Origin of the sequence: Hanstruepera neustonica, from assembly GCF_002895005.1 — a bacterium.
Classification (GTDB): Bacteria; Bacteroidota; Bacteroidia; order Flavobacteriales; family Flavobacteriaceae; genus Hanstruepera; species Hanstruepera neustonica.
Window position 1 is genome coordinate 1 of record NZ_POWF01000006.1, and the last position, 172,956, is coordinate 172,956.

Annotated in this window: 136 protein-coding genes and 3 tRNA genes; 72 read left to right on the forward strand and 67 right to left on the reverse strand. The window is 36.5% G+C overall.

Features of this window, described 5'->3' with window-relative positions:
- From C1T31_RS09520 to dnaK, 3 genes are all read right to left on the reverse strand, one after another.
- Positions 1–1,711: hypothetical protein (locus C1T31_RS09520; RefSeq protein ID WP_133158363.1), on the reverse strand; the 1,711-nt coding region annotated here is incomplete at its 3' end.
- Positions 1,712–2,027: 316 nt separating this feature from the next.
- Complete coding sequence (locus C1T31_RS09525) at positions 2,028–3,788, reverse strand: T9SS type A sorting domain-containing protein (protein WP_103052273.1); 1,761 nt, start codon at positions 3,786–3,788, stop codon at positions 2,028–2,030.
- A gap of 203 nt (positions 3,789–3,991) precedes the next feature.
- Positions 3,992–5,899 (reverse strand): molecular chaperone DnaK, encoded by a 1,908-nt coding sequence (gene dnaK, locus C1T31_RS09530; protein ID WP_103052274.1) that lies wholly within the window; start codon positions 5,897–5,899, stop codon positions 3,992–3,994.
- 197 nt (positions 5,900–6,096) lie between these two features.
- On the opposite strand from dnaK, the gene C1T31_RS09535 reads away from it, so the two are divergent.
- The gene (locus C1T31_RS09535; protein WP_103052275.1) at positions 6,097–6,585 is read left to right on the forward strand and encodes a hypothetical protein; all 489 of its coding nucleotides are present in this window, start codon (positions 6,097–6,099) and stop codon (positions 6,583–6,585) included.
- Between the two features lie 76 nt (positions 6,586–6,661).
- Positions 6,662–8,086 (forward strand): L-serine ammonia-lyase, encoded by a 1,425-nt coding sequence (locus C1T31_RS09540; RefSeq protein ID WP_103052276.1) that lies wholly within the window; start codon positions 6,662–6,664, stop codon positions 8,084–8,086.
- A 13-nt stretch (positions 8,087–8,099) separates the two neighbouring features.
- On the opposite strand, the gene C1T31_RS09545 is transcribed toward C1T31_RS09540, so the two are convergent.
- On the reverse strand, positions 8,100–8,558 hold the full coding sequence (locus C1T31_RS09545; RefSeq protein ID WP_103052277.1) for a nuclear transport factor 2 family protein: 459 nt from the start codon (positions 8,556–8,558) through the stop codon (positions 8,100–8,102).
- A gap of 120 nt (positions 8,559–8,678) precedes the next feature.
- On the opposite strand from C1T31_RS09545, the gene panB reads away from it, so the two are divergent.
- Together panB and C1T31_RS09555 are read left to right on the forward strand one after the other, a co-directional pair.
- Entirely contained in the window at positions 8,679–9,497 is an 819-nt protein-coding gene (gene panB, locus C1T31_RS09550) for a 3-methyl-2-oxobutanoate hydroxymethyltransferase (protein ID WP_103052278.1), read from the forward strand.
- Positions 9,497–10,192 carry an RluA family pseudouridine synthase gene (locus C1T31_RS09555; protein WP_103052279.1) on the forward strand — a complete coding sequence of 232 codons (696 nt, stop codon included), beginning with the start codon at positions 9,497–9,499 and terminating at the stop codon, positions 10,190–10,192. Before panB ends, C1T31_RS09555 begins: the two co-directional genes overlap by 1 nt.
- Here C1T31_RS09555 and C1T31_RS09560 read toward each other — a convergent pair.
- From C1T31_RS09560 to pabB, 10 genes are all read right to left on the reverse strand, one after another.
- Entirely contained in the window at positions 10,187–11,017 is an 831-nt protein-coding gene (locus C1T31_RS09560) for a sensor histidine kinase (protein ID WP_243398923.1), read from the reverse strand. The two genes, C1T31_RS09555 and C1T31_RS09560, sit on opposite strands and share 6 nt — an antisense overlap.
- Positions 11,010–11,714, reverse strand: a complete 705-nt coding sequence (locus C1T31_RS09565) for a hypothetical protein (protein WP_123912657.1) — start codon at positions 11,712–11,714, stop codon at positions 11,010–11,012. Before C1T31_RS09565 ends, C1T31_RS09560 begins: the two co-directional genes overlap by 8 nt.
- 5 nt (positions 11,715–11,719) lie before the next feature.
- Positions 11,720–12,238 (reverse strand): hypothetical protein, encoded by a 519-nt coding sequence (locus C1T31_RS09570; protein WP_103052281.1) that lies wholly within the window; start codon positions 12,236–12,238, stop codon positions 11,720–11,722.
- Between the two features lie 46 nt (positions 12,239–12,284).
- On the reverse strand, positions 12,285–13,823 hold the full coding sequence (locus C1T31_RS09575; RefSeq protein WP_103052282.1) for a YifB family Mg chelatase-like AAA ATPase: 1,539 nt from the start codon (positions 13,821–13,823) through the stop codon (positions 12,285–12,287).
- Between the two features lie 84 nt (positions 13,824–13,907).
- Positions 13,908–14,312 (reverse strand): hypothetical protein, encoded by a 405-nt coding sequence (locus C1T31_RS09580; protein WP_103052283.1) that lies wholly within the window; start codon positions 14,310–14,312, stop codon positions 13,908–13,910.
- A gap of 100 nt (positions 14,313–14,412) precedes the next feature.
- Complete coding sequence (locus C1T31_RS09585; protein ID WP_103052284.1) at positions 14,413–15,381, reverse strand: YheT family hydrolase; 969 nt, start codon at positions 15,379–15,381, stop codon at positions 14,413–14,415.
- 2 nt (positions 15,382–15,383) lie between these two features.
- Positions 15,384–17,003 (reverse strand): adenine deaminase, encoded by a 1,620-nt coding sequence (ade, locus tag C1T31_RS09590; protein WP_103052285.1) that lies wholly within the window; start codon positions 17,001–17,003, stop codon positions 15,384–15,386.
- Between the two features lie 79 nt (positions 17,004–17,082).
- On the reverse strand, positions 17,083–19,077 hold the full coding sequence (locus C1T31_RS09595; protein ID WP_103052286.1) for a protein-disulfide reductase DsbD family protein: 1,995 nt from the start codon (positions 19,075–19,077) through the stop codon (positions 17,083–17,085).
- A complete protein-coding gene (gene tilS / locus C1T31_RS09600) occupies positions 19,067–20,389 on the reverse strand; it encodes a tRNA lysidine(34) synthetase TilS (protein WP_103052393.1) in 1,323 nt (440 codons plus the stop codon). The genes C1T31_RS09595 and tilS overlap by 11 nt, the downstream gene beginning before the upstream one ends.
- A 15-nt stretch (positions 20,390–20,404) precedes the next feature.
- Positions 20,405–21,697 carry an aminodeoxychorismate synthase component I gene (gene pabB / locus C1T31_RS09605; protein ID WP_243398924.1) on the reverse strand — a complete coding sequence of 431 codons (1,293 nt, stop codon included), beginning with the start codon at positions 21,695–21,697 and terminating at the stop codon, positions 20,405–20,407.
- 82 nt (positions 21,698–21,779) lie between these two features.
- On the opposite strand from pabB, the gene C1T31_RS09610 reads away from it, so the two are divergent.
- Both C1T31_RS09610 and C1T31_RS09615 read left to right on the forward strand, forming a co-directional pair.
- Entirely contained in the window at positions 21,780–23,144 is a 1,365-nt protein-coding gene (locus C1T31_RS09610; protein ID WP_103052287.1) for a DEAD/DEAH box helicase, read from the forward strand.
- Positions 23,145–23,335: 191 nt separating this feature from the next.
- Positions 23,336–23,647, forward strand: a complete 312-nt coding sequence (locus C1T31_RS09615) for a GIY-YIG nuclease family protein (protein ID WP_103052288.1) — start codon at positions 23,336–23,338, stop codon at positions 23,645–23,647.
- A 64-nt stretch (positions 23,648–23,711) separates the two neighbouring features.
- Here the strand turns inward: C1T31_RS09615 and C1T31_RS09620 are convergent, their stop codons facing one another.
- The 3 genes from C1T31_RS09620 to C1T31_RS09630 form a co-directional block, all read right to left on the reverse strand.
- Positions 23,712–25,127: an SDR family oxidoreductase gene (locus C1T31_RS09620; RefSeq protein WP_103052289.1), complete on the reverse strand. Its 1,416-nt coding sequence runs from the start codon at positions 25,125–25,127 to the stop codon at positions 23,712–23,714.
- A 357-nt stretch (positions 25,128–25,484) separates the two neighbouring features.
- Positions 25,485–26,732, reverse strand: a complete 1,248-nt coding sequence (locus C1T31_RS09625; RefSeq protein WP_103052290.1) for an alpha/beta hydrolase-fold protein — start codon at positions 26,730–26,732, stop codon at positions 25,485–25,487.
- Positions 26,732–27,088, reverse strand: coding sequence for a MotA/TolQ/ExbB proton channel family protein (locus C1T31_RS09630; protein ID WP_243398925.1), 357 nt, complete (start codon positions 27,086–27,088; stop codon positions 26,732–26,734). The genes C1T31_RS09625 and C1T31_RS09630 overlap by 1 nt, the downstream gene beginning before the upstream one ends.
- Positions 27,089–27,303: 215 nt before the next feature.
- Here C1T31_RS09630 and C1T31_RS09635 point away from each other — a divergent pair, with 215 nt between their 5' ends.
- Both C1T31_RS09635 and C1T31_RS09640 read left to right on the forward strand, forming a co-directional pair.
- Positions 27,304–28,356, forward strand: a complete 1,053-nt coding sequence (locus C1T31_RS09635) for a sensor histidine kinase (protein WP_103052292.1) — start codon at positions 27,304–27,306, stop codon at positions 28,354–28,356.
- Entirely contained in the window at positions 28,357–29,073 is a 717-nt protein-coding gene (locus C1T31_RS09640; protein ID WP_243398926.1) for a LytR/AlgR family response regulator transcription factor, read from the forward strand.
- A 56-nt stretch (positions 29,074–29,129) separates the two neighbouring features.
- On the opposite strand, the gene C1T31_RS09645 is transcribed toward C1T31_RS09640, so the two are convergent.
- The 6 genes from C1T31_RS09645 to C1T31_RS09670 form a co-directional block, all read right to left on the reverse strand.
- Complete coding sequence (locus tag C1T31_RS09645) at positions 29,130–29,363, reverse strand: hypothetical protein (RefSeq protein ID WP_123912658.1); 234 nt, start codon at positions 29,361–29,363, stop codon at positions 29,130–29,132.
- A 7-nt stretch (positions 29,364–29,370) separates the two neighbouring features.
- Positions 29,371–30,240, reverse strand: a complete 870-nt coding sequence (locus C1T31_RS14150; RefSeq protein ID WP_207764276.1) for a TIR domain-containing protein — start codon at positions 30,238–30,240, stop codon at positions 29,371–29,373.
- 202 nt (positions 30,241–30,442) lie between these two features.
- On the reverse strand, positions 30,443–31,843 hold the full coding sequence (gene lpdA, locus C1T31_RS09655; RefSeq protein WP_103052294.1) for a dihydrolipoyl dehydrogenase: 1,401 nt from the start codon (positions 31,841–31,843) through the stop codon (positions 30,443–30,445).
- Positions 31,844–32,002: 159 nt separating this feature from the next.
- Positions 32,003–33,652 carry a S41 family peptidase gene (locus C1T31_RS09660; RefSeq protein WP_243398927.1) on the reverse strand — a complete coding sequence of 550 codons (1,650 nt, stop codon included), beginning with the start codon at positions 33,650–33,652 and terminating at the stop codon, positions 32,003–32,005.
- Positions 33,653–33,690: 38 nt separating this feature from the next.
- Positions 33,691–34,317: a CPBP family intramembrane glutamic endopeptidase gene (locus tag C1T31_RS09665; RefSeq protein WP_103052295.1), complete on the reverse strand. Its 627-nt coding sequence runs from the start codon at positions 34,315–34,317 to the stop codon at positions 33,691–33,693.
- Positions 34,318–34,779: an Lrp/AsnC family transcriptional regulator gene (locus tag C1T31_RS09670; protein WP_103052296.1), complete on the reverse strand. Its 462-nt coding sequence runs from the start codon at positions 34,777–34,779 to the stop codon at positions 34,318–34,320.
- Between the two features lie 166 nt (positions 34,780–34,945).
- Here C1T31_RS09670 and C1T31_RS09675 point away from each other — a divergent pair, with 166 nt between their 5' ends.
- Positions 34,946–36,151, forward strand: coding sequence for an aminotransferase class I/II-fold pyridoxal phosphate-dependent enzyme (locus tag C1T31_RS09675; protein WP_103052297.1), 1,206 nt, complete (start codon positions 34,946–34,948; stop codon positions 36,149–36,151).
- On the opposite strand, the gene C1T31_RS09680 is transcribed toward C1T31_RS09675, so the two are convergent.
- The 3 genes from C1T31_RS09680 to C1T31_RS09690 all read right to left on the reverse strand — a co-directional run bounded on the left by C1T31_RS09680 (position 36,144) and on the right by C1T31_RS09690 (position 40,686).
- Entirely contained in the window at positions 36,144–36,869 is a 726-nt protein-coding gene (locus C1T31_RS09680; RefSeq protein WP_103052298.1) for a hypothetical protein, read from the reverse strand. The two genes, C1T31_RS09675 and C1T31_RS09680, sit on opposite strands and share 8 nt — an antisense overlap.
- A gap of 123 nt (positions 36,870–36,992) precedes the next feature.
- Positions 36,993–38,015, reverse strand: coding sequence for a metal-dependent hydrolase (locus C1T31_RS09685; protein WP_103052299.1), 1,023 nt, complete (start codon positions 38,013–38,015; stop codon positions 36,993–36,995).
- A gap of 58 nt (positions 38,016–38,073) precedes the next feature.
- Positions 38,074–40,686 carry an autotransporter outer membrane beta-barrel domain-containing protein gene (locus C1T31_RS09690; RefSeq protein WP_103052300.1) on the reverse strand — a complete coding sequence of 871 codons (2,613 nt, stop codon included), beginning with the start codon at positions 40,684–40,686 and terminating at the stop codon, positions 38,074–38,076.
- A gap of 179 nt (positions 40,687–40,865) precedes the next feature.
- Between C1T31_RS09690 and nhaC the strand changes: the two genes are divergently transcribed.
- Entirely contained in the window at positions 40,866–42,356 is a 1,491-nt protein-coding gene (gene nhaC / locus C1T31_RS09695; RefSeq protein WP_103052301.1) for a Na+/H+ antiporter NhaC, read from the forward strand.
- 107 nt (positions 42,357–42,463) lie between these two features.
- Positions 42,464–43,102 carry a peroxiredoxin gene (locus tag C1T31_RS09700; RefSeq protein ID WP_103052302.1) on the forward strand — a complete coding sequence of 213 codons (639 nt, stop codon included), beginning with the start codon at positions 42,464–42,466 and terminating at the stop codon, positions 43,100–43,102.
- A gap of 74 nt (positions 43,103–43,176) precedes the next feature.
- Here C1T31_RS09700 and katG read toward each other — a convergent pair whose 3' ends face one another.
- Positions 43,177–45,336 (reverse strand): catalase/peroxidase HPI, encoded by a 2,160-nt coding sequence (gene katG / locus C1T31_RS09705; protein ID WP_103052303.1) that lies wholly within the window; start codon positions 45,334–45,336, stop codon positions 43,177–43,179.
- 198 nt (positions 45,337–45,534) lie between these two features.
- On the opposite strand from katG, the gene tpx reads away from it, so the two are divergent.
- The 6 genes from tpx (at position 45,535) to ribB (ending at position 52,550) form a co-directional block, all read left to right on the forward strand.
- On the forward strand, positions 45,535–46,035 hold the full coding sequence (tpx, locus tag C1T31_RS09710) for a thiol peroxidase (RefSeq protein ID WP_103052304.1): 501 nt from the start codon (positions 45,535–45,537) through the stop codon (positions 46,033–46,035).
- 16 nt (positions 46,036–46,051) lie between these two features.
- Positions 46,052–46,420, forward strand: a complete 369-nt coding sequence (locus tag C1T31_RS09715; RefSeq protein ID WP_103052305.1) for a diacylglycerol kinase — start codon at positions 46,052–46,054, stop codon at positions 46,418–46,420.
- A gap of 62 nt (positions 46,421–46,482) precedes the next feature.
- Positions 46,483–48,867 (forward strand): DNA translocase FtsK, encoded by a 2,385-nt coding sequence (locus tag C1T31_RS09720; protein WP_103052306.1) that lies wholly within the window; start codon positions 46,483–46,485, stop codon positions 48,865–48,867.
- A 20-nt stretch (positions 48,868–48,887) separates the two neighbouring features.
- Positions 48,888–49,526, forward strand: a complete 639-nt coding sequence (locus C1T31_RS09725) for a LolA family protein (RefSeq protein WP_103052307.1) — start codon at positions 48,888–48,890, stop codon at positions 49,524–49,526.
- Positions 49,527–49,531: 5 nt separating this feature from the next.
- The gene (locus tag C1T31_RS09730; RefSeq protein ID WP_103052308.1) at positions 49,532–51,367 is read left to right on the forward strand and encodes an LptF/LptG family permease; all 1,836 of its coding nucleotides are present in this window, start codon (positions 49,532–49,534) and stop codon (positions 51,365–51,367) included.
- A 31-nt stretch (positions 51,368–51,398) separates the two neighbouring features.
- The gene (ribB, locus tag C1T31_RS09735; RefSeq protein ID WP_103052309.1) at positions 51,399–52,550 is read left to right on the forward strand and encodes a 3,4-dihydroxy-2-butanone-4-phosphate synthase; all 1,152 of its coding nucleotides are present in this window, start codon (positions 51,399–51,401) and stop codon (positions 52,548–52,550) included.
- Here the strand turns inward: ribB and C1T31_RS09740 are convergent.
- The 3 genes from C1T31_RS09740 to C1T31_RS09750 form a co-directional block, all read right to left on the reverse strand.
- The gene (locus C1T31_RS09740) at positions 52,547–53,506 is read right to left on the reverse strand and encodes a hypothetical protein (RefSeq protein WP_103052310.1); all 960 of its coding nucleotides are present in this window, start codon (positions 53,504–53,506) and stop codon (positions 52,547–52,549) included. The genes ribB and C1T31_RS09740 overlap by 4 nt on opposite strands.
- 114 nt (positions 53,507–53,620) lie before the next feature.
- Entirely contained in the window at positions 53,621–57,202 is a 3,582-nt protein-coding gene (locus tag C1T31_RS09745) for a MopE-related protein (protein WP_103052311.1), read from the reverse strand.
- A gap of 32 nt (positions 57,203–57,234) precedes the next feature.
- Complete coding sequence (locus C1T31_RS09750) at positions 57,235–57,684, reverse strand: hypothetical protein (RefSeq protein ID WP_103052312.1); 450 nt, start codon at positions 57,682–57,684, stop codon at positions 57,235–57,237.
- Positions 57,685–57,852: 168 nt separating this feature from the next.
- On the opposite strand from C1T31_RS09750, the gene C1T31_RS09755 reads away from it, so the two are divergent.
- The gene (locus C1T31_RS09755; RefSeq protein ID WP_103052313.1) at positions 57,853–58,419 is read left to right on the forward strand and encodes an RNA polymerase sigma factor; all 567 of its coding nucleotides are present in this window, start codon (positions 57,853–57,855) and stop codon (positions 58,417–58,419) included.
- Positions 58,412–59,128, forward strand: coding sequence for a tetratricopeptide repeat protein (locus tag C1T31_RS09760; RefSeq protein ID WP_103052314.1), 717 nt, complete (start codon positions 58,412–58,414; stop codon positions 59,126–59,128). The genes C1T31_RS09755 and C1T31_RS09760 overlap by 8 nt, the downstream gene beginning before the upstream one ends.
- Here C1T31_RS09760 and C1T31_RS09765 read toward each other — a convergent pair.
- Genes C1T31_RS09765 through C1T31_RS09775 form a run of 3 tightly spaced genes read right to left on the reverse strand, consistent with a single transcriptional unit; the run spans position 59,111 to position 63,986 of the window.
- Entirely contained in the window at positions 59,111–62,104 is a 2,994-nt protein-coding gene (locus tag C1T31_RS09765) for a CHAT domain-containing protein (protein WP_103052315.1), read from the reverse strand. The genes C1T31_RS09760 and C1T31_RS09765 overlap by 18 nt on opposite strands.
- Before the next feature lie 46 nt (positions 62,105–62,150).
- Entirely contained in the window at positions 62,151–63,347 is a 1,197-nt protein-coding gene (locus tag C1T31_RS09770) for a DegT/DnrJ/EryC1/StrS family aminotransferase (protein WP_103052316.1), read from the reverse strand.
- Positions 63,348–63,356: 9 nt separating this feature from the next.
- The gene (locus C1T31_RS09775; RefSeq protein ID WP_103052317.1) at positions 63,357–63,986 is read right to left on the reverse strand and encodes an NAD(P)H-dependent oxidoreductase; all 630 of its coding nucleotides are present in this window, start codon (positions 63,984–63,986) and stop codon (positions 63,357–63,359) included.
- A 156-nt stretch (positions 63,987–64,142) separates the two neighbouring features.
- Here C1T31_RS09775 and C1T31_RS09780 point away from each other — a divergent pair.
- The 8 genes from C1T31_RS09780 to C1T31_RS09815 all read left to right on the forward strand — a co-directional run bounded on the left by C1T31_RS09780 (position 64,143) and on the right by C1T31_RS09815 (position 75,827).
- Positions 64,143–64,227, forward strand: a tRNA-Ser gene (locus C1T31_RS09780).
- Positions 64,228–64,468: 241 nt separating this feature from the next.
- Positions 64,469–65,719: a site-specific integrase gene (locus tag C1T31_RS09785; RefSeq protein WP_103052318.1), complete on the forward strand. Its 1,251-nt coding sequence runs from the start codon at positions 64,469–64,471 to the stop codon at positions 65,717–65,719.
- A gap of 208 nt (positions 65,720–65,927) precedes the next feature.
- On the forward strand, positions 65,928–66,191 hold the full coding sequence (locus C1T31_RS09790; protein WP_103052319.1) for a helix-turn-helix domain-containing protein: 264 nt from the start codon (positions 65,928–65,930) through the stop codon (positions 66,189–66,191).
- Positions 66,191–67,702 (forward strand): hypothetical protein, encoded by a 1,512-nt coding sequence (locus tag C1T31_RS09795; RefSeq protein ID WP_123912659.1) that lies wholly within the window; start codon positions 66,191–66,193, stop codon positions 67,700–67,702. The genes C1T31_RS09790 and C1T31_RS09795 overlap by 1 nt, the downstream gene beginning before the upstream one ends.
- A gap of 152 nt (positions 67,703–67,854) precedes the next feature.
- A complete protein-coding gene (locus C1T31_RS09800) occupies positions 67,855–71,049 on the forward strand; it encodes a site-specific DNA-methyltransferase (protein WP_103052321.1) in 3,195 nt (1,064 codons plus the stop codon).
- Between the two features lie 9 nt (positions 71,050–71,058).
- Positions 71,059–74,103, forward strand: a complete 3,045-nt coding sequence (locus C1T31_RS09805; RefSeq protein WP_103052322.1) for a DEAD/DEAH box helicase family protein — start codon at positions 71,059–71,061, stop codon at positions 74,101–74,103.
- A 6-nt stretch (positions 74,104–74,109) separates the two neighbouring features.
- The gene (locus tag C1T31_RS09810; protein ID WP_103052323.1) at positions 74,110–75,180 is read left to right on the forward strand and encodes a phosphoribosyltransferase-like protein; all 1,071 of its coding nucleotides are present in this window, start codon (positions 74,110–74,112) and stop codon (positions 75,178–75,180) included.
- A 26-nt stretch (positions 75,181–75,206) separates the two neighbouring features.
- Entirely contained in the window at positions 75,207–75,827 is a 621-nt protein-coding gene (locus C1T31_RS09815) for an NADAR family protein (RefSeq protein ID WP_103052324.1), read from the forward strand.
- A gap of 615 nt (positions 75,828–76,442) precedes the next feature.
- On the opposite strand, the gene C1T31_RS09820 is transcribed toward C1T31_RS09815, so the two are convergent.
- Together C1T31_RS09820 and C1T31_RS09825 are read right to left on the reverse strand one after the other, a co-directional pair.
- Complete coding sequence (locus C1T31_RS09820; protein ID WP_103052325.1) at positions 76,443–77,237, reverse strand: hypothetical protein; 795 nt, start codon at positions 77,235–77,237, stop codon at positions 76,443–76,445.
- Between the two features lie 115 nt (positions 77,238–77,352).
- Positions 77,353–78,102, reverse strand: coding sequence for a hypothetical protein (locus tag C1T31_RS09825; RefSeq protein ID WP_103052326.1), 750 nt, complete (start codon positions 78,100–78,102; stop codon positions 77,353–77,355).
- Positions 78,103–78,311: 209 nt separating this feature from the next.
- On the opposite strand from C1T31_RS09825, the gene C1T31_RS09830 reads away from it, so the two are divergent.
- The 8 genes from C1T31_RS09830 (at position 78,312) to C1T31_RS09865 (ending at position 104,439) form a co-directional block, all read left to right on the forward strand.
- The gene (locus C1T31_RS09830) at positions 78,312–78,500 is read left to right on the forward strand and encodes a hypothetical protein (protein WP_103052327.1); all 189 of its coding nucleotides are present in this window, start codon (positions 78,312–78,314) and stop codon (positions 78,498–78,500) included.
- Between the two features lie 400 nt (positions 78,501–78,900).
- Positions 78,901–84,270: an immunoglobulin-like domain-containing protein gene (locus tag C1T31_RS09835; protein WP_123912660.1), complete on the forward strand. Its 5,370-nt coding sequence runs from the start codon at positions 78,901–78,903 to the stop codon at positions 84,268–84,270.
- Positions 84,271–84,484: 214 nt separating this feature from the next.
- A complete protein-coding gene (locus C1T31_RS09840) occupies positions 84,485–85,234 on the forward strand; it encodes a hypothetical protein (protein WP_103052329.1) in 750 nt (249 codons plus the stop codon).
- Between the two features lie 234 nt (positions 85,235–85,468).
- Positions 85,469–86,245, forward strand: a complete 777-nt coding sequence (locus C1T31_RS09845) for a LuxR C-terminal-related transcriptional regulator (protein ID WP_103052330.1) — start codon at positions 85,469–85,471, stop codon at positions 86,243–86,245.
- Positions 86,246–86,756: 511 nt separating this feature from the next.
- Positions 86,757–92,756: an HYR domain-containing protein gene (locus C1T31_RS09850; RefSeq protein WP_103052331.1), complete on the forward strand. Its 6,000-nt coding sequence runs from the start codon at positions 86,757–86,759 to the stop codon at positions 92,754–92,756.
- A 390-nt stretch (positions 92,757–93,146) separates the two neighbouring features.
- Positions 93,147–93,722, forward strand: coding sequence for a phage tail protein (locus C1T31_RS09855; RefSeq protein WP_165780099.1), 576 nt, complete (start codon positions 93,147–93,149; stop codon positions 93,720–93,722).
- A gap of 19 nt (positions 93,723–93,741) precedes the next feature.
- Positions 93,742–94,317, forward strand: coding sequence for a phage tail protein (locus C1T31_RS09860; protein WP_243398928.1), 576 nt, complete (start codon positions 93,742–93,744; stop codon positions 94,315–94,317).
- A 21-nt stretch (positions 94,318–94,338) separates the two neighbouring features.
- A complete protein-coding gene (locus C1T31_RS09865) occupies positions 94,339–104,439 on the forward strand; it encodes a lamin tail domain-containing protein (RefSeq protein WP_103052333.1) in 10,101 nt (3,366 codons plus the stop codon).
- 71 nt (positions 104,440–104,510) lie between these two features.
- On the opposite strand, the gene C1T31_RS09870 is transcribed toward C1T31_RS09865, so the two are convergent.
- On the reverse strand, positions 104,511–105,356 hold the full coding sequence (locus tag C1T31_RS09870) for a universal stress protein (RefSeq protein ID WP_103052334.1): 846 nt from the start codon (positions 105,354–105,356) through the stop codon (positions 104,511–104,513).
- 166 nt (positions 105,357–105,522) lie between these two features.
- On the opposite strand from C1T31_RS09870, the gene C1T31_RS09875 reads away from it, so the two are divergent.
- The 4 genes from C1T31_RS09875 to C1T31_RS09890 all read left to right on the forward strand — a co-directional run bounded on the left by C1T31_RS09875 (position 105,523) and on the right by C1T31_RS09890 (position 109,428).
- Positions 105,523–106,302, forward strand: a complete 780-nt coding sequence (locus C1T31_RS09875; protein ID WP_103052399.1) for a DUF3108 domain-containing protein — start codon at positions 105,523–105,525, stop codon at positions 106,300–106,302.
- Between the two features lie 6 nt (positions 106,303–106,308).
- Positions 106,309–106,650, forward strand: a complete 342-nt coding sequence (locus C1T31_RS09880) for an FUSC family protein (protein WP_103052335.1) — start codon at positions 106,309–106,311, stop codon at positions 106,648–106,650.
- 75 nt (positions 106,651–106,725) lie between these two features.
- Positions 106,726–107,763: a M28 family peptidase gene (locus tag C1T31_RS09885; RefSeq protein WP_103052336.1), complete on the forward strand. Its 1,038-nt coding sequence runs from the start codon at positions 106,726–106,728 to the stop codon at positions 107,761–107,763.
- A 108-nt stretch (positions 107,764–107,871) separates the two neighbouring features.
- Positions 107,872–109,428, forward strand: coding sequence for a M28 family peptidase (locus C1T31_RS09890; RefSeq protein ID WP_103052337.1), 1,557 nt, complete (start codon positions 107,872–107,874; stop codon positions 109,426–109,428).
- 58 nt (positions 109,429–109,486) lie between these two features.
- Here the strand turns inward: C1T31_RS09890 and C1T31_RS09895 are convergent.
- The 5 genes from C1T31_RS09895 to C1T31_RS09915 all read right to left on the reverse strand — a co-directional run bounded on the left by C1T31_RS09895 (position 109,487) and on the right by C1T31_RS09915 (position 113,557).
- Positions 109,487–109,562, reverse strand: a tRNA-His gene (locus C1T31_RS09895).
- Between the two features lie 61 nt (positions 109,563–109,623).
- The gene (gene bshB1 / locus C1T31_RS09900; RefSeq protein ID WP_103052338.1) at positions 109,624–110,346 is read right to left on the reverse strand and encodes a bacillithiol biosynthesis deacetylase BshB1; all 723 of its coding nucleotides are present in this window, start codon (positions 110,344–110,346) and stop codon (positions 109,624–109,626) included.
- A complete protein-coding gene (locus C1T31_RS09905) occupies positions 110,343–110,933 on the reverse strand; it encodes a TMEM175 family protein (RefSeq protein ID WP_103052339.1) in 591 nt (196 codons plus the stop codon). Before C1T31_RS09905 ends, bshB1 begins: the two co-directional genes overlap by 4 nt.
- The gene (locus C1T31_RS09910; protein ID WP_103052340.1) at positions 110,930–112,111 is read right to left on the reverse strand and encodes a trans-sulfuration enzyme family protein; all 1,182 of its coding nucleotides are present in this window, start codon (positions 112,109–112,111) and stop codon (positions 110,930–110,932) included. The genes C1T31_RS09905 and C1T31_RS09910 overlap by 4 nt, the downstream gene beginning before the upstream one ends.
- Before the next feature lie 42 nt (positions 112,112–112,153).
- Positions 112,154–113,557, reverse strand: coding sequence for an MATE family efflux transporter (locus tag C1T31_RS09915; RefSeq protein ID WP_103052341.1), 1,404 nt, complete (start codon positions 113,555–113,557; stop codon positions 112,154–112,156).
- A 231-nt stretch (positions 113,558–113,788) separates the two neighbouring features.
- Here C1T31_RS09915 and C1T31_RS09920 point away from each other — a divergent pair, with 231 nt between their 5' ends.
- A complete protein-coding gene (locus tag C1T31_RS09920; protein WP_103052342.1) occupies positions 113,789–114,160 on the forward strand; it encodes a hypothetical protein in 372 nt (123 codons plus the stop codon).
- Here the strand turns inward: C1T31_RS09920 and mscL are convergent.
- The 3 genes from mscL to C1T31_RS09935 form a co-directional block, all read right to left on the reverse strand.
- Entirely contained in the window at positions 114,155–114,607 is a 453-nt protein-coding gene (gene mscL / locus C1T31_RS09925) for a large conductance mechanosensitive channel protein MscL (RefSeq protein WP_103052343.1), read from the reverse strand. The genes C1T31_RS09920 and mscL overlap by 6 nt on opposite strands.
- Positions 114,608–114,615: 8 nt before the next feature.
- On the reverse strand, positions 114,616–117,807 hold the full coding sequence (gene ccsA, locus C1T31_RS09930) for a cytochrome c biogenesis protein (RefSeq protein WP_103052344.1): 3,192 nt from the start codon (positions 117,805–117,807) through the stop codon (positions 114,616–114,618).
- A 96-nt stretch (positions 117,808–117,903) separates the two neighbouring features.
- Positions 117,904–118,302: a group III truncated hemoglobin gene (locus tag C1T31_RS09935; RefSeq protein ID WP_103052345.1), complete on the reverse strand. Its 399-nt coding sequence runs from the start codon at positions 118,300–118,302 to the stop codon at positions 117,904–117,906.
- A gap of 61 nt (positions 118,303–118,363) precedes the next feature.
- Here C1T31_RS09935 and C1T31_RS09940 point away from each other — a divergent pair, with 61 nt between their 5' ends.
- The 10 genes from C1T31_RS09940 (at position 118,364) to C1T31_RS09985 (ending at position 128,171) form a co-directional block, all read left to right on the forward strand.
- Entirely contained in the window at positions 118,364–119,158 is a 795-nt protein-coding gene (locus tag C1T31_RS09940) for a Rossmann-like and DUF2520 domain-containing protein (RefSeq protein WP_103052346.1), read from the forward strand.
- A gap of 3 nt (positions 119,159–119,161) precedes the next feature.
- Positions 119,162–119,692: a KdsC family phosphatase gene (locus C1T31_RS09945; RefSeq protein ID WP_103052347.1), complete on the forward strand. Its 531-nt coding sequence runs from the start codon at positions 119,162–119,164 to the stop codon at positions 119,690–119,692.
- Between the two features lie 114 nt (positions 119,693–119,806).
- On the forward strand, positions 119,807–120,682 hold the full coding sequence (locus C1T31_RS09950) for a geranylgeranylglycerol-phosphate geranylgeranyltransferase (protein ID WP_243398929.1): 876 nt from the start codon (positions 119,807–119,809) through the stop codon (positions 120,680–120,682).
- A complete protein-coding gene (locus tag C1T31_RS09955; protein ID WP_103052349.1) occupies positions 120,682–121,269 on the forward strand; it encodes a Maf-like protein in 588 nt (195 codons plus the stop codon). The genes C1T31_RS09950 and C1T31_RS09955 overlap by 1 nt, the downstream gene beginning before the upstream one ends.
- Before the next feature lie 72 nt (positions 121,270–121,341).
- Positions 121,342–121,872 carry a mechanosensitive ion channel domain-containing protein gene (locus C1T31_RS09960; RefSeq protein WP_103052350.1) on the forward strand — a complete coding sequence of 177 codons (531 nt, stop codon included), beginning with the start codon at positions 121,342–121,344 and terminating at the stop codon, positions 121,870–121,872.
- A gap of 26 nt (positions 121,873–121,898) precedes the next feature.
- Entirely contained in the window at positions 121,899–122,966 is a 1,068-nt protein-coding gene (gene corA, locus C1T31_RS09965) for a magnesium/cobalt transporter CorA (RefSeq protein WP_103052351.1), read from the forward strand.
- A gap of 85 nt (positions 122,967–123,051) precedes the next feature.
- Complete coding sequence (locus C1T31_RS09970; protein WP_103052352.1) at positions 123,052–125,586, forward strand: PIG-L family deacetylase; 2,535 nt, start codon at positions 123,052–123,054, stop codon at positions 125,584–125,586.
- A gap of 106 nt (positions 125,587–125,692) precedes the next feature.
- Positions 125,693–127,384 carry a sodium:solute symporter gene (locus C1T31_RS09975; protein ID WP_103052353.1) on the forward strand — a complete coding sequence of 564 codons (1,692 nt, stop codon included), beginning with the start codon at positions 125,693–125,695 and terminating at the stop codon, positions 127,382–127,384.
- Between the two features lie 129 nt (positions 127,385–127,513).
- Positions 127,514–127,981: a hypothetical protein gene (locus C1T31_RS09980; RefSeq protein WP_103052354.1), complete on the forward strand. Its 468-nt coding sequence runs from the start codon at positions 127,514–127,516 to the stop codon at positions 127,979–127,981.
- Positions 127,971–128,171, forward strand: coding sequence for a helix-turn-helix transcriptional regulator (locus C1T31_RS09985; RefSeq protein ID WP_103052355.1), 201 nt, complete (start codon positions 127,971–127,973; stop codon positions 128,169–128,171). The genes C1T31_RS09980 and C1T31_RS09985 overlap by 11 nt, the downstream gene beginning before the upstream one ends.
- Positions 128,172–128,223: 52 nt before the next feature.
- Here the strand turns inward: C1T31_RS09985 and C1T31_RS09990 are convergent, their stop codons facing one another.
- Complete coding sequence (locus tag C1T31_RS09990; protein WP_103052356.1) at positions 128,224–129,072, reverse strand: DUF2911 domain-containing protein; 849 nt, start codon at positions 129,070–129,072, stop codon at positions 128,224–128,226.
- Positions 129,073–129,164: 92 nt separating this feature from the next.
- Positions 129,165–129,596, reverse strand: a complete 432-nt coding sequence (locus C1T31_RS09995; protein ID WP_103052357.1) for a hypothetical protein — start codon at positions 129,594–129,596, stop codon at positions 129,165–129,167.
- 254 nt (positions 129,597–129,850) lie between these two features.
- Here C1T31_RS09995 and C1T31_RS10000 point away from each other — a divergent pair, with 254 nt between their 5' ends.
- From C1T31_RS10000 to C1T31_RS10030, 7 genes are read left to right on the forward strand one after another with little or no spacing between them, the layout of a single operon-like run.
- Positions 129,851–130,075 (forward strand): hypothetical protein, encoded by a 225-nt coding sequence (locus tag C1T31_RS10000; RefSeq protein ID WP_103052400.1) that lies wholly within the window; start codon positions 129,851–129,853, stop codon positions 130,073–130,075.
- 4 nt (positions 130,076–130,079) lie between these two features.
- Positions 130,080–130,763: an SDR family NAD(P)-dependent oxidoreductase gene (locus C1T31_RS10005; protein ID WP_103052358.1), complete on the forward strand. Its 684-nt coding sequence runs from the start codon at positions 130,080–130,082 to the stop codon at positions 130,761–130,763.
- Positions 130,764–130,793: 30 nt separating this feature from the next.
- Positions 130,794–131,309 (forward strand): glutathione peroxidase, encoded by a 516-nt coding sequence (locus C1T31_RS10010; RefSeq protein WP_207764278.1) that lies wholly within the window; start codon positions 130,794–130,796, stop codon positions 131,307–131,309.
- On the forward strand, positions 131,306–131,770 hold the full coding sequence (locus tag C1T31_RS10015; RefSeq protein ID WP_103052360.1) for a TspO/MBR family protein: 465 nt from the start codon (positions 131,306–131,308) through the stop codon (positions 131,768–131,770). Before C1T31_RS10010 ends, C1T31_RS10015 begins: the two co-directional genes overlap by 4 nt.
- Positions 131,770–132,231 carry an SRPBCC family protein gene (locus C1T31_RS10020; RefSeq protein ID WP_103052361.1) on the forward strand — a complete coding sequence of 154 codons (462 nt, stop codon included), beginning with the start codon at positions 131,770–131,772 and terminating at the stop codon, positions 132,229–132,231. Before C1T31_RS10015 ends, C1T31_RS10020 begins: the two co-directional genes overlap by 1 nt.
- 2 nt (positions 132,232–132,233) lie before the next feature.
- Positions 132,234–133,538 (forward strand): cryptochrome/photolyase family protein, encoded by a 1,305-nt coding sequence (locus tag C1T31_RS10025; protein WP_103052362.1) that lies wholly within the window; start codon positions 132,234–132,236, stop codon positions 133,536–133,538.
- A 46-nt stretch (positions 133,539–133,584) separates the two neighbouring features.
- A complete protein-coding gene (locus C1T31_RS10030) occupies positions 133,585–135,309 on the forward strand; it encodes an FG-GAP-like repeat-containing protein (protein WP_103052363.1) in 1,725 nt (574 codons plus the stop codon).
- A 58-nt stretch (positions 135,310–135,367) separates the two neighbouring features.
- On the opposite strand, the gene murA is transcribed toward C1T31_RS10030, so the two are convergent.
- The 3 genes from murA to C1T31_RS10045 all read right to left on the reverse strand — a co-directional run bounded on the left by murA (position 135,368) and on the right by C1T31_RS10045 (position 137,686).
- Positions 135,368–136,681: a UDP-N-acetylglucosamine 1-carboxyvinyltransferase gene (gene murA, locus C1T31_RS10035; protein WP_103052364.1), complete on the reverse strand. Its 1,314-nt coding sequence runs from the start codon at positions 136,679–136,681 to the stop codon at positions 135,368–135,370.
- A gap of 5 nt (positions 136,682–136,686) precedes the next feature.
- Entirely contained in the window at positions 136,687–137,325 is a 639-nt protein-coding gene (locus tag C1T31_RS10040; protein WP_103052401.1) for a DUF4290 domain-containing protein, read from the reverse strand.
- A 67-nt stretch (positions 137,326–137,392) separates the two neighbouring features.
- Complete coding sequence (locus tag C1T31_RS10045) at positions 137,393–137,686, reverse strand: DUF493 family protein (protein WP_103052365.1); 294 nt, start codon at positions 137,684–137,686, stop codon at positions 137,393–137,395.
- A gap of 95 nt (positions 137,687–137,781) precedes the next feature.
- Between C1T31_RS10045 and C1T31_RS10050 the strand changes: the two genes are divergently transcribed.
- From C1T31_RS10050 to C1T31_RS10070, 5 genes are all read left to right on the forward strand, one after another.
- Positions 137,782–138,324 carry an AAA family ATPase gene (locus C1T31_RS10050; RefSeq protein ID WP_103052402.1) on the forward strand — a complete coding sequence of 181 codons (543 nt, stop codon included), beginning with the start codon at positions 137,782–137,784 and terminating at the stop codon, positions 138,322–138,324.
- On the forward strand, positions 138,324–140,228 hold the full coding sequence (locus C1T31_RS10055; protein ID WP_103052366.1) for a RecQ family ATP-dependent DNA helicase: 1,905 nt from the start codon (positions 138,324–138,326) through the stop codon (positions 140,226–140,228). Before C1T31_RS10050 ends, C1T31_RS10055 begins: the two co-directional genes overlap by 1 nt.
- Positions 140,225–141,175 carry a methionyl-tRNA formyltransferase gene (gene fmt, locus C1T31_RS10060; protein ID WP_103052367.1) on the forward strand — a complete coding sequence of 317 codons (951 nt, stop codon included), beginning with the start codon at positions 140,225–140,227 and terminating at the stop codon, positions 141,173–141,175. The genes C1T31_RS10055 and fmt overlap by 4 nt, the downstream gene beginning before the upstream one ends.
- Positions 141,176–141,369: 194 nt before the next feature.
- Complete coding sequence (locus C1T31_RS10065) at positions 141,370–141,642, forward strand: HU family DNA-binding protein (RefSeq protein ID WP_092206834.1); 273 nt, start codon at positions 141,370–141,372, stop codon at positions 141,640–141,642.
- Between the two features lie 124 nt (positions 141,643–141,766).
- A complete protein-coding gene (locus tag C1T31_RS10070; RefSeq protein WP_103052368.1) occupies positions 141,767–142,327 on the forward strand; it encodes a YqgE/AlgH family protein in 561 nt (186 codons plus the stop codon).
- Here the strand turns inward: C1T31_RS10070 and C1T31_RS10075 are convergent.
- The gene (locus C1T31_RS10075) at positions 142,320–143,165 is read right to left on the reverse strand and encodes an aminotransferase class IV (protein ID WP_103052369.1); all 846 of its coding nucleotides are present in this window, start codon (positions 143,163–143,165) and stop codon (positions 142,320–142,322) included. The genes C1T31_RS10070 and C1T31_RS10075 overlap by 8 nt on opposite strands.
- A 54-nt stretch (positions 143,166–143,219) precedes the next feature.
- Positions 143,220–143,606, reverse strand: coding sequence for an START-like domain-containing protein (locus C1T31_RS10080; protein ID WP_103052370.1), 387 nt, complete (start codon positions 143,604–143,606; stop codon positions 143,220–143,222).
- Positions 143,607–143,738: 132 nt separating this feature from the next.
- On the opposite strand from C1T31_RS10080, the gene C1T31_RS10085 reads away from it, so the two are divergent.
- Positions 143,739–143,812 (forward strand) — tRNA-Met (locus C1T31_RS10085).
- 598 nt (positions 143,813–144,410) lie between these two features.
- On the opposite strand, the gene C1T31_RS14080 is transcribed toward C1T31_RS10085, so the two are convergent.
- Positions 144,411–144,557: a hypothetical protein gene (locus C1T31_RS14080; protein ID WP_165780100.1), complete on the reverse strand. Its 147-nt coding sequence runs from the start codon at positions 144,555–144,557 to the stop codon at positions 144,411–144,413.
- A 946-nt stretch (positions 144,558–145,503) separates the two neighbouring features.
- Between C1T31_RS14080 and C1T31_RS10090 the strand changes: the two genes are divergently transcribed.
- On the forward strand, positions 145,504–146,304 hold the full coding sequence (locus C1T31_RS10090) for a hypothetical protein (protein WP_103052371.1): 801 nt from the start codon (positions 145,504–145,506) through the stop codon (positions 146,302–146,304).
- A 123-nt stretch (positions 146,305–146,427) separates the two neighbouring features.
- Here C1T31_RS10090 and C1T31_RS10095 read toward each other — a convergent pair whose 3' ends face one another.
- From C1T31_RS10095 to C1T31_RS10155, 13 genes are all read right to left on the reverse strand, one after another.
- Positions 146,428–146,988: a DUF1643 domain-containing protein gene (locus C1T31_RS10095; protein WP_103052372.1), complete on the reverse strand. Its 561-nt coding sequence runs from the start codon at positions 146,986–146,988 to the stop codon at positions 146,428–146,430.
- A gap of 18 nt (positions 146,989–147,006) precedes the next feature.
- Complete coding sequence (locus C1T31_RS10100) at positions 147,007–147,864, reverse strand: hypothetical protein (protein ID WP_103052373.1); 858 nt, start codon at positions 147,862–147,864, stop codon at positions 147,007–147,009.
- 30 nt (positions 147,865–147,894) lie between these two features.
- The gene (locus C1T31_RS10105) at positions 147,895–148,590 is read right to left on the reverse strand and encodes a M48 family metallopeptidase (protein ID WP_103052374.1); all 696 of its coding nucleotides are present in this window, start codon (positions 148,588–148,590) and stop codon (positions 147,895–147,897) included.
- Positions 148,590–151,796: a type I restriction endonuclease subunit R gene (locus C1T31_RS10110; RefSeq protein WP_103052375.1), complete on the reverse strand. Its 3,207-nt coding sequence runs from the start codon at positions 151,794–151,796 to the stop codon at positions 148,590–148,592. Before C1T31_RS10110 ends, C1T31_RS10105 begins: the two co-directional genes overlap by 1 nt.
- Before the next feature lie 2 nt (positions 151,797–151,798).
- Complete coding sequence (locus C1T31_RS10115) at positions 151,799–152,311, reverse strand: Pycsar system effector family protein (RefSeq protein WP_103052376.1); 513 nt, start codon at positions 152,309–152,311, stop codon at positions 151,799–151,801.
- Between the two features lie 5 nt (positions 152,312–152,316).
- Positions 152,317–153,327, reverse strand: a complete 1,011-nt coding sequence (locus tag C1T31_RS10120) for an adenylate/guanylate cyclase domain-containing protein (protein WP_103052377.1) — start codon at positions 153,325–153,327, stop codon at positions 152,317–152,319.
- A complete protein-coding gene (locus C1T31_RS10125) occupies positions 153,327–154,076 on the reverse strand; it encodes an adenylate/guanylate cyclase domain-containing protein (protein WP_103052378.1) in 750 nt (249 codons plus the stop codon). The genes C1T31_RS10120 and C1T31_RS10125 overlap by 1 nt, the downstream gene beginning before the upstream one ends.
- A gap of 64 nt (positions 154,077–154,140) precedes the next feature.
- Positions 154,141–154,386 (reverse strand): hypothetical protein, encoded by a 246-nt coding sequence (locus tag C1T31_RS10130; protein ID WP_103052379.1) that lies wholly within the window; start codon positions 154,384–154,386, stop codon positions 154,141–154,143.
- A 2-nt stretch (positions 154,387–154,388) separates the two neighbouring features.
- Positions 154,389–154,625 (reverse strand): DUF2188 domain-containing protein, encoded by a 237-nt coding sequence (locus C1T31_RS10135; protein WP_103052380.1) that lies wholly within the window; start codon positions 154,623–154,625, stop codon positions 154,389–154,391.
- Positions 154,626–154,630: 5 nt separating this feature from the next.
- Positions 154,631–154,864, reverse strand: coding sequence for a hypothetical protein (locus C1T31_RS10140; protein ID WP_103052381.1), 234 nt, complete (start codon positions 154,862–154,864; stop codon positions 154,631–154,633).
- Between the two features lie 60 nt (positions 154,865–154,924).
- The gene (locus tag C1T31_RS10145; RefSeq protein WP_103052382.1) at positions 154,925–156,166 is read right to left on the reverse strand and encodes a restriction endonuclease subunit S; all 1,242 of its coding nucleotides are present in this window, start codon (positions 156,164–156,166) and stop codon (positions 154,925–154,927) included.
- Positions 156,166–157,695: a type I restriction-modification system subunit M gene (locus C1T31_RS10150; RefSeq protein ID WP_103052383.1), complete on the reverse strand. Its 1,530-nt coding sequence runs from the start codon at positions 157,693–157,695 to the stop codon at positions 156,166–156,168. Before C1T31_RS10150 ends, C1T31_RS10145 begins: the two co-directional genes overlap by 1 nt.
- Before the next feature lie 5 nt (positions 157,696–157,700).
- The gene (locus C1T31_RS10155; RefSeq protein ID WP_103052384.1) at positions 157,701–158,264 is read right to left on the reverse strand and encodes a restriction endonuclease subunit S; all 564 of its coding nucleotides are present in this window, start codon (positions 158,262–158,264) and stop codon (positions 157,701–157,703) included.
- A gap of 168 nt (positions 158,265–158,432) precedes the next feature.
- Between C1T31_RS10155 and C1T31_RS10160 the strand changes: the two genes are divergently transcribed.
- Positions 158,433–158,783: a GIY-YIG nuclease family protein gene (locus C1T31_RS10160; RefSeq protein ID WP_103052385.1), complete on the forward strand. Its 351-nt coding sequence runs from the start codon at positions 158,433–158,435 to the stop codon at positions 158,781–158,783.
- Positions 158,784–158,979: 196 nt separating this feature from the next.
- Here C1T31_RS10160 and C1T31_RS10165 read toward each other — a convergent pair whose 3' ends face one another.
- Positions 158,980–160,464, reverse strand: a complete 1,485-nt coding sequence (locus C1T31_RS10165) for a M61 family metallopeptidase (protein ID WP_103052386.1) — start codon at positions 160,462–160,464, stop codon at positions 158,980–158,982.
- Positions 160,465–160,627: 163 nt separating this feature from the next.
- Here C1T31_RS10165 and C1T31_RS10170 point away from each other — a divergent pair, with 163 nt between their 5' ends.
- The 6 genes from C1T31_RS10170 to C1T31_RS10195 all read left to right on the forward strand — a co-directional run bounded on the left by C1T31_RS10170 (position 160,628) and on the right by C1T31_RS10195 (position 168,259).
- The gene (locus C1T31_RS10170; RefSeq protein WP_243398930.1) at positions 160,628–161,440 is read left to right on the forward strand and encodes a hypothetical protein; all 813 of its coding nucleotides are present in this window, start codon (positions 160,628–160,630) and stop codon (positions 161,438–161,440) included.
- Positions 161,440–162,777 carry an NAD(P)-binding domain-containing protein gene (locus C1T31_RS10175; RefSeq protein ID WP_103052404.1) on the forward strand — a complete coding sequence of 446 codons (1,338 nt, stop codon included), beginning with the start codon at positions 161,440–161,442 and terminating at the stop codon, positions 162,775–162,777. Before C1T31_RS10170 ends, C1T31_RS10175 begins: the two co-directional genes overlap by 1 nt.
- 69 nt (positions 162,778–162,846) lie before the next feature.
- Positions 162,847–164,622, forward strand: coding sequence for a cytochrome c3 family protein (locus C1T31_RS10180; RefSeq protein ID WP_103052387.1), 1,776 nt, complete (start codon positions 162,847–162,849; stop codon positions 164,620–164,622).
- Positions 164,601–165,830: a cytochrome c3 family protein gene (locus C1T31_RS10185; RefSeq protein ID WP_103052388.1), complete on the forward strand. Its 1,230-nt coding sequence runs from the start codon at positions 164,601–164,603 to the stop codon at positions 165,828–165,830. The genes C1T31_RS10180 and C1T31_RS10185 overlap by 22 nt, the downstream gene beginning before the upstream one ends.
- A gap of 8 nt (positions 165,831–165,838) precedes the next feature.
- The gene (locus C1T31_RS10190) at positions 165,839–167,437 is read left to right on the forward strand and encodes a hypothetical protein (RefSeq protein ID WP_123912661.1); all 1,599 of its coding nucleotides are present in this window, start codon (positions 165,839–165,841) and stop codon (positions 167,435–167,437) included.
- A 3-nt stretch (positions 167,438–167,440) separates the two neighbouring features.
- Positions 167,441–168,259: a hypothetical protein gene (locus C1T31_RS10195; protein ID WP_103052390.1), complete on the forward strand. Its 819-nt coding sequence runs from the start codon at positions 167,441–167,443 to the stop codon at positions 168,257–168,259.
- Positions 168,260–168,261: 2 nt separating this feature from the next.
- On the opposite strand, the gene ccsA (C1T31_RS10200) is transcribed toward C1T31_RS10195, so the two are convergent.
- The gene (gene ccsA / locus C1T31_RS10200; protein WP_103052391.1) at positions 168,262–171,348 is read right to left on the reverse strand and encodes a cytochrome c biogenesis protein; all 3,087 of its coding nucleotides are present in this window, start codon (positions 171,346–171,348) and stop codon (positions 168,262–168,264) included.
- A 641-nt stretch (positions 171,349–171,989) separates the two neighbouring features.
- Between ccsA (C1T31_RS10200) and C1T31_RS10205 the strand changes: the two genes are divergently transcribed.
- On the forward strand, positions 171,990–172,956 hold a 967-nt coding region (locus C1T31_RS10205; protein ID WP_123912662.1), incomplete at its 3' end, for an immunoglobulin-like domain-containing protein.

Genomic DNA, 172,956 nt, shown 5'->3' on the forward strand with positions numbered 1-172,956 from the left:
TATTGTCATCTTCGGTTTGGTCATATTCGCTTACAGATAAATTAATGTTGTAATCACAGCCGTTTTGATCTTGTGAAACAACGGTAACCGTTCCATCTGTTGCAAATACCTCGTAATCCTGTCCGTCAATATTCCATGTATATGATAAACCAGGACATACCGTTTCGTTTCTATTGTCATCTTCGGTTTGGTCATATTCGCTTACAGATAAATTAATGTTGTAATCACAGCCGTTTTGATCTTGTGAAACAACGGTAACCGTTCCATCTGTTGCAAATACCTCGTAATCCTGTCCGTCGATATTCCATGTATATGATAAACCAGGACATACCGTTTCGTTTCTATTGTCATCTTCGGTTTGGTCATATTCGCTTACAGATAAATTAATGTTGTAATCACAGCCGTTTTGATCTTGTGATACAACGGTAACTGTTCCATCTGTTGCAAATACTTCGTAATCCTGTCCGTCAATATTCCATGTGTATGATAAACCAGGACATACCGTTTCGTTTCTATTATCATCTTCGGTTTGATCATATTCGCTAATTGTTAATGTTGCTGTGTAAGAGCATCCATTTTGATCAGTTTCATTTAATACAACTGGACTATCAGTAGCAAAATATGATAATCCATTGTAAGACCAAGTATATGATTCACCGGGACATACGGTAACACTATCATCGACATCATCAGTTAAATCATAAATTAAAATGTTAGAAGAACACGAAGCAATAGTAACACCATTACCGTTTACCAATGAATTAGTAAGTGTATAATTTCCAGCATTTAAACCAGCTATAGTTGAGGCAAATCCATCAAAAGTTGTATTTATACCTTCACCTGTTAGAGTCCAAACAAGCATATTTTCACAATCGCTATTAGAAAAACCATTTAACCAGGTTTCAATGGTGCCATCTTGACTATCGTCTCCTGAACCTTCACAAAAAGTAAGGTCTGTTTGAGGACAAAACACTTCAGGTTCACATACATAAATATTTTCACAGTCTTTCGTTTTGAAATTTATATCTCCACCATTTTCTACGCTTGATTGATTATAAAATAATGCTATATAATAAACATTGACAACACCAGCAGCTACAACTGCATCTTCATTAATCCATGTTTTCCATTGGTTTTGAGCACTGCAAGCACCTTCAACATAATCTAGAGAGTTAATAAGCGCATTACAATCTGCTGCAGGATTAACAACATCTTCAGGAGAAGACGTACCAGCATAGAAAACCGTCCATGCTTCCATTTGACCGACACCTTGCAATTTGACCGAATTGATAAACTCTGGTGTAGCAAATTTTATCCATTGAACATAATCATAAGGTTGATTATCTTCTGGATCAATATAACAACTGGACTCATTTGCTGGAACTTGGTTGGCAAAAAGTGGTAAAAATCCCGAATCAACAAAATTACCAATTGGTGTTGTAGTTTGAACACCACAACCATCTGTATCAGCTGCCTGCGTGCAGGCGATTATACCATTGGTTGTCGAACCACTATTCGAACAATAAAGTTTAGCATCGCATGGACTCGGTCCATTTCCGTTTACATCTGCTTGACATTGTGGTTCTGAACATTGTGCAGAAACCGTTTCAATGTTAAATGCTACTAAAGCAAAAACCATCAAAAATGTTGTAAACAGTTTTTTAGAATAATCCTTGAGAAAATAAGGATTAAAAAAGTTGAAGTTTCTCATAATTACTTGTGTATTAGTTGATAATAGCCTAATACATAAGTAGGCACATTCAAAAGTTAAATGGAAAACCCATATAACTGTAAAGATGGAACAATTGCTATTAATCGTTATCTTATGAAATGTGCTATTAACCTAATTATTAAAATTAAGGGAAATTAATGAACTCAAATATATGATTTTGTGTGAGTTAGTTGCAAACATAGCTTCGATATTAGATAAAATACCTATTATGCAGTTAAACCGCTAAACTAAATTGAAGAAAATTCTGACCATCAATCAGTAAATTAAGAATCAAAGCTCAAAAATTACACTTTGATTAATTCAAAAGTATTTTTTTACTGACAATTCCTTGATTGGTTTCAATCTGTAATACATAAAGCCCCGTACTTAATGTGGAGACATGCAATTGATTTACAGAACCATTATTTACAAATTCTTTTGATGTAATTAGTTCACCAACGGTATTGTAAAGTCTCATGTTTTCAACCCTAGTTTCATTTGCAGACTTTATATTAATTACTCCCGAAGTAACAGGGTTTGGATAAATAATAATCTGATCTGTAAACGACACATCAGTAGTTGACAAGGTCGAACAGCTCGAATCTTCCATCAGACTTTGACCGCAAATTTGTATAGTACTACTTCTATCTTGAATATCATTAGCTCCTTGTATATCATTAGGACTCAACGTCCTTGAAACTACGTTGGCTGCCATTGAGAAATGCATAACTTCAGCATCATTAATAACGTGACCCAACTGCTGACCGTGTCCTAATTCATGTACAGCAACACTCTCAAAATCAACCTCGTTACTGGCAGGTGGACTTGTTGAAAAATTCCAGTTAATAGAGCTGTTAAAAACAATATCCATTTCATCAACATACCATTTCACTTCACCATTAAATGGGCAACCTGAATATCTTGATGTGCATCTACCTAAAACACCTGGTGGTAATGGGCTGGCATCATCAAAAGTCACGACATTGATACCATCATTAGATGATGAATTAGCCGTCGTCGTATTCAAGGCAACATCCCAATTGATTCCAGATTCACATGACCAAGAATCCAACCCTCTTACAAATGGGTCTACAGCCAATGAGGATTCAAAATCAGTATTCATTTGCCATGTAAAACCACCTTCATTATTGGTATTGATATGTTGCGTCTGGTAGGCTATATTATTGTAATCTAAATTGATTTGAGCAAAATCAACAGTAAGATCTGTTGTTGAATATCCGTATTGATTGTCTGAATTCATTACCCTAACAGCGCCAGTACCTGCTCTATCTGGTATTTCCACTTCAATTTCAGTATCACTCCAACTTACAATTTGAGCTGGACCTACGTCATAAAACAAGGCGCCACCATAATTAGCATCACAGAAACCTACTGTTGGCATTTCGGTTCCAAAACCAGAGCCATTAATTGTCAATATAGTTTTTGTTCCAGCCGTTGTATTATAACTTGAAAATGATGAAATAACTGGCAATGAAGAACTTGATCTATTTGCATTGATAGCATTTATGTTAGAATCAATTGGAGAATCTGAAATTACGGTATATGGTCTTCCTAATTCAGTTGTAATTACTTGGTGAAAATTATTGATAATTCCGGAATAACTTTTGAAAATATTGGCAGCTAAATTGAGCTCGGCACTATACTTATAAAAACTCTGTATATCGCTGTAAGGTATGTAACTATTAATATTATCTCTATTAAATTCCGAGTTTGGTGTATCATTTAAAATAAAAACACCCATATCACCTTCATCGAGTTCCAAAGCATTAGAGACAACCATGGCCTCCAATCCCACTACACCACCAAGTGTAATAATATCAATTTCATTGGCACTAACACCTTTAAATACTTTACTTATCTGAATTCTATGTCTGGTATAGATGTTATCTTGAGCATCATTCCAAAAAGATTCGCTCATCACAACTTCCCCTTCAACAACTTTAGAGGCCTTGGCAATTTGTTCTTGAAGCGAAATTTCAACTAATAATTCTTGTGAGATCATTACTTTAGGTAAAAATATCATCAAAATGGATAAGAAAAGTAGATTTGGTTTCATAATCTTTGCTATTAAATTGGTGGTTAAAAGTAGATAACCAAGTAATTTAGTCTTTAAAATGTATTATTTTTTCGATGAAATGCAATTTTTTTGTAAGAATTATTCGTTTTTTGTAGTCCACATTAGATTCTAACAAACAAAAACGCAACCATTTCTGGTTGCGTTTTCAACTATTAATTATTAACTATACGCTAATTGTCAACTTATTTAACTTCTTCGAAATCTACATCTTCTACATCGCTACCTTCGTTAGATGCTCCTGCATCGCCTTGAGGTTGCTCTGCTCCTGCTCCACTTTGTTGTGCTTCGGCTTGTGCTTTGTACATTTCTTCACTAGCTACTTTCCAAGCTTCGTTTATTTTTTCTAAAGCTGGATCAATTACTGCGATATCTTTTGTTTCGTAAGCTTTCTTCAATTCTTCAAGTGCCTCTTCAATTGGTTTCTTTTTATCATCAGATAACTTGTCGCCAAATTCGCTTAACTGTTTTTCCGTTTGGAAAATCATGGCATCGGCACTGTTTAGTTTATCAGCAGTTTCTTTTGCTTTAGCATCTGCATCTGCATTGGCTTCAGCTTCTTGCTTCATCTTTTGGATTTCTTCTTCAGTTAATCCTGAAGATGCTTCAATTCTGATGTCCTGAGACTTACCAGTGGCCTTATCAGTTGCTGATACTTTAATAATACCATTAGCATCAATATCAAATGTTACTTCAATTTGTGGCACACCTCTTTGAGCTGGTGGAATTCCATCCAAATGGAAACGACCAATTGTTTTGTTATCTGCAGCCATTGGACGCTCACCTTGTAAAACATGAATTTCCACTGAAGGCTGATTGTCAGCAGCTGTCGAGAATACTTGACTCTTCTTTGTTGGAATGGTAGTATTCGCTTCAATTAACTTGGTCATTACGTTACCCATGGTTTCAATACCCAATGATAATGGTGTTACATCTAACAAAAGAACGTCTTTTACATCACCTGTTAATACACCACCTTGGATTCCAGCTCCTAGTGATACAACCTCGTCTGGGTTTACACCTTTACTTGGTTTTTTACCAAAGAATTTTTCTACAGCTTCTTGTACTGCAGGAATACGTGTAGAACCACCAACTAAAATAACTTCGTCTATATCACTCTTACTTAAACCTGCTGCTTTTAACGCAGACTCACATGGTTCAATAGTACGTTTAACTAAATCGTCAATTAACTGCTCAAATTTAGAACGTGTTAATGTACGTACCAAGTGCTTTGGTCCGCTAGCTGTAGCTGTTACGTAAGGCAAGTTGATTTCTGTTTGCGCAGACGATGATAATTCAATTTTTGCTTTTTCAGCTGCCTCCTTAAGACGTTGTAATGCCATAGGGTCTTTACGTAAATCCATGCCTTCTTCAGCATTGAACTCGTCTGCTAACCAATTGATGATTTTTTCATCTACATCGTCACCACCTAAATGGGTATCACCGTCAGTTGATAATACTTCAAAAACACCATCTCCTAATTCAAGGATCGATACGTCATGAGTACCTCCACCAAAGTCAAAAACCACAATTTTTTGGTCAGTTCCTTTTTTATCCAATCCATAAGCCAAGGCTGCTGCAGTAGGCTCATTGATAATACGCTCAACTTTTAAACCTGCAATTTCTCCAGCTTCTTTTGTAGCTTGACGCTGCGAATCGTTAAAATAAGCTGGCACTGTAATGACAGCACGGCTCACATCTTGTCCTAAATAATCTTCAGCTGTTTTCTTCATTTTTTGAAGAATCATAGCCGATAATTCTTGAGGTGTATATAAACGACCATCAATATCAACTCGTGGTGTATCGTTATCACCTTTAACTACTTTATAAGGTACACGTTCTGCTTCTTTTTTAGATTCAGAATATTTATTACCCATAAAACGCTTAATAGAATAAACGGTTTTAGTTGGGTTAGTTACTGCTTGGCGCTTTGCAGGGTCACCAACTTTAATTTCACCACCTTCTACGAAAGCGATTACAGATGGTGTTGTACGCTTACCTTCTGCGTTAGGAATTACAACAGGCTCATTACCTTCCATTACAGAAACACAAGAGTTTGTTGTACCTAAATCGATTCCAATAATTTTACTCATAATTTGTTTTTATTTGTTTAATAATTTCCGAATTCCCGGAAACGTTGTGTTCAATTTAATTCGGAATGTATAAGTCAATGATTGTGCCATGACAAAAAATATGACACGATGTCATATTGCAAATAAGATTCTTTCTAACATTCAAGCTTTCTAATAATTATTATTACATTTAAGTGCAAATCAAAAACGAATCTATTATGAAAAAAACATTGTTTGTTCTAATAACATTTTTAAGTGTTACAATCATCTCTTGCGAAGGACCTCAAGGACCTCCAGGTCAAGACGGTGGTACTATAATTGCTCCAGCCTTCGAAATTGAAATAGATTTTAATTCGGCTAATAATTATGAATATATAGAACCCTATGGGTTTACTTTATATCCTGCCGATGGTGTCCTAGTTTACATTTTATGGGATGTCATAAACGGTCAAGAAATTTGGCGTTTGTTACCACAAACAGTGGAGTTTGACGAAGGATCTTTGGTTTACAATTATGACTTTACTAGAGAAGACGTTAGTTTCTTTCTTGATGGCACAATAAATTTTAATTTATTGGATCCCGTATGGACTCAAAATCAAGTCTTCAGAGTTATTGTTGTGCCTGCCGAAGATGTTGGTAAACAACTCCATACTGATCTGAATGCTGTCATGAGTGCTTATAACATTAAGGAATTCACAAAACATTAATTAGGAATCATCCTTTTTATATGTTACCGTAGAGAACTAAATGTATATTTGTGACTTAAAATAATGAATCGCTTTTATGGAGTCTATTTCGGTTTTTGACATGCTAAAAATTGGCGTTGGGCCATCAAGTTCTCATACTTTAGGACCTTGGCGAGCTGCTGAACGCTGGATTAAGGAATTAAAGGACAAAAATAGATTTAACAAAGTTGAAAGCATCAAGGTTGATCTCTACGGTTCTTTATCTTTAACCGGAAAAGGACATGCCACGGATTTGGCAGTCATGCTTGGTTTAAGTGGTGCCGATCCTGAACTTATTCCCACTGAAAGCATTGATGTGGTTATCAAGGCTATTTCCAACTCTGGTAATATCATCTTTAACAATGAAAAAACCATAAAGTTCAATCCAAAAACGGATATTATATTTAACAAAAAGTTCTTGCCATTTCATTCAAACGGTATGACGTTTACAGCTACTATCAATGGCAGAGGCTACAAGTCTACCTACTACTCTATTGGTGGCGGATTTGTGGTTCAGGAGGAGCGTAAAATATCCAAAGCCAATAAAATTATTTTTTACTGTACATTCCCATATCCTGTTGAAAACGGTGATCAATTATTACGTTTTTGCAATCAATTACAGTTACCCATTTCAGGTATTGTTTTAGAAAATGAAAAATCTATAAGATCAGAAGATACCATTGATTTTGAGTTACAACGTATATGGAACACCATGTTAGAATGTATGTATTTGGGCTGCCACACCGAAGGTAGTTTACCCGGAGGCTTAAATGTTAGACGACGCGCCTTTGACATACACAAAAACCTAATTGGGGATACTCCATACAATGATCCGATTGAGTGGATTCAATCCATCAGAAATACGGAAGTTAAATTTCGGCAAATCATTAAATGGGTTAGTTGTTTTGCATTGGCGGTCAATGAAGTGAATGCCTCACTTGGCCGGGTAGTCACAGCTCCTACCAATGGTAGTGCTGGCGTTATTCCTGCTGTTTTAATGTACTATTTAGTAATTGAAAACCATGATGGTAATTTTGATGATATCAAGCGCTTTTTGCTAGTAGCAGGTGAAATAGGTAGTATCTTTAAAAAGGGAGCAACCATTTCGGCTGCCATGGGAGGCTGTCAAGCAGAAATTGGGGTGTCATCGGCTATGGCTGCTGCTGCACTTTGTGAACTACAAGGTGGTACTCCTGAACAGGTATTGATCGCGGCAGAAATCGCCATGGAACATCATTTAGGTATGACCTGTGATCCAATAGGCGGCTTAGTTCAAATACCCTGTATAGAGCGTAACGCCATGGGAGCTATTAAAGCCATTAACGCTTCAGAATTAGCATTGGATACGGATCCAAATAACGTCAAAGTACCCTTGGACAAAGTAGTACAAACCATGTGGGAGACTGCCAAGGACATGAACTCTAAATACAAGGAAACCAGTGAAGGTGGTTTAGCCGTTGGTGTTAACCTATCTGATTGTTAAGCAATACATATAATCAATCTTGACAACCTTGTCGTCTTCTAGTGTCAATAAGATAAATAATTTTCCAGGTGCCATTGTCATGAAACAGCTGAAATGAGTTAACACCACAATGACTGAAATTACCATTAAACCAAAACTCATAAGGTGTCCAAACATTGGCCATATTACCATCCACCTGAACGGAATAACCCAATATTTTTTCTTCCCATTTTTGGTCGGCTGGACGTGTTGCCACTGCGGTAATTAGTTTACCAGGTTCATCGGTAACTAAAACGTCTTTACCTTCTTGGGTCTTGTAAACAGTTTGCATTAAAACCTTATCCATCATAACTGATTTCATAAGTGTGGTGTCTCCTTTGTGAAATCCTTCAAAAAAAGTTTTAATGGTTTGTTCGGCATCCAGTTCGGCTGACTCTTGAGCCATCATAGTAGAAGATAATAATACCGTTAAATAGAAAATAAATCGTTGCATAATTAGTTTAGTTTCAACTAATGTACTACATCAATGATATATTGATAATCGTTTAAAGAAAAGTTTAACACTAAATATCTATTTAGTATTTTTACAAACTAGAAATTCTAAAACATCATTATGTCTGTTGCAAAAGAAGAATACAAAAGAATAACGGTCAAAACGTTGGTTGATATGAAATCGAATGGTGAGAAAATTTCCATGCTTACTGCTTACGATTATACCATGGCTAAAATTGTTGATGGCGCAGGTGTTGATGTCATTCTAGTTGGTGATTCAGCCAGTAATGTTATGGCAGGCCATGAAACAACCCTACCTATTACGCTGGATCAAATGATTTATCATGCGTCATCCGTAATTAGAGCCATAAATCGAGCTTTAGTGGTTGTTGATTTACCATTCGGTAGTTACCAAAGTGACCCTAAAGAGGCGCTTCGATCTGCTATCAGAATAATGAAAGAATCAGGTGGGCATGCCGTTAAACTGGAAGGTGGTAAAGAAATTAAAGAATCTATAAAGCGAATTTTAAATGCAGGAATACCTGTTATGGGCCATCTCGGTTTGACACCACAATCTATCTATAAATTTGGAACCTATACCGTTAGAGCTAAAGAAGAAGAAGAAGCTAATAAACTAAAAGAGGATGCCTTAATGCTAGAAAAAGCAGGATGCTTTGCTATTGTATTAGAAAAAATACCAGCAAAACTGGCTCAAGAAGTAGCTGAAAGTGTGAGTATTCCCGTCATTGGTATTGGTGCTGGTAATGGCGTCGATGGACAGGTATTGGTACTACATGACATGATTGGTATGACCCATGAATTTAATCCTCGATTTCTACGCAGATATATGAATCTTTATGAAGAGATGACCAATGCCATTTCGCAATATGTTGATGATGTTAAATCACAGGACTTCCCAAGTGACAAAGAACAATACTAGTGTCAAAAACTCTTTCCAATAAGGACAATCTTCAAGTTTTATATGAAGACAATCATATTATTATTGTCAATAAACGTGCTGGTGATATTGTTCAAGGCGATAAAACTGGTGACAAACCATTAAGTGATGTCATTAAAGACTATTTAAAAGACAAATACAACAAACCTGGCAATGTTTATCTAGGAGTTGTCCATAGGCTAGATAGACCAACAACTGGTATTGTCTTGTTTTCAAAAACCAGTAAAGCCTTACCACGACTAAACAAACTCTTTGCTGAAAAAAAAGCAAGTAAAACTTATTGGGCATTGGTGAAAAACGTACCCAGTAACACAGAAGGCACATTGGTGCATTGGCTAAAAAAGAATCCAAAAAATAATAAATCCACAGCCTATATCAAAGAAACGGAAGGTTCCAAAAAAGCCATTCTTCACTATAAAGTTATCCGAGCTTTAGACAACTATATTCTATTGGAAATTTCCTTGGAAACTGGTCGGCACCATCAAATACGAAGTCAACTTGCTAGTATTGGTTGCCCAATAAAAGGAGATTTAAAGTATGGATTTGATAGAAGTAACAAAGATGGTAGTATTAGTTTACATGCTCGAAAATTAGAATTCAACCATCCCGTTTCTAATGAATCCATATCAGTTATGGCACCACTCCCTAAAGACCCTGTTTGGGACGCTTGTTTATAAATTGATTTGTTGTGCTTTTCTGTAAGGGTAATCAATTTTCAATGAGGTTCCTTTGCCTTCTCTAGAATCCAACTTGAATTGCGCATTAATTAAATCGGCTCTATTTTTCATATTTAATAAGCCTGCCCCATTTTCAACCGTTTTGGAATTGAATCCTTTACCATCATCTCTGGCATCCAAGATTAATCGATCTTCCAAATATTGAATCGATACCAAAAAATTTTCTGCGGAAGCATATTTTATAGTATTGGATAAAAACTCCTGAAATATTCTAAATAAAATGATACTGTCCTTTTGATTTTGAAATAATTCAGAATTGCCTTCAACGGTTAACGTTGCGTTTAATATTTGTAACCTATTCAATCTATCAATTTCATTTTGAACAGACTCCTGAAATCCCTTGTTAGCAATAACATCGGTATTTAATGATTTGGACAAAGCCCTTACTTCTCGTAAGCTATCCTTAACAACATCTTTGGTTTCTGTAAATTGTTCTTTAATAGCTTCATCAACTGAAGTAGCCATAATACTCAATTGCATATTGGCTACAGACAGTAACTGACCAATATTGTCATGTAATTCTTGACCAATATTCTTAAGAGTTTGTTCTTGAATTTCAATTTGGGTATTGGAAATTTCTTCTTCAAATGCTTGTTGTTGTTTTATTTTATCTAAAATAAGTTTGTTTTTTCGCTTTTGAAAAACAATAAAAAAAATGATAAACAAAGCAGTAATAAATGTTAATACCACTAACATATAAATTAGTAAATACCTTTCTGCTACGGTTGTAACTGGTTGATTTTGTGATATAATAAAGTTAATCATGCTTCGGTCTGCAATATATTAAAGCAAAGGTAAATAATGAGTACATAAATACATTTATCAAAAGTCTTATGGTCCATTTCAAAACAACATAGTCCATGTCTGACTTGGTTGAATATCTATCAAAAAAAATCAATGGAGTTTCAATTATCATCCAAATAAAAATTCCAGTCGCCACATAAAAGCTCAATGTCTTGTAAAAGTTTAGCAGCTTTTCAGAATTTAACATTTCTAAAAAATAAAGCAACGCACAAATTATTATTATAAAAACATGTGACAACAAAATTGGTTTAGCATTAGTAGCCATAAAATTGTTAAAACTAAAAAGCATATACCCACAAGAGAAAAACAAAAACAAAACTGTTACGTATTTTATTATTCTTTTAGACATTAAAGATTTAATATTGTTATAGAAATACCAAGAGAAGAAAATAGTACTTCCTATAGACCAACAAATGTTATATACCCAAAAATTTTTTTCGAACAATGTATCTTTTATATAATCCTGAAGTCCAAAACGAATAGCATATCGTGGATAAGACGCAATTAATTCAAAAAGCAAAACATAACACAAAAAATAAATAAAATATCTAGATGTAATGCTTTTGTAATTTTTTAATACAATTAAGCCAGTTATTACAGACATGGCAATAACTGACTTATGAATTATAGGATAAAAATTTATTAAGAATTCTTTCATTAAAATTAGTTAGGGTAATTGGCACTCGGAGGGTCACCAGGATCACCGTTATCCAAGCCATCACCTCCAGGAATATCACCACCTCCAACACGTTTAAAGTTTAAGAATGAACTATTTCCTTCCGATAACGACTCACTACCAGTTGGCACCATAAACATAGTGGTATAGCCAGGTGTTTTACCATCTGGATGTGCACCTAGATAAATGCGAATACCATCCATATCATAACCTAAAGCTGTTGCTTGGCTATCGGCATAACGCAAATAATTATTCATGTCAACCAAAGAATACCAAGACGAGCGATTATCTAAATTAGGACCTCCAAATATAGAGTCACTAACTAAATTATAACGAACATTATAAGCTGAACTCAAGACTTTAGCTTGGCTAGATGTAATAACACCTGAAGGTTTTACAATTGGTGCTGCAGCCATTTCTGTTGTCCCAGCACAACTCGGACATAAATAGTAGGTTGCCAAAGCACCTATTAAGGCACCAATGACTAATAACGATAGTTTTTTCATGTTTATTTCTGTTTGGTTATTTATATTCTTAAAGTTAACAAAAAAATTAGCCTAGCCAACCTTCCCTGTCTAAACTTCTATATTGAATGGCTTCACTAATGTGATTACCATTGATATTCTCTGACTGTTCTAAATCCGCAATAGTACGAGCGACTTTTAAAATCCGATCGTAAGCTCTAGCCGATAGGTTCAAACGCTCCATAGCTGTTTTCAACAACTGTAAGGATGCTTCATCTAATTGACAGTATTTACGAATTTGCTTGGTATTCATTTGGGCATTGTAATGCACTTTGTCAGAATCTTCAAAGCGTTTGGTTTGAATTTCGCGGGCAGCTGTTACGCGCTTTCTGATATCCACTGATGATTCGGCTTTACGATCATCCGATAATTTTTCAAAAGGTACTGGTGTCACTTCAATATGAATATCAATTCTATCTAATAATGGTCCAGATATCTTACTTAAATAACGTTGCATTTCAGCTGGCGAAGACGTTACTGGGGCGTCTGGGTCATTAAAATAACCTCCGGGACTTGGATTCATACTGGCAACCAACATAAAAGATGAAGGATAAGTCACCGTAAATTTTGCTCGAGATATCGTGACTTCCCGATCTTCCAATGGTTGGCGCATAACCTCCAAAACTTCGCGTTTAAATTCGGGCAATTCATCCAAAAACAAAACGCCATTATGTGATAAGGATATTTCTCCCGGTTGTGGGTAACTGCCTCCTCCAACAAGTGCTACGTTCGAAATTGTGTGATGTGGACTTCTAAAGGGTCTTTGGGACATCAATCCGGTATTTTCTTTAACACGACCTACTACGGAGTGAATTTTAGTAGTTTCTAAAGCTTCACTCAATGTCATGGGTGGTAGAATACTCGGTAGACGTTTAGCCAACATGGTTTTACCAGCGCCTGGCGGACCAATTAAAATGATGTTATGCCCTCCTGCCGCTGCAATTTCCATACAACGCTTAATACCCTCCTGACCTTTGACATCACTAAAATCAAACTCGGGGAAATTGAGTTGTTTCTCAAACTCCTCTCGCGTATTAACAATGGTTTGTTCTAATGGCTCTCCTTTATCAAAATAATCAATGACCTGTTTAATGTTATCGACACCATAAACTTCCAAATTATTCACGATTGCTGCTTCCTTGGCATTTTGCTTGGGTAGTATAAAACCTTTAAAACCTTCTTCACGTGCTTTAATGGCTATGGGTAATGCGCCTTTAATGGGTTGCAAGGTACCATCCAAGGACAATTCGCCCATAATCAGGAAATCTTCTAAATTATCGGCTTTAATTTGGTCTGATGCAGTCAAAATACCAATGGCCAAGGTTAGATCATAAGCACTACCTTCTTTGCGTAAATCGGCCGGTGACATGTTAATGATAATCTTTTTACCCGGTATTTTATAACCATTATTCTGCAGAGCAGCAGCTATCCGGAAATTACTTTCCTTGATAGCATTATCTGGAAGCCCAACCAAGTGATATCCAATGCCTTTGTCGACATTCACCTCAACAACAACCGTTGACGCTTCAACCCCAAACACCGCACTAGCAAAGACTTTTTTGAGCATTAAAATTTAGTTTAAAATAAAAGTAAGAAAATTCAACTAAAATTTTTAATCAAAATAAATATATTTTAATGTTATTTATATTAGCTAATTGTTGGCCACCATAACCAAATCGACAATTTTATCTTTATTGTTATCAATAAATAAGATATTGTCATAAACTACAGCATCACCAACACTACCAATCACAACATCTCCTTTAGATAATGATAAACCTTCTTCGCTGTCATCATCTTTTAGATTCTTAATATCTTCAAAATTACTACCTACACCAAAACCATCTTTTGTTTTGAACTTATTTGAATACACAATAATTGTATTGATTTTATTATTCGAATCAACTTTAATATAAAAATCCTTGTCATCATAAGAATTAGTCAAAATATCATTCAACTTAAACACACCAATTTTTGTCTTTGTTATAATATTATGATCATTGTAATTACAAGACAATAGAACTAATAGAATTACTACTATAATTGATTTTTTCATAATTTAATTAATCGTTTCAGATTTTAATTAAAACTCATTCAAAAGGGAAGAATTATAGCTCTAATATATTAAAAACCAAGATATGATGATTAATTTAATTTTAGTGTATACCTTTTTCTAGAACAAACTCCAAAGCTCGCCTTTCATTATAATAATGCTTGCCATACAAATGAAAACCCACGTGACCTCCATGCTTTGGCATTTCTAAAAACAAATCAGGATTTTGCTTGGCTTCTTTAACTGGGTAACATTCCGGTGACAAAAAGGAATCGTTCAGGGCATTGATAATTAAGGTTGGTGTATGGATATTAGGTAGAAACTGCAGACTACTACATTGCGCATAATAATCTAAAGCGTCTGAAAAGCCGTGTGCTTTGGATGTGTAGACATCATCAAAATCCTTCAGCGTTTTAATGGAATTTATTGCTTCAATAGATAACGCATCAGTATGCTTCTTTTGTTTTTTGCGAAGTCTGTTAACAAGATATTTTTTAAAATTTTCATGATAAGCCACATTCTTGAACTTATGTAACTCTTTACACGAACCATGTAAGTCACAAGGAACTGAAACAGCGATAGCTGCTTTTATTTCATTTGGAATAGTATCACGCTCTCCAAGGTATTTTAGTAACATATTCCCGCCCAGACTGAATCCATTTAAAGTGATTTCGGAATAGGTTTTGGTTGCCAAAATATGATTGAGAATGGCTTCTAAATCCTCTGTTGCACCTGAATGATACGAACGATATTTTAAATTATCCTCACCACTACAGCCTCTAAAATTGACACATACAGCATCAAAACCATTATTATTGAATAGCTTTGCAACACCTGTCATATAGGGTCGTTGCGCATGTCCTTCCAAGCCATGTAACACAATGATAAGCTTATCGGTTTTTGAATTTGCAAAACTCCAATCCAAATCTAAAAAGTCTTCGTCAGGAAGTGTTATACGTTCTCTGTTTTGTTCGACTCCATGAACACGACGAACCAATCCCGAATAAATGGTTGATACATGACCATTTTTAAAAAACAAAGGCGCTTTGTATGAGGGTTCTACTATAGGCATATCTAGACTTCCAATGATGTAAATTGAAACTTTGTCCCGTCAAACAGGCCTTTATCACTCAATTTTAACGATGGTATAACCAATAAAGCCATAAAACTTAGAGTCATATAGGGTGCATGTAATGTGCTTCCAAGTTGTTTCGCCATCTTATCCAATTTGGCATAAGCGTTACCAATGGTTTCAGCATCTTGACCACTCATGATTCCAGCTACAGGAAGCGGAACTATTTGCTCATCAGCTTCAGAAACGGCACAGACACCGCCTTTGTTTTCAATGATTAGATTTACCGCCTTACATATCATCTCATCAGAAACACCGACAGCAATAATATTATGGGAATCATGGCCAACCGAACTGGCTATAGCACCTGATTTTAATCCAAAATTTTTAATGAAAGCCAAAGCCGGTTTATCATTATTATATCGATTAACAACCGTCATCTTTAAAACATCATTTTCAATATTGGAAACTAAATTGCCATTTTTGGAAGTGGTTTTCTCAATAAGCTCATTGGTTATCAATTGACCTTCCAATGCTTCAATGACGCGGATTTTTTCAGTAGAGGATGCCACTATAAAATCATGGACAGATTTTTTTTGGGTATTGAAATTATTCAGAATTTGAAAAGGCGTAGACCGAATTTTAGATTCACCTTCATTAAAAACCAATTGCCCATCTATATATGTTTGTAAAGTTTTGAAATCTTTTAAGTCTTCAACAACAATACAATCGGCTTTGTCACCAACTTTTAAAAGACCTATATCTAAATTGTAATGTTTTACTGGGTTTATACAAGCAGCTTGAAGTACTTTAAAAATATCAATTCCTTTTTTTACTGCTCTGGCGCATAATTGATTGATATGCCCTAACAATAAATCGTCTGGGTGCTTATCATCACTACAAAACATCATATTGTTATAATGTTCAGGCAGCAAATCTATTAAAGCTTCAAAATTTTTGGCAGCACTACCCTCTCTGATTAAAATCTTCATGCCTTTTTGAAGTTTCTCCAATCCTTCATCATAAGTGAAACATTCGTGATCTGTCGAAATGCCTGCTTTAATATATTTGGTTAGGTCTTTACCTCGTAATCCTGGGGCATGACCATCCAAAGGTTTATTAAACTGTTTTGCCCAGCTTATTTTTTTTAGTACTTCGTCGTCATCAAAAATTACTCCCGGATAATTCATCATTTCGGCTAAATACTTAATATCTGGATTTGCCATTAATTCCTTGATACCTTCTGAATCTATAGTAGCTCCAGCCGATTCAAAATTTGTTGCTGGCACGCAAGATGGTGCTCCAAAATTGAATTTAAATGGTGTTTGTTTACCGTTTTCAATCATGAATTTTACGCCTTCAATTCCCAAAACATTAGCAATTTCATGAGGGTCAGACACTGTTGCAACGGTTCCATGCTTAACAGCAACTCTAGCGAATTCACTTGGCACCAACATAGAGCTTTCAATATGGATGTGGGCATCAATAAAACCAGGTAAAATAAAATGGTTGACATTATGGTCTTTTTCAACAATGCTGGCTATTTTACCATTTTTAAAAGTAATTTCTCCTTTAAAAATGCGTCTATTCGGGATGTCTACTATTTGACCTTTAAGTATCATAATTCTATTTTGGTAAAGCTACTTTATTTCCATAAAAAAAGCGAGAACTAGTCTCGCTTTTATATATCCAAAGATAAGTTTATTGTCTTTTAAAAGCTTCAACACCTTGTACTAACCAATCATAATATTCATCCACATTTGGTGTATAAGCAACCGCCTTACTAATATCATCGCCATTAGTGTTTTGAATAACATACAAGGGTTGGGCATTGGTATTATAATTTAACTGTTGGTATTCTAACCATTTGTGACCATAGGTTGTGATTTTATTTCCAGTGAGTTCAGACTCATATTGTTCACTGGCAGGAAGTTTTCTTCTATCATCAACGTACAAGGAAATCAGTACAAGCTCGTTGTTCAAGAGGTTGAAAATACGATCATCAATCCATACCTGCTCCTCCATTTTTCTACAATTCACACAAGTAATTCCGGTGAAGTCCAACATGACTGGCTTGTTTACTTTTTTAGCATAGGCCAATCCCGTATCATAATCATGGAACGCTACAATATCATGTGGTCCATAATGAGCTCCTTCAGGTAAATCCAAATGCTTACCAGATGAAGCATTGGCCACTTGCTTTTTCGTGTACCCAACACCATATGGCGATTCGCTATTGGTGCTCATAGGTGGCGGAAATCCACTAATTAATTTTAGAGGTGCACCCCAAAGACCTGGTATCATATACACGGTAAATGCCAAGGTTATCAATGCCATACACAGTCTGCCTACAGAAATGTGTTCTAAAGGCGAATCGTGAGGCAATCGAATTTTTCCTAATAAATACAGACCTAGTGTTCCAAAAATGGCTATCCAAATGGCTAAAAATACTTCGCGTTCCAAAAAGTGCCATTCCAATACCAAATCGACCATGGATAAAAATTTGAAGGCAAAGGCTAGTTCCAAAAATCCTAGCACAACTTTGACTGTATTCAACCAGCCTCCAGATTTCGGTAAGGAATTTAACCAACTTGGAAAAAAGGCAAATAAGGCAAATGGCAACGCAATAGCAGAAGAAAAACCTAACATACTAATAATTGGGGCTATACCACCTTTGGTTGCTGCGTCTAACAAGGCTGTCCCTGCAATAGGAAACGTACATGAAAATGACACAACAGCCAATGCCAGTGCCATAAAGAAAATCCCAACAATTCCACCTCTATTCGCACCACTATCCACTTTATTAACCCATGAGTTAGGCAACATGATTTCAAATGCCCCTAAAAATGAAAAGGCAAAAACCAATAAGGCAATGAACATAATCATGTTGAACGTAACACCGGTTGAAAATTCATACATGGCATTGCTACCAAACATTGCTGAAACTGCCGTACCTAATAAGGTGTAAATGACAATAATAAAAAAGCCATATAACAGTGCGTTTCTAATACCTTGTCCCCTTGTTTTACTTTGTTTCGTAAAAAAGCTTACTGTCATTGGAATCATCGGAAACACACAAGGAGTCAATAAAACCAAAAAGCCTAAAAAGAAGGCTGTAAAAAAGATACTCCACAAACTTTTAGAATCCGTTTCTGGAGCTTTGGATATGGGCGAATTGGCGTCTTGAATGGTCGCTTCTGGTTCTTTCTTTATGATTTCATTTAAGGATGTTTCAGAGCCATTTAATTTGAAGGTTACTGTTTTTTGGGGATAGAGGCATTTTTCATCATCGCAAACCTGAAAGGCAATATCAACCGATATATCTTTTAAATCCTGATTGATCAGTTCAATTTTTTGAGTAAAGGTCGCTTCATAATCAAAGTAGTTCAAATCCATCTCAAACACTTTATCAAAAGCCGTGATATATGGACTTTCCATCACTTTACCAATAAGTTTGAAGTTATCGACCGTATCTATAGAGTCAAAAATAAACTCGGTTGGCATGGGTCCACCTTCTGGCAATTCTTGCGAATACATATGCCAGTGTTCTTCAATATCAGCTTCAAAAATTAGATTGTATTCTGATTCAGACAACTTTTCGACTTTAGTTTCCCATTTAACCGGATCTAAAATCTGTGCTTGAGCTGAAAAAATTGAAAATAATACGATGAATAAAGAAAGTATATTACGTTTCATTCTGGAAGCTAATTTTTAATATTTGATTCGTATTGTTAGTTAGTTTAAATCTATCATCCATGCGGCTGTTAATGATCCAAATAATTTTATTGTCATTGGAAACCAACAACAGCGCCTCTTCTTTTTGAGGTAACGACCATTTTTCGTCTTTAAAGAATTTACTCAACTTCTTTTTCCCGGTCATTCCAAAGGGATAAAAATAGTCGCCTTTTTCCCATTTTCTTACGGTTAGCGGATATTTTAACAAATCTTTATCAACATAAATCGACGAAAGGCCTTTTGTTGAGATTTTATTAACTTCTTCAAAACTCAAATTACCCATTGGTAAAACAACAATATCATTTTCATCATTAATTTGAATACTCTCAAAATTTGATTCCGATGGCAATTCGGTAACTATCAAATGCTTGCGGTCCCTAATTAACCTATGTGACCTGGATTGTATCAACTTGCCTGATTGACCATTTAAAATACCAGCCACATCATCCCATTCTGTGAAACCAAAATCCTTAAGTAATTCATATAAATAGACTTTGGGATCCGATAATTTCTGAACTTTTTTAATATCTATTAGGATGTTATCCTCTTCAATAGAAACAACTTTCTTTTGGATTCGAGCCATAGAATCCTCAATAATAATTTTGGAGTCCTGCAAATGATTTTGGGTTTTAGATAGGCTCTGTAACAATTGTGGATTTATTTCCTTAAGAAAAGGAACCACGTCATGACGCAATTTATTTCGAAGGTATTTGGTTGAAGCATTACTACTATCATCACGCCATTTTAGATTGTTTGCTGTGGCATAATCTAATATGTCTTCCCGAGAAAACGGCAGTAATGGTCGTACAAAAATGTTATTTACTTCTGGAATACCTAACAGACCATCCAAACCTGTCCCTCGCAATGAATTGATCAAAAAAGTCTCCAGATTGTCATCCGCATGATGTGCGGTCAACACGTAATTAAAATGCAATTGCTCTGCCAATTCAGTAAACCAATTGTATCGTAATTCACGAGCAGCCATTTGAGTGGAAAGTTTGTTTTCATTGGCATAAGTTTCGGTATCGAAACTATCAACGAAAACTTCTAAATCCCAATCTTCTGCCAGGCTCAAAACAAATTCTTCATCACCATCACTTTCATTTCCTCGTAAGTTAAAATTACAATGTACCAGGCTGATGTTCAGTTTTAACTGATGACATAAATGCGTCAATACCACACTATCCAATCCACCAGAAATGGCAATAAGAATCTTACTTTTTTGTAGAAAAGGTAGATTGTTTTGAATATATTCTTTAAACAAATTAAGCACCTTCAAAAATAAACTTTAATTTTCTAAAACTTCGCGCATGGCTTTAGCTTTTACCAAACATTCTTCATATTCACTTAATGGGTCGCTTTTTGCCGTAATGGCACCACCAACAGAATAACTGACATACTGATTTGTTTCATTGTATAAAATACTTCTGATAACCACATTGAAATCGAAATCACCATTAGGTGCAAAATAACCGACTGCGCCAGAATATAATCCTCGTTTGGTTTCCTCTAGCTCCTCAATAATTTTCATAGCAGACACTTTTGGCGCACCTGTCATACTACCCATTGGGAACGTTGATTTAATGACATCAACAGGATGTGTATCTACTTCAATTTCAGAAGAAATCGTCGAAATCATTTGATGTACTTGCGGAAAGGTATAGACCTTGCAGAGCTCTTCAACCTGTACACTCCCTTTGGTGGCCGTTTTAGATAGGTCGTTTCGCACTAAATCGACAATCATGATATTCTCGGATCGCTCTTTTTCGTTTTTAGACAAAGCCTCACGTAAATTATCATCTTCATTGCTATCAATTGATCGTCTAGCTGTCCCCTTTATGGGTTGCGAAATAATTTTATTGCCTTGCTTTTTCAAGTAGCGTTCTGGCGAAGCAGAAAGCAAATACTTATCCTGAAGTTTTAAAAAAGTTGCAAATGGCGGCTGCGAAATATCATTGAGTTTCTGATAAGTTGTTAAGGGATTTATTTTAGAGGTTTCAGCATAAAATTCCTGACAAAAATTAGCTTCGTAAATATCGCCTCGATGAATATGCGCCAACATAGTCTCAACTTTACTGAAATACTCATCCTTATGAATACGCAACTTAATTTTGATTGGCTTACTTGGATAATTTCCAATTTCCAAATCAGTAGATTTTATATCTTGAATATCCTTTTCCCGTTCATCATCGACCAAGTTTAGGTAATGCACCTCTAACCTATTTTCTTTTAAAAAAAATAATTTTTTAGGTTGGAAAAAACACAGTTCCGGAAACTGCAAACCATCAAAATTGTTGGATTGTAAATCTTCTACATCATTCTTTAAATCATAACTCAAATAACCAAAAAGCCAGTCTTTAGTCGTGCTTTGATATTCTTTCAACCTACCAAAAGCGTCATGGTAATCAGTTTGTATGCTCGTAAAAGCATCTACTGCCAACACGGCATCATAACTAGAATATTTCTGATTATAAGTATTAGAATCCATCCAAACAACTTCAGAAAACTGTTGACTCCAATTGAGCAATTTCAATTTAAAATCCTCACTTTTTTCTAATTGATATGTATGGATTGTCCGCACTTGAAAATTTTAAACACAAATTACCGAATAATTGTATGCATTAACAAGTAGAAACTCTCTTATAAAAATTTACCTTTGCACTATGGAACAACCAGTTACTTTTCAAGACCTCAAACTAAATACACCTTTATATAATGCGCTTGATGATTTGGGTTTCATTAATCCTACACCCATTCAAGAGCAGGCTTTCAATATTGTGGCTTCAGGTAAAGATGTGGTTGGGATTGCCCAAACGGGAACTGGAAAAACCTTTGCCTATATGTTGCCCATTTTGCGCAATTTAAAATTTTCAAAACAAGATAATCCTAGAGTATTGATTTTGGTTCCAACCAGAGAATTGGTTGTTCAGGTGGTTGAGGAAGCCGAAAAATTGGCCAAATATATCAACGTTAGAATTTTAGGGGTTTATGGTGGTGTCAACATTAACACTCAAAAGCAGGCCGTTGCACAAGGTTTGGACATTATTGTCGCTACTCCTGGTAGATTGTATGACTTAGCTGTTAGTCGCGTGTTGCAATTGAAATCCATTCAGAAGTTAGTGATTGACGAAGTGGATGTCATGTTGGATTTAGGCTTTAGACATCAGCTTATTAATATATTTGATATCCTCCCTGAACGCCGACAAAATATCATGTTTTCGGCTACCATGACCGAAGATGTGGATAACTTAATCACTGATTTTTTTATTGCACCACAACGTGTTTCCATTGCGGTTTCAGGAACACCTTTGGGAAATATTTCACAGACAAAATACTCGGTACCAAATTTCTATACCAAACTGAATTTATTGGTTCATTTGCTGAAAGATAGCGAGACCTATCATAAAGTTTTGGTATTTGTAGCTTATAAGAAAATGGCCGACCGTCTTTTTGAGGCTCTTGAAGAGCGCTTTCGTGATGACGTTTGTGTCATACACTCCAACAAAACCCAAAATTATCGTTTACGCAGTATTGAACAGTTTCAGGAAGGCGAACATCGCATTTTGGTGGCAACCGATGTCATGGCTCGTGGTCTGGATATTGACAACATTTCACATGTTATCAATTTTGATACACCCATTTATCCTGAAAATTACATGCATCGTATTGGTAGAACCGGTCGTGCCGAGCGAAAAGGAAAGGCTTTATTATTTCATACCGAAAAGGAAAACGAAGCTGTTGAGCGTATTGAGTCGTTAATGAATATGCACATTCCTGAAATTCCCTTTCCTAAAGATGTCACTATTTCAACTGAATTAATAGAAGAAGAACGACCTCAAATTAAAGAACGCAACAATCCTTTGAAACGCAATCATGACGAGGAAGTTGGTCCTGCATTTCATGAAAAGAAGGACAAAAATAAAAAGGTGAATTTGGGCGGCTCATACAAACGAGAAATTGCTAAAAAGTACAAAAAGCCTAAAACTAGAGGTGATAAGAATTACAATAAACGTAAAAAACGGAAGTAGCTTGTCATTCCTACGAAAGCAGGAAATCGAAGATTCAGCGGGGCTAATCCAGAGATTCAACTGAACCAATCAACAAACATTAGACATTTAACTTTATCCACGTCTTGTCCTTCCTAAAAAACAATAGCACTAGTTTTGTCATTCCTGCGCAGGCAGGAATCCATTATTCTAAAATTCCTTAATTTAGATACATGCACCGAAATACCCATCAATACTACCTATACATCCTTTCCAATAAATACAAGGGTACTTTGTACATTGGCGTGACCAACGATTTGGAGCGACGCATGTTTGAACACAAAAACAAACTGGTTGAAGGCTTCACCAAAACGTATGGTCTGGACAAATTAATTTACTTTGAAACCTTTCAATATGTAAATGATGCTATTAAGCGTGAAAAGAATATGAAAAAGTGGAAACGTCAGTGGAAAATAAATATCATTGAAGAGGATAATCCAGAATGGGATGATTTATCAAAAGACTGGCCTTGTTTAATTGATTGAATTATCAAACTGGATTCCTGCCTGCGCAGGAATGACAATAAACGTAAAAAACGGAAGTAGTTTATTAACTGGCCAATTTCTCGAGCATACCTTTAAAAATAAAACCATGAAAAGGCCAAACACTATACCAGTATAAACGGCCATTAATACCTAAAGGTCTGAAAGTTGCTGTTTGAACAATTTTATTATCCTGAACTTTGAATTCAAGCCAGGCTTCACCAGGTAATTTCATCTCCGCGAAAAGTAATAACCTGCCTTCTTCTTTGTTTGCATAAAGCACACGCCAGAAATCCAGCGCATCACCCACATTCAAGGTGTGTACATTGGTTCTTCCGCGTCTTAATCCTACACCGCCAACCAATTTATCCAAATAGCCACGAATTTGCCAAAGCCAATTACCGTAATACCAACCTGTTTCGCCACCAATGCTCCAAATTCGCTCCAGAGTTTCAGCACGATTCGCAAACGCTTTTTCACGTTTATCTACAAAACATCCAAAGGTTGGTACTTGGATATAATGCGAAATATTATACTCCATACCACTACTCACATAGGCATCTTTCCAACTCGATATAATTTCACTATTTTCAATTTTACTGAAAGTTCGTTGTAAGCATTCGGTATAACCTAGAGTTTGAATGTCTAACAACTTACTTAATCGATCATCCTTACAAACAACCTCAATCTTCATACTATTCACCAATGCAACCGCCAGTCTGTATGAGGTGGATGTAACAAAATACAACCAATAGGATGATAGTCTTGGTGTCATAACTGGAATCGTAAAGATATACCGTTTCAAGCCTCTTACCCTGGCGAACTCAAGCAGCATTTCTTTATAGGTCAGGACATCTGGACCTCCAATATCAAAACTCTGATTGTAAGTTTGTTCATTGAACAAAGACTTCGATAAAAACTGAATGACGTTGAAAATGCCAATTGGTTGACATTTGGTATTAAGCCAGCGTGGTGTAATCATTATGGGAAGTTTTTCAACCAAATCTCTGATAATCTCAAAAGAAGCGCTACCTGAACCAATAATAATGCCTGCTCTAATGGCGGTAAAATGACCTTTACCTTCACTTAATATTTCTTCCACGCGTTTTCTGGACGCTAGATGTTTTGATAAATGATTTTCATTTACGATTCCAGTCAAATAAATAACATGCTTAATATTTGTATTGGCGATTGCTTTATTAAAATTACGAGCAGATTGAGATTCCAACTCCTCATAATCTTCTGAAGCAGACATGGAATGCACCAAATAATAAGCCCCTTCAATATCATGGGGTATATTCTTCAATGTCTCTTCATTGAGCAGATCCAAATGGATGGTGGTAATTTGTTCCTTTAAGAAATCGGGTGGATTAAATCGACTCACATCACGTACACCACAAACCACATGATATCCTAAATCACATAAAACAGGTAATAGCCTTTTACCTATGTATCCTGTCGCTCCGGTTAATAATACTGTCATCCATCTGTTTTGTGAACTATAAAGATAAGCCTCTCAAGACAACTAAGAAAACGGCTTGTTGGATAAAAAAATCCCTCGCCTAGCGGCAAGGGATTCGCAAATAATCTCGTTAGTCTTCAAAACCTTCCTAACAATAACTTATTACCATACATAAGTTCGCTCTGAACGTCAACTTGATTATTCGCAGCTGCACTATTAATCAGTGTCTAATATCTTTAATTTTTGTTAGATGCCAAAATTTAATCGAGCCTATATAAAAAAGATTTGAACACTTCTATTAACATCTTGTAAAACAGAGGAGTATAAAAAAAACGACTACTTCAGTCGTTTTTTATTTCGAAATATTGGCTCGTTTAATTACATTTTAAATTTAGCCATTCTTTCCCCGTGATATTCCGAACCACTTATTTCATAAGCTTTGGACACATACTTTAAAGCATTGGTATAATCTTTTTGAAATTCATAATAATCTGCCATAGAATCATACGCATTGGCACTGTTAGGGTAATACTCCATAGCTTTTTCAAAATATAGTTTAGACTTATCCAGTTGTCCCATATCCATATTCATATAACCGGACATATTTAAAAGTTCTTCAGGATATGGCGGTACAGCATACCCAAAATGACTTTCCAGTTTATCTGCCCGATGCTCAATAATGCCTTCCAATGCTTCAATTGGTGTTTCAGGATTATTGATGGCATAAGTGTTTTCCATTTGAAACCATTCAAACAATGCTATCATTCCATCTTTGATGGAAGGTTGTGGAATGGTACCGTGAATTTCCTTCGGATAGAATTGCCAGGTAAACTGTAGATTATTCTGCTTATTTTCCTGAATAAACTGCTTTAATCCCACATTGGAACGAGCAAAAATGGTAAAATCAGAAGTATCTTCCATGACATTATCGATAGTAACCGTTTCGTCCAGCATATTCAATTGGCCATTCAAGGACATGAATAAAGTCTTATTACTCAAATCCTTTTGAGGCAAAATAGCTTTGGCCTCTTTAACCAGTTTTTGATCATCCCAATCCAAACTTGGGTCTATGGCTAAATAATTGGCAAACAATTTCGGACGATGCACCAAACTATAAACTGTAAACAAACCGCCATACGAGTGACCTATCAAGGTTCTGTAATTGGTCACTGGGTAGCTTGTTTCAACATATGGAATCAATTCGGTTTCAATAAATTTCAAAAAGTTTTTGGCTTCACCGTGTTCTTCTTTATATGGCATGCCATACATTTCAGTGATTTTTGAAGTGGTTAAATCCCGTGTTCTATTTTCAGCATTTGAAATACCCACCAAAACCATTTCAGGCATAAACCCTCCAGAATAATAATGATGGACATCGGTTAATGTGGGCAAAAATACTTCGCCATCCAATATATATACAACCGGATATTTTTGATTGGGATTGGCATGATAACTTTCTGGAAGCTGTACATAAATCGTTCTGGATTCCTTTAGTACTTGAGAATACAGACTATCCTTTTTCCCTACTTGGCTCAAATACGCATTGGTTTGTCCGGTAATGACTCCATAACACATACTCAAGAGCAACACTAAAACAGTTCTTCGTTTATTGATTGTGATCTTCATTAATCCTTATGTAAAGCTTTTAAAATAAGAATACCTATTCTGCCAATAATAAATGTCAATAATCCGAAAAGTGATGTGATTAAAGACACTTTTAATCCGCCAGCAAACATGGCAGGTTCGGCATTTCCCATAGCCTCAACAGAATCAAAAGCTGAAACCAAGCCCAAAATTGAGGCGAAAAAACCAATTACCATTCCCAGTAAACTGGCATCTGAAGCCAATTGCAGCATGCGTTTGGATAGGTTTTGATTGGATTTAACCGATACAAAACCTCTAATCAAAAAGATTACGGATAGTATCAGACAAATTAAAATCAGGGACATCATTAATGGTCCACCTTCATCAAAAAGACTCATTAAAAAAATTGTTGAAAATATCATACGTTAGATTTTATGTTAAACATAATACAAACATATCCCTTTGATAGACTGAAAATCATGAAATGCGACGAATGACTGAATTAGCAAAGGATATGACCAAATTGTCAAAACCCGTGCTAATCTGGTTGTTTGTCTACAAAATATAAAAAACACCTTAAAAATATGGTATTATTGTATTGTAATTAATAAGCATGTTTACAAAAAGAGCTATTTTAAAGTTAAGCTTTCGTTTGCTCACCCATCTCGTGTTTTGGTGTTTGGTGCTTTTGTTTTTTACCAACTTTTTTTCATCAAAAGAAGAAAGTTTCCAAGACACCTTATTGTTTTCTGTCTTTTTAATGCCTGTAACCATTGCTGCAACTTATGTTTCCATTTATAAGTTGATTCCGGAATACTTAATACAAAAAAAATACGGTTTATTTATTCTCTACTCGGCTTATACCCTTATCATTTCTGGGTATTTGATTATGATGTCCATATTCTTTAGTCTTATTTATTTGGCGCAATTTGAATATGACAACATGAACCCGATTACCAAAAACATTATTTCGGTGGCTTCAGGTGTTTATTTGGTGGTTATTTTGGTAAGTGCATTCAAATTATTGAAACTCAATTTAAAGCATAGCGAACAGACCAAGAAGCTTGAAACAAAAATTCTAGAAACCCAATTGAAGCTAAAAGAACAAGAACTGAACTATTTAAAAATGCAGATCCATCCACATTTTTTGTTCAATACCCTCAATACCATGTATGGTTTTGCCTTAAAAAAAGCCGATGAAACACCTGAAATGATATTGAAACTCTCTAACTTGTTGGATTACTTATTGTACCAGGTCGATAAACCGTTTGTACTTTTAACTGAAGAAATTGAACACATCGAAGATTATATCGCTTTGGAGAACATGCGGTTTCATGATACCTTAAACGTGTCATTGAACGCCCATGATATTTCATCAGATGCGAAACTGGCACCCATGCTTCTATTGCCCTTCGTGGAAAACAGCTTTAAGCACGGTAGCCTGAAAAATGGAAAACTGAATATTGAAATCCATATAGAAACAACCGATAATACCATTCATTTTTCAATTGAAAATACCAGTATAAAATCCGAAAACTCGAATAGTGGTATTGGCTTACAGAATATCCAAAAACGACTGGATCTCTTATATAAAAACCAATATGATCTACATATTTCGAATACGGAAGACACGTTTAAAGTGGATTTAACCTTAAATAGTAACTAGTTGCAAAATCAAAACAACATAACCTGCCTGATTGTTGACGATGAAAGAATCGCCAGAGAAGTCATTGCAACGCATGTAAGCAAGATTGACAACGTTTCCGTATTGGCCAGTTGCAGCAGTGCTATGGAAGCCTTTAAAATTATCAATGCCCATAAAGTGGATTTGATCTTTTTGGATATCAATATGCCTGATGTGTCTGGCATTTCATTTGCCAAATCCATAAACAAGGACATCAAAATTATTTTTACAACGGCCTATCGGGATTATGCTGTGGAAGGATTTGAATTGCAGGCTGTAGATTACCTGTTAAAACCCATAGCGTTTGAACGGCTATTAAAAGCAGTTAACACTTACTTTAATGTGTACTCCAATGCAATATCTGAAACAGCTTCCCAACTGGAAACCAATCAATTTATGTTTGTACGTTCTGATAGACGCATGATTAAAATTGATTTTAACGCGATTGTTTACATTGAAAGCTATAGTGACTACATTAAAATCCATCTAGAGAATGAAACCATAGTCACTCGGGAAACCATTAGTGCTATTGAAGCCAAGCTTCCCAGTAATCAATTTTTGCGTATACACCGATCGTTTATTGTGTCTATAGCACATATTACCTCCTTTACCAATGAACATGTCATGATTCAAGGTAAAGCCTTAACCATTAGCAGAAGTTATAAAAAGGAAGCGCTTGAAGTTTTGGAACGGTATTAAGAATGGAATACAAGATCGATTATCACTCTTCTAAAGATTGATGCTATAAGTCGTTTTTATATTGATGTTATTCTTATTGTAGGTCTATTGTCATGATCATAATCGTCCGACTTGATTAATTCTGCAAATAAGTATGTATCTTCTAATCTGTTTCCATCTTTATCAACCCATCGACATTTTATTTCAAAAGTCTCGGGCTCTTTACCAACTACAATCATTTTAATTTTTGTGTTTGATTTATGATAAACACTATTCCCAATCTCAAAATCTTCGAATTTATAGTTTCTCATTCCCATATTACAATATTTTATTAGCGTCTACTTGATATCCCGATGCTGTCAATTCTTTAACTAATTTGAACTTCCAAGTTTTAGCATCATCAATCGAATTATATAAAATTCCGTGTAAGTCGCTAGGTAATTCAACTCCATCTTCATACATTGGGAATACGTTGCTGCGTCCTAATTTTCCTATGAAATAACCCATTTCAATAATTACATTTTGTCTCGCTCTAAATTGATCTTCGTTAGAAGTTTTAACTCTGCCTAAATCGTCAGCTGTCATTAAAACAACGGCAAAACCAACATCAGAATGAAGTTCAAATTTTTCAATTATTGTTTGTCCTTGATTTGGTTGTTCTGACAAGATTATAGGTTCTAAACCAAGCTTTTCCAAAGTTCTTGCTACATCAGTTTTGATATGGTCATTATGACCGTGAACAATAAATATTTTGTTAGTTTTTGTTGATATTTCTTTCATTTCGTGTATGCTTGGTTCCTCAATTGAGGATTTTAATAAATCGGCTTTTCCTAGAAGTTTTTTGAGGTTAGATAGTTTAGCTTCAACACTTTCTTTAAAATTTAAAAGTTTGCCTTGAGGACCATGTCTACTTTTTCCAAGACCAATAAACATTGTGCAATCGTCATATCGTTTCTTATATTCATTGTATTCATTATTGAATGACTGTTTTAAGTATTCAGAATTATAATCACTCCAATGATAGAAAGCTTCTCTATTATTTTCAAAATCAGTTTGCGTACTTACATTAAATTTTAAAATTTCTTCTCCCTCCTTAATTCGTTCTTCAAGTTTCTGTATGAAGTCCTTTCTGGGAACAATTAGTTCGGTTGGAGGTGGTGGTGTATATTTTGTGCTAGTTTTCGCCATATTTATTCTTTTTCACGGTTGTTATTCAAATGAAATTCAATAACTTGAAATGAATTCATTTTAATCTTTAAACGAAGTTAAAATTTTATTCAATGAATTCGTGTTCAAGTTATTAACAGTTGTAAACAAAAAAAGCGAACCGTTTGGTTCGCTTTTTTTATTAAGACCTCTCGACTGCGCTCGAGGTGACAATGCTTTTTAGTTAAACATGTAATGCACGATCATCGGTAGCTGCTAGAGCGGCTTCCTTAATGGCTTCCGTAAATGTTGGATGCGCATGTGACATTCTGGAAACATCTTCAGCTGATGCTCTGTATTCCATAGCTACCACAGCTTCGGCAATCATATCGGCTGCACGTGCACCAATCATGTGAACGCCTAAAATTTCATCCGTAGATTTATCTGCCAATATCTTCACAAAACCATCCAAGTCCATACTCGCACGACTTCTTCCCAACGCACGCATCGGGAATTGACCCACTTTATAATCTACACCAGTGTCCTTTAATTGCTCTTCGGTTTTACCAACAGAAGCGACTTCTGGCCAAGTATACACCACGCCTGGAATTAAGTTATAATCAATATGTGGTTTTTGACCTGCTAAAATTTCCGCTACAAACACCCCTTCTTCTTCAGCCTTATGAGCTAGCATAGCACCTTTAACAACATCACCAATAGCATAAATATTACTGGCTGATGTTTGTAAATGCTCATTAACTTCAACCTGTCCTCTATCGTTTAGTTTCACACCTGCTGCTTCAGCGTTTAAGCCATCCGTATATGGACGACGACCAACAGATACCAAACAGTAATCACCTTTAAACTCTACCTCTTCGCCTTTTTTGTTATCGGCTTTCACGATAACTTCATCGCCTTTACGCTCAACCGACTTCACTTTGTGGGAAGCATTGATAGAAAACTTTTGCTTCTTAAGTACTTTATTCAATTCTTTTGACAATCCAGAATCCATGGTTGGAATGATACGATCCATATATTCCACCACCGAAACTTCAGCACCTAAACGCTTATAAACCTGTCCTAATTCCAAGCCAATAACACCACCACCAATAACAATTAAATGTTTTGGAATTTCTTTCAGCTTTAAAGCTTCTGTAGAAGTTATAATTCGCTCTTTGTCAATATTTATGAACGGTAAACTTGAAGGTTTACTTCCAGTAGCTATAATGGTGTTTTTTGCTTCAATTTCTTCCTCTTTATCACCTTTTATTAAGATGTGAGTAGCATCTTTAAACGAACCCAATCCTTGATACACATCAATATTATTCTTCTTCATCAAGAAATCAATACCACCTGTAGTCTGGTCTACAACCGATTGCTTTCTGTCAATCATTTGCTTTAGGTTAACCTTTATCTCTCCTGGAATATCGATACCATGCTCTTCAAAATGCTTTACGGCATCCTCGTAGTGGTGAGACGAATCTAAAAGTGCCTTACTTGGAATACAACCCACGTTTAAACAGGTACCTCCTAAAGTGGCATATTTCTCTATAATAGCTGTTTTCATTCCCAATTGAGCGCAACGAATAGCTGCTACATACCCTCCAGGTCCAGAGCCTATAATGGCTACATCATATGAATTCATATAAAATCTTTTATCAAGTTGTGTTAAAAACGTTCCTGTTTACACAGGAATGACAATTTATTTATGTTTACAGCAAGCTGCAAACGTTTTTTGCGAATACAAAAATACAAATGTTTTGTGGGTTGACCATAACAATTAAGCGTGAAGATATGGTTAATTTTAATACCCGATTTGATTGGCTTTTCCGCTTCCGGAATAGCTTTTGTCCTTTTCAATATCCATTAAAATCCACTCCAATTCTGGGTCCTTACCATTTAAGCGGTCTTCATGCGTTGGAACGATATAAACATCAGGTTTAATACCAAAGCCATCTGGTTCTGTTTTGTATGGTGACTCTATTTGCATCAGCCCAAACCGAATTTTAACTAAACTATTTGGCAGTGTGTAATATTTGTAAATGCCGGCTACGGTTCCATTGTAAGCACCACCAGTTTCCTCACCAACAAAAGTTGCCAGATTCAAGGCTTTCAAATTAGTTGAAATAATCGATGACGCCGAAAATGAATTACCATTAATCAGCACATATACCTGACCTTTAAAATTATTTTCTTTGGGCTGACGTATTTTACTGTACTTAAATTTATAATACAAGGTATCGTTTACCTTTTGAGTCTTTAATAGGTTATGCGTCACAATGATGGGTGATAAAATAGCTGATACTATTTTTAAACCTGTTGGACTGCCATTGGCCATAGCAAAAGTCATAAATGGCACACGACTGGTGACTTCACTTTTGTTGTTTATAAACTGATAAGGCTCCTGCGCCAAGTACGAAAACAAATAATCGATTTCACCAATACGACCACCACCATTATCACGTAAGTCCAGAATTAAATAAGGCGTGTTTAACGAATCTAACTTCTGAAAGCTTTCGCTATAAAACTCTTTGTAAGGACCATCTTCAAAACCTCTAATTTTCATTATGGCCACGGCATCATTTAAATAATTGAAGTTTCGGATATATTCCTTTCTGGACGAGATGTATCCCAGTTTTTTATGACGCTTTCGCTTTTCTCTTTCTGCTATCTTTTTGGCATTTCGCTCATCTTTAGTTAAGGTTTTTACAACTGTGGAATCTTGAGGCTTTTGAACTGAATCCGCTGGCTTGTTTTTATCCACGCGTTTTAAGACTCTAGTAAAAACGGAATCTCGTAACTTGAAGGTTAGCGCCACACTATCCAGAAACCCTTTATCCCGATAGTACAATCTGGCGAAGTTCTTACCTATGGCTCTGCTATAGAGTGTGGTATTATAGCCGTCAGACGCAATTTGATGTTCGTATTTTTTGATTAAATCCATGGGATTTTCAGTATTGACCTTAAGAACTTGACTTCCTATCAATGCTGAATCTGTTCGTGCTCCTGTGACCCATAAGGCATCGTCCAAACATTCAAAATCCAGCTCATAAAACTCAAATTTCTTTTTGTTAAGTTCCTTACGTTCTGGTTTGGTGAATTTCTCCTTGGGTGGTGCTACCGAAATATGACCTTGTCTAACTTCTCTAACTACTGGCGCTAATTTTTCATAAAACTCTTGACTGGTAATAGGTTTGACAATAGTATTTTTAAGACTGTCGAATTTAAAATCGAGTGTTTCTTTGCTCGAGTATTGGTAAAGTCTTGGGTGATGCCTCTTTAACTGACCATAAATCGCATCTACATCCTCTTGTAAATCATAAATACTGTGTAAGCTAGTTACCTGGGCGTTGTATTTTTCAACCGATTTACAGGAAACAATCAATATCAAAGAGACTAAAAGCAGAAGATGGCGCATAATATATAATGAAATGAAGTCACGAATAAACCTCATTTTTTTCAAATTAGAAAATGTTCGGTCTAAAAAATAAGTTAAGATGGGAATCCTAGCATGGAACCCATACCAACCGTAAACAACCAGCAACCATAAATAGCATGCTCAATAGTGACCAATAAGGTTGAACGGGTTTTTAGAAAAGTCCAAGCAAACAATAGACCACCACAAAAAGTTAGAAATAAAACCAACGTGTTTTTAAAAAGCAAATGAGCCATTGAAAATAAAATAGCATTCATAAAAATCGCCAATCCTGGAGATGAAAATAGTGATTCATAGCGCTTAAAGAAAAACGTGCGGTAAATCAATTCCTGCGGATATACCGAAAAAACCGAATAGATAAACAAGATGGCAACCCACAGTACCGGTTTGTTTAAAACCACCACAAACAAATTGTCGGCATCAATAAAAACCATGTATAACACTGTGACAATACTTATCGTTAACAGTTTGAACAATGTTTGCTTCCAAAATGCTCTCCAGTTTAGGTTTGATGATATTTTAAGTTGCAGTTTTTCAATTCTAACCAATACAAACAACACATAAAGAAATCCGAACACTCCTAGGCACATTTTAACAACCAGTGGATAATTCAACACCAAACTCACGGGAAAAAGCACAAACAGAATAAAAAACTCGCTTAATTTATATGGAACCGAATGCATCTATGAAATATTTATTGCCGTAGTATGTTTGACTTCGTTAATTACAAACATACTATGTGTACTGCCAATATGATTAATGGAGGTCAATTTATTGACCATAAACTCCCGAAAGTCCTCCATATCTGAAACAACGACTTTTAAGAGATAGTCGTAATCACCACTTATGTGATAACATTCAGCTACCTCCTTTAAATTGGCAACTTCACGTTCAAACTTCGTGACGTACTCTTGCGCGTGCTGTACCAATTTAATGTGGCAAAAAGCCACAAAATCTTTGTTGACTTCTTGTTTATTGATTAGAGCCACATATTTGTCAATGACACCACTGCGCTCCAACTTTCGGATACGCTCATAAACAGCCGTAACAGAAAGATTCAATTTGTTAGAAAGTTCTTTATTGGTTTGCTTGGAATCCTGTTGCAGATAGTCCAATAGTTTTATATCAATCGTATCCAGTGTCATGACATTGAAAATTTTTCAGCTAAACAATAATCTATTCGTAAAATTATTACATAAAAACTAAACTAACTTATTTTGATAGTTTTATTTTCTAAATATAATCCAATATATTGATATATCATCTAAAATTATAGACTTTTACCGTATCATAAACTTAAAACAACACAAAATGGCCTTTAAACCAGCAAACAATATTCAAGACTTACAATACTTTGGAGAATTTGGAGGTGTGAATCCTTCTATTTCAGATTCGTCAACCTATACCTTTTTATCAGCCAAAACCATGTTTGACACCTTTGAAGGCAATGCAGATGGCTGTTATCTATATTCTCGTCATTCATCACCTTCCAACTTATATTTAGGTGAAGCGCTGGCAGCTATGGAAGGCACTGAAACCGCTAATGTTACCGCATCTGGCATGGGAGCTATCACGCCTGTTATTATGCAATTGTGTGGCGCTGGCGATCATATTGTATCCAGTAGAACTATTTATGGTGGCACTTATGCCTTCTTAAAAAACTTTACTCCTCGATTTAATATTGAAACATGCTTTGTGGATATCACAAAACTGGACGTTGTTGAAGCAGCCATTACCAAGAACACAAAGGTTTTGTATTGTGAATCTGTTAGCAACCCACTATTGGAAGTAGCTGATATTGAGGGCTTATCTAAAATCGCCAAAAAACATAACTTAAAATTAGTCGTTGATAATACCTTTTCACCATTATCGATTTCCCCTGCAAAATTAGGGGCTGATGTGGTTATTCATAGTTTAACAAAATTCATTAATGGATCTAGCGATACCGTTGGTGGTGTGGTTTGTGGTACCCAAGAATTCATCAATGACTTACGAAACGTCAATGATGGCGCTTGTATGTTGTTAGGTTCAACAATGGACAGCTTGCGTTCTGCATCCGTTTTAAAGAACTTAAGAACTTTGCACATTAGAATGCAACAGCATAGTAAAAATGCTAGTTATTTGGCTAAAAAGTTTGAAAAGGATGGTTTAAAAACGGTTTATCCAGGTTTAGCATCTCACCCTTCTCATGAACTATTTAAAAGCATGATGAACAAACAATATGGCTTTGGCGGTATGCTAACTATTGATGTAGGATCTCTTGACAAGGCCAATGAGCTTATGGAGATGATGCAAGAGAAGAATTTAGGTTATTTGGCTGTAAGTCTTGGGTTTTACAAAACCTTATTTTCAGCTCCTGGTAGTTCAACCTCTTCTGAAATACCTGAAGACGAACAACAGGAAATGGGCTTGAGTGATGGTTTGATTCGTTTCTCTATTGGACTGGATGCCGATATTGAACGCACCTATAACATGATGAAAAGTTGTATGCTGAAAATAGGAATAGAATTTAATTAACGGATTTAATTAATTCAATATTCAACGTGGCTGCATTAGACATTACAGCGACGCTGCCATTGGAAATATCTGGATATAAAAAGATTTTTTCATTTGTATCCAGATAAATTATTTTATTCATGCTAATGTTGATATTCCGAAATTCATCCAACTGCGTATGCACAAAAGAACCCTCTATTTTATCAGCAGGATCTGAACTTTTTGTTAAGTAAAAGCCTAAATTTATTGGGCTTCCAGCTGTTTTTAGAAGCGAAATGGAATAGGTTACCCTGTAATATCCTGGAGTAACAATTTCAAAATGATTACTATCTGAAAGAACACCCTCGCAAATAGCTATGGAACCAAAGCTAATAGGCGAACTGGCGTCTAATGCTTGAACAGCACTAGCTGAACTTTTATAGATGTCTCCAAAAATTTTGGTATCTGTGCTAATCTTGTTCCATTTACCATTTTGCCAAAAATAAAACCCTGGAGTAACATCGTTTACAGTACTGGTATTATAAATCAATAAGCTGGCCTCTGGATTTGTAATTGTGCTATTGTCCGAAGTAGATGTTAGTCCTATTCTAGGAAGCAAAACTCCAGAATTTGTGCTTTCAATATCCAGTATAGATGATGTATGCGGATTTATTGTACCAATGCCCACCTGTGCATTGACAACAAAAGAAAAGAACAAAAGCAAACTCAATAAAAGTTTAGAAATGCTTGTTGAGCACATAGGTCGAATATTGTTATAACAAAGATATTATATAGTAGGGTTATTGAGATATCACAAGGAGGTTAATTAGATGAAATATACAATTATTTAGCTGTGATACACTTAAAAGATTATTTTGTCCAATTACACACCAAGCATGCGCTTCCATAGTTCGGACAAAGCTTCAGAAATATTGGCATCGCTTCTTTCAAAAGGCTTCATATTTAAAGACCCTTTATCTTTAAACAACATAAAACTAAAAACCGAAGAATTTGGATTCGTTTTATCGGCCAATGGGTACCTCAAATCATTATATCTGTAATACTGACCATCCATTTTATAAATAGAATAATAGTCATTACTGAACCAAGCCATCCTTTCAATGCGCTTGTAATCTAGAGGCGATAAATCTCTTACTTTCGGCAATCTCATCCAATCAGAAAATCGATTACTGGAATCCAATAAAGAGTAATAAGCCACATAATAACTATCTCCCATGTCAACAACACCATACCACAAAACATTATTAAAAATAGTTGGCTGTGTAAAAAAGCGATTGTATGTGATGCCTTCTGCTTTCAAGGATGATTTAAAAATAGAATCTATATAAAGTTTATTTCCGAAAGTAAATAACAAATAACCGGTACTGATACCTAAACCCAGCCTCAACCATATTCTTCTCGATCGGGTGTTACGTTTAAAAAACAGCATCACAATCAAACAAATTAAAAATGGAACGGTATAAATAGGGTCCACAACGGCAATATTGTTAAAAGCAACCCTATAATCACTAAAAGGTGCAAATAACTGTGTGCCATAAGGCGTAAAAGCATCTAAAATAGGATGCGTGAACAACGACAGAAAATACAGCCAAACCCAATTGAGTAGCGTGGTTGTATGCAGACGTTTACCAGTATTGTACAATTTGAAGGTAACCCAACCAAATACAAAAGCTCCCAAAACCGAAAACAACATGGAATGCATAAAGCCTCTATGGAACAACATGGCATCTATCTCATTTCCATATAACCAACTGCCCACATAGACGTCCAAATCTGGAATGATGCCACCAATAGCACCAAACAATAAAGCTTTGTTGCCTATTTTCTTTCCAAGAGCAACTTCACCACAAGCAGCCCCAAGTACAATTTGGGTAAGTGAATCCATAAATAAAGTACAAATCTACGGAACAGATACTTGAAACATGATAAAAGACAATAAAGATTTATTGTGATCTTACTAATAAATACGCACTCACAATATTCATACTTGAAAAGAAGGCACTCCAACCAAATAAATGAATTTCATGAGCATTGGTTCCAGCATTCCATGTTTTCCATTCGCTTGTAGCGACACCACCGTTTTGTGTTCCAGCAAATGTCCATGTGTCTGTATTTACAATAGGAAACGTTTCCGTTGTGCCGTCATGCGCGCGTAATTGCAAATTATTGGCCCCATTTATTACTGAATATCGTACCACTAGCTTTACTTCAATATTGCCTGTCGCATTATAAATAGTTGGTTCTAATGCCGTATCCATATTTGCCAAGTCTTGTCCTGTTGTATTCGCCATACCATAACTTCCATTACTGAATAAAGGAATTAATGAAATGGGATTGTTATTGACCCAACTTACATTGCCAGCACCATCCGTCTGTAATATTTGATTGGCAGCGCCATCTGTTGTTGGGAATTGATAATTATTGTTGATGTCTAAAGTGCCATTAATACGTAGAAGATCATTGTCAAATTCTCCGTAAATCAATGGAGATGAAGAATTAGAATTTTCTATATAAAGCTTATTATTACCTGTTTCATTATAAGCAGATTGATAACCAATGAAAATATTTCCAGTCCCACCATTATTATATCCTGATTGATAACCTAAACCAACGTTTTGATTTAAAGAAATGCCTTGATTAAATACCTGATAACCAACTGCTACATTATAAGCCCCACTCAATTGGCTGGACATAGCTGCTGAACCAATAGCTGTATTTTCCCTTCCATTCACAAGATTAAATAGTGCTCTTGCTCCTATTGCCACGCTGTTATCCCCTGTTAAATTGCTTGACAAGGCTTGATAGCCCATTGCGGTATTTAATTGGCCTGATGTATTGTCAGTAAATGCCTGAAAACCTATTCCAATATTTTGATTGTCACTACTATCATCATTTGCTCCTGCATCAATTCCTAGAAATATCGAAGAACCATCTTGAGTCCCATCATTATCAGATTTACCATCTAACAAATCATCAATACTATGTGGTATATTCAACGTAGACGGATCCACCCAACTCACATTTCCTGTGCCATCGGTTTGCATGATTTGATTTAAAGTTCCTCGCGATGGTGGTAAAATATAATTATTTCCTGCATTAGTCCCTATGGACACGTTTCCTACGAAATAACCCGCATAACTACCAGGTTTTAGTATAGCAGAATAAACCCCATAATGTGTTCCCCCTTGATCATTTCTAATCGTATTATAGGTGCCATATTTATTTCCTGAACCTGTACCCTGTACAAAATTAACGGTGCCATAATGCGGGCTGCTGCCATTGCCACCAATAGAATTATAAGTGCCATACTTTTCGCTGGATCCCAAACTTACCACTCTATTATAAGTTCCAAAATGATCGCCACTACCTACTCCAGTCAATTCATTATAAGCTCCATAATGATTATTATTCCCTGAATTTGAAATAATAGTTCTAACGCCAAATTGCTCGCCAGTTCCAGCGCCACTTAACGAACTATATAAACCATAATGCGCACCACTTCCACCTCCTGAAGTTGAGGTTTCAATAGCGCGATGAGCCCCATCACCATTTCCCAAAATCCTGCCATATAATCCAACATGAGTGGCATTTGACGAATTGGTAATTTCCGACAACAAACCATAAGTTGTGGTGTTTGCTGTTCCATCCATTTGGATGGATAACCCACGGCCGCCTATTGAGCTTTGGACTTCCAATGGCCAATTTGCAGTATTCTTTCCAATAGCTACATTACCGAAAGTATATTGATCGTCATTGATGTCGTCTGGTGAAGTGGTAGTACCTTCTTCGTAAAAATCGTGATCATCGCTACCTAAACTGGTGGCATCAATCCAGCCTAAGTTACCAACATTATCAGTCAATGTTAAAACTTGACCCATTGATCCACGCGTTAATGGAAAATTATAATTGATAAAACCTCCAGTCGCATCACCGAAAGAAATCACACCTGTCTCACTTATTCGAAATCGCTGTATACCATTAACAGCAAAAGCCAATTGGTCTGATGCTGGGCTATACAATCCAGTATCTTGTTGATCAAATCTAACACTAACATCCGTTAAACTGCCAACATCAAAACCAATTTCATTAATTCTACTCTCTCCAGCTGGGTCTAAAAAATAAGACGTATTATCCCAATCTATCAGTCGGTTACTAATGTAGAGATCATTATTAGTCCCTTGGGTATCTCCAATATACACATTACCATTTTGCCTCTCAATATTAGCACCAACAACCACCCAATCACCATCGTCAACACCGCCTGTTGCAAACGGAATCCATGTGGTGGTGGTATTATCCCAGTAATAAAATCCTTTAGCTGGAACGCCACTACCCGTAGCATAAACCATCATACCATCTTGAGCAACAGTTGGGTTTGAAGCCGGGAAATCATCCACTTTTGGAATCAAAATACCATCTGTATTTGCTGGAGCAGCTTGATTACTAGAGCGAACATCTAACTGCGCATTGGGATTTGTTGTACTTATACCAACCTGACCATTGACAAAATAAACACTAAAACAAAAAATGAAGATTAGTAGTTTATAAATTTTCATGATAATTGTATTTAAACAATGAAAGATATTAAATATTAGACAATTAGAATGGGTTCAAAGTAAAATTGGTATCAAATATTGTATAAGTGGCATAAAAAATCTACGCATCGCATTTTGCATAGATTAGCATAAAATTGTAACATTACAAATCAAAAAACGAAAATAACAGCAAATATTTAATGGAAAGTCAAGATATTAAACCAAGAGAACCACAGTACGAGCACATCGTTGAGAATAAAGAACTGAATATTTGGGAGGCATTGATGCCCGTTTTTGCATTGGTAGCCATGCTTTTTTACAACGTATTTTTTGTCTATGGTGATGATGCCTTGAGCGGCAGTAATCAATTCATTTTACTATTGGGAGCAGCTGTTGCCGCAGTAGTCGGGTTTTTCAATAAGGTTTCCTATAAACAGATGCTGGATGAAGTTGCTGAAAATGTGAAGTCCACAACAGGTGCCTTGTTAATTCTATTGATGGTAGGCGCTTTGGCAGGAACATGGCTCATTAGCGGCATTATTCCTACCATGATTTACTATGGACTTCAAATATTAAGTCCCTCCATTTTTCTTGCCGCATGTGTTATAATTTGTGCGATTATCTCAATAGCGACAGGCAGTAGCTGGACAACCTCTGCTACGGTAGGTATTGCCTTAATTGGAATTGGTGAAACCCTCGGAATTTCTTTGGGAATGACAGCAGGTGCCGTATTATCTGGTGCGTATTTTGGTGATAAAATGTCGCCATTAAGTGACACCACTAATTTAGCTCCCGCTATGGCAGGTGGCGAATTATTCGATCATATAAAATATATGGCGCTTACAACCATACCAACTATAGTTGTAACGCTAATCGTTTTTACTATCATTGGATTTAATATTGACACCAATGGTACTCCAGATATCTCAGATAAATTAACGGCTATTCAATCTGCTTTTAATATTTCGCCATGGCTATTTTTGGTTCCTTTGGCAGTGATATTCATGATTGTCAAAAAAACCTCTCCTTTAATTGCCTTGCTAATAGGTACGCTATTAGGTGGCCTCGCAGCCATCATTGCACAACCTGATATTGTAATGAAGATAGCAGGAACGGAATCATTAACTTTTCATTCGGCCTACAAAGGGGTCATGGACGCTATGACTGTGGATACAGCAGTTGAAACAAGCAGTGCCGAATTAAACGATTTGTTTACTGCCGGCGGTATGTCAGGTATGTTAGGAACCATTTGGCTCATAATATGCGCCATGGTTTTTGGCGGTGTTATGGATGCCATAGGTGCGCTGTCTAGAATTAGTGCAGCATTGTTGAGTTTGGCATCTTCCACATTTGGTTTATTTGCCAGTACAGTAGCCAGTTGTTTAGCATTGAATGTCACCGCTTCCGATCAATATCTGGCCATTGTTGTACCTGGAAAAATGTTTAAAAAAGCCTATGAAGATAAAGGATTGGCCCCAGAGAATTTAAGTCGAACATTGGAAGATTCAGGAACTGTAACTTCAGTATTAGTACCATGGAACACCTGTGGTGCTTACCAAAGCGGAGTATTAGGCGTCCCTGTTGTTGATTATTTTTTCTTCGCCATTTTTAATTGGTTAAGTCCTTTTATGACACTTCTTTTTGCCGCATTCAATATTAAAATTAAGCAATTAAGAGGTCAATTGGATTAAGTTATTAATTCACAAATATTTTGAATATGTTCACCTTGTCAAGGTGATTGTAATATGTATCTTTGCAGCCGAAAATTAATTTTTAACACAAAAAAGCAAATTAAAAAATGGCTGTATTAGTAGGAAAAAAAGCACCTCAATTTAATGCACAAGCAGTAGTTAACGGACGTGAGTTTGTAGAAAATTTCTCATTAGATCAATTCATTGGGAAGAGCCACGTTGTATTATTCTTTTACCCAAAAGATTTCACATTTGTTTGTCCAACTGAATTACACGCATTCCAAGAAAAATTAGAAGCATTCAAGTCTAGAAACACTGAAGTGGTAGCCGTATCAACAGATACTGAACAATCTCACTGGGGCTGGTTACAATTAGATAAAAATCACGGTGGTATTAAGGGTATTACTTACCCACTGGTGGCTGACACTAATAAAACGATATCTAAAAACTATGATGTACTAGCTGGCGACTATTTCTATGATGAAAATGATATGTTACAAGCAGATGGAGAACTAATTGCCTACCGAGGCTTATTCTTAATTGACAAGGAAGGTATTGTCCGTCATCAAATAGTAAACGATTTACCTTTAGGTAGAAATGTTGATGAGGCTCTTCGTATGGTAGACGCCCTACAGTTTGTTGAAGAAAATGGTGAGGTTTGCCCAGCTAACTGGAACAAAGGAAAAACAGGTATGCAGGCAACCCATCAAGGTGTCGCAGAATTTTTAGAAAATCATGTAAACTAAAAAAACTGTTTCTAAAATATAAAAGCCTACACATTTTGAGTAGGCTTTTTATTTAATGCTGAATCGACTTTCTATTATAAATCGAATCGATCAGCATTCATAACTTTGGTCCAAGCAGCCACAAAATCGGCAACAAATTTCTTTTTGTTGTCATCCTGCGCATAAACTTCAGCATAGGATCTTAAAATTGAATTCGAACCGAATACTAAATCAATTCGCGTAGCGGTCCATTTACGTTCACCTGTTTTACGGTCACAAATTTCAAAAATACCATTGATGACATTCCACTTATTTGACATATCTGTCAAATTCACAAAAAAGTCATTGGTTAATGCGCCAACATTGTTAGTAAAAACACCATGATTAGTTCCACCATGATTAGTTCCCATAACGCGCATACCACCTATTAAAACAGTCATTTCTGGTGCTGTAAGCCCCATTAATTGAGCTCTATCCAATAACAATTCTTCAGGGCTCACTACATAATCCTTTTTCAGCCAGTTTCTAAATCCATCAGCAAGTGGCTCTAAAGGTTCGAATGATTCCACATCGGTCATCTCTTGAGTAGCATCACCTCTGCCTGGAGCAAATGGTACCGTGACATCCATTCCGGCATTCTTAATAGCTTTTTCAACGCCTACATTACCTGCCAATACAATCACATCAGCCACACTAATACCAAATTCAGAAGCTATAGGTTCTAGAACAGAAAGCACTTTAGACAATCTTTGCGGTTCGTTACCTTCCCAATCTTTTTGAGGCGCTAAACGAATTCTTGCCCCATTGGCACCTCCTCTAAAGTCAGAACCTCTATATGTTCTGGCGCTATCCCAAGCGGTAGAAACCATTTCAGAAATAGACAAACCTGATGCTTCAATTTTAGCCTTAACAGCATTCACGTCATAATCTTTTTTTCCTTTTGGAACAGGATCTTGCCAAATCAAATCTTCACTTGGTATTTCCGGACCAAACCAACGATCTTTCGGTCCCATATCACGATGCGTCAATTTAAACCATGCTCTGGCAAAAGCATCTGAAAACCCTTCAAAATCATCTTTAAATTTTAAAGATATCTCCTTATAAATCGGATCCATTTTCATAGCCATATCGGCATCTGTCATAGCTGGATTATGTCGGATAGAAAAATCTTCAACATCAACCGGTTTATCTTCTTCCTTAATACTTACAGGTTCCCATTGCCATGCTCCGGCTGGACTTTTACGTAGCTCCCATTCATGACCAAATAACATTTCAAAATAACCATTATCCCATTTGGTTGGATGCGTTGTCCATGCACCTTCAATACCACTTGTTACGGCATCACGCCCTTTACCTGTTCGCGTTGGATTTGACCATCCAAACCCTTGTTCTTCAACCAAAGCCGCTTCAGGATCTGGACCTAATATACTGGCGTCTCCGTTACCATGCATCTTACCAACCGTATGTCCACCAGCTGTTAAAGCAACCGTTTCTTCATCATTCATAGCCATACGTTTAAAGGTCTCACGAACCTGCGCTCCTGTTTTAATAGGATCCGGCTTACCATTAACACCTTCCGGATTAACATAAATCAAGCCCATTTGCACAGCTGCTAAAGGATTCTCCATAGTTTCAGGATTATCGACACTTCCATAGCGTTCATCACTTGGTGCCAACCATTCTTTTTCAGCTCCCCAATAAATGTCCTTTTCCGGATGCCAAATATCTTCTCGACCGAAGGCAAATCCATAGGTCTTAAGCCCCATACTTTCATAGGCTATATTACCGGCTAAAATAATTAAGTCCGCCCAGCTTACTTTATTGCCATATTTTTTCTTAATAGGCCATAGTAATCGTCTGGCTTTATCCAAACTCACATTATCCGGCCATGAATTTAAAGGTGCGAATCGTTGATTGCCCGTTCCTCCTCCTCCGCGTCCATCGGAAGTTCTGTAAGTTCCGGCGGCATGCCATGCCATTCGAATCATTAAACCACCATAGTGTCCCCAATCGGCTGGCCACCATTCTTGACTATCGGTCATTAAATCCGTTAGATCTTTCTTAAGTGCATCAACATCTAATTTTTTTAATTCTTCCTGATAGTTAAAATTTTCTCCAAGTGGATTGGTTTTACTGTCATGCTGATGTAAAATATCAAGATTTAGTGAATTGGGCCACCACTCTGTGACTGTTTTTTCGGCAGAGGTATTTGCACCATGCATAAAAGGGCATTTGCCGTTGGTTGAATTGTTCATACTTAAATAGTTTAATTATTTGATTTATCTTATTCTTATCCTATAAAGTTAGTGATTCCATATTAAAATAGACCTGATTGTTTATTTTGAAATATTATATCAGAATTGATAAAATTTATTAGATAAATAAGCATCAATATCATTTAGATAATCAACCTAATTATTACTACCTTTAACTCTTAATTTTAAAAGCATAATATGGCACATATCACATTGGGCGGAAATGCCGTGGAAACTTCAGGTGAACTACCAAAAGTTGGAACTAAAGCAAAAGATTTTAAACTAGTAGCTATTGATTTATCAACCAAAAAGCTATCTGATTTTTTAGGCTCCAACTTAATTCTCAATATTTTTCCGAGCGTGAATACCGGTATTTGCTCGGCCTCGGTAAGAAATTTTAATCAAAAAGCAGGTGATTTAGACAACACAAAGGTTCTTTGTATTTCAAGAGATCTGCCATTTGCTCAAGAACAATTTTGTGCCGCTGAAGGTTTAGAACATGTTATTATGCTTTCTGATTTTAAGACTGGTGATTTTGGAAAAGATTACGGCTTAATGATGACCAATGGTATTTTTGATGCGCTTCACTCGAGATGTGTTATCATTCTGGACCAAGATGGCACCATTATTTATACTGAACAAGTGCCTGAAATAGGTCAAGAACCAGATTATCAAGCTGCGTTAAATGCCATCAAATAGTTCTACCCATTAAAGCATGGAAAACAAGGAATCTTTTTTAGTCAATCGATTAAGAAGTATCAAATATGCTTTCAAAGGTGCTTGGATTCTAGTGACAACGGAGGCTAGTATAAAGGTTCAGGTGTTTATTGGAATTATCATGACTGGTTTAGGTTTTGTTGTGGGTCTTTCAAGAACTGAATGGATTATTCAATGCCTGACCATAGGGTTGGTAATTGCTATTGAGGGAATTAATACCGCTGTAGAAGAAATAGCGGACTTTATTCATCCTGATAAACACACTAAAATTGGGTTGATAAAAGATATTTCGGCTGGAGCTGTTTTTATATTTGCTGTCACAGCCATTATAGTCGGTATATTGATTTATTTTCCAAAGATTTTTTAAATACTATTTGCTTTAGGATAAACGTTTCTAATTTGTATTTTTGCTAATATAACAACCCTTGAATGGCAAAGAAAAAATCGAAATCTAAAAAAGAATCTAAAACCAAATTTAAAGCGCCGAGTCTGAAACTATCCAATCAACAAAAACTGGTTTTGGGTAGTTTTCTCATTATATTAGGTTTACTGCTGTTCATTGCGTTTGTCTCATTCTTTTTTACGGGAAAAGCAGATCAAAGCACCCTATCTGAATTTGCTTCGAGAGGTATTCAATCTGAAAATTGGCTAAATAAAACTGGGGCTTGGTTAAGCGACTTTTTTATTTACAAGGGGTTTGGAGTTTCTTCATTTGTGTTTTCTGGCCTTATTTTTATTTCAGGAGTTTATGTATTAACCAATGCTAGTAAAGCACGATTGCGCAAACATTGGTTTTGGGGAACGCTTATCGTTATTTGGTTTTCTATATTGTTCGGGTTCTTTTCAGATAAGTTGGATGTTTTAGGAGGGGTTATTGGTTTTGAAATGAACACATTTCTGCAAGAATATCTTGGCAAAATAGGAACCGTATTATTATTAATTTTTGCGCTTATCACTTATTTGGCTATTCGATTTAAAATGACTGCAGAAACATTTCAAAAGTTCTTTAAATCAGCAAAAAAAGATATCAAAGATGATTTCAGTGAATTAACTTCTGAATTAAATGAGGAAGAACCGGTCGTGGCTTTGGACAATGATTTGTCTGCTGAAGCTGAAGAAATCAAATCGGCTTTTGATTTAACTCCAGATAACTCCAATCCTATTGAAACTAGTCAGCCTGAACCAAAACCAGAAATTTCCAAGTCCAGTCAAAATGAAGAGTCTGATGTTAAAATTGAAGTTGAACAGGTAGAAGAAGAATTATCTGAAACGGACAACCTAGCCAACAAATTGGTTGAGGATTTTGGTCAATTCGATCCCACTTTGGAGTTGAGCAACTATCAATTTCCTTCTTTGGAGCTATTAAAAAAATATGAAACCGAAGGCATCACCATCAATCAAGAGGAACTTGAGGAAAATAAAAATAGAATTGTAGAGACCCTCAACAATTATAAGATTGGTATTGCTAATATCAAGGCGACTATTGGTCCTACGGTTACCCTGTATGAAATAATTCCTGAAGCTGGTGTCCGAATTTCCAAGATTAAAAACCTGGAAGACGACATTGCTTTGTCTTTATCAGCACTTGGAATCAGAATTATTGCACCTATTCCCGGGAAAGGAACTATTGGTATTGAAGTCCCCAATAAAAATTCGACAGTCGTTTCCATGCGATCGGTTATTGCTTCACAGAAATTTCAAAAGGCTGAAATGCAATTACCAATTGCATTGGGAAAAACTATTAGCAATGAAACCTTTGTAGTCGATTTGGCTAAAATGCCTCACCTACTAATGGCAGGTGCGACAGGACAAGGAAAATCGGTAGGATTAAATGCTGTTTTGACTTCTTTGCTTTACAAAAAACATCCTGCTGAAGTTAAATTTGTTTTGGTCGATCCAAAAAAAGTAGAATTAACTCTTTTCAATAAAATTGAAAGACATTACCTGGCAAAACTACCTGACAGTGAAGATGCCATTATTACTGACAACACCAAAGTTATCAATACCTTGAATTCACTTTGCATTGAAATGGATAACAGATATGAGCTATTAAAAAATGCGCTCTGTCGAAATATAGCAGAATACAATGCCAAGTTTAAAGCCAGAAAGTTAAACCCCAATGACGGTCATCAATTTCTACCTTATATTGTATTGGTTGTGGATGAATTTGCCGATTTAATCATGACGGCTGGCAAGGAAGTAGAAACACCTATCGCTCGTTTGGCACAATTAGCCCGAGCCATTGGTATTCATTTAATAATAGCTACACAAAGACCTTCGGTTAATGTTATTACTGGTATTATCAAAGCCAATTTCCCTGCACGTATTGCCTTCAGGGTAACCAGTAAAATTGATTCTAGAACGATTTTGGATGGTTCAGGAGCCGATCAATTGATTGGTCGTGGTGATATGTTGTATACCCAAGGTAATGATATGATTCGTATTCAATGTGCTTTTGTAGATACACCAGAAGTTGAAAAAATAACGGACTTTATTGGCTCTCAAAAAGCATATCCAGATGCCTATATGCTTCCCGAGTATATTGGTGAAGAAAGTGGCACAAGTCTTGATATAGATATTAACGATCGAGATGACCTATTTAGGGAAGCTGCTGAAATTATCGTAACTGCGCAACAAGGTTCTGCATCGTTGTTACAAAGAAAACTCAAGTTGGGCTACAATCGTGCAGGTCGCTTAATCGATCAATTAGAAGCAGCTGGTATTGTAGGTGGTTTTGAAGGTAGTAAGGCCAGGCAAGTTTTGGTACCTGATTTAACAGCTCTGGATCAATTATTAGCAAATGAAGGACAATAATCAAACAAAAGAATTTTAAAATGAAGAAAATAATTACACTTTTATTAATCGTATCATCAAGCTTGGCATTTTCTCAAGACAACGAAGCTAAATCTTTATTGAATAAAGTTTCAGAGAAAGTTAAAAGTTATGATAACATCAGCATTGACTTTAAATATGTGCTTCAAAATCTTTCAGAGAATGTCAAACAGGAAACTCGCGGTGATGTTATCATCCAAGGAGATAAATACAAATTGAATATTTTGGGTGTTACCCGTATTTTTGATGGTAAGACATTATACAGTATCAGCCCCGAAGATGAGGAAGTGACCATTTCCAAAGACAATTCCGAGGACGAAAACAGTATTACGCCCAGTAAAATGTTATCGTTTTATGAAAGAGGTTATACCTATAAAATGGACATCACTCAAAATATTCAGGGCAGAAAAATTCAATATGTTAAGTTAACACCAATCGATACTGATTCTGAAATTAAAAATATTTTATTAGGAATCGATGCTAATACCAATCATATCTATAATTTAATTGAAACAGGGAAGAATGGTACACAAACCACATTAACTGTTAATTCTTTTAAAACGAATGAACCGTTGTCAAAAACCTTATTTACCTTTGATGAAAGTAAGTACAAAGACTACTACATCAATAAACTGGATTAGGTGACTTGAAAATTTTAGACCGATACATATTAAGTACATATCTTAAGACTTTTATCAGCGTGTTTGTTATACTCATGCTGATTTTTGTATTACAGACTATTTGGCTTTATATAAAAGAATTGGCTGGTAAGGATTTGGACATCGTTGTTGTTGCAAAATTCTTGTTTTATTTTTCGCCAAAACTTATCCCATTAGTACTCCCTTTAACAATCCTATTAGCATCCATTATGGTCTTTGGAAGCTTTGCCGAAAACTATGAGTTTGCGGCCATGAAGTCTACTGGTATATCACTACAGAGAGCCATGACTGGGTTGAGTATATTTATTTTAGCGCTTGCCATAACCACCTTTTTCTTTGCGAACAATGTTATTCCTTGGGGAGAATTAAATTCTTACAACCTGCGTAAAAACATACAACAGCTTAAACCTGCTATGGTCATTGCCAAAGGCCAGTTCAATCAAATTGGGGATGAATATAACTTAAAAGTTAAAGACAAAACTGGAGATCGTGGACAGTACTTGGAAGAAGTTATTATCCATAAAAAAACTGGCAAAAATAACCTTGGTAACCACACCACCATCATATCTAAAACAGGTGAACTAATAGGTAATGAAGATTCGAATATTTTAAAATTCATCTTACAGGATGGTTACTTTTATGACGATACGCCCTCAAGTGACCCAAAGGATAGACAAAAACATCCAATGACGCGAAGTTATTTTGAAAAGTATACCATCAACATTGATTTATCAGAATTAAACGATCAAGATTTGGAAGAAAAGAATATCACAAATAAATACAATATGCTGAATATTTCAGATTTGAATTACAGTATAGATTCTCTTCGAAAATCTTTAAATAAGGATTATGATGATTTTGCCAACAGTCTTTACAATCGTTCAAATCTTCCAGTCTTAAATACAGGAGTAAACATTAAAAAAGACTCCACATTTGATGGTAGTATTTTAGATTTTTTTACGCATAGCAAAAAAGTTCAATTGATTGATATGTCAATCAATTCCATTAAAAGTTCCAAACAAATTATTGATATAAAAGACAAATATTTTAAAGAACGGAATGTTTGGTTGAACAAGCATATAATTGCCTTACATGAAAAACTAGCCTTAGGTTTTGCTTGTATTATTTTGTTTTTTGTTGGAGCTCCATTAGGAGCCTTAATTCGAAAAGGTGGCATTGGGCTTCCTATGGTCATCGCGATTTTGTTGTTTCTTACTTATCACTTCATAGGCATTTTTGCCAAAAATAGTGCCAATGATGGTAGTTTAAATCCTGTAATTGCATCTTGGTTCTCAACCCTAATCATGTTGCCTTTGGGTTACTATCTAACAAAACGGGCTACGGCAGATAGAGGCCTGTTTGAGTTTGATCACATACTGGAACCTTTAAAGAAACTATTCCGGGTTAAATCTAATAAACATCAGGAGATAGCGGACAAAAATGAACAACAAAAAATTACATTAACACCTGAACAGAGTAAAATCCAAAATATTGAGCTTCCAAACTATAAAGCGCATACTAGGTTTGCACTGCTGTTTTATAGTCTTGCCTTGGTATTTTTTATACTTTATTTTATTCTCAAAAACAATAAATTGAATGCCTTTGCCATTTCTTCAATTCAATTAAGTCTCATAACCTTTATTTGTTTTGTGGTATATTTTATTAAAACCTATATAAACATCCAATCACTTTCAAAACTTTATGATAATTTAAAATTGTCCAATGGACCTATCTATTTAATCTTAAGTTTTGTGTTATTCCCGTTTGTTCATTTTATGAGAAAGGATAAAATTACGCAAGTCATTGGAGATAGTTTAAAATAAGCAATATCTTTGCAGTAATAATTTCATAGTCATGATTAATACCATTGATAAAGCCGTGAAAATCCAATTAAATACCATCGAAGAAGCCATTAACGATATTAGAAATGGTAAAGTCATAATTGTGGTTGATGATGAAAATCGAGAAAACGAAGGCGATTTTTTGGCTGCAGCAGAAAAAATAACTCCTGAAACCATCAATTTTATGGCTAAACATGGCCGTGGTTTAATTTGTGCACCTTTAACTGAAAACCGTTGTAAGGAGTTAGACTTGCATATGATGGTTCATAATAACACCGATCCTATGGAAACTGCATTTACGGTTTCTGTAGATTTGAGAGGTAATGGTGTAACCACAGGGATTTCCGCTAGCGATCGTTCCAAAACGATTCAAGCATTAATAGATCCAAGTACGAAACCTTTTGAATTGGCCAGACCTGGACATATCTTCCCGCTAGTTGCCAAACAAGGTGGCGTATTAAGAAGAACTGGACACACTGAAGCTGCTATAGATTTTGCCAGATTGGCCGGACTCAAACCAGCCGGAGTCATTGTCGAAATCATGAATGAAGATGGTACCATGGCACGCTTGCCGCAACTTATGGATGTTGCCAAAAAATTTGATCTCAAAATTGTTTCTATCGAAGATTTGGTTGCTTATCGCATGCAGCATGACTCGCTCATTGAAAAGAAAGAAGATTTTGACATAGAAACCCGTTTTGGTCAATTTAGATTGAGAGCCTACCACCAAACAACCAATAACCAAATTCACATAGCCTTAACAAAAGGATCTTGGAAAAGTAATGAACCTGTTCTAACAAGGGTAAATGCTACATTGGTGAATCATGATATATTGGGAACCTTAACCAATAACGCTGATAAAAAATTAGATGATATGTTTAATGTTATCAATGAAGCTGGTAAAGGCGCTATCATATTTATTAACCAACAATCACAATCCATGAACCTTCTAAAAAGGCTCAATGCCTTAAAGGCTTCTCAAGCACCTGGTGAAATTGTTAAAGCACCTCGCATTGAAATGGATAGTAAAGACTTTGGTATAGGTGCCCAAATTTTACATGATTTAGATATTCACAAGCTCCGTTTAATTTCCAATAGCGAACAGACCAAACGTGTGGGTATGATTGGCTATGGTTTGGAAATTGTGGAGTACGTCAATTACTAATCTATTACTTCAAAAACCTTAAATAAGCCCTTACTTTTAGTATTTGGCACTTCAGAAATGAAGGCATATTTACCAGGTGTTAAATCGGCATAAAAATAACCTGTGCTTCCTACTGGCATATCATTGACACCGCCTAAAAATGTGACACCGTTTGGAACTGGTGTTATCAATCCTTCAGGGTCTGCCCAATTCATCCAAGCTTCCAATGCATCTTCACTGGCATAATCTTCTAGCCTGACAAGATTAATATCATGCCAAATAAAGTTTTCGTGAGGCTTTTGATCTTTTACAAACACCGAAAAAATTTGTTTCCCTTTAAGTATGGATTGGTCATAACTAATGCCCTCCTCGCCTGATAATGTTATGTTAATGGTTGGTTCTGGAGGTTGGTTACCACTATCTTCCTCAAGAACAATTATAGGTTTTGCCATACCCATCATGGTATGGAATTTACCATTTGGCATTTTCACATAGCATTCCATGATATAATAACCTGGATCAAGTTTTACTGTAGTAATTGCTGTATGCTTAGGACCTATTAAACCAGATCCTCCGGAGAAAATAATTTTACCAAACCATTCTGGTAATTTACCAAAGGCAGCAAATCCTTCTTCAGACTTACCTTCATTAATTAAATCCATGCCTTCTTCAAAAACAGGTGCTACATCAGTAAGCGTGTTTTCAACAGTTTTACCTTCTGGGTATTTATCTAATAAAAAGAAATGGGTTTCATTTGATAAGTTTTGGTATTTAAACGTATTCCAACCCGAGGGAATCGTATCCACGCTTTGAAATTCCATACTTCTGGTAACTATGTCAATAACATTTTCAGGCTCTTGAATAGATTCTTCAACTTCTATAATTTCCTCTAAAACTGGTTCCGTTTTCTTATTTTCATTTTTGCAAGAAACTACTAAAAATAGCAATAGAACGGGTAATAAAATTTTTGATTTCATGTTTTAGTTATTTGGTTAATGTTTACTAAATATAATTAAAAAAGAGGAAAGGCACTCAAAAAGAGCTAACCTATCCTCTTTATCCTCAATTAATTAATAGCACTTATTTAAATGTTAGTTATTTGAAAATATAAATCGGTCTTGTAATCGGACACCATCTTGTTCAATAAAGATGAAGTACACACCGGCTTCAGTGATATAGTTAGATATAGTAATGGATATTTTGTTTTTAGTAACATTTAAATCTTGATATACCAATTGGCCAAATTTATTGTAAACAGAAACCTTGGCTTCAGTAATGGTTATATTCTTAATATTTAAAGTTAATGATTGCTTAACCGGGTTTGGATATAACTCAACCTCTGCTTTATTAAATAAACTAGCACGTTGGTTATTACAACCGCCTATGGTATCACCATGATCTAAATGGCGTTGTAACTGATTTTCTCTAACACAAATTTCTACATACTCACCATTATTCTTCATATGACAAATCAATATTTGATCTGGAGCGCACGGATTTGAATTACAAGAATCTGAGGCATCATTAGGACAGATATCACAGCCGTCTGGAATTCCATCACCATCTGAATCAACAGAATCATCATAACCTAAACAAATATCTAAATCATCACAAATACCATCGTTATCACTATCATCTGTTGCTGAATAAGGACAGCCATCACATCCATCTGGAACACCATCAGCATCACTATCAATTAAATCATCATACCCAGGACATACATCCAAGTCATCACAAACACCATCATTGTCACTATCAGTTTCACAAGGGGCATTAATGATACAATATGTTACTGGACTTAAGCCAATGCTCATCATAGAATTCCCTGAATCATTATCCTGCCCGTCATACAGAATTACAGTAACAGATTCGACCAGACCTGAAATTGAAATAGTCGTAGTATTAACATTAGCACCGCTATATATACCTTCTTGAATTTCTGAACCAAACTCATTCATGTAGTAAACTTCAACGTATTCAGTAAACTGATTTCTTGGGTTACCTCTTAATTTTTGATCAATATCAGAAATTGTAAATGTTACATCTTGACTATTACTTGGTAATAGCATTGTTATACTATTGAATCCGGCGCCTGAATGAGTGAGAGGGTTAACAGCAAAATCACTCATATATTCTACACAATCATTTGAGCTGTCTGGTGTATTAGGATCACAATCATCGTCTATACCATTGTCCAGTATTTCAGTGGCTCCTGGGTTCACCGAAGCATCATTGTCATCACAGTCTTCTGCTAGAAAATAGCCATCACCATCCAAATCATCATCCAAAGTAGCTGTATTACAGTCATCGTCTATCCCGTTGTAAGGTATCTCTGTGTTGCCAGCAAAGATAGCAGGATTGGTGTCATCACAATCGCCTTCGTTCTCCGTTTGTCCGTCACCATCATTGTCTACATCTAAAGAACTGTCTGGTGTATTTGGATTACAGTCGTCGTCAATGCCATTATCTGGGATCTCTGTTGCACCAGGATTGACCAAAGCATTGTTATCATCACAATCTTCTGATAATAGGTAACCATCACCATCCAAATCATCATCCAAAGTAGCTGCATTACAGTCATCGTCTATCCCATTATAAGGGATTTCCGTATTGCCTGCAAAGATAGCAGGATTGGTGTCATCACAATCGCCTTCGTTCTCCGTTTGTCCGTCACCATCATTGTCTACATCTAAAGAACTGTCTGGTGTATTTGGATTACAGTCGTCGTCAATGCCATTATCTGGGATCTCTGTTGCACCAGGATTGACCAAAGCATTGTTATCATCACAATCTTCTGATAATAGGTAACCATCACCATCCAAATCATCATCCAAAGTAGCTGCATTACAGTCATCGTCTATCCCGTTGTAAGGTATCTCTGTGTTGCCAGCAAAGATAGCAGGATTGGTGTCATCACAATCGCCTTCGTTCTCTGTTTGTCCGTCACCATCGTTGTCTATATCCAAAGGATTATCATCATCGCAGCCATCTGGAATACCATCTCCATCTGAATCCAAAAAGTCATTAAACCCTGGACAAAGATCAAAATCATCACAAATTCCGTCACCATCGGAGTCCCCAACAGAATCATCTCCAATGCATATGTCACAAGAATTACCAATACCGTCATTATCAAAATCCTCTTGTGTCACATTAGCTTCATTTGGACAGTTATCACAACCATCTGGAATACCATCACTATCTGTATCGATCGTATCATCAGAACCAGGACATACGTCACAACCATCTGGAATGCTATCAGCATCAGCATCAGCTAAATCATCTGAACCTTGGCAAACATCATCGCAGTTTGGTACACCATCACCATCAGAATCCAAAATACCTACACAATCACAATCAGAATTATAGGTGTCATTAATCGTACAATCATCGCCATCATCGCAGGGTGAGCCTTCAAGTACACCTCCACAGTCATTCAGCCCTAATTTTACGACCCAATAGTCATAATTTCCATTATTACCCGAAACATCAGAATTGTTAGAAAATGCACGCCCAGCAATGATATAATTTCCATCCGTTGTTTGTTCTATGGATGTTCCAAAATCATTACTAGAACCTCCTAAACAATTTTGCCATTCCAAAATACCCGTGTTATTTAATTTTATAACCCAATAATCATAAATATTTGTGCCGGGATTTCCACTAACATCGTTATCATCGGAATTCGTTTGACCGACAACAATATAACCTCCATCATTTGTTTGTTGGATATCTAATGCTTCATCTTCTAATGATCCACCATAATTTTTTTGCCAATCCATATTACCATTAGAATCCAATTTTAATACCCAAAAGTCATTGCCTCCATAATTATTGGTTAAATCACCATCATTTGAATTTGACCAACCTGATACTATATAACCGCCATCTAAAGTTTGCCTGATTGATCGTCCTACATCGCCTCCAGTGCCACCATATAAATGAACCCACAATTCCTCTAAAGAAAAGTTAAGCTTGAGAACTAAAAGTTCAGTATTAAAAGTGCCATCACCATTATCTATAGTAACAGTCCCTGTAATACCAATCCCTCCATCATTAGTTTCAATAACTGAAAAAGCTGTAGCATTAAAATAAGTTGACAAAGAAACATCGTCATTCAGTACGCCATTTTCATCCAATCGAGCAATCCATAAACTCGAACCTCTTGATCCTGCTAAAATGTAACCACCTATAGATAGTTCCTTTATACTATAGCCTCGATCAATTCCAATGCTGCCATATTTATGACCCCAAAGTATATTTCCGGAGCTATCTAATTTTACAATCAAGATATCATCATTTCCAAAATTTTCTCCAAAAAAATCGTCTGAATCAGACATTCCCGTTAAAATATACCCACCATCAGTTGTTTGCTGAATGGAATACGCTTCTTCGTCACCAATTGAGCCAATGCTTTTTTCCCATTCAATGTTACCAGAACTATCCAATTTGACAACCCATATATCTCGACCTCCATAATTTACGGATACATTTCCATTTTGAGACACGGTATAACCTGTTACAATATAGCCACCATCAATTGTTTGTTGAATAGATCTTGCCGAATCAGTTCCCGATCCTCCCAGTGACTTTTGCCAAGCAATATCTGGTTGAGCAAATGATACACTTATACATAAGATTAGTAACAGTGTAAATAAAATTTTTGTTTTCATGATTTTATAGTTTGATTAATAGCGTTTAAATTTTATTGACGAGTCCATTCTTGGTAATTACCAGCTCCACCCGCATCTACAATAATCCAGATGACGTCATCAGATTGAAAGTCTATAATAGCACTGTAGTAGTTATAATCGCTTCCTAATTCGGAATGTGTGAAATCGCTGGTGTCATTGCTTACTATATTCATCCACTTGACATCATCAACCTCGAAACCGGAATCTATTGGGTCGACAATTACCCCATCATTATCAGTTACTTCTATGACCATCCCAATATTCCCGGTATGGTTGCCACCTGTTCGAAGCCATGTTCCTTGTAAATCAGCAATAGTATAGGTTGCTTCATTGTTATTATTGTTGTTTCCGTTGTTGTCAGTGTTATTTCCATTTTCAAATAATGGACTATCCTCTGAACATGAAAGTAGTGCAAAGAACACGACACATAAAACATAAATAAATTTGGATTTTGTTTTCATAATGATGTTTTTGATGATTAGATTTTCAGACTTTATTAATTATCTTAATTCATCCTTTAGTGTGGTTAAAAACAAAAGGTTAACATCATTCTTAAGTTTTTAGTAATTTTCTTACTTTTAAAAAACTTTTTTAATTATTGGTTAACCTTTAACTTTTTTAAGAACTAAATGAATAGACATACTGAAGAGCTTTTTACCAAAATCAAACAGGGCGACAGTAAAGTATTAGAAGCTATTTATTTAGACAATAGGTTAGCTTTTCTCAATTTTGGATTAAAATATAATCTGAATAAAGAGGCACTATTGGATATTTATCAAGACGCTATCATTGCATTTGTTGAAAATGTTACTAATGGCAAAATAATATCTTTAAGTAGTTCAGTTAAAACTTATTTGTTTTCAATTGGAAAATATATGATTTTCAAAAAATTGAAAAAAGAAAGTAAGCTAGAGGCATTAGACCTAGATGATAAAAGATTGGAGTTATCTATTAAATTAATTGATAGTATATACGATGAAAGTAATGTTGAAAATAATAAACTTATTAAACAGTGTTTAAATAAGTTAGGTCAACAATGCCAAACCGTGTTGAAGCTTTTTTATTATAATGGTTTTACTTTGGAAGAAATTCAAGAGCATCTAAACTATGGTAATTACAATACTGTAAAAAGCCAAAAATCACGTTGTCTTAAGAATTTAAAAGAATTGATTAATGAGCAATTAAAAAATGAATAAGGAAGAATTAATAGCAAAATACATTCGTAATGAATTAAATGAATCCGAGAATAATGCAATTCAAGAATTATTGGATTCTGACCCTGATTTTAAAGAACAGTTTGAATTTGAAGTCAGTGTACAAAGTGCCATTCATAACAATGAATACAATAAGCAGAAACAGTTTTTTAAGGATATTGAAAATAAAAACAACACTGAAAACAAAACTAAACCAAAGCTTTGGTATTACATGGCTGCCTCAATTATACTTCTAGTTTCAATTGGGTTTTATTGGAAACAATATTCTTCAAGTCCTGAAACTCTGTTTGCTGATTACTATACCACAGCTAGCAACACCTCACACCCAATTATAAGAAACCAAAACGATACTGATGAGTTAACTAAAGCGTTTATAGCTTATGAAAATGAAGCTTACGATCAAGCCCAAATACTTTTTAATAATCTTTATAAAACCTCCAATAATTCTGAATTATTGTTTTATGAAGGTATTTGCTACTTGGAAATGAATAAGACACAAGGTGCCATCGAGACTTTTAATAAGCACCAAACTTTTCAAGATAAATTAGCTGGAAAAAGTCAGTGGTATTTGGCGCTCGCCTATTTAAAGTCTGATGAAAAAAGTAAGGCCAAGAATCTTTTAGAAGAGATTAGTTCTTCTACATCTAACTATAATTACGACAAAGCAAAGGATTTACTTTCGAAACTTTGATTTTCTAACAAAAAACAAGGCAATAATTGGTAGAACAATTAATGATAACCACCATCTTTGATTTTCGTGAACTTCAAATGGCTCAACATTACCAGATACTATGAAGCCAGACCAATAATAAGGATGTTTTAATTCACTATCAATGTCAGAGGCCAAATAATCTTTCTTTGCCCATTTTAGTGCTTCTGATTTAGATTTTCCTTCATTGAGATATTTATAAAAAGAGGTCATCAATTTAGCCGTTGCTTTGTCATCAACTTTCCAAAGACTCATAACCGTGCTAGGTACGCCAGCGTAGGTAAAAGCTTTAGAGATACTTTGCACACCCTCTCCATTTACATAACGTCCATTTCCGGTATCACAGGCACTCAATACAGCCAAATCAGCTTGTAATGAAGTATTGTATAATGACCCAATTAACATATCGTTTTCAGCAAAATTTAATGCAGATAATTCAGGGATCTCCTCATCAATGCTAGCATGAAGACCAAAGTGTAAAACATTATGAGATTGGGCATGTTTAAAAAAATCATCGCTGTTTTTCATGTAATAATCAGTTGCATCAACCAGACGCTTAATACCCTCAATCTCTTCATTCAACTCTGGTAAAAACCCCTTTTTGTTTAATGAATTGCCATTTTGAGCCTTAAAAATACCAACATTAAGTTTTTTATTAATATGGTTCGTATCCAGTTGTTCATAATACAATTTTAAACTCCCTGCATAATTCAAGACCATATCAGATTCAAAATAATTAGGCAGCAAGACCTCAAAAGGAATCAAACTCATCATTCCAGAACTAACTATTGTAACATGCTTTTTATCCGATTTGATTACAGGTTCAATCAACTTACTCAAAGCACTTGGAATAACAACCTCTGAATTGAAGGTTGATACCAACTCAATAAAATCACCGATAGTTTCATTGAATTTTTCACTGTTGATTATCTTCAGAAATTGCGTATCATTTTTAGTAATGCGGAAAACGAAAACTTCATCCATTGATACAATATACTTCACAACAACTTCATCTGGCTTCAAACGCTCTCTAAAATTCTGAATATCAAATAAGTTAATTCTAGAATTACCGTATTGAATGTAATTCTTACTTATGTGTTTTTGATGGTTTCTTAATTGATTGTTTAAATCCGTCAAACGGAGTTTCAAATTATCCAGATCTATAGTTTTAGAATTTCTTTTTTCATACAGTTCTACCTGGTAATAATTTATGAGTGATTGTAATTTTTGTTCTTTGAACAATAAACTATCTGGAACATTTACTTTTATATTTCTACCATAAATAAATTTAGACCAAGTTAATCTAGAACTATTATTTTCAATAGCTTCCAGAGTTCTGTCAAAGTTTTTCTTTGAAGGGTTCAATAAAGCAGAATGAAGCAATCCATCTTGTATATCAATAAAACTATTATACAAATTATCATTAAAAGCATCTCCCTTATAGATCCTTTCAAAAAGTTTTGATGATAACATGAATAGATTAAAGGCAGTTTCTGAATATTCTACCTTATTGGAAGTATGGTACCATTCAAGATAGATATTGGCAACACCCAATATGCCATTTAAAATTTCGAACGTATAATACTCATGAAAATCCTTAATATCTAGATTTTTGAATTCTTGAGAGGAATCTGGTGATTTTAAAAGTGACGAAAATGCCTCCTTAATATGTGCTTCATCTTTTAATAAAATGGCTTTTTTGAATAACAACTGAAGCCTGTCATGATCTGTAACTTCTTCGCTATCTAAAATCACGTCCATTATTTCTAAAGCAGCTTCTTCTTTATGATGATTAGCATACAAATGAAACAATTCTATTTGATACTGAATTGGATTTACATAATACTTTTCTTTGTTATCAACAACAGTAGATAATGCTTTTTTAAAAAGACTCTCTGCCTTATCAAATTCTACATCAGGCATTTTTGCTTCAGTTAAGTACAAATTGGCTTTACTTACTATATTCCATCTGTATTTATCAATGGAATCTCTTAAAAGCTCTTTTGTTTCTTCAATATAATGTTTAGCCTTGTTATAATTCTTATATTTTAAATAGAGCTTGATATAGCTCTCATTGAGATTAACTCTTTCCCTTCTTATTAATGCAATTTTTTCAGTTTTTTTACGTGAATTTGCTACAGAATCAAAAAGTTCTTCTTTTTTAAACAAATAGCTTTCGGCTAATTCTTTATTACCATAGTTTATATGCCAATCTGCTATCTTGTCATAAAAGTTGAATCGTTGAAAAAAAACATCCTCTCCATCATAAATATTTGTCCAATAATTTTCTGATTCCTCCAACAATTTAAATTCCTCATTTTTTAAACCTAACTTCCTGTAATTATTTATGATTCTATTGTTATTAAGATAAACGTCCTTTAAATTTTCAGGATAATATTCTTTATAAAGCTTAAATGACCGTTCATAGTACTCATTGGATTTTTCAGGATTATCCAATTTATTATTTATAAACCCTAAATCGTCTAATACATATAGAATATCTGTTTTATACTCAGGAAAAGTATCTCGTAGAACTTCGTAATTTTTTTTCGCCTCAATTAATGCCTCTTTCCACTGTCCAGTATAACCATATTGATGATAAATTCTATTTAAAATTAAATGTCTAAAGAACAGCTTTCTGTCATCCTCTGAAATAATATTTTCAACCAAACGATAAGCTTCTTGAGATTTTTCAAGACCTTCTAATATATTCTTTCTTCCACCTCTTGTTTCTAAAATGCATGATTTCGTGTAGAGCTCTTTAGCTTTTAAATATGTTTTATAATTTGTAGAATGATTTGGTTCATCTAAAGCTAATTTCCGAAACTTTATGGATTCATCATATTCACCTATATTATCTAATGAATCTGCTATTGTCGTGTTGGATAGCGAGTGACTCTCTTGAGAAATCCCAAACAACGGGAGTAAACAAAAAAATAATAACCTTAAGTAATCCATTTGTAGTTGGTTCGTAACTTAAAGTTATAAAAAAGTTTAAACAAACCTATTTTAGAACAGAAGTAATAGACTTAACCATCTTTTTAGAGCGTTCAATAACATCTTCTTCCGTCCAAGACAATTTAATCAAACAGGAAATGTTTCTACCAATGTAATGGTCAGACTGTTCGAACGTTCTGGTTTCCAGATATTTCAATCCAGCTTTTACTTCGGCTGATAAGGGGTAAAGTGTTTTAAGTTCTTTTAAGTGATTCCACTTTCTAATATAGTGCCAGTTGTTATCGTAGTAATTCCAACAAGCATCAATGCCATTTTCTTTAAAAACCTGAATAACCTTTCTAGATGTTTCCAAATCAGGCAAGAAAAAACTTAAAAAAGAATAACTCTCAACACCACCTTCTGGTACTTTTCTAAAAGTCACCTCTGGAATTTGAGATAAGGCACCTCTGATGATGCTGTAATTTTTATTTTGGATAGCCACAAACTCATCCAATCGTCTCAATTGTGCTAAACCTACAGCGGCATGTAATTCAGATATTCTAAAATTATAGCCCATAATTGGATGGGTTTCTGCGCCTCGATCTTGACCTATGTGGTCGTGGCCATGATCTGAATAATTATCAGCATTTATATGATATTTGTCGTTATTGGTTAATACGGCACCTCCTTCACCTGCGGTAATTATCTTTACAAAATCAAGTGACAAACAGCCAATATCACCAATACTACCTAATGGTTTCCCATTGTAAGTAGCACCTGTTGCCTGTGACGAATCTTCTATTAACAATAGGTCATGTTCTTTACAAATGGTTTGCAGAGCATCCAAATTGGCCATACTGCCACACATATGTACAGGCATGATAGCTTTAGTTTTAGATGAAATCGCAGCCTCTACAGCTTTGGGGTCTATTGTTAAGGTATCATCTACATCCACTAGAATGGGTATAGCACCCAACATCATAATCGCTTCAAAACTTGCCACAAAAGTAAATGTTGGCATAATCACCTCGTCTCCTGCTCCAATTCCGGCAGCTGCTAAAGCGACTGTTACTGCTACAGTGCCACTGGAGACCAACTGGGCATGCTTCACATTCATTGTTGCTTGAAGCGCTTCTTCGAGAGTCTTCGCCTTCCAATGACCTTTGCGCATGCCGTCAAAACCATAACGCATTAATACACCATTATCTAATACATCCTGTAATTCCTGACGTTCCGCATCTCCGAATAATTCAAATCCTGGCATAATTAATTTTTATAAAGTAATTATTGAATCTTTTAATGGCTTTCTAACCTTTTTAAAATCTGCAAACATATCATCATCAGCCCGATAACCTATTGGCAATAATAAAACCGATTTCAAGCCTCGTTTTTTCAACCCTAAAACCTCATCATAACGATCTGATTTAAACCCTTCCATGGGACAAGAATCAATACCTTCCAAAGCACAAACCGTCAATATATTTCCCATAGCCAAATAGGCTTGATTGGTCGCCCAATCTTCAATTAAAGCTTGTGGTTTTTTTTCAAAATCTGAAATTAAAAAATCCTGAAACGGTTTTAAAATAGATTTGGGTGTATGTCTAATATCATGTACTCTATTAAAATATTCCACCACATAATCTTCATCGATAGCTGTTTCAATACAAAACACCAAAACATGTGATGCTTCAGCTATTTGTTTTTGGTTCATGGTATCTGGAATCAATTGGGTCTGCAGCGTTTTGTCACTAAAAACAACCAATTTTATAGGTTGTAAACCATACGAAGTCGCGGTTAAATTAAAAGCTTCCGTTAAGACTTGAAGTTTTTCATCACTAATAAGTTTTGAGGAATCAAAAGCTTTTGTAGCATAACGCCATTGTAAATGATCAATCACATTCATGTGTTCAAATTTGAAAACACAAAAATAAGAATACTGTTTTGGTTCAACTAATGGAATGGAAAATTTGTATAAAAATTTCAGCCTTTTATTTGAAAGAAACGAAAAAGGGTTCTATATTTGCATCCGCATTTAGGGAATACCTAATGAGGCACTCAAGGAGAAATGGCAGAGTGGTCGAATGCGGCAGTCTTGAAAACTGTTGAGGGTCACACCTCCGGGGGTTCGAATCCCTCTTTCTCCGCTGAAATTTATTCAATTTCAATCAAAGTCCTGTAAACACTATGTTTATGGGACTTTTTAGTTTCTACAAAACATCAAAAAGTGTATTAAAAACCATTCTGTTGGTGACCTATTAGGTGACCTTTTTAAAACCCTATTTAGGTCACCTAAAATGTTAATAACTATCTATAAGTCAGTTATTTAAATTGATAAAGCGACCTGAAAATTTCGTAACTTAATGTATAATTTTAAAGGTCACCAGAATGAACAAAACATTTGGATTATTATTCTACTTAAAGAAAAGTAAAGTAGATGCACAGGGTAAATCCCCTATTTACTTACGTATTACTGTCGATGGTAAACGTACAGAAATCAGTACCAAACGCACCATTGAACCAGAACGGTGGAGTGCTGAAGCCAACAAAGCGATTGGAAGAACCGAAGATGTCCGAGAGCTGAACGCCTATTTAGATTCACTAACTACAAAGGTTTATCAAAGTCAAAGAGATTTAATTCAGGACAATAAGCCTGTAACATCGGAGACTTTAAAGAATAAGCTTTTAGGAGTCGAGGACAAAGAAAGAACGCTCATATCCATATTTGAAACCCACAATAAACAAGTAGAAAAGTTGGTAGGTCGTGAATTTTCCGCAGGAACTTTGGAGCGTTACAAAACTGTATCAAAACATCTACAAGATTTTATCAAACTACAGTACAAAGTTAGTGATGTAAGTATTAAAAAGATTGACCACCAATTTATAACGGACTTCGAATTTTACTTAAAGAGTGTCAGAAATTGTGGTCATAATAGCACTATTAAATACATAAAGAACTTCAAAAAAATAGTGCGTATCGCTTTGGCTAATGGTTGGATAGCAAAAGACCCATTTCTAAATTATAAAGTGCGTTTAAAAGAAGTTGAGCGTCAATTCTTATCAGAAGAAGAAATACAAGATATGCTCGATAAAGAATTGCATACCCCAAGATTGGAGCAAGTAAGAGACATTTTTATTTTCTGTTGCTTCACTGGTTTAGCATACAGTGATGTTAAGAAGCTCAACAGAGATAATTTGGTTTTTGGAATTGACGGTGAAAAGTGGATTAAAACCAAGCGTACCAAAACTGATACCCGCAGTAATATCCCTTTGCTTCCAACGGCTTTAGACTTAATAGAAAAATACAAAGACCATCCAGAAGCTGTTACAAGGGGTGTTTTGCTTCCAGTTTTAAGTAATCAAAAATCAAATGCCTATTTAAAAGAAATTGCAGATTTGTGTAAAATAAATAAAAATTTAACGACACATTTAGCCCGTCATACCTTTGCCACTACAGTAACTCTTTCCAATGGAGTGCCGATGGAGTCTGTCAGTAAAATGTTAGGCCATAAATCCCTTAAAACTACACAGCACTATGCAAAAATATTAGATAGAAAAGTGAGCGATGATATGGCAATTTTAAGACAAAAATTCTCTAATAAGCCTACAATGGTGTCTACTAAAAAATTAGGCACGTAGGACATATAAACATTTCGATATAAAGTGCAAAAATAAATTAGCCTAAAACCTTCTGAAACCCTTGTAAATTCAAGGGTTTTCTGTTTTAAATGAAAGCGTTTTTTGTGGAAAACTGTTTATAACTTTCGCTTTAAAAATCATAGCTTTTGACGTATTTTAGTACTTAATAATAACAGGGTTAATTCCCTTTAATACAGATTAATAGTATATGACATTAGACCTTATTACAAAGGATGATTTGAAGACTCTAAAACAAGAAATCATCACGGAATTAAGAACTATTTTAGGAGGCCAGACAGAGCAAAAAAAATGGTTAAAATCAGCAGACGTAAGAGAGATGCTAAATATCTCTCCAGGCACGTTGCAAAATTTAAGAGTGAATGGCACTTTGCCTTATACAATGATGGGTAAAACCATCTACTATGAGTACAATGATGTCATTAAGATTCTAACCCAAAACAAGAGTGCTTAATGAGGTTCTTTATCCCCGAGAACTTGGATATCGACCAACTTACCCACGAAAATCCACCGTGCTTCAAAAAGTACAAGTTCAAAAGAGATATGGCTCTTTACATCATTAATTTGATTAATGCCTTACCATTGTTCAATAAAGATTTGATGTTTGAAGGGTTTGTTCCACTTAATTCAAAGTTGCTTCAAGATAAGATTGCCAATTATAAAGAGTATTTAAATTATTTGGAGCACGAGCTAAAAATTATTGAGTGTGATAATCAGTACATCCCTGGGTTTAAATCCAAAGGTTATAGATTGACTGAACAGTACAGAACTGAAATTAAAAGTCAATCAGTAGTTGATTTTACATTTGGCAGGAAATTGAAGTTTGAACGTAATAAAAGAGCGGCATCGGTAGCTCACCTTGAATATCTAACTAAATGGTTTAATCCAAAATTAGAAATTGACCTCGATTTTGTCAATGCTTTTTTAAGGGAAGAATATCAATTAAAAAGATACAATCAAGCTTTGTGGGATTACGACCGAAATCGAAAAAAATTCAAAGAGCCGATGATGCAATTCAATCACGCAAAAATTAGCGCCGAAAAAATCGATAGGCAAGATTATTATTTGTTGCACGATGAAAATGTATATCGCTTTCATTCGAATCTTACCAATATGAGAAGCATCATTAGAAATGCGGTGACTTATGACGGACAAAAATTAATTTCAATAGACATTAAAAATAGTCAACCCTATTTAAGCACCATCCTTTTGAGTCGCTCTTTCTGGATTGAACAAAAATTTGGAGCCAAAAATGAAGAATCACTATCAATATCATTTGATGAACCGCAGCGTGTCACAAATAAAGGTTTTAATGATTTTAAAAGATTAAATTATGAAAGTGAGAGAGGTTTTGATGAAAGATTGAATATATCACAAATAAAGATTCACGAAAACGATTCTTACATTATGTTAGGAGATATTGATAAATCCCTTATGAATAGTGAGTTTAGTAATTATATCAATTTGGTAGTTAATGGAGGTCTTTACGAGTTTTTGGAGGAAGAATTTAAAATCAACTTGGGTGAAGTATTCTCTAATAGGAAAGATGTCAAAGCAGCAGTTTTTCAAGTGCTATTTACAGACAATAGGTTCTTTGGTCAAGACGAGGCAAGACCTAAAAAGTTATTTCAAGAATTATTCCCTTATGTGTATGAGGTCTTCAAGCAAATCAAGAGCAAAGACAAATCGTTGCTACCTCGCTTATTACAGAGTATAGAAAGTTACTTGATGATTGATGTAATTGCCAAACGCATTTCAATCGAATATCCTGAAGCACCCATTTATACGATACACGATAGTATTGCCACAACTGAAGAGTATGTAGACATTGTTCAGCAGATAATGAGTGAGGAGCTATCAAAAGCAATCGGACATCCTCCAAAATTGGCTCGTGAAGAATGGTCTAAAAGGAATATGATTAAATATCTGTCTGGTCTTAAAGAAAGCTCCAAAATCGCTGTTTAATAAATGCCTCTGAATAATCAACTAAACCCAAATATAACCCAACGGTTGTTTTGGGTTTTTTGTTTTAAACATTTCTTACAAATAATACCGATTAACATAAAAGATTTATATTTTTAGGGTTTCCACAAAAACTAACAATTCCAAACCGAACAATGTCAAAATCAATAGACAACCTAAAATACTTCCTTAAAGAAATGTTCCAATTCAACGAAAATGATTTGGACTTCGGAATCTACAAAATATACAACCTAAAGCGTAAACACATTGAAAGCTTTATTGATGGTGATGGTGTAGGCGATTTAACACCTACAATCGAAACCATTTTAAAGGAAGTCAATCTCGAAAATCAAAAGACGGACTCTATTGAATTATACAACTTCTTAAAGAATTTAAATCAAGATAAGTTATTAGAAGATCCAGAGGCAAACTACAAACAATTAGAATTGTTCATTGGCACAGAACAGAGTGAAGATAAAAAAGCGAAACTTACTGAATCCCTAAACAATCTTTCCAAATCAGAAGGTTTAACAGACGAGCTTAAAGACAAAATCTACAATCACATACTTGGGTTTTTCCAAATGTATTATTCCAATGGTGATTTTGGGTATAACGACCGCAGTAGAGATTTGTACAAAGTACCTTATGAAGCCGATTATAACGGTAGCGACACAATGTTTCATTGGAAACATAAAGGGAGTTTATACATCAAAACAGGTACATCTTTCAACGCTATTAAGTTCGACTTAAACGGTAAGAAAATTGAATACCGTTTAGAAACCAATGTACATAGTGAAGATGAAGGTACAAGCCAAAACAACAACAAAGACAGCCAATTAAAACACTACCGTTTTGATAGAATTGAAAAAGTAAAAGACAAAACGACTAATGAAGACGTTTATCAAGTCATTTTTAACCTATCTGATGCTTCAACCTCTAAAGTTGATATTTATAAAGCCATATACAAAGAGGTGTATAATGAAACTGATATTCATAAATATTTAGAATACGAAAAAGATGGTAAACCCAAACAGGTATTTGTAGACTTAACCAAAGACTTTGACAAAGTCCAAAATGGTGCTATAAAAGGTTTATCTGCTCTACGCCAAAAGAAACTAAAGATAGAAAAAGAAGTAAAAAACAACTTTGAGCGTGGTGAGCGTTTGTATGACGAAGCAACCAAAGAGTTTACCGATGAAACATTAAAAGCCTTATATACATTAGACCAAAAACTAAATAGCTTTTACATTGGTAACGATGCCGATTACTTTATTCACGAAAACCTAAACGAGTTTCTTAATAACGAGAAAAACCGTTACGTTAAAAATTACATCTTTGATGATTTAGAAAGTATTTACAGTGGTAAGTTAGATAATACCACTTTATTAATTGCTAAAGCATTTGATAAGGTAAGCTCACGTATTATTGAGTTTTTAAGTGCTATTGAAGACTTCCAGAAACACCTGTTTACCAAAAAGAAAAAAGTAGTAGAAAGTGAATATTGTATTACGGTAGATTATATAGACGAAAAATACTACCCAGAAATTCTCGCCAACAAAACTCAACTGCAAGAATGGGAAATCCTTTTTAGTTTAGAGGTTAAAACGGTTGAGGACCTAAAAGCTAACCCAACATTAGTATTGGATACAAAATGTTTTAAACAACCCGATGGCACAAACCCATTTAAAGATAAAATACTTGCTGAAATTGAGGATTTAGATGAAAATACCAATGGGCTATTAATTAACTCTGAAAATTATCAAGGTCTTAAAGTTCTTCAGAATAAGTATAAAAATAAGGTTCAGACAATTTATACTGACCCACCATACAATGCAAAATCATCTGAAATAATATACAAGAACAATTTTAAACATTCAAGTTGGGCAAGTTTTATGCAAAATAGAATAAGTCTTTCCAAGACATTTTTGCAACAAGATGGAATATTTGAAATTGCGATTGATGATTACGAAGTAACTTCTTTATGGAAGGTTTGTGATTCTATATTTGGTTCTGAAAATTTTATAGCTAATGTATTAGTGATTCATAACCCACGTGGAAGAAATGATGATAAATTTTTTGGTACTGCGCACGAATATATGCTAACATTTGCTTTTGATAGAGAAAAAGCTCAAATATTAAACTTTAAACCAACTGAAGAACATATAAAGCAATATAATAAGGAAGATGATATATCACCTTATGCATTGACAGGATATATGCGTACTGGTAATAATTCTAACAGACACGAAAGACCTAACTTGTTTTATCCAATATATATCAACCCTAAAAACAAAAAACTTTCTTTAGAAAACGGTGAAGGTTTAATTGAAGTATTACCAATAAATTCTGATGGTGATGAGAAAACTTGGCGTTGGGGAGAAGATACTTTTGTAAAAAGAAAAGACACAGAAATACTTGTTTCAGAAAAAAACGGAGTATGGAGTCTACAAAAGAAAAGGAGGTTTTTAGGTGAAGGAAAAAAACCAAAAACTATTTGGCACGACTCAAGATATGACGCATCAACAAATGGTATTATGCTTATGAAGGCATTATTCAATGATGTTAATTTATTTAGTTATCCAAAATCCATTTATACAGTATTTGATGCCTTATCAGTTTCAACTTCTGAAAACTCTTTGATCCTTGATTACTTTGCAGGTTCGGCAACAACTGGTCACGCAACAATAAAGTTAAACAAAGAAGATAAAGGTTTTAGAAAGTATTTATTAATAGAAATGGGTACATATTTTAATATCGTTACAAAACCCAGAATCCAAAAAGTAATTTATTCAGATAATTGGAAAAACGGTAAGCCATTAGATAACAATGGTTCGCCAAAGCACATATTTAAATACCAAGTATTAGAACAATACGAAGACGTATTAGATAATCTACAAGTCTATAATGGTGAGCTGCCAGAAAACCTGCCTATAAAATACTTATACAAACCAGAAGAAAATAGTTTAGATAACACACTCAACCTTTTTACACCATTTAGCAATACCATAAGCTACGGGCAACCTACTCAACAAGGTTTTATAGATGTGGTAGAAACCTATAACTATTTACAAGGGTATTTTGTAAGGTCTATAAAAACCTATGAGCTACATAAAAAGTACTATAAAGTAGTAGAAACCACCAATGGCGTTTTAGTGATTTGGCGAGATATTACCATCAATGAAGATGATAGCCAACAAGTTATTGAAATAGCTTCTAAATATGAAAACATACACACCATAGAAGTTAATGCAGAATTTGCAACCTTACAATTAGATAAAAGCAATCATCTTAAAGTAGGTGATAATAATATAGAGTTGCGAATCATTGCTAAAGATGTGTTTAACCAATAAGCCTTACCAATGGAGTTAAAACTATACGACTACCTGCGTAAGGAAGGCATAAACAATCCTGATGCAGATTTTAGAGAAGAAACCTATCAAAACAAAGTAGAGCAGTTTGACACGACGTTAGGGTTAAATAACGATATTTTAGATACTGTAAAAAAGTATTTAAAAACCTATAACACCTATTTAAAAAGCAACCAACAGCAAGAAGTTAGTTTACGCTACTATCAAATATTAGCCCTGTACTATACTGAACTTTATTTTCAAAAAAGAGATGAACACGATTTTATCTATGCAAAAGAATCTTTAGCCTATTGGATGGCTACAGGTAGTGGTAAAACCATTATAATGCACCTAAATATTTTACAATACATCAATCATTGTAAAAACTTTAGAGATTTTGAAATTATAATGACCACACCTGGTGTGAATTTAATTGAGCAGCACGAAAGAGAGTTAACACCATTTATAGAATTTTTGAACGGCAAGTATCGTAACACCATTCGTTTGACGATTGATACCACTTCTGCATTATTAAATAAACCAAACGACTTTTTCGATTTTCCTCAAACTAAATCGTATCGTAGACTCATATTAGTTGATGAGGCGCATATTGGATTAAGTACAACCGGAAAGACGGGAACCGATGGGGCTTTTATGGACTTGCGTAAAAGATTAAACATAGAAAACAGTTTCTTATTCGAGTATTCAGCAACCTTTCACAATATTACAGGAGAGCTGGAAAAGGATTATGAAAAATCAATAGTGTATGATTACAATTACAATCTATTCTATAGAGATGGATATGGTAAAGATTACTTTTTTCAGCAAGTCGGTGATGATGTATTAGAGAAAAGTTTTGATGACAATCTGCATCATAATCTCGATATCATTAATGAAAAAATAGAGCTTTGGAATAAGATTGATTATGCTCTTGAAAAAGACTTGTTTAAAGCGACACAGTTCCCAGATAAGCCCTTAATTGCCTTTATGGGCAATACTGTAAACAATAAAGAAAAGTCAGCTAAAAACGAAGATGATGAAGTTTCTGATATTACTAATATTGTCAACTTTTTAGCAAAATTAACCGATGCAGAAAAAACAAAGTATAAGTATTTATTCAATGAGGATATTAATGGTAAACTTACTTTAACTCGAAACCCAGAAACAGATGATGAAATTTTATTGTCTTATGGTAACGGTGGCTATTTCGGGATTGTTAATGTCGGTAATGGCGCAAAATTTATTAATGATTTAGATAATGACAAAGTTATAAAGAGTCCACGAGACAAGGTTATAATTTCAAACCTTGAGCGGTATTCCTTTAAAAATATAGATAGTCAAAGCTCACCAATCAATATACTGATAGGTAGTAGAAAGTTTGCTGAAGGTTGGAACTGTTTTAGAGTTTCAGTTATAGGATTGATTAATTTGGGAAGCTCAAAGGGTAATAAAATCATTCAAATATTTGGTAGAGGTGTTCGTATAAAAGGTCTGAAAAATGATGGTAAGCGTACCTTTCCAAATCACAATGAAGACTACTTTAAATTAAAGAATACCAAAGAAGAAGATAAACTTCGCAAAATAGAAACCTTATGTGTGTTCTCTCTCAAAAAATCCTATTTAGAAACTTTTACAGGAGCAGTAAATAAGGAGCTTGAAATTTTAAGACGTTATGAAATTACTGTAAGTCCAAGTATTATTAAGTTAAATGATAATACGGAAATAAAATTTGAAGAGTTTAGAAAACGTATTCCCATATTTAAACTATCAAAATTAGAAATAGAGCAACGTAGAGTTTCATTGCTTGATAGCAATAGCTTCAAAGTTCAATATCGTCAAAATGGCAATATTGCTGATGATACAGTGAATAATTTTTCAATAGCATTAGATTATAGACCCAACAGAAATGAAGAAGGAAAAGACATTACAGGAGAATTGGTCAACTTTTTAAACCACTTTCAATCCTTTATTAATTTAAACAGGTTAGAAAGTTTGGTTTCAGAATTTCAAGAAGAAAATAGCTTATATGTCAATGCGAATAATAAACCAATTACAATTCAAAATATACTTCAGTATGTTGGAAGCGTCACATACAAATCCTCGTTAGATATTACAAACCTTGAATTGATTGAAAACCTTGTATATCAAATAGCATTGGATTTCTTAAAGAGATTGAAGAACAAAGTCAATTGGTATATTAATAATAGTAATTACGAATATCAGGAATTATTGAATCAAAGTACAGAAAGGGTTAAAGGAGATTTCATAGATAAGTATTACATTTTAAAAACCATTGAATCAACAAAAGAAGTTAGAAATAAAACCACCTTTAAAAAACAATCTGAAATTGATTCAGAGATTAAGGAATTTGAAGAACAAATTGAAGCAATTTCAGAAAACTTAAAAATTGATACGATTGGTAATCACATCTATAATCCACTTTTAAGAGAAGTAAAAAATAATATTGATTCTGAAAAAGATTTAAAAATCTCACCAGATAAACTTAATGCTGGAGAAAAGAAATTTGTTCAAGACGCAGCTAACTTTTTTAATGGCAATAAGGATTTTAAAGATTATGAAATATACCTTATGCGTAATGTGGAAACATTAAAGAGCATAGGGATATATCTAAACGATGATTCACAAGTATTTTATCCAGACTTTATTTTGTGGCTTTTAAAAGGTGACAAAATCTATATCAACTTTATTGACCCAAAAGGACAAATGGGGATTCAAGATGCTACTACTTTATTGGATAATGAAAAGGTTAAAATAGCAGATAAGGAGAACAATGATACATTAGTAAAATTAGAAAGAGCATTATCTAAAAATCATAAGAAAACATTTATTCTAAACTCTTTCTTGTTGTTACGTGATAGTTCAATGTTGGGTTTTAATAAGCCTAACAATTGGGTGAAAGATAATTTAATTGATAAGAATATCTTTAGACTTAATTGGCACACAACTGATGAAAAAGAACAAAAAGTTCCGGCTAACAAACTTCCAGATGGTAAGAGTTATATGGATTTATTAGTTGAACATATGGATTTAATTTAATAATATATGCAAGAATTGGCAGAAAAAATATTTGAAATAATAAAGGATTATCAATGTGATTATGCAGAAAGAAAATTTGAAATAACCGTTGAACACATAATTGATTGGGCAAATCAATTTGATGATGATGCGGAATTTGTTTTACAAGAATTACTACATTTTCTACCAGAAACATATATCTCTAAAGAGAAAGCCAAACAATTATTGCATACTAGATTATTAGAAATACAACAATTTTATGGTTATGCTTCTATGACTGAAATGATTGTTAATACTCATTTTTTCAACGTTCAAAAAAGTTATAAGAGTCAACCAGAAATTTTATCCCTAATTGATGAGGTTCTACAAACTGAATTTCAAATTAATTATAAAGACTTCTTAAATTCTCCTAAAACAAACTATATTTATTTTGATGATGTTCTCGCGACAGGCGGAACAGTATTCCGTGATTTGGCAACTTGGCTTGAGGAAAAAGAAGATGGTGTTAACGAAAATTCTAAATTGATTATTAATCAGACAAAAACTCTCGGAATAAGTTTATTTTGTTATCATTCTCTTGGGTTTAGTAATATGCAATGGAGATTAATGAAGCAATTCGATGATAAAATTAAAAGGGTACTTTTAGTTGGTAAAGATTATGAAGTTGAAAATCATATAAAAACCAAGTGGATAGCGGAAAATCAAAAACTTAATTGTGTTTATCCTGTTGAAGAACAGTCTAAAGAAGTATTAGAATATTTAGCAAGTTTGGAAGCTGAAAATGATAGTGTACCTGCTTTTCGACCATCTAATCTACCTAAAAAAGAAACATTTTTTAGTAGTCCAGAAAATAGAATTAAACTTGAAAAAATATTTTTAGAAAAAGGAATAGAATTACTTAATAAAGTACAAACAGATAATCCAGATAGGAGAAAAAGACCTTTAGGTGATACAGTACGTTCACATAAGACATTTGGCACAGGTACTTTGTTTTTTACTTGGCGAAATATTTCTAATACGTGTCCGTTAGTTTTTTGGTGGGATGTTCCCGGTCATAATTGGCTACCACTTTTTTGTGTTAAGAATAGAGGTATATAGTTAATTATTTTTTATATTGTAAAACAATGAAGATTACAGAAAGAACATATAATAAAAAAGAGGTAATCGTTTTTAGAAGCACCAAAGCCAAATATGGTGGTCTTTCTAATATGGCAGGTGGTTACTCTTTAAGAGTAAATGATATTATAATTCCTTCAGCGGAAGCTCTTTATCAAGCCTGTCGTTATCCTTTATTCCCTTCAGTTCAGCAAGAAATTATTGAGCAGAATAGTCCTATGACTGCTAAAATGATTAGTCGTAAGTATTTAAAATATACAAGACAAGATTGGGAAGAAGTGAAATACTCTGTTATGTATTGGGTTCTAAAAGTTAAGCTTTCGCAAAATTTTAATGAGTTTTCAAAAGTATTAAAAGAAACGAATGGAAAGCCTATTGTTGAATTATCTAACAAGGATAAAGATTGGGCAGCAATAGAAGTAGATAAAAATACATTAGTAGGTAAAAATGCTTTAGGTCGATTATTGATGCAATTAAGAGAGGAATACGTGATAAATAATAAGCCAATTGAATGTGTTCAACCCATTGATATGTTTGGATTTTTATTATATGGTTCCGAAATTGATACGGTATGTAATCCTAATATGGAGTTCGAAAAAGATTATCTTTTTGATTTAGATTACGCCTAATGCATTAAAATATTTGCTCTCATTTAATATCTTAAGCTAGTCTGTATTCCCCCACGCTCACCCTTACTGTTTTTATGTCATAATACTTGTAGCCAACGCTCTAATGGCACATTGCTTGTTTTATTGAGTTTTTTAATATTCAATTATGGTTCAATAAAAAAGCAAAGAGCCATTGCCAACGCCTAAACAACTATTCCGCCATAAAAACTCCCCTCGCTATTTTACATAACGTAATAGTTATAGGAACATCCGCACCACCCAAACTCTGCCCAAGCTGTCCTATAACCACATTATGTAAAATATCTCCCTTTCCCCACGCTCAATTCCGTTTAAAATGTAAGTATCGGTAGAAGGAAAATACAATGCCACTTTCCCCGCCACCCTTTCAATGGTTTTAAAAAAATAGGTTTTGAATAATTCAGTTAAGAGATTAGCACATTGCTTTTTCTCGTACCTTAAAAAAGCAAAGCACTAATCTTAATACGCCTGTATGCGTAGCTCGATTATAAGCTTTATTATCATAAAACAATATAACAAGCTACCCATACACACGCACCAGCCACTACTAAAATCTGAACAAAAACCTATTTTTTTAAGCGATAACACCCCATTGAATCATCCTCGTAAACCAAGTTTTTCTTTTAATTGAAAATCATACAATTTATATTCATCTCCAATTCCAATTTCGCCTAATTCAAGAGCCTTATGTTTACGATAGTACCAATACGAATTATAAAATCCACCTTTCAAAAACAAAGTAATTATCTGCTTGTTCAATTCAAATTGATGCTGTACGTCTTGAACATAAAAAAAATGTATTCCAATTTTTGCTTTCAAGAATGGTAGCTGGATACTCTCACCAATCTTGGGTAAATATTTAAGTTCCTTACACCTAAAGGATTCATATTTCTTATTGTAGTCAACGTGCATTCTAATCTCTACCTCACTAAAATCAAAAGTATAATCATAATCATACGCAAAAAGGTTAGCATAGATTTCTTCTAATTGCTTCCGAATATGATGGGATTTAACCCCTGTCTTCTCTGCAATATCTTTTAGGGTAGGATAAGGTTCATCTCCCTCGTGATAATCTTTACCACTTAAAAATTCTACAAGTTGAGAATATCTTTCATTGCTCTTAAATTCCTTTTCTACTTGTGGCATAATTGAGATTAAATCTATCAAAATTTGCTTTACTGAAATTGAATGCTCCATAATTTGAATATTTATTAGAATAAAAATAAAAAAAGATAGCAAAGATAAGTGGCTTCCTTCTGCCAGCCGCACAATGCTGTAAAGGTCAAGCCCTACGGGTTTTGAAAAAAATCTCCACCTAATAATATTTCGATGTTTTAGTAATAATAAAGAAGAGGTAGTATTTTTTCCAAAAACCTTGACAGCATTACCCACGCCACAAATGATACAGCTTTCTTTTTTTATTTTCTTTTAAAAAATTATTAGAAAAAGAAAAGCCCTGTAATGCTAAATCACAGGGCCATTTCCGCTTCAAAGGTCAGAATGAAACTTATGCTACTTGAACAATATTTAAAACGTTGTAAGCACCGTTTTTAAGAACATATTGCACACCGTTGATTTCTTGGAAAAACTCTACCAAAAGCAAGAAAATCTCGTTTCCAGAGCCTGATGGAACACCGGCAGGAACCAAAGTTTGCGTAGCACTTGTAGCGTCGATTGGAAGATTCACAATAGGACTATACTCAATAGCACTATCAGTAGAGTCAAAGTCTAAATTCAAGAATGCACAAGATAAACTTACGTGAGTTGCACCACTTGGATAAGAAATATCATTTGCAGGTGTAAAATTCGGAATTGTAATTTCACCAGTTGCTGTATCAACCGAAAACGGAGCAAAGAAAACAGCACTTAAAATAGCTCTATTATTAAAATCCAGCCCTTTTAGAATGGCTTTGCCCTCTGGAGTAGCCAATCCAGTAGCTACATTTCTTTCGCCTCTTATAGAGGTTGTATCAACATTTTTAATTTGCGTCATTACTTGCGTAACTCTACTCGCAACACGGTTATCTTTTGCTCTAATCATCAGATTTCGAACAGAAGTTCTCAACAACTTACCAGAAGATGCCGAACTTCCAAACTCACTGCCATTTTCACGGGTACGTTCAAACGCAGGGTCATTTTGAATACGCTCTTTAGAAACACCACCTTTAGTTTTCACTAAATAGCCTTCTTGAGCCTTGTAAAACGTCAGGTTATCCAACGTTCCTTCCAACTTAATAATTCCTTTTAATTTAGCCATAACATCACAATTTTTTAAATGATTACAACGAATGTACGATATAAACTTTCTCAATGTTTACGGGTACTTCCGAAGTGTTAATATCTTGCCGTAACTTCCGAAAAGGGTTGCTTATTCATTGAAAAATTCGCCGTATATTGTTTAAGGAAGCCCTAAAGCTACTGTATACGTAAAGTATAGATAGAGTATTAATTTAAAACAAAAAGCGAATGAACAGAATCTGTATGTACCCTAAAGACGTGCAATTGGTTACAGGTAAGAGTGAACGTTATGGAAGGACCATAATTAAGAAGATTAAAGAACACCTTAACAAAGAACCACATCAATTAGTAACGATTGATGAATTTTGCACTTTTATGGGTTTAGAAACCAGTAAAGTACAAGGATTAATCAAGTAAATTCCTTATCTTTACAACAAGGTTTTAAAGGTGACCTATTAGGTGACCTCAAAATGGTACAGGACTGAAACACTAATTAATACAGGCATTAAGAGATAGGTTCACTTACCTCTTTCTCCGCTAAAAACCAGAACAAATGTTCTGGTTTTTTTATTTAAATCTCTTACGTTTAAAATGTTAGCTATTCAAAAGATAAACGTGCCGTTTGTCGAGTTAATTTGAAACACAAGTATTTACCATTTATTTTTAGTAGCCCATTTCAATGTTATGTTTATATTAAACTTATATCCTTCTGATTTATATACAACTAGGATATAGTACTTTTAACCTTCTTAAATTTAACGCTATTGATTCCGTGGGGTTCAAGTATTACATTGTAACAATACTATTTTGTTTTGTTTTGTCTTTTGAGGCTTTTGGTCAGTGTTCACCGGATGTGACACCGCCAACTATTACCTGCCCATCAGATATTATTGTGGGCTGCCCTCAAGAGGTTCCCTCTTTGACACCAACCACTTCTGATTTTTGCGGAGCCATTACCTTACAAACCTATACCCTTACTGGTGCCACAACAGCTAATAGTCCAGCTACTGGAATCAACGATGCCAGTTCTGAAGACTTTTTAGCAGGAACAACCACCATTACCTATTACATTGAAGACGCTTCAGGCAATTCGTCATCATGCAGCTTTGATGTTACGGTGAATGATTATACGGATCCGATTATTGTTTGTAAGGATGATATTGTTACTGTCAACGATCCAGGTGCATGTACCGCTGTGGTTAACATGTATGCCATTGGAGTCTATCCATCCGCTTTCGACTCCTGTTCGGGACTATTTATTGTTCCAACTGGTATTCCCCCAGGTGGCGCTTTCCCAGTAGGTACCACCACGGTAACCTGGACGGTAACCGATGCAGCTGGAAATTCCACTTTTTGTACACAAGATGTTACTGTGACCGATGAAGAAGACCCTACTATCAATTGCCCTTCAGATATTGTGGCGAGTACCGATCCTGGTCTGTGCAATGCCAATGTGACGATACCATTCGCAGTACCTGATGATAATTGCTCTGTAGTCTCCATTTCCAATGATTATAATGCGGGTGGAGCAGATGCCAGTGGCAACTATCCTATTGGCACAACAACGGTAACCTATACGGCAACAGATTCTGCCGGTAGAACGACCACATGCTCTTTTGATGTGACTGTGGTTAATTCTCAAGATCCCATAATCACGCTAAATGGAGCAAATCCGCAAATCTTTGAGGCGTGTAGCACCTATACAGAATTAGGTGCAACCGCTATTGATAACTGTTTTGGAGATATTTCATCTAGTTTGGTTATTGATACATCCGCTGTTGACATGGACGCTGTTGGCTCCTATCCAGTTACATACACCGTCACCAATGCCAATGGTGGTCAAACGCAAGTTATCCGAACGATTACAATTGTAGATACAACGGCTCCTTCATTGACGTTCGTAGGTCCTAATCCATTAACAGTGGCCGATTGTTCCACATATACTGAATTGGGTGCCACAGCCATTGACCCTTGTTTTGGAGATATTTCATCGAGTGTGGTGATTGATAATTCTGCCGTGGATACCAGTACGATTGGTAGTTATACGGTTACCTATAATGTGACTGATGCTAGTGGTAATGCAGCTACACAAATTATTCGAACCGTCAACGTGGTTGATGTTAGTGGCCCTATAATTACCTTGGTCGGTGATGACCCACAAGTTATTGAAGCCTGTGATACCTACACCGATTTAGGTGCTACAGCTATTGATCCGTGTTTTGGCACCGACTATACAGCAGATATCATTAATGATTCCTCAACCCTCGATACTAATACACCTGGTAGTTACACAGTAACTTATAATGTGATGGATGCCGAAGGTAATCCAGGATTAGAAGTTATACGAAACATAACCGTTGTCGATACCACTGGACCGATTATTACACTCCTTGGTGATGACCCACAAATTATTGAAGCCTGTTCGCCATACACGGAATTAGGTGCAACCGCAATAGATCCTTGTATTGGAACTGATTATACTAGTGATATAGTAATTGATGCCTCTTCGGTTGACACCAGTACAGTGGGCTCTTATAATGTGACCTATAATGTTATGGATGCTTTAGGCAATTCAGCTATAGAAGTCATCAGAACTGTAACCGTTGTTGATACTACCTCACCAAGCATTACCTGTCCTGTAGATATTGTGGCTAATAATGATGCTGGTCAATGTTCGGCTGTGGTTACCTATTCGGTTACTGCCAATGATAACTGTTCCGGAGAAACCATAACTCAAACGGATGCTACTGGATTAACATCTGGTGATGCCTTCCCCATTGGAACGACTGTTTTAGAATATTCAGTGACGGACCCTTATGGCAATTCGGATACCTGCTCGTTTTCAGTGACAGTCAATGATGCGGAAGTACCTAATGTTGTTTGTCAAGCAGCTAGTTTGCAGCTCGATCCCGTAACGGGATTAGCGACCTTATTGCCCAGTGATGTGGACAATGGAACAACAGACAATTGTAGTTTCACCTTATCGCTATCACAAGATACTTTTGACTGTAGTCATATCGGTAATAATACCGTAACATTAACGGCTACCGATGCTAATGGAAATGTTTCTTCTTGTGATGCCAGTGTAACCATAACCGATTTAGCCGAGAATGCGTCGGTGAGTATAGCGACACCAATTACCACCATCTGCCAAAATCAAGAAATCACAGTCACGGCAACACCTGTTGATGGTGGAACGTCACCATCCTACCAATGGCAAATAAATGGTATTGACGTGCCAGGAGAAGTTGCTGATACGTTCACAAGCAGTACTTTTAATGATGGCGATGTGGTAACCGTTATCATGACATCCAATATTTCAGTTTGTGCTGTACCGGTTACCAGTAATACAATTACCATCACCGTTAATGATTTTAATGCTCCTGCCGATGCTGGTGCCGATGTTACCAATACCGTTTGTGTAGACACCACGATTACATTAAGTGGTAGTGCTGTAAATGGCGTTGGAGCCGTTGGAACTTGGTCTGTAACTTCTGGGCAAACCAGTGGCTTTTCGTTTTCTGATGTGAATAGTCCTACATCTGATTTTACAGGTGATATTGGTGAAACGTATACCCTAACTTGGAGTGTTGACAATCCTGATCCCTGTGTAGATACTAGTGATAGTCTAACCGTTACGATGATTGGCTGTAATGCTTTGGATTTTGACGGTGTTGATGACAATATTACCTTTCGTGATAATTATAATTTAGGTAGTGCCTTCACGATTGAAGTTTGGATGAAATCGGATACACAAAATTCAGATATTCAAACTATTTTCTCCAAACGGGAAGCTACTAATTTAGTAGACGGTTATGATTTACGATTGGTGAACAATGTGGTTTCATTTCATTGGAATAATGGTCAATCCGTGTCATCAGGAGCGATACAAATTACCAATGATCGTTGGTACCATATTGCAGTGACATATGATGGAGCTAATTATAAACTCTATATTGATGGTGTTTTTATTAATAGTACTTCTGATACCAATGAACCCATTGATAATACGGTTGATTGTATAGCAGGAGCCATGGATCAGACACTCAATGCGCCTTTTTTACCTGAAAACTATTTTGATGGTGGTTTAGATGAATTACGAATTTGGGATGTTGCTTTAACGGAAGACCAAATCCGTAAGATGATGAACCAAGAAATTGAAGACAATTCAGGTATAGTTAGAGGCTCTGTTGTACCATTGGATCTTACTGGATTGAATTGGAACGACTTAAACGGGTATTATCAAATGAACCAAAATACGGATTTATCCGGTGGTAATTTGGTTTCCAATAGTCTATCAGGTATTAATGGGGTGTTGCGCTATATGACTACCCTACAACCGGAAACGGCTCCGCTGCCCTACCAATCAGTAGGTGATGGTGACTGGACAAACAACAATACCTGGCTTTATGGAAATTCGCAAGCGATACCCAACAGTATGGGCATTGATGGTAGTACTGTCGTTGATTGGAATATTGTCAGAACCTCACATAATATTTCATCAGGTAACAACAATTTAACTGTATTAGGACTGGAAGTGAATGCCAATACTTTGCGTATTGAAAATTTAGATCCAACTGATGGACAAAGTCTGCGTGTAACCGACTATTTGATGATTGATGGAGCCAGCACCGTTCTAAAACTGGTTGGTGAATCGCAACTATTACAAGATGTTGGTAGTGTGGTTAACTACACGGGAACGGGTGCTTTACACCGTGACCAACAAGGTACCAACAATGTTTATAATTATAATTATTGGGGATCTCCTGTCAGTACTGACGGACTTTCCTATACCGTTGGTGGTAGTCTGTATGATGGCTCCCAACCTGTGCAATGGACCACTGGTTATGATGGGATTGGTAGTACCACGCCAGTGACTATGAGTAGTCGTTGGTTATATATATACGAAAACTATCCCGTGAATTCTTATGCCGATTGGGTACGTATTAATCAAACATCATCAGTTGCCGTACCACTTGGCTTTTTAATGAAAGGCAGTGGCACTGCGGATCCAGAACAGAATTACACCTTTGTGGGTCAGCCTAATAATGGCACTTACCTATCGCCGATTTCTCCAGACTATGAAGCTTTGGTGTCCAACCCTTATCCATCGGCCATAGATGCGCACGCTTTTATCAATGACAATAGTGCGAGCACATTAGGAACCCTCTATTTCTGGGAACACTATGTGTCCAACGCTACCCATGTAACCGTGGAATACCAAGGTGGTTTTGCTGCCTATAATTTAACGGGCGGTAATGCCGCTATTTCACCACCAGAAATTAGTGGTTTGGGTGTGCCTTCTAAAATACCCGAACGCTATATTCCTATTGCACAAGGGTTTAATGTTCGTGGAAATGGTACTGGTGGCGATGTGGTTTTTAACAACGACCAACGCGTGTTTGTTAAGGAAGCCGTGACGGGTGGCTTGGATAACGGTTCGGTATTTATGCGATCGCAAAACCAAGCTGAAAACCGACCAGAAGATCAGCCTATTCAACGGGTGCGGATAGACTTTACGACACCAGAAGGTGCTTTAAGACCTATTATGATTGGGTTTGTTCCAAATGATTTGGCAACCGATGGTGTGGACTACGGTTATGACGCCTTGAACACCGAAGATTTACCAAACGATATGTCCTGGATGATTGAAGACCTACCTTATATTATACAGGGTGTTGGTGAATTTGACATTAGCAAGCGATATCCTTTAGGTATTTTCTTGGAGGACACGGGAACTTTTGAGATTTCACTACGTGGATTGGAAAACTTTGAAGAAGACATTACCGTGTATGTTTACGATGCCCTACTGGAAACCTTTACACCTATCAATAATTCCAATTACAGTAACACCTTGAATAGTGGTGACTATCTGGACCGTTTTTATATAGCCTTTACCCCAGACAATATTCTTTCAACAGGTGATAACGATATGGATACCTTGGTTGTCAATTACCTGAATGACAACGAAGAGATTTATATTAATACCCCCTATTCTTACTTACTTGAAGACGTGCTCCTGTTCAATATGCTTGGGCAACAGGTTATGGTTTGGGATGTTAGTGATATGGATCAAACTACGGCCTTACGTATTCCTGTTAAGAATCTGGCCGAAGGCAACTACATTATTAAGGTTGTTGGTACTGATGGTGCTATTTCGAAAAAGGTGGTTGTTTCTAAAGACTAATATTCCTTTACACTTTCACTGATAGATATATAGTTATAACCGCGTTTAGAGCCTGATATCGCTTGAGTTTTCTATGGGCTTGGTATGGGTTTGACACGAAGTAACCCTAAAGAAAAGTCGGTATAAAGTCGGCATATAGTCGGTATAAATATGGCATGTTATAGGTTATTTATAACTATTTCTGTATATTTAAATAACTTAAACCTACTTTATTATGGCTAAACAAGCAGGAATCTTACCCTTAATTGGCACCCTAGGTGGTGTTAATTTTTACTATCGGAAAGGTGTGCCAACTGCCCGAAAAGCTGGTGGCGGTTTTAATAGGGATGCCATTAAGCACAGTCCCAACATGAAGCGTGTGCGTGAGCAAAATACGGAATTCGCTAATTGTTCGCATGTGAACAAACACTTTAAGCTTGCCTTAAAACCCTTGCTATTTGATTATAAGGATGGCACACTTCATTACCGATTGATGCAATTGTTTATTAAGATACGGGATTGTGACACTGTATCAGACCATGGAAAACGGCGTGTGCATTTGGGGATGGAAACCGATTTAGGGAAGCGTTTGTTGTTGGATTTTAATTTTACGCCTAAACGCGCTGATTTGTTTCCTTGTCAGTATGCCTTTGATTGGGATTCACTTTCCTTAAATACACGTAGTTTTAATGTTCAACACATTAAATTCCCTGAACAGGCTGATTTTATGCAGGTTTGTTTGGGTGTTGTGCGGTTTGATTTTGAATCCATGACCTACTCTAGCCTTGAGACCAACACGCTGAAAATTACTCGGGACTTTGCTGATTCATCTTTTAAATTAGAGTGTTTGGGTATGCCTAAAGGTATTGGTACTATTCTTGTTGTTGCCCGAACATCTTTTTATCAGACAGTTGGTGATCAGGATTATATTTTGGCTGGTGGTGATGGTATGGGCATTGCGGTTGTGGGGATTGGTGAGAGTTGAGCTACTGAAAACTCATTTAATTGAGATTGCCACACTCGTAGCTCGCTCGCAATGACAGGTAAAGACTCTTCGCGGTGCTCTGAGTGACAACGGGCTTATGAATATAAGAGCAATGACAACGGCTGTGTTCTGTTTCAACGAAAAAAAATGTGTTTTATAGGTTTTTTATCTACCATTTTCTTAATCTGTATTACTTTAAATTACTTTTAATAAATGGGATTCATTTAATAGCACATGAAATCAGCATATATAAAAGAGCTTTATAAGGATATTTTTATTTCTTATTACAAGCCTTCGTTGGAAGAACACATTACTAAAATGATGGAGCTGGATGCCTTTTTACCGTATAGCTCGACTTATTTTTGTGTGACAAATACCCAGGAATTAAGCTTTGAGTACATCAGTAAAAACATGCATGCCTGTTTGGGGTTAGACCATGAGGAACTTAAAACCAAAGGTATGCGCTACTTTTGGAGTCGGATGCATCCAGAAGATATTGAAATATGGCTTAAGGCCATGAACCACCTGATGGATTTTACGCTTTCGGAAATTCCGGAAGAACAGCGCAATCGCATGAGTTATACTTGGAACTATCGCATTAAAAATGCTGATGGTGTCTATGTGAATGTGGTGCAAAACACCACTCCCCTAGAATTTGATACAGCCATGAAACCCATTATTGGGTTAGCCCACTATACCGTTTTGCACGCTGATATTGCTATGAAACTTCCTATAACCGCTACTGCCAAATATTTAAACGCCCAAAACGTTTATGAAACCAAGTATTACAATAATTTTTCCCAAGGTTTGCTATCCGATGGTATTAGTAATCGGGAACGGGACATTATTCGATTATTAGTGCTTAACCACTCCAGTAAAGCTATTGCGCAGAAATTGAGTATTAGTCCGAATACGGTGGATACACATAGGCGTAATATTTTGAAAAAGTTGAATATTGCTTCAACGGGTGAACTCATTGGTATGCTAAAGGCCGGAAAAATGCCATTGTAAATTTTAAAAATATTTTAAACCATTTCTTTTTTACAGACAAAGAATCTAGACTGACTCGAGCACTCAAGGTACTGTTTTTAAACGATAAAAACATACAATTACTCGAAATACTCAAATTGAGTATTGCATATACCTTTTCTTATATAGAATTTTATGACGCTATTAATCAATAATTTTTTGGAAATTATGTTCAACCTGTCTGATTTTGTTCAACCAACCAAAATCGGACAGGTTTTTTTATTGAACCATAATTTTTTTGATTAATAATTTAAACAAGTTAACGGTAAAATATATCAAATTATCTAATAATCAATAATTTACATAATTAAAAATTAAGGTTATTTGAAAATTCGTTTTATATTACATAAGCTATTAATCAACATATCTTCTTTTTTAAGTAATAAGGGTACGTTGTAACCAACCACTTCTACAATAAATCAGGGAACGTTTTCTACGTTTCCGTAAGGCTATACGTGTGTTAGGGTATTAATATTAACCAACACTAATCCTTATGAAGCGTTTTTTCTTTTTCGTAATTTTTACGCTAGTTACCTTTTATACTGAAATTACATTTTCTCAAACCACTACGATTACAATAGGTGATTGGCACACTGGCTGGTACCAAAACAATGGTTATCATGATTCATTTAATACCAATTATTTAGTTGGTCCTTATAATGGTAGGACATACCATAACTTTTTTATTTTTAATTTAAATTCATTACCTCAAAATGTTGAAATAATAAGCGCGCAATTATCTGTAATTTCTGCAAGTTCCGCAATATCTTCATCAAACGCAACGTATACCTTATTCAATGTTAGTAGTAATTATAATACTGTAAGAAATTCCTCAAATAGTATTTCAGTATGGAATGATTTAGGATCTGGTCCTGTATATGGATCGTACAGCGTAAATAATTCGACTGGTTTTAGAAGAGATTTTAATTTAAACGCAACAGCATTGAATGAATTAGAATCACAAGCAGGGAATTACTTTACCATTGGAGGTAGAATTACATCTGGAAACGGATATATTTTTGGAGGAAGTGGTTATGGAACCCAATTATTAAGAATTACTTACAGAAATAATAACGTACCGCCTGTTGTTACCTGTCCTTCGGATTTGATTGTTGAAAATTTACCAGAATCATGTGGTGCAATAGCATTTTTTGGAGCTACAGATACAGCAGGTATTCCGCAATCAACAATTACATACAGTCACCAACCTGGAGATTTTTTTCCTGTGGGTATAACCACTGTTACAGCTACTGCCACAAATAGTGTTGGCAGTGATAGTTGTACATTTGACGTAGTTGTCGAGGATACTGAAGCACCAGTTTTAACCTGTCCTGCTAATCAAGTAATAGTATTAGATGCAGCTTGCGATGGCGTTATGCCGGATTATACGGTTGGTGTTGCTACCGATAATTGTGGCGTGACGGTTACGCAAGTCCCTGCTGCTGGAACAACCTTTAACGGTGACCAAGTTGTCTCGGTTACCTTGACCGCTGATGATAATAATGGTAATACTGTGGATTGTACCTTTGATGTGCATTTTGATGATCAAACACCGCCTGTTTTAACTTGTCTTGCTGATCAAGTCGTTGTTTTAGATGCAACTTGTGATGCTGTTATGCCAGACTATACCGACGGTGTAGCTACCGATAATTGTGGGGTGACGGTTACGCAAGTCCCTGCTGCTGGAACAGCTTTTAACGGTGACCAAGTTGTCGCGGTCATACTGACCGCTGATGATGGTAATGGTAATGTGGTAGATTGTACGTTTGATGTGCATTTCGATGATCAAACACCGCCTGTTTTAAACTGTCCTGCTGATCAAGTCGTGGTTTTAGATGCGACTTGTGATGCCATCATGCCTTATTATACGGTTGGTGTTGCCACCGATAATTGTGGCGTGACCGTTTCACAAATACCTGCTGCTGGAACAGCCTTTAACGGAGACCAAGTTGTTGCGGTTACGCTGACCGCTGATGATGGCAATGGTAATTCAGTGGATTGTACCTTTGATGTCCATTTTGATGATCAAACACCGCCTGTTTTAACCTGTCCTGCTGATCAAGTCGTGGTTTTAGATACGACCTGTGATGCCATCATGCCGGATTATACGATTGGTGTTGCCACTGATAATTGTGGCGTGACCGTTTCACAAATACCTGCTGCTGGAACAGCCTTTAACGGTGATCAGGTTGTCGCGGTCATACTGACCGCTGATGATGGTAATGGTAATGTGGTGGATTGTACATTTAATGTGCATTTTGACGATCAAACACCGCCTGTTTTAACCTGTCCTGCTGATCAAGTCGTGGTTTTAGATGCTACCTGTGATGCCATCATGCCTGATTATACGGTTGGTGTTGCCACTGATAATTGTGGCGTGACCGTTACACAAGTACCCGCTGCTGGAACAGCCTTTAGCGGTGACCAAGTTGTCGCAGTTATACTGACCGCTGATGATGGCAATGGTAATTCAGTGGATTGTACCTTTGATGTCCATTTTGATGATCAAACACCACCTGTTTTAACCTGTCCTGCTGATCAAGTCGTGGTTTTAGATGCGACCTGTGATGCCATCATGCCTGATTATACGGTTGGTGTTGCCACCGATAATTGTGGGGTTACCGTTTCACAAATACCTGCTGCTGGAACAGTCTTTAGTGGCGACCAGGTTGTCGCGGTTACCTTGAATGCTGATGATGGTAATGGTAATTCAGTGGATTGTACCTTTGATGTCCATTTTGATGATCAAACACCACCAGTTATATCCTGTGTACCAAATACGACATTTAATACTGACCCTGGCGTATGTGATTATACTGTAGTGGGATCTGAACTGGATGCCAGCTTTACCGATAACTGCTCGTCTGGCAGTATTACCAACGATTATAATAACGATGCTTCCCTTGCTGGAGCCATATTCCCGCAAGGTACTACTGTTGTGACCTGGACCGTAGATGATGGTAATGGCCAAATAGTAGCATGCACAACTGACGTCATTGTTGAGGATAACGAAGCACCAATTATTAATTGCGGTGCTACCACAGCACAAAATTTAGTAATCAATAATGACTTTGAAAATAATGCCATTCATGATGGTTTAGGATCTACTAATTGGATTTCATTTTATGAGGCTTGGGGAAGTGTTAGAAGTTATGACCAAAATATCATTGGTTCTGCGCAAAGTGGTAATTTCTATATAAAAATGTTCGGTCCTAATTCTGGTGTTTTCCAAGATTTCCCTGTCAATACTGGAGATAATATTACTGGCAAAGTTTATATGCAAAATGCCTCATTCGATCCAACAAATCCAGATGGTTGGGGGCAAGTAAAATTAGAATGGTTAGTTGGAGGCTCCATCGTAGGGGTAGAAACCTCTCCGTTCTTTACTTCTGCTTCTAGCCCTCAAGACGTTTGGACAGAAATCAGTGTTGATGCTACTGCGCCCGTTGGAGTTACCGGTGTAAGGTTGGTTCTTATAAGCCAACAACCAACTGGTGGCGCCATCATGTTTGATAATGCTAGTCTTGTAAATAATGGCAATACAAGTCCAGGAGACATAACTGTTAATAATGATCTGGGACAATGTGGTGCCCAATTGGTTATTCCAACACCTGCCTATAGTGACAATTGTTCTATAGCCTCTATTACAAACGACTACACTGGTACTGACAATGCTAGTGGTTTTTATCCTGTTGGAACGACAACTGTTAATTGGACTGTTGTTGATCAAGCAGGTCTTACTGCAACTTGCTCCATTGATGTGACTGTAATCGACAACGAAGCACCAGTAGTCAACTGCTTGAGCCTTCAGGTACAATTAGACGAGTTTGGTAACGGTAGTATCTCTGAAGAAGATATTAATGGTGATTCCACTGACAACTGTGAGATTGCAAGTATTGAACTTTCACAATTGGACTTTGATTGTTCCGATATTGGTGGAGACCTGGATGGTTTGATCATCTCCGAATACGTGGATGGTGCTGGTGATAACGACTGTGTTGAGATTTTCAATGGTACGGGTAATGAAGTGAACTTATTAGGTGATAACTATGTGTTACGCGTCTATGCTGATGGTGGTACCACGGCTTTATATGAAGTGCCTTTATTGGGTACTATCGCCGATCGTGATGTGTATGTCCTGTGCTTTGGTAACAATGATGGTGCGGATCAAGCGGATCAAATTGACGGTTTTGGCTTTGATGGTAACGATGCCGTGGCCCTTGTGAAGGATGGCAATGCGGTTGACGTTGTGGGTGTCATTGGTACGAATCCTGGTACAGGATGGTCTTCTGGTGGTGTAACCACTGCTGGTACGACCCTTGTTAGAAACGTAGATGTGCTTCAAGGCAATATCAATGCCTTTGTGGCCAATTTATCAAGTGAATGGACACAATTCCCTCAAGGTACCTATGGTAACCTAGGGGCTCATGATATTGAGATTACTGATTTGGCTAATAATGTGATATTAACGGTAACCGATACCAGTGGTAACGTGTCTACCTGTGAAGGTAATGTAACCGTTGTGGATATGGTTCCACCGGTTCCTGCCTGTCAAGATATTACTGTACAACTGGGTATTGATGGTACGGCTACTGTAGCACCTTCACAAGTGGATAATGGATCTGATGATGCCTGTGGTATTGCAACCCTGGAATTGGATGTAACCGAATTTGATTGTTCGAACATTGGTGCTAACCCAGTGGTCTTAACGGTAACGGATGTTAATGGTAATACCGCCACTTGTAATGCCACAGTGACTATAGAAGACAATGTGGCACCTACCGTAGTGACACAGAACATTACTGTTCAGTTGGATGATCAGGGTAATGCTTCTATTGAAGCGCTTGATGTGGATGGTGGTTCTACTGATGCCTGTGGTATTGATACCTATGCCGTGACACCTAACAGTTTTGACTGTTCCAACATTGGCGATAATACAGTAACGTTAACCGTTACGGATATCCATGGTAATGCGGCCAGTGAAACGGCTGTGGTAACTGTGGAAGACATGGTTAACCCGATTGCGGTCTGTAATGATATCTCCATATATCTCAATGCGGATGGTACTTATACCCTATCTCAAAGTGATATTGATGCCATTGCGGATGGTAGTACTGATAACTGTGATACGGACTTAACATATAGTGTATCTCCTGATACATTCACTTGTGCCGAAGAAGGTGACAATACGGTCACCCTAACGGTAACGGATGATTATGGCAACGCATCTACCTGTACAGCCACTGTAACAGTGGATGGTAGCTTCCCTGAAGTGACCATCACGCAAAGTGAGCTTCCAGAATTCTGCCAAGGGGCTGTCGTGGTCTTAACGGCCAACAGTGATGAGGCTGTGGAATACTTATGGAACTCTGGTGAGGAAACGGCTTCTATTGAAGTGGGTGCCAACGGTATCTATGGGGTACTGGTAACTTCGGCTACCAACTGTACGGCTTATGCCGAGTTTGAAGTGACTGGATTTGATCCAGGTTCGCTTACTGCAGCATATACCATCATTGCTGAAGAAGAGGTTTACTTGCATGGCAATAATTTAGTACAAACTGGTGGTGTTGGAGCAATGGATCCAAATGTTGGTAACATCAAGCTGCACCAAGCCACCACAGTGGTCGGTTTCGGTCAGGCAGTGAGTTTTAACCTGAACCAAGGCAGTACTGTCGGTAGTCAGGTGTTTGCACCTGCCAACCCAACAATCCCATCGTTTGTATTCAATACATTATCAAATAACAGTAGTCCGGATGCTACGGTGAACAATAACCAGACACAGACCTTAACAGGCAGTGTCTATGATGTGGTGACCGTGAAGCAAAATGCGACCGTGATATTTACACAATCAAATGTGTACATCAACGAACTGAAGACCTTTGATGGGGCTAGTATCGAGTTTGAGAACTGTGCCAATGTCTTTATTAACGAGAAGTTCATGCTCGCACAGAACGGTACCATCAATGCGGATGATCCAAACAAGGTGGTGCTCTATGTGAACCAGGATGTACAGATTGAAAAAGGTTCTTATGTACGCGCCAGTATTCATGCCTATTTCCATGAATTAATGGTGAAAGGTGACCAAAACGGGGACCCAACTTATATGACCGGACTGTTCATTGCCAATCGTGTGCATGGTAACAAGAATACGGTATGGAATGCTGATGACTTGTGTGATCCATGTCCTGTTGACCAACCAGTCTCTGGTAGCATTGATGTTGTAGACAGCAGTGACTTGAGAATGGGTATTGATATGGAGGTATCGGCTTGGCCGAACCCATCCAACAGCAACTTTAACTTAAGGCTGAAAACAGCCATCAGTAATGATGATGTGCAAGTCGAGGTATTCGATATGAACAACAGACTCGTTCATAAAGGGGACTTTAGTTATGATGGTACGCACGTGTTCGGCGACAAACTGGACGGTGGCGTGTACATCGTGAAAGTGACCCAAAGCGGTATCACCAAGTCGGTCAGACTGGTACGGTACTAACCAACCATAGTAGTTTTAGTGATAAAAAAACCCTCCAACATTGGAGGGTTTTTTGTTACTGTTATTTATCTGAATTATTTAACCGCTTATCGAAAAAACAATTTGGTAACCATTTATTAAACTTGATATTTTGGGAACTTAAAATTTAATTACCTACTTTTAACCTGCTATTAATCAACATATCTACTTCATTAGGGATAGGTTGTAACTAACCAACATCTACATAAATTTAATTGTATCTAACAGAACATTGTAATGTCTCTGAAGGCATATCTTGTGTTTTGGTAATGTTTAAAAACCAACACAGGTTAATTATGGATTCTTTTGCTTATTGATAAGTTTCAATGAGTCTGAATGACATAACTAACTTATCTTAAACCAAAACATATTATGAAAAATCACATTTCAATGCTATGCCTTTTTCTATTCATGTCTATAGGCACAATTCAAGCTCAAGAACCATTTATTGGTGAAATTAGGATGTTCGGCGGCAACTTTGCTCCTTCCGGATGGGCATTTTGCGACGGACAACTATTACCTATTAATCAACATCAAGCGCTCTTTTCTCTTTTAGGAACGACCTATGGAGGAGATGGCAGAACGACTTTTGGTCTACCTGATTTAAGAGGTCGATTTGCTATGCATGCTGGTAACGGCCCAGGATTAACGGCTAGACCGCAAGGACAAACAAGTGGTTCTGAAAGTCATTTATTAACATCTAACAATTTACCATCACATAGTCATGTTGTAGCTATTCCAACTGCAGAAGAAGGTGACACAGATCTTCCTAATGGCAACAACCTTTCGGGTAATGGAATCAACGGATTTAAAGCAAGTTCGGACAATACATTGGGAACTTTTAATTCAGGTAATACTGGTGGTAATACCTCTGTTGATCATATGCCACCCTATACGACTGTGAGATACATCATAGCCCTCAATGGGATATTTCCTTCAAGAAGCTAACTAACACAAAATATTTATTATGAAAAAACAACTTATAATTTTTACGATACTATTATTTTCCTTCACAAATGTTTCACAAGCCCAAGATGGTTTTATTGGTGAAATTAGAATGTTTGCAGGGAATTTCGCACCAAGAAACTGGGCTTTTTGCGATGGTCAATTACTATCTATAAGCTCAAATACAGCTTTATTTTCAATATTGGGTACTACCTACGGCGGTGACGGTAGAACAACATTTGCATTACCCGATTTAAGAGGTCGATTTGCCATGCATGCAGGTAGTGGTCCTGGATTGACGCCTAGACCTCAAGGGCAAGTTAGTGGTTCTGAAAGCCATATATTAACAGTTAACAACATACCATCACATAGTCACGTTGTAGCCATTCCAACAGCAGAGGAAGGTGACACAGATCTTCCAAATGGCAACAACTTATCAGGTAATGGAATCAATGGATTTAAATCAAGTTCTGATAATACACTAGGAACTTTTAATACGGGTAACACTGGTGGCAATACGTCTGTCAACCATATGCCTCCATATACAACTGTAAGATATATCATATGCTTACAAGGAATTTATCCTTCAAGAAGCTAATAAGTTTAAATATTTATCATTATGAAAAAAATACTACTACTGATAGCAACCATTATTGTTACAATTAATGGTTATACGCAAACAAACTTATCAGCTGGCGATATCGCATTTCTTGGAAGTAATACAGATGGGGCAACCAATCTGGATGATTCTTTTGCTTTTGTACTACTCAAAGATATTGATGCAGCAACAACCATCATCTTTACAGACAGAGGTTGGAATGATAGTACCAACAGTTTCTTTAATTATCCAGGTGATGGAGAATTAACGTGGACCTCTGGTGTAGCCAGGTCAAAGGGTGATATAGTGACACTGGATTTATCTAGTTTAAACCCTGTATCTACGGCCTATTCCTACATAGGCGATCAATTATTTGCCATTCAAGGATCCATTAGTACACCTATATTTATTGCTGGTTTACAGTTTAACAATGTTGCTTCCGGTGGCGATGACGCTAATTGGGATGGTGCTGCAATTGATAATGCTACTTCTGCACTCCCAAACGATTTAGTAACTGGTGATACTGCTGTAAGATTGGTTAATGCCAGTAATTTAGAACAAGATAACTGGCAATTTAGCTGTGCGCTAGCAGGCGCAAACCCGATTGAGGGTTCACCAGAACAAATACGCGCTATATTGCACAATCGCAATAATTGGGTTAGTAATGATACTTCAGTATATAGCCCAGCCGTAGAAGTTGGATGTGCCGTATCTGTTTTGGATAATTGTCAAACTTCGGATGCCACAACAGCTTTCAATGATGAGGCGAATGATGGCTTTGGCAGTTGGACTTTTGCCACTACAGGTAGCTCTGGAAATTTCACTGCATCTTCTACTAATAATGGTGATGGTGACAACAACGGTGATGGTGATATCAATAGCTCTGGTGCGGCTTGGGGCTTATTTGCCAATTCTGGTCAAATAGCAGAAATGGTTCGTCCTTTTGATAGTCCTTTAAGTACTGGTGATTCCTTTAGCATTCAGATGGATAATGGTTGGATTGAAGCCGGTGGTGTTGTAGGCTTTAGCTTACGAAATACAAGCGGACAAAACCTATTGGAGTTTTACTACGCCAACGGGCAACCAAGCTATACTATAGATAACCTGAATGGCGCTGAAGGAACTGGAATTGGTTTTACAGACGAAGGTTTACAGTTTGACATGACTATGACATCTGCTAACACTGTAGACATTACCATAACAGAATTATTTAACGGTACAACACATAATTTTAGTAAGTCCCTAAAAAATCCTGCTGGCGGACAAGTTATTTCATTCTTAAGGATGTTTAATTTTAATGCAGGATTCAACCAAGAGCGCAATGCCTACTTTAATAATCTAGAGGTTTGCTCTACTCCAGGAACTGATAATGATGGAGATGGCTTTACGGATGATGTGGATTGCGATGATAACAATGCTGCTGTTAATCCTGGAGCTACCGAGATAAACTTTAATGGTATTGATGATGACTGTAACCCAAGTACACTTGACGAAAACTCTGGTATTTTTGAGAGCTACGTCATTGTTAATGGTACCTATTATGACTTACAAGCAACAACTGGTAATCCAGATTTTCAGGGTAATAATTTTGGTAATCTTACCTGTGGAACTGGCTTATTGCTAGATGGAGCCCAAAATAAAACATTTAAGTGTGATTCTGGAAATATAACAAATGGCACATTGCGCTATGAAGTTTACGAGACGTCTTCTGGCTCTTCAGGAGCATTTAACCAATTAAATTTAGGGTTTTTAAGTGATGATGCAGGAGCACCATCTGGTTGCCAAAACCAAACATGGGAAACTAGTAATCAAGGCATTGACCTATTAAATGGTTTAGCTCCAGGAAATTACACCTTACAAGTTTACACTACAGCAGATTACACTTCAAATCCGAATTCTGGAACGCATTTAGCTAATAATAATAGTGCAAACTACAGTGCGCAATTTACAGTGGTGGCTGATACTACGCCTCCTACCATTCAATGCCCTGATGATTTAACAGTTTCAACAGATGCTGATGCATGTTCAGCTACAAACTTTAACATAGTTACTCCAATAGCGATCGTAAATCCTGATTTTGAAATACTATACAAAGCAGGCTCTACAACGGTAACTGCTCCAGCATTACCAAATGGGTCCTTTGCAACTGGTCCAAATGAAACCAACTTAACGGGTCCAAACCTTACCTTTAGTGATGGCTCATCTGGAAACCAATATGATATGGCAGGTTGGACGTGGAATGCAGAAATGGGCGTGACGCGTTATGATAACACGGGCAATTTTAGCGTAAATAGAGGAAATATAGCATTAATAAATGGTGCTTGGTTTGGTGGCGGTACAGCCGAAAAAACCATGTCTCAAACACTTACGGAAAATCTTCAACAAAATGTTACCTATACCCTTACAGCAGATTTTGGTTGGAGAAATGATAATTCAAAAGCAACAAATCCGCCTGTTTTAAGGTTGTATGCGGGAGCTACTCAACTTACTCCAGTATCCTCTAGTAGTCCAAAGCTAGAACAGGGTGATTTTGTGACTTATTCTAGAACATTTGTTGTGAATAATGCGGGTATTTCTGGACCTTTGCGAATTGAGTTAGGTTTAGGGGCAAATACTAATGGTCAACAATTAAATATAGACGGTGTTACTTTAAATGCCAATACACCAATTGCTAATGATGATTGTGCCATTGCTTCGGTTATAGCAACCTTTAATGGTAATCCTGTTGATGCCTCAACAATATTCCCATTAGGTAGTAATGATGTTGTTTGGACAGCAACTGATACTTCTGGCAATACTGCGAGTTGTACACAAGTTATTTTAGTTGAAGATACAATTGCTCCAACCGTGGTATGTAATGACATCACTGTGGAGCTAGATGCTTCAGGTAACTATACTTTATCTCAAGCTGATTTGGAAGCCATTGGTGCTGGAAGTAACGATGCTTGCGGCGATGTGTCATTTAGTGTAGATAATGATACGTTTGATTGTAGTGATTTGTCCGGTGGACCAGCTATTCTCGACGATTTGTTTATCTCGGAATACATTGAAGGTAGTAGTAATAATAAATGTATCGAAATCTATAATGGTACAGGTGCAGCTATTGACTTATCAGCCAATGGATATACACTTGAACGCTATTCTAATGGTGGTACAACGCCTACTGCAATTACCTTAAATGGTACGGTTGCTAACGGTGATGTCTATGTAATCTGTAACCCAAGTTCAACAGCTGCTTTCTTAAGCGAAGCTGATGAAACTAATAGTAACATTAATTTTAATGGAGATGATGCTGTTGTGTTATTAAAGAATGGTACACCTATTGACGTGTTTGGGAAAGTTGGACAAGATCCAGGTTCTGAATGGAACCAAGGTGGTAACGGAACAGCTAATCAAACGTTGATTAGAAATGCAGGTGTTGCTCAAGGTAATACCGACGATGCTACAGACTTCCCATCTTTGGCAACAGAATGGACACAATTTGATCAGGATTATGCTGATGACCTTGGTAGTCATACTGTTTCCAGTGGTGGTTCGTCACCATCTGTGGCACTAACAGTAACCGATGAAAATGGCAATAGCGCTACTTGTACCGCAACAGTAACTGTTGAAGATAATACGGCTCCTATTGCTGTTTGTCAAAATGTTATCTTACAATTGGATGGCTCCGGAAATGGTTCCATTACCGCAGAACAAGTAGATAACGGATCAAATGATAACTGTGCGGTTGCTTCATTAGAATTGAGCCAAACAGAATTTGACTGTAGCCATATTGGACAAACAAATACTGTGACCCTATTGGTTACGGATACCAGTGGAAATACAGCATCTTGCACAGCCAACGTGACCGTACTGGACATAGTTGTGCCTACTGTGGTTTGCAACGATATTACTGTGGAGTTAGATGCGTCAGGTAATTATACCTTGTCTCAAGCCGATATTGAGGCTATAGGCAATGGCAGCACCGATGCCTGTGGTGAGGTTTCATATAGTGTGGACATCGATACATTTGACTGTTCGGATGTAGTTGCAGCTGCCACACCTTCCAATGACCTCTTTATTTCTGAATACATGGAAGGCAGTTCCAATAATAAATGTCTTGAAATATATAATGGCACGGGTAATACCGTAGATCTTTCAAACTACACTTTGAGATTCTATTTTAATGGTAGCACATCTCCTGGTAATACCTTAAACTTATCAGGAAGCCTTAATAATGGTGATGTCTATGTGGTATGTGATGATAGCGCGGAAATTATTTCAGGAGATTATAATGCGCCAGGTAGTTTCTATAATGGTGATGATGCTATTGAGTTATTGAATAATAATAACACCATCGATGTTATTGGTCAAATTGGATTTGATCCAGGTTCTGAATGGGGTTCTGGTGTGGTATCAACCCAAAACAACACGATTAGAAGAAAGGCTTTTGTTACTGATGGCGATTCGAATGGATCCGATGCTTTTGATCCTTCAGGCGAATGGGACGGATTTGACATTGACACGATTGATGGCTTCGGAAGTCATTCAGTGGGTGGTGGCTCCTCACCTGTTGTCACATTGACAGTAACTGATGAAAATGGTAATTCTGCTACTTGTGCGGCTACTGTAACAGTAGAAGACAATGTGGCTCCAACGGTTTCCTGTAACCCATTTGAGGCAGAATTGGATGAGAATGGGAATTACACTTTAACAGAAAACGATATCGCTGAAATAGCAGCAGGAAGTTCAGATGCCTGCGGAATTGCAAGCTTAAGTGTATCACCTGATACTTTTAGCTGTGCGGATGCCGATCAAGTGATTGATGTCACGCTGACTGTTACTGATAACAACGGTAATACCAATACCTGTTCAACAGTCATTTTAGTCGTCGATTCAACCCCTCCAACGGTGGTTTGTAACGACATCACTGTGGAATTGGATGCATCAGGTAATTATACATTAACTCAAGCTGATATTGAAGCTATAGGCAACGGCAGTGCCGATGCTTGTGGTATTGCTTCTTTAAGTGTTGATAATGCTGATTTTGATTGTAGTGATGTGGTGGTTTCTGAACCTGTGGTTGCTTCAGATATTTTCTTCTCTGAATATGTGGAAGGATCCGGCTTCAATAAGTATATAGAAATATTCAATGGTACAGGTAGTAATGTTGATTTATCTGACTATGAATTGCGTTTATATTCCAATGGAAGTGCTTCGCCATCAACAACGAGTTCGCTTTCTGGAATTTTAGCAGACGGCGATGTTATCGTGTACGCTAATAATGGTGCTGTTGCTTACGGAGGTGCTACTACAGTGGCCAGTGCTGTAAACTGGAATGGTGACGATGCCATCGAATTGTACAAAATAAGTTCTGGAACATCTGTTGATATTTTTGGTAAAATTGGTGAGGATCCAGGATCACAATGGGTGGTTGCTGGAAATACTACTCAAAATCAAACCTTACGAAGAAATGCCAACGTAACTCAAGGAAATGTTGATGATTTAAGTGGTTTCCCTTCTTTAGGTACTGAATGGACAGGTCTTCCGCAAGATGATGTATCTGGATTGGGTACACATACTATGTCAAGCGGCAACCTGGATTCACCAACTGTCGTTCTGACCGTAACCGATGTTAATGGTAACGCAAGCAGTTGTGAAGCCACAGTAACGGTTCTGGACAATATAGCGCCAACAGTAGTTTGCAACCCTATAACCGTTGAATTGGACGATACTGGTAACTATACCTTATCATCAGTAGATATTGATGCTATTGCAAATGGCACTAATGATGCCTGTGGCATTGCTAGTTTGAGTGTGTCTCCATATAACTTTACTTGTGCGGAAATAGGTTCCAATACGGTAACCTTAACTGTTATTGACAATAATGGCAATGAAAATACCTGCACAACTACAGTTAATGTTATGGATACGACTGCACCAGTGGTCATTTGCCAAGATATTACAGTTGAATTGGATTCCAATGGTTCTGCATCTATTGTAGCGACTGATTTAGATGGAGGCTCCTATGATGTTTGTAGTGATGTGACTTTAGCTATCAGTCAAAATTCATTTGATTGTGATGATGTCAATGCTGTAGTACCTATAAACGATTTATTCTTTTCGGAATATGTTGAAGGTAGCAGTTCCAATAAATATATTGAAATTTACAATGGTACTGGAAGTGCTGTAGATTTGTCCGATTATCAATTGATACTGTATTCAAATGGTAATACATCGCCTCAAAATACGAATACATTATCTGGTATTTTGGCAGATGGTGCCGTAAAAGTTTATCAAAATTCAAGTGCTACGATATACGGTGGAGCAGCAACTAATGCTACTGCTGTCAACTGGAATGGTGATGATGCTATCGAATTATACAAAATAAGTACTGGAACTTCTGTTGATATTTTTGGTAAAATCGGTGAAGATCCTGGTTCTCAATGGCAAGTAGGATCAATTGAAACTCAAAACCAGACATTAAGACGAAATATAACTGTCACCAAAGGTAATACTGATAATGCTGATGGGTTCCCATCACTAGGTACAGAATGGACAGAATATAACCAAGATGATGTTTCTGGTTTGGGAAGTCATACAGTGGATGCTAGAGGTGTAGAAGTCACTTTAACGGTCACGGATGCTTACGGCAATTTCGATAGCTGTGTGGCCATCGTGCGCGTTGAGGATAATGTTGCTCCTATAATTAATTGTAATGACATTACCATTCAGTTGGACGATTCAGGTAGTGCATCAATTGATGGTTACGATATTTTAAATGGTAATGATTTAACATCTAGTGATTCATGGTTAGGATTTGTTGGTGTATTCCAAGGAGGTATCTTTGTAGGTGGATCAGATTATCCTTTAACTAACATTGCATCGAGTTTTATTGGCCCTGAAGAACTTGTTCTTCAAACAAACTCATTACCGCAATATCAAGGTCAAAATGATCTTCAAGGAAGCACCTATATTGAAACGACTCTACTTGCGGGTAATTCATTCCGATTTAGTGGATCTACATTAGATAATTCATTAACTAATACCCACAATGCATTTGCATACATCAGAGTATTTGATGCAAGCTTCCAATTGTTAGAAGAAATAAATGATCCGCTAATTGCCTTCAATGATTTTTCAGTTCAATATAATAACACACAAACTAATGCTGTAACCATTCAATATGGCTTCACTGTGCAAGGTCCAAGTACTTTTGGTCAAGACGAAGCTGACCTTGGAAGTGTGGTGGTAAAAAACATGAGATTAAATACCTTCCCGTCGGATTCATGTGGTATTGATTCTGTAGAAATTGAAATAGAATCATTTACATGTGCTGATCTTGGAACCAATAGTGTGGATGTTTTAGTAACTGATGTTAACGGTAACGAGTCTATTTGTACGGCAACAGTAACTGTTGAGGATAATATTGCCCCAGTAGTCAATTGCCTGAGCTTACAAGTACAATTAGACGAGTTTGGTAACGGTAGTATCTCTGAAGAAGATATTGATGGGGATTCTTATGACAACTGTGAAATTGCGAGTATTTCGCTGTCGCAATTGGATTTTGATTGTTCCGATATTGGTGGTGACTTGGATGGCCTGATCATCTCCGAATATGTGGATGGTGCTGGTGATAACGATTGTGTGGAGATTTTCAATGGTACGGGTAATGAAGTGAACTTATTAGGTGACAACTACGTACTGCGTGTCTATGCCGATGGTAGCACCACGGCTTTATATGAAGTGCCGCTTTTAGGAAGTATTGCCGATCGTGATGTTTATGTATTGTGCTTTGGTAATAATGATGGTGCCTCACAGGCTGACCAAATCGATGGTTTTGCCTTTGATGGTAATGATGCCGTAGCCCTTGTTAAAGATGGCAATGCGGTTGACGTTGTGGGTGTGATTGGTAGCAACCCGGGAACGGGATGGTCCTCTGGTGGTGTCAGTACTGCTGGTACAACCCTTGTTAGAAACAATGACGTACTTCAAGGTAATATCAATGCCTTTGTGGCCAATTTATCAAGCGAATGGACACAATTCCCTCAAGGCACCTATGGTAACCTAGGGGCTCATGATATTGAAATTACCGATTTGGCCAATAATGTGATATTGACCGTAACCGATACCAGTGGTAACGTGTCTACCTGTGAGGGTAATGTAACCGTTGTGGATATGGTTCCACCGGTTCCTGCCTGTCAAGATATTACTGTACAACTGGGTATTGATGGTACGGCTACTGTAGCACCTTCACAAGTGGATAATGGATCTGATGATGCCTGTGGTATTGCAACCCTGGAATTGGATGTAACCGAATTTGATTGTTCGAACATTGGTGCTAACCCAGTGGTCTTAACGGTAACGGATGTTAATGGTAATACCGCCACTTGTAATGCCACAGTGACTATAGAAGACAATGTGGCACCTACCGTAGTGACACAGAACATTACTGTTCAGTTGGATGATCAGGGTAATGCTTCTATTGAAGCGCTTGATGTGGATGGTGGTTCTACTGATGCCTGTGGTATTGATACCTATGCCGTGACACCTAACAGTTTTGACTGTTCCAACATTGGCGATAATACAGTAACGTTAACCGTTACGGATATCCATGGTAATGCGGCCAGTGAAACGGCTGTGGTAACTGTGGAAGACATGGTTAACCCGATTGCGGTCTGTAATGATATCTCCATATATCTCAATGCGGATGGTACTTATACCCTATCTCAAAGTGATATTGATGCCATTGCGGATGGTAGTACTGATAACTGTGATACGGACTTAACATATAGTGTATCTCCTGATACATTCACTTGTGCCGAAGAAGGTGACAATACGGTCACCCTAACGGTAACGGATGATTATGGCAACGCATCTACCTGTACAGCCACTGTAACAGTGGATGGTAGCTTCCCTGAAGTGACCATCACGCAAAGTGAGCTTCCAGAATTCTGCCAAGGGGCTGTCGTGGTCTTAACGGCCAACAGTGATGAGGCTGTGGAATACTTATGGAACTCTGGTGAGGAAACGGCTTCTATTGAAGTGGGTGCCAACGGTATCTATGGGGTACTGGTAACTTCGGCTACCAACTGTACGGCTTATGCCGAGTTTGAAGTGACTGGATTTGATCCAGGTTCGCTTACTGCAGCATATACCATCATTGCTGAAGAAGAGGTTTACTTGCATGGCAATAATTTAGTACAAACTGGTGGTGTTGGAGCAATGGATCCAAATGTTGGTAACATCAAGCTGCACCAAGCCACCACAGTGGTCGGTTTCGGTCAGGCAGTGAGTTTTAACCTGAACCAAGGCAGTACTGTCGGTAGTCAGGTGTTTGCACCTGCCAACCCAACAATCCCATCGTTTGTATTCAATACATTATCAAATAACAGTAGTCCGGATGCTACGGTGAACAATAACCAGACACAGACCTTAACAGGCAGTGTCTATGATGTGGTGACCGTGAAGCAAAATGCGACCGTGATATTTACACAATCAAATGTGTACATCAACGAACTGAAGACCTTTGATGGGGCTAGTATCGAGTTTGAGAACTGTGCCAATGTCTTTATTAACGAGAAGTTCATGCTCGCACAGAACGGTACCATCAATGCGGATGATCCAAACAAGGTGGTGCTCTATGTGAACCAGGATGTACAGATTGAAAAAGGTTCTTATGTACGCGCCAGTATTCATGCCTATTTCCATGAATTAATGGTGAAAGGTGACCAAAACGGGGACCCAACTTATATGACCGGACTGTTCATTGCCAATCGTGTGCATGGTAACAAGAATACGGTATGGAATGCTGATGACTTGTGTGATCCATGTCCTGTTGACCAACCAGTCTCTGGTAGCATTGATGTTGTAGACAGCAGTGACTTGAGAATGGGTATTGATATGGAGGTATCGGCTTGGCCGAACCCATCCAACAGCAACTTTAACTTAAGGCTGAAAACAGCCATCAGTAATGATGATGTGCAAGTCGAGGTATTCGATATGAATAACAGACTTGTTCATAAAGGGGACTTTAGTTATGATGGTACCCACGTGTTTGGTGATAAGCTGGACGGTGGCGTGTACATCGTGAAAGTGACCCAAAGTGGTGTCACCAAGTCGGTCAGACTGGTACGATACTAACCAACCATAGTAGTTTTAGTGATAAAAAACCCTCCAACATTGGAGGGTTTTTTGTTAATTAAAGTAACGATTTATTGTTGCGTGTCTGTTAGAGCCAAAAAGGGTACATCCAGATGATTGGCAATTTTTTCTATTTTTTGTTCATTAAATAACTTTTCAAAGAATGAATGTTGGCGACTAACCATAGCAAACATATCAATTCCATTACCTTCTATATATTTAATTACAGAGGTCAAAAAACTAGATTCAGACACATCAATCAAATGATGTGAAATGTTTTTAAAAAGCTCATCTAATTGGTTTTTAATACGTTCCTGCTCTTGGGTGAAAGATGCTTTTTCAGAAACATGCAACATGTGAATTTCACAATTATAATGTTCAGAAAAACCAACCAAAAACTTTAAGTCATCATGATGGTAGTTTCTACTTAAATTCGTTGTGAATAGAATCTTTGTAATAGGCTTTATTTTGCAAGACTCTGGAATGGCCAAAACAGGAAGCTCAATATTTTCTATAACCCGTAACGTATTACTTCCAAATATTTTCTTAATGCTATTTGTGGCACCTTTAGTTCCCATAACAATCAACTCAATGTTATTGTTATCAACACTTTGTTTTATAGCTCCTATTAAATTATCATAATCTACAATAGGCGTAAACTCATGAAGAATATTGTTGTATTGGTTTGATAATCTTTCTATTTCAATATCCAAGCGTTGTTTTTCATCAGCAATAATTTGAGAATACAAAGAACTTGAAGGTTTCAAACTCATTAAGTCATCTGAAATAAAACTGGATGCTTTTACAACATGTAATAAATGAAATTTGCAAGATTCATATTGAAATAAATTCAAGACAAAGTCAATTGCATGATTAGCATTATCAGAAAAATCGGTGGTAATTAAAATGTTCCTCATAATAGTAATTAAGTGCTTTAAAGGTATCACAATAATTCTTTATTTAACATGATAATTGTCATTCTAATAGCTAACTGGATTTTTTATTAGTTATATTTTGTAATCATTTGTATTTTCGGCACAATAAATGCTCATAGATACGTTATCTAACAAATCTTATTCTTTTATGCGTCACACACTGTTTTTACTTTGTTTTTTATTAGTATCCATTGGATTTTCGCAAAATACAGCCGTTTCATCAAACGAAAAATTGGTATTTACTGCGGCTTACAATATGTCTGGATTGATGACCGATTTAGCAGAGGTCACTATGGAGACCAGTCCGGTAAAAACATCCAAAACAACTCTCTTAAAATTAAAATGCACGGCAACAACCTATAGTAAATGGGATAGTTTTTTCAAAATTCGAGATTTATATGAAAGTTATGTCAATATGAATTCCTTGACGCCTTATTTACATAAACGAGATATTAATGAAGGTGGTTACTATAAGTTTATGCAATATAAATTCAAACACAAGTCAAATATTGCTGAAAGCACTAAACGAAAAAAAGCAAAAGTCGGTGGGTTTTACGAAGAGAACAAAAATTTAAGTATTGGGAGTAGTACCATTGATATTGTGACCACTATTTATAAAATGAGAAATTTGGACTTGTCTCAAGCTTCAACAAATAAGACTTTCACATTTAATGTGCTTTTTGACAATACTGAATTTAAAGTAAGTGCAGTTTACAAAGGAAAAGAAACTATTAAGACTCAAATAGGCTCTAAAGAATGTCATAAATTGGCTATTTCCATAAACAATAGTTCGGTTTTAAGTGGCAGCAATGATAATTTAATTTGGTTAACTGCTGATGCCAATAAAATTCCCGTTTTTGCAAAATTTAAAATCCCTGTTGGCAATGGGGAGTTAAAAATAAAATCGGCTTCAGGATTAAAAAATTAACTACTTATGAGAACTCTATTAACAACTTTAGCATTGATTGCCGCTATTCTTTCTGTGATATTATCAGTTTTACCATTATCTAATTTAGCATTCATACCAGCTATTGCAGCATTGATTTTTGGATTGGTAGCATTCTATTTATCAAATAAAAAACAACTTCCAAAGCACACTATCAAGCTTGCTTTTTTGTTAACTATTTTAGCTCTTGGCTTGGCAACCTACAAAAGTATTTTCAGTACATCTGAAGTTGGAAACACCCAAGAATTGGAACAAAAGGAACAACAATCAGAAGAAGAAGCTATAGAAGAATTAGAAGATTTGGATTTAGATGATTTGGAATTGGAATAACCACACTTTAAGCTTAATTAATATTGATATTTAGCATTTTTTCATTTTATTTGTCTGATAATTAGCTATTAATCAATGAAGTCTTTATTAATTATTTCTGCGCTTACACTTGTAGGCTCTTGTGCCACCACACGATATAGTACCAAAATAGAAAACCTGAAAGAGGGCATTCATTTAAATGACAGTACGACCGTAATGACTTATGCCAAAACGATTACAGCTGAAGAATTAAAAGTCTTGTTATATGATTTCACCTCCGAAGATTTTAGAGGTCGTAAAGCTGGTACTGAAGGTCAAAAAAAAGCTTCCAATTTCTTAAAGAATTACTATAAGGAACAAAACATCCTATCGCCTATTAATGATTCTATATATTTTCAAAATATTCCAGCTGAAAACCTTCCTGAAGGAACTGGTTCATCTGAAAATGTTATAGCATATATAAAAGGTACTGAAAAACCTGATGAAGTAGTCATCATTTCTGCGCATTTAGACCATTTAGGTGTTGAAGATGGCAAGTTTTTCAATGGTGCCGATGATAATGGTTCTGGTACCACTGCCTTGATGGAGATGGCTCAAGCATTCAAATTGGCCAGTGAGAATGGACATGCCCCAAAACGCAGTGTACTCTTTTTACATCTAACAGCTGAAGAAATTGGTCTTCAAGGATCCCAATATTATATGCAACATCCTATTTTTGATTTAGACAAAACAATTGCCAATTTAAATATTGATATGATTGGAAGAATAGACAATAGGCACAAAGAAAATGGCGATTACTTGTACCTCATTGGCTCTGATAGAATTAGTAAGGAACTTCATTACATATCAGAAAAAATAAACGATCGTTATTTTAAAATGGAATTAGATTATACCTATAATGACGAAAATGATAGAAACCGTTATTACTACAGATCCGATCATTACAACTTCGCCTCCCAAGATATTCCTGTTATTTTTTATTTTAATGGAGAACATGACGATTATCATTTACCCACCGACACACCTGATAAAATTGAGTTTAAACTTTTAGAAAAACGCACACGCCTTATTTTTGCAACGGCTTGGCATTTGGCCAACAAAAAAGGCGATTTAATTCACAATGTTAATTTATAAAACAGGTTTTAAACTGTTGTTAAAGTTTGTTAAAAAGCATCCTGTAAACTCATGAAATACAGTGCTTTTTTGTAATATCGCATACAATTATTTCAACTCTTATTTCAAATGAAAAAATCCCTATTAATTTTAGCCACTTCCCTATTGATATTTAGCTGTGGTTCAACCCAAGAAAAATCAGCAACTCAAAGTAAAGTCCCAGCCAACCCTACTGATTATGCCAATAGCATCACTTCAGATGAGCTTAAAGACATGTTGTATATTTATGCGTCTGATGAGTTTGAAGGTCGTGAAACAGGTCAGCCTGGTCAAAAGAAAGCTGTTAACTATTTAAAGGACCATTATATCGATATGGGAATTCCTTCAGCAAAATCTGATGGTGATTATTTTCAAAGCGTGCCATTAGAAATTATGGAAACACCAAAAGTAGACTTGACTTTTGACAACAAACAATTCAAAGCCATTGATGACTTTGTTTCTGTTTCAACCGCTAAAGATGGAAACATATCTACCAATGAAATCGTTTATGCTGGCTACGGTATTCATGATGATGCCTATTCGGATTATAAAGATTTAAACGTCAAAGGAAAAGTAGTTTTAATTAAGTCTGGCGAACCAAAATCAGCCGATGGAAATTATTTGGTTACTGGAACAACTGAATCTTCAAAATGGTCTAATTTCAGACAAGAGTATGCTTCTAAACGTGATGTAGCCAAAGACCATGGTGCCGCTGCCGTGTTGTTTTACTATCCTGAGATATACTCGATGTTTGCAAATCGTTTTGGAAGATCAAGCGGACGTATGTCTTTAAAAGGTAATGCTGATGATATGTATTATTTTTTAATTAACACCGAATTAGCTACAGCTATTTTGGAAGATATTGACACTAACAATAGTACAACTACCATTAATAAACCATTTAATCTTCAATATTTAAATGCATCAAATGAATTTTATTCTGAAAATGTTGCCGCTTTTCTGAAAGGAACTGAAAAACCAAATGAAGTGATTGTTATATCGGCGCATTTAGATCATGAGGGTGTTAAAGACGGTGAGATTTATAATGGCGCTGATGACGACGGATCAGGAACCATAGCTATTTTAGAAATTGCAGAAGCCTTTAAAACAGCCGCAAAAAATGGACATGGCCCTAAGCGCTCTATATTATTCCTTCACGTAACTGGAGAGGAAAAAGGCCTTTTAGGTTCTAGATACTATACCGATATGGAGCCCATTATTCCTTTAGAAAATACGGTTGCCGATTTGAATATTGATATGATTGGCCGAGTTGACCCAAAGCATGAAGAAGCTGGCGATGATAATTACTTGTATTTAATTGGTAGTGATAAATTAAGTACCGAGTTGCATAATATTTCTGAAGACATCAATAAAAAGTATATCAATATGAATTTTGATTACACTTATAATGATGACAATGACCCGAATCGTTTTTACTACCGTTCAGATCATTATAACTTTGCTAAAAATAATATCCCCGTTATTTTTTATTTTAATGGAACCCATGCCGATTACCATAAGCCAAGTGACACACCTGATAAAATTAGATATGATCTATTGGAAAATAGAACTCGTTTAATTTTTTACACGGCTTGGGAACTTGCCAATAGAGACAATAGAATTGTTGTAGATAAAGCAACAGAATAATATAACGAAATCCCATAAACAAAAGAAGCCTTTCAGATAACTGAAAGGCTTTTGTTTTGGGTGGAAGATCGGTCTCGAACCGACGACCTCCTGAACCACAATCAGGCGCTCTAACCAACTGAGCTACAACCACCATTTTAAATTGGACTGCAAATGTAATTTATTTCCTTTTTTCTACAAAGTGTTTTTAAAATATTATTTCAAATCAAACAAGCTATTGACGGCTGGGTAACGTTCTACCGTGTATCCTTCTCCGTGTTCTGCATTGATCAAACGTCCCATATCTCTGGCTCTATATTCTATGCTATCCGTAAAATTCTTGCTTGAAATAGGTGTTTCGGGTTCTTTGCTACTAGGATCATAAAATTGCGTTTTATAAGCCAAAACAGCCTCTACCTTTTTTTGTATAAATCCTGAAACATCAACAACTATATTAGGTTCTAAATTCTTCCATTGAATATAATGATAAACAGCATTTGGCCGCCATGGCTCTTGGAAACCGTCATAATCATCACATTTTGTATCAATTTTCAGTAAACCACTTAAAAAACATGCATCACTAACCAGTTTACTTCCCTTTCCATGGTCAATATGTCTATCCTCAATCGCGTTACAAAGCACAACATCTGGTTTATACTTTCTAATCATTTTAATAAGTTCAATTTGATGCCATTTATCATTGACAAAAAAACCATCTGCAAACTCCATATTATCCCTAACAGTCACTCCTAAAATTTTAGCAGCCTGTTCTGATTCAGCATCTCGTGTCTCTGCAGTACCTCGGGTTCCTAATTCGCCACGGGTTAAATCAATAATACCTACTTTTTTGCCGTTTGCGACTTCTTTTGCTATGGTAGCTCCGCAGCCCAACTCAACATCGTCTGGATGTGCACCAAATGCCAATATATCTAATTTCATAATTTATTTGTTTTGTTTTTTAAGGCATGTTCTATTCGCATATCTGGAGCCAACCAAATAATGGCGACCAAAATAAACATGATACCAGAAATCCAAATATTAAGGAAAGCTCCTAAAATTCCTATTACATACAAAATGGGTGATATTTTACCTTTTAGGTCTTTACCTAATGCCAATGCCAGTATGGAGTCTTTTCCATGACTTTTTATAATCAAACGTTGCAACAACCAATAAGCGATAGCTGCACCTAATAATACGATACCATAGGTTGATACTGAAGCTATGGTAAAATGGTTTTCTCCCATCCAACCCGTTACAAATGGCACTAAAGACAACCAAAATAATAGATGCATATTAGCCCATAATATTTTTCCATTAACATGCGTAACGGTTTGCATCATATGATGGTGATTATTCCAATAAATAGCTAAATAAATAAAGCTCAAAACATAACTCAAAAACACGGGCAACAATGGTTCCAAATCCTTGAAATCTCCACCATGAGGTACTTTCATTTCTAAAACCATTATAGTGATTATAATAGCCAGAACACCATCAGTAAATGCTTCTAATCGTCCTTTTGTCATAATTTAAGCGATGAATTATTCGATTGTTGCTTAACACTAGAGATCGCTTGCTCTATGTCTGCAATTAAATCACGTTTCGACTCAATGCCAACCGAAAATCTCATTAATTGATCACTAATACCCAAATTATCACGCTCTTCTTGAGATAGTAAAGCATGTGAAGTAAGATGTGGTGATAATATGGTGCTCTCAACACCAGCCAAACTTACGGATGGCTTAATCAGTTTTAATTGTTTCATGAAGGCACTGGCGTTTAATCCGTCAGCTAATTCAAATGACATCATACCACCAAACCCTTTCATTTGGCTTTTAGCCAAAGAATAATCTGGATGTGATTTTAACCCTGGATAGTTCACCTGCTTAATATCAGGATGCTGCTCTAAATAGCACGCTAGTTTTTTGGCATTTCTATTTTGTGCTTTAACTCTTAAAGCCAAGGTTTTCATGCTGCGCTCTAACATCCAGACAGTAAAATCACTTAAATTACCACCAAAGTTTTTAGCAACATGCCATATCTCCTGAATTAAGGGTTCGGACGCCATTAAGACTCCTGCCAATATATCACTGTGACCTCCCAAGTATTTCGTCGCCGAATGCATGACAATATCAATACCCATATCAATTGGATTTTGATTGATAGGGCTTGCAAATGTATTGTCGATACTTGACAATATATTTTTGGATCTGGCCAGTTCAGCAACACCTTTTATATCAGTTATGGTCAATAATGGATTGGAAGGTGTTTCAATATGAATCAGTTTGGTATTGGATTGTATGGCATCCTCAAAATCAGACACATGATACCCATTGGTAAATGTGAACTCAATACCATACTTGGGAAATTCCTCCCGTATAAAATGACTGGCTCCACCATAAAGGGTATTTTGAACAACCAAATGATCACCAGCCTTTAAAAATGTTAAGAACATAGCACTCAAAGCTGCCATTCCCGAACCAAAAATCAGAGCCGATTCTGTGTGTTCTAGAGCAGCCATTTTCTTGGCTAAATTCTCCTGATTTGGTGTGTTGAAATTTCGTGGATAACGAATAACATCAACATCTTCAAAGGCATAAGATGTGGACAAATATATGGGAGAAATAGCACCTTTAAACTGTTCATCCTTAACCTCACCAGTATGAATACAGATCGTATTTAATCCCAACTTATTTTTTGCCATATATCTCGATTATTAAAGTCCAACTAAATTACAAATTATGTTCTAGACTTTAACCATCTTCCAAGCACCTTTTTTAAACCAAATCATACCAACTACAGCTATAAGAACTTCTGCTATGGTGATGGCCAAAAAAACACCCATAGGTCCAAAATCCAAATAAACGGCCATCAAATAGGCAAACGGCAATTGAAATAACCAAAAGCAGACAAAGTTTATGTAGGTCGGTGTTTTAGTATCACCAGCGCCATTAAAGGCATTGATAATAACCATACCATATCCATAAAAGATATACCCAGCCGCCATAACTCGTAAGCACAAACTACCATATTCAACGACATCTGGTGTCGTATTGAACATGCTAATTATTTGTGGTGCGAAAATCAAATAACCGATGGAAACCAATCCCATAAACCAGGCATTATACTTTCCTGTCTTCCAAACGGATTGTTCAGCTCGGTCAGGCTTTTGAGCTCCCAGATTCTGACCAACTAAAGTTGCAGCTGCATTGCTCATGCCCCAAGCAGGCATCAATGTAAACATCATGACACGAATGGCAATAGTATAACCAGCCAAAACTTCACTACCAAATTCACTCATTATTCGCATTAAGAACACCCAACTGGAGGTGCCTATTAAAAATTGCCCGATACCGCCCAGTGACACTTTTATAAGGTTTAACATGACCTCAAATTGTAGCACCAAGTCCTTGATTCTAATCTTAATTTTGCTGTAGCCAAAAAATAAAATGCCCAACTGAAAAATAACAGCCGTTCCCCTTCCAATAGTTGTAGCAATAGCAGCGCCTTCAACCCCATAAGCAGGAATTGGCCCAAACCCAAAAATAAAAATAGGGTCCAAAATAATATTCAAACCGTTGGAAAGCACCAAGGTCCACATAGCGACAGAAGCATTTCCAGCACCTCTAAAAATAGCGTTGATCAAAAACAGCAGTATAATAGTTATGTTACCCCCTATAAGGACTTGCGTGTAACCATAGCCCTCGGCTATTAAATCGGGTTCGGCACCCATGAGTGATAACAATTCTTTTGGATAAATAATCCCTGCCACACTAACGAATGAAGCCACTATCGTACCTAAAATTATAACCTGCACAGCTGCTTTTGAGGCACCTTTAATGTCCTTTTCTCCAACGCGTCTGGCGACCACAGCTGTCGCTGCCATACTCAATCCGATGGCAATGGCATAAACAAGTGTGATCACAGATTCTGTTAACCCAATGGTAGCTACCGCATTCACACTTACTTGAGACACATACATAATGTCCACTAAAGCAAAAATGGATTCCATAAGCATTTCCAGTATCATGGGAATAGATAGCATGAATACCGCTCTACGGATACTACCAGAAGTAAATTCCTGTTCCTTACCTGAAACAGCAATTTTAAAGTATTTAAAAAATTGTTTTAAAGAAATTTTTTGTTGCATTTTGAATTTGTTTAATATAATTAATATCCAAGTCACAAGATTGACTTGAAAGTTATAGTCGTTTTGTTGACGACAGTATCCGAAAGGTTATATTAAACAATCATAGGCAAGGCAAATATGATAAATTAATGCCAAAATTCAAAGAATGTTTTGATGCTTTAATATTTTGAAAACCAATACATTATAATCATTGATTTGATTTTCTGCTGATTTTTTCTTAATTTTGAGGTTATGACTACAGCAGACAAACAAGAAAATACAGTTTTTTTAAAAGAATCTTTAAGCTATTTAGAAAATTTAGGTTACGACAACATTAAGGCTGATTTAGAAGGTTATGAAACACCCAAATCCTATTTTAAAAAAGGGAGCGATGTTACCATAACACCTGATATTGTTGCCGAAAAAGCAGGTAGAAAACATTATTTTGAAATTAGCCTGAAATCCGAACAACCCATCCTCTTAAAATCAAAATGGCGTTTTTTGGATGTACTTACCAGAATGAAAGATCATAAATTCAGAATCATTACACGTCGTGGACACTACAAATTTACCCAAGACATGTTAGATGATTTAAATCTGGATAAGAAGCCTATTAAATTATAATTTTTTAGATTGAGATTTTAATAATTGATTCTGCTCTTCCATTAAATCGGAGAGTTTGGACAGTAATTCTATATCCTTTGGTGTCGCAACCGTATCATCTTTGGCATCATGTGATTTTGTGCGTAACCGATTCATAAATTTGACGACAATGAATACGGTAAAGCCTATGATCAAAAAATCAAGTAACGCCTCACCAAATGCACCATAGCCTATCGCTACCTCATCGGTAATGACTGAACCAGTATCATTTAAAACGGCATCTTTTAAGATAATACGTCGGTCTTGAAAATTGACACCATCAGTCATTAATGATAATGGTGGTAAAAAAACTTTCTTGACTAATACATCTATGACCTTATTGAATGAAGCTCCAATAATAATTCCGATGGCCATATCCATCATATTGCCTTTTACAGCAAATTCTTTAAACTCTTTGAAAATTTTCATGTGAAAAATTATTTTTTGTAGAATTTAGCATACTTGCGATATGCCAAAATACCCAGTATAGCAACAATTCCAAAAGCAATAGCAATGAATTTAACACTCACTATCTGGTCGCCACTGGCATAACTATGTAATCCTGCTAGGTAAAAATTCACACCAAAATAAGTCATCATTATGCTAGAAAACGCAACTATGGAAGCCAGATTAAATCCAAAACGACCTCGTAAACCTGGCACCAGGCGCATATGGATAACAAAGGCATAAATCATGATACTGATTAAAGCCCAAGTCTCTTTTGGATCCCAACCCCAATAACGCCCCCAACTTTCATTAGCCCACATACCGCCTAAAAAGTTTCCAATAGTGAGCATCACTAAACCGACTGTTAAGGCCATTTCATTAATAATGGTCAGTTCTTGGATATTATGCTGTAATCTTTGGTAATTATTTTTATTAGAAAAAATCATAAGCAACAAGACAACCACTCCCAGTATCATGCCCAAGGTAAACGGTCCATAACTAGCCACAATAACCGCAACATGAATCATGAGCCAATAACTATCCAACACAGGTTGTAAGTTGGCAATAGCTGGATCCATCCAGTTCCAATGCGCAACCATCAATATCATGGAAGTTACAAATGCTGTAGAAGCTATAGTCAAATCACTTTTGCGCCCAAAAGCCAATCCAAAAAACATAGTGGCCCAGGCAACATAAATCATAGACTCATAGGCATCACTCCATGGAGCATGTCCGGAAATATACCAGCGAACAATTAAACCAACGGTGTGCAATAAAAACAAGCCCACAATCAGCCATTTAAAAACGGTAACGACTAGATTCAATGACTTACTTCTATGGTTGAATATTTGAATGATTAAAAACACAAACATGAGTGATCCCGCGTACAAATACCAGCTGAACAACTTTTTGAAAATATCATATTTATTATAGGCTATTTCAGTTTTTACCTTCTTTTCCGAAAGCATCACCTCACTGCCATATTTGTTTTGGGTTTTGGTGAAGGACTCCAATATCTCATTAACCTGGCTATAGTCTCCAGACTTTTTAGCCATATTGAGGGTCATTAAATAGGCACTGAATCCGTTGTTTATAAAGTTGCCGTATAACGTGTCTTTTATTTGCTCCCGATAGCCATCGCGACGAAACTCAATAGAAGATATCCATTTATTGTTTTCATCATCAGGGATTGGAAAAATACGCAAAGCATAGCCGTCGATCGTATTATACAATAAATTAACACGCTGGTCGGTTTCCTTAAATTCTTTCTGGAAACCATTGGGTATTTGTGCTTTGTAGGCTTCTTCCAAATAAGGTGCCAGTTTGTAATTCCCTTCAGGTGTAAAGAAATCAACCAAAGCTACATACTTCTGATCTTTTTCAACACCTATAAGGCTCCGAATAGAGTCCCCTTTTTTAGGCTTTAAATAAATAATAGGCACATTGTACCACAACAACGGACTTTCTTGAATGGACAAGAACACTTGGTTTGCATCAAAGCCTTCATAAGTATCATGCTTACTTAATTTACGTAACATTTCAGAGGCGAACGTGTTAACTGGCATCATACGACCCCCAACATCCTGAATAACCAAATGTCCAAATTTATCAGCGTGGTCCTTTGGTGTGATGTTAGCCTTTAAGATAGAATCAATTTGTTCTTTGGAAGGTTTACTGTGATCATGACCATCGTCGGCAGAATGCTGTTGCGCAAATCCTTGAAGTGCAAATGCTATAAACAAGACCGTCAATGTCTTGGCTTTTTTATCTTTTACTTTTTCAAGTAATCGTTTTAAGTCTGCAAATCGGGAATTCTTATCAAACAGAATAGCCATCAATCCTAAATACAATAGAAAATATCCTATGTACGTTGTCCAGGTTCCCAACATATCATGATTTACAGAAAGCTTGGTCCCTTTTTCATCTGGATCAAAACCAGACTGAAAAAATCGATACCCTCTATGGTCCAAGATATTATTCATGAAAATGCGATAATTGAAGTCGCCTTGTTCTTTATCTAAAACAGTCACCTCACTGGCAAACGCCGAATAACTCTTTTCGGTTCCTGGATATTTATCGGCTATAAAGTCGTTCAACTTAACACTAAAAGGCAATTCCAATATTTTCGAACCATACTTCACGGCAATATCCAAGCCTCCTACAGTAACGACTTCAAAAGGCTTGCTGTAGCCTTGTCCTCCCAAAAGCCTGACACGTTTGGTCTCCCCATTTGAAGTCACCTTTAAAACAACCCCATCTTCATCCCCTTTTAACAGTTGGGATTTTTTAACAATGTCAAAAGTTCCTTTGATTACTGGTTTCGGAAAAACCAGTTGCATATTCCCAATGATGTAGCGCGAGCGCAACATTAATGGCTGGATACTATCTTTAACCAATTTACCGGTTTGACCGGTTGCCATAGTCATGTATTCCCCTTCAAACGGCGATTGAATAGTTAAAGATCCATCCTCATACGTTAAGTTAACAGCACCTTTCACTTTCTTATTCAGTGAAAACAAAACATTGTGTAAACTTTGTACTTCACCAACTTTCAGAAAATGATTATGCGGAGCACCACCTCCCGCTTCAACAAGCTTTAAATATTCCTCGCCTTCATCATTTGGCACAATATCTTTTTCTGCACTCGCAATAAACTTTTCCAATTCAAAAATAACAGGCTGGCCGTTGTATGATTCAGTAATGGTCAGACTATTTTCCAAACGTGGTGAAAAATCTACTTCCTCTTCAACAATTTTACGTTGTGGCAAGCCATCAATCATGTAGTCACCATCAATATAGGCAGTTATGTAAGTTTTTTGCGATAAAAAAGTGTTTTCAGTTTCGCCTTCACGAATTGCCATCATCCCTTCAAAGCCAATATAACGCGTAATTCCAGCGCCTAAAATGATTAAAATGAAAGATAGATGTAAAATAAGCGTGGCCCATTGCTCCTTTCTCCACAGGCGATACTTTTTGATGTTTCCCAAAAAATTGATTACAAAAAGTACCATTATACCCTCAAACCACCAAGTATTATATATCAGGTTACGTGTGTAAGGTGTTGGTGATGTTTCCTGCCCAGCATCCATAAAAGTACCAATAGCCATAGCAGCGGCAAAAGCAATAAATAAAATGGACGTTAAACGGGTGGAAAATAGAATTTTGGAGAGTTTATTAAGCATAGTATGAGACTCTAAAATTGGGTCGTGCAAATTTAAGGCTTTTTGTTTAGTTAGAGGTCATTAAGCTATTCGAAATGTTTGTTAAAATTCAGCTAATTATTGCCTGGCCTCAAATATCTTTAAATATAGAAAAGTACCCATTTTTCTTGCTCTTCGTTTGGCATTATCGGCTATCTCACCCTCAAACAGTTCATCAATTGTTTGATACCACAAATTAAGCCATATTCCAAAATGAAGTTCCGTGATTTGGTGATTGTGATCCTTATCAACTTTTACATGGACTTCCAAAGGATCTCCCAAATACTTTTCAGGCAACTTTCTGGTCATAAACAGGCTGGTCTCCCAAAAGGTGGTTAATCGGTCTATATGTGCATCCCAATCCGATATAATGGGCAGAAAAAATGGCCCCAACAAATCATCTTGCTTCACTTTATCATAAAATGAAGATACCAATAAATGAACATCATTACGGGTTTGGATATCTTTTTTTACCATATCATTACAAAGATACTGTTTGTTACTTTTATATCATGCCATACTTACTTATTTTAGCATCATGATAAAAGTTTGTCTGTTAGGAGCTGGCAATGTCGCTACACATCTTTATAAGGCCTTCAAAAGTGCCCAGGATGTCCATATCGTTCAATGGTATAATAGGGATTTAAAAAAGATATCGACATATAAGAATGATGTGACTATTATTGATGATATATCAAAATTATCAGAGGCCGATATATATATAATTGCCGTTAGCGACGATGCTATTTCAACATTATCAACTACGCTTCCTTTTGAAAATAGACTAGTAGCACATACATCAGGCAGTGTGAATATTCATGATTTGGATAAAAAAAATAGACGCGGTGTGTTCTATCCGCTTCAAACATTTTCAAAAGAGGTGCCTATTGATTTTAATGAGATCCCAATTTGTTTGGAAGCTCTGGATAAAAACGATTTAGATATTTTAACCCATTTAGCAGAAGCCATTGGAAGTACATGGTACAAAATAAGCACCGAACAACGCCAAACGCTTCATGTAGCCGCCGTGTTTGTGAATAATTTTACGAACCAGCTGTACCGAATAGCCCATGAAATCAGTGATGCCAAAAACATCAATTTTGAAATTTTAAAACCCCTGATCTCGGAGACTGCTAAAAAAATTCAAGAAGTATCACCCTATATGGCACAAACAGGGCCAGCGAAACGCAACGATAAAAAAACCATCAAAAAGCATCTGAAACTTCTTGAAAAGGAAAACCATAAAGCTATTTATGAACTTCTTACGGAATCCATAAAAAAAACACACGGTGTTTCATCTCCGCCAAGAACCAGAAAAGAAAAAAGCAAATAAAGCATGGAAGATAAAAGCTACAAAGAATACCTAAAACACATTACGACCTTTATATTTGATATAGATGGTGTTTTGACCGATGGCACAGTCATGGTTACCACATCAGGAGACATGTTGCGCACTATGAATATTAAAGATGGTTATGCCCTAAAAACGGCAGTTGATAAAGGCTATAACATTTGTGTCATTTCCGGGGGTTCCAACGAAGGTGTTCGGGTTCGGTTGAACGGTTTAGGTGTTACCGATGTATTTTTAGGTGCTCATAACAAAATCGAACAATTAAATACCTACGCGACTTCCAAAGACATCGATTTAAAAAATGTCCTGTATATGGGAGACGATATTCCCGATTTACCCGTTATGAAATTGGTTGGTTTGCCCACCTGCCCTCAAGATGCTGTTCCAGAAATTAAGGCTATTTCAAAATACGTGTCACATAAAAATGGTGGTAAAGGCGCCGCACGCGATGTTATTGAACAAGTCCTCAAAGTCCAAGACAAATGGCTAGATAGCTTTGATGCTAAATACGATTAACCCATGAATCATCATACCATTACTTAATTAAATCATTGTCTCATTAACTCATTATCACATTAACCCATTAACTCATTGAATATCTTAAACCTCATTCGCTGGAAAAACCTTTTAATGATTGCCCTTGTGCAATACCTCATTAAATATACCTTATTGGTTCCTTTTGGAATTGATATAACACTCAATTGGTTTGGATTTTCCCTATTGGTATTGGCAACAGTAAGCATTGCTGCTGCTGGAAACATCATCAATGATATTTATGATATGGAAACTGATTCGATCAACAAGCCAGATGAAGTGATTGTTGGAAAAAGCATTTCTGAAAAAATGGCCTATAATCTATTTATAGGATTTAATGTTATTGGTGTTTTAGTTGGGTTTTATCTATCGCACCTGGTTGGAAGGAGTGGTTTCTTTGCAATTTTTGTCATCATCTCGGCGCTTCTCTATATCTATGCTAGTTACCTAAAACAAATGATGCTTATTGGTAATTTGGTAATTTCTGCATTGGTTGCCATGAGCTTGATATTGGTGGGCTTATTCGAATTACTACCAGCCATTACACCACAAAATCAGGAAACCCAATTAACATTTTTCAAGATTATTTTTGATTACGCGGTGGTTGCCTTTTTATTAAATCTGGTTCGCGAACTTATTAAAGACATACAGGATATTGATGGGGACCACAAAGCAGGTATGAATACCTTGCCCATTGCCATTGGGCGCGAACGCGCCACAAAAGTCGCATTTGGCATAGCCCTTATCCCACTATGCTTAGTGGTTTATTATGTGGTAACCTATCTCTATAAACAATCACTGGTAGTCCTCTATTTTCTCATTTTTATTGTGGCTCCATTAATCTATTTGATTATTAAATTATATACCGCTGAAACCAAACAGGACTTGAAAAAGTTGAGCAACCTAACCAAGCTCATTATGCTTTTTGGTGTAATCTCTTTGTTACTCTATAAATTTGTACTTTTAGATTAATGTTACATCAAATTCTGAAAGACTATCACATTATTCTAGCTTCAGGTTCACCCAGAAGACAACAATTCTTTAAGGATTTAGGCCTCGATTTTGAAGTGCGATTAAAACCCTTAAAAGAAGAATATCCTAATAGATTAAAACATTTTGAGATCAGTGATTATTTAGCCCAATTAAAAGCACTACCATTTAAAGACGAATTAAAACCACATGAAATCCTAATTACCAGCGATACCATTGTTTGGCATAATCATGAGGCCTTAGGCAAGCCCACGTCACATGAGCATGCAGTGAATATGATAAAATCATTAAGTGGTTCAACCCACGAAGTCATTACATCGATTTGCTTTACAACCCAACAAATTCAAAAGACGGTAAATGCGATTACTAAAGTGACTTTTAAAAACCTAACCAATTCAGAAATAGATTATTACATAGAAACATGTAAACCTTTTGATAAGGCCGGCGCATACGGCATTCAAGAATGGATAGGGCAAATTGGCATCACAAAAATCGAAGGCTCCTATTTCAATGTTGTTGGCCTTCCCACCCATTTGGTTTACGACACATTGCAGTCATTAATTTCATAATTAGAAGTTAATAAGTTTATATTTTAAGAGGTTTCTGTAGTATCTTTACAAATAAAATCCAGAACAATATTCATGTTTTTAGAAACCTACCAATCAGAATTAATTATTAGCGCCTCACTGCTAGTTTTATTGTTTATAATTCGTGCAATTGCCAATACAATTATTAAAAAAATAGGCAGGAAATCGGGTATTAATGAGGCTCGTATTCATTTAATATGCCGTTACGCAACGGTAACACTGTTTCTCATTTGGTTGCTTTTAGAAACCTTTATTTTTGGCGCAGAACTAAAAGACTTGGCACTGGTATTTTCATCAGTATTTGCAGTAATCGGTATTGCTTTATTTGCTATTTGGTCTATTTTAAGCAATATCACCTCAGGCGTTATTATGTTTTTCTCCTTTCCTTACAAAGTAGGTGACAAAATTCAAATTCACGATAAAGATTTCCCAATAGAAGCCATTATTGAAGACATTAGGGCATTTCAATTACATTTACGCCAAGATAACGGAGATTTAGTAACCTATCCCAACAACCTAATCCTTCAAAAGGCGGTCACCCTAGTTGAAAAAGATGCCATTGATGAAGGCGCTGATGCCATTTAGAAAATTTTGTCGTAAATTTCTGTTCTATGGGAAAAAAGAGAACAACTAAATACAAAAAGCACATCGGGCAAGTTCCAGGAGCCATTATCTATACTGGCGAAAAAACAGCTCAAAAGTTATTTATCGAGTCTTTTGACTACACAGAAACTACCATCAATGAACAGGAACTGACCAATATTGAAGATGTCTTTAGCTACAAAAGCACAGAATCCACAACATGGATCAATATCAACGGACTTAATTACATAGACGAAATTGAAAAAATAGGTAATCACTATGATTTACACCCATTAATTCTGGAAGATATTGTAAACACCTCCCAACGTCCTAAAATTGATGAATATGAGGATTACATTTTCATAATCCTCAAAATGCTCTACTACGATAAAGATGAAAACATTGTATCAGAACAGGTAAGCTTGGTACTGGGCGATAATTATGTACTCACTTTTCAAGAATCAGAAGGCGATGTATTTGATACTGTTCGTGACCGACTGCGTCAAGCTAAAGGCCGCATTCGCAATTTAGGTTCCGATTATCTGTTGTATGCCCTCATAGATGCCGTTGTGGATCACTACTACATTGTCAATGAAACGATGGGTAATAAAGTAGAAGATCTGGAAGATATGCTTTTTGAAGGCGTAATCAAGGAAAACCTTAACAAACAGGTACTCGATCTTAAAAAAGAACTCCTCAAAGTCCGCAGAGTCATTTTCCCGCTTCGTGAAATCATTAGCCGCGTTGAAAAAAGCGACCACAAGCTCATCAAAAAGAAAACCATTCAGTTCTATCGTGATATTTATGACCATATCATCCAACTGTCCGATACCATTGATATTTATCGCGAAATGATATTCAGCTTAATGGATATGTACATGACCTCCATAAGCAACAAAATGAACGAAGTCATGAAGGTATTGACCATTATGGCAACCATCTTCATTCCACTCACATTCATTGCAGGTATCTACGGTATGAATTTCGACCACATGCCAGAACTCCATTATCAGTATAGCTACTACATATTATGGGCCGTAATGATTGCAGTCTTTTTAGGAATGCTCTATTATTTCAAAAGAAAAAAATGGCTTTAAAGTGCTTGTTTCGTTAAAGAAACTTTAAAACCCAACCCTTCCCTACTTTACTTTATTATATTTGGCTCTAGCTAACCACGTTATTATGCTAAAAAGAATACAAGTCACATTTATTTGCCTGTTAATTTCCTTAAGCGCACTAGCGCAACAACCCCAAAAACCTAATGCTTCAGAAATATACGAGTCCATTAAAAAGTTAAACTTTTTAGGGTCTGTTTTATATGTAGCTGCACATCCCGATGATGAAAACACACGACTCATCTCCTATATGGCGAATGAAGTCAAAGCCAGAACAGCTTATCTATCACTCACACGTGGTGATGGTGGTCAAAACCTGATAGGTCCTGAAATACGCGAGCTGTTAGGCGTTATTAGAACCCAGGAACTATTGACTGCTAGACAAATTGATGGCGGTGAGCAACGTTTTACGCGTGCCAATGACTTTGGGTACTCCAAGCATCCAGATGAGACCCTAGAAATTTGGAATAAAAATGAAGTCTTAAGTGATGTGGTTTTGGCTATCAGACAATTCCAACCCGATATTATTATCAACCGCTTTGACCATAGAACACCAGGTAGCACGCATGGCCATCATACCAGTTCGGCCATGTTGAGTGTGGAAGCTTTTGATCTTGCACCAAACAAAGCACAGTTTCCCAAATCCGTAAACGAATTTGGTACTTGGCAACCCAAGCGCTTGTTTTTCAATACCTCATGGTGGTTTTATGGCAGCCAGGAACGCTTTGAAAAAGCAGACAAGTCCAATTTAATAGGTTTTGATATCGGAACCTATTATCCATCCTTTGGATTGAGTAATACTGAAATTGCGGCATTGAGCCGGAGCCAGCACAAATCACAGGGTTTTGGTAACACAGGAACCCGTGGTTCTCAAATGGAATATATTGAATTAATTAAAGGTGACATGCCGTCTGATAAGACCAATCTGTTTGAAGGCATAGATACCAGCTGGAACCGCGTCAAAGGCGGTGAAGCCATTGGAAACTTATTAAAAGAGGTTGAAACTAATTTCGATTTCAAGAACCCGTCTGCTTCGGTTCCTAAATTGGTTGAGGCCTACACCATGATTCAACGATTAGAAGATGAACATTGGAAAACCGTCAAGACCAAAGAAATCAAAAACATTATAGGGGCTTGTTCGGGTCTTTATTTAGAAGCGGTCGCCGAAACCAATCAGGCTACCTTAAACGAAACTGTTAATTTGTCGTTAGAAGTAATCAATCGTAGTGATGTTCCCATGAGCTTGGTATCCTATACCAATCCTAATGGACTTCATGTTAACAAAGGTATTTCTTTGAACAACAACAATATTCTATCATTGGATGAAACATTTAATATTGCTTCATCAACAGACAAAGAAATTATTACCACGCCCTATTGGCTGACAAAAAAAGGAACTTTAGGCATGTACAACGTTACCGACGAATCCCTTATTGGCAAACCAGAGACACCAGACTATTTTAATGTCGTGTTCAATCTGGGTATTAATGGGATTACCATTCCTTTCACAAGGCCTGTTGTTTATAAAACTAATGATCCTGTTAAAGGCGAAGTCTATAAACCATTTGAAGTCATCCCGGAAGCAACGGTTAAAATTGATGAAAAAGTCATCATTTTCAATTCGGATATAGTAAAAGAAATTCCAGTTATCGTTAGGGCTGGTCATAACAATTTACAAGCTTCTGTTGAACTATGTGTGCCAGAAAATTGGAATGTACATCCAAAAAATGAAGAAATTTCTATAAAAAATAAAGGTGAAGAACAAATGGTGGTTTTCAAGGTTATACCTCCTAAAAATCAATCTGAAGGATTTATCAGTCCAATAGTTACAATAGGTAATAACCAGTATTCTGATGAACTGATTGAATTGGATTATGAACACATCCCTTTCCAAACGGTTTTGATGCCAAGTGAAAGTAAAATAGTGCGATTGGATATTCAAAAAACAGGTAAAAACATTGCTTATATAGCAGGTGCTGGTGATGTGGTTCCTGAAAGCTTACAACAGATAGGATATCATGTAGCAACTTTGAATCCTTCAGAAATAACAACAGAAAACTTAAGCCGTTTTGATGCTGTAGTTGTTGGTATTCGTGCTTACAATACGGTTGAGGAATTAAAATTCAAACAAGAGGTTCTTTTTGATTTTGTTAAAAATGGTGGCAACATGATTGTGCAGTATAACACCAGTAGAGGAACCATTACTGACAACATAGCACCCTACAAATTAGAACTATCCAGAGATCGTGTAACTGATGAATTTGCGGAAGTCAAATTTTTAGAACCAAATCATCCGTTACTAAATTATCCCAATAAGATTACCCAAAAAGATTTTGAGGGATGGACCCAGGAACGCGGCCTTTATTTTCCCGATAATTGGAGCAAGGAGTTCACACCTATCCTGTCCATGCATGATAAAGGTGAATCACCAAAAAAAGGAAGTTTGTTGGTAGCTCAATATGGCAAAGGCTATTACATCTACACCGGATTGAGTTTCTTTAGGGAGTTTCCGGCTGGTGTTTCTGGCGCTTACCGCCTGTTTGCCAATATGCTTTCTATTGGAAAAGACACTATTGAACCCAATCAAAGTCTTAAAAACTAACTGATGAATGAATCCAGCTATAAGTGGAAAAAAATGTACACCCTAGTTCTTGTGGCTAATGTGGTGTATTGGATTGTATTCTATTTAATAATGCAAGCCTTTTAGCATGGAAACTTTAGATTGGATTATACTATCATTAACTCTTTTGGCTATAGTTGCCTACGGAACCTATCAAACGCGCGGCAGCAAAAACGTACAAGATTATTTAAAAGGTGGCAACACCTCAAAATGGTGGACCATTGGTCTATCGGTAATGGCAACCCAAGCCAGTGCTATTACATTTTTATCAACACCTGGTCAAGCGTTTAACGATGGCATGGGTTTTGTGCAGTTTTATTTTGGATTACCTATTGCCATGGTGGTCATTTGTATGGTGTTTATTCCACTATACCATAAATTGAAAGTTTATACAGCCTATGAATTTCTGGAAAACCGATTCGATCTCAAAACACGAACCCTTACTGCTATATTATTTTTAATTCAGCGTGGTTTGGCTGCAGGTATTACCATATTTGCTCCAGCCATCATTCTATCCGTTGTATTAGGATGGAATTTATTGCTATTGAATATTATCATAGGGGTTTTGGTGATTATCTATACTGTATCAGGTGGTACGAGAGCTGTTAACGTTACGCAAAAACATCAAATGGTCGTGATTTTCACTGGTATGATTATAGCCTTCATTTTGATTGTGAACAAACTCCCTGAAAATATCACATTCAGTAATGCATTGGATATTGCGGGTGCCAGTGGCAAAATGGATATTCTGGATTTTTCTTTCGATTTGAATAATCGATACACCTTTTGGAGTGGTATTATTGGAGGAACTTTTTTGATGTTGTCTTATTTCGGCACCGATCAAAGTCAGGTACAACGTTATCTTTCGGGGAAATCGGTGAAGGAAATGCAACTCGGTCTATTGTTTAATGGCCTGTTTAAAGTCCCAATGCAATTTTTTATTCTACTAGTTGGTGTCATGGTGTTCGTATTCTACCAGTTTAATAAAGCGCCTCTTAACTTTAATCCTGTAGCTACTGAAGTGGTTTTAAATACCCAATATGCTGATGAATATAGGCAATTACAAAAAGAACAAGATGCTATTCATGAAACCAAACAATCACTAATTGCGGATTTTATTTCCAATAAAAATGACAAAACCATCGCCCAGGTAGCCACAACAAATTCGAAAAATGATAGCATTCGGAAACGTGCTCAAACCTTAATTGATAAAGCAGGTGAAGTCAAACAGGTTAAAGTTGAAAGTAATGACAAGGATTATGTGTTTATTCATTTTATATTAAACAACCTCCCAAGAGGATTGATTGGGTTACTTTTAGCAGTTATTTTAAGTGCTGCCATGTCCAGCACTTCCAGCGAACTCAATGCCTTGGCCTCTACCACAACCATAGACCTATATAAACGAAACACTTCTGAAAAAACCGAAACAGAAATGGTAAGTATATCACGATGGTTTACATTGGCTTGGGGCATATTAGCCATTTTGGTTGCATGTGTGGCTAATCTGGCGGAAAACCTGATTCAATTGGTAAACATCATTGGCTCCATATTTTATGGTAATGTCCTTGGTATATTTTTATTGGCCTTTTTCTTTAAAAAAATTAAAGGCAATGCAGTTTTCGTCGCTGCCATTATTACCCAAATACTGGTTATTTGTCTCTTCTTTTTAAACCAGTATGAAATAATTAATTTACCCTTTCTATGGTTAAATTTTGTGGGATGTGCCATCGTTATGGGTATTGCACATCTACTTCGCCTTCTAGATAAACAAACCATTTAATCCCTTTTCATTGGTCGTTTTAATCAAAACTCTGCAATCTAAATATCTAAAAATTGATATGTAAAGTTTATTTGCTAATATGTAAAGTTTATTTTACATTTGTGTTATCAATTTTAAAATCGAACAGTTATGAAAACAAATTATTTATTACCTAATAAATGGAAGCCACTAGGCTGGTTTCTATTTATTACTGGTCTTTTAGCAGGAATTGTCTTATATATTATAGGCTATGATGGCGAGCTTATGGTGACAAAAGTATTTTCCATTTACAGTGATCCATTTATTGGAGATGCTGGATTTTTTAAAATCATCGACAATGGCATTGCCGATGAACTGGTTTTTGTATGTATTATTATTGGAGGCCTCTTGGTTGGGTTTTCCAAAGAAAAAATAGAAGATGAATACATTTACAAACTGCGCACCGAATCACTGGTTTGGGCGATTATATTCAACTATATCTTATTGCTTTTCACAATAGTATTTGTGTATGACATGACTTTTTTCAACGTGTTGATTTTTAATGTTTTCACACCACTACTCTTTTTTGTCTTTAGATTTAACTTTATTAAACTCAAATCTGTGGACCATGAAGAATAATTTAAAGGTAGAACGAGCCATTCACAATTTAACACAAGCCGAATTAGCGGAAAAAATTGGGGTCAGTAGACAATCCATAAATGCCATGGAAAAAAACAAATATGTCCCTTCAACAGTATTAGCGTTAAAAATTGGCAAACTATTCAATAAACCAGTTGAGGAGATATTCTTTTTGGACAACAACGACTAAAAACAAAAAAGCGACCTAATTAGGTCGCTTTTCAATATCATATTCCAAAAATTTAATTTGAACGCCATTCCTTTAAGGATGTTTCATTAAATTTTACGTATTGATCATTACCAGCTTCTTTTGCTCCAGCCAATGATTGTTCTGCTAATCGTATTGCACCAGCTTTATCGCCAGCTTTAGCATAAATTAAAGATTGTTGTCTCAATTGCCAAAAAGCAGGTTTTTCGGTCATTTTCATAGATTCATCAATCCACTCTTTAGCTTGTTTGATGTCTTTATTTTCTTGCAAATAATAAACTGCGGCTGCATAATAATCCTGTGCAGTTGGATCACCGTTTAAGGCATCATTAATTGATCTCAAAACTTTAGCATCGGTTGGCACGGTAAATGGGACAGAAACATAAGTGTTCTCCCACATCAAATCCAAACTAGCACTCCCATTTCTAATATTATTAATATCAATTGTAAATGTCTCAACAGAAAATGGTAGCTTGTGAGACTCTACTTTAGCTGCGGCAACAATTTTAGTTTCATCCCATTTTTCAGGAACTCCCCAATTGTTCGTATCATCATAAAAATATACATTCCACATAGATTCTCCTGGAACAGTATATATTGCATAAGAGCCTGGCTTAACCTTAACTCCTTCAATACTTATAGGATCAGAAAAAGTAATGATTGTATTTTTGTTAGCGCCTGTTCGCCAAATCTTATCATAAGCTTCCAAATCCCCAAAGATTTTTCTGTCCTTAACTCCCGGACGGGAATATTCAATAGTGATATCTGTTAATCCAACTCGTTGCTGAACTTTACTCGACGGACTTGGTTGTGGAGTCGTCACTTGGGCATTCATGCTGAATGTTAAGCTAATTAGTAGTGCAAAAATTAATAGTTTTTTCATTGTGATTAGTATTGTTTAATAAGTGTTAAAAATAATGAAACTTTGTTTTTTAAATTGTTAATGAAACTATAAACAATTAGGGTTCTATCTTTCTAGTTCTCTCTCCAATTAAATTTCTTGTATACACTTCGCTCAATCTCTGCAAAATTTTCAAGATGATTAATATATTGCTCGGTGGTTAAAATTGCCTTGACTTCTAAATTCATTTTGTCAACAATTTCATCAAATTTGATCTGGATTTCAGCATCGGTATAATCTTTGTCTTTATCATTCAACCTTGTCATATCAAAAATATGTGAAAAAACAATTGCATCGTACTGCTCTCTTACTGTATCTGACAATCCCATTTCATTAACGCGATCATAAAGCCATCTACCCATTCTCGCACGCTCTTCCACAGTGTAAACAGTGTCTACTTTAGCAGCCTCCCTCCTTAATTGTTTTTCGGATTTACCATTTTGACCAAGTGTAAATAGTGTTCCAAAGAAGAACACAAATATTAGGGAGTTGAATTTATACTTCATACTAATTAATTTATTTCAAAAAACAAAGGTAAAGATACAATTATTCCCTGATTGTTAATCAAATAAACATTTGAAAGATTGAAACAATGGAAAGATAGATTTACTCTATTACTAAAATCTTTCTCGATAGAATATTAAACCTAAATTACAGTAATCATTATTTTGTATAACTTTTTTAATAATAAATTAGACAAATTAATTTATTTTATCTAAATTTGAGTAACTGAATGAGAAATAATAAAAATTTAAAAGATATGGAAACCATTGAAAAAGCTCTAGAATTTGAAAAGCGTAAAAGAAAATCGCTTTCAACAAGTGACAGAATTAAAATATCCAGAGAGGCTAAAAAGTTAATTCTTGAATTAAATCAGATTTATAAAAAGAAAAAAGACGAGCAAATAATGGATATTATGAAAAGACTTACCGCCATCAAGCGTAAGGTCGAAAAAAGATTAAAAGGAAAGCCTCTAACAGCGTAATGTTATGAAATCCTATATTATTGTTGGTGGTAGCCATGGTATTGGGAATGCCCTTCTTGAGAGTTTAGTTAAAGACCATCATGTAATCAATATTAGTCGAACTGAACCTTCCATTTCTCACAATAACCTTACACATCATACGGTTGATGTTTTGACCGATGATTTGCCTGATGTCGATACTTGCGATGGTTTGGTCTATTGTCCAGGTAGTATTAATTTAAAACCATTTGAGAGTTTAAGTCCTCAAGACTTTAGAGATGATTTTGACATCAATGTAGTTGGCGCCATTAAAACCATTCAAAAATATCTACCCAAGCTCAAGTCTAGTACGAATCCTGCTATCGTGTTGTTTAGTACTGTGGCGACTAAATTAGGTATGCCTTATCACACTAGTGTTGCTGCAGCCAAATCTGCAGTCGAAGGCCTAACAAAATCATTGGGCGCTGAATTGGCGCCTAAAATACGTGTCAATGCCATTGCACCTACAATTACCAATACCGATTTAGCCTCAAAACTACTTCGGAATGATAAAATGGTAGAAAAAATTACGGAGAGACATCCCTTGAAAAAGTTTTTAGAACCCACCGAAGTTTCTGAAATGGCCTTATTTTTACTTTCAGAAAAAGCAGCGTCTATGTCTGGCCAAGTTTTTGAAATGGACTGCGGTATTGTATCATTTAAAATTTAAAGAATGAAAAACATCCTAATAACTGTAATAATGCTAAACATTTTTAATAAATCAACTGCTCAAAATAGTACACAACAATCAATATACGATATTGAAATTAATAGTTTAGAAGGCAACCCCATTAATCTATCTGATTTCAAAGGAAAATATATTCTTTTTGTCAATGTGGCGTCAGAATGTGGTTTTACTGGTCAATATGCCGATCTTCAAAAATTATATGATACCTATCAAGATAAAATGATGATCATTGGGGTTCCCTGCAACCAATTTGGAGGCCAAGAACCTGGAACAGCCAGTCAAATCAAATCCTTTTGTGAGAAAAATTATGGCGTAACCTTTTTGATGACTGAAAAAGTGGATGTTAAAGGTGATAACCAGCATCCATTGTACCAATGGCTAACCAATAAAGATCTTAATGGACAATCCAGCTCATCTGTTAAATGGAATTTCCAAAAATATTTAATTGGAAAAGACGGTGAATTCATTGACTACTATTATTCAATAACGAAGCCCATGAGTTCTAAAATAACAAAACACCTCAAGTGAGTTTTGCAAAACGTTTAATACTATTCCTGATAATTAATTTTGGAGCCTTGGCTTTGGGAAGTTGGCTTATGGATAATGGCCCACAATCCTCATGGTATGAAGAATTAAATAAAGCACCTTGGACACCTGCTGGATGGGTATTTGGAGTTGCGTGGACTGTTATCATGATCTGTTTCTCCATCTATCTGGCTAAATTATTTTCGGAACTGGATTCAAGGTTTTTAAGGTCACTTTTTATTGTCCAGTTCTTACTAAACGTTAGTTGGAATTTTATCTTTTTCAATCAGCATTGCATTGGTTTGGGGCTTCTTAATATCACCTTGTTAACATTAGTCATTTTTTATTTCTTCTTTAAATTTAGAATGGATGACATGAAGGCATTTAAATATCTTTTAGTTCCATACATGTTGTGGTTGTTGATTGCAACATCCTTAAATGCTTATATTTTTATTTATAATTAATGAAAATCTACACGTTACACAAAAAACAGAATCTACCCATATCAGTGGCTGAAGCTTGGGCCTTTCTTTCAAACCCTAAAAACTTAAAAACTATTACGCCAGATTATATGGGGTTTCATATTCTTTCCGGTGCAGATAGACCCATGTATGCTGGACAAATCATTCAGTACATTGTAACACCGGTGTTAGGTATTAAAACAAAATGGATTACAGAAATAACCCATGTTATTGATCAAGAGTATTTTGTAGACGAACAACGTTTTGGTCCTTATGCGCTTTGGCATCACAAACATTTTATAAAAGAAATTGATGGCGGTGTTGAAATGGAAGATATTATAGACTACAAAATTCCAATGGGAGTTATTGGACAATTAGTCCATCCTATTTTGGTGAAACCTAAATTGGAGGAAATTTTTAAATACAGACAAAACAAGTTGATTGAACTTTTTGGAACCCTATAATTATGAATGAACCCTTATCTGTTTTTTGGTTTCGTAGAGATTTAAGATTGGATGACAATCATGGCTTGATGCAAGCCCTTAAAGGAGACAATCCTGTGATGCCTATTTTCATTTTTGATAAGGATATATTAGATAAACTCCCTCCCAATGATGCTCGTGTCACTTTTATTTATAAGACGCTTCAAGCTATGCGGGATTCCCTTCAGGAAAATCAGGGAAGTAGTTTAGCCATATTCTATGGAAAACCGCTTGATATATTCAAAAGCCTAACTACTGATTATAAAATTGCATCCGTTTACACCAATCACGATTACGAGCCTTATGCCATCAAACGCGATAAGGACGTTAAACAGTTTTTAAACAATCAAGGTATTGACTTTAAAACCTTTAAAGATCAAGTGATTTTCGAAAAAGATGAGATTGTTAAAAGTGATGGTGATCCATACATGGTTTACACGCCATACATGAAAACCTGGAAAAGCACCTTCAAATCAGAAAACCTATCTACTTATGATACCAGTAAGTATTTAAAAAATGTCGTAGCACATTCCCGATTGCCAAATCTATCGCTATCGGACATTGGATTCGAAAAATCCAATCAAGAAATTGCACAATATCAGGTCACTCCCAAAATCATTCAAGAATACGAAGCCAAACGTAATTTTCCAGCTCAAGATGCAACCTCCCATTTAGGGCCGCATTTGCGGTTTGGTACGGTGAGCATTCGAGAAATGGTCAAAAAGGCTATTTCTGAAAAAAACGAAGTCTTTTGGCAAGAACTCATCTGGCGCGAATTTTTTATGCAAATATTATGGCACTTTCCCAGAACAGTAAATGAAAGCTTCAAACCCAAATATGACAGAATCGAATGGCGTAACAATGAGGCAGAATTTAAAGCTTGGTGTAATGGTCAAACTGGTTATCCCCTAGTTGATGCTGGTATGCGCGAATTGAATGAAACAGGCTATATGCACAACCGTGTGAGAATGCTGGTGGGATCGTTTTTATGCAAGCATTTGTTAATAGATTGGCGTTGGGGCGAAGCTTATTTTGCAGAGAAACTACATGATTATGAAATGGCCAGTAATATTGGAAATTGGCAATGGGTAGCGGGATGCGGTGTCGATGCTGCGCCCTATTTCAGAATTTTTAACCCAACGACGCAGATTCAAAAATTTGACAAAAATCACGAATACATCAAAAAATGGGTGCCTGAATATCAAGAACTCACCTATCCGCAACCCATTGTTGATCACAAGGCTGCTCGAGAACGCTGTTTAAAAACTTATAAACAAGCAGTTAGTTAGATTTTTAATAATTTGGATTATCTTTACCCATCTAACAATTGACATCATGAATAAAAAACTACTTTTGGCTTTGGGAATGCTCCCAATGCTTTCCATAGCCCAAATCACCTTCACAAATTCCAACACTTTATTGGTCAATGCGTCATTAACAAGTGGTTGTGCCATTGGCGTAAGCGATATGAATGGTGATGGACTTGACGATATCATCAGACTGGATGATGCTAGAAACTTACAAATCGAATATCAAACCGCAGGTGGTGGCAACTTCACCCAATACAATTTTGGCAGCGTGGGTGGTTCCCAATGGGGTCTGGCCATAGCCGATGTGGATGAAAACGGTTATAATGATGTCATTACTGGTGGCGCCTATAATGGTGTTAAAGTCATTAAAGCCAATTCTGATGGGTCATTATACACGTCAACAACTCTGGCAGGCAGTATTTTTATGCAGAATGTTAACTTTGCTGATATTGATAACAATGGTAGCATTGATATTTTTGCCTGTCATGATGATGGTGTTTCTGTGGCTTATGGAAATGATGGCAGTGGTAATTTTTCGCCAAACAATGGTTTGATTAATGCTGTTTCTACAATCCCATCCGATAACTCTGGAAACTATGGCAGTATTTGGGCAGACGTGAACAACGATGGTCATTTAGACTTATACATTTCAAAATGCCGTTTAGGCGTTAACGATCCAAATGATGGTAGACGTGTTAATTTACTGTTCATGAATGATGGTACCAATAATTATACTGATGAAGCTGCAACCAGAGGTTTGGCACCATTGGGACAATCTTGGTCAGCTAATTTTGAAGATATTGATAATGATGGTGATCTGGATTGTGTCCTTATCAATCACGATATTACTAGTATGATCTTCGTCAACGATGGTACAGGGAATTTTACGGATATCACACCAACCTGTGGCATAACTGGTGAATTAGCCAGTTTAGGTTCGGGTGGCATACAGGTTGTTATGGAAGATTTTGATAATGATACCTTTATTGATATTTTTATTACCATGCGAAGTGGTATCCATCATTTATTCAAAAATGATGGCGATAAAACCTTTACGGAAGTATCTGCGCCATTCACATTACCAACTGGCCCTTCAAGGATTCAAAGTGCCGCGGTGGGCGATTTAAACAACGACGGGTTTATCGATGTCATGGCTGGCTTTGCAACGGGTTACAATGGCCCTTCAAGCGACCCAGATGTGCTTTATTTAAATGATGGTAATACGAATAATTGGAGTGAAATCCGCTTGATTGGTGACGCCAGTAATATCAATGGTATTGGTGCCAGAATAGAAATTCAAGGTGCTTGGGGAAGCCAAATACGAGAAGTACGCTCCGGTGAAAGCTATGGAACAATGAACTCTTTAATGACCCATTTTGGTCTGGGAACAGCCACAGAAATTGATGCAGTGGTTGTGCATTGGCCTTCAGGAAGTGTTGATACAGTATCTAATCCGAATATCAACGAAGTTTTAGTCATTGAAGAAGGACAAACATTATCAACAGAATCGTTTAGCAGCCAAACTATCCATATTTCACCTAATCCAACAAATGACATATTAAATATTGAAACTACAAGCAATGGCAGTTTCAGCTATGCCATCTATGATTTGTCTGGTAAGCAGGTCCAAACGGAAACAGTTTTACCAGCTTCCAATCAAATTAATATCAACCATTTAAGCAATGGCATCTATATTATGCAATTGACATCGCAAAATTCCAAAACCACCCATAAGATTATTAAGGAATAAGCTGTTAGGACAGATAACAAAAAAGCTTCGAAAATTTCGAAGCTTTTTTGTTTTTATATTATTCTTTAATCCGTTCAATCTTGGCACCTATCGCCCGTAATCGCTCGTCAATGTTTTCATAACCTCTATCAATCTGCTCAATATTGTGAATCACCGAAGTACCTTTAGCAGAAAGCGCTGCAATCAACAAGGAAACACCGGCACGAATATCGGGCGATGTCATAGTCGTCGCTTTTAGGGTTGATTTAAAATCGTGCCCAATTACGGTGGCCCGATGCGGATCGCATAAAATAATTTTCGCACCCATATCAATCAACTTATCTACGAAGAACAAGCGACTTTCAAACATTTTTTGATGAACCAATACGCTACCTCTTGCTTGCGTTGCTACAACTAATATGATACTCAATAAATCAGGTGTAAATCCTGGCCATGGCGCATCTGATATGGTTAAGATGGAACCATCAATATAATTTTGAATTTCATAGCCATCAGTATGTGCTGGGATATGAATATCATCACCCTGTCTTTCAACCGTAATCCCCAATTTTCTGAACACATTGGGTATTTGCCCCAAATCATCCCAACTCACATTGGTAATGGTCAGTTCACTTTTGGTCATGGCCGCTAAACCAATCCAGCTACCTATTTCAATCATATCAGGTAACATGGTATGCTCCGTACCACCCAAACTATCAACACCATCAATAATTAACATATTAGAACCAATACCTTGAATTTTGGCACCCATTCTATTCAACATTTTACACAGCTGTTGCAAATACGGCTCGCAGGCCGCATTGTAAATGGTAGTGGTACCCTCTGCCAAAACCGCTGCCATCACAATATTGGCTGTACCTGTAACAGAAGCTTCATCTAAAAGCATATAAGTACCAACCAATTTCTCGGCCTCTACTCCATAAAAATAGTCTTCACGGTTATAGCGGAATTTAGCACCTAGATTAATAAACCCTTCAAAATGGGTATCTAATCGTCTTCTACCTATTTTATCACCACCAGGTTTTGGAATATAACCTTTGCCAAAACGGGCCAATAAAGGTCCAACAATCATAATAGAACCACGCAAACCACGGCCATCTTCCTTAAAGGCTTCAGATTCCAGATACTTCAAATTCACCTCATCTGCTTGGAAAGAATAGGAATTAGCACCCAGTTTTTCAATCTTGACACCTAATTTCTTTAAAAGCTCAATGAGTTTATTAACATCAACAATGTCCGGAATATTATGGATCGTAACTTGTTTAGGAGTTAAGAGTACAGCACATAAAATTTGTAGTGCTTCGTTTTTGGCGCCTTGAGGTTGAATCTTTCCTTTTAATTGATGACCGCCTTCAATTTTAAATATTCCCATGAAGTCTAATAGCGTTTTCTATTTCTGTTTTTTTTGTGATGTCCCTTTTTGGAATTAGAACCATACTTCTTCTTGTTTCGCATCAAACTGGTCGCATCGGTTAAATCCTCATCAGCGTGTATGAGATTAATTTTACCATCCGATAGTTCGCGTAAATGCTCAAAGATAACATCGTCCTCAACAGTATCCTTGTTCCAGTTCAAAAAGCACTTTTTCATATGGTTGGCAATAGTATATACCAATGCTTCTTTCATTTCACCATCCTCCCAGGTATTGGCAACATCTATCATCGTTTTGATATTGTTACCATAAAAACGGTATTTAGGGTGATTCTGTGGATATTTTAAAGGTTCAGGACGCTCTGCCAATACATCTTTGGATGGTTTCTCAAAAGGAGAATCAGCATCTAGTTCAAAATTGGACATGATAAACAACTGGTCCCAAAGTTTATGCTGAAAATCGGGTACATCTCGCAAATGCGGTTGCAAATTCCCCATAACTGATATAATGGCACGTGCCAGCTTGTTGCGTTCCTCCTTGGATTCCCGCGTCTTGGCATAATTTATCATTTTCTGCAAATGCCTACCGTACTCGGGAATAATCAAATGCTCGCGTTCTGAATTGTATTCTAAATGTTCTATCAAAATAAAAAATGTGTAGATGTTAAGGTTTTGCAAGAAGTTTCATGCTTGCGCAAAATACAAAAAAAAACTAAAGGCTAATAATCCCTTCCACCTTTTCTGAAACTTCAATATACTTGGCTACAACCGCCTCTGGATTCTTCATATTCACATGAATGGAAACACTGGTATATTTGCCGTTTTTAGAGGCTTTGGTGGTAATCACGGCACCAACACCATTAAACAGGTTTTCCACATCCTGAATACCTGTAGAATCTGTTACCACAATAAACTTGAACAAATATTCTGTTGGCCAGGAACTGGTTTCGTATAATTGTATTTTTAGCTTTTCGTAAAAGGCTCTTTCTTTATTTTCTTCGCTCATAATCGTTTTTAAGATAAACTACAAAGATAGGCTTTACCTTTGTATTTTTTAGTTTGGGTTTTAATTACGAATTTTACAGCCAAAACCTTGCCAAATTGAACACAAAACGAATTGTTATCACGGGTGGTCCAGGTACCGGAAAAACATCCATCATTAACGAATTGCTATCCCGCGGACATATTTGCCTGGAAGAAATTTCCAGACAGGTCACACTCAAAGCCCGTGAAGATGGTGTGGATCAATTGTTTTTAACACAACCACTCTTATTCAGTGAATTGTTATTGGCAGGTCGTGAAAAGCAATATCATCAAGCTGAAAAATTACCGTCTGACCATGTGTTTTTAGACCGTGGCATACCTGACGTTTTGGCGTACATGGACTATATTGGGGATTCCTATCCAGAGACTTTTATAAACAGTTGTAAAACCCATACCTATGATATGGTTTTTATTTTAGAGCCCTGGCAGGAAATTTTTGTTAGTGATAATGAACGCTACGAAAACTTTGATCAAGCCGTCAAAATACACCATCACTTATTGAATACCTATGAACGGTTCAACTACAAGCTAATGGATGTGCCATTTGATAGTGTTGAAAATAGGGCACTACATATCCTAAATTCTATAAAGAACCTCTAATGGAGCAACCCATTGATATATTGGAAACATATTGGGGTTTCACAACTTTTAGACCCCTTCAAGAAGATATCATTCAGGCAGTTCTGGAAAACGAAGATACCTTTGCGTTACTACCAACCGGTGGCGGTAAATCCATGTGTTTCCAAATTCCTGCCCTCATCAAAGATGGTATTTGCCTGGTGGTATCACCTTTGGTGGCCCTGATGAAAAACCAGGTTCAAACGCTTAATGATAAAGGCATTAAAGCCATGGCTCTGACCAGCGGTATATCGTATGATGAATTGGATACCAAGCTCGATAATTGCATTTATGGCAACTACAAATTTCTGTATCTGTCGCCAGAACGCTTGCAACAGGAAATCGTCCAGGATCGTATCAGGCAAATGCCCGTAAACCTCATTGCGGTGGATGAAGCCCATTGTATCTCGCAATGGGGACATGATTTCAGACCTGCCTACAGAAACATTGCGCAATTACGGGAATGGCATCCTCAAGTCAATTGTATAGCCTTAACGGCTTCTGCGACGCCAGAAGTAGTTAACGATATTGTCACGGAACTGGATTTTATCAATCCTAAAATATTTAAGCAATCCTTCCATAGAAGTAATTTGGCTTACATGACCTTTGACACCAACGACAAGCGTTATGAAATCCTAAGGATACTCAAAAAAAATCCAGAACCAGCCATAATCTATGTCCGCAATAGAAAATTGACCATCGAGTTAAGCAGTTATTTAAGCAACAATGGTATAGCGGCAACCTACTTTCATGGCGGACTGTCCAATACCGAAAAAACAGAGCAGTTAAATGATTGGCTCTCGGAAAAACAATTGGTTATGGTGGCTACCAATGCCTTTGGTATGGGTATCGATAAACCCAATGTGAAAACCGTCATACATTTCAGTTTACCCGATAGCTTGGAAAGTTATTTTCAGGAAGCTGGAAGGGCCGGTAGAAATGGGAACAAAGCCTTTGCTGTTATTTTGAAGGGCAAGCAGGACGACCTGCATTTAAAAAATCAGTTTTTAAGTGCCTTACCGTCGGTAGATTTTATAAAAACAGTTTACCGAAAGCTCTGCAACTATTTTCAAATTCCTTACGGTGAAGGACAACAGGCAACCTATAATTTCAACTTCAACCTGTTTTGCAAAACCTATGGGTTTGAAAGTTCAGTGACTTACAATGCCATTCAGGCTTTGGATAGAAGCAGCATTATTAGCTTGACCCAGCAATTTAAGAACCATACCCAATTACAGTTTATTGTAGCCAACGACCCCTTGTTTGACTATCTGGATACCTATCCCGAGCTGGCTATGGTTACAAAATCCATATTACGCACCTATGGCGGTGTGTTTGAACATGAAACACCTATAAACACCTTGCGTATTTCTGAAAAAGCAGGTATCACGGAACCGCAATTGGAACAGCATCTCCGTAAGTTGGAAAAGGATGAGATCATCGCATTAAAACTATCCAAAACCGATGCCCAGATTACCTTTATAGAACCACGGGAAGACGATAAAACCATCAACCGCATCGCCCAGACCATTGACCAGCAAAACACCTTGAAAAAGAAACAGATTCAATCGGTTTTAGACTATGTGGATAATCAAATAAGCTGTAAGAGCGTCCAACTACTCACCTATTTTGGTGAAACCCATGTTCAGGATTGTGGCATCTGTTCGGTTTGTATTCAAAAGAAAAAAACCACACATATACCAGACGCCAAATCGGTTAGGCATGCCATTATCGCGCAATTGGAAAACCAACCCCTGTCGTCTCGAGAGCTCACAGAGCGCTTACCCTATAACAAGGAGGAAATACAAGAAACCTTAAATATATTATTGGAACATCACATTATTGACATCACCAAAACAAACACCTATAAATTAGCACACCTATGAGCACCAAATTACGAATAGTCTTTATGGGCACACCAGACTTCGCTGTAGCAACCCTAAAAACCTTGGTTGAAAACCAGTACCATATTGTGGGAGTCATCACAGCACCCGATAAACCGGCTGGCAGAGGTCGTAAACTTCAGGAGTCGGCTGTAAAAACCTATGCTCAATCTCAAGGTCTGCACATCCTGCAACCCACCAACCTGAAGAGCGATGACTTCATTCAAGAATTGCAAGACTTGCAAGCCAATTTACAGATTGTGGTCGCCTTTAGAATGCTACCCAAAGTCGTATGGCAAATGCCCGAATTAGGGACTTTCAATCTGCATGCTTCCCTGCTGCCCAACTATCGTGGTGCAGCACCTATTAATTGGGCCATTATCAATGGGGAAACCAAAACGGGAGTCTCAACCTTCTTTATTGATGAAAAAATTGACACAGGCGATATGATTCTACAACAGGAAGTCGCTATTGAACCCGAGGATAATGCCGGCAGCTTGCATGATAAACTGATGCATGTGGGCAGCCAGTTGGTATTGGAAACCGTCAAGCGCATTGAAGCAGGCACAGTAAAAACCGTTCCGCAGGATGAAACCAGTGCCATGAAAGATGCCAACAAACTTCATCGAGATAATACCAAAATCAATTGGAACGACACCATATATCATATACACAATAAAGTACGCGGCTTAAATCCCTATCCAGGCGCTTGGTGCTATTTAGAGAATGGTAAGGAAACTCTTGAAATCAAAATCTATGAAACATCCATGGACTTCGCAACCCACAATTTGGAGACTGGAACTGTTGTGTCCGATAAAAAAACGCTAAAAGTAGCAGTCACAGACGGTTATATTTTGATACAGGAAATCAAGCTTCCTGGGAAGCGAAAAATGGACGCGCCATCCCTTTTAAACGGTTATCAATTTCTCACCAATGCCAAAATGCTGTAAACCCCTATTAACACTCATATTTTAAAAACATCGACAAAATGCATAACCTTTATTAACAAATGTCTCAAGTTATTAACAAAATCGAGCATTTGCCACGCCATTACTTGCATGATACGATAATCCGTATAAATTTGTAGAGGATTTAACAAAAAACATGTTTAACCAACAATTTATTAATAATTAAAAATTAAATTATGAACAAAACAGATTTAATCGATGCAATGGCAGAACACGCAGGAATTACTAAAGCAGCTGCAAAAAAAGCTTTAGAATGTGCGTTAATTGAAATTGAAGGAGCTTTACAAAAAGGTAACAGAGTTTCTTTAGTTGGATTTGGATCTTGGTCAGTTTCTAGAAGAGCTGCAAGAGATGGAAGAAACCCACAAACTGGAAAGACTATTAAAATCAAAGCTAAAAATGTAGTTAAATTTAAAGCTGGTTCTGATTTATCAAGAGCAGTAAACTAATTTAAGCTTTATTATAACGTTAATAAAAGGTCTTCAGTTTCTGAAGGCCTTTTTTAGTTATAGCCCTTCAGTATTTGATTTTAAGAAAAAAAATGTTAGATTTAGTATGTAAACTCGCAACTATATGATTACAATCCAGCCCAAAAAAGGTCACTTGTTAATCGCCGAACCAGCTATTATTGGCGATGTTTCTTTTAACCGTTCCATAATCCTACTGGCAGACCACAATGACGAAGGGTCTATAGGCTTCATCCTCAACAAACCACTAGAATACACCATCAATGACCTCATTCCGGAAGTCGATGCGCACTTCAAGGTTTACAATGGTGGCCCTGTTGAACAGGATAACCTCTACTTCATCCATCAGGTACCGGATCTCATTCCGGAAAGCATCGAGATTTCCTTGGGTATATATTGGGGTGGTGACTTCAATAAGGTAGCCGAACTCATTGCTAACAACAAATTAAACGAAAAGCACATTCGATTCTTTTTAGGCTATTCCGGTTGGGATGCCAACCAGTTAAACGAGGAACTCAAGTCCAATTCCTGGATTGTTACCGAAAATGTCTATAAGAAATCCATTATTGAAAAGGACTACGAAACCTTCTGGAAGGAAAAAATGATGGAGTTTGGTGGTGAGTACTCCATTTGGTCCAACGCCCCCGAAGACCCTAGTTTTAACTAGTCAGGCGAATCTTCACGTTCAGTTTTTGAAATAAATCCTTGGCCACCTTGTGGGCAAAAACCTTCTTACGGTATTGACTAACTGGTTGAATACCGCCTATCACATTGGTTATAAACAACTCATCAGCCTTTTGCAGTTCAAACGGTGATATGGAAGCTTCCTCCAACTCATAATCTTTAGAACTGGTTATCAAATCCATCACCTGTTTCCGCATAATCCCTTTCAGGCAACCATCAGCCAAAGGCGGTGTTTTAATGGTGTTACCGTTTACTAAAAAGACATTCCCATTCAGGGCTTCCACCACATTTTTGTTGGTATTCAGCAACAAGCAATTGTGAAAGTTATTCTCTTTGGCAAACACACTTCCCACCACATTCAGGGCGCGGTTATTGGTCTTTAGGGTTGATAGTAGTCCAGGTGCTAGGTAGTAATCTTTAAAGAGCTCCACTTCATAAGCCTCATCACGAAACAGATAAAACGGTTCATCCAACGGGCTAGCCTGTATTACAAAACCCACACCATTATCTTTTGGGGTATACAGTCCGCCGGTATTTCTAAACACGGCTAATTTCACTCGAGCAGTTTGGTTTTCTAAATTATTGGCTTGCAAGGTAGCGACCAACTGCGCTTCTAAAAACTCCATAGTAAAGTTCATGGGGATTTCCATACGCAGTATACGCATGGACGCCATCAGTCTAAAGTAATGGTCCTCCCAAAACAAGGGTTTCCCTATCGAGCAGCGCATGGTTTCAAAAACCATATCGCCATAGTTAAAACCACGGTTATTGCTATCGATTATACTGGTGTTTTCGGTAAGTGTGCCGTTATCATTAATCATAAAAAAGTCCCAAAAATTTTGGGACAAAGATAGGCTTTATATTAAAAAGGGTTGTTATGCCGAACCCAATACTTGCTTTAAATCCGAGATTTGATTTTCCCAAAGCATCTTGGCCTCTTCCACCTCATCTTCCTCGGCAAAATCAATCACGATGACCGATACATCCTTGGTAATCTCATCCACCTGAATGCGAATTTCAAAATAGTAAGGTTCATCCTCATCGGCTACCCACTTAAACTTGATGCGCTCGCCACTTTTCTTGCTCACCAACTTGGCTTGCTCCTCGGTGCCGTCCCAAATAAAGCGAAACAATTCACCACGGGAATTCACGTTTTCGGCAAACCATTCAGAAAGGCCTGACGGTGTAGAAATGTATTGATATAATAGTTGTGGTGAAGCATGTATTGGAAACTCCATTTCAAATTTCACTTTTTCGTCCATAGTCGTTGTTATGTTTGTGCGCTCAATATATACATTAATTGAGAAGTTTTCAAAACTATTTTTTATAAATATTTTATACGGACATTTATTTGTACTGAATAAATTTGTTGTTATATTTGCAGCCTTAAAAACGGCGAGGTAGCTCAGTTGGTTAGAGCGTTGGATTCATAACCCAGAGGTCACGAGTTCAAATCTCGTCCTCGCTACAGCAGTAAAAGCCTGATGGAAACATCAGGCTTTTTTTATACCCCAAAGCGTCAAGCTTGCTTGTAAGCGCAGGGGTGTAAAAAAGGTCTGCAATACGCAGTATTGCGGGCTTTTACTGCGGTAAAGCCTTCCCATTTGGATTCACCGTCAGGTAAATCTTAAAATGTATCTGTCATTCAGAGTGAGCGGAGCGATACGAAGAATCCTTGAACATTAATCAGATTGCCACACTCGTTCCTCGCTCGCAATGACAGCGAACACGGTAGCGTTTTGGCTTTTACTATTGTACAGCCCCAACAAGGATTCTATAAATCTCATTTTATTCCTATTCTTTTTTGCATCGATCAAAAAAGAAACAAAAAAATCTAGGCTTCATTTTTATTCCTTGAAAACCTAGCGTCAAAGCCGTATCATGCGCATTGCAATCGTTTTACTTGGCAATGCTCCACCGCCCTACCTGGCCTTGACTTGGTTTTACTACGTTATAAAATAAGGCCAGCTTCTTAAGTGGATACTTTAAAGTGGTATGATTTCATTCAAAACCTATAATGTATTATCAAACGCAGTTTTCAGACCCATAGAGGATGCAAGTGCCATCTAGATAAACAAGTTCTTATCCTCGTCTTTGTAAAAGTTTTTAAGCGCTTTTTGTTTTTGCGTTAGAGCGGGTTCCCTGTTTGCTTTTGGTGACGTCTCTTTTTTGGGTTTGGATTGTTGTAGTCGTAATTTTTCTAATAAGTTCATAGCACGTGTTTTTGGTGTTATTAAAGATACGGTGTAAACACCTGGTTTAGATGTTTTAAATTATTATATATCAAATATTTAGCATAAAGTTAACATAAGAGTCCTCAATACTGTTTTTGTGCCTACGGTTAAGTCGAAATTAAGCTTTGACTAATGTATTTGTTTTTACGTTCATTTTTTATTCGTTCATGTTAATTGTTTTTTTGTTCTCATGATGTGCTTCGCAATTGCTTGACCAAAAAACGAACCAAAAAAGTCAAGACGGTCTGGAGGACATTCTTGCAGACCTCTCGCCCTTTTTTTAATACTAAACCGTACAATTTATGCTATGATTTTATAACTCCCCTGTTAAAGGATTCGATTCATACAATTACGTTGGCTCGTTATGTCTTCAGACCGCCAAGTCTTCTGGCTTCGCCAGAAATAGGTTGATTTTTGCTTCAAGAACTGGATGGCTTATTTTGTTCTGACCCGAGTTGACCCGAAGGAGACCCGAAGGACACCCGAAGGAGACCCGAAGGAGACCCGAAGGAGCTCCCTTTAAAAGTGTTAAAATTTAGGGGTTGGTTATTTTTATATTTTTGACAATGTGTCTTCGGGTGGGGTTGAAAATTGTTTAAAATTCCTACATTTTGATAAGCTATTTTTTGAAGATAATTTAGTTTTTTAGCATTTTTACTGACTTACCCCTTTCATTTTCAGGTTTTTGTGTTTTGATTATTTAAAATCTTTTTTTTAGGTTTGGATTGGTTATTGATTTTTTAACCTATCCGGAAGGGTTAGTCTTTCAATTTCCGAGGTACTGGTACCGTACCGATTTACTTCTCCCAAACTAATTATTAGCATTCGTTTATTTAACGGATGAGCAACCCCATGTCTCGTCCCATTTTTAACCAGACTGTTGTGCGGTATAGCCACCGCGCCGTGGTCCTAAAACCTATTTATCATGGCTAGAAACAATTCATTTATTAGACTGGAAGGCTCGCTGGATGGCTTGACCTTTTACAGAAAAGACGGTGAGAGCTTTGTGAAAACCCAAAGCCGCGTTTCAAGAAACCGTATTATGAACGATCCTGCGTACAAGCGTACCCGTGAAAACATGCAGGAATTTGGTGGTGCTGCCAAAGCTGGCAAGGCCTTTAGAGAAGCTTTTGCCGGATTATCGCAAACCATTGGTGACACGTATTTGAGTGCCCGGTTGAGTGGGCTTTTAAAGCGCATTATTAAACTGGGTGCTGGAGACCGTGGTGAACGGGAACTGGATTTGGCCAGTTACCATGAGCAGTTTAGAGGGTTTGAGTTTAACCCAAACAAACAGTTTGACTCTGTGTTTTTTGCACCCCTTACTGGGCCTACCATTAATGCGACGCGTGATGTGGTGGATTTGACCGTGCCCGATTTTAATACCGATGCGTTTATTAATGCGCCCGAGGGTGCCACCCACTTTAGTCTGATACTGGCTACAGGCTATGTGAGCAATTATGGTTTTGTGCCTGTGCTTACTGCCTATGAGCCCGTTGACGAAACCGTGAATGCCCGAGGTAGTGTTACTACCAGTAGTGCTATTGCTTTGGGTGGTATGGTTGGTAGTGCCACGACCTTGCAAGTGGATATGAGTGCCCTTGGCGCCATTCCTGTAGAGGTTGCGGTGTTTGTGGGACTGGGTATTGTATTTTACCAAGAAGTGAATGGTAACATGTATGCTTTAGCCCAAGACCATGCCTTGAAAGTAGCTACTACTGGCTAGGCCATTCGTGATTTTAAATTATTAATTACTAAACCCCGCTCTTGCTTTGGGAGAAGTCTGGAGCGGGGTTTTTAGGTATTTTATTTTGAATTATTATGGACTGATATTTTTAAATAATTGATTTTAATTTATTCTTTTCAATTCATACTTATAACCCCAAACCTGCCCATGTAGAGGTTTTTCTAGATTTAAACCCCATCTAGGATGTTTCATTTGATACAGGTTTTTATTTGAAATATTTTCGAAAATAAATGTCTCCATTTCATCAAAATACGTTTTGCACTTCCAAGGATGACCTCCCCAAGCCAAAACAATATTTTCTGCAGCATTAATATTTTGAATTAATAATGACTTGTTTTTAGCATCTATTAAATCCTCTGAACGTTCAATTAATTTTTCTGAATAGGTTTGATAAACTGGGAAGAGGTTCATGATTATTACACTTGAAACTTCTGGTTTATTGATGAAAAAGTATTCACAAACACGATTAACTGTACAATCGGATTCACTGATATCATTCTCACCTGCCCTGCTTGGGTTTTTCAAAATCACTAACCATCTTTCTTTCCCTTGTCTTTTTCCTTTAAGTTCAATTTCAATGGCGTAGCGTTTTTTAACATTTTTATCTAATATCAATGATGATTTAATAGGAAAGAATCGGGTTTTATCAAACAAATATTTCATTAATTAAAAGTTTGGTGATTACTTATATATACTTATTGTTTTACCAATAATTTCTTTTATCAAATCTCTGTTTTTCGAATAATCTGATTTTGTTATTGCAAATGCTATTATTTTCTCTTTTCTTATAGTATAACTTTGCCCAATGGCTTCAATTGCCATTTTAGTCTCTTCAATATTCTGTTCTGAGGTTAACAACTCTATGTGACAATACCCTTCTGTTTTCCTAGGTCTTAACCAAATGCAGTTTTTTTGGGAAGTCCCTAACGCAACATGGTGTTTATTGTAAGTCACTCTTAACTCTTCAAAACCTTCACTTGCTATTGCAATGATTTCATCCAATAGTTTAATTGAGGATTTAGCTGATTTATTTTCCCAATATTTTCTATCTACAACTTCTAAACCTAAATCTTCTTCATCTTCAGGAGATTCATAAATATCTAAAACTTTCACAAAATCAAGGAAAACCTTATCCTCATGCTTAAAGGCATTTAATTGAATAGCAATTATTGGTATTGACTTGTTCATTAAAGAAATTACATTGAAAAATCGATTTGTAATATTCTCGGCAATCAATACTGCCCTATGTTCTCTGGAGGGAAACCTTCTTCTTTCCAAATCCCAGTATTCAATAGTCCTAATAATATGGCTTTCATCTGTAGCGCCAAGCATAATTTCAACTTCGTACATTGTTGTACTATCTGCACTTAACATTAAGAAATCTATACGCCCACCTGATGTTTGCTTACGTTCTCGACGATAAACCTCTATTTCACCCAAACCTATTATAGATGGGTCTTCTTCTATGATATCTTGAAGCCACTTCTCATTAAAACCGTGGTCTCTTAAATTAATTGCATCAGTTTTTACGTATTTCATTTGTTTTCCTATTTTTTGTATATTTTTTAATTAAGCAAGTAAATTCTCCAATTTACTCTTCCATTTTCTCCAATCAGGCATTTCTTTATCTTGTAAATCAAAGAATTTTTTGGTGTGGTTGTGATAAATCAGATGGCATAGTTCATGTATTATAACATACTCTATACAAGCCTTTGGTGCCTTTATTAATTCTGGATTCAATATAATTTTACCCTTAGGCGTGCAGCTTCCCCAACGTTTGGCCATATTTTGAATATACATTCCATTAGGTTCTACATTATATTTCTTAAACCTTTGGATTAACGGTTCAGCTATTTCTGAAAATTTCACTTTTGCTCTTGTTTTATACCATTGTAGCATAAGTTCTTCTGCATTTGCCTTTTTTGGTGTGAATATTTCAATAAATCTACCTTTGTATTTTACTTCACTAGTTTTTGACAAAGTGAGTTTCAATCTATATTGCCTGCCTAAATATAAATGAGTTTCTCCACTGACATATTTTTTTTTAACGGATCTAGGCTGAAACGATAAAAAATAACTTTGCTGCTTAATAATCCATGGAGCTTTATTCTTAATCTTTTTTTTAATTATTTCTTTGGAAATATTTTCAGGTGATTTAACAATGACTTCTAATTCTGGATTAACCGTTATACCCAATGTTTTACGGTCAGAAAACTTTATTGAATAGTCTATTCTGTGAGAACCAAAATCGATAAAATCTTTCATTATCTATACCTTACTTTAGCTATTTCAACTATTTGTTCAGCAATAGCATCAATCTCTTTAAATGAAAGATCGAGCGCGTATTTATCCCTTATTTCATCAATTAAATAATCTCCAATTTTAAAAACCATCTTTTTAGGCACATCGACCTTTGCTTGCCAATCCACTATCTTTAAGTTATTAATAATATCATCTGATGTAATTGCTATTTCAGCAGAAATCGTTTGCCTTAGCTTTGCATCTTGGATTTTAGTTTTCAAATCTTCAAGAGTAACTCCATAAAAAGCTTTAGCAATATCTCTATTTTCTAAAACGGATGGAATATCACCATCAGTTCTTGACAAAACTTTTTCCATAATATCTTTAACGCGCTCTAAATACTGTACTTCAGATATACGATGTAACTCATAATCCTTTATGGTATCTCTGAGCATTTCAGAGAATTTCTTATAAAACGCAGGGTCTTCGTCCATCTTTTCGGTTATATGCTTATCCGTTCTTGAAGCAATTTTATCTGCTTTAGCAGCAGAACCAATTGTTTTTTCAACCTCTTCCTGAAAAGCCTCCTTATCAAAAATATTAACCAATTCGGTTATAGAATCCACTTTCTCTGTGGTTATATGCGTATCTATTAATTTTTGTATTTGTCCTTCATATTTTTTATAATCTACAGTATCCGAATATCTTTGAGATACAGCCGTTCTTAATTTCATAAAAAACGTCAAATCTTCTTTATATGACTTAATTAAATTTTCATCCGTAGATTTATGAAATTCAATTGAAGACAAAGCCATTTTTAAAATTCTAGCATAAGAAGCTAGCTTATCATAGAATAAAACTCTTTTAGCATCATCTCTAAGAATCTGTTGAAATGCCTCAGCATCTCTCTTATTAATAACCGTTTTAAACAAATCCCATACCTCAGAATGCTTTTGAGGTAATTTTTTTATTTCTTCAACTATATTTGTAAGTGTGCCCTGTAAATCTTCTGAATCAAATTCATCAAAAGAAGAATATAATTCAATAGCATCATCTAAAGCTCCTAATACTCCATAGTAATCTATTATATAACCATAATCTTTATCAGGATATATTCTATTGACCCTCGCAATTGCCTGTAATAATGTATGACCTTGTAGCTTTCTTGTTAGGTACAAAACCGTATTTCTTGGTGCATCGAAACCAGTTAAGAGCTTATCTACTACTATAATAATTTCTGGTTCATCTGAATTCTTATACCGATTTACGATATTCTCCTGGTACTTTTTTGGAGTTACATGCTCATCCATCATTTCTTTCCAAAATGATTTTACTTCATCTGATGTTGCTCCATAAGCTGTTTCTTCTCCCTCACGATCATCAGGTGGTGAAATCACAACTTCTGAGGTTACTCGCCCTATCTGATCCAAAAACTTCTTATACTTTATTGCACTAATTTTGTTTTGACAAACCAATTGACCTTTAAAGCCAGTTCCTTTAAAGTTTTGCTCAAAATGCTTCGTTATATCCCAACTCAAGGCAAGAATTTTCTGTTCTGCAATATTTAATTGGTCTGCTCTACTAAATTTCTTTTTTAAATCCGCCTTTTCATAAGCTGATAAAGGTTCAGAAATCATGGCAAAAAAGTTGTCTAATGGATTCTCATTTACTTGTTGGAATGCATGACGCCCTTCGTACAACAACGGAACAACAGCTTTGTCTTTAACTGCTTTATCAACTGTATACTGGTCTATCAAAGATCCAAAACGCCTTAATGTGTTTTTATCCTTCTTAAACAAAGGTGTCCCTGTTAAAGCTATAAAACACGCATTTGGTAATGTCTTTTGCATTTCAATGTTAAAAGTACCATGTTGTGTCCTATGCCCTTCATCCACCAAAACAAAAATATCATGACTGATTAATGGACTTTTAATTTTTCGGACAGCCGTTTCAAATTTGTTAATAATTGTTGTTACAACTGCATCTGACTTACTTTCCAACAATTCTACCAATTGCTTACCTGTTGCCGCATTATTAACTGGCATTCCACACTTCTCAAAAGTTCTTGTTATCTGATCATCTAAATCTGTTCTATCAGTAACCAGTATTATTTTTGGATTTCTAATACTTTTTTCCATAGCAATGGCTTGAGCAAGCATAACCATTGTTAAGGATTTCCCACTTCCTTGTGTATGCCAGATAACACCTCCTCTTCTTTTTCCATTTTCTAAGGTCAATATTTGAGTAATAGTCTTTTTAATAGCAAAATACTGTTGGTATCTTGCTATTTTCTTAACACCATTATCAAAAACTATATAATTGTATGTAAAGTCCAATAAACGTTCAGGGCTGCAGAGGCCATACAAATAAACATCTTGTTCAGTAGGTAATACATCTTCACTTTCAAGGAGATCAAAGTGGCTCCTAACATAACGGAATCGCTCTGAAAACAAGTTGTTTTTCACATCATCATTAAGTGGTGTGTTTTTAAGTTCATGAAGTTTCGACTTGTAATTTTCTTCACTTTCTTTATTCTTAAAACTCTCTTCCCAGTGCGACCAAAACTTTTCTTTAGTTCCAATTGTTGCATAGCGACCTTCGTTTGTTGATAGTGCTAGCAAGCATTGAGCATAGATGTATAATCTCCTAATACCATCTTCCTTCTGGTTACGTAAATGTTGAGAAATAGCTTGCTTAATAGGCTCTTTTATATCTGGGCGCTTACATTCTATAATTCCTAGTGGAATCCCATTAACAAAAAGTATCAAATCAGGTCTATAATGTTCTTTGCTTCCGCTGCGCATCACACTATACTCTTCTGTAACATGGAACACATTATTTTCTATATTTTTCCAGTCTATGTACTGCAATGTGAAACTTTTTTTATCACCATCTATACTTTGCTCCAAAGATTTACCTAGAGTTAATAAATTATATGTTTTTTCAGCAGCTGAAATGTAACCATCTACCAGAGTTACATCCATTAAAGCAAGAATACCAGCCTCAATATTATTTTTACTGAAAATACTAGTCTTGGTTGACGAAATCTTAATACTATTTATTTCATTAAGCTGCTTACGAAGTATATCTTCCAATAATACATTTGAAGTCTTATGTCCTCTTGCTTTTAAGGCTTCTTCGGGATTTAAATAGGTGTACCCTAAGTTGACCAGCATCTGAATAGCCGGTATTTGGGATATATGGTCTTCTTTAAAACTTGGTGTGTTCATTTTTATTTCTTGTAAATGAAAAATGCAAAAAGTCCAGCTATTAATGGAGTAATAATTCCAGCAATAGTTATCCAACAGGAGAAAGTAAAATAATCATATTTACGCTTTGCAATTCCTGAATTAACTATAATTTGATCAGCTAATTGCTCGTGATAAGGTTGAACCTCATCATCAGTCTTATAAAATTCAATTACTTCATTTATTTTCTTATCCTTTAAGGTATCAAAAAACAGAAAATTGTCTTTACCAGGGTTTAAATTAAATGTTGGTGCAATTTGTTTAAGTCTTGGTATAAAAGAAAGCAATGCTACTATTGTACTAAAAGTTAAACAAATAAAAGCTATTGTTAAGTACCATTTAAGAATCTCGATATCCTTAATAAAATTAAATTCTATAATTTGTGCGACTCCAAAAACAACCACTCCATTCAATGCAATTATCATTGCGTTTTTAGCCTCTGCAAAACGCAACCACTCATTTATATTTTGAAATACAACTAATAATTTTTCTTCCATAATCTTTAAATTTTTTCTATAACAGATTTATAGATTGAGCCACCATAAATCTTACCTGAATAATTTTCAATTTTTATTTCTTGTATTTTCCACCACCTTTTAGTTATTGAATCAGCATTAGGACAAGCTTTTTTAAAACCTTCGTAGACTGTCTCTGAAAGTAATATAGGACTTGTATTTATCTTCTTTTCTACTTTTTTTAGGCTTTTAATATCGCCATGATAACTATATGACACCCCATTTTCTGAATCTCTAATCCCATCTAAAAACTCCTCTTTAGATAACACTATTTTTCTTTTTTTGGGACCACCCTCATTTTTACTCTCTATACCCATAAACGGTGATCCACCAATCGGACTGATTCTTCCAAATAGAAAACCATAATCAATAACCTCAACCTCTATTTCAAAATTCGATTTCACAAATCCCTTATTTGCCTGATCGGTTAGCTTTGAAGCTATATTACAAGCATTACCCAGCCAAACTAAAGACTTATATTCTCTGGATTCATCACCTCTTTTAATTGTACCCGTTTTAACAACTAATAATTTCCCATAGTCAATGCCTATACCACATTTTATTTCGTTATGCTTAAAATGCTTATTGATTATATATTCAGAAACGGTATAAAGAAGAATAGCTGAGTCAATTGCGTTTTTAAAACAATCTTTTTCATCAAAGACAACCATAACCCTATCGCCAATTATATTTCTTACTTTACCTCCATAGTATTCTGCCGCCTGCACCATTGCTCTTACGAAAGCACTATATAACTTTGCAAGAGTTGGTCTTAGATGACTACCAGATATTTCTGTAGATTTTCTAATATCAATGAATAACACACACGTTTCAATTTCAACGGCAGACAACTTATTATTCCTAAAATCTGGAAAGGTTAAACTTCCAGAATCAACTTTTGGTACTACAGCTGTAGAAGCAACATTAACCTTGAATTGGCTATCTACCATAGCCTTTACTTCTTCATTAATTCCCCATAAATGTCTTTCTAATCCCATTATTTTAATTCTGTTGTTTTATAATACTTATAACTAACTCCTCTTAAAGTCCCAACTGGCTTAGGGTTAGAAGTAACCCAACGTGCAGGTATTTTTGATTTTTCACCATTTGCTAATAATTGTTGCTTATAGGCATCTATCTTCTTTTCAATATGATAGAAATTGATTTTCTTGTCTTCACTTATTGATTCTAACCTGAAAAGTTCTGTTACTGGTTTACCAACAACCGTATATTCTTCGTAGAAAATCGAATCATTACAGTAGTAAACTATTTCACCAAAATGCAGTGCAATTTTCGAGTAATAATTAGTATTAATAGTTTTTTCAATGATTTCCTTGGCACATAAATCAGCTTGTCTAATATTATAACCCACGTTATCTTCAGAAAAAGGTGGTCCGAATATGGCAATTATACCATCTCCTATTACCTTATCAATTTCTCCACCATGCTTATAAATGATGGGTATCACAATATCATAATAATCGTCCAGAACTTTAGCAATTCCTTTACCACTAAGATTAGTAAATCGAGTTGAAAAACTACAAATATCAATAAACAGAAATGCCAGATTAGCAGGATCACGATCTCTAAAATGTCTTTCATATGCACCCCCGAGATTTGAAATTCGCTTTTGAATAGAAAATTGCAATGATTCATTCATCATACTATTTTCCAAATCCAAATTGGCAATAGCGCTATGCTTATTATACTTTTTATTAAACTCTTTTATTAATCTTAAATTTGCCATTCAATACCTAGTTTAAACTTGCTCTATCTGCTGTAACAGCAGCATCATATTCTGTGCGGTTATTTTATTTTTTTAAATATGTTATTCTTCCTTTGACCTGCTCTAAACTTTTGATATTATTATCATACTCACAAACTACATTCAAGTAAACTTCATTATTGATATTTAAATTCACACTAACATCCTTAAGTTTTTCTAGCTTTCCATTTAATATCCTATGGCATTCCAAATAAAGCTTTTGCATATCGCTATCAAACTCCTTCTTTTGCTTAGGTGTAAGTTCATTTAATATTTTTAATACTTCCTTCATAACTAATGCTTTTTATCTTTAGGCGGATTAGGGTCATTACCATAACTGTTAGGGTTTTGGATTTTACCATCACGCTTATGAGGTATTAGCTCTGAACCTTCTTGTTTAGCTTTATCCCTACTCCATTTCATAGCATCTTCTTTTTTATCAAAATGTTTGGATGCACGCTTTGCGTTTTCTCGTTTTGAGTCCCAACCTCCATCTGGATTGGGTACCACATGTCTTTCTTTTCTTGCCATAATTTTTATTTTTTTAGTAATTGTTTTATTTCTCCTTCAGATGCTACTGGTTCTTCAGAAGCCCAATCATTCAATTGATTAATAATATCGGTAAAAGCTTCTTCACTTTCCGCAACCTCAATTAGGTTCTTTATTCTCATTAGCTCATCTGAAGACGCCTGTGTCAGGTCAAACGACAATGAATTGTTACATTTAACAGCATGTATAACTGACGCTCTCCTCATTAATTTTAGTCTCATCTTTAGTATCTTTTTTAAATAAATAGTCTGGAAATTTTAAAACGACCATTTTTTTTCATTTTATTTAATATTAAGTCTTTTTTTACCTGTTAATAGCTTCTGCATAAGTCCTTTTTTCTGCTCCTTTAATTGGTCTCTTTTTTGTATTAAAAGATCAATCTCTTTTTGTGCAGCATTAAGAACGTCTACAATAGCTTGCTGCTCTTCAATACCAGGTAGCTCTATTTCTTCCTTTTTAAACAACTTGAAGTTAAAGGTCATTTTCTCTATATGAACGCCATAACTGCTTCGATACGTTTGGTGATAGAAATATGGTGTTTGAGAATACCAATTCAAATACTCCATAATAAGTGTCCCCTTATTTTGAGGTATAACAGCTATATATGAACCGGATATTTTCATGTTATTGAACTCTTCTGTTACCAAACCTGAAGCTCCATGTAAAATTTGCATTTTGGACATTAAAAAATCTCCTGTTTTAGCAGTAAAGAGGCTTTTGGTTAATATTTTTTCACCTTTAAGACTATCACGGTGAAACAATCCTCCTGAGCGTCTCCTCACACTAATTAGGTCATATATTTCGTTATCGTCCCAAGCTACCGGCCTACTCACTTTTTTAAATAGCTCTTGATAGGTCCAAGTAGTCCATTCATCATTAAACCCCTTAAGACGCTTTTTACCTGATAGCAATTGTTGCATCAAGCCTTTTTTTTGCAGTCTCTTACAGCCAATAAGCTTGGAAATGTCTTGAATTGCTTTGTCCCAAGTATTTAGACATTTGGCTATAACTTTTTGTTCACTAGCTTCAGGGAGTGGAAAATAAAACTTCTTTAAGTTACTACCATTTATAGAGTTTATTGTTGCGCCTAGATTTCGATGTATTTCCCTGTAATAGTAGTCTGTATCAAATAAATGAAATAAATAATCGTTATGAACACTCCTGTAAACACCCATAAATGCTCCAAATGCCATACCTTCTGCTTGTTCATTTATTTTAGCATTTTTACCTATTAGAGATTTACTTCCATTTCGCACGCATATTAATATATCTCCTTTACGAACTGGATTAAAACCTCCTTCATTTACATCTACAAATACGTTATCCTCAAAAATTATTTGTCTCTCATTTACATTTGATGATCTTAAAACTAACACACCATTATTGTCAATATCATTTGGTTTGTACGTTAGACCTGAAAGTACATACCCCAAATCTTTCAATTGTTTTATAGACCAACTTTCAGGAATCAATCCCAGTTTGGTCTTTTTATAACCTCTCTTATGTTTTTCTACTGCTTCCATTACAGTCCTAATTCTTTTAAATAAGATTGCATTTGGGCTTGTACTTCGGCTAGTTCTTTCTCCAACGTGTTTATTTGTGCTTGGACTGCAGGGATATTGACTTCTGCCTCAGGTTCAAACGTATCTACATAACGCGGGATATTGAGGTTAAAGTCATTTTCCTTGATCTCCTTAAAAGTAGCAACATAACTGTACTTCTCTTCGGCAACACCCTCTTTAAGTTCACCATTTACAAAAGCTTTATAGGTATCCACAATTTTAGGAATGTCTTTATCTTCTCTCAGTCTGTTTTGGTTTTTACCACTTTCGTAATGCTCACTGGCATCAATAAACAAAACGTTAGTATTATCTCCCTTCCCTTTATTAAAGATTAATACAGCCGCTGGTATACCAGTGCCATAAAATAAGTTAGAAGGCAAACCAATAACAGCTTCAAGCTGGTTATCTTCGATAGTTTTTTGTCTAATCTTAGCTTCACTGCTTCCTCTAAATAACACACCATGAGGCACCACTACACCAACCTTTCCACTACCTTCATATGCAGACTCTAACATATGGGAAATAAATGCCCAATCACCTTTACTTTTTGGTGGAACTCCTCGCCAAAACCTGTTGTATCTATCACTGCCTGCCTCGTCAGCACCCCATTTATCAAGTGAAAATGGCGGATTTGCAACCACCGTATCAAATTTCATTAAGGCATCACCTTCTTTATGTTTTGGATTTCTGATGGTATCTCCCCAACGAATGGAAGCACTATCAAAACCATGCAAAAACATATTCATAACCCCTAATGCCCAGGTACTCCCATTAGCTTCTTGTCCATATAGATGGAAGTCGTTAGTACCAACCTCCTTTCCAGCTTTAATTAGCAAAGATGCCGAACCGCATGTTGGATCGTAAATACGAGATCCAGGCTTACTCTTTGTAAGTTTAGCTATGAGTGTAGATACTTCAGCCGGCGTGTAGAATTCTCCCGCTTTCTTCCCAGCATCGCTTGCAAAATTCTTAATCAAATACTCATACGCATCACCAATAATATCTCTACGCTCTAGATGCGAAGGAGACAGATCCAGCTCATTGAAATCAAATAACAGCTTCTTAATGCGGTCTTTCTTTTGTTTTTCATCACCAAGATTAGAACTGTTAAATGAGATGTTTCTAAAAATACCTGAACCATCCTCACTTGTTAGCTTTTCACGATTTGCTTCTTCCAAATCAGCCAGGCCAATATCAATGATTTCACCGATGTTGTTTTCATTTCTATTCTCAAAAAAGTAATCAAACCTACTGTTATTTGGCACAACGAAACGTTCCATGCTCATGGCACGATCAACACGTGCTAAATCACCTTCATATTTTTCTGAATATGCCTTTCGTTTTTCCTTATCTACGTCGTTAACGTATTTAATGAATAGCATGGTAAGTATATAGTCCTTGTATTGACTTGGATCAATAACTCCTCTAAAGGTACCACAGGCACTCCATACAATTCTTTCTATATCTCTTTCTTTAACTATTTGTTCCATTACTTTTATTTTTGAATTAATCTTAATAATTGTTCGTTTAAAACTTGGTTTTTCAATATTGCTATTTCTTGATTCAACTGCGCTTCATTTATTTTCAATCTATCTATTGACAGGATTAATTCCTGCTCTTTTAATGATGGCAGATTAATTTCTAAATCCCCTATTATACTTTTACTTATAGAAGGAATCCCACTTCCTTTGTGAGAATGCTCCAATAGGGTTTGAGTTTGCGGATGATTTATAAACCATGAAATAAAACCAGGGATCACTTTATTTTGATCAAATTGACGCAAAACAATAAACATTGAAGAAGCCACGGCAGGCTGTACTTCATTATTATAAGTAAATGCAAAATGATTAGAGCCCTTTGCCGCAATAATAACATCTCCTTTGCCTAAGTAGTGTTTCTCATTAATATTATAACTAAAAACTTCAGGCTTTAATAAAGGATCAAGCTCATTATAGGTATTAAAATCTCGCGCCTGCAAGTAATAAACATCACCAACTCTCTCTGTCTTTACGTAGACCCCTGTACTAATTTGACAAATATTTCTTATCTTTAACTTCATTTAATATTCAGTAATTAAAGTACAAATATACAAAAAATATTTGAATAAACAAATTTATTTTCCAGTAATGGTTCTACTAATTGTATAAATTAAATGTAAACATAATAATTATGAAGATCATTTTACCTATTTTTAAAAAACCTTAAGGAAAGGATTGATTTAAAGATTATGCCCAAAACCCAATATCGCATTTACGTGGTGGAACTCAAAAAGAAGGTGTTCACCGAAAACGCCAAGTTTCGTGCTGCCAATCCGCAGTTTAATGGGGTATTGGAATGCCTGTATGTGGGTATGACGAGTAAAACACCCCAAGAGCGTTTACAACAACATAAAACGGGCTACCGCAATAGCAAGGGTGTGAAGTTGTCATCCAATATTGTTCAAAAATATGGTTCTTACCTCCGCCCTAGTTTGTATAATCATATTGCCCCTGTGAGTACACGGGCAGAAGCCCTCAAACTGGAGCGTGCTTTGGCTTTGGAGTTACGACGGAAAGGGTATGCGGTGTGGTTTAATTAAAAATACTTTTCTCGATACAATTTTACTTCGTAAAATCACTCGAAATGACAAATAGCCGAGTTTCCTACTCCCAATGACACGAACTTGTCTTGACTTGGTTTTACTACGTTATAAAAATGAGGCCCTTTATTTAGTGATACCTATCAATATCCTGAACCTCCCGACGCTATTGGTCAAGACAGGATGCCCAGTACCTTTACTCCTGCAACCCAAAAATTCCTTGGATGATTGCTTGCTGTAATCCAGACGCGTTTTCTTGTGGTTGTTTGATTAATTGGTCGCCTTCTATTTGGGCATCAAAACCCGCTTGAGTGAGATAGTCGGCTATGGGTATGGTTTTCGTGCCGTAGATATAGTCCTGAAAAAAGGTGGTTAGGTCACTACCGTTTAAGGACTCTAACTTGTTTTTTAAATCCTGCATGGTATAGGCCTTGTCAGCTCCAGCATGGTTGGTGTATAAATCGCGCATCAGGTCATCCAAGCTGTGGGTGTTGTGGCTATTCAAGCGGATGTTTATATCCTGTGCTATGCCAGCAAACAGGCCTCCACCATAAATCAAGCCCCAATGGTCATGCTTTTGGTCACCTTGTACCATTGCTATTGTACCCAAACCTTCATCATGATGATACTTATTGTAAAAGAGATTATTTAAGGCTCCTGTAAAACTATCCTGATTTAAATAGCCAATTTGGTATAATGCCTTGAGTGTGTAATAATTGGTAAAGCCTTCCTTAAACCATTCCATGGTTTCATCAACTGGTAAAAAGGTTTTACCATTCCAGAGGTGGAAGAATTCATGAGCAAAGATAAAATTGGCAATAACCTCTGACATGGCATCACCCTCTTGCTCTATTAAAATACTGATGTTATTACCAATGACTTCACCATCGGTAGCATTGGCTGTATTGATAAAAACGGCAAAGGTAGCCGAGGGTAATTTTGGGAGTCCACCCATGAGATTTTCATAATATTCTAACACTCCCGAAGCCATATTGGCATAGAAGTCCTTTTTGGCGATTACTGACTCGCCACCCAAGGCAAAGATGAGCTTGAGATGGTCTTTTTCAATGATGATTTCCTCCTGATAACCCATAAACAACATAGATTGGGTGAGTTCTTCGGTGTTGGAAACATGATATTGGTTGTTGGTATGTGGTGTGCGTTGCCAGGTGGTTGTGAGTTTCCAGTCTTTAGGTAGTTGACAGGTGACTGTGATGTTGGTGTGCTGGTTACCGTTAACAATTAACAGAGCTCTGGTGGTGGCAAAGATGCCCCAATCGGTATTAAAGGCTACGCCATCCAAACCACTACTCCAGGTGTAGTCTTCATGCGTTAAGTTCACCGTATAGGAAAGCGTGAGTGTTTGGTTGTGGGGTGCCCGCATCAACCAGGTGGCATTATCCAAATCTTGTATGGCATATTCTTGGTTGTTACTATCTTGAAGCTTCACATTGGAGATAAAGGTTGCCCACCGATCTGGTAACTGGTTGGCCCCAGGTGCCATAGACAAGGTGTCACTTTTGGGCATAAATGTATAGCGGATGTGTGCTTGTCGTTCGGCTAAATTTTTAATCGTAATGGTATACTGGGTTTTGGGGTTGACAGCATGAGCGGCCATTGCTATCAACAGCATTAAGACTGTTACTATTAATGGTTTTAAATTGATTTTTTTATTCGTCATGTTTTGATTGATTAGGTTTGGTTTGTACTAACATAACGATTAACCGAAGTTTTCGTTACAATTTTCAGGAGTTTTTGGGTTGCAGTTGTTATATTGAAAAGGCTAGGAAAAAGAATCTAGAAATTTTATTACATTAGATGCATTATAACATAAGTCATTAACATTGAGTAAGACAGCCCATCAAATCTATATTGGTATCCTAGTCTCCATTATAGTCATTGTAACCGCCTATTTAGCCATTAATGGCTATTCATATTATTCAACCGCTTTAGAAGAGCGTTTTTATCACCCTAAACACAGTTGGTTTAAACCCAGTGGCCTGTTTGGACAAGGTCTGGGCGTGTTTGGCACCCTGATGATGTTGATTGGGGTTTCGGTGTATATCTTGCATAAACGTTATAATATTCTGGGCAGGCATGTGCGATTGAAGTACCTGTTGGAATTCCATATCTTTCTATGTACCCTCGGTCCTATTTTAATCCTGTTTCATACGGCGTTTAAATTTGGTGGTATTGTATCCATTGCATTCTGGAGTATGGTGGCTGTGGTTGCCAGTGGTGTGATTGGACGGTTTATCTACATCCAAATACCACGTACCATTGAGGGTCGTGCCTTAAGCTTGAGTGAAGTGCAGAACATGAAAACCGATATTGCCCAAGTATTGCGTGAAGATTATCAGGTTGCCGAAACCGATATCAATCTGTTTGTTAATTATACCACGGATAAAACGCTATCGCTTTCCAGTATCAAGCAGGTTATTAAAAACAACAACCTGTCTAAAACCGATAGCAAAAACCTGTTGAAGATGCTTCAAGGTGAACGCAGCTTATCTAAAAAGATTGCGCGCCTAGAGACCATGAAGCAATACTTTAAATACTGGCATGTAGCCCACATGCCCTTTGCATTAATTATGCTGGTGATTGTCATCATCCATATTGTGGTGGCCTTTACCTTTGGCTATAAATGGATTTTTTAATGAGCGATTTGTTACTGGAAGAAATCATTGTGTACGGTGCCGTGTTTTTACTATGCGCCCTGATTATTGGTTTCTATCTATTGAAGAAAAACAAATCATCCAAAGTGGTGGCACAAAAGGTGGCTACGGCCAAGGAAGAGGGTTTGTTTGAACCGGTATCCCTACATCCCTACATCAATCCGGATATATGTATTGGCAGTGGTGCCTGTGTACGCGCCTGTCCTGAAAAGGATATTCTGGGTATTGTGAATGGGAAGGCTACCGTTATTAATGCCTCCAACTGTGTGGGACATGGTGCCTGTTTTCACGCTTGTCCGGTTGAAGCCATTTCGCTACGAATCGGTACGGAAACCCGTGGTGTGGATTTACCCCATGTTAATCAAAACTTTGAAACCAATATGCCTGGTATTTTTATAGCCGGGGAATTGGGTGGCATGGGCCTTATTAAAAACAGTGTGGAGCAAGGTCAGCAAGCTATGGACAGCATTGCCAAAAGCAAAAGCAAAGCCTCTGAAACCGAATATGATGTGGCTATTGTAGGCGCAGGTCCTGCAGGTATTTCAGCTACCCTAGCTGCCAAAAAGCATGGTTTGAAGGCGATAACCCTGGAGCAGGATTCTCTAGGGGGTACTGTTTATACGTTCCCCAGAGCCAAGGTTGTGATGACATCACCCATGGAATTGCCTTTGCATGGTAAGGTTAAGTTGTTCAACACCTCCAAAGATGAGCTGTTGACTATTTGGAATGAGGTTATCGATAAACACGATTTAGACATAGTAGAGCAAACCAAAGTTGAGGATATCGTACCACAAGCTAATCAAACCTTCAAGGTGGTGACTAATCAAAACACCGAATATGTTGCCCAGAATGTCCTGTTGGCTATTGGCAGACGCGGTACACCGCGTAAATTGGACGTTCCGGGAGAAGTTTCAGAAAAAGTGGCATACCGTTTACTGGATTCGGAAACCATTGAAAACAAACAGGTACTGGTTGTTGGTGGTGGCGACTCGGCCATTGAGTCTGCCCTATTACTCAAAGACCGTAATACCGTGACTTTATCCTACCGAAAGGATAAGTTTTCGCGGTTGAAGCCTGCTAATAAGGATAACGTTCTAAAAGCCGAACAAGATGGTTCCTTACAAATTATTTTTGAGTCTAATGTGACTGAAATCAATGATAATCACGTACATTTAGAATTACAGGATGGTTCAACCACCGTTTTAGACAATGATTTGGTCTATATTTTTGCCGGTGGTGAATTGCCCACCAAGTTTCTGGAACGTGCGGGAATTGAAATCACCAAACGCTTTGGTTACATTGTGAAAAAGTATCGCTAACAGATTTTGAATAGAGCGTATTTGACATATGGTTTCATTTTAGGTTTCCTATTTATAGGAATCCGCACTATGGCACAAATATCCCCAGGTGACCTGACCAAGGCGCATGCCAAATTGGAAGGTATGGGTAATTGTACCCAGTGTCACGAATTGGGTGATAAGGTTACCAATACGAAATGCTTGGACTGCCATGATGAGATTAGTAACCTGATGAACCAAAACCGTGGATTCCATGCCAGTCGCGAGGTGAAAACGCAATCGTGTACCAAGTGCCATAGCGAACACCACGGCCGAAACTTTGATATGGTGCGCTTTGATTCCAAATCGTTTGACCATAACAAAACGGGGTATACCCTTGAAGGCGCCCATAAATCGGTGGACTGCAAACAATGTCATCAAGCTTCCCATATTGCGGATGCTGACATTAGAAAGCGGGCGGATACGTATTTAGGGCTGCAAACTAATTGTTTGTCCTGTCATGATGACTTTCATCAGGGTAGTATGCCCAATGATTGTTTGAAATGTCATAGTATGGAGGCTTTTTCACCAGTTGCCAATTTTGACCATAACGACACTGCGTTCCCTCTTAATGGTAGTCATGCCACTGTTGACTGTAAGGAATGCCACAAAGTTACCATTAAAGATGGTAAGGAATTTCAACAGTTTAAAGGGTTGGCATTTAATGATTGTAAGGCTTGCCATACTGATCCGCATCAAGGAAACTTACCGGGTGCCTGTGCGCAATGCCATAGCGAGAGTTCGTTTAGTGCCTTTAACGGTACTGGCCGTTTTAACCATACCGTAACTGGATTTAATTTAAATGGTCAGCATAAAAGCATCAACTGTTTTGAATGCCATACCAAAAGCAGTAGTCCTACAACCGTATTTCAAGATAAAACCGCTGTAGCCGAAAGTAATTGTGTGGCCTGTCATCAAGATCCGCATGAGAATAAATATGGTCAGGATTGTGCCAAGTGCCATCAGGAACAGAGTTTTATAGCTTTAAAAGCTATGGACTTTTTTGATCATAGTGTCACTGATTTTCCTCTGGAAGGTCAGCATCAATCTGTAGATTGCAGAGCCTGCCATGAAAAGCGCTTCTCTACGCCTATTGATTTTACAGCCTGCCAAAATTGTCATGATGATTATCATCAGGGGCAATTTGCTGAAGGCGGTATTTCACCGGACTGTGATACTTGCCATTCGTTAGAGCAACCATTTACCTTTACCTCCTTTTCTATTGACAAACACCAAGACACCGCATTCCCTTTGGCTGGAGCACATGCGGCAACACCTTGTTTTGCCTGTCATGTAGACGAAGCCTCCAAGCGTTGGGAGTTTCGGGATATTGGTATAGCCTGTATTGATTGTCATGATAATATTCATGAGAATGCCATTCCTGAACGCTATTATCCAGAGCAAAACTGTGCGTCTTGCCATGGCCCCGAAGCCTGGGATGCCGTAAATTTTGATCACAATCAAACTGATTGGCCACTTACCGGTCGTCATTTAGAGGCTGCCTGTAGCCAGTGTCATTTTGAAATTTCTGAAAAAGAGACGATTATATCGCAGAATTTTACTAATTTAAACACAGATTGTGCATCATGCCATGAGAATATTCACGACGATAGTTTTGCAGTAAATGGTGTGACCGAATGTTCCCGATGCCATGTAACCAGTAGCTGGTTGCCAGAAAAGTTCAACCATAATGACACCCGATTCCCATTAACCGGAAAGCATGAAGAGTTGGATTGTAGAGCCTGCCATGAGTCACAAAATAATCAAGGAGAACCAACCGTTATCTATAAGTTAAACAAATTGGAATGTATAGACTGCCATTCATAATCGTTTTGATATGCCTCTCTTGCACGGCATTATGGGCACAATCGCCACATGGAGATGGTCTGAAGATAGACTGTTCACAATGTCATAATCCTGATGGTTGGACTGTGGATTACCGAACCACAACCTTTGACCACAGTACGACCAATTTTACCTTGGAGGGTGCTCATAAGAATACCGATTGTAAATCCTGCCACAACACACTGGTATTTGATAATACGCCGAATGATTGCTTATCCTGTCATACCGATGTGCACGAGCAATCGGTTGGTAATGATTGTGTACGCTGTCATAACACCCAAAACTGGCTCGTTTTTAATGTGCCAGAAATCCATGAAGCCAATGGTTTTCCTTTAATTGGGGCCCACTTTAATGTCAATTGTAGTGAATGCCATCAAGGAGACAACGGTCTGATATTTACGCCTGTGGGAAATGAGTGTATTGAATGTCATCAAACCGATTTTATGGCCACAACCAGTCCTAACCATAGTATTTCTGGATTTTCAACGGATTGTACGGAATGCCACTCGCCTACTGGCATGGGATGGGGTGCTGATGGGTTTATACATGACTTCTTCCCGTTAACAGGCGGCCATCATATACAAGATTGTAGCCGTTGTCATGATGTTAGCAATTTTTCAGATATATCACCGGAATGTGTATCCTGTCATGAGGATGACTATATCGCTACCACCAATCCGAACCATACCAGTGCCGGATTTCCAACCAATTGTGCCGAGTGTCATTCTACGGGACCTGGCTGGACTCCAGCGACTATTAATCATGACTTTTTCCCTTTAAGTGGTGGACATGATATCAACGATTGTACCGCTTGCCATATTAACGGTAATTACACCAATACACCAACCGACTGTGTGGCCTGCCATCAAGACGATTACAATACCACCAATGACCCTAACCATCAGGCCGCTAATTTCCCAACGGATTGTGCCTCCTGTCATACGACCAATCCAGGCTGGACGCCAGCTACCTTTGACCATGACGGACAGTATTTTCCAATCTATACAGGCAGGCATGATAACGAGTGGAGTTCCTGTACCGATTGCCATACCAACTCGAATGACTATTCGGTATACACCTGTATCACTTGTCATACTCAAGGAAACACCGCTGATCAGCATGAAGACGTGAATGATTACGTCTATCAAAGTAGTGCCTGTTTACAATGTCATCCAGATGGTTCTGATTAATGCTTAAGATGAAACAACTCCTTTTAGGTTTACATATTATCATACTGTTTCATTCCGTTTCTCTATTTTCTCAAGAGCAGCAGAATAATACCTTGCAGGGAACCGTTTCCTTTGTGACGTCTTCCAATATTTATGTGAAGTTCTCTTCAACAGACGCTATTTCGGTTGATGATGTACTCCAATTCAATGGCACGGATTGTTTAAAGGTAACCGTCAAATCGTCTACATCGGTTGTTTGCGTTCCCATTAATGACTGTGAGTTGCAAACAGGCGATACGGTTATATATACCTTGCCTGCCGTTGCTCCAGTAACAGAAGTCATTGAAGATAATGTGGATGACAGTATTCCAGCTGAAGTTGCCGTACCACAAACCGTTCCCGAAGAAAAGGAAACCCTTTACAAAGAATTCATAACGGGACGTGTGAGTTTGGCTAGTTATAATCAATTTTCCGATGTCAGAGATGATAATCAGCGTTTATTGGGTCGTGTATCCTTGAACGCTAATCATATTGGTGGTGGTAAGTTTTCGGTTGAAACGTTTCTGTCCTATCAAAATCTCATTACAGTTGCCGATAACTATTCGGGGCGTACAGATATTTTCAATGTGTACAACCTCAATGTTCAGTATGATTTCACACCTACCCTTTGGGCCGCTGTGGGACGAAAAATCAATCCGAAAGCTTCTGTATTTGGAGCTAACGATGGTTTACAGGTAGAGAAATATTTTGGCCCATTTTATGCGGGCGGTATTGTTGGATTTCGGCCAGACGTATTTGATTATGGCTTTAATTCAGATTTATTTCAATATGGTGGTTATGTTGGTGTGGAAACCACTAATAGTCATTTTAGGAGTACCACCACCGTTGGTGCTATGGAACAAACCAATCAAGGTGCTACCGATAGACGGTATCTTTTCTTTCAACATTCCAGTACGATTGCTAAGGATCTGGGTTTGTTTGTATCTTCGGAGCTGGATTTATTTAACCCACAAGGGGATGTTCGTTTGACCAATCTTTACTCGTCCTTGCGATACCGCTTTAGTCGATATGCCAATATTATGGTATCCTATGATTCGCGAAAACGCATTATCTATTATGAAACCTTTCAGTCGCAAATCGATCAAATATTGGATGATGATTTAGCCAGACAGGGTTTCAGAGCACGACTGAACTTGAGACCCATAAAATATATTTGGCTGGGCGGAAGCTATAGTAAACGTTTTGCCAGTGATCAACAAAATAAATCGGATAACTATTTTGGTTATTTGACTTTTGCCAATATTCCGAAAGTAGGTGGGCGTTTGAATGGTTCCTATAATTTGAACCAAAACAACTATCTAACCAGTAATATTATCTCTGTAAGATATTCACGCTCCCTCTTTAAGGATTTGCTTTACGCCGAAATATATTACCGAACTGCTGAATATGATTATGAAAACCAACGTACGCCTTACAAACAGGACTATTATGGTACTAATCTAAACTTTAATTTTGCACGGACATGGCAATTTGCTTTATCTGGTGAATATTCCCAATTTGAGGAAGAAAACAATATTCGCGTTTATGCCCAATTGACCAAACGCTTTAGAAGTAAAAAGAACAACTAAATCATGACTCGAACACCCTTAACCCTAACTCTTATTTTTTCAATATTATTCATCAACTCTTGTAAGCAAGGTCCTAAAGTTATTACAGCCACTGAAGACTCCAAGGATCAACCTTCCAGTGGTATTTTTGATAATACACAAACTAATAATAGTAACACATCTGAAAGCACGGCATCCAGTAATGGCTTTATGGAAAACTTGCATGCCGTTGTTGTGAACAAAACGCTTCCTACTGATAAGTATATCTATATGAACGTCACTGAAAATGGACGCTCTTTCTGGATTGCTACACGTAACCAAGATGTTACTATTGGAGAAACCTATTTTTACAAGGATGCTTTATTAAAAACAAATTTTGAAAGTAAGGAGTATCAAAAGACCTTTGATACCATTTATTTGGTTTCCAATATTGTGCCCAAAGTCCATGGCGGGAATAGTTCCATGAATACAGCAGATAACTTTAAAACTCATACGAATCATGATCATTCAGCTCCAGCTTCAACTTCAGAAAATACACCAACAACTCCCCAAAAAGGAACTGTAAGTATTGCTGATGTGGTCAATAATGTGGAACAGTATGAAAACCAAGTGGTAGAAATTACGGGCAAGATTGTGAAAGTCAATCCGAATATCATGGATCGGAATTGGTATCATTTACAAGATGGTACTCAAGATGATTATGATTTTGTGGTAACATCCAACACCTACATTCCTGAAGGGCATACCGTAACCGTCAAAGCTGTGGTGCACCGTGATGTGGATTTTGGTGCTGGGTATCGTTATGACCTTATTTTGGAAAATGGCGAAATCACCAAACACTAGTATCAGCTTATACTAAATTTCCGCTTTCTGATAAACGCCAAAATGCTGATAGCGATGATACAAGCAACAGCCACATAGACCCATGTTGGAATGGGAACTGGATCGCCTGTTGCATAAGAGTGTAACCCTGATAAATAATAATTGACGCCGTAGTAAGTCATTAATACGGAAGCCAGGCCAAATATCGTTGCTAAATTGTAGGCAAACAAACCGCGTAACTTGGGGATTAAGCGCATGTGTAAGATAAATGCATAAACCAAAATTGTTACCAGAGCCCAGGTTTCTTTAGCATCCCATCCCCAATAACGTCCCCAGGATTCGTTGGCCCAAACACCACCTAAATAAGTTCCAATACTGACCATCACCAATCCGCCCATAAGCGTCAACTCACTGATATAGCTCATCTCTTGAACTATACGCTTTATTCTGGATTTGTTACTTTCAGTTAAACAAATCATCAGAATTAAATTGATCAAACCAATGATAGCACCTAACATTAAAAATCCATAACTGCCTGCTTCCATGGATACATGAATGGTAAGCCAATAGGACTTTAATACAGGTACCAACGGTGTAATTTCAGGGTCCAGAAAACTTAATGTCGATACAAACAAAACTGTTCCTGCCAATACCATCGTTGCCGCCAAACCGCCAAATGATTTTCGGGTAAATATCAGTCCAGCTAAAGTGGATGTCCATGCTATGTAGATCATCGATTCATAACCATTACTCCAGGGTGCTCTACCAGAAACATACCAACGCATACCTAATCCCACAGTATGTAATATGAAACCCAGAACAATCAATCCAAAAAGGACATAGTATATTTTCTTGAGATGCCATGAGGGCTTAAATACTGACATAAAGAGCAATACTAATAATACCAGTGCCAATATCATATAGAACCCTGCTAACCGCGTAAAAATATTCATATTGTTCAGCATGATCTCCAATTTTACCTTTAATGGTGATGGCATGATAGATGCTGCTTCTTGAGCCTGAAAATCCTTTAACTCCTGTAACAGATGACCTGCATGCTTATAATCTCCTGTTTTGGTAGCCTCAATCAATGTATTACCATAAGTATTAAAAAAGTTTTGGGCTACGGTAGGATGATCATGATCGTGATTATGACCGGTATAACCATCCCATTGGTGGTTGGGGTCATTGGGTCTCGGTACAATTTTAAAAATACTGCCTGAAAAAACCATATTGACTATGTTCAGACGCTCATCAATCTTCATAAGATCTTTGGCATCAATATCCCGATCAATTGGATCCAGACTGTAAACACGTCTGACCTCTGACTGTAATTTATATTTACCATCGGTACCAAAAAAATCTTTGTATGATGCATATTTGGTGCTGACGCCCAATTGGTTCTTAATTTTTTCACTTTTACCCAAATAAATCATAGGCTCATCATACCATTGTTGTTTGTTGATGAACATACTCAAAACCACTTGATCGGCCGTGAACTCACCCCAACTTTCTATTCTGGATACTTTCCGCATGATTTCCCGAGCCAAGGTATGCATGGGTTTCATGCGTCCTTTAAAATCCTGTACGACAACCGTACTGAAACTTTCGGCATGGTCCTGGGATACCACTTGTTTTTGAGCCATAATGCTTGAACTAGAAAGCATTAGAGCTATTACTAGGAATTGGAATGTTCCACTTTTAGCTCGCAAGTTTTTTATTTTTTGAAGCACACTGTAAAAGCGTGTATTCTTACTAAAAAAGGTCAGTAGCATACCAATAGTCAACAATGCATAACCGATATAGGATATAATAGTTCCCCACCAATCATGATTGACACTTAAGTAGGTCCCTTTTTCATCTTTATCAAATGAGGATTGAAAAAAACGGAAACCTCCATAATCCAAAATATTGTTCATATAGATTCTATAATCCATATTGACGCCTTTATTTGGGTCTATCACCGTTACTTCACTAGCATAAGAAGATGCACTGTTCGTGCCTGGGTAACGTTCCATAATAAAATCGTTCAACTGAACCTGAAACGGGACTTTTACTTCTTTGGAACCATAGGCTATTTTAAACTTGAGACCTTCAAAATCCAAAACCGTTGGAACACCAGGCATGCCTTTATTTCCATAAACCAGGGCTTCTTTTGTTTGCCCTTTTGCCGAGACATTCAAGATTAACGCGACTGTACTCTCATTCTTAACTTTAGGATCACTGGATTGTATTTTCGTATTGGCATTTGTATAAAATTCTGGAAAGACCGTATTGTTGACACCATCTGAATATAAGGCTCTTAATTTTAAGTTAGCCTTCTGACCAGCTTCGATTGTATCCTTTTGCTGGGTAGCCATGACCGTTTCAAAAAGAGTTCTATCCGTACTGAATGATAAGGTGTTATTTTGATATTGAATATTGAATGCTCCTGGTTGAATTTGATTGGAAAAATTATAAACCCGTCCACCAAAGCGTTTTATGTCCCCTTGAGATAGATAGTACTCCTCCCTACCGTTCATGCCAGCGATAACAACTTTTAAGGTTGGCTTTCCATTGTCAGCATCTGTTACGACGGTAAATTCTGGGTTCGGAATAAATTCCTGAAGGGTTACCGTGATTTCATCGTTATCAATCAGATAGTCTTCTGAAAAATCATTGTTTCCCAATGACGCCAATAGTACTGGTTCATCAAAAGCATAGGATTTGCCATTCTTTTCAACATGAAACTTCAAATAGCTTTCAGCTGATAAAAAATAATCACTGGTACCCTGTTCCCGAATGTGCATCACGCCTTCATAACCAAAATACCTGGTAACACCCGCTCCCATAATAATAATGATGATGGCTATATGGAAAGTTAAAACGGCCCATTTTTTCTGTTGCACCATGCGAAACTTAAAAATGTTCACCAATATGGTCCCTCCAAATAACACTAACAATAGCTCAAACCACCAGGCTTTAAAAATTAGTTTTTGTGCAGCACTGGTGCCAAAATCATTTTCAATGAATGTTGCTATTCCGATAGCTGCAGCAAATACTAAAAAATAAAAACCAGCTGCTCTGGTAGTAAATAAACGGGCAATGACTTTATTGATTCTTGTTAACAAGGCTTAATTCTATTTGATAGTTTGATTACGGGAATATAGTATTTTTTATTTTAAATATCACCACTGTCAAAACCTATTTAAACGCCTAAAATCAAAGGATGTTTGCAGGAGTTTGAGTTTTTATATTGATATATGCCTATGATAAAAAAACGCAATACGTGATTATTTTTTAAACTAAAGAACAATTTGTTTGAGTTCGCTAGTTTTAATTGATTGATGTAAAAGCAGCGATTTTTCTGGGATTAGGAGGCTTTTTTCATAATCAACTTCCTTATTTTTATCGATGTAAAGTTAAAAAAATACGATGAAATGCATTTTTTTGTAGGTTTTTTGAATTTTTCTTTTTATTATTGCCTTGTGTAATTTTAATATGTTTTAAAGAGTGAGCTATTATAACAAATTGAATATTGAAGCAACATAACTCACTCATTTTATTGTTTTTACGGTGTTACAAAGAATAAAACGGTATTTTAACGAATAATTTTGTCTAAGGCACAGTATCACAATAATTTCGTTCTATCCCTCTTGAACAGTTAATAGCTAACTATTTCTAAAATATAAGCTAGAGTTCGATTAATCCATTTTAAATTTTAGCTTCATTTTAGTTATTAGTGCGCCCCATAACTTTTAACTATTTGAGTATGAGAAAAATTACGTTACCTACATTTATTTTAGCCTTTTTGGCTACCATTGCTTTTGGTAGTCCTAAAAGTGTAACGCTTGATGATTTCTCTTTGGAAGACAACCAACCTTCGTTTACTTCTAAAGTTTCCATAACGAACCATGTTTCTTTTAATCCTAATTACAGGCGCATTGCAGCAGCCGTGTGTCAAGATATCACTGTTTATCTCGATGGTACTGGTAGTGCTAGTATAGTTCCTGCCGATATTGATAATGGTAGTGTTGGTGATGGATTTTCACTAGATATTTCGAGTTTTTCTTGTGCTGACATTGGATCACCTGTAACTGTAACACTAACAGTTACCGACAGCAGTGATACAACTTCCGATAGTTGTACCGCTCAAGTAACCGTTTTAGATACCACATTACCAACCATAAGCTTAAATGGACCTAATCCGCAAACTATTGAAGCCTGTTCAGCTTACTCTGAATTAGGTGCTATTACAAATGATAATTGTTCAGGAATAGGTGGTTTAGTCATAGATGCTTCTGCAGTGAATACATCTGTAGTTGGATCTTATTCTGTTACTTATGATGTAGCTGATGCATCAGGAAATAATGCGGTGCAAGTCACCCGTACCGTCAATGTGGTGGATACCACTGTGCCAACCATTACTTTAAATGGTTCAGCTACCGTTACCGTGGAAGCCTGTGGTACGTATAATGAATTAGGGGCTACCGCTGATGATGGCTGTTTGGCTATTGGTGCTGTAGTAATTGACAACTCCTCTGTGGATGAAACCACTGTGGGTTCCTATACCGTAACCTATAACGTCAGTGATGCCGCTGGTAATTCGGCTGTGCAAGTCACCCGTACTGTGAATGTGGTGGATACCACTGTGCCAACCATTACTTTAAATGGTTTGTCTACGGTTACCGTGGAAGCCTGTGGTACCTATAATGAATTAGGGGCTACTGCTGATGATG

Excerpts from the sequence above, each read along its gene's own strand:
- C1T31_RS09670 (WP_103052296.1), bottom strand. The coding sequence starts at position 34,779 with ATGACACTGGATACGATTGATATAAAACTATTGGACTATCTGCAACAG.
- C1T31_RS09990 (WP_103052356.1), bottom strand. The coding sequence starts at position 129,072 with ATGAAAAAACTATTAATTTTTGCACTACTAATTAGCTTAACATTCAGC.
- C1T31_RS10175 (WP_103052404.1), top strand. The coding sequence starts at position 161,440 with ATGAGCGATTTGTTACTGGAAGAAATCATTGTGTACGGTGCCGTGTTT.
- C1T31_RS10045 (WP_103052365.1), bottom strand. The coding sequence starts at position 137,686 with ATGAGCGAAGAAAATAAAGAAAGAGCCTTTTACGAAAAGCTAAAAATA.
- C1T31_RS09875 (WP_103052399.1), top strand. The coding sequence starts at position 105,523 with ATGCGTCACACACTGTTTTTACTTTGTTTTTTATTAGTATCCATTGGA.
- C1T31_RS09680 (WP_103052298.1), bottom strand. The coding sequence starts at position 36,869 with ATGTGCTCAACAAGCATTTCTAAACTTTTATTGAGTTTGCTTTTGTTC.
- C1T31_RS09560 (WP_243398923.1), bottom strand. The coding sequence starts at position 11,017 with ATGATTAACTTTATTATATCACAAAATCAACCAGTTACAACCGTAGCA.
- C1T31_RS10020 (WP_103052361.1), top strand. The coding sequence starts at position 131,770 with ATGAAAATCTACACGTTACACAAAAAACAGAATCTACCCATATCAGTG.
- C1T31_RS09585 (WP_103052284.1), bottom strand. The coding sequence starts at position 15,381 with ATGCCTATAGTAGAACCCTCATACAAAGCGCCTTTGTTTTTTAAAAAT.
- C1T31_RS10110 (WP_103052375.1), bottom strand. The coding sequence starts at position 151,796 with ATGAACACACCAAGTTTTAAAGAAGACCATATATCCCAAATACCGGCT.
- C1T31_RS09745 (WP_103052311.1), bottom strand. The coding sequence starts at position 57,202 with ATGAAAACAAAAATTTTATTTACACTGTTACTAATCTTATGTATAAGT.
- C1T31_RS10100 (WP_103052373.1), bottom strand. The coding sequence starts at position 147,864 with ATGAAATACGTAAAAACTGATGCAATTAATTTAAGAGACCACGGTTTT.
- C1T31_RS10030 (WP_103052363.1), top strand. The coding sequence starts at position 133,585 with ATGAATAAAAAACTACTTTTGGCTTTGGGAATGCTCCCAATGCTTTCC.
- C1T31_RS10070 (WP_103052368.1), top strand. The coding sequence starts at position 141,767 with ATGATTACAATCCAGCCCAAAAAAGGTCACTTGTTAATCGCCGAACCA.
- C1T31_RS09615 (WP_103052288.1), top strand. The coding sequence starts at position 23,336 with ATGCACCGAAATACCCATCAATACTACCTATACATCCTTTCCAATAAA.
- C1T31_RS09955 (WP_103052349.1), top strand. The coding sequence starts at position 120,682 with ATGTTACATCAAATTCTGAAAGACTATCACATTATTCTAGCTTCAGGT.
- C1T31_RS09845 (WP_103052330.1), top strand. The coding sequence starts at position 85,469 with ATGAAATCAGCATATATAAAAGAGCTTTATAAGGATATTTTTATTTCT.
- C1T31_RS09645 (WP_123912658.1), bottom strand. The coding sequence starts at position 29,363 with ATGAGAAACTATAAATTCGAAGATTTTGAGATTGGGAATAGTGTTTAT.
- ade (WP_103052285.1), bottom strand. The coding sequence starts at position 17,003 with ATGATACTTAAAGGTCAAATAGTAGACATCCCGAATAGACGCATTTTT.
- C1T31_RS09760 (WP_103052314.1), top strand. The coding sequence starts at position 58,412 with ATGAATAAGGAAGAATTAATAGCAAAATACATTCGTAATGAATTAAAT.
- C1T31_RS10115 (WP_103052376.1), bottom strand. The coding sequence starts at position 152,311 with ATGGAAGAAAAATTATTAGTTGTATTTCAAAATATAAATGAGTGGTTG.
- C1T31_RS09800 (WP_103052321.1), top strand. The coding sequence starts at position 67,855 with ATGTCAAAATCAATAGACAACCTAAAATACTTCCTTAAAGAAATGTTC.
- C1T31_RS10140 (WP_103052381.1), bottom strand. The coding sequence starts at position 154,864 with ATGAGACTAAAATTAATGAGGAGAGCGTCAGTTATACATGCTGTTAAA.
- C1T31_RS09980 (WP_103052354.1), top strand. The coding sequence starts at position 127,514 with ATGAAAACAAATTATTTATTACCTAATAAATGGAAGCCACTAGGCTGG.
- C1T31_RS09785 (WP_103052318.1), top strand. The coding sequence starts at position 64,469 with ATGAACAAAACATTTGGATTATTATTCTACTTAAAGAAAAGTAAAGTA.
- C1T31_RS09635 (WP_103052292.1), top strand. The coding sequence starts at position 27,304 with ATGTTTACAAAAAGAGCTATTTTAAAGTTAAGCTTTCGTTTGCTCACC.
- C1T31_RS09620 (WP_103052289.1), bottom strand. The coding sequence starts at position 25,127 with ATGACAGTATTATTAACCGGAGCGACAGGATACATAGGTAAAAGGCTA.
- C1T31_RS10180 (WP_103052387.1), top strand. The coding sequence starts at position 162,847 with ATGGCACAAATATCCCCAGGTGACCTGACCAAGGCGCATGCCAAATTG.
- C1T31_RS09700 (WP_103052302.1), top strand. The coding sequence starts at position 42,464 with ATGGCTGTATTAGTAGGAAAAAAAGCACCTCAATTTAATGCACAAGCA.
- C1T31_RS09610 (WP_103052287.1), top strand. The coding sequence starts at position 21,780 with ATGGAACAACCAGTTACTTTTCAAGACCTCAAACTAAATACACCTTTA.
- C1T31_RS09985 (WP_103052355.1), top strand. The coding sequence starts at position 127,971 with ATGAAGAATAATTTAAAGGTAGAACGAGCCATTCACAATTTAACACAA.
- C1T31_RS10145 (WP_103052382.1), bottom strand. The coding sequence starts at position 156,166 with ATGGAAGCAGTAGAAAAACATAAGAGAGGTTATAAAAAGACCAAACTG.
- C1T31_RS10095 (WP_103052372.1), bottom strand. The coding sequence starts at position 146,988 with ATGAAATATTTGTTTGATAAAACCCGATTCTTTCCTATTAAATCATCA.
- C1T31_RS10120 (WP_103052377.1), bottom strand. The coding sequence starts at position 153,327 with ATGGGATTAGAAAGACATTTATGGGGAATTAATGAAGAAGTAAAGGCT.
- C1T31_RS09565 (WP_123912657.1), bottom strand. The coding sequence starts at position 11,714 with ATGAAAGAATTCTTAATAAATTTTTATCCTATAATTCATAAGTCAGTT.
- C1T31_RS09675 (WP_103052297.1), top strand. The coding sequence starts at position 34,946 with ATGGCCTTTAAACCAGCAAACAATATTCAAGACTTACAATACTTTGGA.
- C1T31_RS10195 (WP_103052390.1), top strand. The coding sequence starts at position 167,441 with ATGACTCGAACACCCTTAACCCTAACTCTTATTTTTTCAATATTATTC.
- mscL (WP_103052343.1), bottom strand. The coding sequence starts at position 114,607 with ATGAAAATTTTCAAAGAGTTTAAAGAATTTGCTGTAAAAGGCAATATG.
- C1T31_RS09720 (WP_103052306.1), top strand. The coding sequence starts at position 46,483 with ATGGCAAAGAAAAAATCGAAATCTAAAAAAGAATCTAAAACCAAATTT.
- C1T31_RS10025 (WP_103052362.1), top strand. The coding sequence starts at position 132,234 with ATGAATGAACCCTTATCTGTTTTTTGGTTTCGTAGAGATTTAAGATTG.
- C1T31_RS10125 (WP_103052378.1), bottom strand. The coding sequence starts at position 154,076 with ATGGCAAATTTAAGATTAATAAAAGAGTTTAATAAAAAGTATAATAAG.
- C1T31_RS09715 (WP_103052305.1), top strand. The coding sequence starts at position 46,052 with ATGGAAAACAAGGAATCTTTTTTAGTCAATCGATTAAGAAGTATCAAA.
- C1T31_RS09905 (WP_103052339.1), bottom strand. The coding sequence starts at position 110,933 with ATGACAAAAGGACGATTAGAAGCATTTACTGATGGTGTTCTGGCTATT.
- C1T31_RS10080 (WP_103052370.1), bottom strand. The coding sequence starts at position 143,606 with ATGGACGAAAAAGTGAAATTTGAAATGGAGTTTCCAATACATGCTTCA.
- C1T31_RS09775 (WP_103052317.1), bottom strand. The coding sequence starts at position 63,986 with ATGAATGTGATTGATCATTTACAATGGCGTTATGCTACAAAAGCTTTT.
- lpdA (WP_103052294.1), bottom strand. The coding sequence starts at position 31,843 with ATGAATTCATATGATGTAGCCATTATAGGCTCTGGACCTGGAGGGTAT.
- C1T31_RS09575 (WP_103052282.1), bottom strand. The coding sequence starts at position 13,823 with ATGCTCAAAAAAGTCTTTGCTAGTGCGGTGTTTGGGGTTGAAGCGTCA.
- tpx (WP_103052304.1), top strand. The coding sequence starts at position 45,535 with ATGGCACATATCACATTGGGCGGAAATGCCGTGGAAACTTCAGGTGAA.
- C1T31_RS10055 (WP_103052366.1), top strand. The coding sequence starts at position 138,324 with ATGGAGCAACCCATTGATATATTGGAAACATATTGGGGTTTCACAACT.
- C1T31_RS10150 (WP_103052383.1), bottom strand. The coding sequence starts at position 157,695 with ATGGAACAAATAGTTAAAGAAAGAGATATAGAAAGAATTGTATGGAGT.
- C1T31_RS09860 (WP_243398928.1), top strand. The coding sequence starts at position 93,742 with ATGAAAAAACAACTTATAATTTTTACGATACTATTATTTTCCTTCACA.
- C1T31_RS09535 (WP_103052275.1), top strand. The coding sequence starts at position 6,097 with ATGAAAAAAACATTGTTTGTTCTAATAACATTTTTAAGTGTTACAATC.
- C1T31_RS09525 (WP_103052273.1), bottom strand. The coding sequence starts at position 3,788 with ATGAAACCAAATCTACTTTTCTTATCCATTTTGATGATATTTTTACCT.
- C1T31_RS10135 (WP_103052380.1), bottom strand. The coding sequence starts at position 154,625 with ATGGCAAGAAAAGAAAGACATGTGGTACCCAATCCAGATGGAGGTTGG.
- C1T31_RS09815 (WP_103052324.1), top strand. The coding sequence starts at position 75,207 with ATGAAGATTACAGAAAGAACATATAATAAAAAAGAGGTAATCGTTTTT.
- C1T31_RS09570 (WP_103052281.1), bottom strand. The coding sequence starts at position 12,238 with ATGAAAAAACTATCGTTATTAGTCATTGGTGCCTTAATAGGTGCTTTG.
- C1T31_RS10165 (WP_103052386.1), bottom strand. The coding sequence starts at position 160,464 with ATGACGAATAAAAAAATCAATTTAAAACCATTAATAGTAACAGTCTTA.
- C1T31_RS09630 (WP_243398925.1), bottom strand. The coding sequence starts at position 27,088 with ATGAGTCTTTTTGATGAAGGTGGACCATTAATGATGTCCCTGATTTTA.
- C1T31_RS09580 (WP_103052283.1), bottom strand. The coding sequence starts at position 14,312 with ATGAAAAAATCAATTATAGTAGTAATTCTATTAGTTCTATTGTCTTGT.
- C1T31_RS09910 (WP_103052340.1), bottom strand. The coding sequence starts at position 112,111 with ATGGCAAAAAATAAGTTGGGATTAAATACGATCTGTATTCATACTGGT.
- nhaC (WP_103052301.1), top strand. The coding sequence starts at position 40,866 with ATGGAAAGTCAAGATATTAAACCAAGAGAACCACAGTACGAGCACATC.
- C1T31_RS10065 (WP_092206834.1), top strand. The coding sequence starts at position 141,370 with ATGAACAAAACAGATTTAATCGATGCAATGGCAGAACACGCAGGAATT.
- C1T31_RS09945 (WP_103052347.1), top strand. The coding sequence starts at position 119,162 with ATGGAAGATAAAAGCTACAAAGAATACCTAAAACACATTACGACCTTT.
- C1T31_RS09770 (WP_103052316.1), bottom strand. The coding sequence starts at position 63,347 with ATGCCAGGATTTGAATTATTCGGAGATGCGGAACGTCAGGAATTACAG.
- C1T31_RS09995 (WP_103052357.1), bottom strand. The coding sequence starts at position 129,596 with ATGAAGTATAAATTCAACTCCCTAATATTTGTGTTCTTCTTTGGAACA.
- C1T31_RS09755 (WP_103052313.1), top strand. The coding sequence starts at position 57,853 with ATGAATAGACATACTGAAGAGCTTTTTACCAAAATCAAACAGGGCGAC.
- C1T31_RS10185 (WP_103052388.1), top strand. The coding sequence starts at position 164,601 with ATGTATAGACTGCCATTCATAATCGTTTTGATATGCCTCTCTTGCACG.
- C1T31_RS10105 (WP_103052374.1), bottom strand. The coding sequence starts at position 148,590 with ATGAAAGATTTTATCGATTTTGGTTCTCACAGAATAGACTATTCAATA.
- C1T31_RS10005 (WP_103052358.1), top strand. The coding sequence starts at position 130,080 with ATGAAATCCTATATTATTGTTGGTGGTAGCCATGGTATTGGGAATGCC.
- C1T31_RS09595 (WP_103052286.1), bottom strand. The coding sequence starts at position 19,077 with ATGAAACGTAATATACTTTCTTTATTCATCGTATTATTTTCAATTTTT.
- C1T31_RS09840 (WP_103052329.1), top strand. The coding sequence starts at position 84,485 with ATGGCTAAACAAGCAGGAATCTTACCCTTAATTGGCACCCTAGGTGGT.
- C1T31_RS09880 (WP_103052335.1), top strand. The coding sequence starts at position 106,309 with ATGAGAACTCTATTAACAACTTTAGCATTGATTGCCGCTATTCTTTCT.
- C1T31_RS09805 (WP_103052322.1), top strand. The coding sequence starts at position 71,059 with ATGGAGTTAAAACTATACGACTACCTGCGTAAGGAAGGCATAAACAAT.
- C1T31_RS09975 (WP_103052353.1), top strand. The coding sequence starts at position 125,693 with ATGGAAACTTTAGATTGGATTATACTATCATTAACTCTTTTGGCTATA.
- C1T31_RS09740 (WP_103052310.1), bottom strand. The coding sequence starts at position 53,506 with ATGAAATCAAAAATTTTATTACCCGTTCTATTGCTATTTTTAGTAGTT.
- C1T31_RS09850 (WP_103052331.1), top strand. The coding sequence starts at position 86,757 with ATGAAGCGTTTTTTCTTTTTCGTAATTTTTACGCTAGTTACCTTTTAT.
- C1T31_RS09790 (WP_103052319.1), top strand. The coding sequence starts at position 65,928 with ATGACATTAGACCTTATTACAAAGGATGATTTGAAGACTCTAAAACAA.
- C1T31_RS09685 (WP_103052299.1), bottom strand. The coding sequence starts at position 38,015 with ATGGATTCACTTACCCAAATTGTACTTGGGGCTGCTTGTGGTGAAGTT.
- C1T31_RS09660 (WP_243398927.1), bottom strand. The coding sequence starts at position 33,652 with ATGAGGTTTATTCGTGACTTCATTTCATTATATATTATGCGCCATCTT.
- fmt (WP_103052367.1), top strand. The coding sequence starts at position 140,225 with ATGAGCACCAAATTACGAATAGTCTTTATGGGCACACCAGACTTCGCT.
- C1T31_RS09940 (WP_103052346.1), top strand. The coding sequence starts at position 118,364 with ATGATAAAAGTTTGTCTGTTAGGAGCTGGCAATGTCGCTACACATCTT.
- C1T31_RS09545 (WP_103052277.1), bottom strand. The coding sequence starts at position 8,558 with ATGCAACGATTTATTTTCTATTTAACGGTATTATTATCTTCTACTATG.
- C1T31_RS09540 (WP_103052276.1), top strand. The coding sequence starts at position 6,662 with ATGGAGTCTATTTCGGTTTTTGACATGCTAAAAATTGGCGTTGGGCCA.
- ccsA (WP_103052344.1), bottom strand. The coding sequence starts at position 117,807 with ATGCTTAATAAACTCTCCAAAATTCTATTTTCCACCCGTTTAACGTCC.
- C1T31_RS09795 (WP_123912659.1), top strand. The coding sequence starts at position 66,191 with ATGAGGTTCTTTATCCCCGAGAACTTGGATATCGACCAACTTACCCAC.
- C1T31_RS09950 (WP_243398929.1), top strand. The coding sequence starts at position 119,807 with ATGATTGCCCTTGTGCAATACCTCATTAAATATACCTTATTGGTTCCT.
- murA (WP_103052364.1), bottom strand. The coding sequence starts at position 136,681 with ATGGGAATATTTAAAATTGAAGGCGGTCATCAATTAAAAGGAAAGATT.
- ribB (WP_103052309.1), top strand. The coding sequence starts at position 51,399 with ATGATTAATACCATTGATAAAGCCGTGAAAATCCAATTAAATACCATC.
- C1T31_RS14080 (WP_165780100.1), bottom strand. The coding sequence starts at position 144,557 with ATGAACTTATTAGAAAAATTACGACTACAACAATCCAAACCCAAAAAA.
- C1T31_RS09920 (WP_103052342.1), top strand. The coding sequence starts at position 113,789 with ATGACTACAGCAGACAAACAAGAAAATACAGTTTTTTTAAAAGAATCT.
- C1T31_RS10155 (WP_103052384.1), bottom strand. The coding sequence starts at position 158,264 with ATGAAGTTAAAGATAAGAAATATTTGTCAAATTAGTACAGGGGTCTAC.
- panB (WP_103052278.1), top strand. The coding sequence starts at position 8,679 with ATGTCTGTTGCAAAAGAAGAATACAAAAGAATAACGGTCAAAACGTTG.
- C1T31_RS14150 (WP_207764276.1), bottom strand. The coding sequence starts at position 30,240 with ATGGCGAAAACTAGCACAAAATATACACCACCACCTCCAACCGAACTA.
- C1T31_RS09765 (WP_103052315.1), bottom strand. The coding sequence starts at position 62,104 with ATGGATTACTTAAGGTTATTATTTTTTTGTTTACTCCCGTTGTTTGGG.
- C1T31_RS09750 (WP_103052312.1), bottom strand. The coding sequence starts at position 57,684 with ATGAAAACAAAATCCAAATTTATTTATGTTTTATGTGTCGTGTTCTTT.
- C1T31_RS09865 (WP_103052333.1), top strand. The coding sequence starts at position 94,339 with ATGAAAAAAATACTACTACTGATAGCAACCATTATTGTTACAATTAAT.
- C1T31_RS09915 (WP_103052341.1), bottom strand. The coding sequence starts at position 113,557 with ATGCAACAAAAAATTTCTTTAAAACAATTTTTTAAATACTTTAAAATT.
- C1T31_RS09970 (WP_103052352.1), top strand. The coding sequence starts at position 123,052 with ATGCTAAAAAGAATACAAGTCACATTTATTTGCCTGTTAATTTCCTTA.
- C1T31_RS09855 (WP_165780099.1), top strand. The coding sequence starts at position 93,147 with ATGAAAAATCACATTTCAATGCTATGCCTTTTTCTATTCATGTCTATA.
- C1T31_RS09725 (WP_103052307.1), top strand. The coding sequence starts at position 48,888 with ATGAAGAAAATAATTACACTTTTATTAATCGTATCATCAAGCTTGGCA.
- C1T31_RS09665 (WP_103052295.1), bottom strand. The coding sequence starts at position 34,317 with ATGCATTCGGTTCCATATAAATTAAGCGAGTTTTTTATTCTGTTTGTG.
- C1T31_RS09625 (WP_103052290.1), bottom strand. The coding sequence starts at position 26,732 with ATGAAGATCACAATCAATAAACGAAGAACTGTTTTAGTGTTGCTCTTG.
- C1T31_RS10130 (WP_103052379.1), bottom strand. The coding sequence starts at position 154,386 with ATGAAGGAAGTATTAAAAATATTAAATGAACTTACACCTAAGCAAAAG.
- C1T31_RS09825 (WP_103052326.1), bottom strand. The coding sequence starts at position 78,102 with ATGGCTAAATTAAAAGGAATTATTAAGTTGGAAGGAACGTTGGATAAC.
- C1T31_RS10090 (WP_103052371.1), top strand. The coding sequence starts at position 145,504 with ATGGCTAGAAACAATTCATTTATTAGACTGGAAGGCTCGCTGGATGGC.
- C1T31_RS09960 (WP_103052350.1), top strand. The coding sequence starts at position 121,342 with ATGTTTTTAGAAACCTACCAATCAGAATTAATTATTAGCGCCTCACTG.
- C1T31_RS09935 (WP_103052345.1), bottom strand. The coding sequence starts at position 118,302 with ATGGTAAAAAAAGATATCCAAACCCGTAATGATGTTCATTTATTGGTA.
- katG (WP_103052303.1), bottom strand. The coding sequence starts at position 45,336 with ATGAACAATTCAACCAACGGCAAATGCCCTTTTATGCATGGTGCAAAT.
- C1T31_RS10190 (WP_123912661.1), top strand. The coding sequence starts at position 165,839 with ATGAAACAACTCCTTTTAGGTTTACATATTATCATACTGTTTCATTCC.
- C1T31_RS09885 (WP_103052336.1), top strand. The coding sequence starts at position 106,726 with ATGAAGTCTTTATTAATTATTTCTGCGCTTACACTTGTAGGCTCTTGT.
- C1T31_RS10000 (WP_103052400.1), top strand. The coding sequence starts at position 129,851 with ATGGAAACCATTGAAAAAGCTCTAGAATTTGAAAAGCGTAAAAGAAAA.
- corA (WP_103052351.1), top strand. The coding sequence starts at position 121,899 with ATGGGAAAAAAGAGAACAACTAAATACAAAAAGCACATCGGGCAAGTT.
- dnaK (WP_103052274.1), bottom strand. The coding sequence starts at position 5,899 with ATGAGTAAAATTATTGGAATCGATTTAGGTACAACAAACTCTTGTGTT.
- C1T31_RS10010 (WP_207764278.1), top strand. The coding sequence starts at position 130,794 with ATGCTAAACATTTTTAATAAATCAACTGCTCAAAATAGTACACAACAA.
- bshB1 (WP_103052338.1), bottom strand. The coding sequence starts at position 110,346 with ATGAAATTAGATATATTGGCATTTGGTGCACATCCAGACGATGTTGAG.
- C1T31_RS09870 (WP_103052334.1), bottom strand. The coding sequence starts at position 105,356 with ATGAGGAACATTTTAATTACCACCGATTTTTCTGATAATGCTAATCAT.
- C1T31_RS10075 (WP_103052369.1), bottom strand. The coding sequence starts at position 143,165 with ATGATTAATGATAACGGCACACTTACCGAAAACACCAGTATAATCGAT.
- C1T31_RS09810 (WP_103052323.1), top strand. The coding sequence starts at position 74,110 with ATGCAAGAATTGGCAGAAAAAATATTTGAAATAATAAAGGATTATCAA.
- C1T31_RS09890 (WP_103052337.1), top strand. The coding sequence starts at position 107,872 with ATGAAAAAATCCCTATTAATTTTAGCCACTTCCCTATTGATATTTAGC.
- C1T31_RS10160 (WP_103052385.1), top strand. The coding sequence starts at position 158,433 with ATGCCCAAAACCCAATATCGCATTTACGTGGTGGAACTCAAAAAGAAG.
- C1T31_RS09830 (WP_103052327.1), top strand. The coding sequence starts at position 78,312 with ATGAACAGAATCTGTATGTACCCTAAAGACGTGCAATTGGTTACAGGT.
- C1T31_RS09690 (WP_103052300.1), bottom strand. The coding sequence starts at position 40,686 with ATGAAAATTTATAAACTACTAATCTTCATTTTTTGTTTTAGTGTTTAT.